217 protein-coding genes, 2 tRNA genes and 1 other RNA gene (1 of these 220 cut by a window edge) are annotated in these 226,091 nt (G+C 62.5%); 136 read left to right on the top strand and 84 right to left on the bottom strand.

The annotated features are described in order from the left end of the window. The 3 genes from DMR_RS12220 to DMR_RS12210 all read left to right on the top strand — a co-directional run. Positions 1-134, top strand: partial view of a hypothetical protein gene (locus DMR_RS12220; protein ID WP_015861227.1) — the end only. 217 nt of this gene lie to the left of the window's left edge; the window shows 134 of its 351 coding nt (coding positions 218-351); its start codon lies beyond the left edge, outside the window; it ends in the stop codon at positions 132-134. Between the two features lie 685 nt (positions 135-819). After that, positions 820-1,209, top strand: coding sequence for a hypothetical protein (locus DMR_RS12215; protein ID WP_015861226.1), 390 nt, complete (start codon positions 820-822; stop codon positions 1,207-1,209). Between the two features lie 35 nt (positions 1,210-1,244). Next, complete coding sequence (locus DMR_RS12210) at positions 1,245-1,811, top strand: outer membrane beta-barrel protein (protein ID WP_015861225.1); 567 nt, start codon at positions 1,245-1,247, stop codon at positions 1,809-1,811. Positions 1,812-1,881: 70 nt separating this feature from the next. Here the strand turns inward: DMR_RS12210 and DMR_RS24910 are convergent, their stop codons facing one another. Next, positions 1,882-2,046, bottom strand: a complete 165-nt coding sequence (locus tag DMR_RS24910) for a hypothetical protein (protein WP_015861224.1) — start codon at positions 2,044-2,046, stop codon at positions 1,882-1,884. 103 nt (positions 2,047-2,149) lie between these two features. Between DMR_RS24910 and DMR_RS12205 the strand changes: the two genes are divergently transcribed. From DMR_RS12205 to DMR_RS12195, 3 genes are read left to right on the top strand one after another with little or no spacing between them, the layout of a single operon-like run. Beyond that, positions 2,150-3,526 carry a sigma-54 interaction domain-containing protein gene (locus DMR_RS12205; RefSeq protein WP_015861223.1) on the top strand — a complete coding sequence of 459 codons (1,377 nt, stop codon included), beginning with the start codon at positions 2,150-2,152 and terminating at the stop codon, positions 3,524-3,526. Next, positions 3,510-4,337, top strand: a complete 828-nt coding sequence (locus DMR_RS12200; protein ID WP_015861222.1) for a glutaminyl-peptide cyclotransferase — start codon at positions 3,510-3,512, stop codon at positions 4,335-4,337. The genes DMR_RS12205 and DMR_RS12200 overlap by 17 nt, the downstream gene beginning before the upstream one ends. After that, on the top strand, positions 4,334-4,612 hold the full coding sequence (locus DMR_RS12195) for a hypothetical protein (protein WP_015861221.1): 279 nt from the start codon (positions 4,334-4,336) through the stop codon (positions 4,610-4,612). Before DMR_RS12200 ends, DMR_RS12195 begins: the two co-directional genes overlap by 4 nt. Before the next feature lie 107 nt (positions 4,613-4,719). On the opposite strand, the gene lgt is transcribed toward DMR_RS12195, so the two are convergent. The 3 genes from lgt to panB form a co-directional block, all read right to left on the bottom strand. Beyond that, on the bottom strand, positions 4,720-5,517 hold the full coding sequence (gene lgt / locus DMR_RS12190; RefSeq protein ID WP_015861220.1) for a prolipoprotein diacylglyceryl transferase: 798 nt from the start codon (positions 5,515-5,517) through the stop codon (positions 4,720-4,722). Positions 5,518-5,689: 172 nt separating this feature from the next. Continuing rightward, positions 5,690-7,033, bottom strand: a complete 1,344-nt coding sequence (locus DMR_RS12185; RefSeq protein WP_043600614.1) for a response regulator — start codon at positions 7,031-7,033, stop codon at positions 5,690-5,692. A 52-nt stretch (positions 7,034-7,085) separates the two neighbouring features. Further along, complete coding sequence (panB, locus tag DMR_RS12180) at positions 7,086-7,958, bottom strand: 3-methyl-2-oxobutanoate hydroxymethyltransferase (protein WP_015861218.1); 873 nt, start codon at positions 7,956-7,958, stop codon at positions 7,086-7,088. Positions 7,959-8,013: 55 nt separating this feature from the next. Here panB and DMR_RS12175 point away from each other — a divergent pair, with 55 nt between their 5' ends. Further along, entirely contained in the window at positions 8,014-8,604 is a 591-nt protein-coding gene (locus DMR_RS12175; protein WP_015861217.1) for a TrmH family RNA methyltransferase, read from the top strand. A gap of 110 nt (positions 8,605-8,714) precedes the next feature. On the opposite strand, the gene DMR_RS12170 is transcribed toward DMR_RS12175, so the two are convergent. The 4 genes from DMR_RS12170 to DMR_RS12155 form a co-directional block, all read right to left on the bottom strand. Next, positions 8,715-10,577 (bottom strand): response regulator, encoded by a 1,863-nt coding sequence (locus tag DMR_RS12170; protein ID WP_043600613.1) that lies wholly within the window; start codon positions 10,575-10,577, stop codon positions 8,715-8,717. An 8-nt stretch (positions 10,578-10,585) separates the two neighbouring features. Beyond that, positions 10,586-12,010 (bottom strand): RtcB family protein, encoded by a 1,425-nt coding sequence (locus DMR_RS12165; RefSeq protein ID WP_015861215.1) that lies wholly within the window; start codon positions 12,008-12,010, stop codon positions 10,586-10,588. Between the two features lie 200 nt (positions 12,011-12,210). Next, entirely contained in the window at positions 12,211-12,642 is a 432-nt protein-coding gene (locus DMR_RS12160) for an ACT domain-containing protein (RefSeq protein ID WP_015861214.1), read from the bottom strand. 131 nt (positions 12,643-12,773) lie between these two features. Further along, positions 12,774-14,081 (bottom strand): phenylacetate--CoA ligase family protein, encoded by a 1,308-nt coding sequence (locus DMR_RS12155; RefSeq protein ID WP_015861213.1) that lies wholly within the window; start codon positions 14,079-14,081, stop codon positions 12,774-12,776. Positions 14,082-14,260: 179 nt separating this feature from the next. Between DMR_RS12155 and rsfS the strand changes: the two genes are divergently transcribed. From rsfS to DMR_RS12120, 7 genes are all read left to right on the top strand, one after another. Next, on the top strand, positions 14,261-14,719 hold the full coding sequence (rsfS, locus tag DMR_RS12150; RefSeq protein ID WP_015861212.1) for a ribosome silencing factor: 459 nt from the start codon (positions 14,261-14,263) through the stop codon (positions 14,717-14,719). Next, complete coding sequence (gene gpmI / locus DMR_RS12145) at positions 14,716-16,251, top strand: 2,3-bisphosphoglycerate-independent phosphoglycerate mutase (protein ID WP_015861211.1); 1,536 nt, start codon at positions 14,716-14,718, stop codon at positions 16,249-16,251. Before rsfS ends, gpmI begins: the two co-directional genes overlap by 4 nt. Then, positions 16,248-16,493, top strand: a complete 246-nt coding sequence (locus DMR_RS12140; RefSeq protein ID WP_006919501.1) for a hypothetical protein — start codon at positions 16,248-16,250, stop codon at positions 16,491-16,493. Before gpmI ends, DMR_RS12140 begins: the two co-directional genes overlap by 4 nt. Before the next feature lie 24 nt (positions 16,494-16,517). Beyond that, positions 16,518-17,234 (top strand): site-2 protease family protein, encoded by a 717-nt coding sequence (locus DMR_RS12135; RefSeq protein WP_015861210.1) that lies wholly within the window; start codon positions 16,518-16,520, stop codon positions 17,232-17,234. A 112-nt stretch (positions 17,235-17,346) separates the two neighbouring features. Beyond that, positions 17,347-18,999 carry a phosphoglucomutase (alpha-D-glucose-1,6-bisphosphate-dependent) gene (gene pgm / locus DMR_RS12130; protein WP_015861209.1) on the top strand — a complete coding sequence of 551 codons (1,653 nt, stop codon included), beginning with the start codon at positions 17,347-17,349 and terminating at the stop codon, positions 18,997-18,999. A 100-nt stretch (positions 19,000-19,099) separates the two neighbouring features. Further along, entirely contained in the window at positions 19,100-19,369 is a 270-nt protein-coding gene (locus DMR_RS12125) for a hypothetical protein (protein WP_015861208.1), read from the top strand. Continuing rightward, complete coding sequence (locus tag DMR_RS12120) at positions 19,366-19,839, top strand: hypothetical protein (protein ID WP_015861207.1); 474 nt, start codon at positions 19,366-19,368, stop codon at positions 19,837-19,839. Before DMR_RS12125 ends, DMR_RS12120 begins: the two co-directional genes overlap by 4 nt. 166 nt (positions 19,840-20,005) lie before the next feature. Here the strand turns inward: DMR_RS12120 and DMR_RS12115 are convergent, their stop codons facing one another. Both DMR_RS12115 and DMR_RS12110 read right to left on the bottom strand, forming a co-directional pair. Then, positions 20,006-23,902 carry a class I adenylate cyclase gene (locus DMR_RS12115; protein ID WP_043600611.1) on the bottom strand — a complete coding sequence of 1,299 codons (3,897 nt, stop codon included), beginning with the start codon at positions 23,900-23,902 and terminating at the stop codon, positions 20,006-20,008. A gap of 30 nt (positions 23,903-23,932) precedes the next feature. After that, a complete protein-coding gene (locus DMR_RS12110) occupies positions 23,933-25,219 on the bottom strand; it encodes an HD-GYP domain-containing protein (protein ID WP_015861205.1) in 1,287 nt (428 codons plus the stop codon). 182 nt (positions 25,220-25,401) lie between these two features. Here DMR_RS12110 and DMR_RS12105 point away from each other — a divergent pair, with 182 nt between their 5' ends. The 10 genes from DMR_RS12105 (at position 25,402) to DMR_RS12060 (ending at position 36,477) form a co-directional block, all read left to right on the top strand. Beyond that, positions 25,402-26,256 carry a tetratricopeptide repeat protein gene (locus DMR_RS12105; protein WP_043600609.1) on the top strand — a complete coding sequence of 285 codons (855 nt, stop codon included), beginning with the start codon at positions 25,402-25,404 and terminating at the stop codon, positions 26,254-26,256. 98 nt (positions 26,257-26,354) lie between these two features. Next, positions 26,355-28,136, top strand: a complete 1,782-nt coding sequence (locus tag DMR_RS12100) for a methyl-accepting chemotaxis protein (RefSeq protein WP_015861203.1) — start codon at positions 26,355-26,357, stop codon at positions 28,134-28,136. A 129-nt stretch (positions 28,137-28,265) separates the two neighbouring features. After that, complete coding sequence (locus DMR_RS12095) at positions 28,266-29,192, top strand: branched-chain amino acid transaminase (RefSeq protein ID WP_015861202.1); 927 nt, start codon at positions 28,266-28,268, stop codon at positions 29,190-29,192. A gap of 48 nt (positions 29,193-29,240) precedes the next feature. Further along, a complete protein-coding gene (dnaX, locus tag DMR_RS12090) occupies positions 29,241-31,205 on the top strand; it encodes a DNA polymerase III subunit gamma/tau (RefSeq protein ID WP_015861201.1) in 1,965 nt (654 codons plus the stop codon). Between the two features lie 12 nt (positions 31,206-31,217). Further along, positions 31,218-31,529, top strand: coding sequence for a YbaB/EbfC family nucleoid-associated protein (locus DMR_RS12085; RefSeq protein WP_015861200.1), 312 nt, complete (start codon positions 31,218-31,220; stop codon positions 31,527-31,529). Positions 31,530-31,595: 66 nt separating this feature from the next. Next, positions 31,596-32,210, top strand: a complete 615-nt coding sequence (gene recR, locus DMR_RS12080; RefSeq protein ID WP_015861199.1) for a recombination mediator RecR — start codon at positions 31,596-31,598, stop codon at positions 32,208-32,210. A 24-nt stretch (positions 32,211-32,234) separates the two neighbouring features. Further along, entirely contained in the window at positions 32,235-34,409 is a 2,175-nt protein-coding gene (locus DMR_RS12075) for an SF1B family DNA helicase RecD2 (protein ID WP_015861198.1), read from the top strand. A gap of 48 nt (positions 34,410-34,457) precedes the next feature. Then, entirely contained in the window at positions 34,458-35,435 is a 978-nt protein-coding gene (locus DMR_RS12070) for a lysylphosphatidylglycerol synthase transmembrane domain-containing protein (protein ID WP_015861197.1), read from the top strand. 21 nt (positions 35,436-35,456) lie between these two features. Beyond that, positions 35,457-36,302, top strand: coding sequence for a bifunctional hydroxymethylpyrimidine kinase/phosphomethylpyrimidine kinase (gene thiD, locus DMR_RS12065; protein ID WP_015861196.1), 846 nt, complete (start codon positions 35,457-35,459; stop codon positions 36,300-36,302). Positions 36,303-36,392: 90 nt separating this feature from the next. After that, positions 36,393-36,477, top strand: a tRNA-Leu gene (locus tag DMR_RS12060). 258 nt (positions 36,478-36,735) lie between these two features. On the opposite strand, the gene DMR_RS12055 is transcribed toward DMR_RS12060, so the two are convergent. The 5 genes from DMR_RS12055 to DMR_RS12035 all read right to left on the bottom strand — a co-directional run bounded on the left by DMR_RS12055 (position 36,736) and on the right by DMR_RS12035 (position 38,298). Next, positions 36,736-37,026: a type II toxin-antitoxin system HicB family antitoxin gene (locus DMR_RS12055; RefSeq protein WP_015861195.1), complete on the bottom strand. Its 291-nt coding sequence runs from the start codon at positions 37,024-37,026 to the stop codon at positions 36,736-36,738. A 66-nt stretch (positions 37,027-37,092) separates the two neighbouring features. Continuing rightward, positions 37,093-37,365, bottom strand: coding sequence for a type II toxin-antitoxin system HicB family antitoxin (locus DMR_RS12050; protein WP_015861194.1), 273 nt, complete (start codon positions 37,363-37,365; stop codon positions 37,093-37,095). Further along, a complete protein-coding gene (locus DMR_RS12045) occupies positions 37,362-37,694 on the bottom strand; it encodes a helix-turn-helix domain-containing protein (RefSeq protein ID WP_015861193.1) in 333 nt (110 codons plus the stop codon). The genes DMR_RS12050 and DMR_RS12045 overlap by 4 nt, the downstream gene beginning before the upstream one ends. A gap of 21 nt (positions 37,695-37,715) precedes the next feature. After that, positions 37,716-38,060, bottom strand: coding sequence for a helix-turn-helix domain-containing protein (locus DMR_RS12040; RefSeq protein ID WP_015861192.1), 345 nt, complete (start codon positions 38,058-38,060; stop codon positions 37,716-37,718). After that, positions 38,044-38,298: a type II toxin-antitoxin system RelE family toxin gene (locus DMR_RS12035; RefSeq protein WP_015861191.1), complete on the bottom strand. Its 255-nt coding sequence runs from the start codon at positions 38,296-38,298 to the stop codon at positions 38,044-38,046. Before DMR_RS12035 ends, DMR_RS12040 begins: the two co-directional genes overlap by 17 nt. 185 nt (positions 38,299-38,483) lie before the next feature. On the opposite strand from DMR_RS12035, the gene DMR_RS12030 reads away from it, so the two are divergent. The 7 genes from DMR_RS12030 (at position 38,484) to DMR_RS12000 (ending at position 44,643) form a co-directional block, all read left to right on the top strand. After that, positions 38,484-39,794, top strand: a complete 1,311-nt coding sequence (locus tag DMR_RS12030) for a replicative DNA helicase (RefSeq protein WP_232502781.1) — start codon at positions 38,484-38,486, stop codon at positions 39,792-39,794. 80 nt (positions 39,795-39,874) lie between these two features. Then, positions 39,875-40,756 (top strand): hypothetical protein, encoded by an 882-nt coding sequence (locus DMR_RS12025; protein ID WP_193763664.1) that lies wholly within the window; start codon positions 39,875-39,877, stop codon positions 40,754-40,756. Between the two features lie 93 nt (positions 40,757-40,849). Then, the gene (locus DMR_RS12020; RefSeq protein WP_015861188.1) at positions 40,850-41,398 is read left to right on the top strand and encodes a hypothetical protein; all 549 of its coding nucleotides are present in this window, start codon (positions 40,850-40,852) and stop codon (positions 41,396-41,398) included. A gap of 126 nt (positions 41,399-41,524) precedes the next feature. Next, a complete protein-coding gene (locus tag DMR_RS12015; RefSeq protein ID WP_043600605.1) occupies positions 41,525-42,157 on the top strand; it encodes a tyrosine-type recombinase/integrase in 633 nt (210 codons plus the stop codon). A gap of 133 nt (positions 42,158-42,290) precedes the next feature. Next, positions 42,291-43,775 carry a phage terminase large subunit family protein gene (locus tag DMR_RS12010; RefSeq protein WP_015861186.1) on the top strand — a complete coding sequence of 495 codons (1,485 nt, stop codon included), beginning with the start codon at positions 42,291-42,293 and terminating at the stop codon, positions 43,773-43,775. Further along, positions 43,772-44,446, top strand: coding sequence for a hypothetical protein (locus DMR_RS12005; protein ID WP_015861185.1), 675 nt, complete (start codon positions 43,772-43,774; stop codon positions 44,444-44,446). Before DMR_RS12010 ends, DMR_RS12005 begins: the two co-directional genes overlap by 4 nt. A gap of 17 nt (positions 44,447-44,463) precedes the next feature. Then, positions 44,464-44,643 carry a hypothetical protein gene (locus DMR_RS12000; RefSeq protein WP_081429672.1) on the top strand — a complete coding sequence of 60 codons (180 nt, stop codon included), beginning with the start codon at positions 44,464-44,466 and terminating at the stop codon, positions 44,641-44,643. A 142-nt stretch (positions 44,644-44,785) separates the two neighbouring features. Here the strand turns inward: DMR_RS12000 and DMR_RS11995 are convergent, their stop codons facing one another. Further along, positions 44,786-45,403 carry a hypothetical protein gene (locus DMR_RS11995; RefSeq protein WP_043600601.1) on the bottom strand — a complete coding sequence of 206 codons (618 nt, stop codon included), beginning with the start codon at positions 45,401-45,403 and terminating at the stop codon, positions 44,786-44,788. Between the two features lie 1,066 nt (positions 45,404-46,469). Here DMR_RS11995 and DMR_RS11990 point away from each other — a divergent pair. The 30 genes from DMR_RS11990 (at position 46,470) to DMR_RS22785 (ending at position 84,097) form a co-directional block, all read left to right on the top strand. Next, positions 46,470-47,033, top strand: a complete 564-nt coding sequence (locus tag DMR_RS11990; RefSeq protein WP_148208424.1) for a transglycosylase SLT domain-containing protein — start codon at positions 46,470-46,472, stop codon at positions 47,031-47,033. Then, positions 47,026-47,556 (top strand): hypothetical protein, encoded by a 531-nt coding sequence (locus DMR_RS22440; RefSeq protein ID WP_015861183.1) that lies wholly within the window; start codon positions 47,026-47,028, stop codon positions 47,554-47,556. The genes DMR_RS11990 and DMR_RS22440 overlap by 8 nt, the downstream gene beginning before the upstream one ends. Next, positions 47,546-48,049 (top strand): hypothetical protein, encoded by a 504-nt coding sequence (locus DMR_RS11980; protein WP_015861182.1) that lies wholly within the window; start codon positions 47,546-47,548, stop codon positions 48,047-48,049. Before DMR_RS22440 ends, DMR_RS11980 begins: the two co-directional genes overlap by 11 nt. After that, entirely contained in the window at positions 48,046-48,948 is a 903-nt protein-coding gene (locus DMR_RS11975) for a patatin-like phospholipase family protein (RefSeq protein ID WP_015861181.1), read from the top strand. Before DMR_RS11980 ends, DMR_RS11975 begins: the two co-directional genes overlap by 4 nt. Then, positions 48,948-49,442, top strand: a complete 495-nt coding sequence (locus DMR_RS11970; protein WP_015861180.1) for a phage holin family protein — start codon at positions 48,948-48,950, stop codon at positions 49,440-49,442. Before DMR_RS11975 ends, DMR_RS11970 begins: the two co-directional genes overlap by 1 nt. Further along, positions 49,435-51,483: a portal protein gene (locus DMR_RS11965; RefSeq protein ID WP_015861179.1), complete on the top strand. Its 2,049-nt coding sequence runs from the start codon at positions 49,435-49,437 to the stop codon at positions 51,481-51,483. Before DMR_RS11970 ends, DMR_RS11965 begins: the two co-directional genes overlap by 8 nt. Continuing rightward, positions 51,480-51,818, top strand: a complete 339-nt coding sequence (gene gp10 / locus DMR_RS11960; protein ID WP_015861178.1) for a capsid staple protein — start codon at positions 51,480-51,482, stop codon at positions 51,816-51,818. The genes DMR_RS11965 and gp10 overlap by 4 nt, the downstream gene beginning before the upstream one ends. Then, on the top strand, positions 51,802-52,044 hold the full coding sequence (locus tag DMR_RS11955; protein WP_015861177.1) for a hypothetical protein: 243 nt from the start codon (positions 51,802-51,804) through the stop codon (positions 52,042-52,044). The genes gp10 and DMR_RS11955 overlap by 17 nt, the downstream gene beginning before the upstream one ends. 65 nt (positions 52,045-52,109) lie before the next feature. Continuing rightward, positions 52,110-53,108, top strand: coding sequence for a hypothetical protein (locus DMR_RS11950; protein ID WP_043600598.1), 999 nt, complete (start codon positions 52,110-52,112; stop codon positions 53,106-53,108). Positions 53,109-53,120: 12 nt separating this feature from the next. Then, positions 53,121-54,149 (top strand): N4-gp56 family major capsid protein, encoded by a 1,029-nt coding sequence (locus tag DMR_RS11945; RefSeq protein WP_015861175.1) that lies wholly within the window; start codon positions 53,121-53,123, stop codon positions 54,147-54,149. A 30-nt stretch (positions 54,150-54,179) separates the two neighbouring features. Then, positions 54,180-54,650: a hypothetical protein gene (locus DMR_RS11940; protein ID WP_015861174.1), complete on the top strand. Its 471-nt coding sequence runs from the start codon at positions 54,180-54,182 to the stop codon at positions 54,648-54,650. A 12-nt stretch (positions 54,651-54,662) separates the two neighbouring features. Continuing rightward, positions 54,663-55,040 carry a hypothetical protein gene (locus tag DMR_RS11935; RefSeq protein ID WP_015861173.1) on the top strand — a complete coding sequence of 126 codons (378 nt, stop codon included), beginning with the start codon at positions 54,663-54,665 and terminating at the stop codon, positions 55,038-55,040. After that, on the top strand, positions 55,027-55,878 hold the full coding sequence (locus DMR_RS11930) for a hypothetical protein (RefSeq protein WP_015861172.1): 852 nt from the start codon (positions 55,027-55,029) through the stop codon (positions 55,876-55,878). Before DMR_RS11935 ends, DMR_RS11930 begins: the two co-directional genes overlap by 14 nt. Further along, positions 55,875-56,801 carry a hypothetical protein gene (locus tag DMR_RS22435; protein WP_052278989.1) on the top strand — a complete coding sequence of 309 codons (927 nt, stop codon included), beginning with the start codon at positions 55,875-55,877 and terminating at the stop codon, positions 56,799-56,801. Before DMR_RS11930 ends, DMR_RS22435 begins: the two co-directional genes overlap by 4 nt. A gap of 9 nt (positions 56,802-56,810) precedes the next feature. Then, positions 56,811-57,269 (top strand): hypothetical protein, encoded by a 459-nt coding sequence (locus tag DMR_RS11920; protein ID WP_015861170.1) that lies wholly within the window; start codon positions 56,811-56,813, stop codon positions 57,267-57,269. A gap of 26 nt (positions 57,270-57,295) precedes the next feature. After that, positions 57,296-59,140 carry a hypothetical protein gene (locus DMR_RS11915; protein WP_015861169.1) on the top strand — a complete coding sequence of 615 codons (1,845 nt, stop codon included), beginning with the start codon at positions 57,296-57,298 and terminating at the stop codon, positions 59,138-59,140. Positions 59,141-59,151: 11 nt separating this feature from the next. Further along, positions 59,152-59,979 (top strand): hypothetical protein, encoded by an 828-nt coding sequence (locus tag DMR_RS11910; RefSeq protein ID WP_015861168.1) that lies wholly within the window; start codon positions 59,152-59,154, stop codon positions 59,977-59,979. After that, complete coding sequence (locus DMR_RS22430; protein ID WP_015861167.1) at positions 59,969-60,598, top strand: hypothetical protein; 630 nt, start codon at positions 59,969-59,971, stop codon at positions 60,596-60,598. The genes DMR_RS11910 and DMR_RS22430 overlap by 11 nt, the downstream gene beginning before the upstream one ends. Continuing rightward, entirely contained in the window at positions 60,591-61,976 is a 1,386-nt protein-coding gene (locus DMR_RS11900) for a transglutaminase-like domain-containing protein (protein WP_015861166.1), read from the top strand. Before DMR_RS22430 ends, DMR_RS11900 begins: the two co-directional genes overlap by 8 nt. Next, positions 61,973-62,425: a hypothetical protein gene (locus DMR_RS11895; protein ID WP_015861165.1), complete on the top strand. Its 453-nt coding sequence runs from the start codon at positions 61,973-61,975 to the stop codon at positions 62,423-62,425. Before DMR_RS11900 ends, DMR_RS11895 begins: the two co-directional genes overlap by 4 nt. Before the next feature lie 90 nt (positions 62,426-62,515). Next, entirely contained in the window at positions 62,516-64,357 is a 1,842-nt protein-coding gene (locus tag DMR_RS11890) for a hypothetical protein (RefSeq protein ID WP_232502780.1), read from the top strand. 9 nt (positions 64,358-64,366) lie between these two features. Further along, positions 64,367-66,118, top strand: a complete 1,752-nt coding sequence (locus DMR_RS11885) for a hypothetical protein (RefSeq protein ID WP_015861163.1) — start codon at positions 64,367-64,369, stop codon at positions 66,116-66,118. Between the two features lie 4 nt (positions 66,119-66,122). Next, positions 66,123-75,710: a PLxRFG domain-containing protein gene (locus tag DMR_RS22425; protein WP_015861162.1), complete on the top strand. Its 9,588-nt coding sequence runs from the start codon at positions 66,123-66,125 to the stop codon at positions 75,708-75,710. A 272-nt stretch (positions 75,711-75,982) separates the two neighbouring features. Beyond that, positions 75,983-76,276: a hypothetical protein gene (locus DMR_RS11875; RefSeq protein ID WP_148208422.1), complete on the top strand. Its 294-nt coding sequence runs from the start codon at positions 75,983-75,985 to the stop codon at positions 76,274-76,276. A 620-nt stretch (positions 76,277-76,896) separates the two neighbouring features. Beyond that, positions 76,897-78,159 (top strand): GGDEF domain-containing response regulator, encoded by a 1,263-nt coding sequence (locus DMR_RS23395; RefSeq protein ID WP_015861158.1) that lies wholly within the window; start codon positions 76,897-76,899, stop codon positions 78,157-78,159. Positions 78,160-78,251: 92 nt separating this feature from the next. Beyond that, on the top strand, positions 78,252-79,280 hold the full coding sequence (locus DMR_RS23390; protein ID WP_015861157.1) for an ABC transporter substrate-binding protein: 1,029 nt from the start codon (positions 78,252-78,254) through the stop codon (positions 79,278-79,280). Further along, positions 79,277-81,406 (top strand): sensor histidine kinase, encoded by a 2,130-nt coding sequence (locus tag DMR_RS23385; protein WP_015861156.1) that lies wholly within the window; start codon positions 79,277-79,279, stop codon positions 81,404-81,406. Before DMR_RS23390 ends, DMR_RS23385 begins: the two co-directional genes overlap by 4 nt. Then, complete coding sequence (locus DMR_RS23380) at positions 81,403-81,795, top strand: response regulator (protein ID WP_015861155.1); 393 nt, start codon at positions 81,403-81,405, stop codon at positions 81,793-81,795. Before DMR_RS23385 ends, DMR_RS23380 begins: the two co-directional genes overlap by 4 nt. 1 nt (position 81,796) lies before the next feature. Next, positions 81,797-82,888, top strand: coding sequence for an HD domain-containing phosphohydrolase (locus DMR_RS23375; RefSeq protein ID WP_015861154.1), 1,092 nt, complete (start codon positions 81,797-81,799; stop codon positions 82,886-82,888). Positions 82,889-83,122: 234 nt separating this feature from the next. Next, positions 83,123-84,097, top strand: coding sequence for an HIT domain-containing protein (locus DMR_RS22785; protein WP_015861153.1), 975 nt, complete (start codon positions 83,123-83,125; stop codon positions 84,095-84,097). Positions 84,098-84,148: 51 nt separating this feature from the next. Here DMR_RS22785 and DMR_RS23370 read toward each other — a convergent pair whose 3' ends face one another. Continuing rightward, a complete protein-coding gene (locus DMR_RS23370; RefSeq protein WP_015861152.1) occupies positions 84,149-85,138 on the bottom strand; it encodes a DUF4268 domain-containing protein in 990 nt (329 codons plus the stop codon). Between the two features lie 231 nt (positions 85,139-85,369). Here DMR_RS23370 and DMR_RS11850 point away from each other — a divergent pair, with 231 nt between their 5' ends. Continuing rightward, on the top strand, positions 85,370-85,693 hold the full coding sequence (locus DMR_RS11850) for an HIT domain-containing protein (protein WP_052278988.1): 324 nt from the start codon (positions 85,370-85,372) through the stop codon (positions 85,691-85,693). On the opposite strand, the gene DMR_RS24480 is transcribed toward DMR_RS11850, so the two are convergent. From DMR_RS24480 to DMR_RS11845, 6 genes are all read right to left on the bottom strand, one after another. After that, a complete protein-coding gene (locus tag DMR_RS24480; protein ID WP_015861150.1) occupies positions 85,664-86,773 on the bottom strand; it encodes a hypothetical protein in 1,110 nt (369 codons plus the stop codon). The genes DMR_RS11850 and DMR_RS24480 overlap by 30 nt on opposite strands. A gap of 16 nt (positions 86,774-86,789) precedes the next feature. Next, positions 86,790-87,800 carry a DNA-processing protein DprA gene (locus tag DMR_RS23365; RefSeq protein ID WP_015861149.1) on the bottom strand — a complete coding sequence of 337 codons (1,011 nt, stop codon included), beginning with the start codon at positions 87,798-87,800 and terminating at the stop codon, positions 86,790-86,792. Continuing rightward, positions 87,797-88,672, bottom strand: a complete 876-nt coding sequence (locus DMR_RS24475; protein ID WP_015861148.1) for a hypothetical protein — start codon at positions 88,670-88,672, stop codon at positions 87,797-87,799. The genes DMR_RS23365 and DMR_RS24475 overlap by 4 nt, the downstream gene beginning before the upstream one ends. A gap of 236 nt (positions 88,673-88,908) precedes the next feature. Next, a complete protein-coding gene (locus DMR_RS24470; protein WP_148208420.1) occupies positions 88,909-89,541 on the bottom strand; it encodes a TRADD-N-associated membrane domain-containing protein in 633 nt (210 codons plus the stop codon). A 219-nt stretch (positions 89,542-89,760) separates the two neighbouring features. After that, positions 89,761-90,384, bottom strand: a complete 624-nt coding sequence (locus DMR_RS24460) for a hypothetical protein (RefSeq protein ID WP_148208419.1) — start codon at positions 90,382-90,384, stop codon at positions 89,761-89,763. A gap of 43 nt (positions 90,385-90,427) precedes the next feature. Then, positions 90,428-90,910 carry a helix-turn-helix domain-containing protein gene (locus DMR_RS11845; protein ID WP_015861144.1) on the bottom strand — a complete coding sequence of 161 codons (483 nt, stop codon included), beginning with the start codon at positions 90,908-90,910 and terminating at the stop codon, positions 90,428-90,430. Positions 90,911-91,030: 120 nt separating this feature from the next. Here DMR_RS11845 and DMR_RS11840 point away from each other — a divergent pair, with 120 nt between their 5' ends. From DMR_RS11840 to DMR_RS24455, 8 genes are all read left to right on the top strand, one after another. Beyond that, positions 91,031-91,303: a helix-turn-helix domain-containing protein gene (locus DMR_RS11840; RefSeq protein WP_015861143.1), complete on the top strand. Its 273-nt coding sequence runs from the start codon at positions 91,031-91,033 to the stop codon at positions 91,301-91,303. Positions 91,304-91,441: 138 nt separating this feature from the next. Next, on the top strand, positions 91,442-92,272 hold the full coding sequence (locus tag DMR_RS11835; protein WP_015861142.1) for a hypothetical protein: 831 nt from the start codon (positions 91,442-91,444) through the stop codon (positions 92,270-92,272). After that, positions 92,265-92,444 carry a hypothetical protein gene (locus tag DMR_RS11830; protein WP_015861141.1) on the top strand — a complete coding sequence of 60 codons (180 nt, stop codon included), beginning with the start codon at positions 92,265-92,267 and terminating at the stop codon, positions 92,442-92,444. Before DMR_RS11835 ends, DMR_RS11830 begins: the two co-directional genes overlap by 8 nt. A 3-nt stretch (positions 92,445-92,447) precedes the next feature. Then, positions 92,448-92,669: a hypothetical protein gene (locus DMR_RS11825; protein ID WP_015861140.1), complete on the top strand. Its 222-nt coding sequence runs from the start codon at positions 92,448-92,450 to the stop codon at positions 92,667-92,669. A 93-nt stretch (positions 92,670-92,762) separates the two neighbouring features. Then, positions 92,763-93,065, top strand: coding sequence for a hypothetical protein (locus tag DMR_RS11820; protein WP_043600587.1), 303 nt, complete (start codon positions 92,763-92,765; stop codon positions 93,063-93,065). Between the two features lie 56 nt (positions 93,066-93,121). Then, entirely contained in the window at positions 93,122-93,625 is a 504-nt protein-coding gene (locus DMR_RS11815) for a hypothetical protein (RefSeq protein ID WP_015861139.1), read from the top strand. Positions 93,626-93,995: 370 nt separating this feature from the next. Then, the gene (locus DMR_RS22415; protein WP_052278987.1) at positions 93,996-94,439 is read left to right on the top strand and encodes a helix-turn-helix domain-containing protein; all 444 of its coding nucleotides are present in this window, start codon (positions 93,996-93,998) and stop codon (positions 94,437-94,439) included. Next, complete coding sequence (locus tag DMR_RS24455) at positions 94,432-94,758, top strand: hypothetical protein (protein ID WP_015861138.1); 327 nt, start codon at positions 94,432-94,434, stop codon at positions 94,756-94,758. The genes DMR_RS22415 and DMR_RS24455 overlap by 8 nt, the downstream gene beginning before the upstream one ends. Here the strand turns inward: DMR_RS24455 and DMR_RS11805 are convergent. Then, on the bottom strand, positions 94,664-95,893 hold the full coding sequence (locus tag DMR_RS11805; RefSeq protein ID WP_015861137.1) for a tyrosine-type recombinase/integrase: 1,230 nt from the start codon (positions 95,891-95,893) through the stop codon (positions 94,664-94,666). The two genes, DMR_RS24455 and DMR_RS11805, sit on opposite strands and share 95 nt — an antisense overlap. An 899-nt stretch (positions 95,894-96,792) precedes the next feature. Here DMR_RS11805 and DMR_RS22410 point away from each other — a divergent pair. Beyond that, on the top strand, positions 96,793-99,672 hold the full coding sequence (locus DMR_RS22410; protein WP_015861136.1) for a PAS domain S-box protein: 2,880 nt from the start codon (positions 96,793-96,795) through the stop codon (positions 99,670-99,672). Positions 99,673-99,680: 8 nt separating this feature from the next. Here DMR_RS22410 and DMR_RS11790 read toward each other — a convergent pair whose 3' ends face one another. The 15 genes from DMR_RS11790 to DMR_RS11720 all read right to left on the bottom strand — a co-directional run bounded on the left by DMR_RS11790 (position 99,681) and on the right by DMR_RS11720 (position 113,275). Further along, entirely contained in the window at positions 99,681-100,265 is a 585-nt protein-coding gene (locus tag DMR_RS11790) for a hypothetical protein (RefSeq protein ID WP_043600582.1), read from the bottom strand. A 137-nt stretch (positions 100,266-100,402) separates the two neighbouring features. Then, complete coding sequence (locus DMR_RS11785) at positions 100,403-101,044, bottom strand: HAD family hydrolase (protein WP_015861135.1); 642 nt, start codon at positions 101,042-101,044, stop codon at positions 100,403-100,405. Further along, a complete protein-coding gene (locus tag DMR_RS11780; RefSeq protein ID WP_015861134.1) occupies positions 101,031-101,573 on the bottom strand; it encodes a GNAT family N-acetyltransferase in 543 nt (180 codons plus the stop codon). The genes DMR_RS11785 and DMR_RS11780 overlap by 14 nt, the downstream gene beginning before the upstream one ends. A gap of 8 nt (positions 101,574-101,581) precedes the next feature. Beyond that, on the bottom strand, positions 101,582-102,394 hold the full coding sequence (locus DMR_RS11775) for an amidohydrolase family protein (protein WP_015861133.1): 813 nt from the start codon (positions 102,392-102,394) through the stop codon (positions 101,582-101,584). After that, positions 102,391-103,050: a class I SAM-dependent methyltransferase gene (locus DMR_RS11770; protein WP_015861132.1), complete on the bottom strand. Its 660-nt coding sequence runs from the start codon at positions 103,048-103,050 to the stop codon at positions 102,391-102,393. Before DMR_RS11770 ends, DMR_RS11775 begins: the two co-directional genes overlap by 4 nt. Before the next feature lie 12 nt (positions 103,051-103,062). Next, positions 103,063-104,091 carry a 4-hydroxy-2-oxovalerate aldolase gene (locus tag DMR_RS11765; protein WP_232502778.1) on the bottom strand — a complete coding sequence of 343 codons (1,029 nt, stop codon included), beginning with the start codon at positions 104,089-104,091 and terminating at the stop codon, positions 103,063-103,065. After that, positions 104,078-105,307 (bottom strand): ATP-grasp domain-containing protein, encoded by a 1,230-nt coding sequence (locus tag DMR_RS11760; protein WP_043600579.1) that lies wholly within the window; start codon positions 105,305-105,307, stop codon positions 104,078-104,080. Before DMR_RS11760 ends, DMR_RS11765 begins: the two co-directional genes overlap by 14 nt. Further along, positions 105,304-106,341 carry an N-acetylneuraminate synthase family protein gene (locus tag DMR_RS11755; RefSeq protein ID WP_015861129.1) on the bottom strand — a complete coding sequence of 346 codons (1,038 nt, stop codon included), beginning with the start codon at positions 106,339-106,341 and terminating at the stop codon, positions 105,304-105,306. Before DMR_RS11755 ends, DMR_RS11760 begins: the two co-directional genes overlap by 4 nt. Positions 106,342-106,344: 3 nt before the next feature. Continuing rightward, complete coding sequence (locus DMR_RS11750) at positions 106,345-107,487, bottom strand: radical SAM protein (protein ID WP_015861128.1); 1,143 nt, start codon at positions 107,485-107,487, stop codon at positions 106,345-106,347. Between the two features lie 60 nt (positions 107,488-107,547). Next, positions 107,548-108,267, bottom strand: coding sequence for a PIG-L deacetylase family protein (locus DMR_RS11745; RefSeq protein ID WP_015861127.1), 720 nt, complete (start codon positions 108,265-108,267; stop codon positions 107,548-107,550). Positions 108,268-108,285: 18 nt separating this feature from the next. Then, positions 108,286-109,023 (bottom strand): pseudaminic acid cytidylyltransferase, encoded by a 738-nt coding sequence (pseF, locus tag DMR_RS11740; RefSeq protein ID WP_015861126.1) that lies wholly within the window; start codon positions 109,021-109,023, stop codon positions 108,286-108,288. A 51-nt stretch (positions 109,024-109,074) separates the two neighbouring features. Continuing rightward, positions 109,075-109,992, bottom strand: a complete 918-nt coding sequence (locus DMR_RS11735; RefSeq protein WP_015861125.1) for a DMT family transporter — start codon at positions 109,990-109,992, stop codon at positions 109,075-109,077. Between the two features lie 196 nt (positions 109,993-110,188). Continuing rightward, positions 110,189-110,815, bottom strand: a complete 627-nt coding sequence (locus DMR_RS11730; RefSeq protein ID WP_015861124.1) for a class I SAM-dependent methyltransferase — start codon at positions 110,813-110,815, stop codon at positions 110,189-110,191. Further along, entirely contained in the window at positions 110,812-111,585 is a 774-nt protein-coding gene (locus DMR_RS11725) for a M48 family metallopeptidase (protein ID WP_015861123.1), read from the bottom strand. The genes DMR_RS11730 and DMR_RS11725 overlap by 4 nt, the downstream gene beginning before the upstream one ends. A 13-nt stretch (positions 111,586-111,598) precedes the next feature. Continuing rightward, on the bottom strand, positions 111,599-113,275 hold the full coding sequence (locus tag DMR_RS11720) for a putative transporter (RefSeq protein ID WP_015861122.1): 1,677 nt from the start codon (positions 113,273-113,275) through the stop codon (positions 111,599-111,601). A 225-nt stretch (positions 113,276-113,500) separates the two neighbouring features. On the opposite strand from DMR_RS11720, the gene DMR_RS11715 reads away from it, so the two are divergent. The 12 genes from DMR_RS11715 (at position 113,501) to DMR_RS11655 (ending at position 126,912) form a co-directional block, all read left to right on the top strand. Continuing rightward, positions 113,501-114,385, top strand: coding sequence for a formate dehydrogenase accessory protein FdhE (locus DMR_RS11715; RefSeq protein ID WP_043600576.1), 885 nt, complete (start codon positions 113,501-113,503; stop codon positions 114,383-114,385). After that, complete coding sequence (locus DMR_RS11710; protein ID WP_015861120.1) at positions 114,385-115,098, top strand: formate dehydrogenase accessory sulfurtransferase FdhD; 714 nt, start codon at positions 114,385-114,387, stop codon at positions 115,096-115,098. The genes DMR_RS11715 and DMR_RS11710 overlap by 1 nt, the downstream gene beginning before the upstream one ends. After that, positions 115,095-115,706, top strand: coding sequence for a molybdenum cofactor guanylyltransferase (locus DMR_RS11705; RefSeq protein ID WP_015861119.1), 612 nt, complete (start codon positions 115,095-115,097; stop codon positions 115,704-115,706). The genes DMR_RS11710 and DMR_RS11705 overlap by 4 nt, the downstream gene beginning before the upstream one ends. After that, positions 115,703-116,710: a GTP 3',8-cyclase MoaA gene (gene moaA / locus DMR_RS11700; RefSeq protein ID WP_015861118.1), complete on the top strand. Its 1,008-nt coding sequence runs from the start codon at positions 115,703-115,705 to the stop codon at positions 116,708-116,710. Before DMR_RS11705 ends, moaA begins: the two co-directional genes overlap by 4 nt. Before the next feature lie 84 nt (positions 116,711-116,794). Further along, positions 116,795-117,655, top strand: a complete 861-nt coding sequence (locus DMR_RS11695) for a transposase (RefSeq protein WP_015861117.1) — start codon at positions 116,795-116,797, stop codon at positions 117,653-117,655. Between the two features lie 176 nt (positions 117,656-117,831). Then, a complete protein-coding gene (fdnG, locus tag DMR_RS11685; RefSeq protein ID WP_081429610.1) occupies positions 117,832-120,870 on the top strand; it encodes a formate dehydrogenase-N subunit alpha in 3,039 nt (1,012 codons plus the stop codon). A gap of 14 nt (positions 120,871-120,884) precedes the next feature. Further along, a complete protein-coding gene (locus tag DMR_RS11680; protein WP_015861114.1) occupies positions 120,885-121,607 on the top strand; it encodes a 4Fe-4S dicluster domain-containing protein in 723 nt (240 codons plus the stop codon). A gap of 212 nt (positions 121,608-121,819) precedes the next feature. Further along, positions 121,820-123,139, top strand: coding sequence for an ABC transporter substrate-binding protein (locus DMR_RS11675; protein ID WP_015861113.1), 1,320 nt, complete (start codon positions 121,820-121,822; stop codon positions 123,137-123,139). Positions 123,140-123,143: 4 nt separating this feature from the next. Further along, a complete protein-coding gene (locus tag DMR_RS11670; protein ID WP_015861112.1) occupies positions 123,144-125,144 on the top strand; it encodes an ATP-binding protein in 2,001 nt (666 codons plus the stop codon). A gap of 54 nt (positions 125,145-125,198) precedes the next feature. Continuing rightward, the gene (locus tag DMR_RS11665) at positions 125,199-125,927 is read left to right on the top strand and encodes an STAS domain-containing protein (RefSeq protein ID WP_015861111.1); all 729 of its coding nucleotides are present in this window, start codon (positions 125,199-125,201) and stop codon (positions 125,925-125,927) included. A 320-nt stretch (positions 125,928-126,247) separates the two neighbouring features. Next, positions 126,248-126,565, top strand: coding sequence for a hypothetical protein (locus DMR_RS11660; protein WP_015861110.1), 318 nt, complete (start codon positions 126,248-126,250; stop codon positions 126,563-126,565). Between the two features lie 38 nt (positions 126,566-126,603). Then, complete coding sequence (locus DMR_RS11655; protein ID WP_015861109.1) at positions 126,604-126,912, top strand: hypothetical protein; 309 nt, start codon at positions 126,604-126,606, stop codon at positions 126,910-126,912. Here DMR_RS11655 and DMR_RS11650 read toward each other — a convergent pair. Further along, positions 126,887-127,384, bottom strand: coding sequence for a pyridoxamine 5'-phosphate oxidase family protein (locus tag DMR_RS11650; protein WP_015861108.1), 498 nt, complete (start codon positions 127,382-127,384; stop codon positions 126,887-126,889). The genes DMR_RS11655 and DMR_RS11650 overlap by 26 nt on opposite strands. 82 nt (positions 127,385-127,466) lie before the next feature. Here DMR_RS11650 and ispG point away from each other — a divergent pair, with 82 nt between their 5' ends. The 10 genes from ispG (at position 127,467) to DMR_RS11600 (ending at position 138,158) form a co-directional block, all read left to right on the top strand. Continuing rightward, positions 127,467-128,570: a flavodoxin-dependent (E)-4-hydroxy-3-methylbut-2-enyl-diphosphate synthase gene (gene ispG, locus DMR_RS11645; RefSeq protein WP_015861107.1), complete on the top strand. Its 1,104-nt coding sequence runs from the start codon at positions 127,467-127,469 to the stop codon at positions 128,568-128,570. Next, positions 128,561-130,288, top strand: coding sequence for a proline--tRNA ligase (locus DMR_RS11640; RefSeq protein ID WP_015861106.1), 1,728 nt, complete (start codon positions 128,561-128,563; stop codon positions 130,286-130,288). Before ispG ends, DMR_RS11640 begins: the two co-directional genes overlap by 10 nt. 483 nt (positions 130,289-130,771) lie before the next feature. Further along, complete coding sequence (gene xseA, locus DMR_RS11635) at positions 130,772-132,181, top strand: exodeoxyribonuclease VII large subunit (protein ID WP_043600572.1); 1,410 nt, start codon at positions 130,772-130,774, stop codon at positions 132,179-132,181. Next, positions 132,178-132,441, top strand: a complete 264-nt coding sequence (xseB, locus tag DMR_RS11630; RefSeq protein ID WP_015861104.1) for an exodeoxyribonuclease VII small subunit — start codon at positions 132,178-132,180, stop codon at positions 132,439-132,441. The genes xseA and xseB overlap by 4 nt, the downstream gene beginning before the upstream one ends. Continuing rightward, on the top strand, positions 132,438-133,337 hold the full coding sequence (locus DMR_RS11625) for a polyprenyl synthetase family protein (protein ID WP_015861103.1): 900 nt from the start codon (positions 132,438-132,440) through the stop codon (positions 133,335-133,337). Before xseB ends, DMR_RS11625 begins: the two co-directional genes overlap by 4 nt. Before the next feature lie 36 nt (positions 133,338-133,373). After that, entirely contained in the window at positions 133,374-134,003 is a 630-nt protein-coding gene (locus DMR_RS11620) for a nitroreductase family protein (protein WP_148208417.1), read from the top strand. A gap of 84 nt (positions 134,004-134,087) precedes the next feature. Continuing rightward, positions 134,088-135,989 carry a 1-deoxy-D-xylulose-5-phosphate synthase gene (dxs, locus tag DMR_RS11615; RefSeq protein WP_015861101.1) on the top strand — a complete coding sequence of 634 codons (1,902 nt, stop codon included), beginning with the start codon at positions 134,088-134,090 and terminating at the stop codon, positions 135,987-135,989. Between the two features lie 22 nt (positions 135,990-136,011). Beyond that, positions 136,012-136,815 carry a glycerophosphodiester phosphodiesterase family protein gene (locus tag DMR_RS11610; protein ID WP_015861100.1) on the top strand — a complete coding sequence of 268 codons (804 nt, stop codon included), beginning with the start codon at positions 136,012-136,014 and terminating at the stop codon, positions 136,813-136,815. Between the two features lie 14 nt (positions 136,816-136,829). Beyond that, the gene (locus DMR_RS11605; protein WP_015861099.1) at positions 136,830-137,801 is read left to right on the top strand and encodes a deoxyhypusine synthase family protein; all 972 of its coding nucleotides are present in this window, start codon (positions 136,830-136,832) and stop codon (positions 137,799-137,801) included. A gap of 114 nt (positions 137,802-137,915) precedes the next feature. Then, a complete protein-coding gene (locus DMR_RS11600) occupies positions 137,916-138,158 on the top strand; it encodes a hypothetical protein (RefSeq protein ID WP_015861098.1) in 243 nt (80 codons plus the stop codon). A gap of 397 nt (positions 138,159-138,555) precedes the next feature. On the opposite strand, the gene DMR_RS11595 is transcribed toward DMR_RS11600, so the two are convergent. Beyond that, entirely contained in the window at positions 138,556-139,005 is a 450-nt protein-coding gene (locus DMR_RS11595; RefSeq protein ID WP_043600569.1) for a cereblon family protein, read from the bottom strand. A gap of 146 nt (positions 139,006-139,151) precedes the next feature. Next, complete coding sequence (locus tag DMR_RS11590) at positions 139,152-139,442, bottom strand: cereblon family protein (protein ID WP_148208415.1); 291 nt, start codon at positions 139,440-139,442, stop codon at positions 139,152-139,154. Between the two features lie 271 nt (positions 139,443-139,713). Here DMR_RS11590 and DMR_RS11585 point away from each other — a divergent pair, with 271 nt between their 5' ends. The 3 genes from DMR_RS11585 (at position 139,714) to DMR_RS24450 (ending at position 142,471) form a co-directional block, all read left to right on the top strand. Next, positions 139,714-140,727: an aminoglycoside phosphotransferase family protein gene (locus DMR_RS11585; RefSeq protein ID WP_015861095.1), complete on the top strand. Its 1,014-nt coding sequence runs from the start codon at positions 139,714-139,716 to the stop codon at positions 140,725-140,727. Then, a complete protein-coding gene (locus DMR_RS11580) occupies positions 140,724-141,470 on the top strand; it encodes an HAD family hydrolase (RefSeq protein WP_015861094.1) in 747 nt (248 codons plus the stop codon). Before DMR_RS11585 ends, DMR_RS11580 begins: the two co-directional genes overlap by 4 nt. A gap of 83 nt (positions 141,471-141,553) precedes the next feature. Continuing rightward, positions 141,554-142,471 carry a hypothetical protein gene (locus DMR_RS24450; RefSeq protein WP_015861093.1) on the top strand — a complete coding sequence of 306 codons (918 nt, stop codon included), beginning with the start codon at positions 141,554-141,556 and terminating at the stop codon, positions 142,469-142,471. Positions 142,472-142,713: 242 nt separating this feature from the next. On the opposite strand, the gene DMR_RS11570 is transcribed toward DMR_RS24450, so the two are convergent. Genes DMR_RS11570 through DMR_RS11560 form a run of 3 tightly spaced genes read right to left on the bottom strand, consistent with a single transcriptional unit; the run spans position 142,714 to position 144,887 of the window. Continuing rightward, entirely contained in the window at positions 142,714-142,971 is a 258-nt protein-coding gene (locus DMR_RS11570; RefSeq protein ID WP_006919228.1) for an amphi-Trp domain-containing protein, read from the bottom strand. 22 nt (positions 142,972-142,993) lie between these two features. Continuing rightward, positions 142,994-144,073 (bottom strand): hypothetical protein, encoded by a 1,080-nt coding sequence (locus tag DMR_RS11565; RefSeq protein ID WP_015861092.1) that lies wholly within the window; start codon positions 144,071-144,073, stop codon positions 142,994-142,996. A 10-nt stretch (positions 144,074-144,083) separates the two neighbouring features. Beyond that, positions 144,084-144,887 carry a ParA family protein gene (locus DMR_RS11560; RefSeq protein WP_015861091.1) on the bottom strand — a complete coding sequence of 268 codons (804 nt, stop codon included), beginning with the start codon at positions 144,885-144,887 and terminating at the stop codon, positions 144,084-144,086. 120 nt (positions 144,888-145,007) lie between these two features. Here DMR_RS11560 and DMR_RS11555 point away from each other — a divergent pair, with 120 nt between their 5' ends. After that, positions 145,008-146,237, top strand: coding sequence for a radical SAM protein (locus DMR_RS11555; protein WP_015861090.1), 1,230 nt, complete (start codon positions 145,008-145,010; stop codon positions 146,235-146,237). Between the two features lie 91 nt (positions 146,238-146,328). After that, positions 146,329-147,228, top strand: a complete 900-nt coding sequence (locus tag DMR_RS11550; RefSeq protein ID WP_015861089.1) for an alpha/beta hydrolase family protein — start codon at positions 146,329-146,331, stop codon at positions 147,226-147,228. A gap of 241 nt (positions 147,229-147,469) precedes the next feature. Here DMR_RS11550 and DMR_RS11545 read toward each other — a convergent pair whose 3' ends face one another. From DMR_RS11545 to DMR_RS11530, 5 genes are all read right to left on the bottom strand, one after another. Continuing rightward, on the bottom strand, positions 147,470-148,207 hold the full coding sequence (locus tag DMR_RS11545; RefSeq protein WP_015861088.1) for a FecR family protein: 738 nt from the start codon (positions 148,205-148,207) through the stop codon (positions 147,470-147,472). Positions 148,208-148,248: 41 nt separating this feature from the next. After that, the gene (locus DMR_RS11540; RefSeq protein WP_148208414.1) at positions 148,249-149,397 is read right to left on the bottom strand and encodes an autotransporter outer membrane beta-barrel domain-containing protein; all 1,149 of its coding nucleotides are present in this window, start codon (positions 149,395-149,397) and stop codon (positions 148,249-148,251) included. 354 nt (positions 149,398-149,751) lie between these two features. After that, entirely contained in the window at positions 149,752-150,588 is an 837-nt protein-coding gene (gene gluQRS, locus DMR_RS11535; RefSeq protein ID WP_015861086.1) for a tRNA glutamyl-Q(34) synthetase GluQRS, read from the bottom strand. A gap of 300 nt (positions 150,589-150,888) precedes the next feature. Beyond that, positions 150,889-151,247: a transfer-messenger RNA gene (gene ssrA / locus DMR_RS22780) on the bottom strand. A 154-nt stretch (positions 151,248-151,401) separates the two neighbouring features. After that, complete coding sequence (locus DMR_RS11530) at positions 151,402-151,647, bottom strand: hypothetical protein (protein WP_015861085.1); 246 nt, start codon at positions 151,645-151,647, stop codon at positions 151,402-151,404. Positions 151,648-152,761: 1,114 nt separating this feature from the next. Here DMR_RS11530 and DMR_RS11525 point away from each other — a divergent pair. Further along, entirely contained in the window at positions 152,762-154,789 is a 2,028-nt protein-coding gene (locus tag DMR_RS11525; RefSeq protein WP_043600562.1) for a methyl-accepting chemotaxis protein, read from the top strand. A gap of 101 nt (positions 154,790-154,890) precedes the next feature. Here DMR_RS11525 and DMR_RS11520 read toward each other — a convergent pair whose 3' ends face one another. Continuing rightward, positions 154,891-155,358, bottom strand: a complete 468-nt coding sequence (locus DMR_RS11520) for a Crp/Fnr family transcriptional regulator (RefSeq protein WP_015861083.1) — start codon at positions 155,356-155,358, stop codon at positions 154,891-154,893. 96 nt (positions 155,359-155,454) lie between these two features. Between DMR_RS11520 and DMR_RS11515 the strand changes: the two genes are divergently transcribed. Together DMR_RS11515 and DMR_RS11510 are read left to right on the top strand one after the other, a co-directional pair. Further along, positions 155,455-155,742, top strand: coding sequence for a YciI family protein (locus DMR_RS11515; protein ID WP_015861082.1), 288 nt, complete (start codon positions 155,455-155,457; stop codon positions 155,740-155,742). 117 nt (positions 155,743-155,859) lie between these two features. Beyond that, complete coding sequence (locus tag DMR_RS11510; protein ID WP_015861081.1) at positions 155,860-156,513, top strand: hypothetical protein; 654 nt, start codon at positions 155,860-155,862, stop codon at positions 156,511-156,513. A 148-nt stretch (positions 156,514-156,661) separates the two neighbouring features. Here the strand turns inward: DMR_RS11510 and DMR_RS11505 are convergent, their stop codons facing one another. Together DMR_RS11505 and DMR_RS11500 are read right to left on the bottom strand one after the other, a co-directional pair. Continuing rightward, complete coding sequence (locus tag DMR_RS11505; protein WP_015861080.1) at positions 156,662-157,081, bottom strand: DsrE family protein; 420 nt, start codon at positions 157,079-157,081, stop codon at positions 156,662-156,664. 288 nt (positions 157,082-157,369) lie between these two features. Then, positions 157,370-157,705: a KilA-N domain-containing protein gene (locus DMR_RS11500; RefSeq protein WP_015861079.1), complete on the bottom strand. Its 336-nt coding sequence runs from the start codon at positions 157,703-157,705 to the stop codon at positions 157,370-157,372. A gap of 648 nt (positions 157,706-158,353) precedes the next feature. Between DMR_RS11500 and DMR_RS23360 the strand changes: the two genes are divergently transcribed. From DMR_RS23360 to DMR_RS11490, 3 genes are all read left to right on the top strand, one after another. After that, a complete protein-coding gene (locus DMR_RS23360) occupies positions 158,354-159,349 on the top strand; it encodes an AAA family ATPase (RefSeq protein WP_015861077.1) in 996 nt (331 codons plus the stop codon). 623 nt (positions 159,350-159,972) lie between these two features. After that, positions 159,973-160,374, top strand: a complete 402-nt coding sequence (locus DMR_RS11495) for a MucR family transcriptional regulator (RefSeq protein ID WP_015861076.1) — start codon at positions 159,973-159,975, stop codon at positions 160,372-160,374. A gap of 523 nt (positions 160,375-160,897) precedes the next feature. After that, entirely contained in the window at positions 160,898-161,575 is a 678-nt protein-coding gene (locus DMR_RS11490) for a recombinase family protein (RefSeq protein ID WP_043600559.1), read from the top strand. Between the two features lie 278 nt (positions 161,576-161,853). Here DMR_RS11490 and DMR_RS11485 read toward each other — a convergent pair whose 3' ends face one another. From DMR_RS11485 to DMR_RS11475, 3 genes are all read right to left on the bottom strand, one after another. Further along, positions 161,854-163,545: a site-specific integrase gene (locus DMR_RS11485; RefSeq protein WP_015861074.1), complete on the bottom strand. Its 1,692-nt coding sequence runs from the start codon at positions 163,543-163,545 to the stop codon at positions 161,854-161,856. A gap of 139 nt (positions 163,546-163,684) precedes the next feature. Continuing rightward, positions 163,685-163,761, bottom strand: a tRNA-Met gene (locus DMR_RS11480). Between the two features lie 75 nt (positions 163,762-163,836). After that, positions 163,837-164,634, bottom strand: a complete 798-nt coding sequence (locus DMR_RS11475; protein WP_015861073.1) for an undecaprenyl-diphosphate phosphatase — start codon at positions 164,632-164,634, stop codon at positions 163,837-163,839. Positions 164,635-164,745: 111 nt separating this feature from the next. On the opposite strand from DMR_RS11475, the gene DMR_RS11470 reads away from it, so the two are divergent. Next, the gene (locus tag DMR_RS11470) at positions 164,746-164,934 is read left to right on the top strand and encodes a hypothetical protein (RefSeq protein ID WP_015861072.1); all 189 of its coding nucleotides are present in this window, start codon (positions 164,746-164,748) and stop codon (positions 164,932-164,934) included. On the opposite strand, the gene yihA is transcribed toward DMR_RS11470, so the two are convergent. Beyond that, a complete protein-coding gene (yihA, locus tag DMR_RS11465; RefSeq protein ID WP_015861071.1) occupies positions 164,906-165,532 on the bottom strand; it encodes a ribosome biogenesis GTP-binding protein YihA/YsxC in 627 nt (208 codons plus the stop codon). The two genes, DMR_RS11470 and yihA, sit on opposite strands and share 29 nt — an antisense overlap. Before the next feature lie 69 nt (positions 165,533-165,601). Here yihA and DMR_RS11460 point away from each other — a divergent pair, with 69 nt between their 5' ends. The 4 genes from DMR_RS11460 (at position 165,602) to DMR_RS11445 (ending at position 169,899) form a co-directional block, all read left to right on the top strand. After that, positions 165,602-166,075 (top strand): type II 3-dehydroquinate dehydratase, encoded by a 474-nt coding sequence (locus DMR_RS11460; RefSeq protein ID WP_015861070.1) that lies wholly within the window; start codon positions 165,602-165,604, stop codon positions 166,073-166,075. 9 nt (positions 166,076-166,084) lie between these two features. After that, a complete protein-coding gene (efp, locus tag DMR_RS11455; protein ID WP_015861069.1) occupies positions 166,085-166,642 on the top strand; it encodes an elongation factor P in 558 nt (185 codons plus the stop codon). Then, on the top strand, positions 166,629-169,067 hold the full coding sequence (locus DMR_RS11450) for a DNA translocase FtsK (RefSeq protein WP_015861068.1): 2,439 nt from the start codon (positions 166,629-166,631) through the stop codon (positions 169,065-169,067). Before efp ends, DMR_RS11450 begins: the two co-directional genes overlap by 14 nt. A gap of 151 nt (positions 169,068-169,218) precedes the next feature. Next, a complete protein-coding gene (locus DMR_RS11445) occupies positions 169,219-169,899 on the top strand; it encodes a LolA family protein (protein WP_015861067.1) in 681 nt (226 codons plus the stop codon). Here the strand turns inward: DMR_RS11445 and DMR_RS11440 are convergent. The 15 genes from DMR_RS11440 to DMR_RS11370 form a co-directional block, all read right to left on the bottom strand. Beyond that, positions 169,896-170,312, bottom strand: a complete 417-nt coding sequence (locus tag DMR_RS11440) for a hypothetical protein (RefSeq protein ID WP_015861066.1) — start codon at positions 170,310-170,312, stop codon at positions 169,896-169,898. The genes DMR_RS11445 and DMR_RS11440 overlap by 4 nt on opposite strands. A 143-nt stretch (positions 170,313-170,455) precedes the next feature. Further along, positions 170,456-170,776, bottom strand: coding sequence for a hypothetical protein (locus DMR_RS11435; protein WP_015861065.1), 321 nt, complete (start codon positions 170,774-170,776; stop codon positions 170,456-170,458). Position 170,777: 1 nt separating this feature from the next. Then, complete coding sequence (gene fliL, locus DMR_RS11430) at positions 170,778-171,482, bottom strand: flagellar basal body-associated FliL family protein (protein ID WP_015861064.1); 705 nt, start codon at positions 171,480-171,482, stop codon at positions 170,778-170,780. Between the two features lie 145 nt (positions 171,483-171,627). Next, positions 171,628-172,011 carry a chemotaxis response regulator CheY gene (locus tag DMR_RS11425; RefSeq protein WP_006920023.1) on the bottom strand — a complete coding sequence of 128 codons (384 nt, stop codon included), beginning with the start codon at positions 172,009-172,011 and terminating at the stop codon, positions 171,628-171,630. A gap of 105 nt (positions 172,012-172,116) precedes the next feature. Continuing rightward, complete coding sequence (locus DMR_RS11420; RefSeq protein ID WP_015861063.1) at positions 172,117-172,911, bottom strand: FliA/WhiG family RNA polymerase sigma factor; 795 nt, start codon at positions 172,909-172,911, stop codon at positions 172,117-172,119. After that, positions 172,853-173,719, bottom strand: coding sequence for a MinD/ParA family protein (locus DMR_RS11415; RefSeq protein ID WP_015861062.1), 867 nt, complete (start codon positions 173,717-173,719; stop codon positions 172,853-172,855). Before DMR_RS11415 ends, DMR_RS11420 begins: the two co-directional genes overlap by 59 nt. Before the next feature lie 9 nt (positions 173,720-173,728). Continuing rightward, positions 173,729-174,901, bottom strand: coding sequence for a flagellar biosynthesis protein FlhF (locus tag DMR_RS11410; protein ID WP_015861061.1), 1,173 nt, complete (start codon positions 174,899-174,901; stop codon positions 173,729-173,731). Then, complete coding sequence (gene flhA / locus DMR_RS11405) at positions 174,891-176,996, bottom strand: flagellar biosynthesis protein FlhA (protein ID WP_015861060.1); 2,106 nt, start codon at positions 176,994-176,996, stop codon at positions 174,891-174,893. Before flhA ends, DMR_RS11410 begins: the two co-directional genes overlap by 11 nt. Before the next feature lie 32 nt (positions 176,997-177,028). Beyond that, on the bottom strand, positions 177,029-178,102 hold the full coding sequence (gene flhB / locus DMR_RS11400; RefSeq protein ID WP_015861059.1) for a flagellar biosynthesis protein FlhB: 1,074 nt from the start codon (positions 178,100-178,102) through the stop codon (positions 177,029-177,031). Positions 178,103-178,120: 18 nt separating this feature from the next. Next, positions 178,121-178,900, bottom strand: a complete 780-nt coding sequence (gene fliR / locus DMR_RS11395; RefSeq protein WP_015861058.1) for a flagellar biosynthetic protein FliR — start codon at positions 178,898-178,900, stop codon at positions 178,121-178,123. Positions 178,901-178,938: 38 nt separating this feature from the next. Beyond that, positions 178,939-179,832: a M23 family metallopeptidase gene (locus tag DMR_RS11390; RefSeq protein ID WP_015861057.1), complete on the bottom strand. Its 894-nt coding sequence runs from the start codon at positions 179,830-179,832 to the stop codon at positions 178,939-178,941. 8 nt (positions 179,833-179,840) lie between these two features. Continuing rightward, entirely contained in the window at positions 179,841-180,641 is an 801-nt protein-coding gene (locus tag DMR_RS11385) for a tRNA lysidine(34) synthetase (protein WP_015861056.1), read from the bottom strand. An 11-nt stretch (positions 180,642-180,652) separates the two neighbouring features. Beyond that, the gene (locus DMR_RS11380) at positions 180,653-181,507 is read right to left on the bottom strand and encodes an HDOD domain-containing protein (protein ID WP_015861055.1); all 855 of its coding nucleotides are present in this window, start codon (positions 181,505-181,507) and stop codon (positions 180,653-180,655) included. Continuing rightward, complete coding sequence (locus DMR_RS11375; RefSeq protein ID WP_015861054.1) at positions 181,504-181,977, bottom strand: chemotaxis protein CheD; 474 nt, start codon at positions 181,975-181,977, stop codon at positions 181,504-181,506. Before DMR_RS11375 ends, DMR_RS11380 begins: the two co-directional genes overlap by 4 nt. A gap of 102 nt (positions 181,978-182,079) precedes the next feature. Then, entirely contained in the window at positions 182,080-183,213 is a 1,134-nt protein-coding gene (locus DMR_RS11370; RefSeq protein WP_015861053.1) for a two-component system sensor histidine kinase NtrB, read from the bottom strand. 192 nt (positions 183,214-183,405) lie between these two features. Here DMR_RS11370 and DMR_RS11365 point away from each other — a divergent pair, with 192 nt between their 5' ends. The 10 genes from DMR_RS11365 to aat all read left to right on the top strand — a co-directional run bounded on the left by DMR_RS11365 (position 183,406) and on the right by aat (position 195,337). Beyond that, positions 183,406-183,996 (top strand): DedA family protein, encoded by a 591-nt coding sequence (locus DMR_RS11365; RefSeq protein WP_015861052.1) that lies wholly within the window; start codon positions 183,406-183,408, stop codon positions 183,994-183,996. Between the two features lie 144 nt (positions 183,997-184,140). Continuing rightward, complete coding sequence (locus DMR_RS11360) at positions 184,141-185,952, top strand: chemotaxis protein (RefSeq protein ID WP_015861051.1); 1,812 nt, start codon at positions 184,141-184,143, stop codon at positions 185,950-185,952. Between the two features lie 102 nt (positions 185,953-186,054). Continuing rightward, complete coding sequence (locus DMR_RS11355) at positions 186,055-188,157, top strand: chemotaxis protein CheA (protein ID WP_015861050.1); 2,103 nt, start codon at positions 186,055-186,057, stop codon at positions 188,155-188,157. Positions 188,158-188,293: 136 nt separating this feature from the next. Then, positions 188,294-188,806: a chemotaxis protein CheW gene (locus DMR_RS11350; RefSeq protein ID WP_015861049.1), complete on the top strand. Its 513-nt coding sequence runs from the start codon at positions 188,294-188,296 to the stop codon at positions 188,804-188,806. 5 nt (positions 188,807-188,811) lie between these two features. Then, positions 188,812-189,672: a CheR family methyltransferase gene (locus DMR_RS11345; protein ID WP_015861048.1), complete on the top strand. Its 861-nt coding sequence runs from the start codon at positions 188,812-188,814 to the stop codon at positions 189,670-189,672. 28 nt (positions 189,673-189,700) lie between these two features. Further along, the gene (locus tag DMR_RS11340) at positions 189,701-190,774 is read left to right on the top strand and encodes a protein-glutamate methylesterase/protein-glutamine glutaminase (RefSeq protein WP_015861047.1); all 1,074 of its coding nucleotides are present in this window, start codon (positions 189,701-189,703) and stop codon (positions 190,772-190,774) included. A gap of 115 nt (positions 190,775-190,889) precedes the next feature. Then, positions 190,890-191,492 (top strand): class IV adenylate cyclase, encoded by a 603-nt coding sequence (locus DMR_RS11335; protein ID WP_043600555.1) that lies wholly within the window; start codon positions 190,890-190,892, stop codon positions 191,490-191,492. 216 nt (positions 191,493-191,708) lie between these two features. Next, positions 191,709-192,011, top strand: coding sequence for an ATP-dependent Clp protease adapter ClpS (gene clpS, locus DMR_RS11330; protein ID WP_043600552.1), 303 nt, complete (start codon positions 191,709-191,711; stop codon positions 192,009-192,011). Beyond that, entirely contained in the window at positions 192,012-194,300 is a 2,289-nt protein-coding gene (gene clpA / locus DMR_RS11325) for an ATP-dependent Clp protease ATP-binding subunit ClpA (protein ID WP_015861044.1), read from the top strand. Between the two features lie 293 nt (positions 194,301-194,593). Beyond that, entirely contained in the window at positions 194,594-195,337 is a 744-nt protein-coding gene (aat, locus tag DMR_RS11320) for a leucyl/phenylalanyl-tRNA--protein transferase (protein WP_015861043.1), read from the top strand. A gap of 230 nt (positions 195,338-195,567) precedes the next feature. Here aat and DMR_RS11315 read toward each other — a convergent pair whose 3' ends face one another. The 4 genes from DMR_RS11315 to DMR_RS11305 all read right to left on the bottom strand — a co-directional run bounded on the left by DMR_RS11315 (position 195,568) and on the right by DMR_RS11305 (position 197,362). Further along, positions 195,568-195,903: a type II toxin-antitoxin system HicB family antitoxin gene (locus DMR_RS11315; protein ID WP_015861042.1), complete on the bottom strand. Its 336-nt coding sequence runs from the start codon at positions 195,901-195,903 to the stop codon at positions 195,568-195,570. Beyond that, complete coding sequence (locus tag DMR_RS23350) at positions 195,863-196,171, bottom strand: type II toxin-antitoxin system HicA family toxin (protein WP_015861041.1); 309 nt, start codon at positions 196,169-196,171, stop codon at positions 195,863-195,865. Before DMR_RS23350 ends, DMR_RS11315 begins: the two co-directional genes overlap by 41 nt. Before the next feature lie 45 nt (positions 196,172-196,216). Beyond that, positions 196,217-196,801, bottom strand: a complete 585-nt coding sequence (locus DMR_RS11310; protein ID WP_015861040.1) for a TIGR00730 family Rossman fold protein — start codon at positions 196,799-196,801, stop codon at positions 196,217-196,219. 75 nt (positions 196,802-196,876) lie between these two features. After that, positions 196,877-197,362, bottom strand: a complete 486-nt coding sequence (locus DMR_RS11305; protein ID WP_043600548.1) for a hypothetical protein — start codon at positions 197,360-197,362, stop codon at positions 196,877-196,879. A gap of 114 nt (positions 197,363-197,476) precedes the next feature. Between DMR_RS11305 and uvrB the strand changes: the two genes are divergently transcribed. From uvrB to ligA, 4 genes are read left to right on the top strand one after another with little or no spacing between them, the layout of a single operon-like run. Further along, positions 197,477-199,534 (top strand): excinuclease ABC subunit UvrB, encoded by a 2,058-nt coding sequence (gene uvrB, locus DMR_RS11300; RefSeq protein WP_015861038.1) that lies wholly within the window; start codon positions 197,477-197,479, stop codon positions 199,532-199,534. Between the two features lie 21 nt (positions 199,535-199,555). Next, positions 199,556-200,587, top strand: coding sequence for a potassium channel family protein (locus tag DMR_RS11295; protein ID WP_015861037.1), 1,032 nt, complete (start codon positions 199,556-199,558; stop codon positions 200,585-200,587). After that, complete coding sequence (locus DMR_RS11290; RefSeq protein WP_015861036.1) at positions 200,584-201,243, top strand: DUF3431 domain-containing protein; 660 nt, start codon at positions 200,584-200,586, stop codon at positions 201,241-201,243. The genes DMR_RS11295 and DMR_RS11290 overlap by 4 nt, the downstream gene beginning before the upstream one ends. Positions 201,244-201,257: 14 nt before the next feature. After that, a complete protein-coding gene (ligA, locus tag DMR_RS11285; RefSeq protein ID WP_043601679.1) occupies positions 201,258-203,363 on the top strand; it encodes an NAD-dependent DNA ligase LigA in 2,106 nt (701 codons plus the stop codon). Between the two features lie 44 nt (positions 203,364-203,407). On the opposite strand, the gene DMR_RS11280 is transcribed toward ligA, so the two are convergent. Then, positions 203,408-204,430, bottom strand: coding sequence for an MDR/zinc-dependent alcohol dehydrogenase-like family protein (locus DMR_RS11280; RefSeq protein WP_015861034.1), 1,023 nt, complete (start codon positions 204,428-204,430; stop codon positions 203,408-203,410). A gap of 124 nt (positions 204,431-204,554) precedes the next feature. Here DMR_RS11280 and coaE point away from each other — a divergent pair, with 124 nt between their 5' ends. Next, a complete protein-coding gene (gene coaE / locus DMR_RS11275) occupies positions 204,555-206,219 on the top strand; it encodes a dephospho-CoA kinase (protein WP_015861033.1) in 1,665 nt (554 codons plus the stop codon). Continuing rightward, a complete protein-coding gene (locus tag DMR_RS11270) occupies positions 206,216-206,938 on the top strand; it encodes a rhomboid family intramembrane serine protease (RefSeq protein ID WP_015861032.1) in 723 nt (240 codons plus the stop codon). Before coaE ends, DMR_RS11270 begins: the two co-directional genes overlap by 4 nt. Positions 206,939-206,957: 19 nt before the next feature. Here the strand turns inward: DMR_RS11270 and DMR_RS11265 are convergent, their stop codons facing one another. The 5 genes from DMR_RS11265 to DMR_RS11245 form a co-directional block, all read right to left on the bottom strand. After that, positions 206,958-207,395, bottom strand: a complete 438-nt coding sequence (locus tag DMR_RS11265) for a S24 family peptidase (protein ID WP_015861031.1) — start codon at positions 207,393-207,395, stop codon at positions 206,958-206,960. A 157-nt stretch (positions 207,396-207,552) separates the two neighbouring features. After that, complete coding sequence (locus DMR_RS11260; protein ID WP_015861030.1) at positions 207,553-208,224, bottom strand: LexA family transcriptional regulator; 672 nt, start codon at positions 208,222-208,224, stop codon at positions 207,553-207,555. Between the two features lie 407 nt (positions 208,225-208,631). Further along, on the bottom strand, positions 208,632-209,336 hold the full coding sequence (locus tag DMR_RS11255) for a LexA family transcriptional regulator (protein ID WP_015861029.1): 705 nt from the start codon (positions 209,334-209,336) through the stop codon (positions 208,632-208,634). 639 nt (positions 209,337-209,975) lie between these two features. After that, positions 209,976-212,315, bottom strand: coding sequence for a carbamoyltransferase HypF (gene hypF / locus DMR_RS11250; RefSeq protein ID WP_015861028.1), 2,340 nt, complete (start codon positions 212,313-212,315; stop codon positions 209,976-209,978). A gap of 12 nt (positions 212,316-212,327) precedes the next feature. After that, positions 212,328-213,257 (bottom strand): DUF362 domain-containing protein, encoded by a 930-nt coding sequence (locus DMR_RS11245; protein WP_015861027.1) that lies wholly within the window; start codon positions 213,255-213,257, stop codon positions 212,328-212,330. Between the two features lie 142 nt (positions 213,258-213,399). Between DMR_RS11245 and DMR_RS11240 the strand changes: the two genes are divergently transcribed. Then, a complete protein-coding gene (locus DMR_RS11240; RefSeq protein ID WP_015861026.1) occupies positions 213,400-215,493 on the top strand; it encodes a thioredoxin domain-containing protein in 2,094 nt (697 codons plus the stop codon). Between the two features lie 76 nt (positions 215,494-215,569). Beyond that, on the top strand, positions 215,570-217,150 hold the full coding sequence (locus tag DMR_RS11235; protein ID WP_015861025.1) for a glycosyltransferase: 1,581 nt from the start codon (positions 215,570-215,572) through the stop codon (positions 217,148-217,150). Between the two features lies 1 nt (position 217,151). Here DMR_RS11235 and DMR_RS25045 read toward each other — a convergent pair whose 3' ends face one another. Both DMR_RS25045 and DMR_RS11230 read right to left on the bottom strand, forming a co-directional pair. Next, a complete protein-coding gene (locus DMR_RS25045; RefSeq protein ID WP_015861024.1) occupies positions 217,152-217,325 on the bottom strand; it encodes a hypothetical protein in 174 nt (57 codons plus the stop codon). Then, complete coding sequence (locus DMR_RS11230; protein ID WP_015861023.1) at positions 217,322-217,906, bottom strand: hypothetical protein; 585 nt, start codon at positions 217,904-217,906, stop codon at positions 217,322-217,324. Before DMR_RS11230 ends, DMR_RS25045 begins: the two co-directional genes overlap by 4 nt. A 256-nt stretch (positions 217,907-218,162) precedes the next feature. Between DMR_RS11230 and DMR_RS11225 the strand changes: the two genes are divergently transcribed. The 9 genes from DMR_RS11225 (at position 218,163) to DMR_RS11185 (ending at position 226,000) form a co-directional block, all read left to right on the top strand. After that, complete coding sequence (locus tag DMR_RS11225; protein ID WP_043600542.1) at positions 218,163-219,272, top strand: sensor histidine kinase; 1,110 nt, start codon at positions 218,163-218,165, stop codon at positions 219,270-219,272. Continuing rightward, the gene (locus tag DMR_RS11220) at positions 219,269-219,949 is read left to right on the top strand and encodes a response regulator (RefSeq protein ID WP_015861021.1); all 681 of its coding nucleotides are present in this window, start codon (positions 219,269-219,271) and stop codon (positions 219,947-219,949) included. The genes DMR_RS11225 and DMR_RS11220 overlap by 4 nt, the downstream gene beginning before the upstream one ends. An 89-nt stretch (positions 219,950-220,038) precedes the next feature. Beyond that, a complete protein-coding gene (locus DMR_RS11215) occupies positions 220,039-220,953 on the top strand; it encodes an ADP-ribosylglycohydrolase family protein (protein ID WP_015861020.1) in 915 nt (304 codons plus the stop codon). Between the two features lie 249 nt (positions 220,954-221,202). Beyond that, the gene (locus DMR_RS11210; RefSeq protein WP_015861019.1) at positions 221,203-221,508 is read left to right on the top strand and encodes a hypothetical protein; all 306 of its coding nucleotides are present in this window, start codon (positions 221,203-221,205) and stop codon (positions 221,506-221,508) included. Positions 221,509-221,843: 335 nt separating this feature from the next. Further along, on the top strand, positions 221,844-222,047 hold the full coding sequence (locus tag DMR_RS11205) for a hypothetical protein (RefSeq protein ID WP_015861018.1): 204 nt from the start codon (positions 221,844-221,846) through the stop codon (positions 222,045-222,047). A gap of 42 nt (positions 222,048-222,089) precedes the next feature. Continuing rightward, positions 222,090-223,199, top strand: coding sequence for an acyltransferase family protein (locus DMR_RS11200; protein WP_015861017.1), 1,110 nt, complete (start codon positions 222,090-222,092; stop codon positions 223,197-223,199). Between the two features lie 273 nt (positions 223,200-223,472). Continuing rightward, positions 223,473-223,841, top strand: a complete 369-nt coding sequence (locus DMR_RS11195; protein ID WP_015861016.1) for a response regulator — start codon at positions 223,473-223,475, stop codon at positions 223,839-223,841. Between the two features lie 117 nt (positions 223,842-223,958). Next, positions 223,959-224,720, top strand: a complete 762-nt coding sequence (locus DMR_RS11190) for an ABC transporter ATP-binding protein (protein ID WP_006918552.1) — start codon at positions 223,959-223,961, stop codon at positions 224,718-224,720. 122 nt (positions 224,721-224,842) lie between these two features. Next, positions 224,843-226,000, top strand: coding sequence for a SufB/SufD family protein (locus DMR_RS11185; protein ID WP_043600540.1), 1,158 nt, complete (start codon positions 224,843-224,845; stop codon positions 225,998-226,000). The last annotated feature ends 91 nt before the right edge of the window (positions 226,001-226,091 follow it).

Below are 226,091 nucleotides of genomic sequence, written 5' to 3'. Positions count from 1 at the left end.
AAGCCCGTCGCCTCCACGCCGAACTTCAAACCGATCTGCAGAGGGCCAAGCAGGAGAACCAGCGGCTTTCGGGCTACCGCACCACCGTGCGGCCCAATCCCGCCGTGCGACGCTATCTGGACAAAGCCGGCTGAGGCATCCCTCTGGCATCATGAGCCGGGTCGTCGCGGCCCGGCTTTTTTTTGCGCAAATGGATTTGGCCCGGCGGCCATGAGCCTTCCAACAGGTTGCCAAGGAAGAGGACGGCGGGGCGAGGAGCCGAGCAAGGGCCGGCCTTGCCCGACCGGAGCGGCGGAAAAACGGTCTCGTTCTTCCTGCCCCTCGGCAAAGCGCCGGGGGCGTCGATAAGGACTCCCCGTAGGCCACTCAGCGACCCTGCGGTCATGCGAGGCATGACGTCGTTGACATCAGACCAGCCCAGAAAACCGTACGCCACCCGGCGATCCTGCGGGCAGCCGAAACCGCCAGGGACAGCGTCGAACCAGATGGGCCCATCCCGAGTCCCGTGCTGTTCCCTGACCGCCGCCTCGGGCTGCGGGGCTTCCCAACGACGCCAGAAAAAAACCTGGCTCTCCGAGAGTTACGACTGCCGGCGAGGCGCGTCGAACAGACGCCTCAAGGGCGCGTCGCCGGATTCATGGACCGCCGCTGCGACGACGCACTTTGCCGCCAAAGGTTTGACGAACGCGCGAGGTGGCGCTTTTTTTCTTTGAAATAATTAAATAAATTTCTTGGCAGGCTCTTTGCTAAGAAAAAGCCGGAACAGACAGGAAGGCGGCCGCGAAATGCCCGCCGCAACGTGACGACAAGGAGGACGGCATGCTTTCCCTCTTCACCGGCTCAGACAAGAAAATCCGCGAACGCCACGAAGAACTCAAGAAGGGCGCGCGGCTCAAAAACGCCAAGGAACTCTTTTTCAGCGGCAAGTTTCCGGTGGTCACCACCCCCGGGCTCGAAGGCCGCAAGATCCGGCGGGTCCTTGGCCTGGTCAGCGGCCGGGGCTTCGACTCCGAGTGCGCCTTCTATGGCCTGACGGCCAGCGCCCTGGACATCGGGGCCGACGCCATCATCGGCTATCAGGAAAACGTGGCCTTCCATCCTGACGGCTCACGCTATTTTTCCTGCTACGGCACGGCCGTGATTCTCGAAAAGCTGCCCGCGGCCAAGACCGAGGCCAAACCCCAAACCGTCAAGTCGTTCATGCACTGAAACCCGGCGGGTCGCCGGGCCGCAAGGAGCCAAACATGAACCGTGCCATCGCCACCCTGCTCGCGGCTTTTGCCGCGCTGGCCCCGCCTGCCCTGGCCGCAGCCCAGGAGTATACCCAGGGGACGAGCTACGTCGAACCCCGGGGCGGCGTCTACGCAACCACCAACCCCAACGTCAACGTGGTCGGCACCTACGGCGGCGCGGCCGGCCATTACGTCGCCGACGGCGTGGCCATTGAGGCCGAGGGCCTGGGCTACGCCGTGGATCAGACTACCAAGACGCCGACGCCGCTCGGCATGGCCTCCAGACAGGAAACCACCAACGCCGCCGGCGTCGCGGCCATGGCCCGTTGGAACTTCGTGCGCACGCCCAAGGGGACGCTTTTCGTCGGCGCGGGCGGCGGCGGCGTTTTCTCCGACAAGGAGCTGCCCTACAACGGGTCCAAGCAGGCCGGAACCGGCCAGGCCGACCTCGGCGCGTCCGTGGCCCTGGGCAAGAACGTCAGCCTCAAGGCTGCCGGACGTTACCAGCATCTGGGCGCGTTTTCCGATAACGGCGTCAACAGCGTCGGCGGCAACATCGGCCTCAAGATCAGCTTTTAGGCCAATCCTCTTTGTCGCCTGGAGCAGAGGAAGGCTTGCCGGGGCGCGGACCGCACCCCGTGTCGATGCCTCAGCCCCGGATGCCGAGCCTGGGGAAGACGAAGCGGACCACCACGAACCAGCCGACGAGCACGGCGCAAAAGATCAGGATATCGTTCATGGCCCGTAGATAACACAGGCCACGCGGCGGCGGAAGGGCCGCCGCGCCGTTTTGGCCTCCCCACGTTTCTTGCATGATCGTGCCTGATCTGCTAACGGTTTGGGATAACGAGCAAACAGTGGCCGATGCGGCCTAAATCCCAACACCTTTCCCAGCGTAGGACCCAAGCGGAGCCGCCGTGGAATTTGAGCAGCACCTGGCAGCCATCGTGAACACCATGAGCGAGGGGTTGCTCCTGGTTGGGGCCGACGGCGGCATCGTCATGATCAACGAAGCCCTGTCCCGGATGACCGGCTATGCCCGGGACGAGCTCCTGGGCCATGCCTGCAGCGTGCTCGACTGCGACGGCTGCCAGCGCGAGCGCGGCCAGGGCGGCGCGGCTTGGTGCCGCCTTTTTGCCGAAAAGACCACCCGGGCCAAACATTGCACCATCCGTCGCAAGGACGGCTCGTATCTGCCGGTGCTCAAAAACCAGACGCTGCTGCGCGATGCTGCGGGCAAACCGCTTTTTGCCGTGGAGACTCTCACCGACCTTTCCGAGGTCGTGGGCCTGGACCGCAAGGTGGAAGAACTCACCCGCCTGCTTTCGGCCGAGGAGGGCTTTCACGGCCTGATCGGCGAATCCGAGGCCATGCGCCGGGTCTTTGATCTTCTGGAGCGGGCCGCCGGCAGCGACGCGCCGGTGCTCATCACCGGCGAATCCGGCACCGGCAAGGAATTGGCCGCCCGGGCCATCCACGAGATCGGCCGGCGTCGACGGGGGCCTTTTGTGCCGTTTAGCTGTGCCGCCCTGACCGAATCGCTCCTGGAAAGCGAACTCTTCGGCCATGCCAAGGGCGCTTTCACCGGCGCGACGCGCCACCGTCAGGGTCGGTTCGAGGCCGCCGACGGCGGCGACATTTTTCTGGACGAAATCGGCGACGCCCCGGCGTCGATACAGGTCAAGCTGTTGCGCGTGCTCGAATCCAAGACCTTCGAGCGGGTGGGCGAGAGCCGGCCGGTGCGGGCCGACGTGCGCGTCATCTCGGCCACCAACCGCGATCTGGCCCGGCTCGTGGCCGAGGGGCGCTTTCGGGAGGACCTGTTCTTCCGGGTCAATGTCATCCCCATCACCTTGCCGCCCCTGCGCGACCGGTTGGACGATCTGGCCCCCCTGGCCGAACACTTCCTGTGCCGTCTGGCCCATCAGGCCGGCCGGCCGGTTCCCTCCATCGCTCCCGAAGCCATGCGCCTGCTGGCTGCCCATCCCTGGCCGGGCAATGTGCGCGAACTCAAAAGCGCCCTGGAATACGCCTTTGTCGTCACCGACGCCGGGCCGGTGGAGCCAAGGCATCTGCCGCCGGCGCTTATCGCAGCGGCCGCTCCTGACGCCCTGCGCGAGGTCTGTCGGGCGGCGGCGCCCGTCGAGGCCGGCCGCGACGAGCTGGTGGACGCCCTGCGCCGGGCCGGCGGCAACCGTTCCGAGGCCGCGCGCCTGCTTGGCGTCAGCCGGGGCACCATCCTCAACCGCATGCGCCGCTACGGTGTGGATTCCAAACATGTCCTGGATTATTAAACGGCTGGCTCTTGGCGGGGCGGCCATATTGGCCTTTCTCATATTCTTGCCGGTCTTGTCCGACGCTGCCCCGGTGCTGCCTGTCGTGGTCAAGGCCCGGCTGCCCCATGATCCGAGCGCCTTCACCCAGGGCCTTCTCTACAGCGACGGCGTGTTTTACGAGAGCACCGGACTCTACGGCCGTTCCAGCCTGCGCCGGGTCGATCCGGCCACGGGACAGGTCCTTGCCCGGCGCGAACTGCCTCGCGAGCTTTTCGGCGAGGGCCTGGCCCTGAGCGGCGGTTCCCTGTACCAACTCACCTGGCGGGAAGGGCGGGTGCTTCTGGCCGACCCCTCCGATCTCTCGTCCCGGGGCGAGCTGGCCCTGCCCACCGAAGGCTGGGGCGCGTGCGGCCTGGATGGCCGGCTCGTGGTCAGCGACGGCTCGGACCAGCTGTTTTTTTACGATCCCAAGACCATGGCCGCCCTGGGATCGGTCGCCGTCACCGACGATGGCCGGCCCGTTTCCCGGCTCAATGAACTGGAAACCGTGGCCGGCCGCATTTGGGCCAACGTCTGGGGCGACACCCGTATCGCCGTCATCGACCCGGCCACGGGACAGGTCGCGGCCTGGGTGGATTGTTCGGGATTGCGTCCTGGGACGGTGGCCGTGGATTTCGAGAACGTGCTTAATGGCATCGCCCACGATCCGGCCACGGGCCGGGTCTGGGTCACGGGCAAGCGTTGGCCCGAAATAAATGAAATCGCCGTGCCGGGACTGCCCACGGGCGGGTCTCCCCTGTCGGGGCTTGGCGGCGGAGCAAAACCATGACCATGGCTGAAAAGGCGTATGCCAAGGCAGGCAGGATGAAGCAGAAGTGCAGGATGTGCCGGTACTGGAAGGGGCCGATTCCCCCCGAACACCGCTATTGTCCGCCCGAGGAGATGCAGGGCGGGGAGTGGGGCTATTGCAAGCGCCATGCGCCGTCGCCGGCCACCGTGCCGGTGGAGCAGGCCCGGGGCAAGAGCTATGTGGCCATGTGGCCGGAAACCCAGGCCGAGGATCTGTGCGGGGACTTTTTGCTTATTCCCCTGCACAAGGAATAGGGTGCAATCCGTCCGGGCGGGGTCTGGCGTTGCATTGGCGAAAAGCGCCTGCGGCGTCGCGCCGGCTCAGGCCCCGGCAGGTTTTCCCACTGGAAGTGCTTGTCGGGTTACTGTGAGGCGTTTTGGTCCGGGGCCCGACGGGCGAGGAGCCACAGCCCGAAAACGATGACCGGAAGGCTGAGAAGCTGCCCCATGGTCAGCCAGCCAAAGGCCAGGTAGCCGAGTTGGGGATCGGGCAGGCGCACCAACTCCACGGCGAAGCGGAACAGGCCGTAGCAGACGCAAAACACGCCGCTGACCGCGCCGGATTGGCGCTTTTTGCTGGAATAGAGCCAGACGATGAGAAACAGCGCCGCGCCTTCGAGCAGCGCTTCGTAGAGCTGGGAGGGATGGCGCGGCACGCCGCCGGCCCGAGGATCGGGGAACACCACGCCCCAGGGCAGGTCAGTGGCTTTGCCCCACAGCTCGCCGTTGATGAAGTTGCCGATACGGCCGGCAAAAAGTCCGAACGGAGCCAAGGGAGCGGTAAAGTCGGCCACGCCCCAGAAGCCCTTGCCGGTTTTTCGTCCAAAAAACCACACCACCGCCAGCACGCCGAGAAAGCCGCCGTGAAAGGACATCCCCCCTTGCCAGACCTGGACCAGGCTCAGGGGATTGGCCAGAAAGGCCGGCAGATCGTAAAACAGCATGTAGCCCAGCCGGCCGCCGACGACCACGCCAAGGACCATGTAGGTGACGAGATCGTCGACCTGCAGCGGCGTCCAGCCCGAACCCGGGCGCGAGGCCCGATAGCGCCCGAGCAGCCAGGCCGCGGCGAAGCCGATCAAGTACATGAGGCCGTACCAGCGGATGGACAAGGGGCCGAGGCTGACGGCCACGGGATCGAACTGGGGATGCACGAACATGGGGATGGCTCCGGTTATGCGAGTCGCCGGCCGGGCTTGGGGCTGGCGCGGAGAGGATGTTAGGCTGTTTCAGGGGCGCGATGTTGACGCTTACGGCGTCAAGCGGCGTGGACGTGGCTTTCGGGCGGCAATCTCGCTCAAGGGGCCGCCGGGGGAGACAAAACGGCCGTCTTTAGCGCCCGGCTCCCATTTCCAACAGCAGGGCCTTGGCTTTTTCGTAGCCCGGATTAAGTTCCAAGGCTTTTTTCAGATAATCGACGGCCGGGTCTTTCTTGCCGTAGCGGCGGTAGACGGTGGCGATGTTGTAGCACACGGCCTCGCCGTTTTTCCACAGTTCCGGATTGAGCGACAAGGCCCGGTCCAGGAACTGGTAGGCTTCAATGTACTGGCGGCCCTCGGTGTAGGCCATGGAGATGTTGTAATAAAGCCCAGGATCATCAGGGGAAATCTTGAGGGCCTTGCGGTATTCCGTGATGGCTTCCTGCCACTTGCCCTGGCGGCGCAGCATCAGCCCTAGTCGGTTGAAGGTCTCGATGTCCGAGCGGTCGAGCATGTTCTTGCGGGTATTGAGCGATTGTCGCAGGTACTGCTCGGACAGTTCGGGAGCGGACTCCATGCAACGGGCGGCGATGGACTGGGTGACCCGGCTGACGGCGTCCAGGGCTTCCTTGGTGGCGATGCGCACGGCCATGTCGAATGCCGCCTTGGCTTTTTCAGGTTCCCCGAGCTTGACGTAGCCCGCGCCGATGTCGACCTTGCGTTCGACGTTAAGCGGCGAGAGCTTGTCCAGACGTTCCAGGAACTTGAGTTCCTCGGTGGTATTGCCTTGCTCGTGGTGGAGTTCGGCGATTTTTTTGAGGGGATCAAGAAACAGGCGCGCACCTTTTTCGGCCTGGGTGTAGGCCCGAAGGGCCTCGTCCTTTTTGCCCAGCGCCCGCAACGCGTCGCCCATGAGGAGCAGGCCCGAAGGGCTGTTGGCCTTGGCTTCAAGCACCTGCTTGGCGATCTTGGCCGCTTCCAGGGCGTCGCCCATTTCCAGGCATTGCCGGCCCTGGTCCATGAGTTCGCCGATCTGTCCCCGGGGCTTGACCGTGAAAGCGATCTTTTCAATGAGCGTATCGGCCGAAATGGGCTTGGTGATGATGTTGTCCGCGCCGAGTTCGTGGAGCAGGACGAGCTTGTCGCGCTCGACCTCGGTGGTCAGCACCACGACATAGAGGTCGCTGGAAAAATCGTTTTTCAGGTAGCGGATGACGTCGGACGTGTTGCGGCCGTTTAATTCGCGTTCGATGAAGACGACGATTTTGTGGTTTTTGGCACGCAGTTGCTTGATGTGCTTGGGGATTTGTTCGGTGACGGCAATGTTGTGGACGCACTCGTCCTTGATGGTGAGATGGCGAAGCAGGGTGCTGCGCAGATTCTTGTTGAAGACGGCATCGGTGCTGACGACGAGAAACACGCCGTTTTGCAGGGCGATAAATTCTCGTACGTCATCGTCATACTGCTTGTTTTTCATGCATTGCTCATAAAAAAGTGGACGCGTTGCGCCACAAAAAAGGAAGGCTGGATCAGGCTCTGTGCCCGTCTTTTTCGCCCCCACCCGGCGTGAGAAGGGCTTCGAAAGCGGTCTGGGCTTCGGACGCCATGGAAAAACTGTGTTCCGCCCCCGGAAAATCTGAATTTCTAACCGCCTCGGCGTAGCCCGTCAACGCCGTCACGGCCTGTTTGCCCAATTCGCCGAATTGCTTGACGAAACGCGGGCGCATCCGGTCGTAGAGTCCCAACACGTCGTGGAAGACCAGCACTTGGCCGTCGCAGTCCGGCCCAGCGCCGATGCCAATGGTGGGGATGGGCACTGTCCGGGTCACGGCGGCGGCCACGGGCGCGGGGATGCACTCCAGCACCACGGCGAAACACCCGGCCTCGGCCAGGGCCGCCGCGTCGGCGACCAACTCCGCAGCGGCCTCGGCCGTCTTGGACTGGACCTTGAATCCGCCAAGGGCCGCCACATGCTGTGGGGTCAGGCCCACATGCCCAAGCACCGGAATGCCGGCGGCGACCATGGCCCGCACCTGGGGCACGATGGCGCGTCCACCCTCGACCTTGACCGCGCCGGCCCGGCCTTCCTTGAGAAAGCGCCCGGCATTGGTCACGGCCATCTCCACAGACGCTTGGTACGACATAAAGGGCATATCCGCCACCACCAGGGCGGTCCCGGCCCCTCGGGCCACGGCCCGGACATGGTGGAGCATCTCCTCCATGGTGACCGAGAGTGTGTCGTCGTGGCCAAGGACCACCATGGCTAGGGAATCGCCCACGAGAATCACGTCCACTCCGGCCGCTTCGGCCAGCCGGGCCGAAGTGAAATCATAGGCGGCCAGCATGACGATTTTGCGAACGCCCTTGGCGGCGGCGACATCGGGGGCGGTGGTGCGCGGCATGGCAAAACTCCTTGGTTCTTGCGCCCGGACCCGGATTGGCCTATGTGCCTCGGCCATGCGCGACTGCATCACCGAGCGCCGGGTTAGGCGCATTGAGGAAGTCCTGTCCAGACGTCAGACCGATCTGACCCTGGTCATCAACAACATTCACGATCCCCACAACGTGTCGGCGATCCTTCGAAGCTGCGACGCGTTCGGCATCCACCGGGTGCATCTGCTCTACACCGACACGGCCTTTCCGGCCTTGGGCAAGAAGTCCTCGGGTTCGGCCAAAAAATGGGTGGAGACCGTGCGCCACAAGGACGCCGCTTCCTTGGCCGCGGCGCTCAAGGGCCAAGGCTTTCGGCTTGTGGCCACGAGCTTCACCGAAACGGCCGTGCCCTTGCAGAAGTGGGATCTCACCACGAAAACGGCCATTATTCTGGGCAACGAGCACAGCGGGGTGGACGAGGATCTGGCCCCCCACGTGGACGGAGCGCTCTATATCCCCATGATGGGCATGGTGCAAAGCCTAAACGTGTCCGTGGCCGCGGCCGTCATCCTTTATGAGGGCTTCCGCCAGCTCGAAGCCGCCGGCCGCTACGGCGCGCCCTGCATCGAAGCCGAGGAAATGGCCCGCCTGGTCAAGCTGTGGTGCAGCAAATAACCTGACGTCGCCGGCATCACCTGAGTCGGCCGGGCCGCCGGTATCCGCCATTGGTCCGGTCGGCCGTCATGGTCTTTCCGACGTTGTTCGAGGCGGACTGTCCGGCCTTTTTACTCCGCCGAAAGCTTGGCGCGCATGGCGGCCAGCACCGTGTCCAGGTTCCGGGCCAGGGCGTCCAGGGCCCGGGCGGCCCAGGGCTGGTCGTCGGCCCGGGCCGCCCGTTCCAGGTCGTGGCTGGCGTCGCGCAGGGCCGGGGCGCACATGGTGGCCGCCGCACCCTTGAGCGAATGGGCCAGGAAGGCCAGATGGGGCAAGTCTTTTTCGTCCAGGGCGTTTTGCATGGCGGCCAGATTGCCGGGTTGTTCGGCCACGAAGGCCCCGAAAAGCTTCATGAGAAAACCGGTGTTGCCTCGGGCTTTGGCGAGAAGCTCGGTCCAGTCGAGGATCTGGCCGGCCGGTTCGGCCGAGGCGTCCTGGGGCTGTTCGGATGCGGGCGCGCCCCCGGTGACCCGGCCAAGGGCCGCTTCCAGGTCGGCGGGGCTGACGGGCTTGCTCAGGTATTCGTTCATGCCGGCTCGCAGAAACGTCTCCCGGTCGCCCTTGAGGGCATGGGCGGTCAGAGCCACGATGGGGATGGCCGGATCGAAGTCGCCGCTTGCATCGCTCCTGATGGCCCGGGTGGCCTCGATGCCGTCCATCTCGGGCATCTGGATGTCCATGAGCACGGCGTCGAAGCGTTTCTTGCGCAGCGCCTCCAACGCCCGCCGGCCGGTGTGGGCCACCACCACCTCATGGCCGTCCATTTCCAGCAGTTCCTGCACGTAAATCTGATTGATGGGATTGTCCTCGGCCAAAAGGACGGTCAGCGGCCGGGCCTTGGCCGGCGCGGCCGGTTCCCGGGCCGGGCGCAGGGATTCCAGGCTGACGGGCAGGCTGAAATCGGCCTCGATGGTGAAAACGCTCCCTTTGCCTTCCTCGCTGGCGACGTTGTAGGAACCCTGCATCATTTCCACGAGCTGGCGCACAATGGCCAGCCCCAGCCCCGCCCCCTGGTAGCGGCGGGCGGGCGACACGTCGGCCTGGGTGAAGCTGTCGAAAATCGCCTTGATCTTGTCCCCGGGGATGCCGATGCCGGTGTCGCGCACCTCGAAGCGCAGCCGGGTCTGATCGTTGGCCTGGCCGCCCCCGATGCGGGCCACGGCCAGGACCACGCTGCCGGCGTCGGTGAATTTGACCGCGTTGCCAACGAGGTTGATGAGCACCTGGCGCAGCCGGCTGGGGTCGCCAACCAGGGTCTGGGGCACGGCCCCGATGCAGCGGTAGGTCAGCGACAAGCCCTTCTTGGCGGCCAGGGGGCGAAAGACGCTGATGACCTCTTCCACGGTCTCGCGCAGGGAAAAAGGCGTGCGGGCCAGTTCGAAGGCCCCGGTCTCAATGCGGGCATAGTCCACGATGTCGTTGAGGACGGTTAAAAGCGACTGGGCCGAATGGCGGGCCATCTCCAGATATTCCCGCTGCTTGGGCGAGAGTTCCGTGGCCATGGCCAGCTCGGTCATGCCCAGGATGCCGATCATGGGCGTACGAATCTCGTGGGTGATGTTGGCCAGGAAATGGCTCTTGGCCCGCTCTCCGGCCTTGGCTGCCTCGCGGGCTTCCTCCAGCTTGGTCTTGGCGGCGCGAAGGGGCGTGAGGTCGCGCAGCAACACCCGGCGCAGGGAATGGCCGTGGCCGGGCAGGGGTTCCCAGCGCACCAGGGCCGGCCGGCCGGTGGCGGGCAGGCAGATTTCCCGGGCTGCCGAGTCATTGAGGGCCAGGCCCAGGGGGAGGCCGGTGAGCTGGGGGGCCGGCAGACCGTAAAAACACGAGGCCAGGGCCGTGGCGTGCAAAATGATGCCGTCGCGGTCCACCAGCAGCAAGGCGTCGCCGGTGAGGGTTTCCAGGGCGTCGGTTTCGCGGATAAGGCTTTCGAGCATGACGACGGTCACCCCTTGATGCAGGCCAGGGGACGAAGCCTGGCGGTTATGACGGCAAGGCCCAGGGCCTGGGCGGCGGCGGCCGCCGAGTCTATATCCTTGTAGGCTCCCGGAGCCTCCTCGCCAACCCCTCGCAGGCTCTTGGCCCGAAGGGCCACGCCAATGTGGTCAAGCTCGGCCAGCACCTCCCGGGACGGGAAGCTTTTGGCGGCCTGTTTGCGCCCCATGGCCCGGCCGGCTCCGTGACAGGCCGAGGCGAAGGACAACGCCGCCGCCTCGGTTCCCCCGGCCAGCACGTAGGAGGCCGTGCCCATGCTGCCGCCGATGATGACCGGCTGGCCGACGTCGCGGCAGAAATCGGGCAAGTCGGGATGGCCCGTACCGTAGGCCCGGGTCGCGCCCTTGCGGTGGACGTACAGCGTGCGGGGCCGGCCGCCTGCGCCGTGGCGCTCGGCCTTGCAGGTGTTGTGGGAGACGTCGAATAGAAGCGGCAGCCGACAGCCGGGAAACAGTCCTGCAAAAACCTCGCGTACGAGGTGGGTGATGACCTGCCGGCCGGCCAGGGCGCAGTTGACGGCGGCGCGCATGGCCCCGAGATAGGCTTGGCCCTCGGCCGAGGCCACCGGGGCGCAGGCCAGGTCCGGGTCGGGCAGGACGATGTCGTGGCCGGGCGCGGCCCGGCGCATGGCGGCCATGTGGTCGGTCGCCACCTGATGCCCCAGGCCCCGGGAACCGCAGTGGATCGAGACCACAACCTGGCCCGGGCGCAGGCCATAGGCGTCGGCCGAGGCCCGGTCGAGAATGTCTTCCACCCACTGCACTTCAAGATAATGGTTGCCCGAGCCCAGGCTGCCGAGCTCGTCGCGTTGGCGTTCCTTGGCCGTGGCCGAAACTTGCCCCGGGTCGGCCCCGGCCATGGTCCCGCCTTCCTCACAGTGGGCCAAGTCGGCCGCCTCGCCGTAGCCCTGGCCAACGGCCCAGGCCGCGCCGTGGCGCAGCATCCGGTCCATGTCCTTGTCGGAAAGACGCAGCGCGCCGCCTTGGCCCACGCCGCAGGGCACCCGGGCGAAAAGCGCGTCGGCGATCCGGTCGCGCGCCGGGGCGATGTCCTCCACCGAGAGATCGGTCAGCAGGGTGCGCACCCCGCAGGCGATGTCGAAGCCCACACCGCCGGCGGAGATCACGCCGCCGGCCTCGGGATCGAAGGCGGCCACGCAGCCGATGGGAAAACCGAAGCCGGGATGGGCGTCGGGCAGGGCGACCACCGGTCCGACCACGCCGGGCAGGCTGGCGACATTGGCGAGCTGTCTGAGGACATCGGCCTCCAGGGCCTTGGCCGCCGCCTTGTCGCCGTAAAAAACGGCCGGGACCCGCATGGTTCCGGTTTGGGGGAGTTCCCAGGTGAAGGCGTCTTTGGGGATCAGGCGTGCCATGAAATCGTCCTTGGCCGGGCCGGTGTCGGCGCGACGGCCGCAAGTAACCGAGTGTAGGACATGGGCACGGGTTTTTGTCAAGGCGTGTTGGAAGCGGGCAGGGTCCGGGCGGACGGCTTGCCAGGGGGGCGTTGTGGTTCAGGCGAATAAAAAGCGCCACTTCCGACGGGAAGCGGCGCTTTTGCCTGCAATTGCGGCGGTTAGATGCTGTAGAGCTTTTCGCCGGGGATGATGGTGATGTTGTTTTTCTGCAAAAGCTCAATGGCCTGGTCGGTGCGATCGAAACGGAAGATGATGACCGCCGAACGCTCGCACTGGTGCACGAAGGCGTACATGTATTCCACGTTGACCCCGCCCGAGCACAAAAGGCTCAGGATGGCGTGCAGGCCGCCGGGCTTGTCCGAAACCTCCACGGCCACCACGGCGTTTCTGCCCACGGTGAAGCCGTTTTCCTTGAGCGCGACCTTGGCTTTCTCGTGGTCGCTGACGATGAGGCGCAGGATGCCGAAGTCCGAGGTGTCGGCCAGGGACAGGGCGCGGATGCTGATGCCGGCCTCGGCCAGGACCCGGGTCACTTCTTCCAGGCGGCCGGCCCGGTTCTCCAGGAAAATGGAAATCTGTTCGGCTTTCATGGCGATGGTTCCCTCCGGATGACGGGCCTTTGCCCTTATTCGTGTCGTGTCCTCGACGGGCGGTCAATCCTACAGGCGGCAAGGTCGCCCTGGCGGCGTAGCGTGTCCTGCCGCCCGAATGTCGCCGGTCGCTACTTGCCCTCGTTTCGCAGGTCGAGGATGCGCTTGGCCTTGCCTTCGGAGCGCTGGATGCCCCGCGGCTCGACCAGCTTGACCTGGGTGGTCACACCCAGGAATTCCTTGATGTTCTTCTGGATCTTGTTTTCCAGGCGCTGCAGGCCCTTGATCTCGTCGGAGAAGATTTTCTCGTCGACCTCGACCTGTACGGAGAGCGTATCAAGATTGCCCTCACGGCGCACCACGAGCTGGTAGTGCGGGGTGAGACCCTCGGTTTCGAGCAGGATGCTCTCGATCTGGGAGGGGAACACGTTGACCCCGCGAATGATGAGCATGTCGTCGCTGCGGCCCTGGACGCGCTGCATTCGGGCAAAAGTGCGGCCGCACTTGCAGGGGGTCTTGACCAGCCGGGTGATGTCGCGGGTGCGGTAGCGGATGAGCGGCTGGGCTTCCTTGGTCAGCGTGGTGATGACCAGTTCGCCGGCCTCGCCCGGGCCCACCGGCTCCTTGGTCACGGGGTCGATGACCTCGCACAGGAAATGGTCTTCCTGGAGGTGGGCCCCGTTTTGGGCCTCGATGCACTCGATGCCCACGCCCGGCCCCATGATCTCGGACAGACCGTAGATGTCGATGGCCTTGATGCCCATTTTCTGTTCGATGTCACGGCGCATCTCGTCGGTCCAGGGCTCGGCTCCGAACACGCCCACGCGCAGGGGCAGCTCCTTGAAATCGATGCCGGATTCCAGAGCTGCTTCGTAGAGCACCAAGCTGTAGGAGGGCGTGCAGCAAAGGACCGTGGCCCCGAAGTCGCGCAGCAGCATGACCTGACGGCGGGTGCTGCCGCCGGACATGGGGATGGTGGTGGCGCCCAGGCGTTCGGCGCCGTAGTGGGCGCCGAGTCCGCCGGTGAAAAGACCATAGCCGTAGGCCACGTGGATGATGTCGCGGCGCGAGGCCCCGGCGGCCATGAACGAACGGGCCATCATGGTGGCCCAGTTGTTCACGTCGCGCTGGGTGTAGCCGACGACGGTGGCCCGGCCGGTGGTGCCCGAGGAGGCGTGGATACGCACCACGTTGTCCTTGGGCACCGCAAAAAGCCCGAAGGGATAGTGGTTGCGCATGTCCTGCTTTTCGGTAAACGGCAGGTAGCGCAGGTCGGCCAGGCTTTTCACGTCGCCCGGCTTGATGCCCGCCTCGTCAAAGGCCCGGCGGTAGAAGGCCACGTTGGCGTAGACCCGCTCGCACAGGCTTTGCAACCGTTTGAGTTGCAAGGCTTCGAGTTCCTCGCGGGGCAGGGTTTCGGTATCCATGTCAAAAATCATGGGCGTCCTCCAAATGGCGTCGTCAGCGCATCCAAAAGGGATTCCTGCCGAAAGCGGCAGGCCGCGTCAAGAGAGGGCCGGGAAAAAGCCGGACGCTCCATTTGCGGGCCGGCGGCAAATCGCATAAGGAGTAGGGGTTGCCCGCCACGGCGGGCTTCAGTCATTTTTCTGGAGAACCAATGTCCGTCAAATCCGCTGATGCCAACATCGCTCCCGCCGCCAAGGCCGCCCAGGTCGCTGCCTGGCTCTACGAAAAGAAAGCCAAAGAAATACAGGCGGTAGACGTTACAGGCCTGAGCCCCATCTGCGAGGCCATGGTCATGGCCTCGGCCGGCAGCGCCCGGCAGGCCCAGGCCCTGGCCGACCATGTCCTGGCCCGCTGCGGCGAGTTCGGCTATTCCTACCTCGGCCAGGAAGGCTACCGCCTCGGCCAGTGGGTGCTGCTCGACCTCAACGACGTCCTGGTCAACATCTTCATGGGCGACCAGCGTTCCTTCTACAATCTCGAAGGCCTGTGGTCCGAGGGCAAGCCCATTGCCCTGCGTCTGGCCCCGGCGGCCAAGGCCGCGGCCCCCGGCACAGCCGACGCCGCCGATACCGCCGATGACGAAGACGACGATCCCGAGAGCGACGCATGAAGCCTACGCCCACCCTGCTCTTGATCCTCGACGGCTGGGGCATTGCCCCGGCCGGTCCCGGCAATGCCGTGACCGAGGCCGGCACGCCCGCCCTGGATCGCCTCTTGGTCGACAATCCGTCCACGACCCTGGCCTGTTCCGGCCGGGCCGTGGGCTTGCCGTCCGGGTTCATGGGCAACTCCGAGGTCGGCCACATGAACATCGGGGCCGGGCGGGTGGTTTATCAGGACATGACCCGCATCGACATGGCCGTGGAAGACGGGTCGCTCGCCGCCAATCCGGTCCTGGCCGAACTGGCCCGGGCCTCGATTGCCGGCGGCGGGCGCGTCCACCTCATGGGGCTTATCTCCGACGGCGGGGTGCACAGCCACATCAGCCACGCCAAGGCCCTGGCCGCCGCCTTCGCGGCCCTGGGGCAGCGCGACATTTTTTTTCACGCCCTGCTCGACGGCCGCGACACGCCCCCCGAAAGCGGGGCCGGCTACGTGGCCGACTTGCAGGCCTGCCTGGACAGCCTGGGGGCCGGACGCATCGCCTCGCTCATCGGCCGTTTCTACGCCATGGACCGCGACAACCGTTGGGAACGGGTGGCGCAAGCCTACGCCGCCCTGACCGAGGGGATAGGCGAGCCGTTTACCGACCCGGTCGCGGCGGTCAAGGCCGCCTACGCCGCCGGGGAGACCGACGAATTCATCAAGCCGCGCGTCCTGGCCGGAGGCGAGGGGGTCATCCGCGACGGCGATGCCGTGTTTTTCTTCAATTTCCGGGCTGACCGGGCGCGCGAAATCACCAAGGCCCTGGCCTTTGCCGATTTCGACGCCTTCCCCCGGTGCCGGGTGCCCGCGCTGTCGGGCTACGCCACCATGACCGAGTACGACGGCTCGTTCGGCCTGCCGGCGGCCTTTGCGCCGGTGGCCGTCACCGACGTCCTGGGCGAGGTCTATTCCCGGGCCGGGCTGACCCAGCTGCGGCTGGCCGAAACGGAGAAATACGCCCACGTCACCTATTTCTTCAACTGCGGCCGCGAGGAGCCTTTCCCCGGCGAGGAGCGCCTGCTCGTGCCTTCGCCCCGGGACGTGGCCACCTACGACCTCAAGCCCGAGATGAGCGCCGCCGCCGTCACCGACGCCTTTTTGGCCTCCATGGACAAGGGCCACAGCCTGTCCGTGGTCAACCTTGCCAACTGCGACATGGTGGGGCACACCGGCATCCTGGAAGCGGCCAAGGCGGCCGTGCGCACGGTGGACGCCTGCGTGGCCCGCATCATCGCGGCGACCACGGCCGCCGGCTGGCGGGTGCTCGTCACCGCCGACCACGGCAACGCCGAGGAAATGATCGCGCCCACAGGCGGCCCCATGACCGCCCACACGCTGAATCCCGTGCGGCTCATTCTGGTTGATCCGGCGTGCAAGGGCGTGACGCTCTCGCCGGGCAAGCTCGGCGACATCGCGCCGACCATTTTGCATCTGGCTGGACTGCCCGTGCCCGAGGCCATGACCGGACAATGTCTGATCGCCGGGGAGGGCGCATGAGCAGCGAATCGCGCAAACCGCTGACCCCGGCCAAGCCTGTCGGTGTGGAGCTGGTGTTTCTCTATCCCTGCCCGTTTTGCCGGCGCGAGGTGCCGGTGGTGGCTCCGGTCAAGCCGGCCATGATCGCCTGCGACGCCTGCCGGGGCCGGTTTCCCATCGTGCCCGTGGACGAGCGTTCGGTGCGCTACGTCAAGATCGCCATGGCCGGCGGCAAGGCGGCCATCGACCCGGATTTCATCTGACGCCAAGCGCGTCGGGGGCCTCCCATGACCTATGTCGTTGTCGCGGCGTTGTTGGGCCTGCTCGTTTTTATTCATGAACTCGGCCATTTCCTGGCCGCCCGGCTGGTCGGCATCCCGGTGGCCCGGTTTTCCCTGGGCATCGGGCCGGTTCTCGCTAGCCGCACCGTGGGCGGCGTGCGCTATTGCCTCAGCGCCGTCCCCTTTGGCGGCTACGTCCTGCCGGATCTTCGCGACGAGGCGGCCTATCTGGCCCTGCCCCTGGGCAAACGGCTGGTCTTCTCCCTGGCCGGCCCCCTGGCCAATATCCTGTTCGCCCTGGCCGTCTATGCCGTCCTGACCCTGGCCGCGCCCGGTTCCCTTGGCTGGGCCGCCCTGGCCGTCAAGCCCCTGGCCCTGTGCTGGAAGACCCTGGCCGGCATGGTGGCCGGCCTGGGAACGCTGTTTTCCCGACCCGACCAATTAAGCGGCGTGGTCGGCATCGTGGCCGAGGGCTCGCGTTTCGCCGGCGGCGATCTCACGCGTTACGGCATCCTGGCCGCCCACCTGTCGCTTTCCCTGGCCGTATTCAATTTGTTGCCGCTGCCGCCCCTGGACGGCGGCAAGATGGTCTTCGACACCCTGGCCCGCCTGTGGTCGGGGCTTTCGCGCCTGTACATCCCCGTGGCCGTGGGCGGCTGGCTGGCGCTCATTGGCCTTATGGGCTACGCCACGGTCCAGGACGTCTGGAAGTACTGCCTCTAATCGCGCGACGCGCCTCGAACCGCCCCGATTTTCCATCCAATCGTCGCCCGCTGTGGACCAAAACGCCGTCTTCGGGCACCATGCTCGGGCCACGCCCCAAGGAGGAACCCCCATGGCCGTCAGTCCCCTCGCCGGCAAGCCGGCGCCGCGTTCGCTTCTCGTCAACGTGCCGCGCCTGGTCGCCGCCTATTATGCCGTCAAGCCCGATCCGACCGATCCCTTGTGCCGCGTCGCCTTTGGCACCTCGGGCCATCGGGGCACATCGTTCAACGGTTCCTTCAACGAAGACCACATCCTGGCCACGACCCAGGCCATATGCGACCACCGGGCCGCCCAAAAGATCACCGGCCCGCTCTATCTCGGCATGGACACCCATGCCCTGTCCGAGCCGGCCTGGATCACCGCCCTGGAAGTGCTGGCCGCCAACGGCGTCACCGTGCGCGTCCAGGCCGGCCGGGGCTACACCCCGACCCCGGTCATCTCCCACGCTATCTTGACCTTCAATCGCCATCACCAGGGCGTGTTGGCCGACGGCATCGTCATCACGCCGTCCCACAACCCGCCGGAAGACGGCGGCTTCAAGTACAATCCGCCCTCGGGCGGCCCGGCCGACACCGACATCACCAAGGCCGTGCAGGACGCCGCCAACGTCTACCTCGAAAAGAAGCTGGCCGGCGTGCGGCGCATGACCCTGGCTTCGGCCCTGGCCGCCGAGACCACCGAGCAGTACGACTATATCGCGCCCTATGTGGCCGATCTGGCCAACATCTGCGACATGGCCGCCATCCGCGAAGCCGGGCTGCGCCTGGGCGTCGATCCCCTGGGCGGCTCGGGCGTGGCCTACTGGGAGCCCATGGCCGAGCGCTATGGCCTCAACCTGTCGCTTATAAGCGACGTGGTGGACCCGACCTTTTCGTTCATGACCGTGGACAAGGACGGCAAGATCCGCATGGACTGCTCCTCGCCCTACGCCATGGCCCGGCTCATTGAGCATAAAGCGTCCTACGACATCGCCTTTGGCAACGACCCGGACTACGACCGCCACGGCATCGTGACCAAGGGGGCGGGGTTGTTAAATCCCAACAACTATCTGGCCGTGGCCATCAGCTACCTTTTCGCCTCGCGCACGGGCTGGCGCGCCGACGCGGCCGTGGGCAAGACCGTGGTGTCCAGCGCCATGATCGACCGGGTGGCGGCGGGGCTTGGCCGCAGGCTGTGCGAGGTGCCGGTGGGGTTCAAGTGGTTCGTGCCGGGTCTGGTCGACGGCTCCTTCGGCTTTGGCGGCGAGGAGAGCGCCGGCGCGGCCTATCTGCGCTTTGACGGCACGGTCTGGACCACGGACAAGGACGGCATCATCATGGATCTGCTCGCCGCCGAGATCACGGCCAAGACCGGCAAGGACCCGGCCGAGCACTACGCCGAGCTGGCCAAGCGCTACGGCGAGCCCATCTACGAGCGCATGGACGCCCCGGCCACCAAGGCGCAGAAAGCGGCCCTGTCCAAGCTCTCGCCCGAGCTGGTGGCGGCTTCGTCCCTGGCCGGCGAAGTGATAACGGCCAAGCTGACCAACGCCCCGGGCAACGGCGCGGCCATCGGCGGGCTGAAGGTGGTGACGGAAAACGGCTGGTTCGCGGCCCGACCGTCGGGCACCGAGGACGTCTATAAAATCTACGCCGAAAGCTTCCGGGGGCGCGACCACCTCAAGGCCCTCCAAGCCGAGGCCAAGGAGATCGTGGACGCGGCTTTTGCCGCCGCCGGCGTGTAATTCCAATGCTATTGCTAAAGTGAAGCTACATGACAAATGAGGTGTTGATAGATTGTATATTTATAAAACATAACTGTCGTTATGTTTTATAATAGGTATAATGCCCACTGGCGTCCCCGGCGTACCTGACGCCCTCGACGCCGACGCCCGCCGGCTTTTGGCCGCCCTGGCGGCCGAGCCGGACGCGCCCTTTCCCGGCCGGGTGCTGTCCGGCGAGACGGCCCTGGGGCTGGGCTACGGGCCGGGGATGGCCTGGAAGCTGCTGCGCCGGCTCTTTGCAGCCGGATACTACGAATACGACATTTCGGCCTACTGCGGACGGCTCACCGAAGCCGGTCGGCAGGCCGCCAAAAGGATCGACGTCTTATGAAACTTGCTCAGCATTGTCTTTCCGCCGTTCCCCTGGCCCTGGCCGGCTACGCCGCCTCGGGCGGCCGTTTTTCCGGCGCGGTCATGGCCGGTTTGTCGAGCGTGCTTATCGACTGCGACCACGTGTTGGACTACCTGCTCTACAAAAAACGCTGGGGCGGCATGAAGGATTTCTTCGCCAACTGCGAGGAAGGGCGGCTGCCCAGGCTTTATCTGGTGCTGCACTCCTTCGAGTTCGTCATTTTCCTGTGGCTGCTGGTCGGTTTCGGCATCGCCGCGCCCTGGGGCGTGGGGCTGACCATCGGCGTGACCGGCCATCTGCTGCTGGATTGGGTGGGCAACCGCCATGTCGTCAAGCAGTCGTTTTACTGGATGTCCTTCCGGGCCATGCATCGTTTCGACGGCAACCAACTGTACGTCACGCCGCCGGTTTCACTGGAAGACCCTGCCGAGGAAAGCGCCCGGGCCTAGCCCGCCTTTCCGGTCCACGACGGAGCCGGGGAAGCGATTCGGACAACGGGCGGGGCTTTGGGCTGCGCCCGTTTATTGGTTGTCCTGGCTACGTGGGGATTACCGGAGAATGTTGAAGTGATGCTTGAGGTGGAAGGCTTCGGCCTTGACGCCGCGACGCGGGGTGTTAGCCCCGCTTGGCCCGCCGCACGGCCTGGCACAGCGACTTGGCCGGAGCGAAAACCTTGATGCGGGCATCGGGGTCGAGGGTCAGCCCCATGGAGTCGATGAGATAATCCCGGGGCGAGATGCCAAGGGATTCCAGGCCCGTGGTCCGCTCCAGGTGGAAAAACTCCCCCCAGCTCGTGGCGTAGAGAGTGTCGATGCTTACCGTCGCGCGTTCTTCGCGCGGGGCCGTCATGTTGACCACCAGCAGGGCGGCCGTGACCTTCTCCGGCGACAGCCCCCAGGACAGGGGCGGGTTGAAGGTCGCCCGGGCCGGGAACAGGTCATGGACAGCGGACAGGAGCCCCACGCAGTCGGGTAGGGTGAGCGGGGCCGGCAGCAGCGTCGCCTGGACATGCAGGCCCGGCCGGTAGAGTTCGTTGGCCACAAGCCAAGCGGCCAGCCGCACCACAGAAAGTTCCTGGCGCAAGGTCTCCTTTTGCCGGGATTTGCGCGCGCCGCCGCGCACGGCCGGCTCTCCCCTGACCACCAGCCCCGCTTCGCGCCCCTTGCCGTCTTCCAGTCCTATCTCCAGCGAATCGAAGAGATGCCGTCCCGGCCGCAAAAACGGCAGCCGCATGACCTTGCCCACCCGTTTGGCGAAGCTGGCCGCGATGCGCCGCGACAGCATGGCCTGGTCGCGTTCGGTCAGTCCGCCGGCCGCGCCAAGTTCGGCGCTTCTGTTCTTGAGGCGTTCGTAGGCCTTGAGGAAATAATTGGAAATGGCGTCGCAAAGGACCATGCCCTGGGCAAAGCCGGTCTCGGCCTCGGCCCCGGCCTTCTTGGGCAGGGGCGGGCAGGAGCCGGTCGCCGGCGGGGCGTAGGGAAAGAAGTGGTCGAGGATGGCCTCGCCGGTGCGGCTGGCGTATTCGTCGCAGGGGTCGAAGCCGGTCTTTTGCAAAAAGGCCTGGCGCAGCAGCTCCATGGCCCCGGCTTGGCCGCTTTCCTCGTAGTGGCGGCTGACTTCCTTAAACAGCAAGGCATAGGGATCGCAGCGCCACAGCCCGCCCTGGTTGGCCAGGATGGAGGCCTTGAGGGTTTCGCACAAAAGGCTCGGCCGGCCGGGGTGGGCGGCATACTTCTCCAGCAAGCCAAACTTGATGATGGATTTGAACGGGCTCGTTAACGATTTGACGATCATCCACAGCGACGCGCCAAAGTATTCGTCTCCGGCGATGGCCCGCACACAGCCGAAGTCCAGGCAGTCGGCGGCCACATCGGCGGCGGTGCGGCCAAGGGCGGCCATGGCCTTGGCGTAGCCTTCCTCGGCGATGTCCGGCGGCAGGCACCACCAAGCCGGCTTCTTGCCGGCCACCACCAGGGCCGTACGGTAGAATTCCTCCTTGAGCAGGCAGCCCTGGGCCGATCCATAGCCCTCGTCGGCGGAGTAGCCGAAGATGTTGTCGCGGATGTCGGACACACTCATGAGGAAAAAGTGGATTTCGAGATTGTGGTCGCGGTCGGCTTGGCGGCTGACGGCGTCGAGCTTGTCCTGAAAGGCGGGCAAATCCGGGCGGGTGGCGTCGGCCTCGGCCAGGACGACCCAGACGTCAAGATCGGAGTCGTCGGTCTGGGCCACGGTGCCGACGCTGCCAATGGTATAAACGGCCTCGATTCGGATGGCGTCGTCGGGGAGGGTGGCTGCTTCTGTGGCGCGGTCGCCGAAATGAGCGGCAGTCAGGCGGGCGGTGGCGAGGTTGGGGACCTGCCCGGCGATGCGGGCCGCCGGGGCCGGGCGCAGGCCGTTGTCGTCGCGCACCAGCGGCGCCTGGACCAGGGCCGGCAGCATTTCCAGGAAGGCCGCCCCGTCCTCGCCGAGCCGCCGTCTGGCCCAGGCCAGGCGGCGTTTGTTGTTGGCGAGCATGGCCAGGCGGCGGCGGCGGTAGTCCCGGCCGGCCAGCACGATGTCGCACACCGCCGCAATCAGACGCAGCCCCGGGCCGTCGGCCAGGGCCGAGGGCAGTGTCTGTCCGGCCTCGGCCGCTTCGAGGATGGCCGAAGCTTCGTCTCGGGCCACCGCGCCCAGGATGTCGGGTTCGTCGGTGGGGCCAATGAAGCGCGATTTGGCGAAATAACAACCTTCGGTGCGTACACTGACAAAACGGATGCGGACAAACGCCGCCATCTCGAACAGGCAGTCGGAAAAAACCGCGCCTTGGCAGGCGCAGTCGTGGACCACCGCCCGTACCAGGCTGACAGCCCGCAGCCGGCAACGGGTCAGGGTCAACCCGGTCAAGGTCGCGCCGATGAAATCGCAGGCCAGGGCGTCCAGGCCCGTCATGGCCACATCCTCGCCAGCCAGTCCGCCAAAGGCGCAAAGCCGCATGTCGCAGTCGATAAAGCGCACCTTGCGCAACACGGCTTCGGAGAACCGGCAGTTGAGGAAGCGGCAGCCGTCAAAGGTCACGTTTTCCAGGCGCGCGCCTTCGAAATTGACGTCCGCGAACTGACTGGCGCTAAAAACGGTTCCGGTCATGGCCGCGCCCATGAGGCTGACGGCTTTGAGCGAACACCGGGCCACTTCGACGTCGGCCAGGACCGCGCCGTCCAGGGCAGTCCACATGATCTGGCGTTTTTCCAGGCGCGCGCCTGGCGTGGCCAGTTCCCGGCGCAGGTTGTCGGCCGGTTCGCCGGAAGTCCCGGACGGCTGGGCAACCAGGGTTTTGACGCGGCTCCAGAGGCCTTTGCCGGATTGGCCGGCGGCCGTGGCCGGCCCGGGCAGGGGCGCGCGGCCTGGGAGAGGGCGGGCGGCGGCCCGGGCGCGGGCGGCCAGATCGGCGGCCAGGACATCGACAAGCACCTGGTCGGTCGCGCCGGCCTTGGCCAGTCCCCGGGCGGCGGCCTGGACCGGCCCGGGCAGGGCGGCGGCCAGCACGGCGTACACGGCGCAGACCATGGCCCGGCGGCCCTGGGGCGGCAGGGCGCGCACCGCCTGGTTGTAAGCGGCGTGGGATAATCCGGCCAGGCACGGGGCCAGTTCGGCCACGCGTCCGGGCGCGGCGGCGGCCAGGGCGGCCAGGGACTGGGCCGCTTGGCCTTCGTCGCACCGGGCCAGGGCGCACAGGGCGGCGGCGGTGAGCGAAGCTTCCGGGGTGTCGACCAAGGCCCGGGCCGGGGCGGACACGACCGCCGGATCAAGGCCGGGCGTTTCGGCCAGGGCGCGGCAAATGATCTCGGCCGAGACTTCGTCGAGGTCGCCAAGGCGCGCCGCGAGTTTTTCCACCAGCCCCGGCTCGCGCAGCCGGCCGGACACCCGAGCCATATAGCGTATCTGCTCGGCCGAAAGGTCCATTTGCAGCAGCCGGGCGAGCCACATGCCCAGCCGTCCCCGGATGAGCGCGTTTCGCAGGGGCAGGGCCGGGTATTCGTGGCGGTTGGCCAGGAGGTCAAGCAGGATGAGCAACTCGTCGGGGATGCGCTCCACCACGTCCTCGAGGACTTCCAGGCACAGGGCGGCGGTCTTGGGGCGATCGGCCCGGGGGCGGCGGAAAAAGGCGTTGGCGAAAAGGAGCTTTTCCTCGTCGCGAAGGCCCGAGAGCAGGGAGACGGCCAGTTCCTCGGGCAGGGTTTCCAGGTGGGTCACGGCCAGCACCTCGCCCTCGACGCCCAGGCGAAAGAGCAGGGGAAAGGCCTGTCTGGCGAAATTCTCGTCCCCGGCGTCGAGCAGCGCCGCCAGGAGAAAGGCCACCTCGGAGGCTTCGGCGGCGGTGGCCGGATCGTCCACGCCGCCCCGGTCGATAAAGGCCAGGGCCTGCCGGGCCAGGGGCAACAGCGCGCCGAGGTCGGAACCCGGCGGCTGGGACAGGCCCGTGCGCAGGGTCCGCATGATGGCCCGGGCCGGCGAGCCCGGCCGGCTCACGAGCGGCTCCGCTGGCGGGAAAAAGGCGGCCTAGGCCCGGGGCGCGGCGTCCACATAGAAGGAAACCTGCTTGCCGGGGTTTAAATACTGCAGCACGTCCGGAGCGAGGTCTTCGGGACGCAGCGCCTTGACCACGGTCAGTTCGGTTTCGATGGTCAGATCGATGATCAGCGCCTCGCGCTTGGGAATGTCGGGGTGGTAGACCTTGACGCTTGGGCGCAGGGAATCGCGGATGTTGGCCGAGACCACCATGCCCTGCATGGTGTTGGACAACTCGACCAGGGAACCCGGCGGATAGACGCCGAGCTTGCGGATGAACATGGTCACGGCCTTGGGGTCCAGGGGGCCGCGCTTTTTGTAGAGGGCCTTCATGGCCTCGTGGGGCGTGCGGACGGGCGTGCCGTCCTTGGAATTGCACAACCGGTCATAAACATTGGCCACGGCGGCGATGCGCGCCCCGAGCGCCACGGCCGCTCCCTGAAGCCTGGCCGGAAAGCCCGTGCCGTCGAGAAGTTCGTGGTGCTGGAGCACCAGCATCTGGGCGGAAGGCGGAAACCCGGGCACGGCGGCCAGCATCTTGGCCCCGATTTTCGGGTGCTCCATGTAGTATTCCTTGAGCACCTTGTTCATGGTGATCATGTTGCCCTTGGAAAACCGCTGGATGGGGATGCGTCCCTTGCCCACATCGTGGAAAAGCGAACCGATGCCCACTTCCTCGATGGCCGCTTTGTCCAACCCCATTTCCTTGGCCAGCATCATGGAAAGCACGGCCACGTTGAGGGCATGGTAGTGCTTGGCCTCGTCGCGCATTTTGGCCGTCATGACGTTTATGAGCACATCAAGGTCCGAAAGAAACGTCTCGGCCATGGGGCCAACCACTTCGCCGGCCGCTTCCAGGACCTCGGCGTTGGGGGAGCTGACCTTTTTAAGCGCCTCGACCACCTTGTCCATGGCCTTTTCGTAGCGCTTCTCGCAGGCGGCGAAGCGTTCGAGGCGATCCTTGTTGCGTTCGATGGTTTCGCGCTTGAGGCTGGAGAGTTCGGCCGAGACCGGGGTGCGGGCGGCGGTCCAGGGGCCTTTCTGGCGTTTGCCGGCCAAGCCGTCGAGTTCTTCCAAAGAGATGGGCAGGCGGTCGGATTTGTCGGGGATGCAGTAGACATGGGCCAGCCCCAGGGCCATGACCTTGGCCACATCGGCGTCGGTGCGCAGCTTGAAGCCTTTGGGCGGAAAGGGGTGGGCCAGTCCGGGCTCGTCGATGCGGATGAAAAGCCCAGGACACAGTTGTTCCACCAGTATGGGGTATTCGTCTATATGCATGGTTGGTCCCGCCAAACGCCGTCGCCAGGGCGGCTCGGCCCTAGCGGCTTCGCGCCGGCATCACAGGCTATACGCGCGGGGAAAAAAAACTGTCAACTCGGCGACTTTGGGTCTCGGGCCGCGACGCTTGCCGAAAGGCCCTCAGGCCGGCTATGGATTGGCGAGAACCAAAGAAAAACCCTATGCAACAGCCCCCTTCTTCGCAAGCCAGGCCCCGGTCGGGCCACAAGCCCGTCAAGGGCGTGTTTTCCATTGAATCCCAGAAGTTTCTCGGCATCGGCGGCATCAATCGGGCCGGGCAGCGGCTTTTTTTCTACGCCGAGCAGCCGGCCGATTCGGACCAGGTGCTCATGCAGCGTTTAAGCCGCGACTTCATTCCCACTGGACCCCGGCGAGCCATCAGCCGGGAACAGCTTTTCACCCAGTACCAGCCCGAACCCTCGGTCTACCTCAACAAGGTCGTTCCGGTCATGCGCCGGCTGGAGGAGGCGGTCAGCGCGGCCGACGGCCATCGGGAACGCCAGGAGCTTTTCGCCGCCGAATTCGAATACAAGGGCGTGCTGCAACTGGACGAAGAACATGTCCGGGCGGCCTTTGGCCTGGGGCTTACCTATCTGGAACGCCAGGAGAAGCATAACGCTGACGTGGTCTTCCACAAGATCATGCGCATCGAAGCGGCGTTTACGCCCGAGCACAAGCACCTGTTCAACGAATTCGGCATCCAGATGCGCAAACTCGGCATGTTTGACGAGGCCATGCGCTATTACAGCCAGGCCTACCGCCTGTGCAACACCGACGAACATTTGCTCTACAACATGGCCCGCACGCTATTTGAGAAAGGGCGCGTGAAAAGCTGCCGGGCCATGCTGGGACAAGCCCTTCGGCTCAATCCTGAATTCCCGGAGGGGCGGGCCTTTCTGGCCTATCTCGAATCCCTGGCCCGGGGAGAGGCCGCCACGGAACCGCCGCTTTCCGCCGCTACCCTGGAAAAACCTCCCGGCGTCCTGGACGAACCGCCGCTGGCCCAGGGCCATTGACAGGGCGCGGCCGGCTCTGCAAAGATGGCGCGTTTCGCGCCCCAGCCAACGGCTGAGACTGGACGTGGTCGCGTCTGGCCGCAGAAAGGAGCAATGCCATGGGCAACGTCAAGGTTGGCGTCAAGTTGTTCACCTCCGTGTGCGTCACCGCGCTGCTCACCCTGGTCGTCGGCGTTCTCGGCTATCAGGGCCTGGTCGGCCTCGGGTCGGCTTTGTCCCGGGTGACGGGCGACGCCTTGCCGTGCGTGGCCGGTCTGGGCATGGTCAAGGAAGGCCTGCTTGCCGCCCAGTCGGCCGAGCGCACCATCCTCGTGCCGGAACTGGCCAACTCCAAGGAATTCGAGCGCCAGCGCGAGAATCTTCGGGCCGGCCTAGCCTTGGCCGACGCCGGGCGCGAGATTATCGACCGCATGCCCCTGGATGAGGAAGAGACCGCCCAGTGGAAGGCCTTCAACGAAGCCCTGGCCGCCTGGCGCAAGACCAATGCCCAAGTCCTTGAGCTGGTCGCCGCCGGCAAACGCAGCAACGCGCTCACGCTCTCCATCGGCATGTCCCAGCTCTCCCAGAAAAAAGCCATGGACGCGCTCGGCTTTCTTCTTGAGCGCAGCCGAAGCCAGGCCGACGCCCTGGCCGTGTCCTCCCTGGAAGACGTCCACCGGCGCACGATTTTCCTGACGGCGGCCGTGGCCGCCTGTCTGCTGTTTTCCGCCGCTCTGGGCATCGTCATCACCCTGTCCATCACCCGCCCCCTGGGCAAGGGCGTGGCCTTTGCCAAGGCCGTGGCCGAAGGCGATCTCGAAGCCCGCCTGGACGTGTCCGGCCGGGACGAAATCGCCGAGCTGGCCGCCTCCATGCGCCGCATGCTCGCCGCCCTTCGCGACAACATCGCCGCGGCCACGGCCCGGGGCGAGGAGGCGGCCAGCGAGGCGGCCAAGGCTTGCCAGGCCATGGAAGAGGCCGACGGGCTGCGTCTGGCCGCCGAGCGTGCCCGCCGTGACGGCATGCAGCAGGCCGCCGAGCGCCTGTCCGAGGTGGCCGGAACCCTGTCCGCCGCCGCCGCCGCCTTGTCGGGCCATGTGGCCCGGGCCACCGATGGCGCTCGCGAGCAGTCCTCGCGTCTGGCCGAAGCCGCCGCGTCCATGGGCGAGATGAGCGCTACCGTGCTCGACGTGGCCCAAAGCGCGGCCACGGCCGACGCCACCGCCGCCTCGGCCCGGGACAAGGCCAGCGCCGGCGCCGACGTGGTGCGTCGGGCCATGGCCGGCATCGGCACGGCCCGGGACAAGGCCCAAACCCTGGCCCGGGACATGGACGCCCTGGGCGGTCAGGCTGAGGGCATCGGCCGGGTACTTGGCGTCATTGCCGACATCGCCGACCAAACCAATCTTCTGGCGCTCAATGCCGCCATTGAAGCGGCCCGGGCCGGCGAAGCCGGGCGCGGCTTTGCCGTGGTCGCCGACGAGGTCCGCAAGCTGGCCGAAAAAACCATGGCCGCCACGGCCGAGGTCGGCCAGGCCGTGCGCGACATCCAGGCCGGGGCGCGCCGTAGCGTGTCCGGCGTGGGCGAAGCCGTGACCGCCATCGAATCGGCCAACCAACTGGCCGGGGAGTCCGGCCAGGCCCTGGCCACCATCGTGGGGCTTGTGGAGACGGCTTCGGATCAGGTGCGCTCCATCGCCGCCGCCTCCCAGCAGCAGTCAGCGGCCTCGGATTCCATCGAGGCGGCCGTGGCCGCCGTGGGGTCGGTGTCCCAGGACACGGCGGAGGCCATGGAGCAGGCGGCCCAGTCCCTGGCCGACCTGTCCGAGCAGGCCCGGGTCATCGAGGCGCTCATCGAGGAACTGCGGGGCGAGGCAACCATGGCGGCCCTGCCGTCCTGATCGGCCGAGCCGCCTTGACCCGGCCGGGTAAAGCGCCTACACATGGGCGTTTCCGTTTCGGGTATGCGGCGCCATCATGACGCCATCCGGGAAGCTCCCCGGGAAACGCTCCAGCACGAGGGTTGGATCATGGGTGTTCGGACTGATTTCATCTGGATGGACGGCGCGATGGTGCCCTGGGACCAGGCCAACGTGCATGTCCTGACCCATACGCTGCATTACGGCGTGGGCGTGTTCGAGGGCATCCGGGCCTACGAATGCACTGACGGCTCGTCGGCCGTTTTTCGCCTGAACGAGCATATCGAGCGCCTGCTCGGCTCGGCCAAGGTCATGGGCATGAAGGTTCCCTTCAGCCACGAACAGTTGGCCGAGGCCTGCGTCGAGACGCTTAAGGCCAATAAAATGACCGCCGGCTACATCCGGCCGCTGATTTTCATCGGCTCCGGCGAGGCCATGGGCGTCAACCCCGGCCCCAACCCGGTGCGCGTGGCCATCGCCGTGTGGCCCTGGGGCGCCTATCTCGGCGCCGAGGCCCTGGAGCGCGGCATCCGCATCTGCACGTCGAGCTACACCCGCCATCACGTCAATGTCATGATGACCAAGGCCAAGGTGGCCGGCAACTACGTCAACTCCGTGCTGGCCAAGACCGAAGCCCTGGCCGACGGCTACGACGAGGCCTTGCTCCTTGATCCCACCGGCTACGTGGCCGAAGGCTCGGGCGAAAACGTCTTTATCGTCAAAAAAGGCGTCATCAAGACCCCGCCCTTGACCTCCATCCTGGCCGGCATCACCCGGGACAGCCTCATCACCCTGGCCAAGGAGCTCGGCTATGAGGTGGTGGAGCAGCTTTTCACCCGCGACGAAGTCTACATGGCCGACGAAGCCTTTTTCTCCGGCACCGCCGCCGAGCTGACCCCCATCCGCGAACTCGACCGCCGGGTCATCGGCGAAGGCCATGCCGGACCGGTGGCCAAGGCCCTGCAGGCCGCCTTTTTCAAGGTGGTCAAGGGCGAAAACCCGGCCTACGCCAACTGGCTGCGCCGTTACAGCCTGTAACCGTTACCGGGCGGCTGCGACCGTAGTGCAGCCGCCCGGACCGCCTCGATGAGCACAATAAGCCTTACCGCCAAATACCGGCCCCAGCGTTTCGCCGACGTGGCCGGGCAGGACGCCGTCAAACGCATCCTGTCCCGGGCCGCGGCCGAAGACCGTATCGCGCCGGCTTATCTTTTCAGCGGCACTCGGGGCGTGGGCAAGACCACCCTGGCCCGGGTGCTGGCCAAGGCGCTTAACTGCGAGACCGCGCCCACGGGCGAACCTTGCAACGTCTGCTCCCAATGCCGTCAGATCACGGCCGGGGTCTCCCCCGACGTTATCGAGATCGACGCCGCCACCCATGGCAAGGTCGACGACGCCAGACGCCTGAAAGAAGACGTGGGCTACGCGCCGCTCAACAGCCGCTACAAGGTCTTCATCATCGACGAAGCCCACATGCTGACCACGGCGGCTTTCAACGCGCTGCTCAAAACCCTGGAAGAGCCCCCCGGACGCGTCACCTTCATCCTGGCCACCACCGAGCCCCACAAGTTTCCGGCCACCATCATCAGCCGTTGCCAGCATTATCTGTTCAAGCGACTGGCCCAGAGCGAGCTGGAAGCCCATCTGTCCAGCGTGCTCATGCGCGAGGCCGTGCCCTACGAGGCCAAGGCCGTCAGCCTCATTGCCCGGCGCGGGGCCGGCAGCGTGCGGGATTCCATGTCGCTTTTGGCCCAGGTTCTGGCCCTGGGCGGGGCTGAACTCACCGAAGCGGACGCCCGGGGCGTCCTTGGGCTGGCCGGCCAGGAAGTGTTTTTCGGACTCATCGAAGCCATCCGGGCCGAGGATGGGCCGGCGGTGGTGGAGCTTTTGCGCCAGGTCCTGGACAAGGGCCTGGACATCGGCTTTTTCCTGCGCGAGCTGGCCTCCATGTGGCGCAATCTGTTTCTCCTGCGCCAGGCTGGTGAGCGGGCCCTGCCCGTGGTCGATCTGCCGGCCGAGGAGGCCGGGGAATGGCTGGTCTGGGCCGGACGCATCGAGGCCGCCCACATCCATGCCTGCTGGCAGATGACCCTGGAGGGCCAGCGCCGGGTCCAGACGAGCCTGGAGCCGGCCTTGGCCCTGGAGCTGCTGCTGCTCAACATGGCCTATCTGCCGCGCCTGCTGCCGTTGCAAAATCTCGCTTCCTGCGCCGCGCCGGCGGCCTCCGGTCCCGGTGGCTCGGGCGGGTCGTCCGGTCGTTCCGGAGGGCAGGGCGGCGGGTTGACCCCGCGCCAGCCCCAGGGCGGGCGTCCCGGCGGCTACCGGCCCCAGCCCCTGGCCGACCAGGTTGCGCCCTACGGTCAGCCCGAGACCGGTCCCGGTCGGGACCAGGGCGGTTACGGTCGGCCGGCCGCCGGCCTCGACGCCGCGCCGCCCACCGCGCAGTCCGCCGCTCCCCGGAGCTATCCGCCCCAGGCCGCGCCCCCGGTGTCCCGGTCTGAAGCGCCGACGCCCCATGCCGCGTCCGGTCCGGGCAACGGCTCGACTCCCCCGGCCCAGGCCCCGGCCGCCGCGCCGGCTGCCGGCGGCTACGCCCCTTCGGGATCAGGCCAGTCTGCGTCTTTCGCCGCTTCGGGCCAGGGCCATGGATCATCCGGGCATGATGACGTGCCGCGTCCGCCCCAAGCCGCGCCGGCCGGCCCCCGCACCTGGGACGGCTTTTTGCGCCAGGCCGGCCGGGGCAGCGACATGGTGGCCCTCAAGCACGCCCAGGGCACGTTTTCGCCCGATCCGGCTCCGGGTGAGCTGGTCGTCAGCTGCACCAACGCCTTTCATCGCGGCCGTCTGGCCCATCCCGACAAGCTGCGCCAGCTGACCGAAGCCGCCGAAGCCTATTTCGGCCCCGGCGTGACCGTGCGTCTGACCGAAGGCGAGGCGGCAAATGACCGCATGTCGCCCCATGACCTTCGGGACTACGTCGACAACCACCCGGAAGTGCGCCAGGCCGTCACGGCCTTTGACGCCGAAATCATCGAACGAAAGCCCCGCTAGAGGAGGTAGCCCATGAAAGGAATGAACGAACTGGTTCGCCAGGCCCAGGTCATGCAAAAAAAGATGGCCAAGCTCCAGGAAGACCTGCAGGAGCGCACCGTGGAAGGTACGGCCGGCGGCGGCATGGTCGTAGCCGTGGTGTCCGGTTCCAACGAACTGAAGTCCCTGGCCATCGACAAGACGGCCGTGGACCCCAATGACGTGGAAATGCTCCAGGACCTGGTCCTTTCCGCCGTCAACGACGGCATCAAGAAGGCCAAGGCCATGATGGAAGCCGAAATGGGACAGATCACCGGCGGCATCAAGGTTCCCGGCCTGTTCTAACCAACCGGCGGCGGGAAGGGGCGACCCCTTTTCCCGCCGCCCGCGCCCCTACGCGGAATCCCGAACATGGCATCCCAGACGACCCTGCCCGTCCCCCTGGCCGAACTCGTGGACCAGCTGGCCAAGCTGCCCGGCCTTGGCCCCAAGTCGGCCCTCAAGGTGGCCATGACGCTCTTGGAGTGGCCGCGCCCCCGGGCCGACGGCCTGGGCGAGGCCATCTTGCGCCTGCGCGAGCGGTTGTGCCTGTGCGTCCACTGCGCCTCGCTGTCCGAAACGCCGGTCTGTCCGGTGTGCGCCGACCCGTCCCGAAACGGCGAACAGCTCTGTCTCGTGGCCCAGTGGGACGCCATCATGCAGATGGAGGAAACCGGCCTCTACGCCGGCCGCTATCTGGTCCTGGGCGGCCTGCTTGATCCGCTGGAAGGCGTGTCGCCTGGCCAACTCCGCCTGGACGTGCTGCGGGCCAAACTGGCCGAGGGCGCGGTCACGGAATGCATCCTGGCCCTTGGCGCGACGCTGGCCGCCGAAACCACCGCCTCCCATATCAAGAATCTGCTGGAGCGGGAGTTTCCGGCCGTGCGCCTGACGCGGCTGGCCCAGGGCATCCCCCTGGGGGCCGAGGTCAAGTACGTGGACAAGGAAACCCTGTCCCAATCCCTGCGCTATCGCCAGGACCTCTAACTCTCGGACGCCGCCGCAAACCCCATGGCAGTCGAGCTTACGGTCGAAATCGAGACCGTCACCTTTTTCAACGAGGAAAACGGCTACCTCATCGCCCGGGTCGGCTCCAAGGCCGAACCGGGACCGTTTTCCATTGTCGGGCGCATGCAAAAGGTCACGCCCGGCGAACTCTTGCGGGTCACCGGCGATTTCGCCACCCATCCCAAGTATGGCCGCCAGTTTCAGGTGACCACCGCCGTGCGCGAGATGCCGGCCACCCTAAACGGCATCCGCCGCTACCTGGCCTCGGGTCAGATCAAGGGCGTGGGCGGCATTTTAGCCTCGCGCCTGGTGGACGCCTTTGGCGAGAAGGTGCTCGACATTCTGGACAAGGAGCCGGACAAGCTGCTTTCCGTGGAAGGCGTGGGCAAGAAAAAGCTGGCCGAGATCAAGGCCTCCTGGGACGCCCAAAACGAGATCCGCTCGCTGATGCTCTTTCTCCAGACCCACGAAATCGCCACCACCCACGCCGCCAAGATCCAGCGGCTTTACGGCAACGCCGCCGAGGCCCGCATTCGGGCCAATCCTTACGAACTGGCCTATGAAATTCGCGGCATCGCGTTTAAGACCGCCGACGCCATGGCCCTGCGCCTGGGCTTTGCCTCGGACAGCCCCGAGCGTGTCCAGGCCGCATTGGCCTATGTGCTCTTTTCCATGGGCGAGCAGGGGCATCTGTTCGCGCCCAAGGACGTGCTTTTCGAGAAAACCGCCGCCCTGGTCGGCGACGTGGCTTCCGAGCGCCTGGAGGAGGGGCTTGGCGGCCTGGAAGAACTCAAGCGGGTCAAGGTCGAACCTCTGCCCGAGCAGGGCATCGAAGCGGCCGTCTATCTGCGCCACTTCTATGCCCTGGAGACCGAGATCGCTCGGCGCATCCACGACTTGGCCGGCCATCCCGGCGCGCAATTGCGCGGCAAGGTGGAAAAGCTCCTGCCGGCCCTGGAGTCCGAGGCCCGCATCCAGCTTTCCCCGGAGCAGCGGCAAGCCGTTATTGACGCCTGCGCCAACAAGGTCTTTGTCATCACCGGCGGACCCGGCACCGGCAAGACCACCATCACCCGCATGGTGGTGGCCGCCCTTGACAAGCTGTCGCTAAAAGTCAAACTTGCCGCGCCCACGGGCCGGGCGGCCAAACGGCTTTCCGAGGCGACCGGCCAGCCGGCCGCCACGCTCCACCGCCTGCTCCAGTCCACGCCCGACGGCTCGTTTGCCGTGTGCGAGGACAACAAGCTCAAGGCCGACGCGCTGCTGGTCGACGAGGTCAGCATGCTCGACGCCAGGCTTTGCGGGCACATGCTGCGGGCCTTGCCGTTTACCTCGCGGCTTATTCTCGTTGGCGACGCCGACCAGCTGCCGTCGGTGGGAGCGGGCAACGTCCTGGAGGACGTGTTGGGCAGCCAGTCCGTGGGCAGCGCGCGGCTCACGCACATTTTTCGCCAGGCCCGGGAAAGCATGATCGTGGTCAACGCCCACCGGGTCAACAACGGCCAGTTCCCCCAGGCGGCCGAGAAAAAGCCGCCCGAGGCCGATTTTTTCTGGGTCGAGCAGGACGATCCGGCCGCCGTGCGCGATCTGATCGCCACGCTGGTGGCCGAGCGCATCCCCCAGGTTTATGGCCTTGATCCCATGCGCGACGTGCAGGTGCTCTCGCCCATGCACAAGGGCGAGGCCGGCACCCAGGCGCTCAATGAAGCGCTTCGGGCGCGGCTCAATCCTTCGGGGCCGACGGTCATTCGGGGAAACGCCATTTTTCGTCTGGGCGACCGGGTGTTGCAGACGAAAAACAATTACGAAAAGGACGTCTTCAACGGCGACCTGGGGCATGTCACGGCCGCTGACCCGGAGGAGGGCGCGCTGGTCGTCTCCTTCGACGGGCGCGATGTCCCCTATGACCGCACCGAACTCGACGAACTGGCTCCGGCCTATGCCGTAAGCATTCATAAGTCTCAGGGCAGCGAATATCCGGCCGTGGTGGCCCCGTTTTTGACCCAGCATTACGTGATGCTGCGTCGGAATTTGATCTACACCGCGCTGACCCGGGCCAGGAAACTGGCCGTGCTCGTGGGCAGCCGCCGGGCGCTCACCCTGGGCCTCAAAAACGCCGGCGGCGAGCGGCGCTACACGCACCTCAACTACCGCCTGCGGGAACTTTTCAATGTCTGATCGCCCAAACGCCGGGACGGCCCCGGCTTCATGGAGGAACGGTCCGCGATGCTTGTAAAGAAAGCCGCCAGTTTGTTTGTGCGCTTGGCCCTGGTGGGGGGCTGTCTGGTCTATGCCTTCTGGGGACTCAATTTTTCCGAACTGTGGGACGCCATTACCCGTTTTGATGACGTGGCCCTGTTCTGGACGGTGCTTTTTTCCTTTGTGGGCTACGGCGTCATGGCCCTTCGCCTCAATTTCCTGTCGGGCTTTTGCGCCGGCAACTGGGTCTGCTTCAAGGCCTTTCTCATGTCCATGGCCGTCAACAACATCGTTCCGGCCAAGCTCGGCGAACTGGCCAAGGCCTTCTATCTGCGCCGGGAATGCCGATTTTCGCTCTCGCGCAGCATCACCATGGTTTTCTGGGAGCGCTTTTTCGATTTAAACGCCATCCTGGCCATGGGACTGGTCGTCGCCTTCCATTTCAACCTCAAGATGGCTTTTGTGCCTCTGGGCGCAGCCGTGGGCGGCATCTGGGTCGGACTATGGGTGGTGCGCCACTATCCGGATTTTGTCGGCCGCATCATTGAAAAACTGCCGTCCAACCGGCTGGCCGAATTTCTGGCCGAGCTTAAGCTCCAGGTGCTCCATGGCGTGACCCCCAGCTTCATGACCGTGCTGGGGCTTTATACCCTGGTCTGCTGGGTTCTCTACGCCGGTTCCACCTTTTTGGTGCTTTTATGGGTGGCCGACCTGCCCTTGACCGTTGGCCAGGCAGCGGCGGTGTTCGTCATTTCGTCCCTTGGCATGGCCATGCCGTCCTCGCCCGGAGCGCTGGGCGTTTTCGAGGCGGCGGTGGTCTTTTCCCTGGGGCTTTTTAGCGTGGACAAAGCCCAGGCTCTGGCGACTGGCTTGGTGCTCCACATGGTGCAGTACATTCCGGTCACCGTGGCCGGTCTGCTCGTGCTGGCCAAAAGCGGACTGAAACTCAGCAAGATCCGGGAGAGCGACGAAGCTCTGGACGCCACGCCCGAGGCCGGGAAATAGCGATCAAGCCAAGGAGGCGACATGGCCCATCCCTGCGCGCTGACCATCGCCGGCTCCGACTCCGGCGGCGGGGCCGGCATCCAGGCCGACCTCAAGACCTTCATGATGCAGGGCTGTTACGGCCTGTCCGTCATCACCGCCCTGACCGCCCAGAACACGTGCGCCGTTTCGGCCATCGAAGCGCCGACGCCGGGCTTCGTGGCCGAGCAGTTGCGGGTTGTGCGGGCCGATTTTCCCATTCGGGCGGCCAAGACTGGAATGCTCTTTTCCGAGGTCATCATCGGGGCAGTGGCCGAGGGGCTGGCTGACAAGGATTTCCCCGTGGTGGTCGATCCGGTTTGCGTGGCCCAGTCCGGGGCGCGGCTCCTTATGCCGGAGGCGGTGGAGGCGATCCTGACTCGCATGTTGCCCCTGGCCGATCTGCTGACGCCCAACCGTCTCGAAGCCGAACTGCTGGCCGGCCTGCCCATCGGCGGCAAGGCCGACGCCGACGAGGTCATCCGGCGTCTTCTGGCCCGTGGGGCCAAGGCGGTGCTGCTCAAGGGCGGCCATTTCGAGATCGGGCAGACCTCGGACAGCCTGGTGACGGACCGTCTGGTTCTGGCCGACGGCCGGGAATGGGTGTTGTCGCGGCCCTTTGTCGCCACCCGCAACACCCACGGCACGGGCTGCACGCTTTCGGCGGGCATCGCCGGTCAGTTGGCCTTGGGCAAGGCCTTGCCCGAGGCGGTGGAGGCGGCCCGGGACTATCTGCAGCTGGCCCTGGAAACCGCCTGGGATCTTGGCGACGGCGACGGGCCGGTCAACCACTTGGCTCCGTATGAGCGCCACCTGTCCGAATCGGCCAAGCAAGCGTCTAAGCATTGATCCGGACGGAATTTTCTGAGCGCGCCACCTTGGCGATTGTCTTGGCTGCATCTTTCACGTAAGAAAATATGCCCCGCGCGGGGCACATGTGCGAGAGTGGCGGAACTGGGAGACGCACCAGACTTAGGATCTGGCGGCTTAGGCTATGGGGGTTCGAGCCCTCCCTCTCGCACCAAACTGATTTTATAGGGATTTTTTCACACCTCTCTGCCCTTAACATACGCGCTCGTCTAGTCTGCCCCAAAGTCTGCCCCAAAAAACAGGGCAAATTTGGGGCTTTTTTTATTTGGGGCAGGCCATGTTCAGCCTGATTTTCACCCCATCTTTTGCTGGGGCTGCCCGCCGGGCCGACCACCCCAGTTTCGGGCTTGGGAAACGAAAAGCCCCGCCGGAGCGGGGCTTGGTGGTGGGCCAGGGGAAGTGTGCGGTCGCGTCATTGCGCGTCACTTTCATGAGCTCCGTTAGCGGGTCCGTCCACGAACGACATATCCACATCGACCAGCGTCCAGGCCACATCCTGGTATACCGGATCGTCCTTATAGTGCTCCACGCTGCTGGGAACCGGCTTTTCGGTGGCGTCTTCCAGCATAAGTTCGACCGCTTCCTGGACGTTCGCAAGGGCCTCTTCCAGGGTGTCGCCGGCGGTGTTGCAGCCGGGGATGTCCGGCAGGGTCACGCCGTAGGCCTTGCCTTTTTCACTGAAGACCGCAGCGGGGAAATGCATAACGTTCTCCTGCCTCTGTCGACGTTCTCTTTCTACAGAAAAACCTTGTATGAGGTGTGCAGGGCCTTAGCCAAGATTTTGGTCAAGAAAGGACAGGTCCACTTCAACAAAGGCCAGGAGGCCGCCTTCGGCCTCAGCCATCCCCAGCACATCCGTGGCCGGGCTGGCCTGGGGAGCTTCGCCGGCATCGAAGAGGCAGGCTTCCACCGCCTCTTGGACAGCGGCAAGAGCTTGGTCCAGGGTGTCGCCCGAGGTGAAACAGCCAGGCAGATCGGGAATAGTCACGCCGTAGCTTGTGCCGTCGTCGGTATGCAGGATGGCCGGGTAGGGACGTTTCACAGAAAAACCTTGTACGAAGTGTTCAGGGCGTCGGCCAAACGCTTGGCCATCTCCTTGCCGATCGGCCTTCTGCCGCGTTCCATGCCGGAGATATGGGACTTGTGGACGCCGATTGCAGCGGCAAGCTGCGCCTGGGTCATTTCGCGCAGGCGACGCATGCCCCGCAAGGCGTCGCCCGGCCCAAAACCGGCAAATGCCTCTTCGGCCGGAATGTCCGGCTCCAAAGCTTTTTCGATGGCGCGGACTACGTCGTCAACCCGATCTGCTGGAACTACGACGCTGATCACCACGAATCCGTCAGCGCGGAAGGTTTTTGTAATTTCCAACATAGGCTGCCCCCGTCTGCACGCTCATCCTTCCCGCAGCTGTTCCCATTCAATGCCCATTGCGTCCGCAATCTTTTTCAGCGTGGTCACGCGGGGGCGTGCATCTTTGGCTTCCATCTTTGCGTACGCCGGTTGGGAGATGTTCATGCGCCCGGCTACCTCGCGTTGGGAGAGTTTCAAATGCTCCCGCCAAGCACGAATCAAGCTCATATCCCCTTCGAGGTTGAGCACGACCACCTCGTGGGGGATAAAGACCTCCTCGTCGGCCTTGCCCTCGAAGTGTTCCTCGAAATCTTCCCACGAAATGACAGCGTACAGGGGATTCCCATCGGGTCCATGGATAATTTGGTGCTTAATAGGTGCGTTCATCGCGCTTCTTGACCTCCTCAATGCGAATGACACGGATTTCGTCTTCGTGGACGGTGAAAAGGACGCGGTAGCGACCAACGCGAAGTCTGTAACCCTCGCGGCCAACCAGGGCTTTGACATTTTGGCAGGTTGGCCAGGAGAGGAGGCCTTCAACAGCCTTGCGGATGACCGGGAATTGTTGCCGGTAGATCTGGGCTGCCTGCTTCAATGCCTTTCGGCTCCACTCAATACGCGTCATGATTTCCTGATAACCTTTGATAGCTTTTTGTCAACAAAAAGGTTGTCGAGCCGTTTGACTTGTCCGGTGTCTGTAACTCCCAGGCGGGGAGATTTACAGCCAGTTCAGGCGGGATAGCGAAGGGGGAGCCTATGGCCACGCCACGAAACCGGCGCCCTGACTCCGGGCCGGCAGACCTGACAGGGATGCTGCTCCGCAATGTGCCGCCCCACAATCTTGACGCCGAGCAGGCCGTGCTTGGCGGGGTGCTCATCAAGCCGTCGATCCTGGACAAACTGGGGGTCGAGCTGCGCCGTGTGGATTTCTACGATCCCCGCCACCAGATGGTCTGGGAGGCGATGGTGGGCCTGTGGCGTGATAACAAGCCAGTGGATCTGATCACATTGGCTGCCGCGCTGACTGCCGCCGGACAGCTCGATCCAGCCGGCGGCCCGGCCCACCTGGCCGAACTGGCCGGCTGTGTCGTGTCGGCAGCCAATATCCTGCACCACGCCGGCATTGTGCGGGCTATGTCCAAGCGTCGGTCGATGGCGGGCATGGGCCGGCGCATCATTGAGATTGCCTACGATCCGGAGCGTGAGCCGGCTGAGTTTGTAGCCATCGCCCAGATGGCGTCGGATGCTGTGCTCAAGGACCGGCTGGATACCCATGGCGAGACGCCGGATGAATTTTTGGACCCCTATACGACCTACCTGGAAAAGCTGGAGCAGTCGGGCGGCGGCGGGGTGCCCACGCCGTTTTGGAAACTCAATGGATTGATCCGCTCGTTCATGCCCGGGGAAATGATCGTCGTGGGGGCGCGGCCAAGCCACGGCAAGACGGCCCTGGCTCTGACCTTTGCCGAGCACGCTGTGGGGCTTGGGCATCCCACCGGGATATTCTCCCTGGAGATGGGCAGGCACCAGCTCCTTAACCGCATGTTTTCCTCAGGGGCTGGGGTGGCGGCCCAGCGATTCCGGGACGGCAAGTTTTCCGACGAGGACTGGTCCAGGATCTACGCCCACTGCCAGCGCATGAAGCAGATGCCGCTTCGCATCTACGACAAGCCGGCACGCAAGCCGTCCGACATCCGGGCCGCCTGCCGTCGCTGGCGACAGGACGGGGGGCTCGACATCGTGTTTATCGATTATGCCCAGCTCATCCCGCCCGATGGCCACCACCAGAACCGGGAACAGGAAATCGCGGCGATTTCCCGATCCGTCAAGCTCATGGCCGAGGATCTGGCCGTGCCGGTGGTGCTGCTGGCCCAGGTGAACCGCGAAGTGGCCAAACGGAAGTCGCCGAAGCTGGTGGAATCCGATCTCCGAGAGTCCGGAGCCATCGAACAGGACGCGGACATCATTCTCTTGATCCAGCCCTGGGATCGTTCGGGCCGCGAGGACATCCAGTTCACACAGCTGACCGTGGCCAAAAGCCGCAATTCCATGACCGGCGATGTGCCGGTCGCGTACAATCGAAAACACGTGCGATTTGAGTCGGATGAACGGCCATTGTGAGAGGGATCATGCAGCTGCATGCAGCTGCATGAATGTGGATATGCAGGCGTCGGATAACTTTGTGCAGAGGCGGTGGCAGAATGGGATACGACTTCCGGGTGGAGTCCACATGGCGGACACATCCAAAATTTATCCTGCTACGGCAGCTATATGGCAGCGAAGGCATTGACGCCATTTTTACGCTTTGGGCGTTTGTGGCGGAAGAACGCAACAAAGGCGTACTTGAAAACATGTCGGACAGACACATTGCTGCCGCTTGTTGTATCGACCCAAAAAACATCGATCCATCTGAATTTGTAGCAAATCTTGTTGAAATTGGTTTTTTGGACCGACGGGAAGACAGGGTTGTCGTCGTGCATAACTGGGACAAACGGCAACCCAACATCTGGGCGCGCGGTGAGAAGAACCCTGTGAAGGTCGCAGCGGCAAACGCCCGATGGCAGAAAAATGACGACTCTTCTTTCGTAAAAACAAAGAAAAAACAGGGTGTTGAGAATGCCGATGCACCTGCAATGCAGTGCATGGGTTCTGCAATGCCCCATCCCATCCCATCTTATCTTAAATCTCTCTCTCTAGCCCCTGACGGGGAGAGAGCGAGAGAGCTGGTCTTCGGCCTCATGTCCAAGTCCAGCCCCAGAGCCAGGCCGAAAGCCCCGGACAAGTGGCCGGCGATGCTCTTGGGGCTCCTCGAGGCCGGACACAGCCTCGAGGAGATCGAACGGGCCACGCGCTTCGCCCTGCAGGACGCCTTCTGGCGCTCGAGGATCCTCTCGGCCAAGGCCTACCGGGAGAACTTTGCCCAGATTCTTGACCAGGCCGTGAAGGCTGAAGAACCAGATCCTGGATGCAACGAAGAGGGGAGAGGCCAGGGAATGAGCGTTGAAGCGTGGGAAGCGTTGAAGCAGAAGAACAAAGCACAACGTCAGTTTGCTGATGAAGCGGTTAATGCAAAGCCGCCTTAACTCAAAAAACGGGTTGATGCAGATTGATATTAATTTATTGAATCAACACATTTCGTAAGGTAGAGTCAACATAAACGGGAAGTAGTGGCTCGCATGGCAAAGGCGAAGTTCACCGATGAAGATTACCTTGCCTGCCGCAAGGAGGGCCTGAACCAGAAGCAGATGGCCCTGCGCTTTGGCATTTCCGAGGCCAGGGTGTCGGTCGTGAAGCGCCGGTGCGAAACGGCGCTGGAAGCGGCCAGCCCGCAGTTCGTCCAGGTCGAGGTGTTGGCACGCCAGCATGACGCCCTGGAACGGCTGGAAAAGCTGGCCCGGCAGGCCACGGATCTCGTGGAACTGTTCCGCCAGTCGCTGGAAGGCGACGCCGATGCCCGGCGCAAGCTGGAACGTCTGGCCGGACGTCGTGGCGAACTGCTGAAGGCCTACATCGCCTTGCTGGGCGAGAACCGCAAGATGCTCGAACTGGACAACACGATCAAGAAAACCAAGTTCGACATCGAACGCGTGATGCAGTTCCAGGCCAAGGTCATGGAAGTGCTGCAGCGCGCCGCGCCGGATCTGGCGCGCCAGGTCGTGGAAGAGTTGATGGCGCTTGATGCGACCCAGAACGCCCTCGATTACGGGCTCAAAGCGTCGGAGTAGGTTCGTCGTCTTTTACCCAAAAGACGACGAACCGAAAAAGGGGGATTCGCCATGAATACAGCGTGTTGCCAAGACAATGCCGCGACGGTGCCGGCTCCTGGCCCGGACGGACGTCGTCTAAAGCCCGTGGCGGTTCCGAAAGACGACGAAACAAAGAGCCGGAAAAAGCCGCCCAACAACCACGCGCCCAAGGGCTCGGCCATCGCCGTGGACCCGATCAAAAGCCCCAGGGCGCTGGCGACCATTGCCAGGCTCTTGGCCGACCGGCCGCGCGACCACGCCCTGTTTGTGCTCGGGATCCACTCGGCCCTGCGGGCCGGCGATCTGCTGGCCCTGACCGTGGGCCGGGTCAAGGCCATCCTGGCCGATCCGGACGACGGCGACGTGGTGCGCGAGAGCAAGGAGCACAAACTGCGGCGGATATGCGCCAACAAGGCCGTCAGAACGGCCGTGGAGCGGCTTTTGGCCTCCAGGCCATGGCAAGATGGGGATTTGCTGTTCCAAGGCAAACGCGGGCCGCTGACGACGTCCTGGCTGCGCCGCATGGTCATCGGCTGGTGCGAAGCCGTCAACCTGCCCGGCCACTACGGTTCGCACACCCTGCGCAAAACCTTCGGCTACCAGATGCGCGTGAACCACAACGTGGACATTCCCACGCTCATGGCCGTGTACAACCACGCAACCCAGAAGCAGACCCTCGATTACTTGTGCATCCAGCCGGACGAGATCCGGTCGGTGTACGCCATCGAGCTGGTGTGAGGAGGGGCCATGGCGCGCAAGTCCGGCGGGACGGGAAGCCGGTCGATCATGACCGACTTCCTGACCAAGGTGCAGACGGTGGTGCCGATCACGGACGAGGCCCCCCCCGGGGGGGTGGGCCTGTCAGAAGGGGGTGGTCCTGGACAGGGGCCCCTTCTCTTTCTCCCGTCACGAATGCCTGGAACTGCCCTACGGCGACGACCATCCCCGGCAGGTCGAACTCAAATGCGCCCAGATGGGCAACACCACTCGGGCCATGCTGCGGGCCTTCTGGTGCGCCCTGTACATGGCCTTCGTGGGCATCCTGTACTTGTTTCCGTCGCGCACGGGATCGTCGGCGTTTTCCCGGTCGCGCGTTTCGCCGCTGGTGGAGCGCAACCCGGATTCCCTGGCCCGGTACGTCGTGAACACCGACTCAGTGGAGCTCAAGCAGGTGCGCGGCAAGAACCTGCTGTTTCGCGGCACGAAGTCCCTGGAAGGGCTGCGCTCCGACCCGGTGGACTTCGTGATCTACGACGAGTTCGACCTGTTCCCCGTGGGCATTGAGGCCGTGGCCCGGGAGCGCATGGCCCATTCCGACCACAAGTGGGAGCATTTCCTGTCCAACCCGACGCTGCCGGATTTCGGCATCGACCGGCTCTACCAGCTCACGGACCAGCGCCGCTGGCTGCTCAAGTGCCCCCGGTGCGGGGGCTGGACCGACGTGGTGGAGGAGTGGGAGGCGGCCGCCGCCCCCCGCGAGCGGGCCGTGCCGGACCTACTGTGGGAGCGCCGGGACGGGTCCGTGGACTTGCGCTGCCTGCGTTGCCGCGAGGGTGTGCTGGATCCGGCCCGGGGCGAGTGGGTGGCGCGCCGGCCGGCGGTGGAGGACTGGCGGGGCTACCAGTACAGCCAGCTCTATTCGCAGTACGTCAGGCCGGCCGAAATCCTGTCCCAGTACCGCACGACGCTCAACATGGGCGCGTTTTACAACTACAAGCTCGGCCTGCCCTACGTGGAGGCCGATTGCCGCATCACGAAGGAGGAGGTCCTGGCCCTGTGCGGTTCCCACGGCATCGGGGCGACGGATCCGGGGCCGTGCTGCATGGGCGTCGACCAGGGCAAGGGGCTGCATGTGGTGGTCGGTCGGCGCGATGGCTTTATCGTGCACGTGGCCGAGTACCGGGATTTCGAGGAGCTAGACCGGCTGATGGCGGCCTTTGGCGTGACCCGCTGCGTCATCGACGGCATGCCCGAGACCCGAAAGGCCCGGGAATTCGCCGGGCGCTTCCCCGGCCGCGTGTTCCTCAACTGGTACAGCCCGCATCAGAAGGGCGGCTATGCCTGGAACGAGAAGACCCTCCAGGTGTCGGTGAACCGCACCGAATCCATGGACGCCTCCCACACGGCCCTGTCTGCCAGGAGGCTGGCGCTGCCGCGCCAGTGCGGGCCGGTGGAGGCCTTTGCGGCCCACTGCGCCAATACGGCCAAGAAACTGGAAGAGGACGAGGAAACAGGCAGCAAGGCCTATACCTGGGTCAAGCTCGGGCCGGACCACTTCCGGCACGCCCTGAACTATTGGTGCATAGCGGCGGATTTTTCCAGCAACAGCTTTTACGCGGGGATGCAGCTGCGATGAGACTGGAAGCCTTTGTCGAGCCCTGGACAGGCCTGTCCCGGATTCGCGGCGTCGAAGAGGCGGGGAGCGTGGAACGCGTGACCGTCTTCAGCCGGGTTGTGGCCGGGCTGTGCTGGCCCAAGGGGACTACGCCCGGGGCGGTGGTGGCCCTGGCAGAGGAATTGGAGGCCGACCCCCTGGAAGGCTACCGGACCTTGCGGCTGGTGGATCTCATCCAGGAGGCGGACGTGGAGCGGTTACTCGGGCTGGCGGCCGAAGCCGCGCCCCTTGCCGGCAAATGGGCCGGGCGGTCGGCGGTGAGCGCCTGGGTGGGCGACCCGCAACATGTCTACGCCAAGCGGCTGCGGTTCCTCAACGAGCGCCTGCGGGCCGAGGGGCGGCCGCCCCTGCGCCTGCGGCCCGCCCCCGGGCTCGGAGCCGGGGGGCAGCTGCATGCGGACCTGGCCCCCTACCTGACGGCCAGGATCGTGGGGCGAAGCGCCCTGGTGCTGGGCCGCCAGGAACTGGTGGCCATGATCGAGGACGCCGGCAAGGACATCCGGCGGCCCATTGAGGATTTTCCGGCGGTGGCGGCGCTGATGTGGGCCATCGCTCACTGCGACGAGCGCAAGCCCGCGCTGGGCCGCGCGCAAACCCGGTCCGGAGTGGCCGATGGCAGGGCGGGGTACTGACAATGGATGAAAGGACGATGCTGCTCAACAAGGAAGAGATTTGCGCGGTTCTCGGGATTGGACGGCGACGGTTTATCCGCTACCTCAAAGAAGTGTCTCCGCCCATGCCGGTCCGATTTGACGGGTTTTCCTACATCGCGGACCGGGAAGAACTGCTGGCGTGGCGGCGGAAATTCACTAAAAAGGCAGAAGAATGAGGCTGGCCTTGATTGTCCGGGTCTTCGTGCGCATGGTTTTTTATGGCCCTTAAGTTCTTTGCTCAATGGGGTCGGCAGATGGTAGCCGAAAAGAGATTCGGGGTTACCCATTATGCTGTTCGACTTTGTGGGTTAAGAGCTATTATAAATATTGTTCAGCTGCCCAAACAGGTGAATATTCCATTTCTGCCTCTTTAATGGTTTTCATGAAAATTTTAGTATTCACTTTGTCATATATTTCATCCCAGGGGAGGACATAGATATAACCAAGAGTCTGATGGAATAAGCATTTAATTAGCGGATAGTTCGTATCGAGATAAAGCTTGTCGTAGCGTTGTACATTGAGTGAATAAGCGCACTGCATCGCTTTTAAGGTTAATGTTGTATTGGTGGCAATAATATTAATGATAACACCATGCTCTATGATCGGATGGGTGTTATGGAGTGAAATCCATAAGAGGCTATCCTCAAAGAATTTGAGGATGTGTTTTTGAGAAAGTGCTCCGTCGTCGCAATAATATTTACATTTAATGAAGATAGTTTCAAAATCATCATAGGCAATAATATCTATGTCAGAATCAATTTCATTTTTTTGGAGCCCATAATAAACAACGCAGTATCCCTTCTTTTCAAAAAGATGTCCAACATATCTTACGTAAGCAATGCTAATTCCGTCTTGGCTGAGACTGTCGAAATATTCGTTTAATTTAGCTTGTTCCCGTTCAGCGCAGGCATCGTATATTTCGAATGTCTTTTTCATTTATAGTGAATGTTTTTTTATTTAAAGTAATTAGCTCGTGCGCTGTAAAAAATAGATCAACATGCAGCTAATGGTCACACTCAGGCTGAGGATCCGTGGGTTGCGTTGGCTGGCCACAATTTGAAAACCGATACTGTCGCAACGTAAATCCTGTCAAGTCCCTTGGCTATCTTCCCCCGGTTGGCTGAGTTCCCGACCACGAAGCCCCATACCTCCACCGAAGACGGTCCACCCCACCCGACAGCCGGGGCCTCTTTGTTTTCTCCCACCTGCACATCCTTGCTGCCGGGTGTGGGCCGTATGTTCAAGACTTTGGCCTAAATATGGCCCACCCTCTTCGGGGGTTCTGAGCACCCGGCAGTGTTATTCTCGAAGGCTGCCCATCAGACAGGCCGTCCGGGCGGCCCAGGTCCCGCGGAGGCCATCCCGGCCAAGCCGGAACCGCCGTTGCCGCATCCGGCCGAGGATTGGCTGTCCTGCGCCAACGGCTACCTTTATTTGGTCTAAAACAACGCCATGCTGCTTCGCGACATGGACAAGACGCTGGATCACCTGCTTCTCTCTCAATCGGGTCTCAGCGGCCTTGATCGGATCATAACTTTCGCCGTGCGGGACATCGTCAGGCGTTGCAACCATTACCTGACTGAATTCGGCGGCAGCATCGAGCAGATGCGCGACGCCACCCTGGCCGCCATCGGGAGCACGTCTTCTTTTGACCCGCGAGAACTGTCCGAGCGCAAGGCCAATGCGAAAAGGCCGTCAAGGCACGCTGGGACAACGAACGCCAAAACAAAGCCGCCCCGATTCCGGTCAAGGCCCGGGAAACGCGTCCGACGTGAAAGGGGCTCCGGTATGAATACTTGTCAAGAAAAATCTTCCCTGCCACTTCCTATCATCTTCGGTACGCTCCCTTACCATTCCCCAACCACTCCATGTTATTTTCGGTACACCCGGCCGGGCGGCCGAAAAACGCGTGGTACGGATCGGTCTGCAAGGCAGGCCGCCTCCTGCCCCGCGCTCCTTCCGTTTCCGTCCCGGACATGGCGGCCGCCCCACGGAGGCCGCCATGTCGTTTTTCGGCGTCACCCAGGAGCAGATCCGCCAATTGTCCGAGGAAGCCGCCCATGTCCACGGGCTGCCGCCCCAGATCGTCTACGCCGTCATCCGGCACGAGTCGGGCGGCGGCAACGTCTGGGCCTGGAATCCCGAACCGAAGTACCGGTATTTTTGGGACTGCAGGCTGAAAAAGCCCTTCCGGGCCGTGACCGACGCGGAGATCGCCTCCGAACGGCCGCCGGCGGATTTCCAGGCCGCCGCCCGTGGCGTGGATCCGGACTGCGAGTGGTGGGGCCAGCAGGCGTCCTGGGGCCTCATGCAGATGATGGGCGCGGTGGCCCGTGAACGCGGCTTTGACGGCGCGTTTTTGAACGAGCTGCACGATCCTAAACTCAACATCGACATCGGCTGCCGGCATCTGGCCGGCTACGCCAAGCGCTACCTCGCCTCCCTGGGCTGGGAAGGGGTGCTGCGCGCCTACAACGGCGGGCCCTACGCCGCCACGCACAACACCAATCCCCAATATCCGCCAAAGGTGGCGGCCTTTATCGAGGGAGGGCTGCCCCATGCCTAAGCTCCTCGAAGGCCTGCGGCATCTGTTCAATCCGCTGCATGTGGCCTGCCGGCTCCAGGACTGGGGCCTGTCCCGGGCCACGGCCCGTCGGGCCTGCGCCGTGTGGGAGTGGTTCTACCGCCGGCCCCGGGTGGCCCTGGTGGCCCTGGCCACGGCCCTGGTGCTGTTCTGCTGTCAGGCGGCCCGGGCCGGCCATGCCCGTCCCGAAAAGCACTACCAGGCGTTGTGGTGCGCCGAAGCCGGCGGAGCCCTGGAAACCACGCCCCGCCCGGGCCTGCGGGTGGACTGCGAAACGGCCGACCATGCCGTGGAATTCGATTTCGCGGCCAAGTGGGCCGAAGCCGTGGGCCAGTCCCTGGCCTATGCCGGGGCGACGGGCAAGCGGGCCGGGATCGTCCTGATCCTGGAGCGGCCCGGGGACAGCCGATTCCTAGACAAGCTGCGCTTCGCCATCGCCTCGGGCGGCCTGGACATCGACGTCTGGGCCATGGGGGCCGGCGTGGAGGTGGGCCATGGACGTTAAAGCGCTATTGCTTGGCTATCTTAAGTCCAAGACCGCCTGGGGGGCGGTGGCCCAGTGGCTGCTCAGCGCCGCGCTCATCGCCATGGACACGAGCCAGCCGCACCGCTTCTGGTGCGGTTTCGACGACAGCCCGCCGCTGTTGATTCCGGTAAGCATCGGGCCGGCGCTCTTCGCCCTGGGTTCGGGCTTTTTGTGGCTGGCGCTGTGGGGCCGCAAAACAGCCCGGGGGCCCATCGGGCCGGCGACGTCGCCGCCCGGCCTCTGCCGCCGGCCGTCCTATCCGGACCGGCTACTCGAGGCGTTGCGCGAAAGCGGCGACGGCCTGGGCCGCCGGGTGGCCCAGGCCCTGGAAACGGCCGAGGGCCAAGGGGAGGGCGGAGCCTCGGGCCAGGCGGCCCAGGCCGCTGCCGTCTTCGGGCCCGAGGCTCTGCGCTGGCCCGGGCCGCCGCCCGCCGCCAGCGCCGACCCCGGGGCCGCAGGAGGCAAGCCGTGAAGATCCTGTCCATTGACGGCGGCGGCATGAAGGGGTTGCTGCCGGCCTTGGTGCTGGCCGCCTTTGAGAACGCCATCGGCCAGTCGATCAGCCGGCACTTTGACCTCATTGCTGGCACCTCCACCGGCGGCATCCTCGCCCTGGGCCTCGCGGCCGGCCTGCCGGCCATGCGGCTGGCCGAGTTCTACCTGGAGCGCGGGCCGGCCATCTTTTCGCGGTCCCTCAAAAAACGCCTGGCGTCCCTTGGTGGCATGGCCGACGAACTCTACGACGCGGGCGAACTCGAAGTGGCCTTGTGGGAAGTGTTCGGCGACCGGATGCTGTCCGACGTGGAAACCCGGGCCATGGCCGTGGCCTACGACATCGAGATGCGCGACCTGGCCCTGTTCACCTCCTGGGGCGGCGGGTTCTACCGCATGGCCGACGTGGCCCGGGCCACCTCGGCCGCGCCGACCTTTTTCGAGCCCTGCCGCATCAAATCCCTTGGCGGCTTGGAGCGGGCCTGCATCGACGGCGGCGTGGTCGCCAACAATCCGGCCCGTCTGGCCCTGGTGGCCGGGCTGGCCCTGGGCGCGCCGCTGTCGGCCGTGCGGCTGGTTTCCCTGGGCACGGGGCGGTGCGAAAAGCCCATCCTGCTGGAGGCGGCCCGGTCCTATGGCCTGGCCCAGTGGGCTCCGCGCCTGCTCGACGTCATGTTTGCCGGCCAGGCCGAGCTGGTGGACATGGACTGCCGGGCCACCCTGGGCGAGGGCTATCTCCGGCTGCAGGCTGAGCTGCCCGAACCCGTGGCCATGGACGCAACGGACGCCAAATCCCTGGGCGTCCTCAAGCTGGCCGCCAAGCAGCTGGCCGGGAGCCCCGAGGCCGTACGGGCCCTGGAACTGGCGGGGGCGGCCTGATGTTCGGGCTGGTCTGGGACCACCTGCTCGAAGTTGGCCGGGACCTGCTGGTCGGCTGGCTGGGCAAGACGATCTGTTCCACGATCCTGGCCGTGGCCTGCAGCCTGCTCGGGGGCTGGGACAGGCTGACAAGCGGCCTGTTTCTTTTGTGGGGCTTTGACTTCGCCCTCGGCTTCACCCGGGCCTGGATCGACGGCTGCCTGTCACGGCGGCGCTTCCTGCGCGGCCTGTCCAAGTTCTTCCTGTACGCGGCGGCCATTTTCGCGGCCGTGACCCTGGATTCCATGCTCAATTTCAAGGCCGGCGGCTGGCTGCACTTCGACTTCCGGGCCGGCATCATCCTCTACCTCGCCATAAACGAAATGCTGTCCATCATGGGGCACTTGCGGGCGCTCGGCTGCCCGCTGCCCCAGGCCATCGTCAAACGCCTCACCGACTACCGCGACGGCGTGGCCTTCACCTGCCGGCCGTCCAAGGAACGCCGCGATGGCTAGCGAAAGACTGGCCCTGCTGGCCTCCAAGCTCGCCAAGGAGTTCCGGGATGCCCAGCGGGCGCGGCAGCCTTGGGAAATGAAGTGGCTGGAGCGCTACCGCATGTACATGGGCGAGTACGACGAGGCCGTGGCCAACAGCTTCAGCGCAAACGCCAGCAAGCTGTTCGTCAACAAGTGCCGGGTCAAGGTGGACACCATCGTGTCCAGGCTCATGGAGATCCTGTTTCCCCAGGCCGGGGACCGTAACTGGTCCATCGAACCCACGCCCGAGCCGGTGCTGGAGCCGGCCATGATGGATTTCATCGCCGGGGTGCGCCGTGCTTATGGCGACGCCGAAGCCGTGAAGTTCCTCCAGGACATCGCCAAGCAGCGCTCCGAAGCCATGTCCCGGGTCATCGCCGACCAACTGGCGGAAAGCCCGGACCATGTCGGCTACCGCGCCACCATCCGGGAAGTCATCCTGGACGGGGCCATCTACGGCATGGGCATCCACAAGGGGCCGTTGGTGGACGAGCGCAAACGCCGGGTCTGGACGGCCAAACTGGTGGCCGAGCCGGGCGTCGACGGCCGGGCCATCCAGCGCGAAGCCTGGGTGCTCGATACCTCGCCGGTGGAACGCCGCCCGTATTACCGCCGGGTTTCCCCATGGTCATTTTATTGGGACCAGTCGGCCAACCGCCGGATGGGGGATTGCCGGTACGGCTACGAAGAATACCGGATGGTGTACGGTGATGTGCTGGAGCTGGCGGGCCGGACCGGTTTCGACGGCGACGTGGTCAGGGCCTATCTGGCGGAAAAGCGGGACGGCGACGCCACGGAGTACGACTTTGAATCCCAGCTGCGCAGCATCAATGGCGGCACCCCGGAACCCCAACTCCAAGGCCGCTGGCGGGTCCTGGAGCGGTACGGCTGGCTGCGCGGCGACGAATTGGAGGAGTGCGGCGTCGACCTGGGCAACGATCCGGTCCAGGCCGACTATTTCTGCAACGTTTGGATGCTTGGCGGCAAGATCATCAAGGCGGTGCGCGCCCCGATCCGGGGCGTGGAATTTCCTTTCCAGATTTTTCCCATGTTCCGCGATGACTCCAGCCTGTGCGGCCTGGGGGTCACGGGGGTGTATCGTGACGCCCAGTCTGCCATAAACGCCGTGGTCCGGGCCATGATGGACAATGCCCGGATGTCCCTGGGCCCTATCGGCGGGGTCAACGTCCCAGCCCTGCAGCAGACCCTGGACGCGGACAACATCCGTGGCGGCACATGGCTCAAGTTCGATACCGGCGAGGACATGAGCAAGGCCATCACCTTTTGGCAGGCCTCGAGCCACACCAGCGACTACCTGGCCCTGGCCAAATACTTCGACGACATGGGCGACGAGCTGACCGTGCCGCGCTGGGTGCACGGCGACGGCAACGTTTCCGACGCCGCGCGCACCCTGGGCGGCCTGTCCATGCTCATGAACGCCATGAGCATCAACCTCGCCGAGATGGTCAAGATCTTCGACGACGAAGTGACCTCGCAGTTCGTCACCGCCCTGTACCACTGGAACATGGACTTCAATCCGCGCCCGGACATCAAGGGCGATTTCTCGGTGGTGGCCCGGGGGGCGACGGCGCTCATGTCCAAGGAAGTGCAGTCCCAGCGGCTCATCCAGTTCATGACCATGTGCGCCTCGAATCCGCAGTTCGCGCCCATGCTGGACGTCAACAAGGGGCTGCGCCAGGTGGCCACGTCCATGCAGATCCCGGCGGACATCGTCTACGACCAGGCCACGGTCGAGCTCAACCAGGAACGGCAGATGGCCATGCAGGTGCGGATCGAACAGGCCACCAAGCTCGAAACGCTCCTCAATTCCATGAACTCGCGCGGCATCACGCCGGATGCGGCCTTGCAGCGGATGTTGGCGGAAGCCCTGCAGGGCATGGCCGTCCAGCAACCCCAGCCCCAGCAAGCCCCGGCCGCCCCGGCTCCCGGCGACTTTGGCCTGCGCGTCGTGGCCTCACGGCCGCCGACCGCCGGCCTGGGGCTTACGGAGGCCGCATGAGCAAGCTTGTGAGCATGGCCCGGACGGCGGCGGAGCGGAAGACGGAAAGGAAAGGGCAGGCCGTTGCCTCGCGGGACGGGGAAAAGTTCCCGTGGGGATTGGGCCTTTCCTTGGACGGCGGATCGCTTCGGAAGCTCGGCCGCTCGGTCGGCGATTTTGTCGTGGGGGAAACCGTGGAACTGGCCTGCAGGGCCCGGGTGACGCGGGTCAACAGCACGGCGGACCAAACCGGAGACGAGTCCAGCGTCGTGCTGCAGATCGAGGCCCTGGGCGTGGAATCTCCTGAGAGCAAGCGGGCCGAGGCGATCCGGAAGGTTTATGGCCGCAGCCAATAGACAGGAACTGCTCCGGCGGATCCACAGCCAGGCCGGGCCGGTGCTGCATGACGTGGTGGCACTCATCGATTTGGGCATCGCCCAGTATTGCCGCCAGCTCGAATCCTGCGCCGAAGAACAGGTTCGCAAGCTCCAGGGCCAGATCATGGCCCTGCGCTGCCTGCGCCAGGAGCTGTCAGGCAGCAAGGGCCTTTGGGAAGCATCCGGCTACCCCGGAACAGCATAACGGCACCTCGAAAGAGGCCCGGTGTCCAGGCCCGCCCGACGGCTCCTGGAATGACGGAGGAAGTCATGGAAAAGCAGGAAGAACGAGACGCGGCGTATGCCGCTGCCGTGGCGAGCACCTACGGCGACCCCGAGGACGGCGGCGAGGTTGCCGCCGGCGGCCCCCAGCCTGGAGCGGAGGAGCCCGCCAGCGAGGCCGGACTTTCCAGCCCCCCGGAAAGCGGCGATACCGCCGATCCGGTGGCCCCCCCGGCCGAAGCCGGGGAAGGCGGGCCGGCCGCGCCGGACATCGACGGCGACCAGGGCGGCGAAACGTCCGGTGTGCTGCCCCACGCCCTCACTATGTCGGGACGGCTACGCGCCACCAAGGAGGAGCTTGCCGCCCTCCGGGCGGAGCTTGAGGAACTGCGGGCCGCCAGGCCGGCAGCGCCGCCCGCCGGGCCCGGCCAGGAAGTGCCCAAGGCCGTGGAGATCCCGGAAGCGCTCAAGGGCGACGCGGCGGAGTTCGACGAACTCGAACCGCAGCTTGCGCCGCTGTTGCGCGATCCCGGTTCCCTGGGTGCGGCCTTGCGCAAGACCCTCGACAAGTTCGGAGCCGTCCCGGCCGCGCAGCAGGCACGGTTAGCCGTGCTCGAACACGAGCTCGCCAGCCTGAAGCAGGCGCGGGCGTCCGAAACCAGCTCAGCGGCGGCCCAGGCCCATGTGGAGGCCATCGTCTCCCAGCATCCCGAGGTGCGCGGCCTGTTCGGCAACGATCCGGTCGAACGGATCCGGTCGCGGCAGTTCAAGGACGCCGTGGAGCTGTGGGCCCTGGAGACCAAGAAGGACCCCCAGGACAGGGACGCCGCCCTGGCGGTCCTGGCGCGCGGCAACGCCAACGACGTGAACCTCTTGCTTTCCGAATACAAGCAATCCCTGGCTGCTTCCCGTTCCGCCGAACTCGGCGACGACGCCAAACGCCGCGCGGCCCTGGCCGGCGGCGTGGACAACAAGCGCGGCGCAAAGCCCAGGGCCACGCCCCGGGACGCGCGCGCCGAAGCGATTCAGGCGGTCTACGGGAGCTAACGAGGTCTCGCCATGTCCAACCTGATGACCAAGAGCGAACTGCCGGACTCGGAAGAAGTCCACCTGCACAAGCCCTTTCTGGAACGCGCCAAGTTCAAGATGATTCTGGGCAATTTCGCCTATGTGATCGAGATCCCCCAGAACAGCAGCATGACGGTCAAGGCGCGGCGGTATCTGTCCATTCCGGTGGTCCGAAAGCCCCTGTCGGAAGGCGTCACGCCCGAAGGCCTGAACGTCACCCTGGAAGACATCTACTTCACCCTGGAACAGTACGGCAACTGGCTCGGCTTTTCCGACATGGTCGAGCTGACCCACAAGGATCCGGTGCTGCAGGAATTCGCCGGCCTGCTTGGCGAACACGCGGCCGAACTCATCGAGCGCGTGCGCATTTCCCGCCTGATGGCCGGAACCAACGTCTTCTACGCCAACGGCGCTTCCCGGTCGGCGGTCAACACCGTGGTCACCAAGGATCTGCTGCGCCGGGTGGAGACCGCGCTTGTGGTCAACCGGGCCCAGCGCCACACCAGGATGGTCCGGAGCACCACCGCCTACGGCACCGAGGCGATTCCGCCGTGCTTCGTGGGGTTCTGCCATCCGTACATGGCTAACGACATCCGCGACATCGACGGCTTCATCCCGGTGCACAAGTACGGGAACATCTCCCCCTGGGACAACGAGATCGGCATGGTGTCCGGCATCCGCTTCCTCCTCGAAGACCTGTTCGAGCCCTTCGCTGATGCCGGCGGCGCGGTATCCGCCGGCCTGCTCTCCACCAGCGGCACCAATTGCGACGTCTACCCCATGCTCATTTGCGGCAAGGACGCCTTTGCGGACGTGCCCCTCAAGGGCTTCCCCATGAAAAACGCGGACGCCAGCGGCGACATGATCCTGCCGGTGAAGCTGCTGGTGCTCAAATCCGGTGTGGCGCGCGACGGCGACCCCATCGGCCAGCGCGGTACCATGGGCTACAAACTGGTCAATGCCGGCGGCATCCTCAACGATCCCTTTATGATCCGCGTCGAAGCGGCGGCTAGCTTCTAGCCCGGGCCGCGATCAGCCAAGGAGGCCAACATGAGTCTGCAGGGTTTTTTCAAAGGGTTCCCTTCGGAGGCTGCGGCTGCCGTGCTGGAGGCCTCGCGGGACGGCGCGGCCAGTGATCCGGGCCTATCCATCAAGGCCGCCGGCAGCGCCGACGCCATGACCTCGGGGTTTTCGTTCCGGCTGGGCGGGCGGATCTACAGCAAGGCGGCCATCGCCACGTTGTCCCTGGCGGCCCTCGGGGCCGTGGCCGCCGGAGGGTCCAGGACCGCGTTCATAACCATCAAGGCCGACGGAACCGTGGCCGTGGCCGTGGTTTCGCCGGACAGCCACGGAGTGGTCAGGATCCCCAAGCCTGCGGCCGGCAGCTGCCTGTTAGGGGCCGTCACCGTGGCCAACGGTTCCGGCGCGACGTTTACGGCAGGCGTCACGGCCCTGGACGCCGCCGGCCTGACCGTCACCTATGTCGGCCTGTCCGGCTGCGTGCCGGGCGAGGCCCTGTAAGGAGGCAGCCCAATGGCCAACACCAACGACGCCAGCGCCGCCGCCACGGCCGGGGCCACCGAAACCCGCTATCGGGTGGTGATCAATCCCGAAAAAGGCCCCGGCGGGGGCAGCAACATCGATCTGTTCGTCAACGGGTTCCGCTGTTCCCTGGAACGCGGCCGGGAATTGCAACTGACCGCCGCGCAGCTGGAAGTGCTCGAAAACGCCGAGACCCAGGGGTATTCCATGGAGATTGCCGGCGAAATGCACGTCGCGCCTTCGGTCAAGCGCTACTCCTACTACGTTCGGGGCACGGTGGAGGTCCCGCTGGCGGTGGCCTCGCCGGAAGCGGCCGATCCTGCCAGCGGCGGGGAACACACCGGGGGCAACGGTTTTGCTGCTCCCTGACCTGCGCCAGGCGGCGCGGCGGCCCCTCCAGGACAGTTCCTTCGAGGATGAGGAGCTGGACCTGTACGCCAATGAGGCGTTGCGGCTGGCGGCCTCCCGGGTGTTCCTGCCCGATCTGGAGGCCGCAGCCGCCGTGGCCGTGCCGGCCGGAGCCGCTGGCGCGGCCTTGCCCGGCAACTTCCAGAAGCATCTGTTCGCGGCCGTCGGAGCCGACGGCCGCAAGCTCATTGTCGTCACGGCCCCGGCGGACATCCGGCGGCTCGATCTGGAGCGGCAGGCGGCCGGGGCCATCCGGCATGTGGCCCAGGCCGGCAACGGCCTGCGCGTCTGGCCTGCGCCGGTGGCCGGGGAGGCCATCCGCCTCAGCTACTTCCGGCTGCCCCGGACCATGGCGCAGACGTCGGGTCCCGTGGCGTTTCGCGCCGCTGGCAGTCTGCTGTCGGCCGATGCCCCGCGCTTTGACCGGTTCCGCTTCGGCGATGCGTTCACGGTGTCCGGCAGCGCCGCCAATGACGGCGCGTACACCGTCGAGGCGGCGTCGGACGCGTGGTGCCGGGTGGCGGAGGCGGTGACGGACGAAGCGGCCGTCCTGGTCAACATCGAAGCCAAGGCCGTGGAAGGGGTGCCGGAATACCTGCACCGCGACGTGGTGCTGCCCGGACTCCTGGCCCGTGCCTTCGACAGCCGCGAAGATGCTTTCGAGGGCAAACGCAATGCCCTGCACTACCGGGCCTTGTTTGAGGAAGGGCTACGGGCGCTCAAGCTGGACATCGTGTCTTCGGGTTGGCGGCCGCCGCCTGCCGGGCCATCGGGAACCAGCCAGAGGCTGTTGGCATGATGCGCCTGGCCTTCCGCGTCTTTCGCGGCCTCGATACCGTGAGCGATCCGCAATCCGTGGCCTATGACCGGCGAAGCGGTGCGTGCGCCCTGGCCGTGGCCACGGACGTGGAGATCCTGGACAGCGGCCGTCGCCTGGCCCGCCGGCCGGGGCGCGTGAAGGTGGCGGACGGCCATTGGCGCGACGGTTGGAACGCGCCGGACGGCACGGCCTATGCCGTGGTGGATCACGTGCTGTGCGAGGTGCGCCCAGGGCCGGCCACGCGGGATCTGGCGACCCTGGCGACGCTGGGGCCGGTACGGTTCGCGGCGCTGGGCGATCTGGTCTTTTGGGACAACGGCGTGGAGGCTGGGCTGATCCAGGACGGGCAGGCCGTGGCCTGGGGCGGCAAGCTCTTCCCCGTGGCCTCCGAGGCCGGCCGGCATGTGTCGCCGGCTCCGGGCGGCGGCGTGCTGGCCGGATTCGCCGGCCGGGTCTGGTGGGCCGACGGCCGGGATCTGCGCTACACGGCCGGGGCCGGGCGCTGGCATTTCTACAAGACCGGGGCCGGCTCCATCCCCATGCCGGCGGACATCGCCATGCTGCGGCCGGTGGACAACGGCCTGTATGTCGGCACGGCGCTGGGCGTGTATTTTCTGGCCGGCACCGATCCGATCAAGGGGATGCCTCGCCTGCTGGCCAGCCCGGAGCCGGTGACGGCCGTGGGCAGCGACGTGGCCGTTCGGGCTGATGCCCTTTCATCCAGGATACCGCCGGCGGCGGCCTGCCTGTGGACGTCGCGCAGCGGCATCCACGGCGGCCTGGCCGACGGCGTCGTTCTCAACCTCACCCATTCGCAGGTGGCCATGGACGCGCCGGCCTTGCGGGCGGCGGCGGTCTGGCTGCCGTCCACGCGGCGCTACGTGGTCGTGCTGCATCCGTAGGAGGGAGCCATGGGGGTTCGACTCTCGACCGGGCTGCGTAACGGCATCCTGGCGACCGGCAGCTTCAAATCCATCTTTAATAACGGCGTCATCCGGGTGTTCGCTGGTTCGCAGCCGACCAGCGCTGACGACACCGAAGGGAGCAGTCCCCTGTTGGAAATCACGGTTTCCTCGGGCGTGTTCACCCCCGGTTCGACGGATAATGCCTTGCAGTTCGGCGACGCCGCCGCCGGATCAATGCCGAAGTTGTCGTCGCAGGTCTGGTCAGGCCTGGGCCTGTTGTCCGGCACGGCGGGCTGGTTCCGGCTGTACGCCAACGACCGGACCACGGGGCCGAGCGCGACCGCGCCGCGCCTGGACGGCGTGTGCGGCACGGGTTCAGGCCAGCTCAAGCTGGCTTCCACGGCCATTGTCGCGGGGCAGACCACGACCGTGGACAGCTTCGACGTTGTGACGCCGGCCTCCTGAACTGGCCTTATGCGCAGGACGACCCCATGGATAGGCATGACGACGTTTCGCCGCTGCTTCCCGACAGCCAGGACTTGATCCGGTTTCCGGATCAGGATTGCTGGTCTTTGACAGGGGATTGGCAGCGCGCCGTCATGTTCCGTGGGGCCGCCCGGCAACTGAAAGCTGGCTTGGTCGCCAGTTCGGGGGACCTGGCCATTTGCTCCGCAAGCCGTCAGTACGACGACGGCACCGTGATCGAGGTTCACAAGGCCGGGAGCATTTTTCAGCTGCACATCCATTGCCCGGTGGGACAGATAGTCGCCGGCCAGTTTGCGCCGGAACTCGTGCCGACGCTGTCGGGCGGGCAGTTTTTTTGGGTCCCTGGGTGTTTTGCCCGCTATGGCTTCCAGGAAGGGCAGGAACTGCACAACGAGATTCTGCTGAAGGCTGGAAGCCTCGACGGCGATACGTCAAACGAGGGGTTTGGGACCGTCTTCGAAAATCTGGATGACGTCGGCCTGCCGCCTCCGGGGACTTCGCCGGATGGTTCCATTTCCCGACGCTACCGGACGTGTTGGTTGGAAGGTGTGGGGCCGGATTCCGGTGAGTATTATTCGCAGTTTAAGATGGCCTCTGCCCATATTCCGGCGAAGGGATCGTTCTCCATCTCCTGCGTCGTGCGGCTGCGCGAGCCGATCCAGATGGACTACTCGTTTCAATACCGCACTGCGGAACTCGGTAACGGCTACACCGTCTGGAACCCGATCAAAGCGCGCTTGCTGACTTCGGAAGATGGCGTCACGTGGTCGTCGGCCTGCCCCGGGAGCCTTGCCCCGCTGGTCGGCTACAAGATTCCTTCCCGGTTTTCAAACCATTGGGCCAACTTCACCTATCCCTGGCCGAGCTTTAACGACGATTTCGTAGCCGGCGTCAAAAAGCAAATAGGCTGCCGTGAGATCGGAAGCGTATGTCCGGATGAACCGCTGCTGGCATCGGAATATGACGCGGCCTCTCCGTATTGGGACAAGGTGACGACCGGTGACCTTGAAACGCTGAACGGCGATTTTGTGTCGAGCTGGTCTGAAAATGCCGAGGTACAAAATTCAGCGCCCTATGCCTCTTACTTCAAGTTCAAGGTCGAAGGCGATCACGGCAAGGCGGTCGGAACGCGGGCTGTTGCCTCGCTTGATGACGGCGGAAAGAGGTATGCCACTGTCTATTCTGTTGAATACGAGCGCAACCAGGATAATTCGATTAAGGCTACTATCTTCACTCTGAAAGACTACCAGTACAAGCGGTTTGTGGCAGACGCTCGGCCGGACGTGACGTTTGGCATGCAGCCATTTCCTGTTGCGCACCCGGAAGGCTACATTATCGGCATGAACATTATGGGGCTGTGCTGGTTTAATGGAGATAGAATTATTGCCGGAAAAATTTGTGATTTTGAAAGTGAGTACAACTTAAATACTGTTGTCTCAGAGCCATTAGGTATTGGGTTTTGGCATCATGTTTTAATGACATACGATGCAGAAGGAAATGTAAATCTGTATGTCGCCAGGCTCGGTGAAAAAATGATCAATTTGAAATCTGGAATCGCATCGACTGGAACGTACGTCAATATGGACGGATTTGGCCGGGGTGTAAAAATAATGGTCGGCTCGGATAGTTGGGTGTTGGCTCCAAAAGCAACAAGTCCTGAATCAGAAGAAGTGGCGGAGTGGGTGTATTCATCTTCCATGGATATCGGCCTGCTCCGATTCTATCACCGGGCGCTGTCCAAAGCGGAGGCGCAGTTGCTGGCCATGGAAGTGCTGGACGGGGTGTTCGTGGCGGATGACCAGGAGGCCGGCCAGCTTGTGGCGGCCGGCTATGTCCCGATCACGGTGTAAGGGTGGTTTGCATGTCCATCATTGACGAGCGTTGCACGTCCATCGGCTGCCTGAAGCCCGGATCTGCCGGCGTCTCGGACCGTGAGGCGTTGCTGGCGGCGGCCGGCGCCCACCGCTTCAACGAACTGTATGTGCCGCAGCCGCCGGCCCGCCTGGGCTGGTGCCAGAACGAGCGGGGCATCTATGTCGGCTGCGGGCGGGGAGACGACCTGCGGCCGCTGGAAATGGAACCGCCCGGGGATTCAGGTTATGGGCCGCTCGGCGTCTACGACGTCGTGGAGGGTATTCGCGGCACGCCCGCGTTCGTCCCTCGGACGGTTTATGAAGAAGTGCCCGAAGAGGGCATCTACGAGCGCAAGTTCAGCCAGTACATACGCGCCAAGGGTGTCTTCCGGGGCGGGGTGCTGCACATGCGGCTTGTGGCGAAGATGCCGGATTTCGGCGCGCGGTATCCTGAAGACGATTACACCAACGAGGTCCGTTTTGTCTTTTGGCTGACGAACAACGCCTTCGGCGGCGAAGGCTTCAACCTGTTCACCTGGGGCGACATGGGGTGCGTGGACGTCAGGGCGGGAGGCGTCCAGGTGCATAGGCAAAGCGGGTTTGTCTTTCCAGATGGGCGTTGGCACGCCTATGACCTGTTGATTTATAAGAATTTCACTTCGCGCCTGTATGTCGACGGCACGTACAGATGGACAAGCGGCGCTTGGGAGTCCGGAGGTGAAGTGTTGTGGGATGGCCTGCTGATTGATCCGGAGATGCAGATGTATTCCACGACTCGGCCGGACGCGGCGTTCACCATCCAATCGTGTTCGCTTGAGGTGTACGATGCAGTTTGAGTACCCGGCCTCGGCGCACTGCGACTTTGCCGATTTCCCCGTTGCCCTGGAGGTCCGGCTCGGGGCCAGGGCCGGCGAGGCCGTGGCCGGAGCCAGCTGCGGCACCCGGCTCTGGCTGGCCCAGACGCCGCACAGCGGCTTTGTCCAGGGCGTGCTGTCCCCGGGCAGTCCGTTGCCCGATCTGGCCATGATCTATTCCGACACGGGCAGCGACAACGAATTTTCCCTCAAGCTATCCTTTGACGGATTCACGAGCTTTTACCGCGAGACGGCGCTGGACACGACCCTGCGTTTCAACGTCTGCAAACACCTTGTCCGGCATGACGCCGAGGGCTACAGCGATCCCTTTGTCGCGGCCGTGGATTGCGCCACCGGCATCGCCGCTTCCGAAAGCGACCCCGTGGCCTTCGCCGAAGCGGGCAGCGTCCGCGAATTCATCTATTCCAACCAGTTCGATCCTTTGCCGCAGTATCTCTACTTTTTCGGGCAGTGGTATCTGTTCGTGCATCAGACCGTCATCAAAATCGTTTCCGCATCAGGGGAGTTGCAGACCCTTCAGTACATCAGCATGCCGATTTGGTCCGTGCGGCATCCGTATTTCGTGGTGACCCATGGATAATCTCTTCGAGTTCTTCGCGTCCATCGAAGGACTGGCGGCCGTCCCGGCGTCTGCCGGCGACACGCTGCCGCTGTTGCTGGTTGATGGCCGGGGAGGGGCAACCGGGAGTGTGTCTCTGCCGCTCTTTGCGATCGAGGGGATTTCTTTCGGCCTGGATACGCCCATCGACAGCGGGGCCACGTCGGCGGCCGTCGTCAGCCTGCTGCAGCAGGGCCATGACACGCTCATCCAGGCGGCGGCGCGGATTTGCGCCTACGACGACAATGACGACCAGCGCGCCATTTCCGTGGTCTATTTCGTCTCCAATCTCCTGACCTACGTGCAGGACGGTTCCGGCATCGGCGACCGCTGGACCGGTGCGGTGGCCACCTGGAAGCGCAAATACGGCGACTGCGAGGACGGGGCCTTCCTGATCCATGCCTTGCTGCTGGCAGCCGGGGTCGATCCAGGCCGGGTGCGCACGCTTTGCGGCCGGGCCCTGTCCACGGACCTTGCCGAGATCGGCCATGCCTGGGTCATCTACCGCCGGCGTTCGGACGAGGAGTGGATTCCTCTTGAGTGGACCAAGCAGCCCTCGCCCTATGACGTGACGGCGGACCAGATCAAGCGCCAGCTGGACATGCGGGAGACGTACACGCGCATTACCCATGTCCTGACCGCGACGTCTTTCGCGGCTGTGGACTCGGCCGGCTATTACGCCCAGCTCGCCGTCAACCGGGCGTCCGGCGCGGTCTCGCTGCCGCTTTTCCAGTTGTCCGCAACGACCGGCAACCATGCCGAAGGCGAGATCGAGCTTTTTCGGGATTTCGACGGCGGGCTGACCCTGGCTGTGGAGGGTCGGGGTGGGGCGCGCGGCGCTGTGGGCCTGCCGCTCTTTGGTATTTCCGGCACGGCTTCCCAAGCCAATACGGCCACGGGCGACGTGGCGTTGCCGTTGTTCTCGGTGGACGGCCGGGGCGGCGCGAACGGGGAATGCGCGCTGCCGTTGTTCGATGTTTCCGGCCGCTGCTGCAATGCCGCGCGCGGCTCCGTGACGCTGCCGCTGTTCCGCATCAACGCGGCGGCCGACCACGACAACCTGGCCAATGGGAAAGTGATGCTGCCGTTGTTCGTGGTCCGGGGCCACGCCGTCCAGGACAACCGCGCCCGGGGCGAGGTGGTGTTGCCGCTGCTGGGCATCCGGGGGCGGGGCGCGCAAGGGCCGTCTGCCCAAGGTTTGGTCACGCTCCCCCTGTTCCAGGTCGCCGGCACGGCGCATCAGGAGTCCGTGGCCCGTGGCGAGATCCTCCTGCCGCTTTTTGAGGTGCGCGGGCACGCCGTCCAGGGCGTCCCTGGTTTTTCAGCGGTCCTTTCCCACGATCCTTCGAGGTGGCTATGAACACGCTTTGTCTGGTCTACGCCGCCGATGCCGGCGCGGCGAGCCAGTTCACCAACCAGCCCTTTACGAGCTTTCTGACGCTTGGCGGCCTGGTCTACGGCACCACGCCGGACGGGCTGTATCGGGTCGGCGGCGACGACGACGCGGGCGAACCCATCTGCCCGGTGGTGGAGGGGCCGCGCACGGACGGCGGCGACGACGCTTTCAAGCGGGCGCGGTCGGCCTCGATCCTGGGCAGCGGCCAGGACAGCCTGGCGCTGTCGGTGCGCCTGGGCGACGGCGAGTGGCGCGAGGCCCTGCGCACCGGGCGCGGGGCGTTCTCCCTGCGCGGCGGCGGCGGCGGCCCGGGCCGCGAGGCGCAGTGGCGCATCGAGGGCGACGGCGGGGATTTTGCCGTGACCGGCATCGACCTGGAACTGGAGTCCCTGGGCCGACGGGGAAGGGGGTAGCCGGTGGCTAGCAACGACGCCAGTGGAGCGATTGGGACGATCCAGCAGAGCGCGATGCAGTACCAGCGCGACATGTATCAGGCTGTCAATATGGCGATGGCGCGTCTTGGCTCGCTGTTCATTGTCGGCGGCTACCCATCGGTTGATGTGTCAGGCGAGCCGGACGGCGTGTCGTTGACGCAACGGCCGGGCGCGCCTGGACTCTCTGCGCCCGTTGTCGCCGGGCCGGTCGCGCCGGATGTTCCGGCGCTGGTGGAGCCGTCCATTACGGACGTCGAGGTGCCGATCTTTTCCGGTGAAGCGCCGAAGCTGAACTTCCCGGGGTTTGACGACCTGACGTTGCCCGAGGCTCCTGGACCCGCGCCGACGGTGGCCGATGTGGCTTTGCCGGCCGATCCTGACGTGGAGCTGCCCGAGGTTCCGGTCTTCGAGGCCGTGGACATCCCGGCCCTGCCGTCGCTCATCCAGCCGCAATTCGAGGGCGTGCGGCCGGTGCTGCCCGACATGGAAACGCCGGGGCGGGTATTCGTCTACGAGGAAGGGGCATTCGAGTCCCCGCTGTGGACGGCCCTGCGCCAGCGGTTGCTGGAGGACCTGGAGAACGGCGGCGACGTGGCCGCGATCCTGGAGACGGGCCGGGTGTTCGAGCAGCAGGAGCGGTGGGTGGTCGCCGAGCGGGAGCGCCGCAAGGAAGAGATCGTGGCCGAGTATTCGGCCATGGGCTACGAGCGCCTGCCCGGCGAGGCTCACGAGCGCCTCCGGCTGGTGGAGCTGGACGCCGAGAAGTCCCTGGAAGGGCTTCTCAATACGATTTCCGCCAAGAAGGCCGATCTGTCGGTGCAAAGCCGTCAGTTCGCCGTGGAAAAGGCCCTGGCCGCCGTGGTGGGCGTGTGCCTGGACGTGTTCAACAAGGGCAATGACCGCGCCCTGGAGGCGGCCAAGGCCACGGCGCAGTTCGCTTATCAGGAAGTGGACGCCCGGGTGGCGCTTTTTAACTGCCAGGTGGCGGCTTTTACTGCCGAGGCGGCCGTGTTCGAGGCGCGCATCCGGGCGGCCCTGGCCGATCTGGAGGCCTTCAAGACGGCCATGGAGGGGGCGCGGATTCGCGGCGAGCTGCGCCAGCAGGACGTGGCCCTCTATGTCGCCAGGGTCCAGGCCGTGGGCGAGATTATCGGCATTTACAAGGCGCGCATGGAAGGCGCGGCTGTGGCCGCCGAGGTGGATAAAGCGCGCATCCAGGCTTTTGAAACGACCGTCCAGGCCTACATCGGGCAGGTGAACGCGGTGACGGCCCAGGTCAACGCCCGGGTGGCCCGGATCACTGGCGAAAAGGCCCGGGCCGAGGCGTTTGAAAGCGAGGTGCGGGCCTACCAGGGGCAGGTGGAGGCGGCCGGGGCCGTGGCCAGGATCGGCGAGATCCGGGCCAACGTGGCCGGCCAGCTCAACGCCTCGCGGGTGCAGCTTTTCACGGCGAAAACCCAGGCCTTCCAGGCCGAATGGCAGGGCCGGCTCGGGCAGGCCGAGGCGCTTTCCCGCCATGCCGCCAACCAGGTGGCGCTGTTTCAGGCCGAGGTCAGCGGCGTGTCGGCCGAGAATCAGGCCAAGATCCAGCAACTCGTGGCCGAGGTGCAGAAATGGCAGGCCAGGCTGGACGCCTCCCTCAAGGAAGCCGGGCTGGAGCTGCAACGCACCCAGGCCCAGGCCGATCTGCAAGGCCGAGGACTTATGGCCGCTGCTCAGGTGGCCGGCCAGGGCTTCGCAGCGGCCGGCAGCATGGTCCACGCCGCCGTGTCGCTAGGGTCGAGCTGGTCGGAATCCGTGTCCGAAGCCAAGAGCGTGAGCGAATCAACCAGCGAGGTCAAAAGCACCAGCACGGCGACGAGCAGGGCCACCAGCGAATCCACGAACTATAACTACACGGCCAGCGTTTAGGGGGTTGCCATGTCCGATCAGCAATTTTTCCAAAACGCGTTGCGGCGGAAGTACGATATTTTGCAGCAGCAGGCCGATGCCACGACCCAGGACGCGGGCTCCCGAGCGCTGTCCGTGGCCCAGCAGCCCCTGCTCCAACAGCAGCACGGCCAGTTCGGCCTGGATGAGCAGGCGTTGCGCAACGCCGGCCAGATGGGCGTGGCCGGCCTGAATTTCACGTTGGGGCAGGCGCAGCTCGGGCTGGAGGGGGTGAAAGCGGCGGCCGAGGATCAATACCGGCGGGCGACCCTCACCAAGCCGTTGACGACGTTTGACCCGGAAACCGGGATGCGGAGCACGTCACCGGGCTTTAATTGGGCCACGGACTACCCGAGGCTCGGCCTGTCGCCGCTGCAAACGTACCTGGAAAAGGCCAGCACGCCGATGTTCGGCTCTGGCGGCAGGCCGCCTGTCTTGCGGCCGTTTATCGCGGGAGAAAAGGGGCTGGAGATGTTTGTCCCGGATGACGGTTCCAGTCCTTCACTTCTCGGGCTTGATGGTCCTGCCGTGATGGCTGTTTCCAGAGGCGGTGAAATCGTCCCTCATGACGAAACGCGCCGGCTTTTGTCTGGTGTCGGCGGACTTCCCGAAGGCTTTGGGCAAGGGGCCGGCCCGGGCCAGCCTCAACGCGTTTCCGGCGTGGATGCGCAGGGTCGACGTATGCCCACGACGGCAAAGGGGTTGGAAGAGGTCGGCAGTACGGTTTCGGGTTTGTCGCAGCCGAGATTCAGTCCCCAGGAACTGGCAAACCGCCAGATGGACGCGGCTACCGGGCGTTTGCAGCCGAACCCCGGAGATCCTGATTACGCCACTCTGTACCAGCGGACGTTATTCAATCAGGGGCCGGAGGCCGTGCGGGGCTGGAAACCGCCCAGACCCGAGGAGATGGCCATGGTCATCACCAACGTGCCCAACGATCCGGCCGTCCGTCACGCCGAGGCGGTGCGGCGGGGAGAATATCCCTATGCCGCGACGAAGCAGGAAGGGTCGGCGTCGCAGGGATCGGGAACGCCTCCCTGGTCGGGGGGCAAGCCGGGGGCTGGGGGCAATGCCATGACGCCGGACGGCGTCATCTTGCCTCGTGAGGGCGGTTTACCTGACGCTCCGTTGGAGGAGAAGGACTATGTGACCGGTCCGTCGTCCGGCGATACCATGCAGCCCGGTGGGCTGCGCCTCGTCAATCTGGGAAAGGCTTGGCAACAGGCGCAGGAAGCGGCCCGGAAAGCGTATCTCGACGCTGAAAATCCCACGCCCGAGTTCACTCCCGGCGGGGCCATCGACTACATGGGAAAGCTCAGCCAGGCCGACCGTCAGAAATACTTGGCGAGCCTGACGCAGGAGCAGCTTGACGCCATCGGCAATTACCGTTTGCAGCAACGAAACTTCGAAACCCCGCCCATGGGCTTGCAAGAGCGCCGACCGGCGGCGACGGCCAGGACAGGCCGCACGGTTTTGACGACCGAACAACAAGCGGCCCTGGAGAAATCGGCCGACGGCGCGGCCGAGACGGGCGACGCCACCCGCAACCCGGACCAGAATTTCAACCCGTTGCCCGAGGGGTTTCAGCTCGAGGGCAGCGTTTCCCGGTTCATCCGTGGCCGGCAAGCGGCCGGCGAAGCTCGGGCCAGGGACGTGGACGCGGAAAACGCCCAGATGCAGGCGCGGATTCGCGCCATGTTCGGCCTTGATCCGCAGCCGGCCGTGGCCGCAGGCCGCAGGTAACGCCATGGCGGATCTTGCCTGGCTTGATGCCGAATTGGCCCAGGAGCAGGCCCGGCGGTCGGCCGCTGCAGGCGTGGGCGGCCTGCCCGATGCCGGGGAGCCCGGATTTTGGGGCGACGTCAGGTTGTCCGGCAAGGTGATCGGCCAGGGGCTCTATTCGGCCGTGGCCGACGTGCTGCCCAAGACCGTGGCAGAAGCCGTGCGCGGCGGCGATGTGCCGTTGCGGCCCGAAGAGACGTTTGCCGGGCGGGCCATCACCGGGCAGCAAAAGGACCTGGAACGCTGGAACCTGCCGCCCCAGGAGGCGGAGCGGGAGCTTTTCGGCGTCATCAAGGCCAGGGACGTCCAGGAAGGATTGCAAAACCTGGGCTATTCGGCCGGCTCCATGGTGGCCGGCGGCCTGGCTGGCGGTCTGGCCGGCTCGGTTGTGCCCGGCGCGGGCAACGTGGCCGGGGCACTTGCCGGCATGGCCGGCGCGGGGTTGGCCAGCGGAGCCGTGGGCTACCGGGCGACCAAGGACCAGTTCGTGGACGACATGCGCCGGCGGCTGCTCGAGGCCGATCCCGCCATGTCCGAAGAGCGGTGGCAGGAAGCGAAAAAGGCCATCGAATCCGACGCGAGCCTGTACGGCCTGTGGGAGGCCGTGCCCGAGGCCGTGGGCAGCGCACTGACCTGGGGCATCCTCAAGACGCCGGTGGGCAAACTGGTCGAAAGCGTGCCCTTTATTCGCAACGGCGCGGCCCGGGCGGCGGCCACGGCCGGGGTCAAGCTCGGCCTGGACCTTCCGGTGGAGCTGGGCACGGAAGCCTGGACCCAGCATGAACAGGGAGCCATCGAAGCCCGCCAGGGTTTGCGCGAGGCGGCCCCGACCTGGGGCGAGGCGTTTGGCGAAATCGCTCCGCAAACCACCGTGGCGACCCTGGCCACCATGGGGCTTGGCGGCGCGGCGGAACACTTTTCACCCGGTGCGCGCCGGGCGCGGCGGGAATCCCGGGTCATCGGCGAAGCGGCCCAGCCCGAGGCCATTGGGCAGCTTTCCGACGAGGATCTGCAGGCCGCCATGTTACGAGCCGGGGCGTTGTTCCAGGAGCGCCCGAGCCTGGAGTTGCGCGACGCCTTGGCGGCCCTGGAGAACGAGGCCTCGCGCCGGGGCGAGCAGACTCCGGCCGGGCCGGAATCCATGCCGCAGGCGGAGGAGTCCGCAGCAGCCGCCCCGTCCGGACCGGACCGGGCGGCCGTGCTGACGGCTCTGGCCAAGAGCAGGCTCAATGACCTGGCCGTCGGCCTGGGCATCGCCAAGCCGGACCGGATCAAGCGCAAGGCGCTGGTGGCGGCCGTGCTGCAGGCTGAAGAGGCGGCCCGGGCCTGGAACGAGCCCGATGCCGTGGAGGCGCGCTACCGGGAGGCTCACGCCGCCGCCTTTCCGGGACGGCAGGACGATTTTTTGGCCGGCGCAGCCCCTGTGGCCGAAGTCTCTCAGCCCCTCCCGCAGGACACCTCCACGGCAGGCCAAGCTCTGGGCGGGCCGGACCGGACGGCCGCCCTGACGGCCCTGGCCAAGAGCGAATTGAACACTCTGGCCGCCGGCCTGGGCATCGACAAACCGGACCGGATCAAGAGCGACGCGCTGGTTGCGGCCATTGTGACGGCCGAAGACGCGGCCCGGGGCTGGAACGAACCTGACGCCGTGGAACGGCGTTATCAGGAATCCCATGCCGCGCCGTTTCCTGGCCGGCTCGACAGCTTCCTGGAAGACGCTGGCCCGGTGCCCCCCGGTGCTCCGGCCCTGTCGTCCCTAACGGACGGCCGGCAAAAGGCTTCCGCCCGGCCGGATGCCGCAACGGCTGCCCCGGCCGCGCTGCCCACCGGGGAGATTCCGCTGGCGGAAGTGGGGGAGAAGGCGACAACGGCCGTTGTTGGACAGCTCCGGAACGATATTGGACAGGTCGGCCACGTTGCTGGATATCTTGCTGCCGCTGCCGGACAGCCCCAGGCCCCACGCCAGGAGGCGGCCGCGCAGCCGACTGGGGAAATTCCGCTGGTGGAGATCGGGGAGCAGGCGTCGGCCGGCATTGTTGGACAGGTCCAAAACGTTGCTGGATACCTCGCTGTCGCTGCCGGACAGCCCAAAACCGCCAGCCCGGAAGCGCAAACCCCTGGGCTGGGCGGCCAGGGCAATGCCGCAAGGCCGGCCAATCCCGCCGCCATTTCGGTTGCTCCCGGGACACCCCACGCGAAAAAGCCGGTCGAACCCCCAGGCGTGCCGGAGGATTCCGGCCAGCCGGCGCAGGTTGAGACGGCCAAGGTCCTGTCCGGCGATCGGGAGGTCGCGTTGCCGGTGGTCGTCCATGACGGGTTCAAGGTCGCCAACGTCATGGGCGCGGGGATGCCGCCGCATTACGCGGTGCTGACCCCCCTTGCCGGTTCCGACGTGCATCAGATCAGCCTCGCCGCCGGAAAGACGCCGGACGAGGCCGTGGCGGCTGCGCGCCGCCCACCGGAGCCGCCGCACCCCATGAACGCCAGGACGCGGGGGCAGGCCTTGCAGGCGCTTTCGCGTGAGCAGCAAAACGCCCTGGGCAAGGCCCTTGGCCTCAAGCCGGGCCGGAAGTCGCGGCTGGGTTTCCTGGAGGCGATAGCCGACACGCAAGAACCGCAGCTGCGGTCGGCGTATGATGCCGTGGTCGGCGGGGCTGCAAAAACGCCCACGGCAGTTCCGAAGGAAGTCCCGGCCTCCGGCGCGGCGTCCCAGGGCGTCCAGGCTCCGGCGGCTGCGCCGGCCGGGGAGGCCGGAACCGTTGCCGGGCAAGCGCCCGTAACCGGCCAGGGGCAGGAGGTAGCCGCAGCAAGCCAGCCCGGAGCAATCCCTCAGACGGCAGCTCCGGACACGGGCGAAACCTTGGGCCTCACCCTTGGCGAGAAGATCGGCGGTTCGCGCAAGGACACGGCCACGCCGACCGGACCGCGCGTGCGGCTGCCCGGGAATGACGAGACCGTCCCGGCCTGGCGGAAACGATTTGTCGCTGTCCAGGTCAGTGAAACCGGCTTCCGCTCGGGCGAAGACAAAACCTATTGGTCCATTGCCGACCAGAAAGGCACGTTGCGCACCGGGAGATTCAAGTTCGACTCCAAGGAGGAGGCCGAAGCAGCCATTCCCCTGGCGGCCGTGTCGCTCAAGCACCGGGTCGGTAGGCGCGGCGAGGCCTGGGAGATCTACCGGAAGGTCACGGACCGCAAGACCGTGGTCATCAAGGACGGATTCGCCAGCGAGGAAGACGCCAAGCGCTATATGGCGGAACATGCCGAGGACATCCTCAATACCAGGACCGGCTTTGGCGAGGAGATCCTGGCCCGGCCGGAAAAAGTCTTCCGGAAAGGCGCGCTCCGGCGCAAAGGGCCGGCTAAGGGCCAGGACTTCCTGGATACGTTCGGCTTTCGCGGCGTGGAGTTCGGGGACTGGAACGACCAGGCCGAGCGCCAGGAAGTGCTCAACCACGCCTATGACGGCCTGCTGGATCTGGCCGAGATCCTGAATGTGCCGCCCAGGGCGCTGTCCCTGAACGGCGACCTGGCCCTGGCCTTCGGCGCGCGGGGCCGGGGGCTTTCCAGCGCCAAGGCCCATTATGAGCGGGATTACGGGGTCATCAACCTCACCAAGATGACCGGGGCCGGCTCCCTGGCCCATGAATGGTTCCATGCCCTGGACCATTACCTTGCGCGCCAGGACACGAAGGCGTCGTCCGAGAAGGTCGAAAACAAACGCGGCGACCAGGTCTTTGCCGCGAGCTCATCCACGGGCCAGGATTTCCTGAGCCATGGGGCAAGCCGCAAGTCCCAGGTGCGCGAGGCGTTGCGGGCGGCTTATGAAAAACTCCTGGCTGACATCGCCTACAAGGCGGAGCAGTACCGGGAGGACACGGAAAAGGCCGAGCGGTTCGTCAGCCGGGCCCGGGGCACTCTGGAACGCAACCTGAACGACATCCGGGCCGGCCTTGCCCAGGAAGCCCAATGGGGCAGGAAGCGCGCGCCGGCCACGGCCGAGCAGTTGACGCGTTTTGACGTCCTGGCCGAGCAGCTGTTGCGCGGCGACAATCTGGCCCTGGAGATGCGCAGCAACGAAGCCCAGGGACGGCAGCGCAGCCGGTTTGGCTCCTACCGGTCGAGCAACGACATCCTCGACGGCCTGGCCGCGATCTACAAGGAGGTGCGCGGCCGCAGCGGGTTCAACGCCGAAAGGACAGGTCCGTTCAATTCGCTGGCGGCCAATGTCCAGGACTTCGCCAGACGGGCGAAGATGCTGGAAGACGCCAGAAGCCAGACCGAAAAGACCAAGCAGATCCCCACGGAGTACCGGCGCGCGGCCTACCTCATGGATCAGGGCCGGACGTCGGATTACTGGAGCGAACCCCACGAGCTGGCCGCCCGGGCGTTTGCCGCCTACGTCGAGGACAAGGCGGCCCAGGGCGGCGGCCGCAGCGATTTCCTGGTCTACGGCGCGAACAACGCCATGCTGGAGTTTCGGCTGCTCAACATCCGGCCCTATCCCGAAGGCGCGGAACGTAAGGCCATAAACGCGGCCTTCGACCACTTCTTTGCGACGGTCAAGACGAAGGAGACGGGCCGGGGCGTGGCGATGTTCCAACGCTCCGACACGGTAGCGGACAGGAAACCGGCCGCAGCCGATCCGCTGGTGGAACAGGCGCGCGGCGAAGCGGCGATTGAAAAGCTGCTGGAGGACAAGACTGGGGAAATGGTCGGCATGGCCCGGCCGGATCTCGGCGACATTGTCTTTATTTACGGAGAGCCTGGAAAACTCAATGCCAAAGGGCGTTTAGTGGGCGGCGAGGGGCTTGCCCATCTGGTAGAGCAACGCAATCTGGAGGGGGCTGACGGCGTTTCGGTCGCCAGGAGAATGCCGGCTGTCATCGCACACGGGCAAATTGTCGCCAGGCAGGGAGAGGGAACAACAGGCGAGCGTGTACGCATCGCCTACGCGGGCCACACCGCAGTGCTCTCGCTGTATCGGCATGGCAATCGGCAGGTGTGGCTCTTGACGGGGTGGGAAAATGAAGATGGCGGCGCAAGGGTTAACCTCGCCGCCGCCTACGCTCCGACCGGTTCTGGTATTTCCCGGCAGGAGGGAGCTTCAGAAGCAAATATAATTTCCGTCGAACCGGAAGACAAGGGGCAATCCCTGTTTTCACGTTCCCCTTTTCCTGCCGGGACTGTGGCTCAGGCCGTGGCGGCCGAGCTGCGGCAGGGGCTTTCACAGTTTCCGGCCCTGCAGGGCATCGTGGATGTGTACCCGTCCGAGGCCGATATGCCGTCGGATCTGCGCGAGGCGGTGGAGGAGGCCGGGCTGTCCGGGCGGTTCCATGGGGTCTATGACGCCGAGACGAAACGCATTGCCCTGGTGGCCGGGAATATCCCCACGGTCAAGGCAGGGCAGACGGCGTTCGTGCAGACGCTGTTGCGCCATGAAGGCCGCCATGCCGGACTGGACCGGGTTCTGGGCGGCTCCCAGGAACGTGAGGAGTACATGCGCAAGGCGGCCCAGGCCATGCCCCGGGAGGTGTCGCACTGGCTTACGCGCCAAGGCCTGGACTCCACCCGGGAAACCCGGGCCGAGGCGGCCGAGGAAATCCTGGTGGCCTGGGCCAAGGACGGCACGGTGCACCGCGCCCTGGACCGGCTGCTGTCGAAAATCGCGGTCTGGGTGCGGTCGATCTTCCCGACGCTGGAATTGACCCGGGCCGAACTGCGCCAGCTGCTGGCCCAGGCCGACGACTTTGTAGACGGCAAAGGGCTGGATTTCATCGCGCCGCTGGGGCAGCCGCTGGCTGCCGCGCCGGCGTTTTCGCGCGGGGACGGGGCTTCCTGGGCGCAGCAGGTGGATGATTTTCTGGGCAATCGGTTTCTTCCCCACGAGCGCCTCGACCTTGGCGGAACGCCGCCGGTGATCGGGCTGCTGGGGGGCCATGATCTGCCCCTGCAAATGACCCAGGCAAAAGCGAATAAAATACTGAAAGGGGCGGATGCAGGCGGGAAGCACGGGGTTTCACCGGAAGTGCTGCAGCAGTTGCCGCAAGCCCTCGAACGGCCTGTGCTTGTCCTGAAATCGGCCACCTGGACGGACAGTCTGGTGGTGGTGACGGAGTTGCCGCATCAGGATTCGTTCCTGGTGGCGGCGGTGCATCTCAATGTCCGGGAAGGGCGCGCGGAGATCAACGAGGTCGCCAGCGTGTACGCCAAGGACGCAGGGCCGTCCTGGGTGGCGCGGCAGATTCGGGAAGGGTTGTTGCTCTATCGGGACAAAACAAAAGTCCCCGGTTGGCAGAGATCTTTCGGGCTCCAATTGCCCACAGAGATGCCAACCAGGGACAAGAGAAAAATATTCACGGAAGTTGATCTCGTCAAGTACGAACAAGGCCTGCCGCCGGCAGGCGACGCCCCCCGCTTTTCCCGGGCCGGCGACCTTGCCGGCGCGCCGAGCGAAAAGCGCGAGCTGGCCCCCTGGCTCAAGGACGAAGCCACGACCACCATCCGCTCGTTCCTGCCGTCCGTGCGCGAGCTGACCAGGGAAACCGGCGTGCTGGGGAAAATCCTGCGCTCGCCGGAATACTGGCAGCATCCGGTCCTGCGCCGGCTGTACGACATCTTCCGGAGCCGCACCGACCGCGCCCACGAGATCCTGCATGACGCCTTTGACCTGGGCGACGGCAAGACCATCGCCTCCGAGGCCCGGCGCATCCTCAAGGATCCGCAGCAACGGGATATTCTCAATGAAGGCGTGGATTACGCCGACGTCAACGAGATCGGGCCGGAAGCCATGGAGACGTGGTTTGCCGACCATGGGGCCAAGGCCGAAACCATCGGCCTATGGCGCGCCATGCGGGCGGCCTATGACCGGCTTCTCGATGCCCGTCTGGCCGCTTATCGCAGGCTCGTGGACAAGGCGCGGGCCGGCTATGCCCGCGCCGTCACGCGCCGGCTGATCGAGGCCGGCATTCCGGTCGAAGCGGCAAGGGCTTTTGACGCGGCGGCCTACAACGCGGACAGGATTCTTGCCGACGCCCTGGCCCCCTACGCCGATAAGGTGAAGGCCGTGGTCGCGGCCGCGCGCAAAGACGGCGTCACCATCAAGGGTCGGCTGGCCGACGTGCGCCTGACCGATGAAAACGGCACGACCTTCAGCTTTGCCGAAATGGTGGAGCGCATGGGCCAGTTGCGCGGCTTCTACGCCCCGCGCCTGCGCGAGGCAGGGGATTTCGTGGTGCGCGGGCGGCGGACAGGGACCGACGGCAGTGAGGAGCGGTTCCGGGCCCATAAGGAATGGCGCAGATCGGCCGAGAAACTGCGGCTGGAGATGGCGCGCGCCGGATGGGCGATGGACACGGTGACGCGCCTGGAGAAGCTGCCGGAGGCCACCCAGGGCGTCATCAAGACGTTGGAGTTGGCCAAGACCGTGGAGACGGCCGTCAACCAGGTGGGCGAGGACGTGGAGGCCGGGCTCGTGGGCGAGATCCTGGAGGCGTTGGCCGACGAGGTCAAGGCGCGTGGGTTCCGGTCCCAGTCCATCCGGCGCAGCGGCCGGCATGGCGAGGTGGTGCAAGGCTATTTCAAGGACGCGGTGGAGCGGTTTTCCCGTTACGCCGGTTCCACGGCCTACGGCCTGGCCAAGGCCGAGGCGGCGCAGAAGGCGGCCACGGCGCTGTTCGCCACGGACGGCCAGGGCCTGGACATCCGCAAGGAGGGCGAGGTCTACCGGCTGGCCGTGGATTATTTGGCCGAGAACCTGCGCAACGCCGAAGCCGGCGACCGGGTGTTCGCTCTGGCCAAGTCCATGGCCAGCTTGAAGTACCTGGGCTTCAACGCCAAAAGCGCCCTGGTCAACCTGACCAGCATGGCGACCAGCGTGCCGGCGGCGCTGCATGCCTATGCCATGGCCGGCAAGGGCGGCTGGGCGCGCATCGGCCGGGAGATCGTCCGGGCCATGGGCGACTATCTGGGCCTCATGGCCGGCCGGAGCGGCCGCCTGACCGCCGGGGAGCGCGCCTTCATGGCCCAGGCGCGCCGCGAGTCCCTGGACGACCCGCAGTTCGCCCGCGAAGCGTTGTCCGTTTACCGCGACACGGCCGGCCAGGCCTGGACCTGGGCCATGGGCAAGGCTTTGCTCCTGTTCGGAGCGACCGAACGCCTCAACCGGGGCGCGACCCTTCTGGCCGGCTACCGGCTGGCCCGGGCCGCCGGAACGGACCACGCCACGGCCATAGCGCGGGCGCGCGAGACCTCCGACCGGGCCCACGGCGTTTACGACCGGGCTAGCCAGCCGTCCTGGGCTTGGGGCACGAAGCTCGGGGCGCGGCTGGGGCAGGGCTGGTACATCTACAAAAAATACGGCCATAACTACCTGCAGCTCATCCACGAACTGTTCGGGAAAAAGGACCATGCCGCCGGGGTGTTTGCCCTGGCCGCGCCGGCGGCGCTGGCCGGCCTTGGCGGGCATGTGGCAATGGCCCTGGCCAAGGGCTTGTTGACGGCGGTCGGCGGCGACGAGGATCCGGAGAAGTGGCTGTACGCCGTCATCAGCAGGAACCTGGGCGGCGGGGCCGAGGATCTGGCTCGGTTTGGGTTGTTGGGCCTGCTGGCCGGCGCGGATCTGTCCGGGTCCATGACCATGATCGATGCGCCGGATTCCTGGGTGGATGTGCTTGGCCCTGTCGGCGGCCTGGGCAAGGACCTGCTTCAGGCAATGGGCTATCTGGCTGGGGGCCAGCCCGGCCGGGCGGCGGAAAAGGCCCTGCCATCGGGCGCGGCCAAGATCCTTCAGGGCATCCGTGAATACCGCCAGGGCGTGACCACGGGCAGCAATTATCCGGTCCTGGAAGAAGGCGGCAAGCCGCTGCGGCCGACCCTCGGGGAGGCAGCAGCCAAGGCGGCCGGATTCCGGCCCCTGCGCGAAGCCCGGGCCAGGGCCAAGGCGTCCGAGGCCATTGCTGAGGAAAGCGGGTACGCGGCAAAACGCGACGCCCTGTACGCGCGTTTCCGGGCCTTTGCCCTGGACGGTGGCACGGACGCCGACGAGCGCGATGCCCTGCTTGCGGCTATTAACACCTTCAACGCCGACGCGGCCGTGCTCGGCGGCCGCGTCGCGCCCATCACCCGGGAATCGCTGCTGCGCCAGGCAGACCGCCTGGAGCGGCCGACCAAGCGCGAACGGGCGCGCCTTGGCGGCCAGGCCGGACCGATGGCGGCGGAAACCCTGGATGTTGGCGATTTCGAGGACGTGGGCCATCCGTATCAGGCGGTGCGCCGGGCGTATGCCGAGGCTAAGGCGCGGCAGGATGCCCTGCGCGAGGCCGGGGATTTCCAGGGCGCGGCCCGGTTGCGCCACGAGACGCGGCTGCCGCGCCTGCGCCTGTTGGTGGGCCAGGTGCAGGCTGTGCGTGCGGACATGGCGGAGCTGCGCACGTCGCAGTTGCCGCCCGAGGACAAAGCGACCCGGCTGCTGATGTTGCGGGGCCGGGAGAAGCGGGCCATGGACCGGGCGGCTGAAGCCTATAAAACCCTGTTTGGGGCGAGGGAGCCGTAAAACGGGCATACCGGCCAGGAGCAGGGCAGGCATCGAGAGCGTCGCCAACCTGCGACTGGCGCTAAAATGGGGTGGCTGCTTCCTGACGTTGCGTGCTACAGGAAAAGACAATGCGGACCATTTGATGAAGGCGTTTGGCATCGGCTGTGCGTTACCCGGTCTGGCCTGCAGGTGGCTTGCCACACCGGGGAGGGTACATGAATCTTGCGTTGCTCCATGTGGAGCGGTTGGCTGTTCCCAGAATGAAGGCCAGGATGGAGCCAGGGGCTGACGTGCTGACGTCTAAGGTGGCTTACGGATCAGGCCGCAAGGGGTTGACCGACCCGTTGGCGGTGCTGCGTTCCAAGGGTGCGGAAGTTGCCCTGGAGGACGGGTGCATCCGGTTGCGCTTTGAGCGGTCGGTGCGTTTGGACATCCGCAAGCGCTGCTATGCATATGCCGCCCATTTTGAGGCGTTGCTCAAGCTGCAGCTCGATGTCCCACCTGGCGAGCGGCCCCGTACCGTCCAGCAACTGGTGGGCGTGGGCCGGGTGTTGTGGCGGGCCGGCCGGTTCGTGCTGCCATGAGCCGTCCCCGTGGTTTGGCCCTGCCGACAGACTGGTCGATGCTCCCCCGCGAGCAGCGCCTCAAGCTCTGGCTGCGCAGCGAAGGGCTGACGTTGACGGATCTGGCACGAAAGCTGGGCGTCCACAAAAGTGCGCCGGGGAAGTGGCTGGTGAGTTGTACGGAGCGAATTCCCGATTATCGTAAATACCAGCTGTTGAGATTGGGATTGCCCTGTGAGTTTGTACAACAGACTGTACATTAGGAGTCAAGTATGTAAAAGTTGGAGACATTGCAATATGTATCGATAGCTTGGCGATTTATAAAATTTTTGATATTGAATGTGCTTAGATGAATAATGTTTTGCGAAAAGTTGTTTTGATCCAAGTGTTAAAATATAGTGACTGAAGTTCGAAACCGATATAATGTTGTTGCATAAAGCCTATAATAAAGTATCGCAATATACAAATTTATTTGTAAGTTATTTAATATTTCTTATTTCAAAATTTAGACACTTTTTAGTTCAAACCGACATCTGTAAAGAATTGTATATATTTAAGCCGTGTAAATGTCACAACAATAGCAAGTGTTGGAAAATATTACAAATTTTTGCCTGTAATCAATAAGACAACAGAGGTTAATAATGAATCCTAGAATTGTTATAGCCGATGATTCGAAGCTTTGCATGCGTATATTGAAAGATTTTTCAGAAGCATTGGGATATGATTTAGTTGGAGAATCAAATGACGGTATCGGAGCTATTGAATTATCAAGAAAGCTTCGTCCTGATATTGTGGTGCTTGATGTTTATATGCCAGGTATGAATGGATATGATGCTTGCGAAATAATTCAAAACGAGTTGCTTATACCGGTTGTATTAGTCACAGGGGCTTCCGATGAACATACTATTAATAAAATGCTCAGTATTAATCCTGCCGGTGTTATTATAAAGCCATATAGTATTTTTCAGTTCAAAACAACAATAGGTTTAGTTTATACAAAAGAAGTGGCAAGGGTGAATTTGTCTAGGTATAAAAAAATTATTGCAAATGCGCCTGCGTTGTTTTCTCTTGTAGATAGTAGCTGTCGATATGTTCTTGTTAATGAATATTATTGCAAAGTGTTTGGAAAAAATGAAATTGATATTGTCGGACATGAAGTAAGAGAGTTTTTTGAAGAAAATGTATATTGTGACTTTGTAAAGCCTAATATTGACAAGGCGTTAAGTGGTGTAGAAGCAAAGTATGAGGCGTGGTTTGATTTTCCAGGGATAGGTCGGCGCTATATGTCTGTAGTTTATACCCCGTATTCAGAAGTCAAAGGGAATATTCAAAAAGGGGTAGTAGTGTTTTCTAGTGATAGTACTGAGCTTAAAATGTCAGAAGAAAAGTTAGATATTTTGTCGTCAACTGATCAACTTACAGGTGTATATAATAGAAGAAAATTTATGGAGTCATTGCATGGCGAATTACAACGATCTGCGAGATTTGATGTTTCGAATGCCTTATTGTCGATCGATATAGATAATTTTAAAGCAATTAATGACACCTATGGGCATCCAGTTGGAGATCAGGCTTTAATATATGTTGCTCATATACTGAAAAATTCATTGCGCCAAGTTGATGTACTTGGTCGAGTTGGTGGTGAAGAATTCGGTGTTGTGGCTCCTGGTGTTGGTAAGGAAGATGTTGCGCCATTTCTAAATAGATTGATTGTGGAATTTAATGAAAATTTGTTTGACACTCAAAAAGAAAAAATAAAAATTACAGTTAGTATTGGGTGTGTAGTCTTTGGTCGTAATAATAATATTGAAGAAGTGCTGTCAAAGGCTGATTCAGCGTTGTATGATTCAAAGCATAAAGGTAAGAATAGATTTTCTATTTGGCGTGACCCTGGGCTTAGTTAATATTAAAATGAATATTTTGTCTGTATTTTGTTGGCTGAATTTTTCATCAGTAATGTAGTTGAACGCCTCGCTGGTCGTGAGTGGAGGTATGTATGTTCTCGCTGTTGAAGTCTTTTATAATATTGTTTTGTTTTGTCGTCAGTTGTTTAAGTGGATTGGGCGTTGCGCACGGAGTTGCTGCTGGTCCTTATCGTATTGCCATTGTTCATAGCTATGGAGAGGAATATGTTTGGACAAAAAATATAACTGAGGGAATTTTAGAAGCTTTGCGAGGAGTTGAGGTGTCGTACGATATTTATTATTTAGATGCTAAAAATAACCCATCCCCGGAGTTTTTGCGAAAACGAAGTCTTGAGATTTTTGACAAGATTGTTCAAAACAATGTGCAGTTAGTTGTTGCTGTTGACGATCCAGCTCAGGTATATCTTGTTGTTCCATATTTGAAAGATAAAGATGGTCCAAAGGTCGTTTTTTGCGGAGTCAATGCCCCTCTGTCTCAATACGGTTATCCATCTGTGAATGTAACAGGAGTTCAAGAAAGATGGCATTTTCGTGAAGGTTTTGCGTTGATGGCAAAGTTTTTGCCCTGGGTCAAGTCTGTAGCAGTGCTTGTCGATAGTTCCGAATCAGCAGGCTATGTCCTAGCTGATCTGCAGAGAGAAAGAGAAGTTGGGGGCGTTTTTCCTTTGGAAGTTCTTGGCGTAGAGCAGGCTAGTACTTTTCAACAGTGGCAAAGTTTAGTGCGGCATTATCATGATCGCGTTGATGTGTTAGCTCTTGGTCTTTATCATTCGCTAAAAGATGAGAATACGAATAAAGTTGTTCCTCCTGAATTGGTCAGTGACTGGAACAACTCCAATGTGACCAAGCCTACCTTAGGCTTTACAGACTTTTCAAAGGATCATGGTCATTTGGCAGGTGTGCTCGAGTCTGGACATGAGCAAGGGTTTCTTGCGGGAAAGCTTGCATATCAGGTACTTGTAGATAAGATAGCTCCAGCCTCCCTACCGATCCAGCTTAATCAACGGGGCATCGTGTTTTTAAATCTCAAGACAGCCGCTCGTCTTGGTATTAATTTACCCTATGAATTCATTGAAGCAAGCGAAGTGGTAATTCAGTGAAAAGATTAACCCGTCGCGTTCAATTCAATGCTGCGCTTGATCGTCCGCTACTTCCGATTCTGTTGACTGTTTTTGTTGGTGCGTGTTTAAGTACAGTCTTAGCATACGTTTATACTAAGCATGTTGTAGAAGATTTGGCTAATGCTCAGATCAAGCAAAGTCTTTCATTGCTTGATCATGAAATTACTGTTGAAGTGAGAGATGTGCTAGCTCAGGCGCGCTTTCTTAGTCGTGAAAAAGTGTTGTTGTTTGGTTTAGAGTCGAGCTACTTGGGCAGCTCGGCTCGAGAAGCTGCGACTCGCAAATTAGAAGAGTATATTAAAGATGATGTGTTTCAACGCTACTATTTGATGAATACTAATGGTCAAATTGTTTTGGCTTCTGACCAGTCTTTGGCTGGCAAACTTGATGTCTCTGACCGCCGCTATTATTTGCAAGCTCGTGCAGGAGAGCCCACAATAGAAACAATAGCTGTATCAAGAGTGAGCGGGTCTCCGATTCTTGTGGCTTCATTTCCGATCAAATCATCAGCCAATACTGTGGATGGTGTGCTCGTTATTATACGTGATACTGAAACGTTTGCTCGGAGTCTTCTGTCTAAAGTTCGAATTGGAATTCATGGAGGCGGGTTTATTATTGATGAAAATGGTGTGGTGCTTGCACGTCCATCCTGGAGTTCTGGAAATGCCTTTAGTGTTGGAGAAGAAACAAAATTTATTGTCAACTCAGCTGAGTCAAATGAAATCGTGAATTATGTTCGTGATGGTGTACAACGAATTAGCTTGACTAAGCGAAATGCAATTACTGGCTGGCTATTGGTTGTTGAAGCTGAAAAAGCAGAGATAGTTGCTCCTGTAAATCATCTTGCAGCCGTGAATGTTGGTGTTTCTATTTTGATACTTGTTGTTGTTGCTGTGTCTCTTAATGCTCTCAGAAAGGTTTTAAAAAATTTGAGAGACTCAGAAAGCCGGTTTTCAAGTCTTTTTTTGTTGTCGCCTGATAGCATTATGCTCACTGATCTCGGAACAAATAAAGTTCTAGATGTAAATGAACGTTTTTTGGAGTTATTTAATACCAATAGAGAAAGAATAGTTGGTCGAAATTTCATGGATGTTGGATTGTTCTTGAATGGTCAAAGTGAAACGGTGTCTCTGATGTCTCAGGAGGAATCAGTTTCCAATGTCGAGGTTGTTGTCCAGGTCGCTGAGGGAAGAGAGTTAGTATTCTCCATGTCGTGTCAGACAGTGGATACTGGCGCTGTGCGCTATCGTATGTCTGTGCTTCGGGATATTACTGAATTGCACAAAGCGCATGAGATGATGATTCAAACAGAAAAAATGATTTCAATTGGCGGGATTGCTGCCGGCATTGCTCATGAGATCAATAACCCTCTTGGGATTGTCTTGCAAGCTGCACAAAATATTGTACAGCGTATTCGTCTTGATTTTAAGAAGAATCATGATGTTGCACATAAAATAAGCGTCAATCTTGAGGATGTTGTTCGTTATATAGAGGCACGTCAAGTGGACGTTTTTGTTCACGATATTAAAGACGCGGCTGTTCGAGCGTCCGCTATTATAAGGCACATGCTTGATTTTAGTCGGAAGAGTGAATCTAAACGAGCTGTTTGTGATCTTTCGGCTATTATTGAACGTGCAGTTGTGTTGGCTGCTAGTGATTATGATTTGAAAAAAAATTATGATTTTAAAAGAATTTCTATCGAACGCGATTTTCCGGAGATCGTTCAGCCCATACATTGTACAGAAACAGAAATTGAACAGGTTATTCTTAATATTTTACGGAATGCAGCTCAGGCTTTGGCTTCGGCTGATCCGCCTGTGGCTTCGCCAAAGATCATTGTGCGTATGATTTCCGAGGCCGATATGGTTCGGGTGGAAATAGAGGATAACGGACCTGGGGTACCTCCCGAAATCCAGCGCAGAATATTTGAGCCATTCTACACGACAAAAGCACCAGGAGTTGGTACTGGGCTTGGTTTGTCAGTTTCGTATTTTATTGTCACCAAGGGACATGGAGGGCGGATGGGAGTTCAGTCCGTCATTGGTGAAGGAGCTGTTTTTTTTATTGAGTTGCCCACTGATCAAGCCTTAGAGAAGCCTTTATGAGCCAGCATCGACAGCGTCTTTTTATTGTCGAAGATGAAGAGCGTATTCGACATAATCTTTTGCTTTTTTTTGAAGATTATGAAGACGAACTAGAAGTCAGAACTGCAGCCACGGCTGAAGAAGCCCTTGAACGATTACGAGAAGAACAGGCAGACATATGTCTTGTTGATATGCGTTTGCCCGGCATTAATGGCAATGAATTTATTCGTATTGCTGGAGAGATGGGGTATTGCGAGCATTATTTGCTTCATACTGGGTCTATTGATCTTCTTGATCCTGAAACTCTTGCAGAGATCGGACTCACTTCCGATGATGCTTTTATAAAGCCTTGTGATCTTCATGAAATCTTGCATCGTATTCGTCAACTAAGACAACAATCCGAGAGTTGATATGGCTATATTGATTATTGATGATGAGGATGGTTTGCGTCGTTCGTTGTTTGCTCATTTAGAAGATGTTGACTATGACGTCTACGAGGCTGCCAATGGTTTGGAAGGTTGGGAATTGCTTAAGCAGCATCACGGCGAAATAGAAGCAGTTGTCGTAGATCTTAATATGCCAGTTATGGATGGTTATTCATTTATTGCGCACGCTGTAGAGTTTGATAAAGAAATACCTATAGTGGTGCTTTCTGGTGTCGGTATTGTAGAAGACGCTCTTTCTGCTGTGCGGCTTGGAGCTTGGGATTTCATTACCAAGCCGTTGCATAACATGGATGTGTTTGATCATGTTTTAAAAAATGTCATTGAGCGTGCACGCTTGGTGCGAGAAAATCGTATTTATCAGCAAAATCTTGAACGATTGGTTAGGGAGAGAACAGCTGAGGTTGAGGAAACTAGGCATCAAGTTATGATGCGTTTGAGTAGAGCTGCTGAATTCAAAGATAATGAGACAGGAAAGCATGTTTTTCGAGTGGCTCAAATCAGTCGCGTTATCGGGCAAGCTATGGGCATGGAAGAGGATCATTGTAATATACTTGCTGAGTGCGCATCACTCCATGACCTTGGCAAAATCGGCATTCCAGACGAAATTTTACTTAAGCCAGGTCGTTTGACAGAGCAAGAATGGGATATAATGAGAAGGCATTGTACTTACGGCTGCGAAATATTAGGTTCTTTAGATGATCGTGAAGGCGCTCGAGATCTATGTGCCAATCCTCAAGCAGTCCTTGGGTATAATGATTATGAATTGCTACGGATGGCTAGAATTCTTGCTTTGTTTCATCATGAACGATGGGATGGAACGGGTTACCCCTTTGGTCTTTCCGGTGAAAATATTCCTTTAGAAGCCCGCATTGTGTCGCTCGTTGATGTTTTTGATGCTTTGTGCAGTGACCGATCGTATAAAAAAGCTATGCCTGTGAGAGAGGCTGAGTCAATAATTGTTCAAGGCAGTGGAACACAGTTTGATCCTCAAATTGTGGATGTTTTTATTTCACTTAAGGAGAAGATATACGCCATTTCAGAGCAATGGAAGGATTAAGTCGATTCTAGTGGAGTTCCATTTCGATTTGAATCTTATTTAAATAATATAATTGAAGATGTTTGAAGGTGAACCGCTAGACTAGGTGGTTCACCTTCTTTTACGACGCGCTTTCCCAGGATGGGATTGCAAAAACCGTCGTTGCGGGGAAACGCATTTTGACGTTTCATCTGTAACTTGGCGGTAAGATGGCCTGGGTAACACGAGATACGAAATCAACTTACAGGCGGATCCATGGATTTTCAGGAGCTGGTGGAGTTTTTGAAGCACCGGATGGCCATGCAGCACATATACCAGCCGCTGCTCATTCGTTCGCTGGTGGACGCTGGGGGATCGGCCACCGTCCGGCAACTGGCGATGGCCTTTCTGGATCAGGATGAAAGCCAGATTGTGTATTATGAGCGGAAGATCAAGGAAATGCCGCTCAAGGTGTTGCAGCGGCGTGGGGTGGTGGCTTCGAGCGGCAATCTGGTGGAGCTGACCACGGGAAAGTTGTCCTTTGAGCAGAAGGCGCAGATCAGGATGATCTGCGACCGGAAGCTGCAGGAGTACATTCTTAAGCGCGGGCTGGGGATCTGGGACTATCGGATGCTGGAGACCGATCCTGTGCCCGGGAGCCTGCGCAACCGGGTGCTGGCGGAGTCGGGTGGGCGGTGCGCGCTGTGCGGGGCCACGAACCAGGAGCGGCCGCTGGATGTGGACCACATCCGGCCGCGTTCCAAGGGCGGCGGCAACGAGTACGCCAACCTGCAGGTGCTCTGCTCCAAGTGCAACCGGTCCAAGGGGAACAAAGAGGATACGGACTATCGGGCCCTGGCCCAGGGCGAAGCGATTCCGGGCTGTCCGTTCTGTTACGATGCGGCCAGGAGCCAGATTGTCGAGGAATTTGATTCCGTCTTTGCCATGCCGGACGGATTTCCTGTTTCACCCGGCCACCATCTGGTCATCACCAAGCGCCACGCGGCGGACTGGTTCGCCATGACCCAGGCTGAGCGCAACGACGCTGACAGTCTGTTGCGGATCCTCAGGAGCCGGCTGGCCGAGGATGACCGCAGCATAACCGGCTTCAACATCGGCATGAACTCGGGAGCCTCAGCCGGGCAAACCGTGTTTCATGTCCATATCCATCTCATTCCGAGGAGGGATGGCGATACGGAAAATCCGCGCGGTGGGGTGAGAGGGGTGATCCCTTGCAAAATGGGGTATTGAATTTAGATATTTGTTTATAAATTGATTTTGCAGAAGTATGTTAAAACTTGCTTACGATTGACTTGGCTCGTCATCTTCTAGCTGTGGTGAAGCACTAAGTGTTTTTATCCTATTATAAAAGCAGCTGTAAAATTTCTTTATGTTCAATTCAAACCAATTGATGTACTCGGGCCACAACGATTCTAATAAAGGATTTACTTTAGTCTTGGTAAATAAAACTCTGCAAGCCTTTTTGTCTGGCAGCTCTTGCCAGTCCAATGCTTCGCCGTATTCACGCTCAATAGAGTCTCTTTGGCTGTATAGTTGTTGAAATAGTTCTTTAGAATTCTGGCATGATATGTATAGTTCAACGCCGAGCCTGCTTTCTCTAGTGTTAAGTGTTGGGCAGATTTTAAATCCAGTTTTTCCAATGCTAATATTGATCCAATGTTGAGGTAGTGCTTTTGTGATCCGAATGCCACATCTTAAATTATCAAATTGATTTTTAAGTAATTCCCAAAAGCTGTATTGCTTTTGTTTGATCTCAGATGTTGATTTGTTGTCTATGCTTTTTTTTCCGTTTGATACTGTCTTAGACCAGTCATTAGGTTTTGATACAATGTTGAATTTTGGAGCAGCTGCGGAAGTCCCTATTTTCCAAAGCTCTACTTCCAAGCCAAAAAAACGGAAATTTTCTTCGGTTATATTGTTTAACCAATCCAAGGCCGCTCTATGTTCATCTGTAAATTTGGCAGAAATCCAAACAATAGTAGCGGCCTGGAGACCTGAGGCATATGTGAGCAATTGCCCAAGGTGCCTGTGGTCCGTGATTTCCATTTGATTTTCGATTAACACCCAAGAGCTGTCTTCTGTGTTTTTACATAAAAGATCTGCTCTAAATGGACCAACGTTTTGTTCTTGTGCTTCAAGTTCTAATTCAATATTGAGAGCTTCCGATAGAATTGCCAAGTTATCTTCTTGGGCAAGCCAAGGAGTGAAATGTTGAGCCTCTGTCTCCCATATATTGCGAAGATCAACTCGCTCAAGATGCCCAAGATTCATAATTGTTCCTTTCTTAATTTATTAGTTCAGTGTTAGTATATTTAAAAAACGAGTTTTATAACCGTCTAATGTGATTTTCACTTGTAACTGGATACATCCAAATCCTCCGATGACACAGTCGGTTAGTCTTGGCTGATTGATTCTCAGCGATCAGATTGCATCGGGCAAGACGGAAGACAACAGTGACATCCTGACCGAGCTGACGTGTTCGATGACTGACTCGTTTGATAGGTGGCCAGGAGCCAGATTGTCGAGGAGTTTGATTCCGTCTTTGCCATTCCGGATGGATTTCCTGTGTCGCCCGGCCACCATCTGGTCATCACCAAGCGCCACGCGACGGACGGGTTCGCCATGACCCAGGCGAAGTGTAATGACGTGGACAGCCTGCCGCGTATCCTCAGGAGCCGGCTGGCCGAGGATGACCCCAGCAACACCGGCTTCAACATTGGGATGAACTCGGGAGCCTCGGCCGGGCAATCCGTGTTTTATGTTTATATCCATATTGGACCTAAGTTATTTTGTAATTCACAAAGAATACTCGACGATATTTTTTAAGGGACTAGATTTCATAGCTTTAAATTTAGCTTCGAGCGCTGCTTTGTAAAAAGGGTCTTTATATATTTCAGGGAAAAGATCGTTTGAATTTGGTATATCATCTGTGCTGAAGTTTGGAGCAATTTTAAAAATACAAAGTAAATCTGCAACGGCCTCGTTAATGTTGTGGCGTCCGAAAAATGGGAGAGCGCAGTCCTGCGAGACTGGTCTCGTAGGCTTTATATGAGAAAAAATTTCATTATTTAAATAGTTTTGCGTAGCTCTTGTTAGAGGTGGAGATTCGAAAACTATACAATATACTATTCCAGCGTGTAAAAGTGGATCTATAGGTTGATAATAAGCTGTGTCGTCGTGCCTTTTTGTAAACTGATGTAAAGAAAAAAAAGTTGCTATTGATACGTCAAACGTAACGTCTAAACCAGTTGTTTCTATGCCGTAGTGTTGTTCAACAAGTGGAAGTGATGTGTTTGCTATACCTTGAATTTTAAAAGCTTGCCATCGTCTACCATATTCTTGACTTTCAGGATCGGGAAAGTTTTCAAGATCCGAAAGTAAATGTGGGCCGTAGCGACTCGAATTGATTGATGCCAAGTTTCGCCAGTTCGCAATTCCATGATATATAAGTTCGTCGCCATAGTTTGATAAAAATACAGACTCGTAGTCAGGTGCAGAAAAACGCAAATTCCAATTGGTTGAAAACTTACGCCAATATCCTGGTATGATGAGTCTTTCTTTGCCTTTATGCTCAGCAATAGGATTTGGATACTCGCGCTGAGTGTAGTACTCTTTTGTCTGGCCTCGAAAAACCATACGACTGCGGTACACGGCGTGCTCTGGCTCCGACAATATTGATTTTATTTCTGATAATGATGAAACTGTAAATTCTTTTGGAGAAAATTTAACACCACTAGAATTAAGAGGATGAAGTCCAGAATAGTATTTGTTGCCATAAAAAGAATCAGCTATATGACCGTCTGCTGCAATATAGTATCCAGAGTTAAACAATTTATGTGAGTCGTCTCTGCTGATTCCTTGCTTTATGAACTCATCAATCAAGATCGGATCATTTGGAAATATCATAAAATACAATCCTTTGTTATGTGTCTCGCGTGATTAATTTGTTTCTGGATTTGAGTAAAATTTCATGTTTTTGAAGGTATTTAATTGATTGATGCTTTGTAAAAAGGTCTTTTGTATTTATATCGTTACGTCTGCTTTGGTTGGTAATGTCAAATATCTTTTCAAGATTTGGTATGCCATCAGAATTTCCTCGGATAGGGATGCCTCCGTTTTTTATAAAATTGGGGTTCGCTTCTGCGGATGGTCCAGGTGCAGCATAGTCGATAACAAAAAGCGGTTGGCCTCGCTGTAGAGTTTCTTTGCCTGCAGCAAAAGTACCACCTGTAATGCCAGATTCTACAAGAATCATAGCATCAGAAAGACCAATTATTGTCCCATTGCGTTTCATGGCATTACGAGCAGACCAAGTTAAATTAGGTGGAAACTGTGAGACGGCTAAATAATTGTCATCTGAAAGAAATTCTGCAATCTCCCGTTTGTGCTGGAACCGCATTATTCCTTCCACAAGAACAAATATTGTCTTTCCACCGTTTTTTAACGCAGTTTTATGTGCAGCCATGTCAACGCCGTGTGCGTATCCGCTTGTTACGCAAATTTTCTTGTCAACTAGTAATTCAACACAACGCCTAGTTATTAAAAGTCCTTTTTCTGACGCTTTTCTTGACCCGCAAAATCCAACTCCCATATTGTCAAATAACTTATTACATCCTTTAAAAAACAATACAGGAGGAGCATCGTATTTTAATGTTGCTACGAGGTGGTGTGGGTAGACATCTGAGCCTATCCAAGCAACATTTATGTTGTCTTTGTAAAGGCTTTCATGTAAAAAAAATGCTTCACTTGCTGAATTTACAATATTTGATGCAACGTCATTATTTATTTTGAGTTCATTGGAGAGGTTGTTGATAGATGTGCATAAGCTCTTTGCTGCATTTTTTCCATTTATCGCAGCAAAAAGCAGAAAACGACGAAGCAGCGCTTCGCCGGATCCTTTTGCTTGTAAGAATTGAAGAATAGAAGATATCATTGGTTGTCACTGTCTCTCATTGACTTGACGCACGCTAAACCATAAATGTCACGTACTCCTAAAGATTTTAGATGTTTTGCATATGCTTGCATAGTGGCACCGGATTGGTATAGGTCATCAACTATAACAATTTCTCGATCTCGCATGTCTCCATTGAAGCTAACGGACATTGGAATCTGATATAAATTTAGCCAAGTTGTTATTTTTTCTTGTAAGCGCAGGTTTTTCATTTCTGGCTTGGGTGGCAATAGCTGAGCTTCTACCAAGTCAAAACTTTTTTGGCGAGCTATATATTTTGCGAGGTTCCACGCAAGTTTTCCTTTTCCTGTATTTGCTGGTATGGATGTAATTATGGGTGGCGTGGTCTTTCCGAAGAGCATCCTGCTTGGCTTGTATCGTAATGGCAATAGATCAAAAGCACAACACATTTTGTTGTACATCAGATTTAGATGAGTAGCTTTTTCAGTTTCTGGGATGTTGTCAATTCGATACTTTATTTTAAATTCTGCCAATCCCAATGGTGTGCGCTTGAATTCGTTGTTAATAACTTCAAAATTGAAATCACAGGCGACGCAGTATTCAATTTCGTTGGCACAATCAATCCAGACGCAATGATTGACGGCAAAATCAGCCCATTTTTTTATTGATTCAATGTCTATGTTCCATGTTCTGTCTTTTGGGATCCAGATGTATTTGACATTAGACTTTCCATCTTTCCATCCAGTTGGGCTTATCTGGAAAAGGATTGGAAAGTGGTAGTTGAGTACTCTTTGGGCGGCATCTGATACAAAAAAAGCATAACTTCCGTCGTCGTTTTCGTTTATTCTTAGCCAAAAAATACTACGATTTTTTGTGAATACGGCAGTGCTCATTGTGTTCTTATTTGATCTTTTTGAGTTTTGATTTATCGGATAGTGATATGTTTTGGGTTTGAAGCACGGTTTTTAGGTGTGAAAAGTTTGTAGATATTCCTTTGTTGTTTGCATATCAGGGGCGGATGTCAAGTGGTATTCGTGGCATTGCATGTAGTTTTGCTGGGTTGACGTTGCTAGAATGCTATTTTTAGTATGTGTTTGTGTATGATTTTGGTGTCGTTGTTTAGTGTCGGTTAGAGTTTGCAATCTGAAAGCAATGATGAAGTGTCAAGTCCTGCATTGTTTAAGACAAGAATTGTTTTTAATTTATCTTTTAAATCTGGATTTTGTATCTCGTTTGAAATATTTTTAGCTTCCAATGCTAAGCGGTCAGAGCGAAGTTTATCAAAAAAGGTTACCATGGCTTGTTGAGCGCGTTTTGATTGGATGAAGAATAGGGAGGATACAGAGCTAACTATGGTTCCTGATAAAAGTTTTACTGTGGCGTCAAGTCCTCCTCCTTCTTTGTATAGAAATGGAGAGCTGGCAATTATGCAAAACCCTAATGACGCAAATATTAAGCTGAACCAAAAGCTTGTTTTTGATTGGTTGAGCGCCTGGGTGTAGTATTCTAAAAGTTTACTTTCTTCGTATGTTCTGTGTTTATTCGTGTCGTCTGCAGTGCTGTCTAGTTTTTGTTGTGCTGTCGCATTCGCTTCGCTGTCGTTTTTGGATTCAATATCAAAATTCTTAGTGTTTTTTGTTTTGAATACACCGCTTTTTATGCCGGCAATCAGTAGTAATAGAAAAACAATATACGTTGATACTGATGTTATTTTGTCAATAGAATTTACAAGTTGTAACATTATGTCTGAGTACGTGCTCATTTGCCTGTCCTTTGTTAGTCAAAATTTGTAATTTTTTGGCATCACTGTAACCAATGTCCTCGCCGAATTCGGACTCCTTTGCGAGCCTACGTGAGCTGGGCCGCTTACACATCACGCTGGCTCTGAGGCCTTCGGCGATGCGCTGTTTGTCCATGCCTAGTTCGCTTTGAAGGTGTTTGTGATTGAGTAGCTTTGCATGGTGCTTGCGTAAAAATTTCTTTATCTACGTTCAATCAATAGACATCCGGCTGCCCAAGCGCTCTCGTGTTTGTCCGTGTATATCTTTGAATGAAATAATTTAATTTTACAATTGCGCCCTATAGTGTCAATCGCCAATTGTTTGATGTTTCTAATTTTGTTGACGACTTTGTCTGTTGCAGATTTTTCACAATTGCCTATGGCAGATGTGTAAAATCCGAACATTCCAAATTCAAGGCTGCTTTCTTCCTTGCGGATTCTAAGCACTTCGTCAATTCTATTGAAATCTTTTGTGCAAACGTCTGATCCGTAAGGCTGGTTTTTAATTTCAACTACAGCTCTAGGATATTCACTTGCCCACCAGAGCAAAATGTCAAAACGTCCCCGGACGCGAGCATTTTTTGGCTTTGGGCCAGGAGCTATCGCACCTGCATCATTAATTGCCTGAAGGACGTTGTGTTCAATCGTAACATATTTAGTGCCATCAATAGCATAAATTTCTTTGGCGACATATACAGTCAACATGTATTCCGCAGCAGTCCAAACCCAATCACCGCCTGACCATTGTTCGTAGTTTCGTTGGGCTTTCTTTATACCCTTTATAACCGCTTCGGCGCATGATTCTTTCGAGATTTGGCGACCCATTACGAAAGTCCTGATTGGCATTCTGCGAAATTATCTTCCTTCCCTAACCCCCAAACAACTCATCCCCACCCCTCTCACTGTAACCAACGTCCTCGCCGGATCCGTACTCCTTTGCGGGCTTACGTGAGCTGGGCCGCTTGCCCATCACGATGGCTTCGAGGCCTTCGGCGATGCGCTGCTTGTCCATGCCTAGCTCGGTTTGAAGACGTTTGTAGGTGAGCATGTTGCGCTGCTCACATGTGAGCTTATCCGATATCTCTTCCTGAGGAAAGTCGTTTGTTTTCTGATTACAGTCCTCGGAAAACATTCCCCCTTCGCCAGTTAGCAGCCACGTTCCGTTGACGTGAAAAGCGTTTACCCAGTTCGCCAGGGTACTCCGGCCGGGTTCTCTTTTTCCCGTTAAATATCCGCTGAGTGTTTGCTTCGTTACGCCACCCTGTTGAGCGAATTCAGTGTCCTTTATCTTAAGGCACTGGATTAAGTGGCGTAATCGTTGAGCAAAGTCATTTTTGTCGTCGAAATTCATCTTTTGCCCTTGAAAAACGTTGACAGGCGTCCTCGTTTTTCATTAGTCCGGGAACCAGGGATACATTTTCGCCAACCAGGACTTTGCCCGTCCTGACAGCGGACCGAAAGAGGTTTCACGATGCAATACTGTGAACCTGTTCACACAATTACCCCTACGCGTCAAGATCGCTGCCGCGCCTGGCTCATCGAACGACGCATCGTCTTCAAGGATCTCGCCGCCGACGCCGGCATGTCCAAAACCACGCTCTCCAACATCATCGCCGGCCGGCGGGCCACTCCTGACCATATCCGAAACCTGATCGCCCTGGGCGTGCCGGCCGAGCTGCTGCCCGAACCGCGCGAACCCGGGAAACCCGGGCCTAAACGCCGGTCGCGCATCCGCCAAAGCTGAACCGCGCCAGACGTCGGACGGCCGCACAGGACGGCCGGGCAATGGTGCGCGACAGCGTGGGCGCGGAACCGTGGCCCATGGGCCGTACCTAGCCGTCCTGGCAAGCGGAAACCGCGAATACTTCGGGAGGATTGTTTCATGAACCCCGGCCAAGCCCTTGAAGACGCGACGTGTTTGCAGGTGATCCAGGTGATGCGCCGCATGTCCGGCCTGGACCTGGACGCCATTGCCACGGCCATGGACCGCAACCGCCAGACCGTGGGCTGCTGGTTTGGCGAGGCGGCGGTGGACAAGTTCATCCCGCTGCCGCTGGTGCCCCGTTTCTGCCAAGCCCTAGGCACGCCGCTGCTCATCGAATGGCTGGTGGCGCAATACGAGCGGTGCCTGCGAGACGACCCGCCGCAGCCGTGGAGCGGGAAGGCCGGCGTGGCGACGGGGCTGCTTCTACGCGGTCTGGTCCAGGCCGGCAACGCCCTGGAGCTGTTGCGCGACATGGGCGGCACGCTTTCGCCGTCCCAGGGCCGGCAGGTTTCCGAAGCGGCGCTTCTGGCCGTGGCGACCCTGGCTGCGGCAGCGCGTGAGGCCCGGGGCTCCTTTCCCGTGGCGCCCAAACATCTGCGTTTTGACCGCTCCCCCTTGGGCGGGACGGACGCCGCCATGGCGGCGGCGGAACCTTCCCGGATGCCCTGGTGGCGCAGGCTTTGGTCGTGGCTCGCCGGCTCGTGGGACTGGGCCGGGGAGCGGGAGGCGTACGCGCGCTCCCTTGGGCAGCTGCGCAAGGAGCTGGAAACGTACCAGGAAATGCGACGCCTCTCCCGGGCCGAGCTGGCCGAGACCCGGCGGATCATGGGGGCCATGGGCTATCTGCTTCGCGAAGGCGTGTGCCTGCGGCTGGAGCTGCGGGAGCTGGCCGGGCGGCTTTTGGTCGAGGGCGAGGCGCTAAACGACGGCAGGGCGGCTGATGCCTGACGTCCGCAAAGAAGCCCTGGCTGCGGCCGAAGCCCAGACGCTGCGGTGCCGGACCCTGGTCCGGGAGCTGGCCAGGCTCGTGCGTGACCTGCTCGAACATGGGTTGGTCCCCCAGGAACGGGAGCCGGCGGCCCGGACGCTGCTGGACCGGGCGGACATGTTCACGGAGTGAGCTATGCCGGCGGACCCTGAACTCATCGGCCGGTTGGCCGTGGCCATCGCCAAGATGGAGTTGTGCCTGGACCACCCGGACCTTTCAGGCATCAACCAGCGGGCCGTGAAAGGGGCGCTTGGTGCGGTGCGCCATGTACAGGACCGGCTGATCCTGCCGGAAGAACCCGAACCACGGCAGTATTTCGGCATCGAACGCAGCCTGCCGGAAGGGGACAGGGAATGAAGGATTGGGCAGTGGCGGCCATAGCCGCGTGGTTCCTGGCCGGAGCGGCCTGTTTTGCGATCGAATGGCTCATACGGGCCAGGGGGTGGCGCGATGCTGGCGATGATTGAACGCGAGGAAGCAGCGGCGGCCATTGTCTATGACCTCATGTTCCGGCTGCTGGCGGATTACCGCCGCTACGGCCGCAGCCTGCGCCCCGGGTTTGTGCTGGAGCCGCAGCCGCTGGCCGAACTGGTGGAGCAGTTGGAGACCGCAGCCGGCGATTGCCGGGCGCTGCTGCGCTGCAAGCAGGAGGGGGCGGAACATGGGCTGGAGGCTTCTGCTGGCGCTGGCGTGGCCGGCGGCCATGGTCTGGCTGGCGGCTGCGGGCGGGCTGGACCATCGGCCCGGCGATGATGGGGAAGGGTGGTAGGCCGATTGTGGCTGCACATACTGACCGACAGGAGACAGCAATGGACGATCTGCAAACCAACGTGGATGGGGCGGCCGGCAGGGCGGAACAGGAAACGGACGGTCGGGAGGAGGCCCGGCAGAGGGGGGCGGAAGGCGGCAGGCCCGGGAAGGACGGGAAAGAGCCGGGAAGCCTGTCCGTCGGGCTGGCGTCAATCCCCATGAGCCTCATACAGGCCATGGCCGACCGGCGCGAAGTCCCGAATCCGGCGCTTTCACCCGAGGAGGAAGCCGCGCGGCTGCTGGCAGCCTATGCGGACTACGCAAGGCCCAACATTTTTATGCCCGGGCAATTGGTCGTGCCCAAGGCCTTGGGGCGGGATATGGAGGCCGGCAGTCCCTTTGGCGTGGTCCTGGATACCGATGCCGTGCCGGCGTCGGGTGATGCGTCGCAGGAAACGCTGCTCATCGGCCGTTTCCTGGACGGCCATTTCCGGACCGACGTGTACGATCCCCTGCGTTTTGAGCCCTACGTGGCCGGGGCCAGGGAAACCGGCGGGCAATAGCGGTGAGTCCGGGCGCGGCGGGACGGCCCGCCCGCCCGGGGCAGGCCCTTTGATTCCCCGCCTCCAGGCTCTCCCCACCTGGAACCCGAAAGGGGCTTTCCAGGCCGGACCTCCCCTGGCGTCCGGCCTGGGGGCGGGGAATCAAAGGCGCACGGTGGCAGGGACATGCCAAGCCGGCGGGAAGGGCGCGGTGGCCCTCCTTTATGCCAGCCGGACGCCGACTGTCCGCCGCCGAGAATCGGGAACGGGCGGGGAATGCCCCGTGAGCGGACCGGTTTCGTCAGCCCCGTTTCCGCCGGTCCAGGGCCCGGCCGCGCAGGTGCAGGCGCGGCCGGGCCGGGGCCGGGAACCCCCAACCAAAGGAGCGGCCATGTTCGATGAGGCGATGGAGCGGATACGCGAAACAACGAACCTGCATACCCAGGTGGCCCTGGCCCTGTGCCTGGACATAAGGCAATCGAGCATATCCGACGCCAAGCGGCGCGGAGCGATTCCCGATGCCTGGCTGGTGGTGCTCTACGAGAAATTCGGCCTCAATCCGACCTGGATTCGGACCGGGGCCGGGCCTGTCTATCTGACGGGCGATCCGGACCGGAAGGGGCCGGTGCAGGAGCCGGCCTTTGCGCCGCCGCCGCCGGAACCGACCGTGACGGAACTGAAGCAAGCCCTGGAAGCCCGCCTGGGCACGGGGCTGCGGGTGGTCATCGTCGGCGCGGAAGACCGGGTGTCGACCACCCCGGCCGCCCCGGCCAATCCGGCCAGAAGCGAACAAATACCCGAAGAAGAAAACCGCGAGGAGGTTTCCCATGGCTGAGTTGACGCCCGAAGCCGTTGAAATGCGCAAGCGCCTGCTGGCCGAACTGCCGCCCGTCATTGCCCGCAAGCATGTGGGCACCTTCCTTGGCGGACTCGTCTCGGCCGAATCCATGGCCAACTATGACACCCGCCGCGAGGGGCCGAAAAACGCCATGAGCGTCGGCGACAGCGTGGCCTATTACCGGGAGGATCTGGTGGAGTGGCTGCTGACCCGGTGGACGGTCACGATTCGGAAGACCCGGGAGGAACGCCTTTTGGAGCTGGCGAAGCGCGACGCGAAACCAGGGAAGCGATCGCGCGGGTTTTCCCGGGCATAAGGTGGGCGTAGCGCTGCATCGTGGAAATCGACTTGTGGCCGGTCAGCTCCATCAGGTGATGGATGTCCGCCCCGGCCTGGGCCAGCCAGCTGGCGAAGGTGTGGCGCAGGGTATGGAACACGACCTTATGCTTCGGGTCTGTGACGCCGTTGTTGAGGCCGATGCCGTTGACCAGGGCGTCGAACTGCCGGGTGACGTGGTCAGGGTCCCGGCGGCCGTCGACGGCGCCTGGAAAAACAAAAGGGGATTGCGCATGTTCGCGGCGCGCTTGCAGCATGGCGGCCGTTTCCTCGTCCAGGAAGGCCTTGCGGCTTCGTTTGGCCCGGGTCAGGCGGGCCGGAATGGAGATGATGCGGTTGACGAGGTCGACGTCCTGCCACATCAGCCCAAGGATCTCCTGCCGGCGCATGCCGGTGAGCAGGGCCAGGAGGATGATGTCGTGCATCTCGGGCAGGCGCTCCCCGGCGGCCTCCAGGAGTCGGTCAGCCTCTTCGCGGGTCAGGAAGCGGATGCGCTCGTTGTCGACGAGGGGCATGCGGATGCCGGACACGGGGTTTCGGCCTTCGAAAAGCATGTGTCCCGGATCGTCGGCAACGGGCGTGGACGCTGCCCAGTTGTAGACGCGGCGGATGACGACAAGATGGTGTTTGATGGTCATGGGCGAAAGCCCGCCGGCGTCCAGCAGGGCGTCTCGGAATTGTTCGGTGTCGGTACGGGTCAGCGATGTGGCGGGGCGGTGGGCGAAAAGGGGCAGGACGCGTTTGGCCAGAAGATATTCATCCTCTTTCCACGAGGATTTGTTACGCTTGGCCCAGTCGAGGTAGCGTCGGGCCAGCTCCCCGAAGGTGAGGGGTGCGGCTTCGGCGGCGTCGGCCTCGCCCCGGGCGGCCCGGGCCATGTCCCGGAGGGATTGCGGGCCGGTGCCGCGCCTGATGTTCTGGCGGATCTCGCCAAGGATGCGGCTGGCGTCTTCGGCGGTCCAGCCTTCGGAGGCCCAGCCGATGCCTTCCTCCATGTTTTTGCCGCGGCAGCGGTAGCGGATGGAAAAGTAGCGGTCAGGCCGGCGGTTGTCCTTCCGGGTCTCATGTTCCCGGAATCGGACGCCGGGATAGTTGCTCGACAGTTTTTTGGCCATCTTGTTGCGGCATGGTTTTTCTGCCCCAAAACTGCCCCAAGTTTTGGCCGAAGTCCACTTGCCAGAGCTGACGCGAGAGCAGGGTTATTCTCCATTGAAAACGGCAGTTTGCAGTTCACAGTGGTTCAACTGGAAATGCATTTTTCCGGACTTAGGATCTGGCGCCGCAAGGCATAGGGGTTCGAACCCCCTCTCTCGCACCATCCTGTTTTATAAAGCTATTCTTCTCGTCCCTCTCCCCGCAGATTGTTTCAAGTCTTCATTTTGTCCCGCTGCTGTCCCGCCATCTGTTTTTGCTGCCCCCTCTGTTCTGCCCCCCGCGCCCCCCAAGGTTGCGAGCCTGCCCGCCAGATGTCCCTGTATCTGCGCGCCGAGCGTGTCAGTGTGTCGAGCCAGCCGTGTGATGTCGTGTTGCCCGTCCCGAATTTATGCGGCTGTTTTCGGGGTACCTGAAACCCGGTCTTTTGCCAGAGCGCGCAACGCCCTATCTGGTCCCGAAGTCCCTGGCTGCGATCCTGAAGCATGCAAAAATCCTGCGGCGGGGTGTGGAGTAATAATAGAGTTCTCAGATTGGACCTGCCTCAGCGTAGTGAAAGAGAGTAAGGTTGAAAAAAATCGAGTATACTCTCTATTGTTTGAAATTGAAAGGCAAATCAAAGCCTTGCTTGACGAGAGCTGTTGAGTGATTGCTGAAAAAAAACGAAGAAGGTAGGAAGGTCGTGAAAACGCCATTACACTCAGGGCGCTTTTCTGAACGATAGCTGTAAACTTATTGAAAATATGGTATATTGTATCAATTGCTGAATACTTCGGTGCGTCGTGGTGATGAGGCTCATTCTGGTTTTTCTGTGTTGTGTGCTGCGCTTCTTCGTTAGCATGTTACTAAAAATGGGCTTCGCATGGAACACAGTTCATTCATAGGCCTGTTTCAGAATGTTTCTCTCTTGTTGGCGGTCGCGCTGCTCTTTGAAGTGGCTGTCGTCCGCTTCAAAAAAAGCAATACGTTCCTGACCCAGGTGGTCACGGGCATTGCGCTCGGGGGCATTGGCGTGGTCGTCATGCTGACGCCGTGGAAGCTGATGCCTGGGGTGGTTTTTGACACGCGTTCTGTCCTGGTGGGGATCTCAGGCCTGTTCTTCGGCCCGTTGTCCACGGCGATCGCTGTGATCATGACTTCCGCCTTGCGGTTGGTCCAGGGCGGACTGGGGGCATGGACGGGCGTTGGCGTCATAGCGGCTTCAGGCCTTATCGGTTCGGTTTGGCGATGTTACAGGGGACGCCAACTGCATCAGATGACCTGGCGCGAGCTGTATCTGTTCGGTCTGGTCGTTAATATTGTCATGCTGGCGCTGATGCTGACCCTTCCCTGGGATATCGCCTTGAAGGTGTTGGACAATATCGCGTTGCCGGTCATTGCCATCTATCCTGTCGGGACCGCGTTATTAGGCTCGTTGTTGGTCAATTATCTCCAGCGCGAACGCACAGGCCGGCAATTGATCGAGAGCATGGAGCGATACCGGCTGTTGGTTGATACGGCCAACGAGGGAATCTGGGCCATGGACCGAGAGCATGTGACGACCTATGTCAACGCGGCGATGGCGGACATGATTGGTTATAGTCCAGATGAAATGATAGGCCAAAAAGTCGAGGATTACTTTTTTCCTGAGGATATGGAACTTCACAGCCAACGCATGGCCCGAAGACATGGTGGTGAAGATGATGTTTATGAACGTCGTTTTCGCCGAAGAGATGGAAAAGAACTGTGGACGATGGTTTCCGCCAAAGCCTTAAAAGGAGATCGCAATGAATTTAATGGCTCTTTTGCCATGTTCACTGATATTACCTTGCGAAAGGAAGCTCAAAATGCCTTGGCGCAATCGGAACTATTGCTGCGGACTATCATAAATACCATTCCGGACCTTGTTTGGCTCAAGGATATTGATGGGCGGTATTTGCAATGCAATAAAAAGTTTGAGCGTTTCTTCGGAGCTGATGAGTCGGCCATAATCGGAAAGGATGATTACGCCTTCTTTAACAAGGAACTGGCCGATTTTTTTAGAGACAATGACCGCAAGGCCATTGAGGCGGGCGGCCCCAGGATTAACGAAGAGTGGCTGACCTTTGTCGAAGACGATTACAGCGGCCTGTTTGAGACCATCAAATCCCCGATGTACGATGCCCACGGCCGGTTGATCGGCGTTTTGGGCATTGCCCGTGAAATCACCGCCCGCAAAATGGCTGAAGAGGCGCTGCGGGAGAGCGAGGAGCGCTTCAAGGCGTTACATAATGCTTCCTTTGGCGGCATTGCCATTCATGACAAGGGGGTCATCCTGGAGTGCAACCTGGGGCTGAGCGAAATGTTCGGCTATGCCCGTGATGAGCTGATCGGCATGGATGGCCTGTTCCTTGTGGCGGAACGGTCGCGCGATGTCGTCATGGCCCATATTCGGGCGGGGTATGAAAAACCCTATGAGGAATATGGCCGCCGAAAAAACGGGGAAGAGTTTCCCATGCGGCTGGAGGCGCGCAATCTCCCGTACAAGGGGAAAATGGTCCGCGCCGTGGAGTTCCGCGACATCACGGACTCGGTAAAAGCCGCCCAGGCGCTTTTGGACGCCAAGGAGGCCGCTGAGAGTGCCACGCGGGCAAAGTCCGAGTTCCTGGCCAATATGAGCCATGAAGTCCGGACGCCGCTGAATGGCGTCCTGGGCATGCTCCAGTTGCTGCAAACAACCGAGCAGACGGACGAGCAGAAAGAATACATTCTGGGGGCGATCAAGTCGACGAAGCGGCTGACCCGTCTGCTTGCCGATATTCTGGATATTTCAAAGATCGAGGCCGGTAAGCTGCAGATCATCGAAGCGGAGTTTTTCACGGCCTGCCTCCAGGAATCCATCATGGAAATCTTCCGCCCCACGGCACGGGAAAAGAGCCTGGCTTTTGATTTTCATGTCGATGCTCAAATGCCGCCCATGCTCATCGGCGATGAAACGCGTGTCCGGCAAATCCTGTTCAATCTTGTCGGGAACGCCCTCAAATTCACGGAAAGCGGTTCTGTCCAAGTCGACGCCATGGTTCTTCCGGCCAAGAATAGCGGGGCTGTCCGGGTGTTGTTTGCCGTGAGCGATACCGGCATCGGTATTTCCGATGAGCAGCTCAAAGACATTTTCGAACCATTCGTCCAGGGCGAGCGGAGCTATACCCGCTGCTACCAGGGGGCAGGGCTGGGGCTGGCCATTGTCCGCAAGCTGGTCAGAATCCTCGGCGGCGAGATGGTGATTGACAACACGGCGGGAAACGGCACCACGGTTTACGTTTCCCTGCCGTTCAAACTTCCTGTCCCGCATCAGGAACCAGCAGCCCAGCAGCCGCGTCAGGCCGACGGGCCGGCTGAAACCCCGTTGCGCATCCTGTTGGTAGAGGATGACGAATTCAGCTTGTTCGCCGGAAAGCGGATGCTGCACAAAATGGGCTGTTCGGTGACGACCGCCCCGGATGGCAGGGAGGCCCTGGCCATCCTGCACGAACAGGACTTTGACCTGGTTCTCATGGACATCCAGATGCCTGTGATGGATGGCGTCGAAGCGACAAAGGCCATCAGAGGGTCATCGGACCTTGGGGAGAAGTCCCATATACCCATCATCGCCATGACCGCTTACGCCATGACCGGCGACAAGGAGCTGTTTCTGGCGGCGGGAATGGATGGCTATATCTCGAAGCCGGTGGAGAGAGATGAACTTAAAGTCGTTGTTGAGAGGGCAATAGATAAGACCCTCTGATTGGCTGCTCAAGCTTTGGGCAGCAATGTCAGCAGGGAGCGGGTCGAGGGCGTCAGTTCCCTGGCGGCGGCAAAAGCTTGCGCTTGGTCCAGCGGAACAAATGCCGCCTCGGCGTATTCCTGCCGCGGGGCCAGGGCGACCATGGCAGACTGGATTTCGTCGGCCAGAGCGTTGACGCGCAGCAAACAACAGATGTCCAGCATGGGTGATCGATTGTCCCGCAGCACCCCCAGGGTGAGCACTGCCGTCACCCGTGAGCGCTTCAAGCCCAGTTCTTCTTCGAATTCCGCCAGCAAGTCAGGCTCGTGCCTCCATTGCCCCAAGAACCCGAAGGGGGGGCTCAAATGCCCTGATGGGGCTAGCTCCCACAGACCGGGATATTGTGAGACAAAGGCCGCCCGGCGGGCAAAAACCAAGCGCCCGTCCTTGGTCAACGTCGTGCCGTTAATGCCAATGGGGGTCAGGCCAAGCCCCCATTCCGGATGGCACCGCGCTGCGTGCAACTGCCGAAAGCCTATGACGGCCGCCCGCAGTACGATCCCCGTTCCTTCTTCCTTAAGCTCCAGAAAATGCGGCACGGGGGCGTCGTACAAACATGGTTGCTCCTGTCGTGCCTTTGCCCAGGCTGCAGCTATTTTCGGTTCCAGATCGGCCATTCGTGCAGTCAGGTCCGGAGCTGTCGCCAGCCGTACCGTGACCTCCCCCCGGGCGAGCACTGTCGCGTCGGCTCTCACCATGCCCCCAGTGTCGGCAGCGCATCGCCCAGGCAAGCTGCGGTTCGCCAAGCCCCGGCCTCGGTCAACGCCGCCCGAACCGTGGCTTGCGCATGAACGCCAAACACTCGCAATCCGGCCGACACGGCTGATCGGACGCCATTGACCGAATCCTCTATGGCCAAGCCGGCCGCAAACACATCTTCGCTGCGCTCCATGGCCAGCAGGTAGAGGTCCGGAGCCGGCTTGGCTCGCGCCACGGCATTGCCGCAAACCACTTCCCGGAAATATTCGGTCAGCCGCCACGTCGCCAAGAAGTCTCGCACCGGTCCCGGTTCCGAAGCGGTGACCAGATGGAGCGTCTGGCCGGCCCCGGCCAAGCTGTCCAATACCCGTGCAACATCCGCAAAGGGTTTGATCCGCTTAGCGTAGGCGTCACGCCGCAAAGCCTCGTATCGGGCCAGTAGGTCCTCGACGTCGCCAGGCAATCCATGGACATGCTTGAGACAGGCCACGATTTCCTGCAGGGAGGGGCCGTTGAGACGCTCGAATTCGCCCGGTTGTGGCGTAATATCGTAAAATATTAAGAAATCTGAGTAGATGGAGTGCAGGGCCGGCACGCTGTCCGCCACCACGCCGTCAAAATCAAAGTACAGCATGATCTTCTTGGCGCAGGCTTGACAACTGAGCCCGCATGGCCGTCAGGCGCACGATAGGGACGATTTCTCCCGTCTCGGCGACCAGATGCGTTGCGTGGTCATGGACGCGAAAACCGGCGCGTTGAAACGCTTTGAGGGAAGGGGTGTTGCAGCATTTGACCTCGGCCACCACGCATTGGCACGCCTCCAGAAGGCGGCAGGCCATGGCCCGGATGACGGCCGTACCGATTCCCTGTCCGCGCCGATTGGGAACGACGTTGATATCGATATCCAGGCACCGCCCTGGGACCGGTCCGTCAGGATAGGGATTGCTGCGCAAAAATGCCGCCTCGTGTCCATCGACCATGGCAAACAGCGGGGGCAGATCGCCATGCTTGAAATACTCGCCAAGGTATTCCGGCCAGAACGCGGCAAAGACCTTGGGCTCCTGATGGTAGAACATGGCCAAGGTCACGGGATCGTTTCGCCAGGCGAGGACGCGGGCGGCATCTTGCGGCGTTGGGGCGGCAGGTCGAAAGACAATATCCATGGGTGGCCTCAGGCGAACAAGATGTGGGCGTTGTCATGGAAGACGGCGGCGATGTCTGTTGGGGAAAATCGGCAATGTTCCAGAAAAAGTCGCATATGGCGCTGGCTTTGCTCCAGGCCGAGATAGGGATGGTCCGAACCGTACAACAACTTGTGCGCGCCGAGTTTGCGATAGGCCCAGCGGAAATTGTCCTCCACGGTGGAACCCTGGTAATAATGCGGGGAAAAGGATGTTTCCAAATACACGTGGTCATGATCCTCGGCAAGGAGCATGGCTTCGAACACGCGAAGGCCCCCGCTGTGCAGCAAGATGATGGGGACGGTCAACATTTCGGCCAAAAGACAGGCCAGCCGCAGGTTGTCGTAACGGTACATGCCTGACGTGCCGTAACTAGTGTCCACGCAAACAAATAAACCCAGGTCCTGAGCGCGACGCGCCACGGCCAGGGCCGCCGGAAAATCCTCCTCGGCGATACGCTGGAAGTACGAATGGAACTTGAGCCCGCGTACGCCCTGGGCGGCGGCCAAGGCCACGGCGTTCGGGGCGTCTTGTCGGCGAAAATCGATCAAGGCGGTGAAGGTGGAGCCGGGCAGGGCGCGTCGAACCCTTCCCATGAATCCGTCCAATCCGTCACCGAAAAACAGCTCTTGATTGAACAGCATGAAGTTGGCGGCGCGCACCGCCGCTTGGATGGCAGCGCCCTGCACGTCGAAGCAGGCCTCCAGATCGGCCGGTCCCATGCGTGTCTCGTCACTGGTCAGATGCGGCCGGTCCACAGCCCCCAAGAGGGAGAAATGGATGTTGCAATCGAAAATATTCATGTGGTTTTACGCAACAGCAGCAGGAATTCCTTTTGCGGCAAAGGTAGGTAGTCATGTTTGAGCACCACGTCCGGGGTCAGCGACAGGGCGAAATCCAGAATCCTGCCTGGGTCGTGATAGTAGACAAAATCCTCCCGGGGATAGCCGGGATCCAGGCGGGCACTTAAAAAATCCACGATCAGGGCCTGGCGCACGAGGCCGAAGGCCCGGGTGATCAACTGCCGGGAGTACGTTTCATTGTCGAAGGCGTCGTGCAAATTGAGGTTGAGCACGCCGAGCATGACGCCGACATCGCCAAGAGGTTCGCCGGACTGCTTCCGGGCGAGATCCACCTGGGCAAAGGCGGTTCGCGGATCGTCTCCATGGCGCGCCCGGGCCTCTTGGAGCAAATCGGGGTTGATGTCCAGCCCCAGGTAGTTGTCACAAGACACCCCGACATCCTTGAGGAAATCGTAATAATCGCCGAAGCCGCAGCCGAAATCCACCACTCGTGTTCCGGTCAAGTCGAGGCCCAGGGTCAGGGTCATGGCAAAACGGCGTCGTTGCTGTTCGACGTTGCCCCAGCCAAGCGTGCGGACATGATAGCCGAGATCGCGATACCGCTTGGTATAACGTTGCACCATGTTGGCCGCGATGCTTTGGGGAATCTCCCGCATCAGGCGTCCTTTTTACGAGCGCGGCTTGCAGGCTGCGTTTGCCTGCGACGCGCTTATTTCTCGAAAAATATCGGTCAGGATCGCTTCGGTCAGACAGACCTGTTCGCGTCGCGAGACATCCAGGATGGCCTGGTGGAAATCCTGGCCTTGCCGTTCGGCTTCGCGGCGCAACAGATCCTCGTAGGACGAGTGGAAACCGGCGTAGCCGAACAGGATGTCCTCGCTGCGAAAATCCAGCGACTTGCCCTTGGACAGCACATATTCTCGAAACTGGCGGGCAACGCCTAGCGTTTGCAGCAGAAAATCGTCCGAGCAGTATTGGACGCCGTATTTCTTGGCCAGGACGGCCAGCATGGTTTCCGTGGGGATGTTGCCGCCGCTGCGGCCGATGCCGGTCAGGGTCGTGTCGATGTATTGCACGCCCTCATCGAGCAGTTCCAGGGCGCTGGCCACGGCCAGTCCCAGGTTGTTGTGGCCGTGGTAGCCCAAGGCGATCATGCCGACGCGGTCCTGGATGGCCCGTACATAGGCCCGCAGCTCCTCGGGCAACATGTGGCCGGCGGAATCGACCAGGTAAATCACATCCACGAAATCCTTGACGGTCTCCACAAGCTTGGCAAAGCCGTCGGGCGTGACGGTGTAGCTTTTCATCACGTTGAGGGCCACGAAATAGCCCAGGGACTTGGCTGCTTCCAGGGTTGGAATGCTGTCCAGGACGTAAACCGGTTCGGCGCCAACGCGCAGGCCGTAAAGCCCGTAGTCACGGGCCATGCGAAAATCGTCGGGCTTGCCTACAGAGGGGATGAAGAAGCTGTAGAGGCGGCTGCGCGCGGCCAGAGGCGCAAGGCGCTTATAGAGCGCCTCATCGGTAAAACCGGCTGAATACTGCCGGTATGCGCCAAGGCCCAGCCCGTGTCCGACTTCGATATCCTGGAAGCCGATGCGGACGAGCTTCTCGGCGAAAGCACAACAGGTCTCCTGGTCGATCATGAAATCGACTTTGTAGGCGCCGTCACGCAAGGTGCACTCAAGAAGCGTCACGTTTTTCAATGGTCACCTGCAGCATGGCCAGGGCTTCGCTTAACCGTCTTTTCAACTCCCGCGGCTCCGGTGCGGTCATGATGATCACGCCATGCCGGTCGGCGCCCGAAGCAATGCCGCGCACGACGTCGCCGCGTCGGATAAGCATCTTGAGCCGCAAGACGTCTTCTCGGGCTTCCAGCAGGTCAATGCCGCTGATTTTTTTGACGATGCCTTCCTGGAGATCGGAAAAGGCGAACAACTGCATCACCGTGGGGGTCCGGCCGGGGTGGTTCGGATCGCCGCTTATGGGGAGCAAGGGCGTGCCCAGGCAATCATTGACGTAGACAGACAGGATGTCGATGCCGGAAACATTGGGCACAATGATTTCCGAGGTGAACACCCCGCCGCCGCGATTGGCTATTTCCGTCAGGTACACCTCGCCTGCGTCGGTGAGGATAAATTCGCCGTGCAAAAAACCGAAGCCGAAGCCCAGAGCTGCTGCGGTCCGTTCCAGGGCGGCGCTCGCCTTGTCGTACAAGGCGGGCGGCAATTCTCCAGGATAGGTGATTTCGCCGTCAATGATGGACTGTTTCTGCGGTAGTTTGGTTTTTGTGGCCACGGCCAGCGTGCGGGGACCAAGTCCTTGAAAGACGTAGCCGTCCACGGTCAAATGCCGGCCCTGGATAAAGGTCTCCGCCAATACGCCGCGCGAATGGCTGTGGATCAGCGCGTCGTAAAATGCGGGCAGGACGTCGCTTTCCCGATCTACCCGATTGACGCCGAAGCTGCCGCGATTGTCCACGGGCTTGATGATCAACGGATAGCCGTGTTCGCGCCCGAAACGCAGCACGTCCTGGGCGTCGAGGCAAAGCGTGAAGCGGGGACAGGTCAGACCGGCCTGCCAGCCGAGGGTGCGTTGCAAGAGTTTGCTGTTGCCGATCTGGGCGTCGCGCAGGCTGGGGCCGGGCAGGCCCAGACGCGAGGCGATGACGGCCTGGGCGAACTGGGAATAGTCGCATTGGTCGGAAATGACGGCGTCAGGCCGGACCTTTTGAGCAAAAAGCAGCAGCCTGGGCAAATCCCGGGGGGCGGCGATGAGCAGGTCGTGATAGCGGATGCCTTTGTAGTAGCCGTCGTTGGCATGGACGCCGTAAATTTCCAGATTAAGGGAACCGAGCAGATCAAGGAGCGGTTCCTGCTCCCAGCCGAGGTTGATCGCCAAAACACGTTTCACGCTTTCCCCTCCACCATCTCCCAGCGCAGCAGTTCTCCGGCATCGAGCGGGCCCCTGGCCTGCATCCGGGCCAGCACCAGCCCCTCTTCGACGCAATCCACACCCTCGTTGTGGCGTTTGTAGTCGAAATCACCCGGGGCAAAGGCTTGGCCGGCGGCTTTGGCCACGCGAAGGACCAGCCGGTAGCGGATGGATTCCTTGAAGGCGCTTTCCTCGGTTTCGATGGCCAGGCGCGCCCGGCAGGGCGCGCAAGCCGCTTCCACGTCCCGGATGCCGGCCACCAGCGAGGCCAGTTCCGGGGGCTCCAGAGAAAAAAAGGCATCGGGCGTGTCCAGGCCGCGACTCAGGGTGAAATGCTTTTCGATGATCGCCGCCCCACGGGCCACGGCCGCAAGGGCCACGGCGATGCCTTGGGTGTGATCGGAAAACCCCACGGGACATCCATACAAGGCCCGCAACAGTTCTATCCGGGCCAAATGTGTCCGGTTGGGCGGCGTCGGGTAGATCGCGTTGCAATGCAGGATGGCGTAGTCGTCGTTGCCTGCCCGGCGAAAGGCGTCCACCGACGCCTCCAACCCTCCGGGCGTGACCAGGCCGGCGGACATCAGGGTCGGCTTGCCCAGGGCGGCCACCCGGGCGACCAGCTGGGGAAAGACGCCGACCTGGGCCGAAGCAAGTTTATACAGGGCGACGTTTACGGATTCCAGAACATCCACGGCCCGCAAATACGTCGGCGTGGACACGAAGAGCACGCCGCGGCGATGGCAGGCGGCCTTGAGTTCCCCGTGCCAACGTTCCTCGAAATCGATGCGGGCGTGCAGGGCGCGAACGTTGTCATCAGGCGCGTAATACAGGGCATCCAGGTCGATGGACTGGAATTTGACGGCATCCACGCCGCAACGAGCGGCGGCGTCCACGCTTTCCAAGGCCTTGCCGAGGTCCCGGCCGTGGTTGGACCCCACCTCCGCGATGACAAAGGTCCGGTCCGGACCGATCTCATGGGCGGCGTCTATGCGAATACGAGAATGCGGCATGGGTTACATCCCCGAGAGCGCGCCAGAGGCCTCTGACGCAGCTCGACGCAGATTTTCCATTTTCTCAGGCGCATAAGACGCACAGCCTGCCAGTTGGCTGACGATCAGCCCGTAGGTGACAGGAAAACTGCCGTCGAGATAGCCGCGCACGTCGTGGCCTGTCGCCTGGCTCCAGACATTGCAGTCCTGGCAGTTGTACCCAATGGCTTTGAAAAAATCGATGTCCTGGTAATAAAGCGCCTTGCGCAAAGCAACGGCTGCGGGGGAGTTCACGATCTCACGCAGTGGTTGTTGCTTGATGTCGCCAATGACGTACTTGCTGGAAAAATCGTGCACGCAGGGGTTGACCGTGCCGTCGGCATTGACCTTCACGGCTTTCCAGGGATTTGAACACAGCTTCCAGGGCTCCTCCCCTGTCCGGGCCAGATGGGCCGTGCCGGAGTCGGTCTGCAGGGACAGCAGGGGGGCTTCAAAATAATTGTCCACCGGCAGCCTTTCCCAATACGCACGGGATGTCTCCCGCACGGAGCGGACGGCGTCGGTGAGCACCGAAGCGATGCTGACAAAGATGCCTTTGCGAAATTCCCGGCGCTCCATGTCCAGGAACCGGAGAATCTTGGACAAGGTCGCCTCGTAGCTGCATCCGCCCCTGGGGGAGTTGTAGCTGGCGTTGAAAACGTCGCGGTCTACCGCGTCAAAGGAAATCTGGACTTGATGCGGCCCGGCTTCGATAAGGGCGCGGGATAGTTTTGCCGTCAGCCGGGTGCCGTTGGTGATGATGCCGACCAGGAGCCCCTTTTGGCGGGCGTGGGCGATCATGGCCGGGGTGTCCGGGTTGAGCAGGGGTTCGCCATTGCCGGTGCATTGCAGAAAGGCCCCGGCGGCAATGTCGTCCACGGCGCGTTTGAAGTCATCCAAAGTCAGCGAGGCGGATTGGCGCGTCATGTTTGGCCTGGCGCAATACACGCAGCGTTTGTTGCAGCGGTTCGTCGGCTCCACGAACACCCGGACCGGCAGATTTTTCAGGGTGAAAAAAGCGTCTGCGGGTTTTTCCCCGCGTTCCCAGGCCGAGGCCACGTCCGCCAAGGCCACGTAGGCTTTCCCGTAATATTGCATGGCTGCCTGGATTTTCGCCTTGTCAATCATGGGCTCTCCCGGCTGGAAGCGATGGAAGCCCCCACCCTGGGGGAGTCGTGCGTGGCGTCGTTAGGTGACATGGACGGTTCTGAGCAGCTGGAATGCTTCAGCAAAATGGATGCCAACCGAGCTGCCGCGTACGCCGGCCAACTGGCGCACCGCCTCGGGGGAGCGGGGGTGGGGGTAGACGCCCAATTCCGAGGCATAGCATTGCAGGGCGGCGATCTTGCGGTCCAGGGTGGCGGTCGCGTCCACGAACACATTGGGGGCGAACAGGCGGTGGGGAGCACCCAAGGTCCGTTCCGTGGAGGAGAGCACCTCGTAGCTGTACAAGTGGCGCGGATAAAACTCCCCGGGATTGGCCCGACAGGCCATGAGCGTGGCTTCGTGCACGCGGCCGTGGTCCCAGTTGTAGTCGCCGAAGTGATGAGTAAACACGATGCCCGGCCGAAGGTCGGCCACAAGTTGTTTCAAGCTCTGGGCCAAGTCCATAAGCGGCACCGTGTCCAGTCGGTTGTCGGGAAAATCCAAAAAAGTTTGGGAGGCGACTTCCAGCACGGCTCCTGCACGGCCTGCATCGGCTTTGAGCGCGGCCACCTCGCGCGCGACGGCTTCGCTGGCAATCTCGGCGGCATCATGCCGTGCGGCGGCGCCGGTGGCCGCGAAGACCACATGCACATCCTGGCCCGACGCGGTCAGGCGGGCTATCGTGGCCCCGCACCCAAGCGTTTCGTCATCAGGATGGGCGGCGATGACCAAAACGGAGTCCCTTGCATCATGTGCGAACATGGCGTCCCCCGGGCTTTGTTACCAAACCGCTATCTCTCCCATGGCGACAAGGGTTCTGTACAGGCATTCGGCCAACGTCCAATCCTCGGGCGTATCGATGTCCGCAACGAGATGGCGCGGCAATCGCACCACGGAAGAACCGGAGTCGAACAGCGACAGGCGGGCAAACGCCTCGGGCGAGCCCCAATAGAATTGGGCTGCGTCGTGGTAGGCTTCCTCCAGATCCTGGGTCCGGGTCGGCATGAACTCCGGATACCATGCCGAAACCCTGCCCTGGGCATCAAGCCGCAAGGCCCGCTGGACCGCCGCAGGAAACGTCGTGACGGAGAAGACAAAGGGACAGTGTCGCTCTTTAAGAATTTCAAAGCCTTTAGTGATATAAAGGGGCGTGGCCAGGGGGGCCGTGGCATATAAGCAGCAGACATGAGCCACGGCTGTTCCCTGCTGCAGAAACCACTCGGCGGCATGAGCCGCCACGGCGTTGGTGCCGGCAAAATCGTCGGCCAGTCCGGCCGGCCGGAGAAAGGGGGTTTCGCCACCCCACTGCCGGGCCACTGCGGCAATTTCCTCGTCGTCCGTGGACACCACGATATGGTCGAAAAGGCCGGTCGCCCGGGCCGTGGCGATGGAATAGGCGAGGATGGGCTTGCCGCAAAACGGTTTGATGTTTTTGCGAGGAATGCGTTTGCTGCCACCCCTGGCGGGAATGACCGCGATAGTGTTGCCTCGGCGAGTCTGGCTGCAGACATCCGTCATGGCGTGTTTCCTTGTTCGCTCGGCGGCAGGGTTCTTAAGGGCAATCCCGGTCTACACGGTTTTCCCGGGCCGTACGGACAGCAAGCGCACGTCCAGGGTGGCCAGCAGGATGCCCGAGACGATGAGCGCCCCGCCCAGCACGTGGGCAGCGGTTACGGCCTCGCCAAGCAGCCAGACCGACTCCACGGCCGTCACCACCGGCAGGAAATAATAGACGATGCCGGCCAGCACCGGTCCGATGGAGCCGATGGCCTTGGTCCACAGGGTGTAGGCGGCAAAGGAACAGCCGATGCCGGCGTAGGCCACGCCGGAGAGAACGCGTAGGTTCCAGGACGTGGTCGGTCCGGCGGCGGCCTCCACGGCCAGGGCCGGCAGCATGAGGACGAGTCCCCAGGCGAAGGTGGCGGCGTTGAAGCCTTCTACGGAGATGCCGGCCGGACGCTTGCGTACGAAAAGCGAATACAGGGCGAAACAGGCCGCTCCGGCCAAGGCCCAGAGATCGCCGGGCAGAAAGCGCAGGGAGGCGATATGGCTCCAGTCGCCGCGCGAGACCAGCTCTAAAACCCCCACCAGCACGATGGCCACGCCCCCCAGGCGGCGCGGGGTCAGCGGTTCGCCATAGACGATGCGTGACAGAATGATGATCATGACCGGGGCGGTGGGCACGAGCAAGGCCATGTTGAGGCTTTCGGTGGTCTGCCCGGCCTTGTAGACGAAGGCGTTGAGCAACGAGACGCCGACCAAGCCCATGGCGGCCAGATAGCGCCAGTGGCGTTTCATGGCCGGCCAGTCGGCCCGCAGCTTGGGCCAGGCAAAGGGCAGGATGCAGGCAAGCGCCAAAAGCCAGCGCCAGAAATTGAGCTGCACCGGCGGGATTTCCTGGGCGATGCCCCGGGCGACGACGAAATTGCCCGCCCACAGCACGGTGGCGGACAGGGCAGCGAGATAGCCGAGGAAACGGATGTTCAAGACAGTTGTTCCTTATACGTCAGGGGCGTGCCCTTGGGCCATGGTCAGGCGAGGGACATGGCCCAAGGGCCGCGACGGTTCCAGGCCGCTAGGGGAGCGCTTGGCTTTGAAACGCAAGTAGTAATCCGCAGCATGCGACATGTGTTAACGGGACCGGGCCTGACCGGCAAGAGGATGGGCGGCATTCGGACCGCGCTCAGCCCTCCTTGCGAGCCAGCCAGACGGTGTGGCCGCCGCAGTGAGGGTCTTCGACGACATGATCCTCGACGGCGAAACCGTGCCCGGCCAGGAGCCGGCGGTATTCGTCGGGCGACAGGCTGCAATGCCGGAAGGCGACGCCGTCCATAACGCCTACGGCCTCGCCATGATGGGGGCCGCTGGTAAACAGCAGCGTTCCGCCCGGCCGGAGGTGGGCGCTAAAGACCGGAAACATGGCCCGCTGGTCGTCGTGGGACAGATGGAAAAAACTGTCCCAGGCCAGGACCGCGCCGAAGCTCCGGCCAAGGTCCAGGCCGCGCATGTCGCCAACGATCCAGTCCATGGCCGGGAAACGCTCGCGGCAGGCGGCGATCATGGCCGGCGCGCCATCGATGCCGGTCACCGTGTGTCCGGCGCGCAGGCAATAGCCGGCCAGGGGTTCGCCCATGCCGCAGCCGAGGTCGAGGACGGTTTCGCCCGGGGCGAGCATGGCGAGCATGGTCCGCAGCCAGGCCGCTTCCATGGGCGGATCGGTCGCCGAGCGGGTGGCCATAAACCAGGGCGCGATGCGCTGGTAGGCGGCGCAAATTGCCGTCGGCGGGGCGGGCAGATCGGGCGGGATCATGACTTCCCCGGGGCTTGGCCTTGGCTCATGGCCTCGATGTCCTTGCGGATGCGGGCCACGCGCTTTTCGTCCGTGGGGTGGGTGGAGAGAAAGGCAAGCACGGGCTTTGCCCCGCCGGCCCGGCGCATCCCTTCCCAAAAGGTCACGGCGGCCTGGGGATCGTAGCCGGCCTTGGCCATGAGCGCCAGACCGATGGCGTCGGCTTCGTATTCGTGCTTGCGGCTGTAGGGGAGCATGAGCCCGAGGTTGGCCCCGTAGCCCCAGACCCGGCCGGCGATGTCGGCGATGCGCGGGTCCTCGTCGCCAAGGGCGAGCTGGAGCAGCGCCCCGCCCAGGCGTGCACCCATTTCCAGGGTGGCCCGTTCCGCGCCGTGGCGGGCCAGGGCATGGGCCACTTCGTGGGCCATGACCACGGCCAGCTCGTCCTCGCTTTTGACCTGCTTTAAAAGCCCGCTGTAGACGAAGATCTTGCCGCCGGGCAGGCAGAAGGCGTTCATGGCCCGGTCGTTGTCAATGACGTGGAATTCCCAGTCATAGTCCGGCTGGCCGGACACGGCGGCGATGCGCCGGCCCACGCGTTTCACCAGTTCCTGGGCGGCCGGATCACGCAACAGCGGCTCGGTGCGCAGGATTTGCCGGGCGGCGTTGTAGCCCATGGTCCGTTCCTGGGACTCCGAAATAAGCACGAACTGCTTGCGCTCGGTGACCGGCACGCGGTCGCAGGCGGCAAGGCAGGAGCAAAGGAGCAGGGCGCACACAAGGCGGAGCATGGCGTATCCTCCGTCAGCCGGGAAAAAGGGTCAGGACGAGCAGCTGGCCGGTGACGATGCGCAGGATCATGGCCAGGGGATAGACCGTGGCGTAGACCGAGGCCGGGGCGTCGCCGCCAAGCATCTGGGAGGCGAAGGCCAGGGCCGGCGGGTCGGTCATGGCCCCGGCCAAGAGGCCGCAGGACGAGGCGTAGTTGCACTTGAGAAGCATCCGGCCGAAAACGCCGGCGGCTAAAAGCGGCACAAACGTGATGGCCGCGCCGGCCGCCAGCCAGACCAAGCCCTGGCCGGACCCCACGGCGGCCACGAACCGGCTGCCGGCGGCCAGGCCCACGCAGGACAAAAACAGGCAGATGCCGATCTCGCGCAACAGCAGGTTGGCGCTTTGTGGCAGATACCAGACCAGCCCGCCAAAGTGGTGCAGGCGCGAGAGCAGGATGGAGGCCAGAAGCGGACCGCCGGCCACGCCCAGGCGCACGCCGGTGGGCAGTCCCGGCAGCGGCACGGCAATGCCGCCCAGGACCGCCCCGGCCAGGATGCCGATGAAGATGGGCAGGACATGGGGTGTGGCCAGCTCCCGGGCGGAGTTGCCCAGGCGCGCCTCGGCAAAGGCCAGGGCCTCGGTCGTGCCCACGCAGCGCACTGTGTCGCCGAAATGCAGCCCCACGCCCGGTCCGGGCGAGAACTCCGTGCCGGCTCGGGTGACGCGGGTGACGGCCACGTCGTGGTCCGGGCCAAGGCCCAGAGCCTCCACGGTGCGGCCCACGGCGGCAGCCCGGGTGACCCGAAACGAGCGCGTTTCCACCGGCCCGGGCAGGGCGGGCAGGTCCTGGTCGCTGTCCTGGCCGATCTCCCGGCTCAGCGCCTCCAGGGCCTCGACCCGGCCCACGGCGTGGACGAGCATCCCCGGGGCCAGCACCGTATCGACGCTGACCGGGCGCACCACGCCGCCGGCCATGACCCGTGAAACCACCGCCCCGCCCTCGGCGATGGCCGGAAGTTCGGTGAGGAGGCGGCCAAAGGCGGCGGGCAGGGTCGCCTCGATGGTGCGGGAAGCCAGCGGCGGGGCATTTTCGGCCAAGAGCGTTTCCAACTGCCGTGTTTCGGCCGCCGGGTCGATGCGAAACAGGCGGCGCACGGTCAGCATGGCCAGGATGATGCCGAAGATGCCGAAGGGGTAGGCCACGGCGTAGCCGAGGCCGGCCTGGCCGACCAGGGCTTCGGCCTGGGCCGGGGCCAGCTCGGCAAAGGCCTGGGAGGCGGCGGCCAGGGACGGCGTGTTGGTGACGGCTCCGCTGTAGACGCCCACCGCCACTGGCAGGGGGAAAAGCCCGAGCAGATGGAAGACGGCGGCCAGAGCGGCCCCGAAGATAACGATGCCCCCGGCCACGAGATTGAGCCGCAGCCCCCGGCGACGCAGGGAATCGATAAACCCCGGCCCGACCTGCATGCCGATGGCGTAGACGAAAAGGATCAGGCCGAATTCGCGGACAAATTCCAGGACATGCCGATCAAGGGCCAGACCAAAGTGGCCGGCGGCAAGACCCGTGAAAAGCACGCCTCCCACGCCCAGGCGCACCCCGGCCACGGGCAGGCGTCCCAGGGCCAAGCCGGTGGCCGCGACCAAGCCGATGACCACCACGGCCTGGAGCGCCGAAGGAGCGAGAAAGAGCTGGGTCCAAAGCGCCATGCTTCCTCCGCGAGATGGGTTGCGACCTCGGCCTTGACAGCCGGGGCCGCGCCGGGCATCGGCCATGCCGATACCAAAAACATTGGGCACAGTGCGGACGATCCAGGCCGGCGTCAAGGCCGGTTGGGGCTCCTGTCGGAGCGCCGCTTCTTGCCAAGTCCTGCCTGCGTCACCATAATGCCGCAAAGGCCCTGGCGAAAGCCCCGGGCCACCCAAGGAGACACCATGCCCTTTGATTATGATAAGGCTTCAAAAGTGCTTGAGAAAAAACTGGATTCCCTGTCGCGCAAGACCGTGTTGCCGGCTTCCCTGCTGTCCCTTGTGGCGGCGACCTCCCGGGTCCAGCTCGCGGCCCGGGCCAAGGAGGACGTGACCGTGGATCCGGCTGTCCTGGCCGATGTGGAGCGCAACCTGCGCGGCGCGCCGCGTTTGCCCCGGGACGCCTTCCCCGTGGACATGGACCGGTTCGAGGCGCTGTTGGCCGAAATTTCCGGATTGGTGCGCCAGGGCGATGGCCATCTTGCCGAGGCCCTGGCCGTGCTCGAAGCCGACCGCGCGGCCGGAACCCTTGACATGGCCAAGGCCGTGGGCCGGCATCTGGCCGGCGACGACGCCTTTTTCGCCGCTTACGGCGAGCGCACCCCCGGCGCGCCGCGCCTGCTCGCCTTTCTGGTCCAGGCCGCCCTGGCCCCGCGTCTGGCCGCCGTCGGCGAGGCGGTCATGGCCCATTTCCCCAAGGACCGCTCCTGGGCTTTTGGTCACTGTCCGGTCTGCGCCAGTCCGCCGCTTATTGGCCGGCTGGTCGGCAAGGAAGGGGCCAGGCATCTGACCTGCTCGTTTTGCCAGCTCGAATACCGGGCCAAGCGTCTCATGTGCCCGCACTGCGGCGAGGAAGACACCAAGCAGTTGGAAACCTTCACCGCCGCCGAGGAGCCGGGCTACCTCGTCAATGTCTGCCTGCGCTGCAAGAATTACATCAAGACCGTCGATTTTCGGGAGTTCGACCGGCCAAGCGTGCCGGTCCTGGACGACCTGGAATCCCTGACCCTGGACATGGCCGCCCGGGGCCAGGGCTACAACCGGCCGGTGCTGTCGGCCTGGGGGTTTTGATGGAACTGCCGGAGCTCACCCGCGCCGTCCCCTGCCGCCGCTACCGGGACGGCTCTTTCACTGACATCCTCGACGACGTGGCCACCGAGATCCGGGTCACCCTGGACCTTGACGGCGTGGGGCGAAAAACGCTCTACGCCGCGCCCCTTGATCCCGAGGCGCTGGTTCTGGGCCATGCTGCCCTGGACATGCTCGGGCCGGGCGAGATCCCGGTGGTGACCGACGCCCAGGGCTTGAGCTTTTCCCTGAAAGCCGTCCCGGACGGCCGGCCGGCTCCTGATCCGACCCGGCCGGGAAAGCTCCCGGCGGCCGAACTATTGGCCCTGGTGCGGCGATTTATCGCCGAGCCGGGGCTGTGGGACGGCACGGGCTGTTTTCACCGGGCCGCGCTCTACGATCCCCTGGCCGGAAATTTTATCGCCCGGGCCGAGGACATCGGCCGCCACAACTGTCTGGACCGGTTGGCCGGGCAGGGCCTGCGCCAGGGACTTTGCCTGCCGGAGCTGATCCTGTTCCTGTCCTGCCGGGTGACGGCCAGCATGATGCAGAAAGCCTTGCGGGCCGGGCTGCACATGGTGGTCAGCCGCTCGGCCGTGACCGGAGCGGCCCTTGGCGCGGCCAAGGACGCCGGCGTCACCCTGGTCGGCTTTGCCCGGGACGCGGAGGAGCGTTTCACCGTCTTTACCGACGCCGCCGGCCGGGTGGGGGCGTGAAGGCGGGCGGGGAACTGCCGCTCGGCGTGGTGCTGGCCGGGGGCCTGAGCAGCCGCATGGGCCGGGACAAGGCCTGGCTCACCTTTTTTGGCCAGCCGCTGCTGCGCCGCGTGGCCGAGGTGCTGGCCGCGGTCACGGGGGAGATCATGGTTTCCGGGCGCGATCCCGCCCCGTTCGGCTTTGCCTGCCCCTGGCTCCCCGACGAAACGCCGCGCCTGGGGCCGGCCGGCGGGGTCATGACCATCCTGGCCGCGGCCACCCGACCGTGCCTGGTCGTTTCCTGCGACCTGCCGTTTCTGGAACCAGAAACCCTGGTCCGTCTGGTTGCGGCCTGGCGCGATCGGCCGGAAACGGCCCTTATGACCACCTACCGCATCGTCGAGACCGGCTTCGTGGAGTCGCTGGTGGCCATCTACGATCCGGCCGGGCTGCCGCTGTTGCGGGAGAACCTGGAGCAGGGCCAGCGCCGGCTCTCGGCCATCTTTCCCGAACCCCTGCGTCGCCATCTGGACTACAGCCGCGACGATCCGGCCGTGGCCCGGGCCTTTTTCAACGTCAATTCGCCGCCGGACCTCATCCGGGCACGCGGCATGGAGGAGGGGGCATGACCGGCACATCGGGCAAGGCCCTTCGCGACGGGCGCGGCCGCGCCGTCAGTTATCTGCGCCTTTCCGTCACCGACCGCTGCAACCTGGCCTGCATGTACTGCCGGCCCAAGGAAAGCTTCACGTTCATTGGCCACGACAAGATCCTGCGCTACGAGGAGATGCTCGACCTTGTGGGCCTGGCCCGGGACATGGGCATCGTCAAGCTGCGCCTGACCGGCGGCGAACCCTTTGCCCGGCGCGACTTCATGAGTTTCGTCGCCTCCATCCGGGAGCGCTACCCGGAAATGGATCTGCGCATCACCACCAACGCCACGCTGCTGGCCGGCCGCCCGGCCATGCTGGCCAAGCTCGGGGTCAGCGCCGTCAACATTTCCCTGGACAGCCTGGATCAGGCCACCTTCGCCCGCATCACCGGCCACGACCGGTTGTCCGCCGTGCTCCAGGGCATCGGCGAGTGCCTGGAGGCCGGCATTCGGGTCAAGATCAACGCCGTGGCCCTACGTGGCATCAACACGGCGGAAATTCCGGCCTTTGTGGCCATGGCCGAAAAATCGCCCATCGACGTGCGTTTCATCGAGTTCATGCCGGTTGGCGACGGCAACCTCTGGCGGCCGGAGAACTATATCTCGGCCCAGGATGTGGTGGAGCTGGCCTCACGTGCGGCCGAGTTTGTCCCGGACGACAGCGACCGCGCCACCGGCGGCCCTGCCCGGATGTATCGCATCGCCGGCGGGGCCGGACGCTTTGGCGTCATTTCGCCTCTCAGCGAACATTTCTGCGACACCTGCAACCGGCTTCGCATCACGGCCGACGGCAAGCTGCGCACCTGCCTGTTTTCCACCAAGGAATACCGGCTGCGGGCCATGCTGCGCAATCCGGCTCTAGGCCTTGCCGCCGTGCGCCGGGTCATCGCCCTGGCCCTTCGCACCAAACCGCTGGGCTACGAGGTGCTCGATCCCGGCACGGCCGGCAAGACGCGCGGCATGTCGGCCATCGGCGGCTGACGCTCCCCGGGCGATACCCAAGAAAAGGCAGCGCCACATGATGACCCATCAACGGCGCGAATGCGGCACTAAGGGCGCGCGGTCATGGCCCTGGACCTGACCCGCCATCTGCGTAGCGAAGAGGGGGCGCGCAAGTTCCTGGAACGCCGGGCCTGGCCCGGCGCCCAGCCCGTCTGTCCGCGCTGCGCCGGCACCAAGGCCTATGCCCTGGCTGAGGGCCGGGTGCGCTGTGCCGGTTGCCGCTACACGTTTCATGCCCTGTCCGGCCGTTTCGCCGGACTGGCTGGGCTGACTCCGCGCCACTGGCTGCGCTTGCTCACCCTTTTCGCCGCCGAGGAGACCGCCCACGCCATGGCCGCCGCCCTGGGGCTGGCCTACAACACCGTCTACAAGGCCGCCACCGTGGCCCGGCTCTCTATTCTTGCCGCCAGCCTCGACGGCCGCGACATCCTCCGAAGCCCCCTTGGTGCGGAACTGGGCTCGGCCGCCCGGAACATGCGGCCGGCCGGCCCGGACGAACAACTTGCCGCCGTGCCCATTTTCGGCATCCTGGAGCGTGGCGGCCTGGTTTTTATCGACTACCTGCCAAACCTCGGCCCGGAAGATTTGCTCCATTTCAACCGCAACTTCTCGCTGCCCCTTTCCCGCCTGGGTTCCATCGTCTACTCCGACCGCTACTTGCGCTACGACGCCCTGGTGGCCTGCGGTTCGGATATTCTGACCCGGCATCTGGTGGAGGTCGCGGGCCGCGCCCCAGCCGTCGATCCCCGCCAGGCGGGCTTCTGGCCCTACGCCCGGGAACGCCTCATCCGGTTCCATGGGGTCACGGCGGGGAAATTTCCGCTGTATCTCAAGGAACTGGAGTTCCGCTACAACCACCGCGATCAAGACATCCTACCGATTTTGCTCGATTATATCGTCTCCTTGGTGCCAGACCTTAACTAATTAATTATTCTTTGACCCGTTTTGTTCCGCTTTCTACAGAGAAAGTGACTCTTCGCATTTATGCCTATGTTATTTTTAACTTATGCTAATTTTAGCATAACGCAACGGGTCAAAGCCCGACGCCGCAAGCCTGGCGGCGGGATTGGTGAGAACGCTTAGCGGCAAGGAGACGGACCATGGAATGGAACCGGCGAGAGTTCCTCAAAATCGCAGGCGCGACCACGGCCGTGACCGCCTTTGGCGGCCTCGGCTTCGATCTGCGCCCGGCCTACGCCGAGGGGCAGGCGGCCAAGCTCAAGTTCACTAAACAGAGCACCTCGGTGTGCTGCTACTGTTCGGTGGGCTGCGGGCTGATCTGCAGCACGGACAAGGACGGCAAGGGCAGGGTGGTCAATATCGAGGGTGATCCGGATCATCCGATCAACGAAGGCGCGCTGTGCCCCAAGGGCGCGTCCCACTACCAGCTCGGCAACAATGACCGTCGCATCCAGAAGGTGCTCTACCGCGCCCCGTACAGCGAGAACTGGGAAGAAAAATCCTGGGATTGGGCGCTGGACCGCATCGCCCGCAAGGTCAAGGAAGCCCGTGACGGCAGCTTTACGACCAAGGACGCCAAGGGCCGGGTGGTCAACCGCTGCGAAGGCATCGCCTCGGTCGGTTCCGCCGCCATGGACAATGAAGAGTGCTGGATCTACCAGGCCATGCTCCGGGCCATGGGATTAAGTTACATCGAGCATCAGGCCCGTATCTGACACAGCGCCACTGTAGCGGCTCTGGCAGAGTCGTTCGGACGCGGGGCGATGACCAATCACTGGATCGACATCGCCAATTCTGATTGCATTTTCATTATCGGCAGCAACGCCGCCGAGAACCATCCCATCTCCTTCAAGTGGGCCCTGCGGGCCAAGGACAAGGGCGCGACCATCATCCACGTGGACCCGCGCTACACCCGCACTTCCCAGCATGCCGACGTGTTCGCCCGGTTGCGCTCGGGTTCGGATATCCCGTTTTTCGGGGGTCTTATCCGGTACATCCTGGCCAATAACCTGTATTTCAAAGATTACGTCGTCAACTACACCAATGCGTCGTTTATCGTGGGCGACAAGTACGACTTCAAGGACGGACTTTTTAGCGGTTATGACGCCGAAAAGCGGGCCTACGACAAGTCGAGCTGGAGCTTTGTCCGTGACGACGCCGGCCAGATCAAGAAAGATCCGACGCTGAACAACCCGCGTTGCGTCTTCCAGATCCTTAAAGCCCACTACGACCGTTACGACATGAAGTCAGTCTCGGCCATCACCGGTACACCGGTGGCCGATCTGCAAAAGGTCTATCAGACCTACGCCGCCACCGGTAAGCCCGAGAAGTCCGGAACCATGCTCTACGCCATGGGCCAGACCCAGCATACCGTGGGCGTGCAGAACATCCGGGCCATGTCCATCATCCAGTTGCTGTTGGGCAACATGGGCGTGGCCGGCGGCGGCATCAACGCCCTGCGCGGCGAAGCCAACGTCCAGGGTTCCACCGACCAGGGCCTGCTCTTCCATATTCTGCCCGGCTACATCCCCACCCCCTCGGCGGCGATGCAGACCCTGGCCGAGTACAACGAGAAGAACACCCCGGTGACCAAGGACCCGCAAAGCGCCAACTGGTGGGGCAACCGGCCCAAATACATGGCGAGCTTTATCAAGTCCATGTACCCCGAGCAGGATCTCGACACCGGCTACACCTATCTGCCCAAGCTCGAACCGGGCAAGGACTACTCATGGCTGTCGCTTTTCGACGCCATGCTCGGCGGCGCTTTCAAGGGCTTTTTCGCTTGGGGCCAGAATCCGGCCGCCAGCACCGCCAACGCCAACAAGACCCGCGAGGCCATGACCAAGCTCGACTGGATGGTCACGGTCAACATGTTCGAGACGGAAACCGGCTCTTTCTGGAAGGGCCCGGGCATGGACCCCAAGAAGGTCAAGACCGAGGTCTTCTATCTGCCCTGCGCCGTGTCCTTTGAAAAGGAAGGCTCCATCTCCAACTCCGGCCGCTGGATGCAGTGGCGCTATCCGGCCCAGGCCCCCTTGGGCGACTCCAAGCCTGACGGCGACATCATCTACGAACTCTTCGAGAAGATTCGCGGGCTGTACGCCAAGGAAGGCGGCGCCTATCCCGATCCCATCAAGAACCTCAACTGGGACGTGGCCACCAACCACATCTTCGATCCGCACAAAGTCGCCAAGCGCATCAACGGCTACTTCCTCAAGGAAAAGACCCTGAAGGTGGGCGACGCGGACAAGACCTTCAAGCCCGGCGATCCGGTGCCGGCCTTTGCCCTGCTGCAGACCGACGGCTCCACCTGCTCGGGCACCTGGGTCTATTGCGGTTCCTACACCGACAAGAACATGGCCGCCCGCCGCGACAAGACGCAGACCGCCATGCAGGCCAAGATCGGCCTGTTCCCGGGCTGGACCTGGGCCTGGCCGGTCAACCGTCGGGTGCTCTACAACCGCGCCTCGGTAGACCCCCAGGGCAAGCCCTACCAGCCGGAAAAGGCGGTCATCGCCTGGGAAGACGGCAAGTGGGTGGGCGACGTGCCCGACGGTCCCTGGCCGCCCATGGCCGATCAGAAAAACGGCAAGTCGCCGTTTATCATGACCACCGAGGGCATGGGCCTCATCTTCGGCCCGGGCCGCAACGACGGACCGCTGCCCGAACACTACGAGCCCCTGGAATGTCCGGTCGGCGAGAACCCGTTCTCCAAGCAGCTGCACAACCCCACGGCGCTCAAGTTCACCGGCCCCACCGAAGTGCACGCTTCCTGCGACCCGCGCTTCCCGTTCGTGTGCTCCACCTACCGGGTCACCGAGCACTGGCAGACCGGCGTCATGACCCGCAACTCCCCCTGGCTGCTTGAAGCCGAACCGCAGATGTTCTGCGAGATGAGCCCCGAGCTGGCCAAGATGCGCGGCATCAAAAACGGCGAGAAGGTGATCCTCGAAAGCACTCGCGGTTCGCTGTGGGCCAAGGCCATCGTCACTGAGCGCATCACGCCTTTCACCGTGCTCGGCCAGACCATCCACCAGGTGGGCATCCCCTGGCACTACGGCTGGACCTGGCCCAAGCAGGGCGGCGACTCGGCCAACATCCTGTGTCCCTCGGTCGGCGACCCCAATACGGGCATCCCCGAGACCAAGGCCTTCATGGTCAACGTGCGCAAGGCCTAGGGAGGACCGACGCCATGACTGGAAAGAGCTTCTTTGTCGACCTGTCGCGCTGCACCGGCTGTCGGGGCTGCCAGATCGCCTGCAAGCAGTGGAAGAACAAACCCGTGGAACCCACGGAAAACACCGGCTCCCATCAGAATCCGCCGGATCTGTCCTGGCAGACGCTCAAAGTGCTGCGGTTTTCCGAGAAAACCATTGACGGCAAGTTCCAGTGGCTGTTTTTCCCGGACCAGTGCCGCCACTGCCTGGACGCGCCGTGCAAGATGGTGGGCGACTCCGAAGTGCCCGACGCCATCGTCCAGGACCCCCAGACCGGGGCCGTGGTCTTCACGGAAAAGTGCAAGGGGTTGTCCGCCGGCGGCGTGCGTGAGGCCTGTCCTTACGACATTCCCCGGGTCGATCCGGCCACCAAGCTCATGTACAAGTGCGACCTGTGCAACGACCGCATTCATGCCGGCCTGCTGCCCTCGTGCGTGCAGACCTGTCCCACCGGGACCATGAACTTCGGCGATCGCGACGAAATGCTGGCCCTGGCCAAGGACCGTCTGGCCAAACTCAAACCCAAGTTCCCCAAGGCCGAACTGGTGGACGCCGATTCGGTGCGGGTCATCTTCCTGACCCCGTTCCCGCCCAGCGCCTACTATAAATACGTCCAGTTCGGAGACGCCGGCCCACGGCCCCTGAGCCGCAAGGCCTTCCTGGCCAAGGTCATGCGCCCGCTTCGGGCCTTCGGTTAGGTTCCCGCAACCGTCCGCTTCGGGAGGCCGCTGCCACGGCCTCCCGGATGCGGCGGATTGTCCGCGCCGGACCTGTCCGGGCAGGGAAGGGGTGATACCGCCTTCAGTTGCCCGACCCCGTCCTGACGCTTCGGGAAAATCAACTTGGCCCCTGGCCAGGGGGAGGCCCTCCCCAGTTGACCAACCCCGCCCCCTGTCTGCTATCAACCACCATGCGCAGCCCGTTTTTTTTTGTCTGGCCAAGGCGCTTGCGGATTGCGGCTCTCGTTGTCGCTGCCGTGTTCCTGGCCGGTTGTTCGGGGCCGTCCTCGCCCGACGCCGGGTCGGCAGCATCGCCGGGCGTTACCGGCAACACCGTGGTCGTGGGTTGTTCCCTGCCGCTCACCGGACACGCCAGCTACCTCGGCAAGCAGACCCTCTACGGCGCGCTGGCCTATTTAAACGCCGTCAACGAGGGCGGCGGCGTGGCCGGCCGGACCATCAAGCTCATCACTCTGGATGACGGCTACGATCCACCGCGCTGCGTGGCCAACACCCAGCAGCTCATAGTCGAGGACCAGGTCTTTTGCCTTTTTAGCTACGTGGGCACGCCCACCACCGCCAAGATCATTCCGCTTTTGGAGGAAGCCCGGGTGCCCCTGGTCGGCAGCTTCACCGGCGCCGACCTCCTGCGCTTCCCCTTCCGCCGCTACATCGTCAACATCCGCGCCTCCTACTACCAGGAAACCGCCGCCGCCGTGGAGCATCTCGTCCAGGATCTGGGCCTGGAGCGGGTGGGTGTGTTCTACCAGTACGACGCCTACGGCTTTGACGGCCTCAAGGGCACGGAGATGGCGCTCAAGGACCGGGGGTTGGCTCCGGTGGCGCGCGGTTCCTACATCCGGGGCTCCATGGACGTGGAGGAGGGCGTGGGCCGCATCCTGGAGGCCAAGCCCCAGGCCATCGTCATGATCGGGGCCTACGGTCCCTGCGCCAAGGCCATCAAGCTGGCCCGGGCCAGGGGCTACAAAGGGCTTTTCTACGCCGTGTCCTTTGTGGGGGCCGACGAAATCGCCCGCATCCTCGGTCCCGGCGACGACACGCCGCTGGTCATGTCCCAGGTCGTGCCGCCCCCGGATCTGCCCGAGGCCACTTCGCTTTTAACGGGCGTCATGGACTACGCGCGCCTGCTCGCCCGCTCCTTCCCCGACGAGCGGCCAAATGTTGTCGGCCTGGAGGGCTTCATCAACGCCCGGGTGCTGGTCGAGGGCTTGCGGCGCTGCGGCCGGGAACTCACCCGGGAGCGCTTCCTTGACGCCATCGAATCCATCCAGGACTTTTCCGTGGGCATCGCCAGTCCCGTCAGCTACGGCAGGGATCGCCGCCAGGGCCTGGACCGGGTCTATTTCACCCGCTTTGACCGGGGCCGTTTCCACATGGTCACGGACTGGGCCGGCATCAAGGACGCCCTGGAAGCCGGGCGCGCCGTCAAGGTCGTCCCCAACGAGCAGGACGGGCGCGAGGCCGCCCCGTCTCCGGCTTCGGGCGGCTGATCCCATGCCGTTTTTGCCCCAGCGCGTCAGCCTCAAGCTCAAGATGTTCGGCGGCACCATGGCCGTGGTGCTCCTGGTCAGCGCCGTCATCGCCATATTGGCCCGTTGGATCCTGGTCACCAGCCTCAACCGGGAACTCGAACAGCGCGGCGTGGCCATTGGCCAGAGCATCGCCGAACGGGCCAGCGGATTCATCCTCGACAAGGACCGGCCAAACCTCGTCAGTCTGGTCTTTGACGCCGCCCAGCTCGGCGAACGCAAAGTCCTCGTCTCGTATATCTTTATCAGCGACAATGACGGCCGCATCCTGGCCAACACCTTCATACGTCCCTTTCCGGCCGACCTGCGCGGCATCAATCCCCTGCCCGAAAACAAGGATTACAGCATCGACCTGGTCGATTTCGACCGGTCCCAGGCCATCGACATCGCCGTGCCCGTGCGCGAGGGCATCTACACTCTGGGCGCGGTCCATGTGGGCCTGTCCAAGAGCCACATTGACTCCCTGGTCGGCAAGCTGCGCACCACATTTCTGGGCTTCATCACGGCCGTCACTGTGGTCATGTTTCTCATCGTCCTGCGCCTGTCCAACGCCGTGGCCCGGCCGCTGTCGCGCCTGACCCAGGCCGCCGACGCCATTAGCCGGGGAAGCCTCGACGCTCCCGAGGCCATGCTGGGGCTTTCCGACGACGCCATCAAGCACTGCCAGGCCTACGCCGACACCGACCTGCCTTGCTGGCACTTCGACCAGAACCGGGGCGAGGGCGAGCCGACCAGCCAGGCCGCCTCGCGCACCTGCCGGGAGTGCCGGTTCTACCGCAAGGAGGGCGGCGGCGACGAGGTGGCCCAGCTCGCCGAGTCCTTCAGCAACATGATCTGGAGCATCCGGCTCTACCGCCGCCGGCTGCGCGAGTCCGAGGAAAAATACCGTTCGCTTTTCGACAGCAACCCCGACCCGGTCTTCGTGGTCGAGGCGGCCACCGGCCGCATCCTCGACGCCAACTCCCAGGCCGAGGCCGTCTACGGCTACGGCCGCAAGGAACTGGTGGGCCGGGGATTGGCCGAACTTGAACCCGACGCCGACGGCGGGGTGGCCGCCTATCTGGCCGACCGCGACGCGCCCGAGCGGGTGCTGTTTCCCAAGCTGCGCCATGTGCGCAAGGACGGCGAACCGCTCTACGTCAACGTCCACGCTTGCCGTATCGCCTACCGAGCCCGGGACGCGGTCATCGTCTCGGCCACCGACATCACCGAGCTGGTGGAAAAAGACGCCCAGCTCATTCAGGCCAGCAAAATGAAGACCCTTGGCGAAATGTCCGCCGGCATCGCCCATGAGCTCAACCAGCCCTTAAACGCCATCAAGATGGGCAGCGACTATCTCAAAATGGTGGCCGAGACCGGCGGCCTGCCGTCCCCCGTCGCCCTGGCCGCCGTCACCGGGCAGGTCAGCGAACAGGTGGACCGGGCCGCCGCCATCATCGGCCATCTGCGCGATTTCGGGCGCAAATCCGAGCCCAAGCTCGAGTATGTGGACATCAACGAACCCATCAAGGGCGTTTTCACCATCATCGGCCACGAACTGGCCCTGCAAGGCATTGAGGTGGTCCTGCGTCTGGCCGCCGTCGCGCCCATCAAGGCCCATGCCAACCGCCTGGAGCAGGTGTTTTTCAACCTCGTGGTCAACGCCCGCGACGCCATGACCGGCATCAGCTGCCCAGCCGAACGGCCGCGTCGGCTGACCATCGTCTCGGAAAGCCGCGACGGCCTGGTCGACGTCTCCGTGGCCGACACCGGCTGCGGCATCCCCGAGGCTGCCCGGCGCAAAATTTTTGAACCCTTTTTCACCACCAAACAGACCGGCCAGGGCATGGGACTGGGCCTGGCCATCACCTACGGCATCGTCCGGGATTACGGCGGCGAGATCGAGGTGGAAAGCGCCCCGGAAAAGGGCAGCGTTTTCCGGCTCACCTTCCCCGTGGCCCGCGACAGGGGCGAGCGCGGCCCTTGACGCCGTGCCCGCCAGCCCGCACAACGCCTCTAGCGAGAGTCTTTTGGAGTTTCCATGCGCACCATCCTGGTCATCGATGACGAACGGCCCACCCTGCAGATGTTCGAACTCTATCTTGGAGCCTACGGCTACAAAACCCTGACCGCCGCCAGCGGCGAGGAGGGACTGGCCGTATTTGACGCCCAGACCCCGCCCATCGTGCTCACCGACATCAAGATGCCCGGCATGGACGGCCTGCAAGTGCTGGAGGCGATCAAGGCCCGGCGGCCCGAAACCGAGGTCATCGTCATTACCGGCCACGGCGACACCGACCTGGCCCTGGCCGCTCTGGGGCTTCGGGCCACGGATTTTATCGACAAACCCATCCGTCGCGAGACCCTGGAAGCCGCCCTTGGCCGGGCCAACGGCCGCTTGGACATGGCCGAGGCCGCCGGTAGTGGCGGCGACGTGGCTGCCGCCTGTGAAGAGACCGTTGGCGTCATCCATATCCGAGGCAGTCTCTGCGGCGAAAGCGAACCCTATCTGACCAAGGCCTTTCGGGAACTCGACGACGCCGTGGGGGTGCTTTTCGACTTCACGCCCAACGCCTCGATCAACGGCGCTGGTCTGGACGTTCTGGCCAGCGTGGCCGAGACCTGCCGGGCCTCGGGCCGCCCTGCCGCCGTGTATGGGTTGGCCGAAAACTTCGTGCGCATTCTCGACCGCCTGGGCATCACCGACAAGGCCCCGCGTTTTACCGACCGGGGCGAGGCCTTGGCCTATCTGGCCAAAACGACTTCGTGACGCGTCCCCAGGGCAACTGATCAGCATCCGATGGAAAAGCAGGGCGTTTTATCTGTTTCCAGGGAATCCCCAGGCGCATTTCGAGGATGTGACGCAAACCTTTGCTATTGACCCGAAACGGCCTGAGGGGGGAACCCCGGCTGATATTGTTTTGCCGATGAGGCGGCCGGGAATGTTAGGAGCCTCGTCCAGACGTTGACGTGAGGCGGCGAGGCCGCCAGACAACGGTTATCCAGGCATGGCAGGCGGGCGCGAACAGGCGTTTACAGGCCGGCGCGCCGCCCGTATACTGCCGGCCACCGATAAGGAGGCAGGGCGGCGTGCGACACCCTGGAGACGCACTCGGCCGGGGCTGCCTGCTGGTCAGCCTGACGGCGCTTTGGGCCATGCTCGCCATGCGGCTCTATGTCGTGTGGCGCGACGGGATGTGGCTGGCCTGGCCCATGGGCGACGTGCTGCCCGACGCCCTGGTGCGACGGTTATTCACTTTGCCGGACGGGGGGCCGCGAGACGCCCTGGTCTGGCTCCTGCGCCAGGACGCCCTATACTGGGTCGCGGCCGCCTGCCTCGTGCTGTGGCTCATTGCCGCCCCGGGCCGGTCCGCGCCCGGCGGCGATGACGACGAATTATCCCGGTAACGACCGATTACCGACGTCGCGTCAAGGAGGTTTGATTGATGCGCGCGTTTTTGCTGCTGCTTCTGCTTATGGCTTGCGCCGCTTCCGCCCTGGCCGCCGAGACTGTGTCCCTGACCGGACGGGTGACGGGCGTGAAGCAATATCCCCAAAAGGAAACCATCTGCCTGGCCTTTGAAGCAAAGGACAAAAAAACCTATCTCATCTGCGACGACGTGACTTCCAAGGACGTCATCGAGAAGCTTTTCGACCTGGGCAAGAAAGATGCCGACTGCCGTATCGACGGCACGGTGGCCAAAAAAGCCGACGAGGTCTATCTCAACATCACCGGCGTGGGGCAGGGGGGATAGGGCCGCTGTCCTGTCCCGCAGCCTCTGTTGCGGACGCCTCGTCGAGGCTGGTCAAATAGGCGGCATCGGTCGGACCTGTCAGGAGCAGATAGGACGTGACCTGCAGCCTAATGAGGGCGATTTCCGGTCGCGCCAACAGGCCGGCCAGATGCGGGTGGCGACGGCCCAAGACATCGAACCCGGCCTGACGCTGGGCCTCGGTTCCCGGCTCGTGGCGGCCGGCCAGGGTCAGGGCGCGTACGCTTCCCCGGTCCAGGGCCGTTTCCCGGTCGTCGACAAGCAGCGAAATCCTGGGGTCCGCAAGCATATTGCGCCACTTGCGTGTGTCGGGCAAAGTGGCCATGACCAAGCTCGACGGGCTTTCGACGGCAAAGGCCATAAGCGAGGTCAGCGGCCCTGCGGGGCCGGCGGTGGCCAAAACGCCCAGGGAGGCGTCGGCCAGCAGTTGCCGGATGGCGGCTGCGGCGTTCATGTCTGGTAAGCTCCTTGACTCATGCGGCTGCCGGGGCGACATGTCCCGCCAAACCCGGATCAACTCTTAACCCAAACTCCCCATGCAAGAAACCCTGCCTCTTTCGCCGCGTCGCCGGACCCGAACCGTGCGCATCGGCGCGGTCGGCGTTGGCGGTGACAATCCCGTGCGCGTCCAGAGCATGACCAACACCGACACCCGGGACGTGGACGCCACCCTGGCCCAAATCCAGGCCTTGACCGAGGCCGGCTGTGAGATCGTGCGCCTGGCCGTCCTCGACGAGGCCGCCGCCCAGGCCCTTGCCGCCATCCGCGCCGCCACCAACGTCCCGCTTGTGGCCGACATCCATTTCGACCACCGCCTGGCCGTGGCCGCCCTGGAAGCCGGGGTGGACGCGCTTCGCATCAATCCCGGCAACATCGGCTCCGAGGCCGCCGTGGATACGGTGGTGGCCGCGGCCAAGGCCCACGGCGCGCCCATCCGCATCGGCGTCAACTCCGGCTCCGTGGCCAAGCATCTGCTCAAGAAATACGGCGGCCCGACCGCCCAGGCCATGGTGGAAAGCGCCCTGGAGCACATCGCCCTGCTCGAAGCCCGGGATTTTCACGACATCAAGGTGTCGCTCAAGTCCTCCTCGGTGTTGCGCACCATCGCCGCCTACCGCCTGCTCGCCGCCAAGGTCGATTATCCGCTGCACATCGGCGTCACCGAGGCCGGAACCCCCATGCGCGGGGCGGTCAAGTCCGCCGTGGGCCTGGGCGTGCTTCTGGCCGAAGGCATCGGCGACACCCTGCGCGTGTCGCTGACCGGCGACCCGGTGACGGAAATCGGCGTGGCCTACGAAATCCTGCGCTCCCTGGAACTGCGCGCGCGCGGCCCGGAAATCATCTCCTGCCCGACTTGCGGGCGCACCGAGATCGACCTGGTCGGCCTGGCCGAGGCCGTGGAGGAGCGCTTGCGCGGCGTGCCCGAAATATTCACCGTCGCCGTCATGGGCTGCGTGGTCAACGGCCCGGGCGAGGCCCGCGAGGCTGACATCGGCATCGCCGGCGGGCGCGACTGCGGCATCATCTTCCGCAAGGGCGAGATCCTCGGCAAGGTGCGCGGCGCGGACAAGCTTATTCCCGCCTTCATGGACGAACTGGAACGCTTCATTACCGAAAAAAAGGAATCCCCATGCGACTGAGCCGCTACTACGCCCCCACGTTGAAAGAAACCCCGGCCGAGGCCGAGGTCATCAGCCACAAGCTGCTGCTGCGCGCCGGCATGATCCGCAAACTCACGGCCGGCATCTACACCTATCTTCCCCTGGGGCTTAAGGCGCTCAACAACGTCGCCAAGATCGTGCGCGAGGAAATGGACCGGGCCGGGGCGCTGGAAATCCTCATGCCCGCCGTGCAGCCGGCCGATCTCTGGAAGGAGTCCGGCCGCTGGGACTTCTACGGCCGGGAACTGCTGCGCTTCGTTGACCGCCACGACCGGGAATCGTGCCTGGGACCCACCCACGAGGAAGTCGTCACCGACCTCGTGCGCCATGAGATCCGCTCCTACCGCCAGCTGCCGGTCAATCTTTACCAGATACAGACCAAGTTCCGCGACGAGATCCGCCCCCGCTTCGGCCTCATGCGCGGCCGTGAGTTCGTCATGAAGGACGCCTACTCCTTCGACAAGGACGACTCCGGGGCCGACGCCAGCTACTGGGGCATGTACGAAGCCTACGCCCGCATCTTCAAGCGTCTGGGCCTCAAGTTCCGGGCCGTGGCCGCCGACTCCGGGGCTATTGGCGGCTCGTTCTCCCATGAATTCATGGTCCTGGCCGACACCGGCGAGGACACCATCGTGGCCTGCCCGGCCTGCGACTACGGGGCCAACGTCGAAAAGGCCGAAGCCATTTGTCCGCCGGCCGGCGACCTCGCCCCTTGCCCCGCCGCCGAGAAGATCGCCACTCCGGGCCAGCACACGGTCGAGGAATTGGCCGCCTTCCTGAAGGTCCCGGTCGCTTCCGTCATCAAGACGCTGCTCTACGTGGCCGACGGCAAGACCGTGGCCGCGCTGGTGCGCGGCGACCGCGAACTCAACGAAGTGAAATTCAAAAACCTCCTGGACGCCAAGGAAGACCTCCGCCTGGCCACCCCCGAGGAAGTCACGGCCGCCACCGGCGCGCCCGTGGGCTTTGCCGGCCCCGTCGGCCTGTCCCTGCCCGTCTACGCCGACCGGGAGTTGGCCCTGGCAAACGACTGGGTGGTCGGAGCCAACGCCGCCGACGCCCACCTGCTCCACGTGGATCTCGGCCGCGACGCCAACGTCGTTTCCTACACCGACCTGCGCGAGGTCGCCCCGGGCGATCCCTGCCCCAAGTGCGGCGCGCTGCTCGATTTCACCAAGGGCATTGAGGTCGGCCACGTCTTCAAGCTGGGCCTGAAATACTCCAAGGCCCTGAACGCCACCTTCCTGGACGAAGCCGGCAAGGAACAGTTCATGATCATGGGTTGCTACGGCATCGGCGTGTCGCGCATCGTGGCCTCGGCCATCGAACAGAACCACGACGACGGCGGCATCGTCTTCCCGCCTACCATCGCCCCCTTCGAAGCCGCGCTCATCAATTTGAGCCCCAAGGACGAAACCGCCTGCGCCAAGGCCGACGAAATCTACGCCGCCCTGACCGCCGCCGGCATCGAGACGCTCCTCGACGACCGCGACGAACGCCCGGGCGTCAAGTTCAAGGATGCCGACCTCATGGGACACCCCATCCAGCTGACGCTCGGCGGCAAGGGACTGGCCCGGGGCATCGTCGAGACCAAGGACCGCCGCACCGGCGAGAAGGGCGAACTGCCCCTGGAAGGCTTTTTCGAAGCGTTTGCTGCCTGGCGCGCCGGCGTGCGTGAAGGCTGGGGGCTGGAGTAGGGGCGTCGAGAGAGTAGAGAGAAGGGGGAAGAGGGACGCGAAGGCGAAGACTGGGGCGTTGCCCCAGACCCCGCCGGGGGGATGATCCCCCCGGACCCCTGCGATAGGGTTGTCAGGCGCATGGGCAGGCGGACGGCGGCGGCTGGGTTGCGCGGGTGGCGCTGCCGCGCGAAGATGGGGTCGGGATTTTGGCCGGGAATCTCGGCGCGGGAACGCCGTTATTCCCGGCCAAAATCCCGACCCCAACCGGCCCTCGGCCCCTAAGCGGGGCCGAATGCTTGGAGCCTGAGCGACAAGACAGCTTTATCGCAGCTTGACCGGCTATTACGGATATCTGCCGAGCAAGCGGATTGAGACAACGCTGTCGATGCACGGCCTATTTACCCATTAAAAGTTTTTGGGGAGGGTGGGGGTCTGGGGGAGGGAACCCCTTTTTTCCAAAAAGGGGTTCCCTCCCCCAGTCTTCACGAAGTGACGACAACCATGCCCCATGTGTTTGAAGTGGCGGAGCTGACCCGGGCGCTGAAGTCCGTGGTCGAATCCGAATTTCCTTTCGTCTGGGTGCGCGGCCAGGTGGTCAACCTGTCGCGTCCTGGCTCGGGGCATGTCTATTTTTCCTTGCGCGACGCCGAGGCGTCTCTTGGCGTGGTCTGGTTCAAGGGGGCGCAGGCCGGGCGCGTGACGCCTGGCGGCGAGCGTTACGATCCGCTGACCGGCGAGGTGCTGGAAAGACCTTTGGCCGGGCTTTTGGCCGACGGCATGGAGGTCATGGTCGCAGGGCGTTTGACGGTCTATCCGCCGCGCGGAACCTACCAACTCGTGGCCGAGGTGGTGCAGGAAGTCGGGGCCGGCCGGCTGTGGCTGGAGTTCGAGGAGCTCAAGAAACGTCTGGCCGCCAAGGGCTATTTCGACGCGGCCAGAAAGCGGCCCTTGCCGCCCCATCCGACGCGAGTGGCGGTGGTGACCGCCCCGACAGGCGCGGCCGTGCGCGATTTCATCCGCATTGGCCGGGAGCGCGGGCACGGCGCGCAAGTGCGTGTCTATCCGACCCTGGTCCAGGGCGAGGCCGCCCCGGCCGGCATCGTGCGGGCCATGCTGCGAGCCGTGGCCGACGACTGGGCCGAGGTGTTGGTGCTCATTCGCGGCGGCGGATCGCTGGAGGATTTGTGGGCCTTTAATACCGAAGAGGTGGCCAAGGCGATTTATGCTGCGCCATTGCCGGTGCTCGTCGGCGTCGGCCATGAGGTGGACGTGACCATCGCCGACATGGTGGCCGACGTGCGCGCGGCCACGCCCTCCCATGCCGCCCAGCTGTTGTGGCCCGAGCGCGGGATGCTGGCCCAGCGCCTGGACGACGCCGAGATGTCGCTTCGCCGCCAGATCGGGAGCCTTGTTTCCTTGCGGGAACGTGAGCTTGCTGCCCTGGCCCGGGGACTTTCCTGGCTCTCCCCGGCCCGGCGGCTTGCGCGCCTGGAAGATGCTTTTGTCGTCGGCGAAAAGCGTCTGCTCCGGGCGGCCGCCGCCCGGCTGGACGGCCTGTCGCGGCGGCTCGACAACCTGGAAGCGCGTCTGGCCCGGCGCTTTGACCGTCAAAGCCTGGACGCCCGAGACGACGCCTTGACCCGACGCAAGGAGCGGATCACGGCTGGCATGCGGCTTTATCTCGCCGACCGTCAAGGCCGGCTCGACGTGGCCGCCATGCGGCTGGCCGGCCTGGACCCGGCCGCGCCCCTGGCCCGGGGCTACAGCTTGACCACTGTCCTTCGCACCGGCAAGTTCCTGCGCCGGGAGGGCGACGTGCGGCCCGGCGACAAGCTCGACGTCATGGTGTATGAAGGCCGCGTCCGGGCCGTGGTGTCCCAGGACGGACCCGACGACGGAGAACAGCCGTGAGCGTGAAGGAAGAAAGCTTTGAAAAGGCGCTGGCGCGCCTGGAGCGCATAGCCGTCGCCCTGGAAGCCGGGGACGTGCCCCTGGAAAAGGGCGTGGCGCTGTATAAAGAGGGCATGGGACTTGTGGCCTCGTGCCGCAAGCGCCTGGAGGCGGCCCGGCTGGAAATCAGTCTGGCCGGCGAGGACGGCGCTGTGGTCCCGTTTGACGTTGCCGATGACGAGGCCGCTCGCGACGGCGGGCCGGCCGGGGAGGAGTCGTGACGGTGAAGGAACGGTTGGCCGTGATGGCCGGCGAGGTGGAAGTGTATCTCCGCGAGCGCTTCGGCGCGCGGATGCGCGAGCGCGGCGTGCCGGAGAATCTGCTGGCCGCCATGGAATATTCGTTGTTGGCCGGCGGCAAGCGGCTGCGCCCGGTCCTGTGTCTCGTTTTCGCCGAGCTTTTTGACGCCGATCGGGCCAGGGTCATGCCCTTTGCCGCCGGCTTCGAGATCATCCACACCTATTCGCTCATCCATGACGACCTGCCGGCCATGGACGACGACGACCTGCGCCGGGGTCGGCCGTCCAACCACAAAGTTTTTGGCGAGGCCGGGGCCATCCTGGCCGGGGACGCGCTTTTGACCGAAGCCTTCGGCTGCATGGGCCGGGTCTGGCCGGGAGTAGCGGCCGAGCTGGTGTTGCCGGCCCTGGCCGAGGCGGCCAAGGCGGCTGGGGCGGCCGGCATGGTGGGCGGCCAGGTCCTCGATATGGACTACACCGCCCGGGAAGGCGTGACCCTGGCCGAGCTGGCCCGGATGCAGGCCCTGAAAACCGGCGCGCTTTTGACCGCTTCCTGCGTGTGCGGCGCGATATTGGCCGGCGCGGGCGAGGAGGGCGTGGCCCGGGCCCGGGAATACGGCGAGGCCGTGGGCGCGGCCTTCCAGATCGTTGACGACATCCTTGATGAGATCGGCGACGCCGCGACCCTGGGCAAACCCGTGGGTAGCGACCGGGAGCAGGGCAAAAACACCTATCCTTCCATGATCGGCCTTGACGAAAGCCGGCGGCTGGCCGAGGAACGCGTGGCCGCCGCCATTGCCGCCATTGAGCCCTATGCCGGTGAAGCGGCTGAGTTTTTACGGGACCTGGCCCGCTATATCGTGGTCCGGGTGCAATAGCTCCCGGTTTTGCAGATCGGGGAAGGGGAACACCACATGTCGCGCGACAAGATAGGGGTGGCGAGGCGGACGGTACTTGGCCTTCTGGCCGGCCTGATTCCGACGGTGTTTTTGCCTGGCCGGGCCATGGCCCAGGGCGGGCCGGGAGGGGGCGGCATGGATTGCCTGGCTGCCATCAAGACCCGGCGCAGTGTCCGGGCCTTCAAACCTGACCCGGTGGACGACGCGGCAGTGGAGACCATTCTTCGCTGCGGCATGCAGGCCCCTTCGGCCTGTAACGAGCAGCCCTGGCAGTTCGTGGTCATCCGCGACAAGGCCGTGTTGGAAAAAATCGGCGGCATCAACCCCTACGCCGCCTATGCCAAGAACGCTCCGGTCTCCATCTTGGTTGCTGGCGACATTTCCCTGGACAAGTGCGGCGGCTATTGGGTGCAGGACTGTTCGGCCTGTGCCGAGAACATGCTGCTGGCCTCCCACGCCCTGGGCCTGGGCGCGGTCTGGACCGGCATTTATCCGCTGCCCGAGCGGGTAGAGGCCTTTGGCAAGCTGTTGTCCCTGCCCGATACAGTGACGGCCATGGCCCTGCTTGTCATCGGCCATCCGGCCGAGACCCCGGCCCCGGTGGATCGTTATCGGGCCGACCGCGTGCATCGCGACAAATGGTAGCCCGGGCGCCTGCCCGCGCCTTGATAACGAGACCCCAGGGCGCGCCGATCGGCTTTCCGGCGCGAACCACAAGGATACGACCACATGACGGCAATGAGCGACGCGGCCCTGCGCATCCTGACCCGCATCAAGCATCCCCACGACGTGGCGGGGCTTTCCGCCGAGGAACGCACCGTGCTGGCCGAGGAAATCCGGCAGGTCATCATCGGCACGGTGTCCATGAACGGCGGTCATCTGGCCCCGTCGCTGGGCGTCGTGGAGTTGACGCTGGCGCTCCTTGCCGCCTTCGATCCCGGGCACGACAAGCTCGTCTGGGACGTGGGGCATCAGGCCTATGCCTACAAGATCCTCACCGGCCGCCAGGAAGAGTTCCATACCCTGCGCACCATGGGCGGCGTCAGCGGCTTTCCGCGTCCGGCCGAAAGCCCCTTTGACCATTTCGGCGTCGGCCACTCGAGTACGTCCATTTCCGCGGCCCTGGGCCTGGCCATGGCCCGGGACCGCAAGGGCGAGGACCACGACGTCATCGCCATTATCGGCGACGGCTCCATGACCGCCGGGCTGGCCTACGAAGGCCTCAACCAGGCCGGCGGCTGGGGCGGGCGGCTCATTGTCGTACTTAACGACAACGAGATGTCCATCTCCAAAAACGTCGGCGCGCTTTCGCTGTTTCTGAGCCGCAAGCTCAACCAGCGCTGGGTCAAACGCCTCAAAAAGGACATGGAAAGTTGGATCGGTTCGCTGCCTTACGGCGGCGACCTCATGGGCTATGTCCGGCGCGGCGAGGAGTCGTTTAAAAGCTTTTTCACGCCCGGCATGTTGTTTGAAGCCTTCCGCTTCAACTACCTTGGCCCCATCGACGGGCACAACACCGAGCGGCTCATCGAGGTCTTCAAGGAAGTCAAGGACATCGAAGGCCCGGTGCTGGTCCACGTGCTGACCAAGAAAGGGCGGGGCTACGAGCCGGCTGAGTCCAATCCCACCTATTTTCACGGCGTGGGCTGCTTCGAGCCCGAGACCGGGCTGGTGGAAAAGGCCGGGGTCTGCCCGCCGAGCTACACCCAGGTCTTTGGCGAAGCGCTACTTGCCGCCGCCAAGGCCGACAAGCGCGTCATGGCCATCACCGCCGCCATGCCCGAAGGCACGGGGGTGTCGCAGTTCGCCACCGAGCTGCCCGACCAGTTCGTCGACGTCGGCATCTGCGAACAACACGCCGTCACCTTCGCCGCTGGCCTGGCCATGGCCGGATTTCGGCCGGTGGTCGCCATCTATTCCACCTTCCTGCAGCGTTCCTACGACCAGATTGTCCATGACGTCTGCCTCCAGGACCTCCCCGTGGTCTTCTGCCTCGACCGGGCGGGTCTCGTCGGCGAGGACGGGGCCACCCACCACGGGGCTTTCGACATTTCCTATCTGCGCCACATACCAAATCTCGTCTGCATGGCCCCGGGCAACGAGGCCGAACTGCCGGCCATGCTGGCCACGGCCCTGGCTCATCCCGGCGCGACCGCCATCCGCTATCCGCGCGGGGCCGGCGTGGGCCTGCCCGTGCCGGACAAGGCCGAGCCCCTGCCCATCGGCCAGGGGAAACTTGTGCGCGAGGGCTGCGACGGCCTTGTCGTCGCCATCGGCAGCCGGGTCATGCCGGCCGTGGCCGCCGCCGACGCTTTGGCCGCCCGCACAGGCAGGCAGGTTGCGGTTTTTAACGCCCGCTTCATCAAGCCCCTGCCCCTGGCCCAACTGCTGGAGCTGGCCAAGACCCACAAACGCTGGCTGACGGTGGAGGAAAACGTGCTGGAAGGGGGCTTTGGCTCGGCCGTGGTCGAGGCCATGTCCGACGCCGGGGCGCTGGCCGACCTCACGATCAAGCGCCTGGGCCTGCCCGACGGCTTTGTGGAGCATGGCTCCCAAAAGGCCCTGCGCGCCCTTTGCGGCATCGACCAGCCGGGCATCGAGGCCGCCCTTGCTGGGCTGCTCCAGTTGTAGCCGGGTCGGCCGGGACGGCGAATTGCCGATTCTTTCGCGCCTCTGCATCGATTGGGTCAAGGCCGTTCCCTTTGCCCATCGGGGACTCCACGGACCGGACACCGGGCCGGAGAACTCCCTGGCCGCCTTTGACGCCGCCATAACCGCCGGTTACGGCATCGAGTGCGACGTGCGCCTGCTGGCCGACGGCGAGGTGGTGGTCTTTCACGACGCAGACCTGACGCGGCTGACCGGCCGCGCTGGCCGGATCGAGGATTTGCGGACCCCCGACCTCCGGGAGCTGCGCCTTGCGGGCACGGACGAGCGTCCGCCACTGTTGCGCGAACTGCTCACCCGTTGCGCCGGCCGCGTGCCGCTTTATGTGGAGCTTAAAGGCGACAGCCGACCGGGGCGGCTGGAACCGGCCGTGGCCGGTATGCTGGACGGTTACGCCGGCCATGTCCTGGCCGCTTCGTTCGATCCCTTTTCCCTGGCCCGCATGGCCGCCCTGCGTCCTGATCTCCCGCGTTGCCTGATCTCTTGCGATTTCGACAAGGCCACGGACATGGGACGCGTCAAGCGTTTTGTCTATGCCAACCTGCTTCATGCCGCCGTGGCCCTGCCGCACTGTCTGGCTTACGGCTGGTGGGGGCTGCCGCGTTTGATGCCGGCCCTTTTTCGGCGGCTCGGGCTGCCGGTTCTGCTCTGGACGGTGCGCGCGAGAGAGGATATGGTCGAAGCCTTGCGCCATGGGGACAACATTGTTTTCGAGGGCTTTTTGCCCCCTTCCCCGGACGCCGCAACGGAGCAGGAAGGACGCGGGAGCGTCGCTTCCGCCCAGGAATAACCCAAGGAGCCGCAATGTCTTCCATATCCCGTTTCATGGAAACCAATTTCCGCCACTTCAACGCCCGCGAGACCCTGGACGCCGCCAAGGCCTGGAACGATCTGCTGGGGCGCGGCGGCAAGATGTTTCTCACCATGGCCGGCGCCATGAGCACCTGCGAACTGGGCATTTCCCTGGCCGAGATGATCCGCCAGGACAAGGTCCACGCCATCAGCTGCACCGCCGCCAACCTTGAAGAGGACCTGTTCAACCTCTTCAACCACAACGAATACAAGATGGTGCCCGAGTACCGCGACCTGTCGCCCGAGGCGGAAAAGGCGCTGTACGACCAGGGGTTCAACCGCGTCACCGATACCTGCATTCCGGAAGGCGTCCTGCGCCAGGTCCAGCGCCGCATCTCCAAGCTGTGGGCTGCCGCGGCCGAAGCCGGCGAACCCAAGTTCCCCTACGAATACATGTACGCGCTGCTGGATCAGCCCGACATCGCCCAGTTCTTCCAGATCCCCGAGGAACATTCCTGGGTGTTGGCTGCCAAGGAAAAGGGCCTGACCATCTACTCCCCGGGCTTTGAAGACAGCACCCTGGGCAACATCTTTTGCGCCGAGGTCATGCAGGGCCACGTGAAAAGCCACAACGCCATCCGCACCGGCACCGAACAGATGGAAGTGCTGGCCAAGTGGTACACCGAGCAGGGCAAGGCCGGCACGCCCATCGGCTTTTTCCAGATCGGCGGCGGCATCGCGGCCGACTTCCCCATTTGCGTCGTGCCCATGCTGATCCAGGACCTGGAGCTGGAAGACACGCCTTTCTGGGCCTACTTCGCCCAGATCGGCGACTCCACCACCTCCTACGGCTCCTACTCGGGTGCTGTGCCCAACGAGAAGATCACCTGGGGCAAGCTCGACATCGACACCCCCCGGTTCATGATCAACTCCGACGCCTCCATCGTCGCGCCGCTCATTTTTGCGTATGTTTTAGGCTGGTAAATGTCGAAACGACTTTGCTTTCGGCGCAAACGGGCGTAGGTTCAAAACAAATATCCCGGTTATCGGCCCGTCGCGAGCGGGCAGGCCTTATAATCGCCAAACCTGGAGAGCGTTATGAGCAACTACACCGAAGCCGACCTTCCCAAGAGCATCAATCATGAAGAGATGGTGACCTTAAGCGACGGCACCACCATCCGCTTCGAGACCAACGGTGAAGCCAAGGACATCTATGTGGGCGACGCTTTTTGCGCCAATGTCCAACTCTTTCCGGGCAACGACTATTTCGTCGAAGCCGGCGGCAAGAGCTTCAAGGTGACGGCCGAGTTCGAGGACGTGATCACGGTGAGCGTCGCCTAAGGCAGGCGACGACGAAGAAGACCATTCCGGCCGGGGGCTTTCGAGCTCCCGGCTTTTTTTGTGCCCTGGGTTTGGCCGAAAGCCACCGACGGTTTGGGGTTTGCGGTCGCAAGGCGTGTGTCGCGGCTTCGCGTCTGCGGTCCGACTGGAATGCGGCGGAGGCATGACGTTGTCTGGCAGTCGCACAATCGTGGATTGAGGAGCATGACCTCCGGGGCGGAAAGCCTCCGGCTGGGAGGCTTTCGCGGCGAAGGGCATAACGAGCCTTGTGATGCAGCGGCGTCTGGAGCGAAGGAGCTGCGGGGGCGAGACGTTCTGGGGTAACCGCCTCAAGGGAGCCGAGCGGGGTACTCCGGGATAACGCGATGCGGTTGTTCTTGCCGGCAAGGACCTCCCGTTAGGCGGCGTCCTTGTCGACATCGGCGGCCGGGGCCAGATGGTCGAGGATCAGGCCGTAGAAGCCCATGCCGTCGGCCTTTTCATGATGCCAGCCCAGATGGTTGCCGCACGAGGCGCAAAGGGCCATCTGCCAGAAGCCGTCCTCACCCAGGCCGAAATCCATGGCGAAATGACCGGCGGTCATGCAGCCAGGAGCCAGGGAAAAACAGCCCATCTCCTGATCGATGCCGTGGGCTGTGGGCATGAGATGGCGATGGGAACCATTGACGGCGATGCGCAGGCTGCCTCGGGTGACATCCTCGCCGCAGTGGGCGCAGACCATGCGGTCGGCGCCGGCCAAAATCGGGTTGTCGAAAACGGATTTCACGACGGTGTCCTTGTCGTCCGCGTCATCAGCCCAGGTGAGGCTGATGGGCGGGGTTGTGGGGATAAGGGTCAGGTGGTTCATATCGATCCCTCCGGGCGGCGGGAACTTGACATCCGTCCGCGTTGCAGGGTTGGGAGACAACATTTTCCTACCGAAAAAGTCAAGTTTAAATAGGGTGTCCTGCCTGCCTGGCAAGCCGTGCTCCGTTGGAATTTATTATGCAGGATTCAGGCCAAGTTTTCCGGCGTCTGGTGCAGGCGGTCGAGAATCAGCCCGAAAAACGTGCCTCCGTCGGTTTGGACATAGCGCCAGCCCAGATGCAGGCCGCAGGCGACGCAGACGGCGACTTGCCAGAGCGTCCCGGGAAACCAGGAGAAGTCGGACGTCGGTGATCCCACGGCGGCGCAACCTGGGGCAGCGGCAAAACAACCGATCTCAAAGACATGACCCAGGGGATTGGCAAAAACATGGCGGTGGGAGCCGGCCACGGCTACGCGCCAGGAAGGGGCCGTAATCATGAGCCGGCAGGCGGCGCAGACCAGGCGCGAACCGTGGTCCCCCGTTGTCGGTTCCGACCGCCTGTCTTCCCCAGGTGTCTGTTGAGGTCCGGGATTGTTTGGCAATTCACGAAAGTAGGCCGGATTCGCCGGAGCGCGAGGAAATAACGCGGCGGGGTATTTGCAAGCGGCAAGTGTTGGCATAGGTTAACCATGGTTATACACGCTGGTGCCTGCGTCAATATGATACAGAACCACAAAAATGTAGCATAAGCCTGCAAAGTTGTCGCCCATGCGTGAGTATCTCGGACACCTCGCCACCACCGATCCGCTTCATGGCTACTTGCGCGACGCCATTTTGCCGCAACTTGTCCAGGCCGGGCAGGAACCCCGTTTCCGGGTCTACCGCGTCTCGGCCGAAAGCGCCGTCTACCTCTATGAGGACAAATGGACCGAAGTCCGGGTCGTGGGCAAGTTTTACGGCCGCGCCCGGGGCCTGAACGGCAGCAACGCGCCCCAATCCGCCGAAAACGAACGTCGCAGCCTGGAATACGCCCGCAATCTGGGCCTGGATGCGCCGCCGGACTACGTCGCCCGGCCCCTGGGCGTGCGTGAGGACCTGGGCGACCTGCTGGTGGTCGAACACCTGGCCGGCGAACAGCTCGACGCCATTGTCGCCGCCGCCGCCACGGCCGGGAGGGGTGACCGGCTTTTTCGCAAGCTTTCCGGTCTGGCCCGCTTTTTCGCCCGGCTGCATAACGCCGCCGCCGGTCCCGAACGGGTGGATTTTAACCGCACCCAGGGCTACTTTGACCGGGTGGTGGGCTATCTCGCCGCCCATGGCGGCCTTTCCGAGCGCCGGGCCGCGCGGCTCTACGAACTCGGCCATGCCTACGCCGTCCGGCCCCAACACTGGCAGGACGTCCAGGTGGCGGTGCACGGCGACGCCACGCCGTCCAATTTCCTGTTCGGCCGGGGCCAGGCGGTCTACGCCATCGATCTGGAGCGCATGCACCGCGACGACCGGGTCTATGACGTGGGGCGGCTGTGCGGTGAACTCAAGCACTGTTTCCTGCAAATGACCGGCGATATCGACCGGGCCGAGCCTTTCATCGGCCATTTCCTCTGGGAATACGCCGGCCATTTTCCGGATCGGGAGCGCACCTTTGCCTCCCTGTCCGGCCGGCTGCCGTTTCATCTGGGGCTGACGCTGTTGCGCATCGCCCGCAACGGCTGGCTGGACGCGAACTACCGCAAGCGCCTCGTCCATGAGGCGCGGGTGATCCTGAGCGGAGGACTGGCATGATCGTCAAGGCCATCATCTTCGACATCAACGGCACGCTCATCGACATCAACACCGATGAGGGCAACGAGCAGATCTACCGCTCCATCAGCCACCTGCTCAAGTATTACGGCATCCGCACCAGCCGGGGCGACGTGCGCGACGGCTACTACCAGATTTTAAAGGCCCAGCGTCGGGCCGGCGGGGAAGCGTTTCCGGAATTCGACGCCGTGGCGGTGTGGCGGGAATTTCTGCAAACGCGGCTGGAGCGCTCGGGCGTGAGCCTGCCCAAGGCCAAGCTGGCCCAGTTGCCGCATTTTCTGGCTGAGCTGTACCGGGGCATTTCGCTCAATCGCCTGGAGCTTTATCCTGACGTGCGCGAGGTGCTCGACGAACTGCGGCCGTGCTACCGGCTAGCTGTCTTGTCCGATGCCCAGTCGGTCTGGGCCGTGCCCGAAATGCGCATGGTCGGCATCGAGCAATATTTCTATCCCATCGTTGTCTCGGGCGATCTCGGCTATCGCAAGCCTGACCCGCGCATCTTCGCCCTGGCGCTGCGGCGTCTGCACCTGCCGCCGGAAGACGTGGTCTTTGTCGGCAACGACATGTACCGCGATATTTACGGCGCGCGCCAGGCCGGCCTTCGTACAGTCTTTTTCGCTACAGGCCAGGGCCAGCAGACTATGGACGGGGTGGAGGCCCACTACAACATCTACCGTTTCGGAGAACTGCGAAACGCCATCCGGTTTTTCGAGGAGCAGGGCTGAGGGCAGCGGAACAAGGCCTTGGTTATGACAAGCAGTTTTTGATGTTTTATACTGGGTTCTTTGTTTATTGTTGTGGAGTCGATATGTCTTTGAAAGTTGTTGACGTGGCAGTGAATGCTTTAGGCAAGCCTTTCCAGACGACATTGTCTATTTTGTCGCTGCTCAAGCACAGTCATAAGTATATAGATAAAATATACCTCATAGCGGAAAATGCAAATACGCCAAGGCAGTTGAACGGATTTGAATTTATTAAGAACAAGCTGAAATCAAGATTGATATTTTATGTTCCGAAAAATTTTTACTGGATTCGTTTGATGGATGTTGATTCGATAATTGAAGAAGACGCCAGGCTGTCTGTGCGATATCAATATGCCTGGGAGAGGACTGATAAGGATTATCTTTATATATGTCATAATGATACGTATCATAAGCAAGATATAGTCGGGCTTTATTTGGACAAGTGCAAAGAGCATATTGGTGCAGGAAATGTTGGCGCGTGTGCGGGGTGTCCTGCGTATCATGCGAAGAAGTGCTCAGGCGAAAAATATCTTTCCTATAGGCCGACTTATCAGGAGTTATTCGATTTGTATGAAAAGCATGATTTTGAAAAGTTTAAGAATTGCACGCCCTTTCATTTAGCGAATTTCTGCGAAGCATACAGATCAAATCCTTGGCCGCTTCCTCCATGTCGCATAAACGAATGGTCGTGTCTGATTAATATGCGGTTGGTTCGATCGGTTACAAGTCCGCTTGGTTCTGTCCCTCCTTTCGGCTGCATTGCTTCTTGCGGAGGGTATGGTGTAGATACCGGTGCTTTATGGTTTCATGATGTGCATCGGTTCGGGTATGCGGCATGTCACTGCGATATTTCGGATTATATAGACCACGGTTGTGGCCATCAGTCTATGCTTGATCAAGATGTGTATTACAAGAACGAAGAACGGGCAAAGCAAAAGCTGCAGAGCGAATTCGGCATCAATCCACACGCTATCATCTCTTAGTGTCGTGCCCACGAAGAGCGCATAGGTATTTCGTAGGCAATATACTAATATCATGAGTTTTTCTGAAAAAACCGTTTCTATTAAGGGAGGCTATACGAGTTGTTTGGGCTGTGGAGCCTCCGTAATGATAAGAGCCCATAACTGCTCTGGCTGTACGGGGGGTATTGGACGGGCATAGGTCTCCGGCTAAACGGGAGGGTGGCCGTGGTGCCCTTCTCCCGATAGCCGGAGGCCTATGCCGTTTATTCTCCCGCGAATCCGTCCATTTCCTTGTGCTTTTTCCAGGAAATCTCTAGGGCGAATTTTTCCTTGTCTTTTTTTTGCGACGCCTTCATGTCCACGTTGACCAGTACCGAAGGCCGCAGCGTCAGCGACTCATCGCCGGCGGCCAGGGTGACCAGGCCGGCTTTCATGTCGGCTGCGAGTTTTTCCAGGTTGGCGATGACTTCGGTGATCTGCATCACCCCTTCCACCTTGATCCGGCTCTTGTCCTTTTCCATGTGAGACTCCTTGTTGGCGGCGTCAGCCGATGATTTCAAAAGCGGTCACGCGTCCCTGGGCCAGGATGACCGAACCCTGGCGTTTGGCGACAAAGGCGGTCAGGGGCGTCAGGGCTTCCATGCCCAGGCTCAGGCCTGGCAGGCGGTTTTTGAAAAAACAACCGTTATCGAACAGCGTCAGGCTGTGGCGGCCCCGGCCAATGGGCTGTAAGCGCGCGGTGAGCACCGGCAGCGGTCCGGTGGCCGTGCCCGGCCGCCAGCCGGCCGAGGCGGCGTTTTCCAGGGGCATGGCGATGCGTTGCAGGGCGTGGCTGAAAAAAAAGAGTTTTTCCACCGGCAGGGTGCTTGTCGACTCGTCGACGTCCACACACAGGGCGGCTTCGCCTTCGGGGAGCAAGCCTTCGAGCACGCCGCGCAGAAACACGGCCACGGGATGGGCGTCGGTGGACAGGGCCGGGCTGGCCGAGTCCGAGCAAGCGGCCGGACTGGCTATGCTCGGACAAGGGGGCGGACTTGCCGTGCCCGGACAGAGGGCCGGGCCGGCGGCCGGGCACTTATTGCCAGGGGCGGCCGCGCTTGCCGCAGGCACGGCCTCGGCCTGGGCTCCGGCGGCGGCTTCTTGAGCCTGGGCCGGCGCAGCCGTTGGCCTGTTGGCCACCGCTGGCGGCTGGTCCGGGCCTTGCGCGCTGGACGGCACGGAGGGCTGGTCTGCTTCAGGAGCAGGGCCAGCCGCCACGCCAGGAGCGGACTCGGGCGAGCTGTCCGTGGCGACAGCGTCAGGCTGGGCGGGGATGGCGGCCTCGGCCAGGGCGGCGTCTTGCGCAACCTGGGCCGAGGACGGGGTTTGGCTGTCGGCGTCCGCCAACGGCTGGGCCATCTTGGGGGCGTCGAAGGCCGGAGTACCTTCGGGGCTGGCCGCGGTTACAGCAACCGGCAATGGGCTGCCGTCGTTCGGGGCGGCTGCCGGCTCTTTCGTGGCCGTATTGGCCGAAACCTTGCCCTTGGCGGCAGCCGGTTTACGGCGGGGGGTGGCAGGCTTGGAGGCGGGAGGTTTGGGCGCGGCCTGCAAGGGATCGCGCCCCAGGCGGGAGCGGTTGGCCATGGTCGGTTCCTTATGGGTTGCCGCCGGCAGAGGCCGGGGGCGGCAGGCGCAGCCGGACGGCCGTCTCGACGGCCAGAGCGGCGAAATCGGCCGCGCCGGCGCTGCGGGGGGCGTAGCGGAAGATGTCCTGGCCAAAGCTCGGCGCCTCGGCCAGGGCGACGTTTTCACGGATGACGGTAGTCAGGGCCATGCCGGGGAAATGGCCTTCCACCAGGGTTTTTACTTCCCGATGCAGGCGTTTCTGGGCGGCAAAACGATTGAGCACGACCCCGGCCACAGCCGGGGTGTCGCCCGACGTGGCCAACTCGGCCAAGGTGTCCATGAGCCAGGCCAAGCTTTGCATGGCCAGGAAATCCGGCGTCATGGGAATGAGGATGTCGGTTGCGGCATAAAGCGCTTGCTTGGCCAACTGGCCGAGATGGGGCGGGCAGTCGATGAGGACCACGTCGTGGTCGGTCGCCGCAGCCAAGTAGCTGGCCAGAAGATCGGTCGGCGCGGCGGACGCGGCCAGCCGCGTTTCCGTCCCGGCCAGGGCGGCCGAGGCGGGCAGCACGTCCAGGTCGCCGTCGCGGATCAGGGCGGCGTCCAGTCCAAGCCGGCCGTCCAGCAGACCGGCCAACCCGCCGTCCGGGCCGGCGGCCAGCCCCAGGGAGGCAGTCAGATGGGCCTGGGGATCGGCGTCCACGGCCAGAACACGCCAGCCGGACCGGGACAGTCCGGCGGCCAGATTGACCGTGCAGGTGGTTTTGCCCACGCCGCCCTTGTGGTTGCAGCAGGCGATGATGCGCGGCCCTGGCGCGGCGGAAACGTCCATGGCCGCTTCATGCCCCAGGGCCGTTACGATTTGGCGTCAGGGGCCGGCCGGGCTTGGTCCGACGCGCTATTGTCACTTGCTGGTCATGGCTCCGCGCCCGGCCGGGAGTAGCCCGTCACCATGCCGATTCTCAAAATACTGCGCCGTCGGGGCCGTCCGCGCCAGGTGGTGGTACAGCTCACCGACCGGTGCAACGCCCGGTGCTTCCAGTGCGGCATGAACGTCGGCAACGGCGGCCCGCGCGGCGACCTGGACCGCGAGACCGCCAAGCGCATCATCGACCACTGCGCCGTCCTAGGTGTTTCAGCCCTGTCCTTTACCGGCGGCGAACCGCTCCTGGCCGGCGACCTGCTCTGCGAACTGCTTGATTACGCCGGCCGGGCCGGTATCGAGTATCTGCGCACCGGCACCAATGGCTACCGGTTCGCCCGGCCCGACGCCCCGGATTTCATGGACCGCGTGACCCGGTTGGCCGCGATGCTTGCCGCCACGCCGGTACGCAATTTCTGGATCAGCCTGGATTCCGCCCATGCCGGCGTCCACGAAGCCAATCGGGGCTTTCCCGGGCTGATGGAGGGGATTGCCCGGGCTTTGCCCGTTTTTCACGCCCATGGCCTGTATCCCACGGCCAATCTGGCCCTGACCCGCCTCATGACCGGCGAAACGCCCCTTGAGGCGGACGACGCGGTCAGCTTTCAAAAGCTGGCCGGCCAGGGTCTGTCGCGCTTTTTCACCACCGCCGCCGGCTTGGGATTTACCATGGCCAATTGTTGCTACCCCATGAGCGACGACGATGCGGCCAAGGGGGCTTCGGCTGCCTATGCGGCTACGGCGGCAGACAGGCGGGTCAGCTTTGCCGAATGGGAAAAGCGGGCGCTTTTTGCCGCTCTCGACGCCGCCGTGGTGCGTCATCGTGGAGATTTGCGTATTTTCACCCCCCGTTCGGCCGTGGCCGCCCTGGTCCGGCGCTACGCGGGCGCGGCCAGGGCTGACCGGCCCTGCCTTGGCGGAGTGAGCTTTTTTTACGTGGACCGCCAGGGCGACTGCTTCCCCTGCGGCTACCGGGGACGCGAGAACCTGGGACCGTTCTGGAAGCTTGGCCGGGAGCGGTTGGACGGGCAAGCCTTTTGCCGGGCCTGCGACTGGGAGTGCTTTCGCGACCCCACCGAACTGCTGGGGCCGCTTGGGGATCTGGCCGCCGGCCTGCCTGGCTGGCGCAATCTGCTGGGGCTTGGCCTGCGCGACCTGGGAGTCTGGGCCGCCGATCTGCGCTACTTCGCGGCTTGCCGGCACTTCGACGGCCGAAAACCGCCGGACGCCGCTCGCCTGGCCGCCTATCGCGCCACCTGACGGTCGGCCGGTCGTATTGCCCCAAGGAGCGTTTCGGGCCATCATGCCCGGAGGCTGGCGCAGGTTCGCGCCACCTCCCGGGAGAAGCCTCATGACCGCCGTCAATGTCTCCGCCATAGCGCGTCCGGGCCGCTCAGGGTCGGTCCTTCTGGTCGCCGTGTGTCTGCTGTTGGCTGGGCTGTCCAGCGGCTGCGCAGGCACGCCGGGCAGCGCCGCGCGCCGCGATCAGGCGACCGCCATTGCCGCCTCGGGCGGATTGACGCCGATCGCCTTGGAGACCGGCCCGGCCTGTCCCGTGCCCCTTGTCGCCTATGGCCGAAACGGACCGGGCAGGACGCTTACCGTGTATATCGAGGGCGACGGCCAGGCCTACCGCGACCGGCGAAGGCCCTCGGACGATCCGACCCCGACCGATCCGGTGGGCCTGCGTCTGGCGGCCCGGGTTCCCGGCGGCAAGGCGCTCTATCTGGCCCGGCCAGGGCAATACCTTTCCCTGGAAGTCCTGGCCGACCTCGATCCGACGCTGTGGACCACGCAGCGCTACGCGCCCCGAACCGTGGCCTGCCTCAGCGCCGCCCTGGACGCCGCCAAGGCCGTTTACGGAGCCGACCGCCTGGGGCTGGTCGGCTATTCCGGCGGCGGCGCCCTGGCCGTGCTGCTGGCCGCCGGGCGCACGGACGTGGTCGCCCTGTTCACCGTGGCCGCCAATCTTGATTTCGCGGCCTGGGCCGAGCTGCATGGCCTGACCCTGCCGCCGGACTGGCCTAATCCGGCCGACGTCGCCCCGGTCGTGGCCCACATCCCGCAAACGCACATCGCCGGTTCGGGCGACGCCAACACGCCGCCCTGGCTGTGCCGGCGGTTTCTTGCCAGGCTGGGCGACGCCTCCCAGGCGCGTTGTCTGGTGCTGGACGGCGCGGACCATCATCACGGACTGGTCGAGGCCTGGCCCAGCGTTGCGGCGGACCGGTTCGGGCAACCTTTTCCCTGAACGATCTTCCGGCTTGGCCGTCAGGCGTCGAAACGTCGCTTCGGCGAGCAGTCGTCGCGACCGGTCGTCACCGTGATTGCCGAGAGAGACGGGGATTCCGCAAGAGACGCTGGTTGGCGACAGCCAGAAGGTTGCGCCTGTCCAATCGTCTTCACGAGCAAGGGGCCGACCTCCTTGAGGCCGGCCCCTTGCTCGTGCGTCTTGGAGCAGGACAGGAACGACAGCGGCCTTGCCGCTAGAATTAGAACCGCCCCGGCCGCATGACCGGCCGGCTGGATTGCAACAGCATTTGCAGCCGCATGCTGTCCATCTGGCGGCGGAAAACGAGGCGGGTGAAGAGCATTTTTTCCTCTTCGGTCAGCGGGCGCGGAGCCGAAGGCGCCTTCCCGGGGCCCAGGTCCACGCCGTAGTCCGGCTGGGGGATGGTCTGGGACTGGCCGTCCGTGGCCGTGACGCTAATGGGCGTGCCGGAGAGCAGGGCCACGAGCTGGGCATTGCCCCGGATGCGCGTGCCGATCTCGGTGCCGCGTATGCCGATGGTGGCGTAGGGGGAATCAACCACGTACCGATCAGGGTTTTTCTTGACGATCTGGCCGCTGAGGAGCCGGCATATGCCGGATACGAAGGAGACAGCCAGGCGCATGGCGTCATTGGACTGGCCTTTGTAGGCGAAATCCTTGATTTCCAGACGGGACTCCGCCTGCAAGGTCAGGATCGTGCCATCTTGCAGGCTGATGCGGGCCGCGCCGGTAGGGCTGGTGACGATGGCGTCGCCGACAAAGACCGGGGATTCCAGGGCCAGCTCGCGGCTCGTGCCGTCGGCGGCGATGGCCTGGACCGCATCCTCAATGGCCGAGACGACGCCGGCCGGCTCGGCCTCCTTGGCCGCCTGGGCCGTGTCGGCCAGACATAAGGCCAGGAGCAGGGTAAGACAGATCGTGGCAAGCAAATCGATGCCATGGCAAGCAAACCGGGACATGGAATCTCCTTGGCCGGCGTGTTGTCGCGGCCGTCGCGCCGTCAGAACGTATACCGCAGGTTCAGGTCGAAGGTGGTGCAGTATTCCTTGCCCCGGAAAAAGGTGTTGGAGGCGAACAGACCGATGCTGAAGGTGTTGGTCGGCATGAAATCCAGACCGACGGTGGCCAGCATGTCGCTGCGTTGGCCGCCGATCTGGCCCACGGTGTCGTAGTTGTAGGCCAGATCAATGTAGGGAAGCACCTTCTCGAACTGGTAGGTGAGCCGGCCGCCGGCCTTGGCCATGCCCACGGCCGTGGCCTCCACGCCGTCGGCGTAAGGATTGCGATACGAATAGCTGTAGCCGACCACCGGGGTGAACATCAGCCGGTCGCGGATGAAGGCATAGGTCAGAAAGCCGCCGGCCGAGGTGGTCAGGGACTGGTAGTCGCCGGACTGGCTGCCCGAAAGCGTGGTGCGGCCGTACTTGAGACCGGCCTGCAAACCCAGACACAGCCTGTCCCAGAGGGTGAACCCGGCATAGGGATTGAAGATGAAATAGTCGTCGCGCTGGCTGGAGGCTTTACCGGCGTGGTAGTCGGTAAAGTTCTGGTTAAATCCCGCGCCAAAGCCCAGGGTCAGTCGGTCGGACACGGTGTAGTCCAGGCCGGCCAGGGCGATGTACTGGTTGGAGGCATGTTGGGAACCGGTCTGGCTGCTGCCCTGCATGGTGTAGGAGCCGTCGGCCCAGACCGCCATGGAAGCGGGCGTGTCGTCGCCGGCGGCAAGTCCTTTGGCTCCCAGGCGGGTGGCGATGAGCGTGGCGAAAAGCCGGTCGAAGATAGTGCGGTCGATGGCTCGCTGGCTGGCCAGCAGATTGAAGCCGTTGCCGGCTTGCTGCAACGCCACGGAAGCGGCCTTGTCCCGGATCTGGCTCGCGGTGTCGTCGCCGTAATAGACGTAGCGGGTTTCCCCGGCAATGACATAGGAGGCCACCCGTCCGCTGGAATCATAGGACAAGGCCTGGAACGTGGGGTCGCTGACGCGGGTATAGGCCGTGCCGAAGGTCGTGGTGTAGGTCCAGCCGTTTAGGCTGTTGGTTTCGGCCCTGTAGTCGCCGGTGCGCACGGCATAGCCAAGTTCATTGGCCGCCAGGGCCAGACCGGGTAGTGGCATCAAGACGAGGACCAGGACAAGGGCAAGGTGTCGCATGCAAATTCTCGCAGGGCAGGCCGAGACCACCAGCCAGGATGGCGTCGGTCCGAGCGGCATGGAAGATGAGTGCCTATGTTTCGCGTAGCCCTAAGGGTATGCTTGCCGTGCACAATGTTGTCAATATGTGGCAACGTCTTCAACGGCTTGGCGAAGTTATTTCGCATTGCTGAGCTTGTCGCGAAACCGCCTGGGCAGGACGCTCTTGGATGAGAGGGCTTTGTTGCCGGACCGCGCTGCATCTTTGGCATCGTCAGCAGTAAGGGCGAGGCCGGATAAACAGTTGCCCCCGGGCGTGCCCGGCAAGAACAATGCAAGGGAGAGCTGAGGCCGGCGTGTTGGCGGGTTGCCGGATCAACCAGGGAGCTGGCCGAAGCCGACAATGTCCCGCACGTCCTGGGGCGTTTTGCCGGATTGGCGCAGGGCGCGCAGGGTGAGGGCCTTGTCGCGCTTGGCGTAACGCCGACCGGAGGCGTCGCGCATAAGCGTGTGGTGGCGATAGCGGGGGGTGGGTAGGCCGAGCAGTGCCTGGAGCAGACGGTGGACGTCGGTAGCCGCGAACAGATCCTCGCCGCGCGTGACCAGACTGACGCCTTGCAGAGCGTCGTCCACGACGACGCTCAAGTGGTAGCTCGTGAGCACGTCCTTGCGGGCCAGGACTACGTCGCCAAAGCGGGCCGGATCGGCCCGGACTTCACCCCGTCCGTCGTCGTGCCAGACGAGGTCGCCGGCCAGGACACAGGCTCGGGCCATGTCGAGCCGCCAGACGCAGGGACGGTCTGCCGCCAGGGCCGCGCGCGCGGTCGCGGCGAGATCGCGGCATGTGCCAGGATAGACCGGCCCTTCCACGTCGTTTTCCTGGGGCGCGGCCAGGGCCTGGATTTCGCTGCGGGTGCAAAAGCAGGGATAGACGAGGCCCATGGCCTGTAACCGGCCCAGGGCCGCCGTGTAGTCCTCCATGTGTTGGGACTGGAAGCGCACCGGTTCCTCCCAGGTTAGCCCCAGCCAGCGGAGGTCTTCCATCAGGGCCAAGGAGAATTCCGGCTTGCAGCGGCCGGGATCGATGTCCTCGATGCGCAGCAAGAACCGCCCTCCGGCCTTCCGGGCCGCTTCATGGGCGGCCAGGGCCGAATAAGCGTGGCCCAGGTGGAGCAGCCCAGTGGGGCTTGGCGCGAAGCGGGTGACGATCATGGGTGTTGTTGGCTTGTTGCGGTGGTGTTGTGCCCAGCATGGAATCGCGGGGTTTCGGGAGGGCTATCCAAGCCTGCGGGGGGTGTCAACGCACACGCCTCGGGAACTGCCAAAACTTGCTGCGCGCTTTCGTTGAACAACGCACAACGAAGCTCTCCGTATTTTGCGCAAGCGCTCGGCCGCTGAGGCCATGGCGGTTGGGGCATTGACCAAAACGCAGGAAGCCGGCCCTTGCGGACCGGCTTCTTGGCTGAAATTTCTGACTTTTTGAACCGTAACGGACGGTGTCGAGGGGGTGGATGGTGGAGGCGGGGGGAATCGAACCCCCGTCCGAGAATGCTCCACTCCAGGCGTCTACAGGCTTAGACCGGAAAACAATCTCGCCTCGGGCAGGCCTTCCGGCCGGGCCGCCTCTGGCCAGTCCGTCTTTGGTTCTCGCGCTCACCTCAACGGACGAAGGTTTGCGCCAGCCAGATGGGGTTTGGCGTCCCGGTTCAGCGTATCAGGCGTCGGCTGATGGAACGCTGGCTGTCATTAAGCAGCCAGAGCGTAGTCGTAATCGTTGGCAGTTAACCAGTTGCCGCGTGTTTTACGAGGCCTCGCGGCACCTCGACCTGCAACCAGGGCTTCACTATCCCCGTCGAAACCAGGGCGCCCCCGTCGAAACTTCAAGATAACGCATTTTCCCCAAAGCGCAAGGGGGGAGAAGTCTCGCTTCCCCGAGCCGCGAACAGCTTCTGGATGAATTCGACAAAACCCGAGCCGGACAGCGCGCCGAGACTCCGGGCGCGGCCTGTCACCGGGAATGCCATGTTAGTTGAGCCGTATCTTGGAAACGTAGCCGCGTTCCTTCATGCAGGCGTCGGCGTCTTGGTCCACCACCGTCAGCGGCCGGTCCGGGAACGGCGGCGTGTTCACGTCCAGCGAAGCCTTGCTGTAGCAGTCGGTATAATCGTCTTCCACGGCGGTCAGCTCGGCTCCCGGCTTGGCATACGGCGGGCGGGTGCAACCGGCGGCCAGGGCCAGGGCAATAAGCAGCAGGGGGAGTGTACGGCGCATGGGCAAATCTCCTTAAGTCCGCCGCAGGCAAGCCCCGGCGACTGATGTGCGGCATGGTGGCAAGGCGTCCAGGCTGGCCAGAACCCCTTGACCTGCTTTTATCCCGGCCGGCCGCCCGGGAAAAGCTTTTTTTTAAGCCAGTTCAAGGCCGTGACAGTTGCGTGGCGCCGCCTGCCGACCGAGCGACCGCCCTTTTCGTGGGTTCGTCGGTCTGATTTCCGAAATGCTGCGGGCTTGGCTGTTGGTCGGTTCACCTGAGACCCGCAATACGTCTGAAACATCCTGGCTTTTTGGTGTCGGGCCCTAGGGTCATTGTGCACGTCGCTGGCGTACTGCCATCGGCGAGATTTGCCGGTTTTGGGTCGTCGAACTCTTGTCTCTTGTTCCGAGGCCGTCCTGACGATTGGTCTCTCCGAGAATTCGCGGTTGAAAAAGGAAAATCGAAGGTGTTTTGTCGCTGAGCCAATCTTGTCGTTGGCGATAGAGACTATAAATCCACGGTGAAAACCAATTTTTACCAGGTGTAAGTGGAATTAAGACATCAGATTGACGGAAAATTTATGAATTGCGTTTGTTGCGAAAGCTATGTTACGGGTAAAATTTTTTAGTTTTTTGAAGATATAATGTTGTGATCTGGAGTCACAACCAAGGCGAATGAATTTAACAAAAGTATTAAAATATTGATGGTGGTTGGCGAGTTGAATATGTATAGTGCTTTGTGGTTTTTTTAAATAATAAAGTTTAATTATTGACTTTGGCTTGGTTAGGTAATGTTGATAATCTGTCGGATTCTACCTCGTGCTATGCTGTGTCATTATGACTTTAAACTGATGGTGGTTGGTGCTCTCTGTGAATCGTTTTGTTGTGAATGTGGAGACGAGTAGAGAGTTGCTGTTGCTATTTGTTCGCAAATTCACAATCGCAAAGTGTTAGATTTGAGAAGTTTTGTGGATATTGTGAGAAATTTCCCGACATCGTTTTGTTGCAAAAGGGGTGTCGTCAGGTTATAGGCAGCGGTACACTGATGAAACCTTTTCGTCGCAGTGGCTGGCGCTCCCAGGGTGCGCATAGCCGTGTGCGCCGTCTGTTATCGCCTGACTCCCGGGAGGATATTATGAGTCGCTTGAGCCTAAAATCCTTGCTGTTGACTCTTGGCGTGGCCAGCGTCATCGGGGCAAGTTTGACCCTTATGCTGCTGTATATGCAGCAAGACAGGATGCTTGGCTACCTCAAAAACGTCAGCACCGTCGATGGACCGCTTTTATACCATCTTCAGGACGTTTACGCTCAGGGGCTGCAGACCGAGCAGGCCACGAGAAACGTGTTGCTCAATCCCAGCGACAAAACGGCCCGGGACAACTACGCCAATGCCGACAAGCAGTTTCGCGAGGCGCTTGCTTCGGCGACGGCCCTGGCCACCGGCCGCATTGCCGAGGACTTGCGTCAGATCGGCCCCCGTTGGGAGACCAGCCATGAACTGAAAAAACGCCTCATGGACATAGCCCCCACCGACCCGGCCAAGGCCGTGCAACTGCTCAATACCGAGGAGACGCCGCAGTGGCGGGCGCTGAAAAAAATCATCCTGGACGCCGTCGCCATCCAGCGAGAGGCCAACAAAGCCAACCTCGACGCCATTCAGGAAGGCGAGGCCACGGTCTTTCGTATGTTCCTCGGCATGGCCGTGCTTTCGGTGGTCCTGCTTTTACTCCTCATCACCGGGCTTATCCGAGGCGTGACCAGCGGCGCAAAAGCCCTCGTCGACTATGCCGGGGCCATCGCCCAGGGCCATTTCGGCTCCAGTTTGCGTACGGGGCTGCCCAAAGAGTTTGAAGCTATCGGCCAGTCGCTGCGCGAGATGGTCCACCATTTGGAGAACTCCCTGGGCTACTATCAAGGCATCGTGGCCGGCATGGCCACCCCATTCGTGGTGGTGGACGAGGCCGAGAACCTGCGGCTGACCAACGACGATCTCATGCGCCTTATCGAGCACTCCGGCCGTCCCGAAGATTATTACGGCCAGAACGTGGCCGGCTTTTTTTACGGCGATCCCGGTCGCAAGACCGTACTCGGCCTGTGCATGGCCGAGAAGCGCGGCATCCGCAAGGAGGTCGATCTGGTTTCGCGCCAGGGCAATGTCCGCAATGTGCTCATCGACGCCACGCCGCTGTATAACGCCATCAACGGCAAGATGATGGGGTCACTTTGCGTTTATTCCGATTATACTGATCTGCGCCGCAGCGAGGCCCTCATGCGGGAGCAGAGCGACCGGATGCTGGCCACGGCCCGGGAAGCCAAGGCCATCGCCGACGCCCTGGCCGGGGAAACCGAGGCCCTGGCCCATCAAGTTGACATGGTGGAGCATGGGGCTGTGGAGCAGAAGGAGCGCATCGGCGAAACCGCCCTGGCCATGGACGCCATGAACACCGCCGTCCTTGAAGTTGCCCGCAACGCCGCCGCTGCCGCCGCCCTGGCCGACGACGCCCGGAAAAAGGCCACCGCCGGTGCCGGCATGGTTTCCGACGTGGCCACGGTTATCGGCAACGTCAACCAGTTGGCCGAGGAACTGCGCCGCGACATGAATGACCTTGGCGACCAGGCCGAAGGCATTGGCAAAATCATGGGCGTCATTGCCGACATCGCCGACCAGACAAACTTGCTGGCGCTCAATGCCGCCATCGAAGCGGCCCGGGCCGGTGACGCCGGCCGCGGCTTTGCCGTGGTGGCCGATGAGGTCCGCAAGCTGGCCGAAAAAACCATGACCGCCACCAAGGATGTGGCCGGCTTTATTACCACCATGCAGCAAAGCGTGCGCCGCAACAGCGCCAAGACCGACGAGACCACCAGGGCCATCGCCGCCGGCACGGACAAGGCCCATGCCTCCGGTGTCATGCTGGAAGAGATCGTCGGCATCGTCTCGCGCACCTCGGACCAGATCCGCTCCATGGCAGCCGCCGCCGAAGAGCAGTCGGCCACCACCGAGCAGATGCGCCAGACCGCCGAGGAAATCAGCCGTATCTCCCACGGCACATCCGACGCCATGGCCGCCTCGGCCCGGGCTGTCACCGCTCTGGCCGGCCAGGCCCGGGAGCTGGAGACCGTCATTTCGGGCCTCGAGACCGGCCAGGCCGCGCTGCCAGCCTAGGCAGCTGTCCTCCGCCATCTCTGAACGCAAAAGGCGTCTGCTTCCGGTCGGGGCAGACGCCTTTTGCGCTCTTGTCGGCCTTGGCCGTGAGCGATTCGGTCTTAGGCCAGCAGGCCCACGAAGCGGCCCGTTACCTGGCGCAGCCGGCGGCTCAACACCCGGCCAATGTAAAAAAGCGTCTTGATGGCCAGCTGTGGTTCGATTGCGGCCAGTTCGTCAAAACGCTCCCGGGTGAGGATGAGCAGGCGCACGTCGGTCTTGGCCACCACCGTGGCCGAGCGGGGTTCGCTGTCGAAAAAGGCGATTTCGCCGATGACGGCGTCGCGGGTCAGGTCAATGATGTGGCGTTCGCAGCCCCCGGCCTCTTCCTTTTGGATGGTGACCACGCCTTTCTCAATGAACGCCAGAGAAGTGGCCTTGCGGCCTTCCTGAATGATCGTCGTGCCGGCCGGGAAGCTCTTGACCTGCATGTAGCCGGCGATCCGGCGCACTTCTTCCCAGCCCAGGGCAGCGCCGAGTTTAAGTCCGTCGAGCAGGGCGGCGATGTCGTCGATATCGCTGTCTTCCATGGCGGAGCCTCCTTGGGGCTTGGCTGGTCTGTCTCCCTTGCCGGACAGGCCTCGAATTTCTTATAGGATTTGTCCCCAAAGGAAAAGGAGGCCGCCATGTTCGTCGTACTGCTGCGCTATTGCCAGCCCCTTGAGGTTATTGACGGGCTGCTCGATGCCCACAGGCTCTATCTGGATGAAAACTATGCCCGGGGCGTGTTTTTGGCCTCAGGCCGTCAACTGCCGCGCACGGGCGGGGTTATCCTGGCCCGGGCGGCCAGCCGGGAAGCCTTGGAGGCGATCCTGGCCGGAGATCCCTTTGCCAAGGCCGGCGCAGCCAGCTACGAGGTCATCGAATTCCTGCCCGGTAAGGTCGCCCCGGGCCTGGAGGGGTTACTAGTCTAACATTGCACGCTGTCAAAGCGTATTCGTTATGAACTTAAGAAATCCTATTTCTTGCCGATAGAAAAGAGCGAGTGAGCCTGTAACCATGCTGCCGACCGTTTTCCTACCGGAGGAGACATGGACATTCTTCTTAATGGAACAGGGGCAATGACGAGCGATTCGATAAAAGCCTATCAAGATTCCAGGAAGTTATCGCAGACAACGGTTTCCCAGAGCGCTGTCGCCACGGTGGGGCAAACGGACAGCGAAACGTCAAGAAACACCGACACGGTTGAAATTTCCGAAGCAGCTCGTCAAAAGCAGCAGCAATCTGCCGAAACGACATCTGGCAGCGCCGTTTCAAGCCAGGCGCAGGGAACAGAAGAAGAAACAAAAGAGGAAGAAACGACGAGTACCCGCGAGATGTTATTGAAACAGATACAAAAAGTGAAAGAACAGCTCGACAAAGCAAATTCGCGCTTGGCTGCTGCGACGGCAAAGAAAAAGAACTCAAGTGATGGCGAAGAGAAGGCGGTCGCACCTGAATCGGAGGCAAACACTGATGAAAGAGATGCCGCCCAGGCCGAGGCTTCCGAAGGCTCGCAAGATCCTGAAGTAAAAATCATCACGTCTGAAATAAACCAACTCACAGCGACGTTGGTAACGCTCAACGCCCAATTGATGAAAGAAGAACAGAAAGGCGCTGCGGCTGGTACCACGGGGAGCGCCGGCATCAATGAAGGTTCAGGGCTGAGCGGCGGACTTGGCGAACGCCTGCCGGTTGGCGGCTGACCCTTCGGTTCTCGTCGTGTGGGGCTGTTGAGAATCGTGAATTTATAATAATAGATGTCCGAAAATCTTGGCGTTCTCATTGGGGCGGGCGACAGGAGCGGCCGGGGAATGGAGCCCGGCTGAAAAGCGTCTCTGCGCCCGCCGCGAGTTACCAGGAGAGCGTCCGGGTATTGTCCGTAAACAGCGCCGCGCCGGTCGTGTCCGGGTTGGTGAGTTTTACGCCGTCAAGGAAGTCGCTCTCCGCTACGCCGTATTTCTGGCTGCACATGGGGCAAACCAGCACCGTGCCGCCCTTGGCCACGATCTGCTGGAGCAGCGCCTGCTGCTCGGCAAAAGCCTCGCCGTGCTTCTTGCTGGCGATACGCACCGCTTTGTCATTGAGATAGACGGTCAGGGGGTGGCCCCGCTGCAACTGGTTTTGGCCAAAGCTGATGGCCATGAGCGAACGGTGGCCGTCGTCGCTGGTCAGGTTAATGAACAGCGGATCGGAAGCGCCGGCCTGACAGACGGTCGCCAGGGCCAGCAGGCAAAAGAGCAGGCCGGCGGCAAGTGGCGTAACGCGTTTCATGGAGTCCCTCCTGGGAGTTTCTCCAGCAATACTCCGGTGCGGTGATTTTGCGCAACGGCTTTGTGTCTTGCCGGCTCCGGGAGCAGGCCAAGGGGCGGGAATATCGCAAAAAATAAGGCCCCGGACTTTCGCCTGGGGCCTATCAACTATTGGTAGCGAGGGAGGGAATCGGCCGGGCGAACATTCAAAAGCATGAAATCGTTCGCTTTTATTTCCAAGGAGCAGCCAAAGTGCCTCTGTTTACGATGATGTGTGTACCACCGGCCTGAACCACTGACAAGCCCCAGGTCACCCTGCCACTTCCACGGCCAGCTTCGGGTCGGCCATCTTGTAACGCATGTAAATGTCGTTGACGGCCATGTGGAGCTTCGGGGACAGGTACTTCGCGTAGGCAAGAGCGATCTGCCAGTGAGCGAAAGTTCCGCCATTGCGTCCGGGTTTCACCTGAACGAAAAGGGTGGGATTCCCCCCTTTTGCAAGCTCCTGAATAAACTCCTGATTGCCCTTGAACGATAACCACTCTTTCGGGCGGTTACGGTCTTCGCCTCCACCCGCTTTCCACAGATCGGTCAGGCTCACGAGACCCTTTTCGTTGGTGGATATGGTCTGTCCCATGATGGTCATCAGATCGTCTGGAAAACTTTGCCAATGCGTGTGTCTCCTTGTAAAAATCCTCTATGGTTTTGTAAGAGTTTTTTAATTCAACTGTTGAAGATGAACTCTAGGTCAGCTTGTAAAAGTCGCTTCTGTGAAAACGTATGTTTTTGCAGAGTTCCAGGAGTCCAGGGAGGCCGTTTTTGGAGACATTGTGGGAAAATCAGTCTGTCAGTCCGCCAGAATATCGGAAACGTCAATTCTGACGGGTTCTCAAGTGCACCCTGTTAACTGGCTATTTTCACAGGATATCCATTAGGACATGGCGTACTGACTGTTGCTGTTGGGATGCCTAATGCGCCCTTGAAAATGGTCGGAACCGTGGAGCTATAAAAGGGCGGTCGTGGTCCGATAAAAAGGACCACGAACAAAAAAAGACAACTTGACGAATCCTGCTAACTCACCAGACGAATTGTGGATGTTATCTGAAGGATATGTCTCCTAGTTCTCTAGTTACTTTTTACAGTACGACATCTTGATAGCAGTCTTCTGCTGCATTATACTGGTCTGCTCTCCACTCCCGCCCGACATCTCGGTTTGGCCACCACTGATGCGCTGCTACTCCTCCAGCTAATCGGGCGGGATGAATACTACTGCTAGAGGAGCGGAGGATGAAAAGTGCTACTTACTGTCACAGCGAGAGATCTGATGTCCAAAACATTTCCACAGCAACAGTTCGTTATCCCTGACCTATTGCCAGTAGGCCTAACTATCCTGGCTGGTAGACCGAAGACTTGTAAGTCATTCCTAGCCTTATCATTAGCCTGTGGCGTTGCTGCTGGCGGGATTGTTTTGGGGAAAATCTCTGTACAACAGGCAGACGTCCTTTTTCTATCCCTGGAAGACGGTGAACGCAGACTTCAAAACAGAGTCCGTGGAATGTTTGGCGAGGATGATGTAATTCCTGCAGGCCTGCATATCTGCACTTCTCCCCCTAAATCTTCGCCATTAACGGGCGGGACCAAAGAGAGCGATCTGCGGGACTTTCTGAAATCGAAGCCATCCGTAAAACTTGTAGTTATCGATACTCTAGGCAAGTTTCGGATGGACGAGCAAGATGCAGGACATAAACAGAACGATGGAGGATATGCTAGGGAGGTGAAGTCACTTTCGCGATTGAAGGCAATCGCTGATGATCATGGGGTTGCTATTTTGGTCGTACATCACACGAGGAAGCAGCAAGCGGGGGACGGCGATAGGTTTGATAACATCTTAGGATCGACGGGCATATTTGCTACTGTAGACAATGCCTGGATTCTTGAAAAAGAATCTAGCGAACCGAGAGGTGTTCTATACACACAGAGTCGCGACATTGAAGCAATGCAGCTTTCAATGACAATATCGTCTGGGGGGGTGTGGTCAATCAGTGATGACTCAAAATTGCTTCAGGTGTCTCGTGAGCGGCAAGAGATCCTAGACTTATTGGTTGAAAGTGGATCTCCAATGAAGTGCAAAGAGTTGTCGCTGAAGCTAAAGAAGCCAGAAGACTCTATCCGTCAGACTTTATGCAGAATGGTTAATGACGGAGAGTTGAGTCGTGTAGGACGTGGATTATACGCAGGACCAACAGGTAATTCCAGTCACGAAGTCACAAGTGGTGATAAAGCTGCATGAACATTAGGTTTGTATTGTGACAACTCCAGGGAGAGGGTGCCCAAAGTGGAGTCACAAAGTCATGAACTCTGCTTAGGATGCCCTCTTCCTTTTTTGTTACTTGTGACTGTGGTTGTTACTGGAGTTGTGACAGCTATGCACAGTTAGAATATACTGTTTATGCCGGTTCTGAGGGTTTGTGACACGTGTGACAGGTTTTTGCCTGTAACGCCGACAAGAAGATGCCCGCCTATCGGCGGTCTTGTTCCCCAGAACACGGCTCCAATACAGTACTTACAAGATCCCTGGTGTTTCCCGCCGCAGTTCTTGGGGAACCTGCGAATATTTATTGTTTCGGCTGGTAAGCTAGGTAGAACACGGTCTGACCCTCCCGAATGCTGAGGGGTTCAGTGGATGCCGAGCCAATGATATCCAGACAGGAATAGAGGGGATATCACGCCGCATTGTTTTCAGTGCTTGTGATTATTCCGGGCAGGCTGATGGACTGTTCCCGTATGGTGCTGGCTCTTCGTTCTGACGATTTTAAGGTCTTGGTGGTAGGCCTGTTGGTAGTTGTGTCTTGATTAGTTCTTGCATCAGCAAAATTTGTGTTGTAAATGTTGATGGAATAACCAGGAGGACACATGGAAGATAGTCTGAAATCAGCCATAGAGATCGTCACAGCACAGGCCAAAACTCGCGCGATGACTGAAGCCGAGATCGTTAGCATGATCCAGTCTGTATCCGGTGGGATATCGTTTGTGATGTCCAGCCAGGGAGAGCCGGACGCGCAAGAGGCCGCCGTAATCATGAACCCGAAGGACTCGGTCAAGGACCGCTCTGTCACTTGTCTTGAATGCGGCAAGGTCTTCAAGGTCCTCACGAAGAAGCACTTGGTGGCGCACAACCTGACCCCGGAGGAATACCGAGCCAAGTACGGTTTCAAGAAGGGTGCTCCGTTGGTTGCCAAGTCCTTGCAGCGTGAACGACGCAAGAAGATGGAGGAGATGCGCTTATGGGAGCGGAAGAAATCGTTTAAGTCCTAGCCCTGTGTGTCCCCTCTTCTTAGAAGGCTCACTCCCGCCTGTGCCCCATCGTGCCTCCCCATGGTGGGGCATATTATTGCGATGCAGAGGTAGTCATGAACCAAAGCCCTGTAGATGTTGTGTACCGTCTGTTCTGGATGACCACCGACCAGTATGAAGAGTGCAGGCCATGGGAAGTGTTTGGAACATCAAGGAGCAGCTTCGAGTACGTGCTGGAGCAGAGCACGCACGGAGATAGAGAAAGGCTTCGGCGCGAGTATGATAAGGCCCTTCTCGGTTGTGCTCCCGCCACGATCTTTGAAGCACCATGACCTTGGGTGCTCCCTGGTTGACTCACGCCCTTATTTCACAGTTCAGTGGTCGGATATCCTCTTTGTTAAGGTCCGCTCCTGTGATCCTTGCTGGCAGGCCTGGGATATGGGAAGGATCGGTTTTTCTGTCAGACAATTTCTACAGAATATGATTGACTGGTGACCAGCTAGCCCTTATGTTGTCTACATCCAGGCTGAATTGGAGGTGGCACATGAACCGGGCTTTTGGGTACGTTCGCGTGAGCGGTAAGGGTCAGGTGGACGGTGACGGACCAGAGCGCCAGGAGCTTGCGATCCGAGAATACGCCAAGGCTCATGGGCTGGAAGTGGTCGAGGTCTTCATGGACGGAGGCGTAAGCGGGACCGTGGAAGATCGTCCAGCCCTGGCAGAGATGATGGTCAGCTTGGAGCAGAACGGGCATGGCGTGAGGACCGTCATCATCGAAAAGCTTGATCGTCTTGCACGTGATCTTATGGTGCAGGAAGGAATCATAAGGGACTTCCAACAGCATGGAGTTGAATTGATATCCGCCGTCGAAGGAGCAGACCTGTTGAGCAATGATCCGACGCGCAAGCTTGTACGTCAAGTGTTGGGTGCAATCGCAGAGTACGATAAGCAGATGTTGGTACTAAAGTTGCGGGCAGCAAGGCGAAGGGTTAAGGCGAGACAGGGGAAGTGTGAGGGAAGGAAGTCCACACAAGAACTGAACCCTGGTATCATCGCAGAGATTGGTATGCTCCGCAGGCTGAATAAGGCCGGCAAGCGCAGACCCTGGAATGAGGTGGCCGGTTTCCTAAATGCCAGGGGACACAAAACAGCCACGGGGAAGCCTTGGACCGGGCCGAATGTTTCGCTGTTGATGTCCAGGGTCAGGGCATCGAAGGATTAGTGACCCACGAGACAACCAGGGAACAACTCCCTGAAACGATACAGGCCGGCACTCACTGAAACTGAGCGTCGGCCTTTTCCTTTCACCTGGCTGTGTAGTTGCAAATGAAACGATCTGACCTAGTGGGACCCCTGCTGAGAATGAGTCTCATCTAAGCATGCTTATCACTGCCCCCACCCACCCGTATACCCACCCACTGCCGGCTCCCTATGATGCGAACTGGTCCGTTGCTCGGCCGTATGTCCTATAGGCGGGAACCTCCTCGGCAGGCATGTAATTCACAAGCCGACAACAAATTTAGATCCTTCTAAGTGTGATAAATCAAGTCCGTAGTTAAGTTTTTTTATGTACTCAGCCAGTTTGTAGACGGGGATGTCTTGTATGTAGTGATGTTCCGTGACGTCATTAGATAGGCTGTGTCCGTCAAGGCGCTTGATCATGTTTGCTGGAACGTCATGTATTGCGAGGTTTTTTGTAAAGTTCTTTCGCAAGCTGTGTAGTGTCTTCGTCTTTGGTATGTTCAGCTTGTCTCTGTATTCTCCGAACCACTTGCTTGCGTAGTGACCTTTCCGGCCTTGGACACGCTTAAGTCCGGGGAACAATTCCGTTTCACCGTTTGCTCGCTGTTGGTTGACGAATGATAAGAACCGTAGTCCATGGACAATGAATGGATGTAAGGGAATGTTTCTGTTTCCACTTGCAGTCTTCACTGACTTGTCTTCAGATGATTCCACAACGAGACACCATATCCCGTCTATTTCCCGCACGTCATCAACCTTGGCTTGTGCAATTTCATCAAGGCGCGCTCCGGTAAAAAGTCCAAGAACAGGAATCCAAAAGCGCCACGGGATGTTCTTGCAGGCAGGCAAAAAGTTACTCCCGAATACAGTTGAGAGTTCTTCCTTGGTGAAGGACTGCTTCTTTAAGTGTGCTGGCGTCTTATCGCTCACGGTCATTTCTTCAAAGTAGTTATCTGTTATCCATCTTCTTTTTTTTGCCCACTTAAACATTGCTGCTATGTCTGTAATAATGTTGTTTACCGTCCCAACGGCAATAGCTTCTGTTATTCCTGACGCTTTTGCTTGTTTTGACTGGCGCTTTTTGGGCTTGTCCATCAACAGTTTTCGAAACTTGAACGCAAAATCATGGTCTACCTTTTCTAGCTCAACATCTCCCATAAGTTCTGTAAGAGAGTTAAGGCGCTCCATTATGGTGCGCTCTGACCTCTCAGTCCAGCCGTGGCGCTTCTTCTCGTCGCTGTACTCACGTATCAGTGTTGATAGCTTCCTGTCGTCCTTTGCTTGTAGTAAGCCGTTTGGATTCTGTTGTTCAGGTTTGGGTTGATCGTCCAGGAACACTTCTGGCGTAAAATCCGTGTGTCCATTTTCCCTCTTGCGTATCGCCGAAAGCACCTCAACCATAGCATGAGCGTATTCGAAGCACATCTCATTTGTTGTAGGGATGTCGGAACTTATGTCAAATCCATGTCGCTTGGCAAGTTCGATTACTGGTTTCGCAAACTCTGCCCATTCTTCGTTATAGAGCATATTTCGAACTTTCTTATCTGCCTCTTGCGTACTCAGTTTGTCCAATTGGCAAACATCATCTGTTCTACGCCAGTCCTCTTTTAGCTTTTCGCCCAAGTCCCAGCGGACCTCGAATGTGTACTGTCCCGGAAGCTGTTTTCTGCTGCGCTTGTCCTCTTCTAGGATTCGGCGAAATTCGTCCCTTACAATCGTTGAGATTTCTTCACTGGTCAGTTCTGCCATGGCTCCACCTCGGATATCCCTCATCATGCGTCGAACGAAAGCAGCCAGGAACAACGCCTTATCTTTTGAGTCCCGAACCCGTCCAGACCCGAGGGAAACCCTAAGCTCAGTTCGGCCCAGACGAGCGCGAAGGTCTAACGGGACGACGGCACGGAAGTGGAAGGATGATCCGCGTTGAACCAAGTATGAGGAAACAGCCATAACATCCCCTGACGGGAGGAGTTTGGACCAGCATTTTGTACCACTGGCCTTGGGATGGCTGTCCTTGGAGGATAGAGGTAACTCTGTGCCCAGAAAAGAAAAAAGGGACCGGACACTTAGGACCGATCCCTTCAACTATTGGTAGCGAGGGAGGGAATTGAACCCCCGACACTGCGGATATGAGCCGCATGCTCTAACCATCTGAGCTACCTCGCCAAACCGTCATGCAGCGCAGAAGCGGGTATGTAGCGGAACCGGGGTGGCTTGGCAAGCGTTTTTTTGCGGTCCGGCTCATTTCGGCCAGAAAAAAAACACCGCCGCCGCCAACGCCAGCCGGTACCAGGCAAAAGGGCGCAGCGTAATTCGCTGGACCAGCACGATAAACGCCTTCACCGCGATAAGGGCCGAAACAAAGGACACCACGAAGCCGATGCCGAGCACGCCCAGGTCGTCGGCGGAAAAGAGATGGGCGCTCTTGTAGAAATCGTACAGCGTGGCTGCAAACATGAGCGGCACCGCGCCGATGAACGAATATTCCGCGGCCAGGCTGCGCTTGGCTCCAAGCAGCATCCCGCCCATGATGGTGGCCGCCGAGCGGGAAAATCCCGGCCATAGCGACAGACACTGGAAGCAGCCGATGCCGAGGGCCAGGCCCGGCGTCATCTCGTCCAGGCTGTAGTAGCGGTCGCGGGTCTTTCGCTGTTCCACCAAAAAGATCATGACCGCACCCACGGAAAGGGCCAGGGCCACGCTCCAGGGATTGAACAGATAGGCCTTGATGGATTTGCGGGCGACAAGGCCAATGAGTCCGGCCGGCAACGAAGTCAGAAACAGCATCCACAGTCCGCGAATGCCGGAAAAAGCGTGGTGGGGTTTGGGCGACACCAGCCACCAGAAGCGCCGCCAATACAGGCACACCACGGCCAAAATGGCTCCGAGCTGGATGATGACGTCGAAACTGTCGGCTTTTTCGCCCGTAAACCCGATGAGGTGGCCGACCAAAATCAGGTGGCCGGTGGAGGATACGGGCAGAAATTCGGTTGCGCCCTCGACGATGCCGAGGACCACGGCGGCCAGGGATTCGGTCATGGGAAGGGTGTCTCCTCAAGGCGAGATGTGGGGCCGGGTCTATCCAAAGGCCGGGCAAGTTGCAAGCCGGCCCGGGCTCGTGTATGCACTGGACCCGAGCAAGGAGGCGAGATGGCCACGATCATGCCCCAGGGCGAACTGCTGCGGCGCGCCGTCACATGGATCGACGAGCAACGCCAACTGACCGGAAAGCCGGTCGGCGCGCTCATTGACGCCGCAGCCATGCAGTTCAACCTGAGCCCCAAGGACGCCACGTTTTTAAGCGGTTTTTTCAAGGAGCGGGAGGAGCCCCGGCCGTAAGCGCGGCCTCGGCGAACACCCGGCAAAGCGCCTCCCGGCCAAGACCGGTTTTGCCGGAGAACACCACGGGCGGGAAGGCGGGTTGCGCGAGCTCCCGCCACTCTTTTTTCCGGGCCTCCCGGTCGCGCTGGGGCACTTTTTCGGCCTTGGTCAGGGCCACCAGCACCGGAATGCGCCGGGAGCGCAGCCAGGAAACCAGTTCCATGTCCAGGCGCTGGGGCGGCAGTCGGCAGTCGATAAGCGCCGTCACGGCCCGCAGGGTCTTGGTGGTGGCCAGATAGGCCTCGATGAGCTTGGCCCATTTGTCCCGCTCCTCCTTGGAGCAGCGGGCGTAGCCGTAGCCGGGCAGATCCACCAGGCAATAGCCCTGGGTTTCGGCCATATAGAAGTTGAGGCTGCGGGTCTTGCCCGGGGTGGCGCTGGTCTTGGCCAGGGATTTGCGCCCGGCCAGGCAGTTGATCAGCGTGGATTTGCCGACGTTGGACCGGCCGGCCAGGGCGATCTGGGGCGCGTCCAGGGTCGGCAGCTGGTTGGAAAGGTAGGCCGTGGACAAAAGCGTCAGGCCCAGGTCCGTCTGTATGCGGTCATTGGCGTTCATGGCTGGGTTGTGACCGGCCAGGAAGCGTCCGTCAAGGCCGGGAGTCCGGGCAAGCCAAAGGAAGAAACCATGCGCAAAATCAAAATTCTGGTTTTAAACGGCCCCAACCTTGGTTTCATCGGCCAGCGCCAGCCGGAAATCTACGGCAGCCGCACCATCGAGGATCTGCCGCAACTGGTGGCCGACATCCTGGGTCCCCAAGCCGAGCGATTGGAGCTGCAATTCCATCAGGCCAACAGCGAAGGGCATTGCATCGACCGCCTGGAGCAGGCCTGGAAGGACGGCCTGGACGGCATTGTGCTCAACGCCGGGGCCTATACCCACACCAGCCTGGCCCTGGCCGATTGCCTGGCCTGGATCGGCATCCCCTGCGTCGAGGTGCATATTTCCAACATCTTCGCCCGTACCGACGAGCCGCTTAGGCACAAAAGCCTCATCGGCAAGAACTGCATCGGCTGCATCGCCGGCTTTGGCGTCACCAGCTACGCCCTGGCCGTGGTCGCCCTGTGGCGACAAATAACCGAGAATCCCAATTATATCTAAGGAGATACAATGCTTTCCACGACCGACTTCCGTCGCGGCCTCAAGATTGAAATGGATGGCGTGCCCTACGAAATCGTGGACTTCCTCCACGTCAAGCCCGGCAAGGGCGGCGCGTTCATCCGCACCAAGCTTAAGAACATGATCAACGGCCGCGTGGTGGAAAATACGTTTCGCTCGGGCGAGAAGATGGTCAAGCCCGACCTCGAATCCAAGGACATGCAGTACCTCTACCGCGAGTCCGAGGACTTCGTCTTCATGGACATGGAGAGCTACGAGCAGATGCATGCCGGCGCGGCCCAGCTCGGCGAGAAGGGCGGTTACCTCAAGGACGGCATGGAACTGAAGATGCTCCTCTACAAGGGCCAGCCCCTGGACATCGACCTGCCGGCTTCGGTGGTGCTCCAGGTTGCCGAGACCGAACCCGGGGTCAAGGGCGACACCGTCAGCGGCGCCACCAAGCCGGCCCAGCTCGAAACCGGCATCACCGTCAACGTGCCGCTTTTTGTGAACATCGGCGACAGGATCAAAGTGGACACCCGTTCGGGCGACTACATTGGCCGGGAATAAAGACGTCAAGGCCGGGGACGGCAGCTTTCGCCTCACCAGGGAACTGGCGGGGCTGGGGGCGCTGTTCCTGGCCGCCTTTACGGCGGTTGCCCTGTATTCCTACAATGCGGGCGACCCGGGCTTCAACCAGTCCGTCTCGGCCCGCCACGGCGTGGCCAACAAGGCCGGGCTGGTGGGGGCCTATTGGGGCGGTCTGCTTGCCGAGACCCTGGGCGTCTGGGGCTTTCTGGTTCCCATCGGCATGGTTTGGCTTGGCGCGCGCGGTCTGGCCCCACGCTTGGCTTTGCCCCTGCGCCGCCGCCTGGGGCTGGCCATCTTCGCCGTCGTCCTGCTGGTCTTTTTCGCCTCTCCCGTCGGCAGCCCGACTGTCGGCCAGGTTCATGGCTCGGGCCAGCTGGGAGCCTTGCTCTACGGATTCCTCGACCGCTACCTGAGCGTTTTTGGCGTGGTCTCGCTGCTCCTTTTCGGCTGTATCGCCGGGGCGCAGCTGACCTTCGGCCTGACCCTCGACAATTTCTGGCGGCCCCTGGCCGCCGCCCTGGGCGAACAGTTCGGCCGCCTGGGCGACGCCTGGGACGCCTGGCGCGTGCGCCGGGCCATGGCCCGCGAGACCGCGGCCGAGGCCGCCGCCGAAGCCGGCCCGGCCGACAAGCCCGCGCGCCCGCCCAAACCGGCCAAAATCGAAAAGCCGGCCAAGCCCAAGGCCGCTTCCAGTCCGGCTCCCGACGACGCGTCCGAGGAGGCCGTGGACCGGTTCCTGGACGCCGTGGTGGAGCAGGTGACCGGCGCGCCGCCCGCCAAAGAGGCGGCCAAAGCGGTCGCCGAACCGGCCCGGGAAGCGCCCCAGGCCGCGCCGCCGGTCCCGTCTCCGACCAAGGCTTCCGAGCCGGCCGAGCCGCTTTTCGCGCCTACGACCCCGCCGTCGGCCATGACCGCCAAGCAGGCCAAGAGCGCCGGCCGGGCCGCCGCCTCGGCCGCCCACGAGCTGCCGCCCCTGACGCTTTTGTCCGTGCCGTCGGCCGCCGAGGCCGTGCCGGTCGATCCGGAAATCTGTCGTTCCCAGGCCGCCAGCCTCATCAGCTGCCTCAACGACTTCGGCATCCAGGGCGAGGTCATGCGGGTGGCGCCGGGGCCCGTGGTCACCATGTTCGAGGTCAAGCCGGCGCCGGGCGTCAAGATAAGCCGCATCGTCGGGCTGTCCGTGGATCTCGCCCTGGCCATGAAGGCCCTGGCCGTGCGCATCGATCCGATTCCCGGCAAGGACACTGTGGGCGTCGAGATTCCCAACGCCAAGCGCCAGACCGTCTATTTTCGCGACATCCTGGACGCCGACGCCTTCCGGGCTTCGGAATCGCGCCTGACCCTGGCTATCGGCAAGGACATCCAGGGCCGGCCCCATGTGGCCGATCTGGCCCGGATGCCGCATCTGCTCGTGGCCGGCGCCACCGGCAGCGGCAAGAGCGTGTGCATCAACGGCATCCTGCTTTCCATCCTCTATAAGGCCACACCTGACGAGGTGAAGCTGCTCCTGGTCGATCCCAAGCGCATCGAGCTTTCGGTCTACAACGACCTTCCCCATCTGGTGCATCCGGTGGTCACCGAGACGGCCATGGCCAAGTCGGCCCTGGACTGGGCCGTGGCCGAGATGGACCGGCGCTACGAGGCCATGGCGCTGCTCGGCGTTCGCAACATCGCCGGCTACAACGAAAAGCTCGCCAAACTCGGCGACGCCCGCGACCCGGAGCTGATTGACCTCGAACCGCTGCCCTATCTCGTCATCGTCATCGACGAGCTGGCCGATCTCATGATGACGGCGGCCAAGGAAGTGGAAGTGAGCATCGTGCGCCTGGCCCAGCTGGCCCGGGCCGCCGGCATCCACCTCATCCTGGCCACCCAGCGGCCCAGCGTCGACGTGGTCACGGGGCTTATCAAGGCCAACTTCCCCACCCGCATTTCGTTCCAGGTGACCAGCAAGCACGACTCGCGCACCATCCTCGACGCCGTGGGCGCGGAATATCTGCTGGGCCGGGGCGACATGCTGTTCAAGCCCAGCGGCGGCAAGACCGTGCGCATGCACGGGGCCTTTGTCTCGGACGAGGAGACGGCAGCGGTGGTGGAGTTCTGGAAGAGCCGGGCCAAGCCCAGCTATAAGCTCGACTTCGCCGAATGGCAAAAGGGCGGCGACGGCGGCGGGGGCGGGGACTTTATCGGCGAAGGCGGCGATGAGGTCACCTCCGACGCCGTCTATCCCCAAGCCGTGGACTTCGTCATGGAGCAGGGCAAGGCCTCCATTTCGCTCATTCAGCGGCGCTTCCGCATCGGCTTCAACCGGGCCGCCCGGTTCATCGAGCAGATGGAGCGCGACGGCCTGCTTGGCCCCCAGGAAGGCAGCAAGCCCCGTTCGGTCATCAAAACCAAGGATTAGCGGCTAGGCCGGTCGCGCCCGGCTGGCCGCCCGGCATTGTCCTCCCACGTAACCCGTATTCACGCCCGGTCCGCAAGACGCGACCTCAGCCCGTCTCCCGGGCCGGGCATCCGCCGCCAAGGCCCGTCCGGGCGGCAAAGCGAGCAACGCCATGCGGCATGTCCTCCTTGTCCTCACCTTGATCCTGGGCTTGGCCCAGACGGCCCAAGCCGCCCAGACCGCCGACCCGGCCCAGCTGGCCGGGCGTATCCAGAAGAAATACGCGGCCCTGACCGCCTTTTCCGCCGAGTTCAGCCAGGCCATTCGCAATGCGGCCAGCGGCGAAACCGAGCAACGCTCGGGGTCTTTTGTCTTTAAAAAGCCGACGCTGGTGCGCTGGGAGACGGTGAAGCCCGAAAAGGAGTTGCTCATTGTCGGCAAGGACGCCGTGTGGGATTATTTCGAGGAGGACAAGGAAGCCTACCGCTATGCCGTGGAGGAGATCATCAACTCCAAGACCATGCTGCGGTTTCTGACCGGCAAGGCCAATCTGACCGAGGATTTCGTGGTCTCGGCGGCCAAGGACGAGGCTGGCCCAAGCGAAGCGGCGCTGCTGCTCGTTCCTCGCGAACCCGAGCCCGGCCTGGTCATGGCCAAGGTCTGGGTGGACACCACCACCGACATGATTGTGCGGATCTACATTCAGGATTTCTACGCCAACACCAACGATTTGAAGCTGGCCAAGATCGTGGCCGACCCCAAGCTGTCAGACAGCCTGTTCGCCTTCACCCCGCCCAAGGACGCCAAGGTGCATGACAACGCGCCGCTCAAGGGGCGGGAGTTAAAGCCCTAGCCCTGGCGCGTCAAAATCAATTCCACTTCATCCAGGGACAGCCCCGTGGCCTTGGCCAGGGCCTGGGGCGACTGGCCCCGGCGCGCGCCGTTGACGATGACTTGGCGCAGGAAATCCGGGGAGCGGGTGAATTCCTCGGCCTTGCGCACAAGCTTTTCCAACTGCCGGCTGCGCTCCTCCAGCTTCTGGTCCAGATCGGCCAGCTCGGCTTGGCGGCGCTGGAAACTTCCCACCAGCTCCTGTTCGAGTTTGGCGTTGAAGTCGAGCTTTTTGAGCAGCGCGTCCTGGTTTTTTTGCAGCCGGGCCAGCAATTCTTCGGACCGGCGCAGGCGCGAGAAAAACAGCACGACCAGAAGCAGCAAGGCCAGTTCGCTGACCGTGAGAAAGATGACCAGTGTGGAATAGCCGTTCATGGGTGGTGGGGTCCGGGGCAAAACGTTTGAAACAAAACTCTATCACAGTCGCTTGTCTGCAAGATGCGTCGGCTGGCCGACCTGGGCGTCGGCCCCACACTGGTCGGCCGGCTCCCGGGACCATGCGCACGCCGCAGCCTGTGCTATACCTTCATATTGATGATGTGGCCGGCAAAGGGCGTGGGGTTGCTGGCCTGGGTCGCTTCCTCGTCCGGCTCGGGCTGGGCCGCCCTGGCCCGGCGCTGGCGCGGCTGGCCGGCCCCCCGCCGTTTTTCCTCGTCACGCACGGAATCCATTTCGTCCTGCTTCTCAATGCGCTGGGTCTGCTTGTTCTGCTCGGCCAGGGCTTGCTGGGTCAGGGCCTGGGAAGCCGCAAGCTGGGCCTCGGGACTCACCAGTTCGGCGTGGGCCACGTTTTGCACATAGGGCACGGCTTGAATGACGGTGGTCAGATCGATGGGCATCTCATTTCACCAGATAGTCCTCGATAATCAGGTTATCCAGGGCTTGGGGGCCGATGAACTGGTTGATGACCGACAGCACGTCCTTTTTGAGGGCCTCGGTGTTGTTCTTGTCCGTCAAGAACTCCAGGCTCTTGTTTTTGAGATAATAATACACGGCGTCGCGCACCACAATGCGGTTGCGCTTGAATTCGAGCTCGGCGGCGTGTTCGGTGGTGGCCGCCGAGAAACGGATGGACAGAAAGCGGCTGCGACCGGCCTTGTCCGGCAGTTCGACCAGGAAAGGGTCCATGGTCAGGACGATTTCCGGCTTGGGCGCGGGCGGTTCCGGCGGCGGGGGAGGCGGCGGCGGGGGAGGCGGCTCCTCCTCGTGGGGCGCTTCCACTGGAGGCGGGGGAGGCGGAGCGGCCGGTTTTTTGAGCAACAGGAAATAGGCGGCCGCGCCGCCGCCCAGCAGCAGCACGACAAGCCCAATCAGGATCAAGAGCTTTTTCTTGTTTTTGGGCTTGGCCGGCGCTTCCGTGGCTGCGGCGTCGCCCGGTCCGGTCTCTTCGGCGGGCGGCGGTGTCTCTTCGGGTTCGTCTTCGAGGAATGGGGCGTCGTCGAGGTCGAGATCGACCTTTTGCAACGCCTTGGGGAGATCGTCGGAGAGTTCCGAGTCGTCCAGTTTGGCTTTAATGGGGGCGTCGAGGCTGTCGTCGTCAACCATGGTCGGGCCTCGTCAACCGGACGGCGGGAAGGGGACGCCCTGTGGCGTCGGCACGGCCTTGATGGGCATGGGCGCGGGCCGAAGCCCGGCCCTTAGGCGGCGGCCGTCTGCCCGGAGCAGACGGCCGCCTTGTCGGCCGGAAAGGCTATTTGTCGAATATCTTGTCGATCTTCTGGCCGAGGGTCTCGGCGGTGAAGGGCTTGACGATGTAGTTGGACACCTTGGCCTGGACAGCCTCGATGATGTTCTCCTGCTGGGCTTCGGCCGTGACCATGAGGAAGGGCAGGTTGGCGAACTCTTCGCTGCCCCGCACCTTGCGCAACAGTTCGATGCCGGGCATCTTGGGCATGTTCCAGTCGGAGATGATGAAGTCGATCTTGTCCTTGTTGAGCGTTTCCCAGGCCGTGCTGCCGTCGTCGGCCTCGAGGATGTTGTTGAAGCCCAACTGGCGCAGGATGTTTTTGATGATTCGGCGCATGGTGGAGAAGTCGTCTACGACCAGAATGCGCATTTCCTTATTGGCGGCCATGGCTCGTCTCCTTGTCTCGCTCGCTTCACTCGTCGCCTTGGAACATCCGCTTGTTCCGGCTCTTGGCCGGCTGGACGCGGCCGCCTCGGCGTGCCCCGGACAGCGTCAATGCTGCTCAATGTTGTACTGGGACTTGAACTTCTGCCGCAACCGGGCCAGGGCCTGGGAATGCAGTTGGGAGACGCGGCCTTCGGTGATGCCCATGACTTCCGAAGTCTCCCGCATGTTCAATTCCTCACCGTAATAGAGTGATAATACCAGCTTTTCCCGGGGAGTCAAATCATCGATAAGCGATGCCAGCTTATCGACGAGTTCCTTGAATTCCGCCGATTTATATGGCTCGTTTTCGAGCTGGTTCTTCTGGTAGGAAGAGATGTTCTCGGTGATGGCGTCAAGGCTCAGGCACAGCTGGTTTTGCAGCGCTTCCAGGCCCATGGACACTTCGCGCTCGGTCAGCCCCGTGGCTTCGGCCAGTTGTTCCAGACTGGCCGGCCCGCCGGAATCGTTTTCGATGCGCCGGCTGGCCTCTTCCAGGGTGCGCACCCGCTGGCGCTGGCCCCGGGAAAACCAGTCCATGCGGCGCAGATCGTCGAGCATGGCCCCTTTGATGCGCGACTCGGCATAGGTCTCGAATTTGATGCCCAGTTCGGGCCGAAACCGGCCCAGCGCTTCCAGCAGGCCCATGGCCCCAGCGCTGATGAGTTCGTTTAGCTCCACCGACGGCGGCAGCTTGGCCCGCAGCCGACTGGCCACGATTTTGATCTTGGGCGAGTAATGGCGCACGATCTCCTGCCGATCGCGCGCATCAAAATCATCCCATCGAAACGCCCCGGACTCGAGCTTAAGCCAGGGGCTGTTCCTGGAAGAGGAGCTTTTTCCAGAAGAATTTGATGTTTCCATCGAGCTTGGCATCCACTTCCCAGGAGTCGATCACATGGGCCAGATCCATGACCTTTTTGGCGGCCGGCGAGTCCGGGGTCAAGTGGCAAAACGGTTTTTGCCGGATCACCGCGTTCTTGACGGCCGCATCGGCGGGCACATACCCCGTGAAGTCTAGGGAGATGCCCGAAAGAAAATGGTCGCAGGCGGCGTAAAGCTTGGCAAAAACCGCCTTGGCCGCCTTGACGCTCGGGGCCATGTTCACCACGACCCGGAAACGGTGTACGTCGTGGTTTAAGTGCATGACCTTGATCAGCGCGTAAGCGTCGGTCAGCGAGGTCGGCTCGGTGGTCAGTACCAGCAGGCGCTCGCGGGCGGCCAGATTGAAATATATGACATTATCATTGATTCCCGCGCCCGTGTCCACAATCAAATAATTGATCTTGCCCTCAAGGTAGTCCATGGCCTCCAGTAGATCGAGCTTTTGTCCCGTGGACAGGGCCAGCATGTCGCTTATGCCCGAGGAAGCCGGCAGGATGGAAAAGCCAAAGGGCGTCTCCAAAAGGACCTGGCGCAGTTCCACGCCTTCGTGGAAGAGGTGGAACAAATTCATCTTGGGAGCCAGACCCAAAAGGATGTCCACGTTGGCCAGCCCCAGGTCGGCGTCGAGCAGCACCACCTTGCGGCCCATCTTGGACAGGCAGTAGGCCAGATTAACGGACAGGTTGGTTTTGCCGACGCCGCCCTTGCCCGAGGTCACGGACAGGACAAGGGGCAGTTCCGGGCCGAGGCCGGCGGGCGGGCGGGCGGAGGATGTGCGGTCAGACATGGGTCGTCCTCAGGCTGCGGCGTCGGCGTCCGGGTATTGACCGGGCAGCTGGCGTTTGAACAGCAGTTTCCAGAGCGCCTTGCCCGAGGCCGCCGCCATGCCGCCGGTGAGTTCCGGCCCATAGGTCAGGGCCGAGACCGGCAGGCCGGAGGCGTGGGCCATATTGACAAGGCTTCCGTAGTTACAGGCTTCGTCGAGCTTCGTCCAGATGATGCTGGCAAGATGCTCGCAGCGCGCCAGGCGAAGATAGTGCTCGGACTGGGCGCTGGAATAGGTGGGAGACAGCACCAGATGGGCGGCCAGTTGGTCACGTCCGGTCAGGCCCCACTGGGTCAGCCAGGCCTCAGGACCGCCGCCGTGGGTCAGACTTGGCGTGTCGATGAAGACCGCCTCCCCCTTGGCCGCGCCGTCCAGGAACCGGCCAAAGGCTTCCGGACCGTCGGCCTCGGCGTAATTCAAGCCGGACAATTCGGCGTAGTGGCGCAACATCAGCCGGCCCTTGCCGCGTCCGGCGTCGGCGTTGACCACGGTCACCGGGCCGTCCTTTGCCCGCCGTTTGGCGTCCAGGGCCAGACGCAGCAAGATGGTGGTCTTGCCCACGCCGCTTGGGCCGATGAACATATGGGCGGTGGCGGGCCACAGCGCCGGCGTCAGCGGTTTGACGGCGACCAGGCGCGACAGGGCCGGAATGACGGCATCCTCGCCGCGTTCCACGATGGAGCGGTACAGCGCCAAAATGGTAGCCTCGTCCACTCCCTCGCGTTCCAGGTATTCCAGGGCCAGGCGCTGGCGCGGGGTCAGGGAGGAAAGGTCCAGGCGGGGGCGCATGAGCGCCAGCAGATGCCCCTTGATCTCGGTCCATTCCCGGTTCCAGTCGGCCGGCTGCGGGGAAGTCGGCATGGTTGCGGCGGCGGGTTTGACCGCGACCTTGCCCCCGGGCTTGGGGGCAGCGCCGTTGCCGGGACGCCCCTTGGGCGCGGCGGATTGGGCCGGCACGGCCGGAGCCGGCCGCGGCGGCGCTTCCTTGTCCGGATATTCCAAGGCGGCCATGACCTCGCAAAGGGTCTTGCCGTCCTCGCGCACGCTCTGGGTGCCGAGGATCACGGCATCCTTGCCGAGTTCCTGGCGGATCATGGCGAGGGCAGCCGCCATGTTTTCGCCGCGAAAGGTCTTAACCCGCATTGGTCAGTCCTATGTTGGCAATGGATTGCAGCTTGATCTCGGCCGGAATCTCGGCCTGGGAGATGACCGGCAGATTGGGGATGAACCGCGAGAGCAGCTGGGCCAGGTGCGGCCGCACCAGGGGCGAGGTCAAAAGCACCGGCTGGCCGTCGCCGAGCATGGCCTTGTCCATGGCCTTCTGGATGGCCTGGATGATGCGCTGGGCCAGGCCGGGTTCCATGGCCAGGTAGGCGCCGTGGTCGGTCTGGCGCACGCTTTCCTGGACCGCGCCTTCGACCTTGGGAGCCAACGTCATGATGGGCAGGGCCCCTTCGCCGGTCAGATACGGCTTCACGATGGTGCGGCCCATGCGGGAGCGGACGTATTCCGTGAGCTGGTCCGGGTCTTTGACCGAGCCGGCGTAGTCGGCCATGGTTTCGGCCACGGTCAGCAGATCGCGGATGGACACGCCTTCGCGCACGAGGTTTTGCAGCACCTTTTGCACACCACCCAGGTTCATGGCTCCGGGCACCAGTTCCTCCACGACCTTGGGGGCGCGCTTGGACAGGGTCTCAAGCAGGGTTTGCACTTCCTGGCGGCCCAGGAATTCGTGCAGGTGGCGCTTGAAGACCTCCGTCAAATGGGTGGCGATGACGGTGGCCGGATCGACCACGGTGTAGCCGGCCAACATGGCTTCTTCCTTGTGCAGCTCGGGCACCCACAGGGCCGGCAGGTTGAAGGCCGGTTCCCGCGTTTCCACGCCCTGGATGCGGTGCTTGGCGTCGCCCGGATCCATGGCCAGGTAGTGGTCGATGAGGATCTCGGCCGAGGCCACCTCGTTGCCCTTGATGAGCACCACGTACTGGCCGGGGCGCAGCTGGAGATTGTCGCGCAGGTGCAACGAGGGAATGACCACGCCCATGTCCAGGGCGAACTGGCGGCGGATGGAGCGGATGCGGGCCAGCAGGTTGCCGTTTTGCTCCTCGTCGACCAGGGGAATGAGGCCGTAGCCGACTTCGAGTTCCAGGGCGTCCAGCGGCAGCAGGGTCTGGACCTCTTCGGGGGTTTCGAGTTCCGGGGCCGGCTTTTTCTCCTGTTCGGCGGCCTGTCCCTGGAGCAGCTCCTGCTGCTTGCCGGACAGCCGGGCCACCACAAAGAGCAGGACGGCCATGGCCAAGAAGGGGAAGGTCGGCAACCCGGGCACGATGGCGAACAGGAACAGCATTCCCGAGACCAGCCTCAGGGCGCGCGGGTGGAAGGTCAGCTGGGCCATGAATTCTTCGCCCATCTTGGCTTCGGCCGCGGCTCGGGAGACGATGAGGCCGGCCGAGGTGGAGATGATGATGGACGGGATGATGGAGACCAGGCCGTCGCCGATGGTCAACAGGGTGTAGGTCTGGGCGGCGTCCTTCCAATTCATGCCCTTTTGCAGCACGCCGATGAAAAAGCCGCCGAAGATGTTGATGGCCGTGATGATGATGGTGGCGGTGACGTCTCCGGAGACGAACTTGCCTGCGCCATCCATGGCGCCGTAGAAGTCGGCCTCCTTGCGGATGGCGTCGCGGCGTTCGGTGGCCTGCTTTTCGTTGATCAGTCCGGCGTTGAGGTCGGCTTCAATGGCCATCTGCTTGCCGGGCATGGCGTCGAGGGTGAACCGGGCAGCCACCTCGGCGATGCGGGTGGTGCCGGCCACGATGACCTTTTTGTTGATGGCGAAAAGGACCAAAAAGATGACGCAGCCGACCACGTAGTTGCCGCCGACCACGAACTGGCCAAAGGCCTGGATGACGTGTCCGGCCGCCGATGGGCCCTCGTCGCCGTGGAGGAGAATCAAACGGGTGGAGGCCACGTTCATGGACAGGCGAAGCAGGGTGGTGACCAGGAGCAGGGTCGGGTAGATGGAAAATTCCAGCGGCGAGCCCATGAACATGCTCGTGACCAGAACCACCAGGCTTATGGAAATGGAGAAGGTGAGCATGAGGTCGATAAAGGCCGGCGGGATGGGGACCAGCATGACGAACAGGATGACCACCACGCCGGCGGCCAGCATGATGTCGCCTTGCTTGGTGAACCGTTCGTAATTGAACTGGACCGGTGCTTGGGCTGCTTTCGCCATGATTTTGACACCCTTTTCGGCCCGCCGTCGCCTCAGCGCGGACGGTTGAAACGCCGGAACTTGTCGAGTTGGGCCAGGATCGAGGCGACCGCCTGGTAGAGGTCCTCGGGGATGACCTGGCCGATTTCCACGTTCTTATACAAGGCCTGTGCCAAGGGCTTGTTTTCGCGGATGGGCACTTTGTGCTCCTTGGCGATGTCCTTGATCTTCTCGGCCATGAAGTCGGCCCCCTTGGCCAGGAGCATGGGGGCAGGCGATTCGAGCGGATTGTAGCGCAGAGCGCAGGCAATGTGGGTCGGGTTGGTGATGACAACGTCAGCCTTTGGCACGTCCTGAAGCATTCGGCGCTGCATGACTTCCATCATCTTGCGCTTTTGTTGCTGCTTGACGTGAGGGTCACCAAAAGATTGCTTGTGCTCGTCCTTGACTTCATCTTTTGTCATTTTCAGGTTTTCTGCATAATCCCAGCGTGTGTACCATACATCTAGTATGGCGATGACGAACATGGGCAATAAGGTGTACAGCACCATGTCAAAGCCATTGTCCAAAAGAAATAGCGCAATGTTGTCTACGCTCTGATAGAACAACGGCAGGAATTCGTTGAACCGCTTGCGAAGAATCAGATACGGCACCAAGGAAATGGCGAAGGCCATGGCCGTTTGTTTGGCCAAATTCACGAGGGTTTGGGCGCTGATCAGCAGGCGCTGCAGTCCTCGCATGGGATTGACGATGTTGCTGAAGTCCGGTTCAAAGATTTTGGGCCGCCAGACCTCGCCGACCTGGAGGCGCTGGGTGACGAACGCGACCACGGCCATGACCAGCAGCAGGGGGAGAAGCATGATGGCCAGCTTGGCCGACAGGCTCCACATGAGCGCGGCCACGTCGTCGGTGGTGGCGGTAAAGTCCAGGCGGCCGCCGAGAAAGGTGCGGAAAACCTCTTGCAGCTGTTCGTTGATGTTGCCCAGGGTGAAACGCACGGTGAATAGGCCGGCCATGAGCACGGTGAGTTTGGGCAGTTCTTGACTGCGCGGCACCGACCCCTTTTCGCGGGCTTTGCTTTCCCGTTTGGGGGTGGCTTTTTCTGTTTTACTGGGATCTCTGGCCATGGCGGCCCCTTTGCGGCGTCAGCTTGAGGCCTTGAGCACCAGCCGGAACATGGGTTCGAGGTCGAGAAGGAAATTCTCGATGACAACGGTCATGGCCGCGAAGACCATGGTCATGAACAAAAAACCCACGCTGACTTTGAGGGGGAAGCCGATGAACAGCACGTTCATCTGCGGCGCGGCCCGGGCCACCAGGGCCAGGGCCAGATCGACAAGAAAGATGGAAGCCAGGATGGGCGCGGCAATCTTGATGGCCATGACGAACAACTGACCGGTGAAGACGATGAGGTGTTCGCCCACGGCGGCGTTGATGAGCAGCCCCCCCGGCGGCACCATTTCGAAGCTCTGGGCCAGGGCGGAGAGCAGAAAGAGATGACCATTTAAGCACAAAAAGAGCATGGTGGCCACCTGGCTCATGAGGTGGCCCAGACCCGATTCTGATGCGCCGGTCATGGGATCGACGCTGTTCATGAGGGAAAAACCCATGGAAAAGCCCATGATGGCTCCGGCGGCTTGGGCGGCGGAAAACAGCAGGCGCACCAGGATGTCGAGCATAAGCCCGATGAGCACTTCGCCGAGAAACATAAGCCCTATGGTCCAGGGACTGGCCGGCAAAGCCGTGCCGGCAAAGGCCAGGCGCGGCCACAGTGCCATGGACAACACCAGGCAAAACGAGGCCTTGACGACGTTGGGAATAAGCGTGGCCCCGTAAAAGGGCAGCATGAAGACCACGACGCTCAGTCGCATGAAGGTCAGCAGAAAACTGAAGACCATGGCTGGATTAAAGTGGAACAGGTCCATGGCGGGAGGTTAGCAAAAGCTGGACCAAGTTCCGGCCGCTACTCCAGGATGTAGCGCATGGGGTTGACGGGCACGCCGTAGAGACGGGTTTCGTAGTGCAGATGCGGCCCGCTGGCCTGTCCGGAGTCGCCCACATGGCCGATGATTTGTCCCTTGGCCACGGTCTGGCCCTTGGTCACGAGCACATCGCGCATGTGGCCGAAAGAGGCGGACAGGCCGCCTTGATGGTCGATGACCACGGTAAAGCCGCCGTCGTCGGTCTCGCCGGCGAAGGCGACCGTGCCCTCGCCCGGGGCCTTCACTTCCGTGCCCACGGGGGCGGCGATGTCCATGCCTTTGTGGAATTCCTTCTTGCCGGTAAAGGGCGACACCCGTTCGCCAAAAGGGGCGGCGATCCAGCCGGCCACGGGCCAACTGGTCGGCAGGGCGGTCAGACGCACGTCGGCGGTTTCGACCAGGGTCGCCAGCTCCTGCTGCCGGGCCAGTTCCAGGGCGGTCTGATCGCGCAGCTCACCCAGGAACTGGTGGAGCTTTCGGCCAAGCATCTCCTGGCGGTAAAGCGGCAGGTACTTCTTGTCGAAGTCTTTTTCCTCGCCCCCCGGCGACACGTCCCGGGGCTCCTGATCGAGATTGACCATGCGCCGCAGCTTGGCGTCGAACCCGCGGATGCGGGCCAGGTCGGTCTCCAGGGCCTTGACCTTGTCGGACAGGCTGACGAGCTGGGCGTTCTGGTCCTGACCCCGGGCCTCCCATTCGGCCAGCTCGCGCTCCATCCGTTTATAATTATAATAATATTTCACAAGATAAACGTCGCCGGCCACCACCGCCGCCAGGGCCAGGAGCATCAGCGCGAAAAGCCAGCCCCGAAAGCGCAGCTTGCGATATGCGCCGTGGTGGTCGCGGAAGATAACGAGCTGGTAATGGCGAAACATGCTGCCTGCTACGCCTCGCCGGCCGCGTCCGGGGCCGTTTCAGGGCCGGCCAGGGCGTCCTTGCCGAGTTGCCAGCGGCCTAGGGCGTGGTGGAGGTTGACCCCGCGCTTCTTGCCGCCGGCGCAGATGGTGCGGACCCAGGTCTCGGCCTCATGGCGCATGGATTTGCCGGCCATGGGGCAGGGGTTGGAAAAAACCGGCAGTTCCCAGGCCTTGGCCGCCCGTATGATGGTGGGCTTGTCCACCAGCAACAGCGGCCGGATGACCGTCAGACGGCCGCTGAAAAACGATTCCCGGCCAGACAGGCCATCGACCCGGCCGTTCTGGAAGAGATTCAGGAAAAACGTTGCGGCCAGATCGTCGGCGTTGTGGCCGAAAGCTAGGTGGCTCAGGTTATAGCGGGCGCACAGGTCGAACAGCCGTTTGCGGCGCAGCCAGGCGCAGTAGAAACACGGGGAATTCTTCTTGTTTTCCTCGGAAAAGGCGCGCGGACCATAGTCCGTGACCTCGATGTGGGCGGGAACGCCCAGGTCGGCGCACAATTCGGCAAGGGGGCTGTGGTTTTCCGGATCGAAGCCGGGATTCAAGTGCAGCAGGATCAATTCCACGGGAAAGGGCACGATGCGCCGACGGATGGCCATGACGGCCAGCATGACCAGGCTATCGACACCGCCGGACACGGCCAGCCCCACCCGGGCCCGGGGAGCAAGCTGGCCGGTCTGCATCATGAGTTTGCCGGCTTTGGCCACGCAGACGCGCTGGGCGTAGCCCAGATCGCGGGTGCGCAGGGAATGGGCGGATCGAGTCATGCAACTCCTGCTTACAACGTGTTTTCCATGAGGATGTCGCGTACCTCGGCGATCTGCTCAAGGATGGCGACCATGACGTTTTCCATCTGTTGCGGCGAGACGTCCAGGCGGGCGAAGGCGGCTTCGGACGGCGCGTATTGCAGGCCGTCGATGCCCATGCCGATGCCGGTCATCTTGGCGATGACGTCGCCAACATGGACGAGGTCCAGGGCAAGATCGGGTTCGGGACTCTCGTCAGGGCGCAGGCGGTAGCGCACCACGTTGACGATGGGCGTGGGAATGCCCCACTTTTCGAGCAACAGCGCGCCGAGTTCGGCATGGTTGATGCCAAGGATGAGTTCCTCGGCCTGCTCGAAGGAAATTTGCCGTTCGTGGGCCAGGGTCAGGATGGGCGCGGCATCGACTTCCAGAAACGAGCCCATGACGGTCTTGCCGATGTTGACGAGCAGACCGGCCGTAAAGGTATAGGGCGGGGCAACGACACCCAGTTCGCGGGCCAAAGTCTCGGAGGCCACGGCCACGGCCACGGAATGTTCGAGGAGTTCCCCGGGACGCAGGCCGTAGCCCTTGATGGCGAACCGGGCCAGGGGGGCTACGCCCGAGGCTATGACGAGCTGGTAGAGACGCCCAAGGCCCAGGCGCATGAGCGCTTCCTTGACCGTGGACACCTTGGTTCCGCCGCCGAAAAACGCGGAATTGGCCATGCGCAGGACATTGACCGTCAGCCCCGGGTCGAATTCGATGATCTTGGCCAGCTGGCGCAGGTCGGCGTCGGCATTGCCAATGTAGGCCAGCACCTTTTGCACCGGCATGGGCATGTTGGGGATGGCCATGGCCTTTTGAAGAATTTCCTCGCGTCGGCTCATAATTCCCAGGACCTCCCGCACGATGAGATCAGGATCCGGCCCGTGTCCGCGAAAAGGCGCATGGTTCGCGGAATGGTGCCGCCCACATCCTCGGCCGAAAGGCGCATTTCGTTGACCTGCAACAGCTTTTTGAGCGCCGCGATATTGCTGGCCCCGGTGTCGAACTGGTTGGAGATATGCATCATTCGGCCGCAGCCGGCGGCCTTGAGCACCAGGTGCTCCCGGGTCGCGCCGCGCCCGTACATGGTTCGGATCATCTGAGGGATGCCGGTGTTGACGTACATGAAGGGATTTTTGGCCGGGACTTTGCCGTCCCGGGACAGGGGCAGCAGGCAATGGATGAGTCCGGCCACGCCGGCCACCGGATCATAGGCGGCCAGGCCCAAGCACGAACCCAGGGCATGGGTGACGAGAACGTCCCTGGCGCGGTTGGTGACCTTCATGTCGGAGATGTTGACCACAATCTCCATAAGCGGTGTTCGAAGATGGTTCCTGAGGGAAGTTTGGGTGTTCGAGGCAGGACGCTGTTGACCACTAGCCGGAATCATCGCCAAGGACAAGGCCGGGAGACGTCAGACGCCCAAGGCATGGCCCGGCTCGTCCAGGCGGGACATGAGGTGGCTTGGAAAACGCGGAATGGTCAGAACAAACTTGGCGCCGCCGGCATATCCGGCGTCCAGCGTCAGGCTGCCGTTGTGTTCGAGCACGATTTCCTGGGCCAGGGTCAGGCCCATGCCGGCCTTATCGGGCCGACCGGAAAAGAAGGGATCGAAGATGTGGGGCGCGTCAGCCGGACTGATGCCGGGGCCGTCGTCGGTCACGGCCAGTTCCAGGCGTTCGCCCGTGGCGGCGGCGGCTAGGCCGATGGTCACGGGACGGGGGGCGGCGCATTCCAGGCTGTTGCGAAAGAGTTCGGCCAGGGCGCTTGCGATCTGGTCCCGGTCGACCACGAGTTGAACCTCCGGCAACTCGAAGCGCCAGACGGCATCGGCCGCCGGGCCGGGAACCAGGGTCTGGGCCAGCTTCATGGCCTGATCCGCCACCTCGGCCAGCCGGACCGGTTGGGGCCGGGCCGGACCCAGGGCGGCAAACCGGCCCACGGTGCGCACCAGGGTTTCCAGGCGTTTGGCCTCGTCAAGAATGATGCCCGGGTAGGAGGAGTCTATGCCCAGGCTTGCGAGTTGGCGGGCCAGGCGCGAGGCGAAGCCGCCGATGGCAAAGGCCGGATTGCGGATTTGGTGAGCCACCGAGGCGGCCAGTTTGTTGAGTCCGCGGATTTTTTCCTGCTGGATCCGGTTGACCTCCTTGAGCATGTCGGTCTCGCGGCGCTGCATTCGGGAGAGTTCTGTGATGTCATGCAAAATGACCACCACGCCGGCGGTGTTGCTGTCCGCGGAAAGATAGGAACTGGTGATGGAGAGTTCGAGCAGTCTGCCGTCCGGGGCGGCGTACGGCACGACCCGGCACAGGCCCACCAACTCGTTTTGAATGACGTCCATGACGATCTGATTGAACCGGGCGTTGGCCTCGTTTTCAAAAAACAAATCGCCCCAGCCGCGTCCGAGCAACTGTTGCCTGGAGTAACCCAAAATGGTTGCCGCAGCCGGATTGACCGTGGTGAAGGCCCCGGCATGGTCCACGATGAGCAGGCCCACCGGCAGGCTTTCGACAACGTTTTGGGCAATGATGTCGCTAAAGTGCGTCATAATCTTTGGTAACGGTTGATCGTGGCCCATGATGGCAGAGGATGCTGCCCATTTCAAGTGATTCCACGGATGTTGCGCAACGTCATGATTTCCCCGGGGCAACCGGTGGACACAGACGCAGGAAGCGCATACTTCTCGCAAGTCAAAACCACGCTCCCGCCAAGTGGGGAGCCATGACGGGGGCGCTGTTTCATGTCCATCGAATTCATGAAGGAATTAATTGCCCAGTACGGGTATTTGGCGCTTTTCATAGGCACCTTTTTGGAGGGCGAAACCATCCTCCTCCTGGCCGGGTTCGCTGCCCAATCCCCGGAATTCAATCTTGATTTGCGCTTGGTGATCCTGTGCGCCTTTTGCGGCAGCTTGGCCGGCGATCAGACCGCCTTTTTCATCGGCCGTCACTACGGAAGAAAACTTGTCGCTCGCAGTGAGAAATGGCGCGCCAGGGCCGACCGGGTCCACGCCATGCTCAAAAAATACCACGAAGTGCTCATCCTGACCTTCCGCTTCTTTTACGGCCTGCGTAACCTCACGCCTTTCGTCCTCGGCACGGCCGAGATATCCGTGCTCAAGTTCTTCTTGCTCAACACCATTGGCGCGGGCATTTGGGCCGTCGCCTTCGCGCTCATCGGCTACGGCTTCGGCAGCCTGCTGGAAAATGTTCTGACCCGGATGCTTGACAATGTGCATCACGCCCAACTGGCCATACTGGGCGTTGTCGCATTGATTGCCTGCGGCGTGTGGCTGGGCAAGGCCTTGCGTCGTCGTCGCGGCGGCGTGTGACAAGAACGCTTTGCTCTTTCTCGAAAAACGTGGCAGTTTTCTCTTAGATGAGAACTCCCAGCACGGGAGAGGCTGCCGGTCCGGCGGTGCCGCACGGGCGCTGCCCGGTCCTGGCGTCGTTAAAACCGGGACAAGGGTAGGGACATGGCCGATACGATCCAGCTCGCCGACGCCAAAGGCATGTTGCGGCAGTGCCGTGTCAGCTTGGACAGGGCCGGTCATGGCCTAAGCGGCGCCGTCAAGGCCCGGGAACAGGATTTTCTGGATCTTGGCGAGGCCTTGTATGGTCTGCAGGGCAGTTGCGAGAACATCGCCCAAAACGCCCAGGAACTGGTGGCGTGCACCTCGGCCCAGGACATGCACGACCGGCTGCGTGCCCTGTCCGCCGAACTTGAGAGCCTGACCAACGAGGCCGCCCGGGCCGCCGGCCGCCAGAGCCTCGACGAGATCGATGCTGTGGTGGTCATCGTTGATGAACTCTCCGCTATTTTGTCGGAATTCTCCAAAATCGTTAAGCACTTGAGTATGCTCGGCATTGCCACGCGCATTGAGAGCGCCCGGCTTGGAGCCGATGGCCGGGGGTTCACCACCCTGGCCGACGACGTAGAAAAGCTTGCCAACCAGATCGTCAGCCACTGCGCTGGTATCGCCGGGCGCATCGAAACCCTGCGCGGCCATGTCGGCTCGGCCCGGCAGCGCAACATGGCCATCCTTGGCACCCAGGAACAGTGCCACGAGGTCATCGTGCGGGAGCTTGGGGCCAACATCAAGGCTCTGGCCGAGATGGCCTCCTGTTCCATCGACATTTCCCAGGATCTCTCGCGCAGCGCCGCCGACATTGCCGCCGACATCGGTCAGGCCGTGCGTTCCATGCAATTTCACGACATCGTGCGCCAGCAGGTCGAGCATGCCGAGCAGGCCATCGGGGAAACCGCGGCCATGCTCGCCGCCGAGGTCGATACGACGGCCGACTCCCCGGCTCTGGAGGAACTGGCCGCCTTTACCGCCGATGTCCTGACCTTGCAGTCCTCCCAGATCCAAAGCGCCGACAATCATTTCATCCGGGCCGCCGACACCCTGCGCGGTTCATTGGAATCCATCGCCGGACGCATCCGGGCCATGGGCGATTCCATCGCCGGCTTGGCCGGCGGCGAGGGCGACGACACGCCGCTTTCCCGTCTTGAGGCCGGCGTGGCCACGGTCAAGGCCGAACTGGGCGATTTCGCCGCCGAAGGCGAGGCCCTGGGTCACAACATGGACGCCGTGGCCGAGACTGTCTCTGGCATGAGCGGGGCCATCGAGGCCATCGAAGAAGTGGGCGCGGAGATCGAACTTATCGCCATAAACGCCAGCATCAAGGCCGCCCATACCGGCACGGCCGGCGCGGCCCTGGGCGTGTTGGCCCTGGCTATCCAACGCCTGTCCGCCGACGCTCGCCGACAAACTGACGCCGTGGCCCGTATTCTGGGAAATATTGCCAGTGCTTCGAAGGGCTTGCAGGAAAACGCCAGCCGGTATAACGATCAATCCGAAGCGTGGCGGGTCGTGGGGGAACTGGACGCCGTGCTGACCGAAACCACGAGGTCCGCCGCGCGTTGCCAGGAGCTTTTTACGTTGCTGCGAAATTCCAGCCGGGATTGGGGCGGCCGGGCCGACGAACTCTCTCGGTGCATCGTCTTCGACCGGGAGATCGGCCGTTCCTTGTCCGAGGTCCGGCGCGCTCTGGATGGCCAGATTGCCGTCGCAAGAAAGATTGCCCCGGGCGGCGGCAAGGGGCGCAGCGCCCGGCTACGCCAGCTCTATGACCGCTATACCATGGAGGCCGAACGCGACGTGCATGAGGCCGCCTTCGGCGCATCGCCAAAAGCCAAGGCATTGCCAGGCCGGGCAGCCGTTGCTGCCGCGCCGGCGCACGGGGCTGCCTCGGATTTCGGCGATAACGTGGAGTTGTTTTAAGGGGCCGGCTGGAGCAAGGGTCAGGAGCCGCCAGGCCGAGGGCCTGCCGCGCGCGGCGAGGCATGCCCCGGCCTGTCGGGGAACAGGAGAGTCGAGTACGCCATGATGTCCCAGGACGACGTCCACCGGCTGGCCTATCTTGAAGAGGCCAAGGAACTCCTGGCCGACCTGGAGGCGTCGCTTTTGGAGTTGGAGCGCACGCCCGGCGACGCCGACCTGCTCCACAAAATTTTCCGGGCCATGCACACCATCAAGGGTTCCGGCGCGATGTTCGGTTTCGATGACATCGCCGCCTTCACCCATGATGTGGAAACCATTTTCGATAAGGTGCGAAATGGCCTGCTCGGCGTCAGCCGGGAGCTGCTTGACCTGTCCTTTCACGCTTGCGATCATATTCGGTCTCTGCTTGAACCCGACAATGCCGGCGATGCCGGGCTGACCGCCGCCGGCCGCATGTTGCTGGAAGGCTTTCGCCGCTACGCTGGCGAGGATGCCGCCCCGGCCGACGCCGCTTTGCCCGCGCCCCAGGAAGAGTCGCCGGGGGTCGCCCGTATCTACCGTCTGCGCATCCGCCCCCAGGGCGACATCCTGGTGACGGGCAACAATCCCTTGCACCTTTTGGAAGACGTCTGTTCCCTGGGCGAATGCCGGATGTTTGTCCATGTCGAGGCCGTGGGTCCCCTGGACGACCTCGATCCGGAAGCCTGTCTGATCTGGTGGGACTGTGTGCTGCGTTCGCCGGCCTCTCGCCAGGACCTAGTCGACGTCTTTCTTTTCGTCGAAGATGAATGCGACCTGACCATTGATCTCTTGGACGACGGCTGCGCCCTGGACGGGGAGGGCGTCCACAAGCTGTTGGGCCAGATTCTGGTCGAACGCGGCGACATCACTCCGGCTGACCTGGAAAATGCCTTGTCCGCCCAGAAGCGCCTGGGCGACATCCTGGCCGATCAGGGTTTGGTGCAGCCAAGTCAGGTGGCCTCGGCCCTGGCCGAACAGTCCGCCGTGCGCGACCTGGGCCAGAAACAGGCCGACCGCCAGGAAAAGGCCTCCAGCATCCGGGTGGCCGCCGACAAGCTCGATTTCCTGGTCGATCTGGTGGGCGAGCTGGTCATTGTCCAGGCCCAGATCCGCCAGGCCGTGGACGAGCGCGGCGACCCGTATCTTCGGGGGCTGGCCGAACATCTGGAGCGCTTAAGCGAAAGCCTGCGCGATTCCACCCTGTCCATCCGCATGTTGCCCATCGGGGCTACTTTCGCCAAGTTCCGCCGGCTGGTGCGCGATTTGTCGACCGAACTCGGCAAGGACATCGAGCTTGTGACCAGCGGCGAAGAGACCGAACTCGACAAGACCGTCATCGAACGCTTGAGCGACCCCCTGGTGCATTTGCTGCGTAACAGCATCGACCACGGCGTCGAATCCCCGGCCGAGCGCCAGGCCGTGGGCAAGCCGGCCGTCGGACGCATCAGCCTGGCCGCTGCCCACGTCGGCGGCGAGGTCTGCATCACCGTCGCCGACGACGGCGGCGGCCTTGATCCGGCCGCCATCCGGGCCAAGGCCGAGCAGCGGGGGATCATTGCCCCGGGCGCGGATCTGACGCTCAAGGAACTCTACCACCTCATTTTCCAGCCCGGTTTTTCCACGGCCAAGGCCGTCACCAGCGTCTCCGGCCGGGGGGTGGGCATGGACGTGGTCAAACGGGCCATCGACGCCCTGCGCGGCAGCGTGGAGATCGACTCCGAGCGGGGCAAGGGCACGGCCATCGCCGTGCGGCTGCCCCTGACCCTGGCCATCATCGACGGGTTGCAGGTGCAGGCCGGCGGCGAATACTTTGTCGTGCCCCTGGCGCTTGTGGAAGAGTGCGTGGAATTGGCCCGGGACGCGGACGGACAGCGTCGGCGCATCGTCAATCTGCGCGGCGAGGTCGCCCCGGTCCTGAGCCTTCGTGAGGCCTTCGGCCTGGCCGGCGAGCCGCCGTCCATCGAACCCATCGTGGTGGCCCGGGTGGACGGCGAGCGCATCGGCATCGCCGTGGACCGGGTCGTGGGCGAACATCAAACCGTCATCAAAACCCTGGGCCGACTCTACCGCGACGTGGACGCTTTTTCCGGAGCCACCATCCGAGGAGACGGTTCCATGGCCCTTATTATCGACGTGGCCGCCCTGGTGCGCCGGGAGGCCCAGTTCGAGGCCGGGCGCTCCTGACCCCTGGAATTGCTCCCAAGCAGGCGCCCCGCCATGTCCCGGCCGGCCCGGGACGATCTCTTTCACCAACGCCGCAAGCGGGCCTGCCCCGTGCGTCGGCGGACAGGCAACAACGCCGCGAGAGCGGGAGGACGACATGGCCGAGGCCGTCAGCAGCAACGACAACCAGTATCTCACCTTCACCCTGGAACGGGAACTGTTCGCCCTGGACATCGCCTCGGTGCGCGAAGTGCTCGAACTGGTCAACATCACCCGGGTGCCTCGCACCCCGGAAGCCATACGCGGCGTCATCAACCTGCGCGGACGAGCCGTGCCGGTGGTGGACCTCAAACAGAAGTTCGGCATGGGCAGCACGGCACGCACGGTCAACACCTGCATCATCATCGTCGAGGTGGATATCGAAGGCGAGCCCACGGTGCTTGGAGCCTTGGCTGATTCCGTCCAGGAGGTCTACGAGATGGAGTCCTCCCAGATCGAGCCGCCGCCCCGCATGGGCACGCCCATCCGGGCCGACTACATCCGGGGCATGGGCAAGTCCGGCGAACAGTTCATCATCATCCTCGACATCAACAAGGTCTTCAGCTCCATGGAGCTGGCCGGACTGGCCCAGGCCCTGGGCGAGGCCGGAGCCGAGGCCAGGGAGGCCTGATTTCCATGGTTTCGGATGTCGCACCCGGACGCGCCTCCGGCCTGGTTGCCATGACCGACAAGGAGTTCAAGCGCTTAAGCGACTTCATCCACACCGAAGTCGGCATCAAGCTGCCCTTGTCCAAGAAAGTGATGGTGGAGGCCCGGCTGCAAAAACGGTTGCGTATGCTCGGCAAGACCGGCTACCGCGACTACTTCGAATTTCTCTTCAGCGCAGAAGGCCTCGACGAGGAACTTGTCCACCTCATCGACGTCATCACCACCAACACCACGGAATTTTTCCGCGAACCCCGCCATTTCGAGATCATGACCGAGCAGACCCTGCCCCTGTGGCGCAGCCAGCACGGCACTGGGCGGCCGTTTCGACTGTGGAGCGCCGGCTGCTCCACCGGCGAGGAACCCTATACCCTGTGCATTGTGCTGTCGGAATTCGCCAGCCGCTTTGCCGGCTTCCGCTTCAACGTCATGGCCACGGACATTTCCACCCGGGTGCTGGCAATGGCCCAAAGCGGCATCTACCCCGAGGAGCGCCTGGCCAAGATGTCCATGGATCTCAAACGCCGGTATTTCCTGCGCAGCAAGGACAAAGCGAAGCGGTTGGTGCGGATCGCCCCGGAAGTGCGGCGCATCGTGGATTACCGACGGCTCAATTTCATGGACGCCTTTGCCTTCCCCGAACCCCTCGACACGATCTTTTGCCGCAACGTCATGATCTATTTCGACCGGGCCACCCAGGAGCGCCTACTCCAGAAGTTCTGCACCCAATTGCTGCCCGGCGGCTTTTTGTTCATTGGCCATTCCGAGAGCCTCACTGGCATGGACTTGCCCTTGCGCCAGCACGCTCCTACGGTATACAGGAAGATATAAGGTTACCCGATAGGAATACGAGGTTTTTGTGAGCAAGACCATCAAGGTCCTGGTGGTGGACGATTCCGCCCTGGTGCGCCAGACCCTGACCGATATCCTGGCTTCGGACCCCGACATCGAGGTCATCGGCTCGGCCAGCGATCCCTATGCCGCGGTCAAACGCATGGAGACGCAAGCCCCGGACGTCATCACGTTGGACATCGAAATGCCGCGCATGGATGGGCTGACCTTCCTGCGAAAAATCATGACCCAGCACCCGATTCCGGTGGTCATCTGTTCCACGCTCACCGAATCCGGCTCGGAAACCACGCTTCGGGCCATGGAATACGGGGCTGTTGACATCATCCTCAAGCCCAAGCTCGGCACCCGGCAGTTTCTGGAGGAGTCGCGCATCCGGGTCATCGACGCGGTCAAGGCCGCTGCCCGGGCCAAGATCAAGAAGATGGCCCCGGCCGGCCCCATGAAGGTCACGCCCAAGCTGTCCGCCGACGCCGTGCTGCCCGGACCCACCGGCAAGGCCATGTTCCAGACCACCGAACGGGTGGTGGCCGTGGGCGCGTCCACCGGCGGCACCGAGGCCCTGCGCGAATTTCTCGAAGCCATGCCCCAGGACTGCCCGGGCATCGTCATCGTCCAGCACATGCCCGAACAGTTCACCGCCGCCTTTGCCAAGCGCCTGGATGGCATCTGCCGTATCACCGTCAAGGAAGCTGCCGATGGCGACACCATCCTGCGCGGCCAGGCGCTTATCGCCCCGGGCAATCGCCATATGCTGCTTAAGCGCAGCGGCGCGCGCTACTATGTCGAGGTCAAGGACGGCCCGCTGGTGCGCCGCCACCGGCCCAGCGTGGACGTGCTGTTCCGCTCCGCCGCCCGCTACGCCGGAAAAAACGCCGTGGGCGTCATCATGACCGGCATGGGCGACGACGGCGCGGCCGGCATGCTCGAGATGCACGAAACCGGGGCCTACACCATCGCCCAGGACGAAGCCACCTGCGTGGTCTTCGGCATGCCCCAGGAAGCCATCAAGCTCGGCGGCGCGGACAAGATCATGCCCCTTGGCGCGATAGCCTTCGAAGTAGTGCGCTACTGCTCCCATTAGGAGCCGGTCCGCAAGCCGTTTGCCGACGCCCGGCCCAGCCCCGAACTTGTCGTTCGGGCTGTGCCGCGCGTCCGAGAAGAGCCGCTCTGTAGAGCGCCGTAAGGAAGGTCGCTGTATGTCCATGGGCGACGAGATCGAAACCAAGTTCGCCGTCAAATCCTTTGAACCCGTGCGTGCGGCCCTGGCCGCCGCCGGTGGCCTGCTGCTTTCGCGCCGCTTTGAGGAGAACGTGGTCCTGGACGACGCGGCCGGCTCCCTGCGCGCCCGCGACGTGCTGCTGCGCCTTCGCCGCGACGCCGCCTGCAAGGTCACCGTCAAGACGCCCGTCGAGGCTCCGGGCCGGCCCGGACTCAAGGTGCGCCGGGAGATCGAGACCGAGGTGGCCGATCCGGCCGCCCTGGAAGCCGCTTTCGGCGTCCTGGGCTACCTGCCGTTTCTGCGCTACGAAAAGGTCCGCGAAACCTGGCAGGCCGGGGCCTGCCTCGTGTGCCTCGACGAGCTGCCCTTTGGCCTTTACCTGGAGATCGAAGGCCCGGCCGAGGCCATCGGCCCCCTGGCCGGACGGCTGGGGCTGTCCATGGAGCAGGCGCTCACCGAAACCTATCACGAACTCCACCAGCAATACCGTCGCCGCCGCAATCTGCCGCCGGAAACGAGTTTTGTCTTCGCCCCCGACGCCCGCCGCCGCCTGCTGGCCGAACTCGCTGCCGCTCCCTAAAAGCCCCAACGATTTCAGTTTGATGTCAACGCGGTTGTCAGTGGCCGCGTTTTCCCCTAGATTCTATCATGGACAAAGGGCCGGCAATCGCCCGGTTCCGTGCCCCTCGACAGCCGCCGTTGGCGACTTATCTATCGCCGAGGTGGGAAATTCGGGGAAGTGTTCCCGACGGTCCAACCACTTGGAAGAGGTATCGGCAAGCTCATGAGCCATCCCATGGAAGACGAACAGTCCGGCGTTGGCCTCAGCGTCGAGGACGAGGTCCGCGAACCCAGACAGTTTAAAGTCATGCTGCACAACGACGATTACACCACCATGGAATTCGTGGTGCTGGTGCTCGTCAGCGTGTTTCGCAAGAACGAAAACGAAGCCACGCAGATCATGCTCAATGTCCACAACACAGGCGTAGGGGTGTGCGGCATCTATACGGCCGAGGTGGCCGAACTCAAGGTCTCCCTGGTCCACCGGCTGGCCAAGGAGAACGGCTACCCCCTGCGTTGCAGCATGGAAGAGGTCTGAATGCTCAGCAAAAAGCTCGAACAGGTGTTGACCAGCGCTGTCAAAGAGGTCAAGCGTCGCCACCATGAATACCTCACCCTGGAGCATCTGCTCTATGCCATGCTCCTGGAAGAGACCGGCCGGGATATCCTGGTCCATTGCGGCGCCAACGTCGTCCGTCTCAAGCATCAGCTTGAACGCTTTTTCACCGATCACATGGAAACCCTGCCCCAGGAGACCAACGCCGAAGTGGTGCAGACCCTTGGCGTCCAGCGTGTCCTGCAGCGGGCCATCATGCAGATGCAGTCCTCGGGCAAGACCCAAGTCGAAGTCGGCGACGTCCTGGCCGCCACCTTTGACGAGGAAGATTCCTATGCCGTGTACTACCTGAAGTCCCACGGCATCTCGCGGCTTGACGTGCTGGAGTACATCTCCCACGGCGGCGGCAAGGAGGCGGCTCCCGAAGGTGCCGGCTCGGGCGAGGAGCGCGACGGCAAGGCCGGCGGCTCGGCCCTGGAGCAGTACACCGTGGACCTCGTGGCCAAGGCCCGCAAGGGCGAGATTGATCCGCTCATCGGCCGCGACAACGAGCTGACCCGCACCATCCACGTGCTGCTGCGCCGGCGCAAGAACAACCCCATCTTCGTGGGCGACCCGGGCGTGGGCAAGACCGCCCTGGCCGAGGGTCTGGCCCTGCGTATCGTTGGGGGCGACGTGCCCGAAGGCTTCCAGGACACGCTCATCTACGCCCTGGACATGGGCGCGCTCCTGGCCGGCACCAAGTACCGGGGCGATTTCGAACAGCGCCTCAAGAGCGTCCTGGCCGAACTGGAGCAAAAGCCCGGGGCCATCCTGTTCGTGGACGAAATCCACACCATCGTCGGGGCCGGAGCCACCAGCGGCGGCACCCTGGACGCCTCCAACATCTTAAAACCCGTCCTCGGGTCCGGTAAGCTGCGCTGCATCGGCTCCACCACCTACGAGGAATACAAGAACCATTTTGAAAAGGACCGGGCGCTTTCCCGCCGGTTCCAGAAGATCGACGTGGGCGAACCCACCGTGGAAGAAGCCGTCGAAATCCTGAAGGGCCTTCGCAGCTACTACGAAGCCCATCACGGTGTGCGCTACACTCCGGCGGCCATCCGCTCGGCCGTGGAGCTGTCCTCGCGCCACATCAACGACCGCTTCCTGCCGGACAAGGCCATTGACGTCATCGACGAAGCCGGAGCCGTGCGCAAGCTGGCCGGTACCACCGCCAAGGGAGCCATCGGCGTGGCCGAGGTGGAGCGCGTCGTGGCCGCCATGGCCAAGATTCCGGCCGCCCGGGTCACCTCCTCGGACAAGGTGCGCCTGGAAAACCTCGAAGGCGAACTCAAAAATCTCGTCTTCGGTCAAAACGACGCCGTGGACGCCATCGCCAAGGCCATCCTGCGCTCACGCGCCGGCCTGGCCAACGCCGGCAAGCCCACCGGCTCGTTCTTGCTGGCCGGCCCCACCGGCGTCGGCAAGACCGAGCTGGCCAAGCAGCTGGCCGCCGTGCTCGGCGTCCATTTCCTGCGCTTCGACATGAGCGAATACATGGAAAAGCACGCCGTGGCCCGGCTCATCGGCGCGCCTCCGGGCTACGTCGGCTTCGATCAGGGGGGGATGCTCACCGACGCCATCCGCAAGCACCCCTATGCCGTGCTGCTCCTCGACGAAATCGAGAAAGCGCACCCCGACATGTTCAACATCCTGCTCCAGGTCATGGACTACGCCACGCTCACCGACAACAACGGCCGCAAGGCGGACTTCGGCCACGTGATTCTGCTGATGACCACCAACGCCGGAGCGCGCGAGATGTCCACCAAGAACATCGGCTTCGGCGGTTCCAAGGCCAGTGACGCGGCGGACAAGGGCATAAAGGCCATTGAGCGGCTGTTCAGCCCGGAATTCCGCAACCGCCTCGACGGCATCATCGGCTTCAAGTCCCTGACCCCCGAGGTCATGGACCGCATCGTGAGCAAGTACATCCGCGAACTGAACACGCAAATGGCCGAAAAGCGCGTGTTCGTGCGCCTCACGCCGCTGGCCGTGGCCAGGCTGGCCGAAAAGGGCTTCGACGCCGACTACGGCGCGCGGCCCCTGGCCCGGGTCATCCAGGTCGAGATCAAGGATACCCTGGCCCAGGAAATGCTCTTCGGCAAACTGCAAAAGGGCGGCGAGGCCACCATCGACGCTGCCCCCGAAGGCGCACCGGAACTGTTCAGCTTCACCTTCACCAGCCGCGCCCCGAAAAAGCCCATCGCCGAAGCGGCGGATGCGGAATAGGGGAGAGAGTTGGGAAGAGAAGTGAAGAGGTGAAGAGTTGAAGAGGGAAGAGAGAAGAGTAGGATGCCTCCGGCGGCCGGGGGCCTGAGGCCCCCGGACCCCCCGAAAGGTTAGAGGGGAGGGGGCGAGAAGTGATGCGGCTTCGTTGGAAAGACGAAGCTTGATGGAAGAAAGCTGATGCCGGGACCGTCCATGGGCGGTCCCGGTTTTTTATGGCGGAAAGGGGAGTGTTCGGTGTGACGCGGGAAGCCGCCCGGTCTTGCCCCGGTCCGGGTTGCGGCATATGGAAACCCATGCCTGTTTTTGCCCTCATCGACGAACCGGTGTTCCCCAGCCCCCACTTGGCCGAACCGGGCGGGCTTTTGGCCGTCGGCGGCGACCTGAGCGTGGCGCGGCTGCTGGCCGCCTACCGGCGCGGCATCTTCCCGTGGTACGACGACGAAAGCCCCATCCTGTGGTGGTCGCCGGACCCGCGCCCCATCCTCGTGCCCGGCCATGTGCGGGTGTCCAAGCGCCTGGAACGCACCATCCGCTCGGGCAAGTTCACCGTCACCCTGGACACGGATTTCGCCGGCGTCATTCGCGGCTGCGCCGCCGTCCCCCGCGACGCCGACAACGGCACCTGGATCGTGCCGGACATGATCGAAGGCTACGAACGCCTCCACGCCGCCGGCCACGCCCACAGCGTGGAAGCCTGGCAAAACGGCGAACTCGTGGGCGGGGCTTACGGCGTGGCCATCGGCAAGGCCTTTTTCGGCGAATCCATGTTCCACCGCGCAACCGACGCCTCGAAAGTGGCCTTCGTGACGCTCTGCCGTTTCCTGGACCGCCACGAATTCCGCTTCATCGACTGCCAGCAGGCGACAGGGCACTTGCTGCGCTTCGGCGCGGTGCAAGTGCGGAGAAATGAGTTCTTGCGGCGGCTGGAAGCCGCGCGGGAAGAGGAGGGGATGGTGGGGAAGTGGGTGTTGCCTAGGACGACTAGGTGTGCGTCTCCCCAACCAACTTCCGAATCTTCCCCTTCTGCAAAGCAATAATCGCCTTTAACCGCGCATATTCGGCCTTGTAGTAGGCCAAGGCCTCTTCGGTGCTGGCGAAATCGCCCGGACCGTCGAAGTCCTGGCGTGTGGAGCGGACTGGCTTGACCGGCTGCGGTCTTGATGCGTCTGCCATGATTATTCCCATCCTGTGCGCGTTGCGGCCATTGATGGCGCGCCCGCACGGATGACAATATCCGCTTCCCGCAGCATAAGGCAACGTTGTGTTATTATAAACCAGAGGCAATCTGCTCAAGAGCCTCGCTGGCCAGGGCGTTGAGGCTTTTGCCTTGGGCGGCGGCGATCATGGCCGCTTTGGCGTGCAACTCCGGCGAGACTCGCAGCATGATCTTGCCGGAGTAGGGCTTTTTCGGCTCAAGTCCGGCCTTGGCGCAGGTCACAAGATAGTCGTCCACGGCTTCGCGGAAGGCGTCGCGCATCTGCTGCACGGTTTCGCCGTGAAAGCCGACGATGTCGCTGATGCCGGCGATGTGCCCGACAAAGCAGTCGTCCTCGTCGCTGTATTCAATGCGAGCGGCGTAGCCCTTGTAGGTCATGGGGTTCATATTTTGGCTCCTTGTCTGGGCTGATGCCCAGAGCCACGAGGAAATTGCGGGCGTCCTTGACCTGATACGGCTTGGCTTCCTTGGCAGGATGCGGACGATGAAACAGAAGTACGGCGTTGCCTTTGACAAAACGCACCCGGGAACCGGCCCCTTCGATCATGTCACAACCCAGCGCCAGCAGCAGAGAGACTATCGATGCAAAAGGAATGTTCTTCGCCGTCGGCTTGGCGAAGATGGCTCGAAGGATTTCCGTCTGCGCGCTGTTCACGATTCTATGATAGCATTTTTTGCTGTCAAGGCAAGGGGTGAATCCCTACGCCCGCTCCTTCCGATCCACCCACTTGGGCACGATCACCGGCTCGAACCCCCGCATGGCGGCTAGCGCTTCTTCGGGCGTGGGGGCTGAGAGCACCAGCCCTTTTTGCTGCTCCTTGAGGAATCCTTCGCCGGCCATGCGGTCGACGAAGCGCAGCAGCGGCTCGTAGTATTCCTGGACGTTGAGCAGACAGCACGGCTTTTGGTGCAGCCCGAGCTGGGCCCAGGTGATGATTTCGCAGAACTCTTCCAGGGTGCCCATGCCGCCGGGCAGGGCGATGAAGCCGTCGGCCAGCTCGGCCATGCGCGCCTTGCGCTCGTGCATGGACGACACCACGAACAGTTCGGTCAGGCGCGGATGGGCCAGCTCCTTGCGACGCAGGAAATCCGGCAGCACGCCGATGGCCTTGCCGCCGGCGGCCAGGGTCGCGTCGGCCACCGCGCCCATAAGCCCCACGCAGGCTCCGCCGTAGACCAGGGTGATGCCCTCGGCCGCCAGCAGCTTGCCCAGACGGTCGGCGACATCGACATAGATGGGGTCGGCCCCGGACGACGAACCGCAAAAAACACACACGCTTTGCATCGAACAACTCCAGGAAAAGGGGCCGCCCGGGCGGCCCCTTGAAACGACTTCAGGAAGTCGAAACCGTTGAAAGAACTAGTCCAAGCCTTCGATGATGGGCTTGTGCTGGCTCAGGTCGTAGAAGCCGCGCACGGGGAAGGGCAGCGAATAATTGGGGATTTTGTCGAAGTGGATGAATCCGATATCCTTGCCTTCGGCCAGCTCGGACAGGGCGACCAGGCCCAGGGGGATGGGGATGTTCAGCGCGCAGCCATGCACCTCCGACACCTTGTCCTGGTAGCGGGTCTTGATATACTCGATGAGCGCGTCGCGCTCTTCCTCGGTGAAGGCTTCGAGGAGCACCCGGCGGCTGCTCTCGAAGCTGACGGGCAGGTCGGGATCGACCGGATCGCCGAGCAGCACGTCCCAGTCGTAAATTTCGACCTCTTCCGCGTCCCACTCCGGGCGGAACAGATGGACGGTGACGTCCTTGCGGCCCTTGAAGGTTTTGATGACAATGGACACGGTCCAGGCCCGGTCCACGGGCAGATGGAAGTCCGCCGGAACGACATCGATTTCCATGAGGCGTCTCCTTGCAGGGATGGGCTGTCCCCGGACCGGCGGACGGCCGCCGACCCGGACGCCGCGAGGGTTTTCGCTTGGATTGGGTCGACAGGGGATATAAAAGAAAACGCCATGCATTTCCAGCTTGAATCCGAATACCTCCCGCGCGGCGACCAGCCGCAAGCCATCGACGAACTGGCCCGCAACCTCGACCAGGGCGTGCCGAGCCAGACGCTGCTTGGGGCCACCGGCACGGGCAAGACCTTCACCATGGCCCAGGTGGTGGCCAAGCTCAACCGCCCGGCCCTGGTCATGGCCCCCAACAAGACCCTGGCCGCCCAGCTCTACAGCGAATTCAAGGGGCTTTTTCCCCACAACGCCGTGGAATACTTCGTCAGCTACTACGACTACTACCAGCCCGAAGCCTATCTGCCGCGCACGGACACCTACATCGAGAAAGACTCGTCGATAAACGACGACATCGACAAGCTGCGCCACGCCGCCACCCATTCGCTGCTGACCCGCCGCGACGTGCTGATCGTCGCCTCCGTGTCCTGCATCTACGGCCTGGGGTCGCGCGACTACTACGAGCGCATGGTGTTGACGCTGTCCGTGGGCGAAAAGATCGGCATGGAGAAGGTGCTGGCCCGGCTGGTGGAGATCCAGTACGAGCGCAACGACTACGATTTCCACCGTGGCGTGTTCCGGGTGCGCGGCGACGTCATCGAGATCATCCCGGCCTATGCCCGGGAACGGGCGTTGCGCCTGGAATTTTTCGACGACGAGCTGGAAGCCATCCAGGAGACCGATCCCCTCACCGGCGAAGTGCTCGGAACCATGGACAAGGCCATCATCTTCCCGGCCAGCCACTACGTTTCCGACCGCGCCAACTTGAACCGCGCCGTGTCCGACATCCGCGAGGAACTGCGCCTGCGCCTGACCGAACTGCGCGGGCGAAACGATCTGCTCGCCGCCCAGCGTCTGGAAATGCGCACCATGCAGGACCTCGAAATGATCGAGGAGCTGGGCTACTGCAACGGCATCGAAAACTATTCGCGCCACCTCGACGGCCGGCAGGCCGGCGATCCGCCCTATACGCTTCTCGACTACTTCCCCAAGGATTTCATCCTGTTCGTGGACGAATCCCACATCACCGTGCCGCAAATCGGCGGCATGTATGCCGGCGACCGTTCGCGCAAGCAGACGCTCGTTGACTACGGTTTCCGCCTGCCCTCGGCCCTGGACAACCGGCCGCTTAATTTCGAGGAATTCCTGGGCCGCATAGGCCAGGCCGTCTATGTCTCGGCCACGCCCGGCGACTGGGAGCTGACCCGCTCCGAGGGCGTTGTGGTGGAGCAGATCATCCGCCCCACGGGCTTGCTCGACCCGGAAGTGGAGGTGCGGCCCACCAAGGGCCAGATGGACGACCTCATGGCCGAATGCCGGAAGCGCATGGCGGCCGGCGAGCGGGTGCTGGTCACCACCCTGACCAAGCGCATGGCCGAAGAGCTCAACGAATACTTTAACTCCATGGGCGTCACCTCGCGTTATCTCCACTCCGACATCGACACCCTGGAGCGGGTGGCCATCATCAAGGCCCTGCGCCAGGGCGAATTTGCCGTGCTGGTCGGCATCAACCTGTTGCGCGAGGGGCTGGACATACCGGAAGTGTCGTTGGTGGCCATCCTCGACGCCGACAAGGAAGGCTTCCTGCGTTCCACCCGTTCGCTCATCCAGACCTTTGGCCGGGCCGCCCGCAATGTCGGCGGCCGGGTCATCCTCTATGCCGACAACATGACCCGCTCCATGAGCGCGGCCATGGACGAGACCGCCCGCCGCCGCGAGAAGCAGGAGGCCTCCAACCGCGAGACAGGATTGACGCCCCGCAGCGTGGTCAAGGCCATGGACAGCGTGCTGGACTCCCTGTACGCCAAGGGCGACGCAAAAACCGGGTCCTGGAGTGCTTCCGGCGGCGGCTACGCCACGGCCGGCGGGGGGCTTGGGGCCGGTGCGGCCGTACATGAGGAAGCCGAGGCCTACGGCGGCATGTCGAAAAAAGCCATGGAACGAAAACTCAAGCAGGTGGAGCGCGAGATGCGCGAGGCGGCCAAGGCCCTGGAATTCGAAAAAGCGGCCCAATTCCGCGACCAGGCCGCGACCCTGCGTCAGCGGCTGCTGGAAATGGGCTAGCTTGTGACCGTCCGCAAGACCATGCGGCTGCGAAGCCGCGTTGCCCGCCTGAACAACCGCCTGGGGCACTGGGGACCGCTCATCGGCGGCTTCCTGGCCCTGGCCCTGGTCTTCGTCTTTGGCCTCGTCGGCTACATGCGGGTGGAGGACTGGAGCTTTTTCGACAGCCTCTATCAGGTGGTCATCACCCTTTCCACGGTGGGCTTCCAGGAAGTCTATCCCCTGTCGCGAAACGGGCGCATCCTGACCATGGTGCTTATCGTCTCCGGCGTGGGCGCGTTCGCCTATCTGGTCGGCTCCTTCACCCAGGTGTTGGTGGAAGGCCGCTTGCAACAGTATCTCGGGAGACGGCGCATGCAAAAGGTCATCGACGGCTACAAGGATCACGTAATCATCTGCGGCTACGGCCGCATCGGCTCCATCGTGGCCCGGGAAATCCTGGCCGAGGACGTGCCCGTGGTCATCGTGGAGAGCAATCCCGAGGTCATCCGGCTCCTCGACGAACACGGCGTGCCCTATGTAGCCGGCGACGCCACCGCCGACGAGGTGCTGCTGGCCGCCGGCCTGGAGCGGGCCAAGACCCTGGTGGCCGCCCTGACCCAGGAAGCGGCCAACGTGTACGTGACGCTGACCGCCCGCCAGCTCAACCCGGCTATCCGCATCGTGGCCCGCGCCGACGCCCAGGGCCATACCCAGCGCCTGCAACGGGCCGGGGCCGATCAGGTGCTGGTGCCCCACCTCTACGGCGGCGTGCGCATGGCCCAGTCCGTGCTGCGCCCGACCGTGGTCAACTTCCTGGAACTCACCGGCCGCACCGGTCCCGCCGGCCTGCAAATGGAAGAGCTGCAAGTCACCGACCATTCCGACGTTGTGGGTAAAAATCTCATCGACTCCCAGATCCGCCAGCGCTTCAACCTCATCATCGTGGCCATCAAAAAGGCCGGCGGCGAGATGATCTTCAATCCCCAGCCCCAAGCCGTGCTGGAGTCCGGGGACACCATGATTCTGGTCGGCCGCAGCGACGGCCTGGACGGGCTGCGGGCCATCCTTTGAGCGCGCCCGATCTCGAAGTCGTGGTGGCCCGCTATAGGGAAGACGTGGCCTGGACGGCCGGCCTGGGGCTGCCGGTGACGATCTACGACAAGTCCGGCGCGCCGGGCGAGCTGTCCCTGCCCAACATCGGCCGGGAGAGCCACACCTATTTGAGCCACATCGTCGGGCGCTACGACAGCCTGGCCGGCTATACGGCCTTTGTCCAGGGCGCGCCCTTCGAGCATATGCCGCCCGGCGCGACGCCCGAGAGCTTTGCCGACCGGGTGCGCCAAAACGCCCGGCTGGGCCTGCACTTTTCGGGATTTGCCGCCTTCAAGCTCAAGTGCGACCGGCTGGGCCGGCCCCACGATCTGGCCGATCCGGCCCGCCACGGCCATCGGCCGGGCTTCGGCCAGGACATCCCGGTGGGCGAGGTCTATGCCAAGCTGTTTTCCGGCCCGGTCCCGGAGCACTTTCTAGTGCCGGCCCCGGCCGGCATGTTTTTCGTGTCCCGACAGCGCATCCTGGCCCGGCCGTTGGCCTTTTACCGCCGTGCCCTGGACATCGTCGCCGCTGACCCCGACGACGCCGGCAACACCGGCCATGCCTTTGAACGGCTGTGGCAGGTGATTTTCAACGGCGACGCCGGGCTTAACCGAATGGAAGATTGTGACTGATAAGGGTGATTGCCGTGAGCACCATCGATCCCGCCGCGCGTCTGCGCGAACTGCGCGACCTGATCCACGAATACGACTACCGCTACTACGTCCTGGACGACCCCACGGTGGAGGACGCGGCCTACGACGCCCTGTACCGCGAACTGAAGGCGTTGGAAGAAGCCCATCCCGAACTGGCCGATCCCAATTCGCCCACGCGCCGGGTGGGCGGGGCGGTGCTGGAAGGCTTTGCCTCAAAGCCCCACCGGCGGCGCATGTACAGCCTGGACAACGCCATGGCCGAGGACGAATGGCGCGATTTCGTGACCCGGGCGGCCAACAAGCTGGAGCGCGACGGCGTGGCCTTCGACGCGCCGGCGTTTTGGGTCGATCCGAAATTCGACGGGCTGGCCCTGGAAATCATTTATGAAAACGGCGTTTACGCCGGGGCGCTCACGCGCGGCGACGGCGAGGTGGGCGAGGACGTGACGGAAAACGTGCGCACGGTGCGCAACGTCCCTCTGGACCTGCGCCCTCATGCCGCCCGGGCCGGGCTGCCCGTGCCGCGGCTGCTGGAGGTGCGCGGCGAGGTGGTCATGACCCGGCAGGATTTCTACGAGCTCAACGAACGCCAGCGGGAGCAGGGGGGCAAGGTCTTCGCCAACCCCCGCAACGCCGCTGCCGGCTCGGTGCGCCAGCTCGATTCGCGCATTTCGGCCACCCGGCCCTTGACGTTTTTCACCTACGCCGTGGGCAGCCAGGACTGGGGCGACGGCCTGGCCGGACCGGGCTGGGCGACCCACAGCGCGGTCATGGCCGGACTTAAGGCCCTGGGCCTGCCCGTGGCCGGCCAGGGAAAAGTGGTCACGGCCGACGAGGTCTATCCCTATTTCGAGGCCATGGGCCGGCAACGCCAGGAGTTGCCCTTCGAGATCGACGGGGTGGTGGTCAAGGTGGACAGCCTGGCCTTGCAGGAGGCCTTGGGCTTTACCGACCGCGCTCCGCGCTTCGCCGTGGCGCTCAAATTTCCGGCCCACGAGGCCGAGACCGTGCTCAAACATATCGACGTTCAGGTGGGCCGCACCGGCGTGCTCACGCCGGTGGCCATCCTGGAGCCGGTCAGTCTGGCCGGGGTGACGGTGGCCCGGGCCACGCTGCACAACGAGGACGAGATCAAGGCCAAGGACCTGCGGCCGGGCGATACGGTTGTGGTGCGCCGGGCCGGCGACGTCATCCCGGAAGTGGTGCGAGTGGTGGAGGACAAGCGTCCAGCCGAGGCCGAACCTTACGACTTCCCCCATGTCTGCCCGTCGTGCGGTTCGGACGCCGTTCGGGGCGAGGGGGAAGCGGCCTGGCGTTGCGTCAATCTGGCCTGTCCGGCCATGTTGCGCCGGGGCATCAGCTATTTCGTGTCGAAATCCGGCCTGGACATCGAAGGCCTGGGAGCCAAGTGGGTGGCGGCGCTCATCGACAAGGGCATGGTCAAGAGTCCGGCCGATCTGTTCGACCTCACCGAGGCGGACCTGCTCCCCTTGGAGCGCATGGCCGAGAAGTCGGCCGCCAACTTCGTGGCCGCCGTGGCCGCAGCCAAGCAATCGGCCAGCCTGGTCAAGCTCATCGCGGCCCTGGGCATCCGGCAGGTGGGCACGCGCACGGCCCGGACCCTGGCCGGGCACTTCCACGACCTCGACGCCCTAGGCGCGGCCAGCCTGGAAGAATTGACGGCCCTGCCGGACATCGGCCCGGAAGTGGCCGGCTCCATTCGGGAATTTTTTGCCAACGAGGCTAACCGGGAACTCTTGGAGCGGTTCAAGGGGATCGGCTTATGGCCGGTGGGCGAGGCCAAGCCGGAGACGCCAGCCGTCCAGACGGCGCTGACCGGCAAGCGGTTTCTCTTTACCGGCGCGCTGCCGGACCTGACCCGCGAGGCGGCTCAAAAGCTGGTGGAGGCGGCCGGCGGCGTCGTGGTCGGCTCGGTGTCCAAGAAACTCGACTATCTGGTGGCCGGGGCCGATCCCGGCTCCAAGCTGGCCAAAGCGCAAGCCCTGGGCATCACGATCCTGTCGCCCGAGGCCTTTGCCGCCCTGCTCGGCGGCCTGACCCGGGAGACCGCCACCCGCAAATCCCTCCTCGACGTCTAACCCCCGGCCCTCTTTCGTTCCCCAGGTGGGGTTTCCAAAGGGGCTCAGCCCCTTTGGCCGCCGGAGGCACTCTTCTCCATGTCCATGTCCATGTCCACGATCACCTTCATGGCCCCAGGCCGACTCGCGTGGTCCAGGGCGGCCTGGAACGCGGCCAGGGGGTAGCTGGCTTCGGCCAGGGGCGTCACGTCCACCAACCCGTCGCGGAGATAGGCCAGGGCCAGGGCCGTGTCGCCGCAGCGCGAGCCGACCAGACTGATTTCGTCCACCACTACCCGGGCCATGTTGAGGCTTGTGGGCGCGAAGGTGGTGGTCTTGAGCACGACGGTCCCTTCGGGCCGGGTGAGGTCCAGGGCGGTTTCCAAGCCCTGGGGCCGGCCGGTGGCCTCGATGACCACGTCGAAGCGGCCGTATTCCTGCAATAATCCTTGGACCAGCGCCTCGGCCGTGTCGCCCTGGCGCGTGGTCACGCCCTGGGCGGCGGCGATGGCGAGCTTGGCGGCGTGTTTGCCGCCAAGGACGAGGCCGGGCACGAGATGGCGTAGGGCGCAAGCGGTGAGGATGCCGAGCTTGCCGTCGCCAAGGACCAGCGCCTTGGTCCGGGCCGTCAGATGCAGCTGCTGGCCGGGTTCCAGGGCGGCGGCCAGGGGTTCGGCGAAAACGGCCTCCAGGTCGCCGACTGTGTCGGGCACGACATGGATGGCCCGGGTCGGCACGGTCAGGTATTCGGCGAAGGCGCCGTCCTTGCCGGCGATGCCGAGGGTCGTACGGTCCGGGCAGTGGCGGGGATCGCCGCTGCGGCAGCGGGGACAGACGCCGCAGCCGAGGTTGATGTCGGCCACGACCCGCCGGCCGACCAGTTCCGGCCGGCCCGGCGCGGCCGCCACCTCGCCCACGAACTCATGTCCGGGCACGCCGGCAAAGCCCATGTAGCCGCGCAAGAGCTCCAGGTCGGTGTTGCACACCCCGGCCAGCCGCACCCGGACAAGCGCCTCGTCCGGACCTGGTTCGGGTCGGGGACGCTCCGTCAGCCGCGCCGCGCCGTTTTCGAAAATCACCGCTTGCATGAACGCTCCTTGCCGAGGTTGTTTCCCGGCAGGCTACCCCAGGCCGATCCCGGCTGCAAATCCTTGGCGGATCCCTGCCCTGGTCCTGTTCGACTTTTCGCCGGACCGCCTGTATCAGGGAACCATGACCGAAAACGAAGCCATACTGATCGAACTGACCGAGGAAGGGGCCTATACGGCCGTCGTGGATGCCGCCGGAACCCGTTTGGACGCTTTCTGGAGCGCCCGGCTGGCGAGCGAAGACATTTCCCGGGCCAAGGTCCGGGCCGCCATCGAGGCAGGGCTGGCCCTTGTCGATGGGGAAATCTGTCGCAAACCGGGTCTCAAGCTGCGGGGCGGCGAGGCGCTGACCCTGCGCCTCCCCGAGACGCCAAGCGAAGCCAAGGCCGAGGACGGCGAACTCAAACTGCTCTATCTGGACGGGGACGTCCTGGTGCTCAACAAACCGGCCGGCCTGACCATCCATCCGGCTTCGAGCCAGCCGGACGGCACCCTGGTCAACCGGCTGCTGCACCATTTCCCGGACATGCGGGCCATGGCCGGCGACCGGCCGGGCATTGTCCACCGCCTGGACAAGGACACCTCCGGCCTGCTGCTGGTTGCCCAGACCGAATCGGCCCGGTTGGCCCTGGCCGCTGATTTCGCCGAGCGGCGCGTGGCCAAGACCTATCTGGCCCTGGTCCATGGCCGCCCGGAGCGGTCCGACGGGGTCATCGAATTGCCCGTCGGCCGCGATCCCAAGCATCCCACCAAAATGGCCGTGGTGGCCAAGGGCGGGCGCGAGGCCAAGAGTTCCTGGAAACTGGCCTGGACCGCGCCCGACGGTACGGCCAGCCTGCTTGAAGTGGCCATCGCCACCGGCCGCACCCATCAGATCCGCGTCCATATGGCCGCCATGGGCCATCCCATTGTCGGCGACGCGGTGTACGGCGCGCGCCAGCACTCGGACTGGACCCGGCGCGGCGGGGCCATGGCCCGGCTGGCCAAACGCCAGATGCTCCACGCCTGGAAGCTGGCCTTCAGCCATCCGGGCACGGGCGAGGAATTGTCCTTTTGCCAGCCGCCGCCGGCCGATTTCTGGCGGTTGCTGCTCATGCTCGGCCGGCGCTGCCAGCGGGTGGGACTGGTCGGGATGCCGGGCTGCGGCAAATCGTCGCTGCTGGCCCACTTCGCCGAGGCCGGCCATCCGACTTTTTCCGCCGACGCGGCCGTGGCCGCCTTGTACGCCCCCGGGGGCCACGGCGCGGACATGTTGGCCCGGCGTTTCGGCCCCGAGGCCCTGGCCGCTGATGGGGGCGTGGACAAGGCCTGGCTGCTGTCGCGCATGGAAGGCAGCGACCGTTTCCGGCGCGAAGTGTGCGATTTGGTGCATCCCCTGGTCAAGGGCGAGCTGGTGGGCTTTTTAGCCGTTCATGCCGCCTCTCGGGTTGTATTTGCCGAGGTGCCGTTGCTTTTTGAAGCCGGCTGGCTGCCGGGCGAGGTCGTGGATCTGGTCGTGGGCGTGCGCTGCGACCCGGCCGTGCGTCTGGCCCGGCTGACCGAGAAGCGGGGCTGGTCCGAGGAGCTTGTGGCCCGCATGGACGGCTGGCAGTGGCCGCAGGACCGCAAACTGACCAAGTGCCGGTTCGTGGTGGACAATGCCGGCAAGCCCGAGGACTTGGCCGGGGCCGCCGGGCGGCTTCTGGCCGGATTGACCGCTTTGCGTCGTCAGGACGCCCGGAACCGGCTGGCCGCCCTTGTGGCCGCCGGCTACGCGCCGTCCCGGCCGGAGGGCGAGGACGCGCCGTGATTCCCCTTCGCGACAACGTGCCGAGCACCAAGCCGCCCCTGGTCACCTGGACGCTCATTGGCCTGTGCACGGCGGTGTTTCTCTATCAGCAACTCCTGGCTGATCGGGTGCTGTTTGAGTTCGTGCACATCCACGGCGTGGTCCCGGCCCGCTTCACCCACCCGAGCTACGCCGCCCACGTGGGCTATCCCGAGGGCGGCTGGCTGTCGTTTCTCACCTACATGTTCCTGCACGGGGGGTGGCTGCATTATCTGCTCAACATGTGGGTGCTGTGGATATTTGCCGACAACGTGGAAGAAGCGCTGGGATCGCTGCGATTTCTGCTCTTCTATATCCTATGCGGCGTGGCGGCGGCGGCGGTGCACGTGCTCTTCAACTGGAGCGCGCCCGTGCCGGTCATTGGCGCGTCCGGGGCCATCGCCGGGGTCATGGGCGGGTATTTTCGGCTGTTTCCCAAGGCCCGGGTGACGACGCTCATTCCCATCATCGTCATACCCTGGATCGTGGACCTGCCGGCGGTGGTGTTTCTGGGCGTGTGGTTTCTCGTGCAGCTCTTTTCGGGGCTGGCCGGCACGGCCGTGGAAGGGCAGGCGGCGGCGGTGGCCTTCTGGGCCCATGTGGGCGGCTTTGCCGCCGGACTGGCACTGGTGCGGCAGCTTTTGCCGCCGGGCTGCCAGTTTTGCTTCGATCCTTCGGCCCGGCGCTACGACCGGGAGTAGCCGAGCGGGCTGGTGGTCGTCACAGGTCCTGGATGACCCAGATGACCCGGCCTACGACTACGTAGGCGTGGCCGCCCTGGGCCAGAGACCGTGCGGCATGGCGTGGCGACGCGGACACAAGCCGCAGGCGCTGCCCGGCACTGTCCCGTTCCACCTGTTTGATGACCAAACCTTCCCCGGGAATGGACAGGGCGTAGATCTCGCCGCTTCGCGCCGTCACGTCGTCACAGTCCAGGCCGACATAGGCCTTTCGCCGGATGACAGGCTCCATGCCGGAGTCTTCCATGCGCACGACAAGCAAGTGCGGCCGGGTGAGACTCTCGGCGATTTCTATGGTTTCCATGATGGTTGGCGTCCAGGTCCCGGTTTTGGGGTCCAGGCTGTTCATGGCGTGGACCGCGACTTCGCGGGAAAAGGGCTGGGACGAGAGACGATTTTGGGGCAACGGCTTGGGCATTGGTATATTTTCCTGCGTGGTTCCTGCCGGTACGAACCATTTAGGAATACAATATCTATACCTGTTTGTAAATTAATATATTGGCAAATGATTTAACTTGGTCACCAAAAAGTGCGCCCGGCCTGGGAGCGCACCCAAGGTATCGGGCGGGAGGAGGCTAGAGTTCCTGAATGACCCAGGCCGCTTTGCCGATGGATGTCAGGCCGGGATTTTCCAAGGGAAGGGTGATGGACTTGTGGAGCGGATTGTCCGCGCCAAGCTCAAGACGCTGGTTTTCCAGATCGCGGTGAATGCGTTTGATGACCAGCCCTTCGCCCGGGATGTCCAGGGCGTAGATGTCGCCGCTGCGCAACCGCCCATCGTCGCAATCGATGCCAACATAAGCGCCGCGGCGAACGGTTGGCTCCATGCTGGCGTTGTCCATGCGCACGACAAGCAGATTTGGCCGGCGCAAGGCTTCAAACAGGGGAAGGGTCTCCAGTGGCTCGCGAATCCAGGCCTGGGTCTGGGGGTCGGTGGGGCTCATGGCGTAGACCGTGACGCGGCTTGGAGGCGCGACATAAGCCACGGCGGTTTCCCGGACGCAATCGGCGGCTGCGCCGCTTTCCCGGCGCACGGCCGGGAGCTGTCCGTACAGTATCCAGTCCGGTTCGAGAAAAAACATCCTATAGAGGGTGACCAGCCAGCCGTCCGGAATGGTGTTCTTTTTTTTTGCGTCGGAGATGCTGGACTGCTTGATGCCCAAAATGGCGGCGATCTCCGTCTGGGTTTTGGCCCTGGTGGCGGCCTGAATCCTGGCGTAGGCATCCTCGAAATTGTCCGGCTTCACGCAACCTCCTAAAGGGTTGTCGTAAAAATTAATCTATAATAAAAAGTAGTACATAAGTTACCGATAAAATTTACATGTCATCAAGGCAGCCGTCAATGCCCGTAGCAAAAGACATTGTGGTGCGTTGCCAGTGGCAAGACGCTAAAAAGGCGCCACGCGCTGAAGGAGGAGGTACCTCTCGGCAGGTGGCAGAAAGTATTGATAATATTGTTTGACCTGTCTGCAACATCGGTTGCAAGATCGCCTGTGAAAACGACAAAGAGGCGAGCCTGTTCCCGGCAACAGCATGCCTTTGAGTCATGAAGGCCAGGCTCGCGTTTTGTCGTGTAGAATGCGTGTCAATTACGTGGGGCAAGTCGCGTTTCAGCAGGGCGCTGCCCGCGCGGCGCGTTCGCAAAAGCCGTGGGCTAAACCGCCTGCATCACCCAGACGACTCGGCCAACAACGCGATCCGCGGCGTTTTCGGCCGGCAACAACTGGTCGGTGAATTTGGTGTTTTCGGAGCGCAGCACAAGACGGGCGTTTTCGGCGTCGTGAAGCACTTTCTTGATGATGAGGCCCTCGACGGGCATGTCCAGTGCGTAGAGCATGCCGGAGCGCACGGCCTTACGGTCCCTGTCGATGCCGACATACGCGCCGCGCTGGATGACGGGTTCCATATCGCTCTCGTCCATGCGGACCACAAGCAGACCCGGGCGATGCAATTGATCCGGGACGCTCAGGAACTCCACTGGACGTTCCTGCCAAAGGCCTGGCTGGTCCACATTGTCCGGCGTCATGGAATACACCGGCATTTGATGATGTTTGGGCTTGCGTCCATAGGCTTCGACGGGTTCTTTAACCGGGAAGGCTCCTCCACGTTGCTCGCCGAGAAACTGGGGCATCTCGCCATCAAGGATCCAGTTGGGGTTGAGGTTGTAGATCTGATACAGCTTTATCAGCCAACTATCCGGTATGGATTGGCGTCTTTTGGCATCGGAAATGCTGGACTGTCTGATGTCCAGCATCTTGGCGATCTCCACCTGGGTACGCATTCCTGTCGCTTTCTTGATGCGGTCAAACGCCTCGTCAAAGCGATTGATCATGTCCTGAAGTGTTTTTCCGTTATCCATCTCGCCTCCATTGCGATATCTGAAAAGTCGTCTCTCTCGAAATACATAGGGATAACAGGACGGTAGCGCGCGGCTATTTCACTGTTTTTCAATTGGTTGTTAAAAAATTGAAAAATGAGAATAATTTAGCAATGGCGATATTGTGATAATATTGTTGTTGTATTTACATGCAGTATGAACTTTTTTTAGATAAGTTAATGTAGAATGTCCTTTTTTATAAATCCAAATATGCTTTTTTTGAAAAATAGACGCAATGCAAAAGTGTGTCAAGGACTTGGCGGCAACGTAGCAGAATTGTATGTAATATCGCTAGGCGTTATTTGTTGTTATATATTTCGAGACTACGGCTTCTGATGGCGGAATATTTCATAACTGTGCCGTATTCGGTCGGAGCACAACAATAACGGTTCTTGTATCTTCATCCTTTTCGAAACAATTGTAGAGTTCCACCGTGCGCTGGCTAACGACGATACCCCGGCTGCTTTGTTGATGGAATAGACTCGCTTGATCGCAGCAAGGGCATGGACCCATCGCAAGCACGCGGCTGTTGCCTACTCTGGGAGACTCTTATTGTCAATAATTTATACCAAAACGATCTATATTTTTAGCTGATGCATGACTGTGTAATTATTTATTCTGCTAATTGTTGGTCGCCAACTGCCTCAAGCCAAAGGCCGCTTGGCCCAGGCTGACGCAACCGTCATTGGCCGGCATACGCCGATGCACCAGCGGTGACATTCCGGCGGCTCGAAGCGCCTCGGGAAGACGCAAGGCCAAGGTTCTGTTCTGCATGACGCCGCCACCAAGAGCCACAGCGCGAATGCCCGTCGCCCGAGCCATGGCCGTAGCCAGCCGCGTCAGCCCGGCCACAAGTCCCAGGTGAAAACGCCGGGCTATGCGTCCGGTCGCCACCCCTTGGGCCGCGTCAGCCGCAGCCTGGGCAAAAAGCGTGCGCGTGTCGAGGACGGCCGGCGTCTGGTCGGCCAAGAGCGGGCACTCGTAGGGCTGGTCCACGGTCAGGTCCTGAGCGCGCTCCAATAAAATTGCCGCTTGGCCTTCGTAGGTGGTTTCCAGACACAGGCCGGTTACGGCGGCCACGGCGTCGAAGAGCCGGCCGCAACTGGTGGTCACGGGACAGTTGAGGTTTTTGGCCAGCATCTGCCCGACCAGGCGCGAAGCCGAGCCATGGTCCGTCATCCAGGGCCGGACCGGGCCGTCCTCGGCGGTTTCCCCAAGACTATATAGGCAGGCCTGGGCAATGCGCCAGGGCTGGCGCACGGCCGCGTCGCCGCCGGGCAGGGCCATGGGCGCGAAGTGTCCCAGGCGCTGGTGGGTCAGGCGCGTCGGATCGACGAGCAGACATTCGCCGCCCCACAGCGTGCCATCCTCGCCCAGGCCCACGCCGTCCAGGGCCAGGCCGAGGACCGGTTCATCCTTGCGATGCTCGGCCAGCACGGCATGGATGTGGGCCACGTGGTGCTGCAGTCGGATGACCGGCCAGCAGCCTTGCTCCAGGGCCAGGGCGGTGCTCGGATAGTCTGGGTGGAGATCGGCCACGCACAGCTTGGGCGTCACACCGAGCACGCTGAGAAGATGTTCCAGGGTCTCCTCATAAAAGCGCAAGGCGGCCAGGTTTTCCAGATCGCCGATGTGCTGGCTGACGAAGGCCTGGTCGCCCTTGGTCAGACAGACCGTGGCCTTGAGCATGGGGCCAAGGCCGACCACCTCCGGGCCGCTGTGGGACAGCCGGATGGGCGTCGGGACATAACCCCTGGCCCGGCGCAGAAACAGGGTCGGCGCGCCGGCCGCCTCGGCTTCGGCCGTCTCCAGGGGGCGGGCCACGGAATCGTCGGTGCGGATCAGGATGTCGCGGTTGTGGAGCAGCCAGACGTCGGCCAGGGGGGCAAGGCGGGCAAGGGCCTCGCGGTTGCCCAGGCAAATGGGATCGCCCCCGGCGTTGCCCGAGGTCATGACCAGGGCGGCCGGGCGGTCGGAGCCGACAGCAGCGGCGAAATCGGCCAGCAGAATATGATGGAGCGGCGTGTAGGGCAGCATGACGCCAATTTCGGCCACGTCCGGGGCGACGCTCGGGGCCAGCGCGCTGCCGGCCCGGGCCGGCAGCAGGCAGATGGGCCGGGCCGTGCCGCCAAGGAGTTCGGCGGCGGTCGGGCCGACCTCGCCGAGAAGGGCGGCTGTTTCCAGGTCCGGGACCATGACGGCCAGGGCTTTGCTCGGCCGGCCCTTGCGCCGGCGCAGCTCGGCCACGGCGTCGTTGTCGCCGGCGTCGCAGACCAGATGGAAACCGCCCAGGCCCTTGACCGCCGCGATCTGGCCGGCGGCCAGCCGGGCGGCCAGGGCGGCGACGGCGGCCGTGCCGCGCGCAAGGACCACGCCGGTCCCGTCGGCCAGCCATAGGGACGGGCCGCAGATTGGGCAGGCGTTGGGCTGGGCGTGGAAGCGCCGGTCGGCCGGGTCGGCGTACTCGACGGCGCAGTCCGGGCACAGGGGAAAACAGGCCATGGAGGTGGTTTCCCGGTCGTAGGGTACGCGCCGGGTGATGGTGTAGCGGGGGCCGCAGTTGGTGCAGTTGGTGAAGGGATAGCGATGGCGACGGTTGCCGGGATCGGCCATGTCGGCCAGGCAGTCGGGGCAGGTAGCGACGTCGGGGCTTATCAGCACATCGTGGCCGCTGCCCGGGGCGCTGGCAAGGATATGAAAGCCGGCTTCGCCGGTAGGGGGCACGGGGGTCGCCGAAAAGGCCAGCAGCCGGGCCAGGGGCGGCAGTTCGGCCGGCAAACGGCGGCTGAAGGCGGAAACCGCTTCCGCCGGCCCTTCCGCCTCGATGACCACGCCTTCCGGGGTGTTTTGCACCCAGCCCGTCAGCCCAAGTTCCCGGGCCAGACGGTAGACAAAGGGGCGAAAGCCCACCCCTTGAACCTGGCCAGCCGCCACATGGCGACAACGCGTGACCTCAGCCATAACTGCCGTGCCTCAGCGCCCGCCGCGCAGGGTGATCATCAGGCTTTTGAGCCGGCCGCGCAGGAAGCGTTTGGCCTCAAAGGCCAGTGGGGCCAGTTCGGGCTTCACCACAAAGCCCTCGAAGCGAAAATCGTTTGGCGACAGCAGAGGGAAATGGAGTTCGGCCGGATCGGTCCCGGGAAGCCCTCGCGCCATGGCCGCGCGCCACAGCGGGATGCGCTGGGGTGAAAGCCCCAGGGTGGCATAGATTGCCGTGTCCAGGGCCACGGGATTGGCGCTCGCGCCAAGAAGGCCCAGGTCTAAGGGTTCGCCGCCCACCGGCCCGGCCTTGTGCATAGCCGTGACGCCGTCAAGGATCGAGGTGGACGGCGGCAGGGCGGCGACAACATCCAGAATCATGGCGGCGAAGCGGTCATAGTCCTTGCCCAGGGTCTGATGGGCCAAGGATTTGCGAAAGCCGCAGACACAGCCGAAGAAATTCTTGACGCAAAGGGTCATGCCCATCTGGTCGTGGCACTTGAGCCGGGCCAGATTGACGATGTGGTCGGCCTCCTCGGCCAGGCGCGATAGGCCGATGTGACCGCCGCCGGAAAGGGCCAGCCGCCGGGGCCGATCCAGGCTGCGGATGGTCACGGGCAGCCCGGCCAGGGCTTCCTCGAAGCCGGCCAGTCTGGCCACGATGCGTCCGGTGCCGAAAGCCGGCGAGTCGGCCACGACTACGCGCGCGCCGCCTTCGACAAGGGCCAGGCACACGGCCCGGACCACGGCCGGATGGGAGCAGGACAGGGCCGGGTTTCGCGGCGCGACCAGATTGGGCTTGACCAGCGCCGTATGCCCCGGTCCGACCGGACAACCGGCGGCCGCAAGCAGGGCGGCCGCCTTGGCCGGCAAATCGGGGTCGTCGTACCCGGCGACACGGTCGAGAAAAACGCTTTGGGTCATGGTTTGCGGCCTCCGGCTAGGGAACACGGCAGCCATTACCGCGCCGGCCGGCCGGAGGCAACCAGGAGCCGGCAAGCCGACGTGGCACGCCTTGCAAAAACGCCGACCGATGCTATTTTGCCGGCACGGGAGGAGATGTATCATGGAAAACCGCGCCCCCAACCGGCTGAGCCGAGAGAAAAGCCCTTACCTCTTGCAACACGCCCACAACCCCGTGGACTGGTTCCCCTGGGGCGAGGAAGCCTTTGCCAAGGCCCGGGCCGAGGACAAGCCCGTGCTGTTGTCCATCGGCTATTCCACCTGCCATTGGTGTCATGTCATGGAGCGCGAATCCTTCGAGGACGAGGACATCGCGGCCCTCATGAACGCCGTGGTGGTGTCGGTCAAGGTGGACCGCGAGGAACGGCCGGACCTCGATGCCCTTTACATGAGCGTGTGCCATGCCCTGACCGGTCGGGGCGGCTGGCCGTTGACCGTCTTTCTCACCCCGGACAAGGAACCCTTTTTCGCCGGCACCTATTTCCCCAAGGAATCCGCCTACGGTCGCACCGGCCTGCGCGAGCTGCTCCAGCGCGTGCACATGTTCTGGAAGGGTAACCGGCAGGCCGTGGTCAATAACGCCGGCCAGATCATGGACGCCGTGCGCGAACAGCTGGCGGCCGCCGCTGGCACGGCCTCGGCCGAACCCGGCCAGGCCGCCCTCGACGCGGCCCGGACGCAGTTGGCCGGCATCTTCGATGCCCGAAATGGCGGCTTTGGCGGCGCGCCCAAATTCCCTTCGCCCCACAATCTGCTCTTTTTGCTGCGCGAATACCGCCGCACCGGCGATGTTTCGTGCCGCGACATGGCCTGCCGCACCCTGGTCGCCATGCGCCGGGGCGGCGTCTACGACCAGGTGGGCTTCGGCTTGCACCGCTACGCCACCGACGCGCATTGGTTTTTGCCCCACTTCGAGAAGATGCTCTACGACCAGGCCCTGACCGTCATGGCCTGCGTGGAGGCCTACCAGGCGTCGGGCGACGTCGCGCACAAGACCATGGCCTTGGAGATTCTCGAATACGTCCGGCGCGACCTGACCAGCCCCGAGGGCCTTTTCTACAGCGCCGAGGACGCCGACAGCGAAGGGGTCGAGGGCAAATTCTACGTCTGGTCGGCGGCCGAGCTGCGCCGACTGCTCGGCGACGAGGCCGCCCTGATCATGGCGGCCATGGGCGCGACCGAGGAGGGCAACGCCCACGACGAAGCGACCGGCGAAACCACCGGAGCCAACATCCTCCATTTGCCCCGGCCCCTGGACGAGACGGCGGCCAGGCTCGGCCTGACGGCCGAAATCCTGGCCGAGCGTCTGGAAGCCTGCCGGCACGTCCTTCTGGCCGAACGGGAAAAACGCGTGCGTCCCCTTTGCGACGACAAGGTGCTTACCGACAACAACGGGCTCATGCTGGCCGCCCTGGCCAAGGCCGCCCGGGCCTTTGACGACGAAGATCTTGCCGGCCGGGCCGTGACCGCCGCCGAGGCCTTGCTGTCCCGGCTGGCGCGGCAAAACGGCCGGCTGCTCCACCGCCTGCGGGACGACGAGGCGGCCATCGACGGGCTCCTGGACGACTACGTCTTCCTGGCCTGGGGGCTGGTGGAACTCTATCAGACCGTCTTCGACACGGCCTATCTGCGCCGGGCCGTGGAACTCATGAAAGCCGTGGCCGAACATTTCGCCGATCCGAACGAGGGTGGCTATTTTCTTGCCCCGGATGACGGCGAACAGCTGCTTGTGCGCCAAAAGATATTCTTCGACGCGGCCGTGCCCTCCGGCAACAGCGTGGCCTATTTTGTGCTGACCACGCTTTTCCGCCTGACCGGCGATCCGGCTTTCAAGGAACAGGCCACGGCCCTGGCCCGGGCCATGGCCCCGCGTCTGGCCGATCATGCCGCCGGGTACGCCTTTTTCCTGTGCGGCCTGTCCCAGGTGCTTGGCCAGGCCTCGGAAGTGACCCTGGCCGGCGATCCGGCCGGCCCCGACACACAGACTCTGGCCCGGGCCATCTTCGAGCGCTACCTGCCCGAAGTGGCGGTGGTGCTGCGGCCGGACGAAGACGAACCGGACATTGCCGCCTTGGCCCCGTTTACCCGTTACCAGCTCCCCTTGGACGGCCGGGCCGCAGCCCATGTCTGCCGGGCCGGCTCTTGCCAGCCGCCCACGGCGGAGGTGGAAACCATGCTCAAGCTCCTTGGGGCGTAGCCAGATGGGGAATGCCCAGGGAGGCCTCGGGCCTTGCCCCCCTGTGCCCAATCGGCCCTGACGGACGGGTGAATTCGTGCGAATTGCGTGTTGCAGCTGGTTTCTGCTTGAGGGCTTTCGCCGCTTGGGCTGCGAAGTGTTTCCCTTTGCCCTGGATGCCGCCAGGACGCTTGACGAACAGATGGAGGAGCTAAACGTTGATCCGGACGTCGTTTTGATCGAGTTTTTCGGCCGGACGGAGCTGCCCAGGGATTTGCATAAGTGCCGCCACAGGCTGGCGGCCTACTGTATCGACAGTCCGCTCAATGAGTTCTGGTTTTTGCCTCTGTCCAAGCTGTTTGACCATGTCTACGTCGACCAGCTGTCGTCGGTGGCCCCGTTGCGCCGCCATGGCGTGGTAGCCACCTGGCTGCCCTTGTGCGTCTTTGACGGCGATTTCCGGGATCCGCCGGCCGCCAAGGAGCATTTTTTGACCTTTGTCGGACGGCTGACGCCCGAGCGCGTCAAGCGAAACAACCTGATCCGGCACGTTGGCGAACAGTATCCCTTGCATCTGGTCCAGAATGTGCCGCGCCCGGCCATGTTGGACCTCTTCGCGGCCTCCCGGGCGGTCCTTAACGAAAACTTCTTTTCCGGCCTCAATCTGCGATTCCTGCAGGCTCTGGCCTCGGGCTCGTTGCTCCTGACCGAGCGGGGCGGCTGCGGCGTGGGCCGCTATTTCCGGGAAGGCGAGCACTATCTTGGCTATTCTCCAGACGATTTACTGCCGACCCTGGAAAAAATTCAACAGGCCCCTGAGGCCTTTGCCGACTTGGCCGCGCGTGGGCAAGAGCTGTGCCGCCGCAAGCACACCAGCCGCCAACGGGCCGCCGCCTTGCTGGATGATTTGGCCCGAGACCGCGTCATGGTCAGCCTCCCGGACCGCGTTGCCCAAACCGGCGAGGCCTTGGCCCGATACAACCTGACCCGGCGCTTTGGCGGCTCCCTCGCTCCCAGCCGCCATCTTCTTGAAGAGGTTAGTTCGAGCAATGACGAGGCGGCCTTGGAGGCTTGCCGCACTCTCGGCGTCATGCATCTGCGCCTGGGGCAGTGGGAGGCCGGCGTTGCATATCTCGAAAAAGGGGCGGCCTCGGATTCGTTGGCAGGACTTCGGGCCACCCTGCATCTTCTGCTTGCTTTCCTGGAGCAGGATCAGTTCTTCATCCATCTTGCCGCGCTGACGGCCAAACTCGTGCGCCTGGGACTGAGCAAGGCGTCTTATCTCAAGCGCATTAAGGAATTGCGCCAGTCCACGGACCGGTTGCACGACTGTTGCCTGCTCGGCTATGAACTGCTCTTTGACGCCAGGGAGTACTGCGCCCTGGGCTTTGCCAAGAAGCGCCCTGAGCAATTTCCGGATTATGCCATGGAGTATGCCGTGTTGGCCTTTGGCACGAAACCGACGTCGCAATCCCTGGCAGCGGTCATCCGTTGTTCGAAAAAGGCCGGCGTCGGCCCTGAGGCTCTGCCGGCCCTGCGTCAGGCCATCGCCGCCGGGATCGCCACGGACGAGCAGATTGCCCTGTCCGCTGCGTTGGCCGTGGAGTATTACGACTTTTCCTATGCCCGCACGGCCTTGGCTGCCCTGAAACGGGCGCTGCGCAACCGAGGTGGCTGAGCTACATCCACTTGGTCTTGTCGAACACCCCGCGCTGGACGATCTCGCGGGTCTTGTAGCCATCGAAATCGAAATCGCCGGGCAGATGGCCCGGGTGGCGACGCGATCCCCGGCCAAGGCCGCTTAGAATGACCAAGGCCGCCACGGCCAGCAGACACCAGGCCAGCACGGTCATGGCTGACCTCCTTGCGCCCCAAGGCTGGCGCGCCCCTTGGCCGCGCCCCGGTCAAAGGCTTGGCGCATGGCCACACAACCCTGTCCCAGCCCGTTGATGGCGATTTCCGGCCGGCCTTCGAGTCGTGCCGTGACCCTGCCAAAGCTTTCCAGCACGGCCGCGACGCCAAGAGAGGCCTCGGCCACGGTGGGGCCGATGACCACGTCCAGGCGCGCCGGACCCCGTTCCAGGGCTTCCAGCAGACAGTCGCCGAGATTGGCCGCTCCGGCCTCACCCAGCGTTCCCTCCACGCTCACGCGGCACATGTCGTCGTCTGGGGCCAGCAGACGTACGGCGCTGCCCTCGGACGGGGCCAGGTAGATGTCGAGATCCTCCTGCCCGGCCTCGGGCAAACGGGCCGAAATGCGCCAGCGGCCAGGGCCAAGCCGGGTCACGGACAGGCCCGGCGCAGTGTTGGCGCGCCTTGGAGCGAAGTTGCGCTCCCGGTGCTGGTCAAGGGGCTTGTCGGACTCCATTTCGGGCAATGGGGCGCATGGACGCGGCGAGAGCGCCGCGTCGTTTGTCAGGGCGTGATACGCCATGCCAACCTCCTCCCGGCGAACCGGCTTGGCGGCATCCTATGTCGGCCGGTCGGCGGCGAAATCGGACGTTGTCCCAATTTTTGGCGGGAATTTGATCCGGTATTTCGGGAGAGCAACCCGAAAAACCGGGAGAGGTTCCCGAGGGGGCGGGAGCTGGGCTGACAAGGCCGAGGGAAAGGGCTATGCCGGGCAGGGTGAACTTGCCCGCGACAGGTCGTGTCAGGCAAGGTCGCCACATCGCCAATCCGAAACAGCCATGCACGCCAACGCCACGCCCACCCCCGACGTCGCTGAACACGCCAGGACCCTGGCCGCCCTGCGGGAACGGGTCAAGGAACTCGACTGCCTCTACGAGATCACCCGGCTTTCCCAGCGCCAGGAACTGGCCCTTGCCGGCATCCTGGCCGGAGCGTGTTCCGTGGCCGCCCGGGCTTGGCAGTACCCCGAGACCGCTTGCGTGCGCCTAAGCCTTGGCGGCCAGACCTTCGCCACGCCCAACTGGCGGCGTCCGGTGGCCCGGCAGGAAAGCGCCATAGTCATCGGCGGCGAGACCGTGGGGCGCATCGAAGTCGGCTATCTGGACAAGCGCCCGCCGGCCGACGAAGGGCCCTTTTTGCGCGAGGAACGCCATCTCCTTGATGCCCTGGCCGAACATCTCGGCCGCATCATCGCCTCGCGCCGGGCCGAGGAACGGCTGCGCCGGCTCTCCCAGGAACTCATCAAGGCCCAGGAGACCGAACGCCAGCGCATCGCCCGGGAACTCCACGACGACGTGGGGCAGCACCTGTCCCTGGCCCGCATGGGCCTGGAGCGGCTGCTCGCCGCCAAGGAGCCGCTGCCGGACGCGGACTCGGGGGAGGTGCTGCGCGACAGTTCGGCCCGGCTGGGCGCGGCCATCGCCAGCCTGCGCAACCTGGCCGGCGACCTGCTGCCGCCGGTCCTGGACCGGCTGGGACTGGCCGAGGCCGCCGCCGCCCTTTGTCGCGACACCGCCGCCCGGACAGGACTAACCGTAGATTTTTCCGCCGATGGCCTGGAGCGTCTGGCCGTGGGCTTCGACACCTCCCTGGCCGTCTACCGGGTGCTCCAGGAAGCCCTGGCCAACGCCTGCCGCCATGGACGGGGGACGCGCATCGTGGCCCGCCTGGTCGCCTCCCATCCGCTGCTGCTCCTGCGGGTCGCCGACGACGGCCAGGGCTTTGATCCCGAGGCCCGGTTGCCCGAGGCGCTGTGCGAAAAGCGCATGGGCCTTTGGAGCATGGGCGAGCGCGTGCGCCTGCTTGGCGGTCGGCTGACCATCCGCTCCCGGCCGGGGCACGGCACCCGCATCAAGGCCGAGATTCCCCTGACCGAGGAAGGCTCATGAGCACGAAACGGACGCGTATCGCCATTGCCGACGACCACGGTCTGATGCGCCAGGGGTTGGCCGCCATATTGGCTGCCGATCCCCGGTTCGAGGTGGTCGGCGAGGCGGCCGACGCAGCCGGCGCGGTTGGCCTGGCCCGCGATCTTGCCCCGGACGTGCTGCTTCTGGACGTGGGTCTGGCCGGCGGCAGCGGAGTGGATGTGGCCGGCCGCGTGGCCGGATTGGCCCCGGAGTGCCGGGTGGTGATGGTCACCATGCACGCCCGCCTGGATCTGGTGGCCGCCTGTTTTCGGGCCGGAGCCATGGGCTACGTGGTCAAGGATTCCGCCGCCACGAGCCTGGTCGCGGCCATTGAGGCGGTGCTTCGCGGCGAGCGGTATCTTGACGCGGCCATCACGCCCCAGGTGCTCCTGCGCCTGGACGAATACGCCGCCCGCAAGACCGGCCCCCGGGACCCGGCTTACGACAGTCTCACCCGCCGCGAACAGCAGATCCTGCGGCTTTTAGCCGAAGGCCGGTCCGTAGCCGCCATTGCGACCGAGTTGTTTATTTCCAAAAAGACCGTGGAAAACCACCGGGCCAACATCTGCGGCAAGTTGGGGCTGGCCAACCTGGCTGAGCTTGTGCGCTATGCCGCCCGCTTGGGGATTGTCGATCTTGACGACGATTTGTCGTGATCTGGCCGAATAGCCCGAAGTCTGGCCGGAAAAGCCCTTGGTTCTTTCAGAGCGATGCGGTAGGGTATGGTAAACCCGGGGGAGAGGCCATGTCTGACAATGCACGCGCCATGGTTTGGGCTTCGTTTATGGGCGACGCTTTGGCCCTGGGGCCGCACTGGGAGTACGACACCGTGGCCCTGGCCGACCGGTTCGGCCAGATTGCCGGTTATGTCGATCCGCCGGCCGACGGTTATCATGGCGGCAAGAAAGCCGGCGAGCTGACCCATTACGGCGACCAGACCCTGGCGCTGCTCGACTCCCTGGCCGCTTGCGGCGGGTTTGACCTGGACGACTTCGCCATACGCTGGCGAAAGCTCTTTGCCGGCTACGCCGGCTATGTGGACGGCGCCACCCGCATGACGCTCAAGATTTTCGATTTCGGCGAAGGTCCAGCCAATTCCGGGTCCAATTCCAACGACCTGGCCGGTGCGGCCCGCATCGCCCCTCTGGTCTTCGCCCTGGCTCACGATCTGCCCGCCCTGGTGGACGCCGCCCGTAGCCAGGCCAAAATGACCCATAACCACGCACGGGTCATCGAGGCGGCGGAATTCTTCGCCCGGGCCGCCCGGGCCGTGCTTGGCGGCAAGACGCCGGTGGACGCCCTGCGTTTGGCCGCCGAGGCCGGCTACGCCAGCGCTCCCATCGGCCAATGGCTGGCTGCCGGCCTCAATTCCGCCGAGGACGACACCGTGGACGCCATCGCCGCCCTGGGCCAGACCTGCCATATCGACGAGGCCATGCCCGCCGTCATCCATCTCGTGGCCCGCTACCCTTATGATCTCTCCGGCTGTCTGCGTCAAAACGTCATGGCCGGCGGTGACAGCGCGGCCCGGGGGCTGCTCGCCGGGATGCTCGTCGGCGCGGCTACGGGCCGGGATGGGCTGCCCGAGCCCTGGCTGGCCGGTTTGGCCGCCAGGGAGCGTATCGAAGCCGATCTTCAGACACTGGACGTTCGTTCCTGAGGCTGGCCGCGTGCCGTGGCCGGCTGAAGTCCCGGATAGATGGATACGCACCTTGCTTCGCCCTGGCAGCCCCGGGTACGCTCGGGGCTGTTGGCGCGCCAGAGCGGCCGCCATCAGAGGCCATGCCGGAATGCTGGCCGGCATTTTACACCGCCTCGGCATTGCGCTATAGGCCAGCCATCGTGCCAAACCCGCCCGGGAGGCATCCGCGGGCGCAACCGGCGGCTTTATGCCGCCAGGGGGGAGGACATGGACACCTGCAAGGCGCATTTGCCGGAACTGGTGCAGTCGCGCATCGACGATCTGGTCAATGTCCAGGGGCTCGACGGCGAACTGGCCATTCATCTCACAGAGCTGCAAGCCAGCCTGGCCGCCCTGGAGGCCTTGGCCCGCGAGGACGCCGGCGAGGCGGCGCGGGGCTTGGTCGAGGACATGGAGCGGCTTATCGACCGCGTCCGCCGGGAGTACGTCTCCCTGGCCTACCGCCAGGGGCTGGTGGACGGGGCGGGCTTTCGCCGCATAGTCGCAGGCCAGAGCGTTGTTCCCGAAATTTGACGCTCGGTCATGTGGTCGCCAGGGCTAACCTGGCGTTCCGGGGAATCCTGTCAGTAACGCGCCGCAACCCCTCGCGGCCATTTCCTCCCGTGCTCCGGCTTGTTGCCGATCTTCCGCTCGCCGCCAAGCGCACGGCTTTCCAGGCGCGTCCTGCCTTGGGCTGGGACAGGGCAAGCGCCGGATTCGTGTTCTGTCCTCGACCTGGCGGGCCAGGTGGCCCCGTAGTTGCCATCACGGTGAAAAAAGGCAATGATGCCTTGGCGGTCGGGCGTTTGGTGGGACTATAGTCGCTGCCGGAGCCTGATTCCCAAGGCCGCAGTCGTCTGTGAGATGGTATGCCAGACAAGGACATCAAGGAAATTGCCCACTGCGTCTACATGATCGATCTCGTGCTGCGGGAGATCATGCATTCCCAAAGCATCACAAAGAAAGACTTTGCCACGCAGTGCATTATCGACAGCTTCGTGCGCATCCTGCGCGAAGAGGGCTATTCCGTGACCCCGGCACGACTGCGCAAGATGCTTGCCTACGCCCATTGATCCACGCCGCGTCCTGCGGCGTACGACCAGGAGTTCACCCCCGTGATCGAATCCGCCAAGCCGGCCTGGATGCTCGGGCCGGTTCATGACCCCATTGACCGCGACGTTTCCAAGCGCATCGAGGTGCTGCGCATCATTCTCATAGGCCTTATTGTCCTGGCCCACGGCGCGCGCGGCATCACCGTGCGCATTGCCGGCGAAACCGGCCCGTTGGCCACGCTGTTGCTCGAAGTTTTAAACGGCCATGTGGATTTTGTGGCCGTGCCGCTTTTTTTCGCCATCTCCGGTTTTCTGTTCCTGCGCAAGTTCGACCTGTCCCTGGCCGCCTACGGCGACATGTTGCGCAAGAAATTCGTCTCGGTGCTCGTGCCCTACATGCTTTTTAACGCCGGCCTGGCCGCCTGGTTCTATTTTGTCGGCAGCATCGAGATGATGGGCTCGTGGAATTTCCTGGTCGGTGAAGGGCTGTTCACCAAAACCTTTGGCCTTGGCACCACGCCCATCAACTATCCGTTGTGGTTTTTGCGCGACCTGCTCGTTGTCTTCCTGGTTTCGCCGGTCTTTCTGGTCTTTTTCAAGGAAGCTCCCGGCGTGGGCCTCATTGCCTTTTTTCTCCTCTGGACCGGCCTGTCCGAAGGGCCGTACTCCTATGCTGGCGACATGTTCGCCTTCTATCTCGGCGGGTATGTCGCCCGCCTCCGGTTGCCCCTTGCCGGCGTCTCCTGGTGGCAGCGGACGGCGTGTTGGGCTTTTGGCCTGCTGACCGTGGTGCTGGTTTGCTGGACGCCCCTGGGCTTTACCGACGAGGGCGTGCGCCAGTTTTGCTTCAAGGCCAACCTGGTTCTGGGCATCGCCGCGTTCTGGCGGGCCTCGGCCTTTACCCTCATCCACGACAGCAAGCTGCTGTCCCGCATGGGCCGGCACAGCTTTTTCGTCTACCTGGCCCATGAGCCGACCATGTCCGTGCTGCAAACGAAGCTCCTGGCCGTCTGGCGGCCGGCCGGCGACTTGCAACAGGTGGTCTTCTATTTCGGCAGCGGGTTGGCCGTCATCTTCGGACTTTGGCTTGTGGCCGAGGCGCTCTCCAAGCTTGTTCCCCGCCTCTACGGCTTTGCCGTGGGCGCTCGGGCGGTTCCGCCCCGCCGTGCCTGAACGGCTGCTGACGGCTTTGGCCGGCATGGGAGAAACGCCGGGCTGCGTTGCTCGGCAGCGCGGCAAGGTGGCGCGCTTAAGGGCAGGGCTTGCCTGGGCCACGGGAAACCTGATAAAAAGGGTTAAATGATTTTCCTGCTTTGTCGTAAAGCAGGATTATTTTCCACCCAAAACGGTCGTGCCTGGCATAAATATTCATGAATTCAGCTGATTGCTGGATGGTCTAAAACGGCATGTTTCCTGCTCCGACTTAGCAGGGAGGAACGGCAATTTATGTTGCGTATTTTGCTTGCCGAAGACGACGTCAATCACGCTACCCTGGCCTGTCAGACCCTGGAAGACGAAGGCCACCGCATCACCCTGGCCGACAATGGCAAAAGCGCCCTGGAAGCGGTGGTCCGGGAACGCTTCGATTTGGTGCTTCTGGACATGCGCCTGCCCGAAATCGACGGCCGCGAGTTCATCGGCCGGGTGCGCATGGCCGACGGGTCCGTCAAGTCCATTCCCATCGTGGTGCTGACCGGCTACGGCGTGCGCCAGCATATCGATTTCTTCAAACGCCACGGCGTACGCCACTATCTGGCCAAGCCCTACGACTGCGACGAACTGGCGGCCATCATCCGCGCCTACGACACCCACTGATTCCTCGCCCGCCTGCCGGCTGGAACCCTTTCCGACTCCAAGAGTGGACTTTGCCGGGGTTTTTCCGTAGACCCCAGGCGGAGCAACGCCCAATAAGGCGCAAAAAGCGAGGGAATCATGCTTCGCATCGAAGACTTGCACGTCAAAATCGGCGAACGCGAGGTGCTTTCCGGCATCAACCTGCACATTGCCGACAACGAAACCTTCATCCTGTTTGGCCCCAACGGCTCGGGCAAGACCACCTTGCTCATGACGCTCATGGGCTTTGGCAACTACGAAATCACCAAGGGGCGCATCCTCTTTCGCGGCCATGACATCACCCACGCCCCCATTTACGAGCGGGCGCGGCTGGGCGTGGGCATGTCGTTCCAGCGCCCGCCCACCATCCATGGCTTAAAGACCCGCCATCTGGTGCGCATGTGCGCCAGGCAGGGCGAGATCGACGTGGACGCGCTGGCGCGCAAGGTCAACATGGACGAGTTCCTGGAGCGCGACGTCAACGCCGGTTTCTCTGGTGGCGAGATCAAGCGCTCGGAACTGCTCCAGCTTATGGCCCAAAAGCCCTATCTGCTCCTTTTCGACGAGCCGGAATCCGGCGTCGACCTGGAAAACATGAAACTCATCGGCCATACCGTGCGCGAAGTCTTGACCGCCGGTCTGGAACCTCGGGCCGGGGCCAGCATGAAGCAGCAGCGGGCGCTGCGGCGTCCGGTCTCGGGGCTGATCATCACCCACACCGGCTACATCCTCGAATATTTGAACGCCGACCGGGGGCAGGTGCTGTATAACGGCCATCTGTGCTGCGAGGCCAATCCCCGCGACATCCTGGACCACATCAGCCAGCATGGCTACCAGGAATGCGTCCGCTGTCTCAACTAGTGTCGCGTCCCTTAAAAAATACGCCAGTATTTTTTAAGAAAAATTAAGGGTTTTAGTTTGTTGGCAGCGAAGCGCCCGAGGCGCGTTTCGTGGCCGCGACACGAGCCCAAGGAAGCCATGCCATGGAAAAGATCGAACTCAAGGATTTCCGGTTTTCCGGCTCGACCCTTGGTGAAATCGCTGATCTGCGCACTCTCGATGCCGCCGACAAGGCCGAGATGCTCATGTCCGGCATCGACGTGGAAGAGCGTGAGCGCGCCGGCTCCTATCTTCAGGTGGACCACGGCCGGGTGCATTGCAAAAGCCTGCAAAAGGGCGTGGAAGTCCTGGACATCAAGGACGCTCTGGCCAAGTACGACGGCCTGCCGCAATATTACTGGACCCAGGTGGACAAGGACAAGGACGAGTTCACCCGGTCGGCGGCCGAGAATCTCCACGGAGGCTACTTCGTGCGCACCGAAAAGGGCGCCAAGGTGGCCGAGCCGGTGCAGTCGTGCCTGTTCCTCAAAGGCGACATGATCGGCCAGAACGTCCACAACGTCATCATCGTCGAGGACGATTCCGAGCTGCACATCATCACCGGCTGCTCGGTGGCCCACGGCTCCAAGGGCGCTGCTCACCTGGGCATCACCGAGATCTTCGTCGGTAAGAACGCCAAGCTCACCTTCACCATGATCCACAACTGGGCCGAGTCCACGGTGGTGCGGCCGCGTACCGGCGGCACGGTGGAAGAGGGCGGCGTCTTCATCAACAACTACGTGCTGTTAAAACCCGTCAAGGATCTCCAATCCTATCCGGTCATCCGCTTGAACGGCCAAGGGGCGGTGGCGCGGTTTAACTCCGTCATCGTCGCGCCCAAAGGGTCCCACGTGGACACCGGCAGCCGCATCGAACTCAACGCCCCGGACACCAAGGGCGAGATCATCTCCCGCACCATCGCCTCGGGCGGCACCATCATCGCCCGTGGCTTTATTGGCGGCAATTCCGTGCCGGCCAAGGGCCACCTGGAGTGCAAGGGGCTTATCCTCGGCGGCGGCGTCATCCACGCCATCCCGGAACTGCTGGGTTCGGTGGACGGCGTGGAGCTGTCCCACGAGGCGGCGGTGGGCAAGATCGCCCAGGAAGAGATCGAATACCTGATGGCCCGGGGACTCGACGAGGAGGAGGCCACCTCCACCATCGTCCGGGGTTTCCTCAACGTGGACATCATGGGCTTGCCCAAGGAATTGCAGGACGTCATCGAGGCCACCATCAGCGAATCCGAAAAGGACATGTTCTAAACCGGGTTCGTCCATACGCACGCAAACCGCCGCGACCGGACCGGTCGCGGCGGTTTTTTGCTTGCCAAGGCCGGGCCGGCTGTCGTAAGCC

The sequence above is a fragment of the Solidesulfovibrio magneticus RS-1 genome, from assembly GCF_000010665.1.
Taxonomy (GTDB): domain Bacteria; phylum Desulfobacterota; class Desulfovibrionia; order Desulfovibrionales; family Desulfovibrionaceae; genus Solidesulfovibrio; species Solidesulfovibrio magneticus.
Note: the sequence above shows the minus strand (reverse complement) of the source record. Positions and strands in the feature narration are given on the sequence as shown.

What these genes read in the sequence shown, in the direction of transcription:
- DMR_RS11355 (WP_015861050.1), top strand. Translation starts at nt 186,055, where the DNA reads ATGATGTCCCAGGACGACGTCCACCGGCTGGCCTATCTTGAAGAGGCC.
- DMR_RS11710 (WP_015861120.1), top strand. Translation starts at nt 114,385, where the DNA reads ATGGAACTGCCGGAGCTCACCCGCGCCGTCCCCTGCCGCCGCTACCGG.
- gluQRS (WP_015861086.1), bottom strand. Translation starts at nt 150,588, where the DNA reads ATGATCGTCACCCGCTTCGCGCCAAGCCCCACTGGGCTGCTCCACCTG.
- DMR_RS11375 (WP_015861054.1), bottom strand. Translation starts at nt 181,977, where the DNA reads ATGGAGATTGTGGTCAACATCTCCGACATGAAGGTCACCAACCGCGCC.
- DMR_RS11420 (WP_015861063.1), bottom strand. Translation starts at nt 172,911, where the DNA reads ATGGAAACATCAAATTCTTCTGGAAAAAGCTCCTCTTCCAGGAACAGC.
- DMR_RS12125 (WP_015861208.1), top strand. Translation starts at nt 19,100, where the DNA reads ATGCCCACTGGCGTCCCCGGCGTACCTGACGCCCTCGACGCCGACGCC.
- DMR_RS12110 (WP_015861205.1), bottom strand. Translation starts at nt 25,219, where the DNA reads ATGCATATAGACGAATACCCCATACTGGTGGAACAACTGTGTCCTGGG.
- DMR_RS11640 (WP_015861106.1), top strand. Translation starts at nt 128,561, where the DNA reads ATGCGACTGAGCCGCTACTACGCCCCCACGTTGAAAGAAACCCCGGCC.
- moaA (WP_015861118.1), top strand. Translation starts at nt 115,703, where the DNA reads ATGACCGGCACATCGGGCAAGGCCCTTCGCGACGGGCGCGGCCGCGCC.
- DMR_RS11755 (WP_015861129.1), bottom strand. Translation starts at nt 106,341, where the DNA reads ATGCCGCATTCTCGTATTCGCATAGACGCCGCCCATGAGATCGGTCCG.
- DMR_RS11750 (WP_015861128.1), bottom strand. Translation starts at nt 107,487, where the DNA reads ATGATTGACAAGGCGAAAATCCAGGCAGCCATGCAATATTACGGGAAA.
- DMR_RS12170 (WP_043600613.1), bottom strand. Translation starts at nt 10,577, where the DNA reads ATGCTCGAAAGCCTTATCCGCGAAACCGACGCCCTGGAAACCCTCACC.
- DMR_RS11770 (WP_015861132.1), bottom strand. Translation starts at nt 103,050, where the DNA reads ATGCGGGAGATTCCCCAAAGCATCGCGGCCAACATGGTGCAACGTTAT.
- DMR_RS11620 (WP_148208417.1), top strand. Translation starts at nt 133,374, where the DNA reads ATGTCGCGCGACAAGATAGGGGTGGCGAGGCGGACGGTACTTGGCCTT.
- DMR_RS11255 (WP_015861029.1), bottom strand. Translation starts at nt 209,336, where the DNA reads ATGGATAACGGAAAAACACTTCAGGACATGATCAATCGCTTTGACGAG.
- DMR_RS12185 (WP_043600614.1), bottom strand. Translation starts at nt 7,033, where the DNA reads ATGAAAAACAAGCAGTATGACGATGACGTACGAGAATTTATCGCCCTG.
- DMR_RS11585 (WP_015861095.1), top strand. Translation starts at nt 139,714, where the DNA reads ATGCGTGAGTATCTCGGACACCTCGCCACCACCGATCCGCTTCATGGC.
- DMR_RS12040 (WP_015861192.1), bottom strand. Translation starts at nt 38,060, where the DNA reads ATGAACGCACCTATTAAGCACCAAATTATCCATGGACCCGATGGGAAT.
- DMR_RS24480 (WP_015861150.1), bottom strand. Translation starts at nt 86,773, where the DNA reads ATGATATTTCCAAATGATCCGATCTTGATTGATGAGTTCATAAAGCAA.
- DMR_RS11490 (WP_043600559.1), top strand. Translation starts at nt 160,898, where the DNA reads ATGAACCGGGCTTTTGGGTACGTTCGCGTGAGCGGTAAGGGTCAGGTG.
- DMR_RS11385 (WP_015861056.1), bottom strand. Translation starts at nt 180,641, where the DNA reads ATGACTCGATCCGCCCATTCCCTGCGCACCCGCGATCTGGGCTACGCC.
- panB (WP_015861218.1), bottom strand. Translation starts at nt 7,958, where the DNA reads ATGCCGCGCACCACCGCCCCCGATGTCGCCGCCGCCAAGGGCGTTCGC.
- DMR_RS11360 (WP_015861051.1), top strand. Translation starts at nt 184,141, where the DNA reads ATGGCCGATACGATCCAGCTCGCCGACGCCAAAGGCATGTTGCGGCAG.
- pseF (WP_015861126.1), bottom strand. Translation starts at nt 109,023, where the DNA reads ATGACGGATGTCTGCAGCCAGACTCGCCGAGGCAACACTATCGCGGTC.
- DMR_RS23370 (WP_015861152.1), bottom strand. Translation starts at nt 85,138, where the DNA reads ATGAATCTTGGGCATCTTGAGCGAGTTGATCTTCGCAATATATGGGAG.
- DMR_RS11530 (WP_015861085.1), bottom strand. Translation starts at nt 151,647, where the DNA reads ATGCGCCGTACACTCCCCCTGCTGCTTATTGCCCTGGCCCTGGCCGCC.
- DMR_RS11500 (WP_015861079.1), bottom strand. Translation starts at nt 157,705, where the DNA reads ATGACCATCATGGGACAGACCATATCCACCAACGAAAAGGGTCTCGTG.
- DMR_RS11980 (WP_015861182.1), top strand. Translation starts at nt 47,546, where the DNA reads ATGGACGTTAAAGCGCTATTGCTTGGCTATCTTAAGTCCAAGACCGCC.
- DMR_RS24450 (WP_015861093.1), top strand. Translation starts at nt 141,554, where the DNA reads ATGTCTTTGAAAGTTGTTGACGTGGCAGTGAATGCTTTAGGCAAGCCT.
- DMR_RS11445 (WP_015861067.1), top strand. Translation starts at nt 169,219, where the DNA reads ATGCGGCATGTCCTCCTTGTCCTCACCTTGATCCTGGGCTTGGCCCAG.
- DMR_RS11785 (WP_015861135.1), bottom strand. Translation starts at nt 101,044, where the DNA reads ATGCTGTACTTTGATTTTGACGGCGTGGTGGCGGACAGCGTGCCGGCC.
- uvrB (WP_015861038.1), top strand. Translation starts at nt 197,477, where the DNA reads ATGCATTTCCAGCTTGAATCCGAATACCTCCCGCGCGGCGACCAGCCG.
- DMR_RS11695 (WP_015861117.1), top strand. Translation starts at nt 116,795, where the DNA reads ATGGCCCTGGACCTGACCCGCCATCTGCGTAGCGAAGAGGGGGCGCGC.
- DMR_RS11435 (WP_015861065.1), bottom strand. Translation starts at nt 170,776, where the DNA reads ATGCCCATCGATCTGACCACCGTCATTCAAGCCGTGCCCTATGTGCAA.
- DMR_RS23395 (WP_015861158.1), top strand. Translation starts at nt 76,897, where the DNA reads ATGAATCCTAGAATTGTTATAGCCGATGATTCGAAGCTTTGCATGCGT.
- DMR_RS11655 (WP_015861109.1), top strand. Translation starts at nt 126,604, where the DNA reads ATGCGCGCGTTTTTGCTGCTGCTTCTGCTTATGGCTTGCGCCGCTTCC.
- DMR_RS11600 (WP_015861098.1), top strand. Translation starts at nt 137,916, where the DNA reads ATGAGCAACTACACCGAAGCCGACCTTCCCAAGAGCATCAATCATGAA.
- DMR_RS11350 (WP_015861049.1), top strand. Translation starts at nt 188,294, where the DNA reads ATGGCCGAGGCCGTCAGCAGCAACGACAACCAGTATCTCACCTTCACC.
- DMR_RS11365 (WP_015861052.1), top strand. Translation starts at nt 183,406, where the DNA reads ATGTCCATCGAATTCATGAAGGAATTAATTGCCCAGTACGGGTATTTG.
- DMR_RS11410 (WP_015861061.1), bottom strand. Translation starts at nt 174,901, where the DNA reads ATGCGGGTTAAGACCTTTCGCGGCGAAAACATGGCGGCTGCCCTCGCC.
- flhB (WP_015861059.1), bottom strand. Translation starts at nt 178,102, where the DNA reads ATGGCCAGAGATCCCAGTAAAACAGAAAAAGCCACCCCCAAACGGGAA.
- DMR_RS11210 (WP_015861019.1), top strand. Translation starts at nt 221,203, where the DNA reads ATGGACACCTGCAAGGCGCATTTGCCGGAACTGGTGCAGTCGCGCATC.
- DMR_RS11315 (WP_015861042.1), bottom strand. Translation starts at nt 195,903, where the DNA reads ATGAACCCCATGACCTACAAGGGCTACGCCGCTCGCATTGAATACAGC.
- DMR_RS11820 (WP_043600587.1), top strand. Translation starts at nt 92,763, where the DNA reads ATGCTGGCGATGATTGAACGCGAGGAAGCAGCGGCGGCCATTGTCTAT.
- DMR_RS11550 (WP_015861089.1), top strand. Translation starts at nt 146,329, where the DNA reads ATGACCGCCGTCAATGTCTCCGCCATAGCGCGTCCGGGCCGCTCAGGG.
- yihA (WP_015861071.1), bottom strand. Translation starts at nt 165,532, where the DNA reads ATGAACGCCAATGACCGCATACAGACGGACCTGGGCCTGACGCTTTTG.
- DMR_RS11520 (WP_015861083.1), bottom strand. Translation starts at nt 155,358, where the DNA reads ATGGAAGACAGCGATATCGACGACATCGCCGCCCTGCTCGACGGACTT.
- DMR_RS11215 (WP_015861020.1), top strand. Translation starts at nt 220,039, where the DNA reads ATGTCTGACAATGCACGCGCCATGGTTTGGGCTTCGTTTATGGGCGAC.
- DMR_RS11900 (WP_015861166.1), top strand. Translation starts at nt 60,591, where the DNA reads ATGGATAATCTCTTCGAGTTCTTCGCGTCCATCGAAGGACTGGCGGCC.
- DMR_RS11680 (WP_015861114.1), top strand. Translation starts at nt 120,885, where the DNA reads ATGACTGGAAAGAGCTTCTTTGTCGACCTGTCGCGCTGCACCGGCTGT.
- DMR_RS11415 (WP_015861062.1), bottom strand. Translation starts at nt 173,719, where the DNA reads ATGTCTGACCGCACATCCTCCGCCCGCCCGCCCGCCGGCCTCGGCCCG.
- DMR_RS12005 (WP_015861185.1), top strand. Translation starts at nt 43,772, where the DNA reads ATGAGACTGGAAGCCTTTGTCGAGCCCTGGACAGGCCTGTCCCGGATT.
- DMR_RS12000 (WP_081429672.1), top strand. Translation starts at nt 44,464, where the DNA reads ATGCTGCTCAACAAGGAAGAGATTTGCGCGGTTCTCGGGATTGGACGG.
- DMR_RS11380 (WP_015861055.1), bottom strand. Translation starts at nt 181,507, where the DNA reads ATGAGCCGACGCGAGGAAATTCTTCAAAAGGCCATGGCCATCCCCAAC.
- DMR_RS11540 (WP_148208414.1), bottom strand. Translation starts at nt 149,397, where the DNA reads ATGCGACACCTTGCCCTTGTCCTGGTCCTCGTCTTGATGCCACTACCC.
- DMR_RS11555 (WP_015861090.1), top strand. Translation starts at nt 145,008, where the DNA reads ATGCCGATTCTCAAAATACTGCGCCGTCGGGGCCGTCCGCGCCAGGTG.
- DMR_RS11885 (WP_015861163.1), top strand. Translation starts at nt 64,367, where the DNA reads ATGTCCGATCAGCAATTTTTCCAAAACGCGTTGCGGCGGAAGTACGAT.
- DMR_RS11950 (WP_043600598.1), top strand. Translation starts at nt 52,110, where the DNA reads ATGGAAAAGCAGGAAGAACGAGACGCGGCGTATGCCGCTGCCGTGGCG.
- DMR_RS24475 (WP_015861148.1), bottom strand. Translation starts at nt 88,672, where the DNA reads ATGAGCACTGCCGTATTCACAAAAAATCGTAGTATTTTTTGGCTAAGA.
- DMR_RS12210 (WP_015861225.1), top strand. Translation starts at nt 1,245, where the DNA reads ATGAACCGTGCCATCGCCACCCTGCTCGCGGCTTTTGCCGCGCTGGCC.
- DMR_RS11835 (WP_015861142.1), top strand. Translation starts at nt 91,442, where the DNA reads ATGAACCCCGGCCAAGCCCTTGAAGACGCGACGTGTTTGCAGGTGATC.
- DMR_RS11920 (WP_015861170.1), top strand. Translation starts at nt 56,811, where the DNA reads ATGGGGGTTCGACTCTCGACCGGGCTGCGTAACGGCATCCTGGCGACC.
- aat (WP_015861043.1), top strand. Translation starts at nt 194,594, where the DNA reads ATGCCTGTTTTTGCCCTCATCGACGAACCGGTGTTCCCCAGCCCCCAC.
- DMR_RS11595 (WP_043600569.1), bottom strand. Translation starts at nt 139,005, where the DNA reads ATGAACCACCTGACCCTTATCCCCACAACCCCGCCCATCAGCCTCACC.
- DMR_RS25045 (WP_015861024.1), bottom strand. Translation starts at nt 217,325, where the DNA reads ATGACCGTGCTGGCCTGGTGTCTGCTGGCCGTGGCGGCCTTGGTCATT.
- DMR_RS11205 (WP_015861018.1), top strand. Translation starts at nt 221,844, where the DNA reads ATGCCAGACAAGGACATCAAGGAAATTGCCCACTGCGTCTACATGATC.
- DMR_RS22785 (WP_015861153.1), top strand. Translation starts at nt 83,123, where the DNA reads ATGGATTTTCAGGAGCTGGTGGAGTTTTTGAAGCACCGGATGGCCATG.
- DMR_RS24470 (WP_148208420.1), bottom strand. Translation starts at nt 89,541, where the DNA reads ATGAGCACGTACTCAGACATAATGTTACAACTTGTAAATTCTATTGAC.
- recR (WP_015861199.1), top strand. Translation starts at nt 31,596, where the DNA reads ATGGCATCCCAGACGACCCTGCCCGTCCCCCTGGCCGAACTCGTGGAC.
- DMR_RS12175 (WP_015861217.1), top strand. Translation starts at nt 8,014, where the DNA reads ATGCGCGACTGCATCACCGAGCGCCGGGTTAGGCGCATTGAGGAAGTC.
- DMR_RS11460 (WP_015861070.1), top strand. Translation starts at nt 165,602, where the DNA reads ATGCGCAAAATCAAAATTCTGGTTTTAAACGGCCCCAACCTTGGTTTC.
- DMR_RS12165 (WP_015861215.1), bottom strand. Translation starts at nt 12,010, where the DNA reads ATGGCACGCCTGATCCCCAAAGACGCCTTCACCTGGGAACTCCCCCAA.
- DMR_RS12160 (WP_015861214.1), bottom strand. Translation starts at nt 12,642, where the DNA reads ATGAAAGCCGAACAGATTTCCATTTTCCTGGAGAACCGGGCCGGCCGC.
- ispG (WP_015861107.1), top strand. Translation starts at nt 127,467, where the DNA reads ATGCAAGAAACCCTGCCTCTTTCGCCGCGTCGCCGGACCCGAACCGTG.
- DMR_RS11425 (WP_006920023.1), bottom strand. Translation starts at nt 172,011, where the DNA reads ATGGCCGCCAATAAGGAAATGCGCATTCTGGTCGTAGACGACTTCTCC.
- DMR_RS22440 (WP_015861183.1), top strand. Translation starts at nt 47,026, where the DNA reads ATGCCTAAGCTCCTCGAAGGCCTGCGGCATCTGTTCAATCCGCTGCAT.
- DMR_RS12030 (WP_232502781.1), top strand. Translation starts at nt 38,484, where the DNA reads ATGCTGCTCCGCAATGTGCCGCCCCACAATCTTGACGCCGAGCAGGCC.
- DMR_RS11590 (WP_148208415.1), bottom strand. Translation starts at nt 139,442, where the DNA reads ATGATTACGGCCCCTTCCTGGCGCGTAGCCGTGGCCGGCTCCCACCGC.
- DMR_RS11240 (WP_015861026.1), top strand. Translation starts at nt 213,400, where the DNA reads ATGGAAAACCGCGCCCCCAACCGGCTGAGCCGAGAGAAAAGCCCTTAC.
- DMR_RS11935 (WP_015861173.1), top strand. Translation starts at nt 54,663, where the DNA reads ATGGCCAACACCAACGACGCCAGCGCCGCCGCCACGGCCGGGGCCACC.
- DMR_RS11495 (WP_015861076.1), top strand. Translation starts at nt 159,973, where the DNA reads ATGGAAGATAGTCTGAAATCAGCCATAGAGATCGTCACAGCACAGGCC.
- DMR_RS11305 (WP_043600548.1), bottom strand. Translation starts at nt 197,362, where the DNA reads ATGGAAATCGATGTCGTTCCGGCGGACTTCCATCTGCCCGTGGACCGG.
- DMR_RS11265 (WP_015861031.1), bottom strand. Translation starts at nt 207,395, where the DNA reads ATGCCCAAGCCGTTGCCCCAAAATCGTCTCTCGTCCCAGCCCTTTTCC.
- DMR_RS12100 (WP_015861203.1), top strand. Translation starts at nt 26,355, where the DNA reads ATGGGCAACGTCAAGGTTGGCGTCAAGTTGTTCACCTCCGTGTGCGTC.
- DMR_RS11280 (WP_015861034.1), bottom strand. Translation starts at nt 204,430, where the DNA reads ATGCAAGCGGTGATTTTCGAAAACGGCGCGGCGCGGCTGACGGAGCGT.
- DMR_RS12035 (WP_015861191.1), bottom strand. Translation starts at nt 38,298, where the DNA reads ATGACGCGTATTGAGTGGAGCCGAAAGGCATTGAAGCAGGCAGCCCAG.
- DMR_RS11725 (WP_015861123.1), bottom strand. Translation starts at nt 111,585, where the DNA reads ATGCTCCGCCTTGTGTGCGCCCTGCTCCTTTGCTCCTGCCTTGCCGCC.
- DMR_RS12095 (WP_015861202.1), top strand. Translation starts at nt 28,266, where the DNA reads ATGGGTGTTCGGACTGATTTCATCTGGATGGACGGCGCGATGGTGCCC.
- clpS (WP_043600552.1), top strand. Translation starts at nt 191,709, where the DNA reads ATGGAAGACGAACAGTCCGGCGTTGGCCTCAGCGTCGAGGACGAGGTC.
- gp10 (WP_015861178.1), top strand. Translation starts at nt 51,480, where the DNA reads ATGAGCAAGCTTGTGAGCATGGCCCGGACGGCGGCGGAGCGGAAGACG.
- DMR_RS22425 (WP_015861162.1), top strand. Translation starts at nt 66,123, where the DNA reads ATGGCGGATCTTGCCTGGCTTGATGCCGAATTGGCCCAGGAGCAGGCC.
- DMR_RS23375 (WP_015861154.1), top strand. Translation starts at nt 81,797, where the DNA reads ATGGCTATATTGATTATTGATGATGAGGATGGTTTGCGTCGTTCGTTG.
- DMR_RS11730 (WP_015861124.1), bottom strand. Translation starts at nt 110,815, where the DNA reads ATGATCCCGCCCGATCTGCCCGCCCCGCCGACGGCAATTTGCGCCGCC.
- DMR_RS12045 (WP_015861193.1), bottom strand. Translation starts at nt 37,694, where the DNA reads ATGTTGGAAATTACAAAAACCTTCCGCGCTGACGGATTCGTGGTGATC.
- DMR_RS24910 (WP_015861224.1), bottom strand. Translation starts at nt 2,046, where the DNA reads ATGCAAGAAACGTGGGGAGGCCAAAACGGCGCGGCGGCCCTTCCGCCG.
- DMR_RS11225 (WP_043600542.1), top strand. Translation starts at nt 218,163, where the DNA reads ATGCACGCCAACGCCACGCCCACCCCCGACGTCGCTGAACACGCCAGG.
- DMR_RS11780 (WP_015861134.1), bottom strand. Translation starts at nt 101,573, where the DNA reads ATGGATATTGTCTTTCGACCTGCCGCCCCAACGCCGCAAGATGCCGCC.
- DMR_RS11390 (WP_015861057.1), bottom strand. Translation starts at nt 179,832, where the DNA reads ATGTTTCGCCATTACCAGCTCGTTATCTTCCGCGACCACCACGGCGCA.
- DMR_RS12055 (WP_015861195.1), bottom strand. Translation starts at nt 37,026, where the DNA reads ATGCATTTCCCCGCTGCGGTCTTCAGTGAAAAAGGCAAGGCCTACGGC.
- DMR_RS22410 (WP_015861136.1), top strand. Translation starts at nt 96,793, where the DNA reads ATGGAACACAGTTCATTCATAGGCCTGTTTCAGAATGTTTCTCTCTTG.
- DMR_RS11945 (WP_015861175.1), top strand. Translation starts at nt 53,121, where the DNA reads ATGTCCAACCTGATGACCAAGAGCGAACTGCCGGACTCGGAAGAAGTC.
- DMR_RS11910 (WP_015861168.1), top strand. Translation starts at nt 59,152, where the DNA reads ATGTCCATCATTGACGAGCGTTGCACGTCCATCGGCTGCCTGAAGCCC.
- fliL (WP_015861064.1), bottom strand. Translation starts at nt 171,482, where the DNA reads ATGGTTGACGACGACAGCCTCGACGCCCCCATTAAAGCCAAACTGGAC.
- DMR_RS12140 (WP_006919501.1), top strand. Translation starts at nt 16,248, where the DNA reads ATGAGCAGCGAATCGCGCAAACCGCTGACCCCGGCCAAGCCTGTCGGT.
- xseA (WP_043600572.1), top strand. Translation starts at nt 130,772, where the DNA reads ATGCCCCATGTGTTTGAAGTGGCGGAGCTGACCCGGGCGCTGAAGTCC.
- DMR_RS11345 (WP_015861048.1), top strand. Translation starts at nt 188,812, where the DNA reads ATGGTTTCGGATGTCGCACCCGGACGCGCCTCCGGCCTGGTTGCCATG.
- rsfS (WP_015861212.1), top strand. Translation starts at nt 14,261, where the DNA reads ATGTCCGTCAAATCCGCTGATGCCAACATCGCTCCCGCCGCCAAGGCC.
- DMR_RS11720 (WP_015861122.1), bottom strand. Translation starts at nt 113,275, where the DNA reads ATGGCGCTTTGGACCCAGCTCTTTCTCGCTCCTTCGGCGCTCCAGGCC.
- DMR_RS11830 (WP_015861141.1), top strand. Translation starts at nt 92,265, where the DNA reads ATGCCTGACGTCCGCAAAGAAGCCCTGGCTGCGGCCGAAGCCCAGACG.
- DMR_RS24460 (WP_148208419.1), bottom strand. Translation starts at nt 90,384, where the DNA reads ATGGGTCGCCAAATCTCGAAAGAATCATGCGCCGAAGCGGTTATAAAG.
- DMR_RS11815 (WP_015861139.1), top strand. Translation starts at nt 93,122, where the DNA reads ATGGACGATCTGCAAACCAACGTGGATGGGGCGGCCGGCAGGGCGGAA.
- DMR_RS11525 (WP_043600562.1), top strand. Translation starts at nt 152,762, where the DNA reads ATGAGTCGCTTGAGCCTAAAATCCTTGCTGTTGACTCTTGGCGTGGCC.
- DMR_RS11915 (WP_015861169.1), top strand. Translation starts at nt 57,296, where the DNA reads ATGGATAGGCATGACGACGTTTCGCCGCTGCTTCCCGACAGCCAGGAC.
- DMR_RS11545 (WP_015861088.1), bottom strand. Translation starts at nt 148,207, where the DNA reads ATGTCCCGGTTTGCTTGCCATGGCATCGATTTGCTTGCCACGATCTGT.
- gpmI (WP_015861211.1), top strand. Translation starts at nt 14,716, where the DNA reads ATGAAGCCTACGCCCACCCTGCTCTTGATCCTCGACGGCTGGGGCATT.
- clpA (WP_015861044.1), top strand. Translation starts at nt 192,012, where the DNA reads ATGCTCAGCAAAAAGCTCGAACAGGTGTTGACCAGCGCTGTCAAAGAG.
- DMR_RS11995 (WP_043600601.1), bottom strand. Translation starts at nt 45,403, where the DNA reads ATGAAAAAGACATTCGAAATATACGATGCCTGCGCTGAACGGGAACAA.
- DMR_RS11675 (WP_015861113.1), top strand. Translation starts at nt 121,820, where the DNA reads ATGCGCAGCCCGTTTTTTTTTGTCTGGCCAAGGCGCTTGCGGATTGCG.
- DMR_RS11370 (WP_015861053.1), bottom strand. Translation starts at nt 183,213, where the DNA reads ATGACGCACTTTAGCGACATCATTGCCCAAAACGTTGTCGAAAGCCTG.
- DMR_RS23365 (WP_015861149.1), bottom strand. Translation starts at nt 87,800, where the DNA reads ATGATATCTTCTATTCTTCAATTCTTACAAGCAAAAGGATCCGGCGAA.
- coaE (WP_015861033.1), top strand. Translation starts at nt 204,555, where the DNA reads ATGACCGAAAACGAAGCCATACTGATCGAACTGACCGAGGAAGGGGCC.
- DMR_RS11890 (WP_232502780.1), top strand. Translation starts at nt 62,516, where the DNA reads ATGGCGATGGCGCGTCTTGGCTCGCTGTTCATTGTCGGCGGCTACCCA.
- DMR_RS11185 (WP_043600540.1), top strand. Translation starts at nt 224,843, where the DNA reads ATGGAAAAGATCGAACTCAAGGATTTCCGGTTTTCCGGCTCGACCCTT.
- DMR_RS23380 (WP_015861155.1), top strand. Translation starts at nt 81,403, where the DNA reads ATGAGCCAGCATCGACAGCGTCTTTTTATTGTCGAAGATGAAGAGCGT.
- DMR_RS11505 (WP_015861080.1), bottom strand. Translation starts at nt 157,081, where the DNA reads ATGAAACGCGTTACGCCACTTGCCGCCGGCCTGCTCTTTTGCCTGCTG.
- DMR_RS11990 (WP_148208424.1), top strand. Translation starts at nt 46,470, where the DNA reads ATGTCGTTTTTCGGCGTCACCCAGGAGCAGATCCGCCAATTGTCCGAG.
- DMR_RS11715 (WP_043600576.1), top strand. Translation starts at nt 113,501, where the DNA reads ATGCCCTTTGATTATGATAAGGCTTCAAAAGTGCTTGAGAAAAAACTG.
- DMR_RS11895 (WP_015861165.1), top strand. Translation starts at nt 61,973, where the DNA reads ATGAACACGCTTTGTCTGGTCTACGCCGCCGATGCCGGCGCGGCGAGC.
- lgt (WP_015861220.1), bottom strand. Translation starts at nt 5,517, where the DNA reads ATGTTCGTGCATCCCCAGTTCGATCCCGTGGCCGTCAGCCTCGGCCCC.
- DMR_RS12085 (WP_015861200.1), top strand. Translation starts at nt 31,218, where the DNA reads ATGAAAGGAATGAACGAACTGGTTCGCCAGGCCCAGGTCATGCAAAAA.
- DMR_RS11665 (WP_015861111.1), top strand. Translation starts at nt 125,199, where the DNA reads ATGCGCACCATCCTGGTCATCGATGACGAACGGCCCACCCTGCAGATG.
- DMR_RS11565 (WP_015861092.1), bottom strand. Translation starts at nt 144,073, where the DNA reads ATGGCCAACCGCTCCCGCCTGGGGCGCGATCCCTTGCAGGCCGCGCCC.
- DMR_RS11560 (WP_015861091.1), bottom strand. Translation starts at nt 144,887, where the DNA reads ATGGACGTTTCCGCCGCGCCAGGGCCGCGCATCATCGCCTGCTGCAAC.
- DMR_RS11470 (WP_015861072.1), top strand. Translation starts at nt 164,746, where the DNA reads ATGGCCACGATCATGCCCCAGGGCGAACTGCTGCGGCGCGCCGTCACA.
- efp (WP_015861069.1), top strand. Translation starts at nt 166,085, where the DNA reads ATGCTTTCCACGACCGACTTCCGTCGCGGCCTCAAGATTGAAATGGAT.
- flhA (WP_015861060.1), bottom strand. Translation starts at nt 176,996, where the DNA reads ATGGCGAAAGCAGCCCAAGCACCGGTCCAGTTCAATTACGAACGGTTC.
- dnaX (WP_015861201.1), top strand. Translation starts at nt 29,241, where the DNA reads ATGAGCACAATAAGCCTTACCGCCAAATACCGGCCCCAGCGTTTCGCC.
- DMR_RS12025 (WP_193763664.1), top strand. Translation starts at nt 39,875, where the DNA reads ATGGGATACGACTTCCGGGTGGAGTCCACATGGCGGACACATCCAAAA.
- DMR_RS11580 (WP_015861094.1), top strand. Translation starts at nt 140,724, where the DNA reads ATGATCGTCAAGGCCATCATCTTCGACATCAACGGCACGCTCATCGAC.
- DMR_RS12135 (WP_015861210.1), top strand. Translation starts at nt 16,518, where the DNA reads ATGACCTATGTCGTTGTCGCGGCGTTGTTGGGCCTGCTCGTTTTTATT.
- dxs (WP_015861101.1), top strand. Translation starts at nt 134,088, where the DNA reads ATGACGGCAATGAGCGACGCGGCCCTGCGCATCCTGACCCGCATCAAG.
- DMR_RS12070 (WP_015861197.1), top strand. Translation starts at nt 34,458, where the DNA reads ATGCTTGTAAAGAAAGCCGCCAGTTTGTTTGTGCGCTTGGCCCTGGTG.
- hypF (WP_015861028.1), bottom strand. Translation starts at nt 212,315, where the DNA reads ATGGCTGAGGTCACGCGTTGTCGCCATGTGGCGGCTGGCCAGGTTCAA.
- DMR_RS11310 (WP_015861040.1), bottom strand. Translation starts at nt 196,801, where the DNA reads ATGCAAAGCGTGTGTGTTTTTTGCGGTTCGTCGTCCGGGGCCGACCCC.
- DMR_RS11570 (WP_006919228.1), bottom strand. Translation starts at nt 142,971, where the DNA reads ATGGAAAAGGACAAGAGCCGGATCAAGGTGGAAGGGGTGATGCAGATC.
- DMR_RS11195 (WP_015861016.1), top strand. Translation starts at nt 223,473, where the DNA reads ATGTTGCGTATTTTGCTTGCCGAAGACGACGTCAATCACGCTACCCTG.
- DMR_RS24455 (WP_015861138.1), top strand. Translation starts at nt 94,432, where the DNA reads ATGGCTGAGTTGACGCCCGAAGCCGTTGAAATGCGCAAGCGCCTGCTG.
- DMR_RS11940 (WP_015861174.1), top strand. Translation starts at nt 54,180, where the DNA reads ATGAGTCTGCAGGGTTTTTTCAAAGGGTTCCCTTCGGAGGCTGCGGCT.
- pgm (WP_015861209.1), top strand. Translation starts at nt 17,347, where the DNA reads ATGGCCGTCAGTCCCCTCGCCGGCAAGCCGGCGCCGCGTTCGCTTCTC.
- DMR_RS11245 (WP_015861027.1), bottom strand. Translation starts at nt 213,257, where the DNA reads ATGACCCAAAGCGTTTTTCTCGACCGTGTCGCCGGGTACGACGACCCC.
- DMR_RS12215 (WP_015861226.1), top strand. Translation starts at nt 820, where the DNA reads ATGCTTTCCCTCTTCACCGGCTCAGACAAGAAAATCCGCGAACGCCAC.
- DMR_RS23390 (WP_015861157.1), top strand. Translation starts at nt 78,252, where the DNA reads ATGTTCTCGCTGTTGAAGTCTTTTATAATATTGTTTTGTTTTGTCGTC.
- DMR_RS11745 (WP_015861127.1), bottom strand. Translation starts at nt 108,267, where the DNA reads ATGTTCGCACATGATGCAAGGGACTCCGTTTTGGTCATCGCCGCCCAT.
- DMR_RS11190 (WP_006918552.1), top strand. Translation starts at nt 223,959, where the DNA reads ATGCTTCGCATCGAAGACTTGCACGTCAAAATCGGCGAACGCGAGGTG.
- DMR_RS11965 (WP_015861179.1), top strand. Translation starts at nt 49,435, where the DNA reads ATGGCTAGCGAAAGACTGGCCCTGCTGGCCTCCAAGCTCGCCAAGGAG.
- DMR_RS11220 (WP_015861021.1), top strand. Translation starts at nt 219,269, where the DNA reads ATGAGCACGAAACGGACGCGTATCGCCATTGCCGACGACCACGGTCTG.
- DMR_RS11650 (WP_015861108.1), bottom strand. Translation starts at nt 127,384, where the DNA reads ATGAACGCCGCAGCCGCCATCCGGCAACTGCTGGCCGACGCCTCCCTG.
- thiD (WP_015861196.1), top strand. Translation starts at nt 35,457, where the DNA reads ATGGCCCATCCCTGCGCGCTGACCATCGCCGGCTCCGACTCCGGCGGC.
- DMR_RS11605 (WP_015861099.1), top strand. Translation starts at nt 136,830, where the DNA reads ATGTCTTCCATATCCCGTTTCATGGAAACCAATTTCCGCCACTTCAAC.
- DMR_RS11845 (WP_015861144.1), bottom strand. Translation starts at nt 90,910, where the DNA reads ATGAATTTCGACGACAAAAATGACTTTGCTCAACGATTACGCCACTTA.
- DMR_RS11805 (WP_015861137.1), bottom strand. Translation starts at nt 95,893, where the DNA reads ATGGCCAAAAAACTGTCGAGCAACTATCCCGGCGTCCGATTCCGGGAA.
- DMR_RS11335 (WP_043600555.1), top strand. Translation starts at nt 190,890, where the DNA reads ATGTCCATGGGCGACGAGATCGAAACCAAGTTCGCCGTCAAATCCTTT.
- DMR_RS12200 (WP_015861222.1), top strand. Translation starts at nt 3,510, where the DNA reads ATGTCCTGGATTATTAAACGGCTGGCTCTTGGCGGGGCGGCCATATTG.
- DMR_RS12120 (WP_015861207.1), top strand. Translation starts at nt 19,366, where the DNA reads ATGAAACTTGCTCAGCATTGTCTTTCCGCCGTTCCCCTGGCCCTGGCC.
- DMR_RS12105 (WP_043600609.1), top strand. Translation starts at nt 25,402, where the DNA reads ATGCAACAGCCCCCTTCTTCGCAAGCCAGGCCCCGGTCGGGCCACAAG.
- DMR_RS11955 (WP_015861177.1), top strand. Translation starts at nt 51,802, where the DNA reads ATGGCCGCAGCCAATAGACAGGAACTGCTCCGGCGGATCCACAGCCAG.
- DMR_RS22415 (WP_052278987.1), top strand. Translation starts at nt 93,996, where the DNA reads ATGTTCGATGAGGCGATGGAGCGGATACGCGAAACAACGAACCTGCAT.
- DMR_RS11440 (WP_015861066.1), bottom strand. Translation starts at nt 170,312, where the DNA reads ATGAACGGCTATTCCACACTGGTCATCTTTCTCACGGTCAGCGAACTG.
- fliR (WP_015861058.1), bottom strand. Translation starts at nt 178,900, where the DNA reads ATGGACCTGTTCCACTTTAATCCAGCCATGGTCTTCAGTTTTCTGCTG.
- DMR_RS11825 (WP_015861140.1), top strand. Translation starts at nt 92,448, where the DNA reads ATGCCGGCGGACCCTGAACTCATCGGCCGGTTGGCCGTGGCCATCGCC.
- DMR_RS12075 (WP_015861198.1), top strand. Translation starts at nt 32,235, where the DNA reads ATGGCAGTCGAGCTTACGGTCGAAATCGAGACCGTCACCTTTTTCAAC.
- DMR_RS22430 (WP_015861167.1), top strand. Translation starts at nt 59,969, where the DNA reads ATGCAGTTTGAGTACCCGGCCTCGGCGCACTGCGACTTTGCCGATTTC.
- DMR_RS11970 (WP_015861180.1), top strand. Translation starts at nt 48,948, where the DNA reads ATGTTCGGGCTGGTCTGGGACCACCTGCTCGAAGTTGGCCGGGACCTG.
- DMR_RS11775 (WP_015861133.1), bottom strand. Translation starts at nt 102,394, where the DNA reads ATGAATATTTTCGATTGCAACATCCATTTCTCCCTCTTGGGGGCTGTG.
- DMR_RS11475 (WP_015861073.1), bottom strand. Translation starts at nt 164,634, where the DNA reads ATGACCGAATCCCTGGCCGCCGTGGTCCTCGGCATCGTCGAGGGCGCA.
- DMR_RS11510 (WP_015861081.1), top strand. Translation starts at nt 155,860, where the DNA reads ATGGACATTCTTCTTAATGGAACAGGGGCAATGACGAGCGATTCGATA.
- DMR_RS12020 (WP_015861188.1), top strand. Translation starts at nt 40,850, where the DNA reads ATGGCAAAGGCGAAGTTCACCGATGAAGATTACCTTGCCTGCCGCAAG.
- DMR_RS11485 (WP_015861074.1), bottom strand. Translation starts at nt 163,545, where the DNA reads ATGGCTGTTTCCTCATACTTGGTTCAACGCGGATCATCCTTCCACTTC.
- DMR_RS11230 (WP_015861023.1), bottom strand. Translation starts at nt 217,906, where the DNA reads ATGGCGTATCACGCCCTGACAAACGACGCGGCGCTCTCGCCGCGTCCA.
- DMR_RS11515 (WP_015861082.1), top strand. Translation starts at nt 155,455, where the DNA reads ATGTTCGTCGTACTGCTGCGCTATTGCCAGCCCCTTGAGGTTATTGAC.
- DMR_RS11670 (WP_015861112.1), top strand. Translation starts at nt 123,144, where the DNA reads ATGCCGTTTTTGCCCCAGCGCGTCAGCCTCAAGCTCAAGATGTTCGGC.
- DMR_RS11295 (WP_015861037.1), top strand. Translation starts at nt 199,556, where the DNA reads ATGCGGCTGCGAAGCCGCGTTGCCCGCCTGAACAACCGCCTGGGGCAC.
- DMR_RS12195 (WP_015861221.1), top strand. Translation starts at nt 4,334, where the DNA reads ATGACCATGGCTGAAAAGGCGTATGCCAAGGCAGGCAGGATGAAGCAG.
- DMR_RS11840 (WP_015861143.1), top strand. Translation starts at nt 91,031, where the DNA reads ATGCAATACTGTGAACCTGTTCACACAATTACCCCTACGCGTCAAGAT.
- DMR_RS12155 (WP_015861213.1), bottom strand. Translation starts at nt 14,081, where the DNA reads ATGATTTTTGACATGGATACCGAAACCCTGCCCCGCGAGGAACTCGAA.
- DMR_RS22435 (WP_052278989.1), top strand. Translation starts at nt 55,875, where the DNA reads ATGATGCGCCTGGCCTTCCGCGTCTTTCGCGGCCTCGATACCGTGAGC.